The sequence below is a fragment of the Planktothrix serta PCC 8927 genome (assembly GCF_900010725.2).
In the GTDB taxonomy this organism is placed as follows: Bacteria; Cyanobacteriota; Cyanobacteriia; order Cyanobacteriales; family Microcoleaceae; genus Planktothrix; species Planktothrix serta.
The window spans coordinates 1-230686 of record NZ_LR734869.1; the positions used below are offsets into that span (position 1 = coordinate 1).

At 39.4% G+C, this 230686-nt stretch carries 186 protein-coding genes, 3 tRNA genes, 3 pseudogenes and 1 CRISPR repeat array (1 of these 193 cut by a window edge); of the genes and pseudogenes, 96 read left to right on the forward strand and 96 right to left on the reverse strand.

Annotation, left to right across the window (positions count from 1 at the left end; genetic code table 11):
• Positions 1-633 precede the first annotated feature (633 nt).
• The 5 genes from PL8927_RS10905 to PL8927_RS10925 all read right to left on the reverse strand — a co-directional run bounded on the left by PL8927_RS10905 (position 634) and on the right by PL8927_RS10925 (position 15294).
• Positions 634-2241, reverse strand: a complete 1608-nt coding sequence (locus tag PL8927_RS10905) for a penicillin-insensitive murein endopeptidase (RefSeq protein ID WP_083621122.1) — start codon at positions 2239-2241, stop codon at positions 634-636.
• Between the two features lie 173 nt (positions 2242-2414).
• The gene (locus PL8927_RS10910; protein ID WP_197047388.1) at positions 2415-8045 is read right to left on the reverse strand and encodes an nSTAND1 domain-containing NTPase; all 5631 of its coding nucleotides are present in this window, start codon (positions 8043-8045) and stop codon (positions 2415-2417) included.
• Between the two features lie 78 nt (positions 8046-8123).
• A complete protein-coding gene (locus PL8927_RS10915) occupies positions 8124-11567 on the reverse strand; it encodes a caspase family protein (RefSeq protein ID WP_083621127.1) in 3444 nt (1147 codons plus the stop codon).
• 90 nt (positions 11568-11657) lie between these two features.
• Positions 11658-14018 carry a CHASE2 domain-containing protein gene (locus PL8927_RS10920; RefSeq protein ID WP_083621129.1) on the reverse strand — a complete coding sequence of 787 codons (2361 nt, stop codon included), beginning with the start codon at positions 14016-14018 and terminating at the stop codon, positions 11658-11660.
• Positions 14011-15294 (reverse strand): DUF1822 family protein, encoded by a 1284-nt coding sequence (locus PL8927_RS10925; protein ID WP_197047389.1) that lies wholly within the window; start codon positions 15292-15294, stop codon positions 14011-14013. Before PL8927_RS10925 ends, PL8927_RS10920 begins: the two co-directional genes overlap by 8 nt.
• Positions 15295-15569: 275 nt before the next feature.
• Between PL8927_RS10925 and PL8927_RS10930 the strand changes: the two genes are divergently transcribed.
• Positions 15570-16343 (forward strand): DUF928 domain-containing protein, encoded by a 774-nt coding sequence (locus PL8927_RS10930; RefSeq protein ID WP_083621134.1) that lies wholly within the window; start codon positions 15570-15572, stop codon positions 16341-16343.
• A 36-nt stretch (positions 16344-16379) separates the two neighbouring features.
• On the opposite strand, the gene PL8927_RS10935 is transcribed toward PL8927_RS10930, so the two are convergent.
• From PL8927_RS10935 to PL8927_RS10945, 3 genes are all read right to left on the reverse strand, one after another.
• A complete protein-coding gene (locus PL8927_RS10935; protein WP_083621136.1) occupies positions 16380-19052 on the reverse strand; it encodes a CHAT domain-containing protein in 2673 nt (890 codons plus the stop codon).
• Between the two features lie 23 nt (positions 19053-19075).
• Entirely contained in the window at positions 19076-20365 is a 1290-nt protein-coding gene (locus tag PL8927_RS10940) for an S-layer family protein (protein ID WP_083621138.1), read from the reverse strand.
• A gap of 114 nt (positions 20366-20479) precedes the next feature.
• Positions 20480-21778, reverse strand: coding sequence for a filamentous hemagglutinin N-terminal domain-containing protein (locus PL8927_RS10945; RefSeq protein WP_083621140.1), 1299 nt, complete (start codon positions 21776-21778; stop codon positions 20480-20482).
• A 57-nt stretch (positions 21779-21835) separates the two neighbouring features.
• On the opposite strand from PL8927_RS10945, the gene PL8927_RS10950 reads away from it, so the two are divergent.
• Complete coding sequence (locus tag PL8927_RS10950) at positions 21836-23341, forward strand: hypothetical protein (RefSeq protein WP_083621143.1); 1506 nt, start codon at positions 21836-21838, stop codon at positions 23339-23341.
• A gap of 294 nt (positions 23342-23635) precedes the next feature.
• Here PL8927_RS10950 and PL8927_RS10955 read toward each other — a convergent pair whose 3' ends face one another.
• A complete protein-coding gene (locus tag PL8927_RS10955; protein ID WP_156093165.1) occupies positions 23636-23779 on the reverse strand; it encodes a hypothetical protein in 144 nt (47 codons plus the stop codon).
• Positions 23780-23830: 51 nt separating this feature from the next.
• Positions 23831-24514, reverse strand: a pseudogene (locus tag PL8927_RS29115) (choice-of-anchor W domain-containing protein).
• Between PL8927_RS29115 and PL8927_RS10970 the strand changes: the two are divergent.
• Positions 24507-24914 carry a tetratricopeptide repeat protein gene (locus PL8927_RS10970; protein ID WP_156093167.1) on the forward strand — a complete coding sequence of 136 codons (408 nt, stop codon included), beginning with the start codon at positions 24507-24509 and terminating at the stop codon, positions 24912-24914. The pseudogene PL8927_RS29115 and the gene PL8927_RS10970 sit on opposite strands and share 8 nt — an antisense overlap.
• A 174-nt stretch (positions 24915-25088) precedes the next feature.
• Positions 25089-25813: direct repeats of the CRISPR family, unit length 37 nt; unit sequence GTTTCCGTCCCCTTGCGGGGAAAAGATAGGAAATAAC.
• Between the two features lie 359 nt (positions 25814-26172).
• Here the strand turns inward: PL8927_RS10970 and cas2 (PL8927_RS10975) are convergent.
• Entirely contained in the window at positions 26173-26457 is a 285-nt protein-coding gene (cas2, locus tag PL8927_RS10975) for a CRISPR-associated endonuclease Cas2 (RefSeq protein WP_083621152.1), read from the reverse strand.
• On the reverse strand, positions 26454-27464 hold the full coding sequence (cas1, locus tag PL8927_RS10980; RefSeq protein ID WP_083621157.1) for a CRISPR-associated endonuclease Cas1: 1011 nt from the start codon (positions 27462-27464) through the stop codon (positions 26454-26456). Before cas1 ends, cas2 (PL8927_RS10975) begins: the two co-directional genes overlap by 4 nt.
• A 218-nt stretch (positions 27465-27682) precedes the next feature.
• Here cas1 and csx18 point away from each other — a divergent pair, with 218 nt between their 5' ends.
• The 15 genes from csx18 (at position 27683) to PL8927_RS11055 (ending at position 40665) form a co-directional block, all read left to right on the forward strand.
• Positions 27683-27997 (forward strand): CRISPR-associated protein Csx18, encoded by a 315-nt coding sequence (gene csx18, locus PL8927_RS10985; protein WP_083621159.1) that lies wholly within the window; start codon positions 27683-27685, stop codon positions 27995-27997.
• A gap of 369 nt (positions 27998-28366) precedes the next feature.
• Complete coding sequence (gene cas10 / locus PL8927_RS10990; RefSeq protein WP_083621161.1) at positions 28367-30712, forward strand: type III-B CRISPR-associated protein Cas10/Cmr2; 2346 nt, start codon at positions 28367-28369, stop codon at positions 30710-30712.
• A gap of 31 nt (positions 30713-30743) precedes the next feature.
• Entirely contained in the window at positions 30744-31478 is a 735-nt protein-coding gene (locus tag PL8927_RS10995) for an RAMP superfamily CRISPR-associated protein (RefSeq protein ID WP_083621163.1), read from the forward strand.
• Complete coding sequence (gene csx10 / locus PL8927_RS11000) at positions 31465-32700, forward strand: type III-D CRISPR-associated RAMP protein Csx10 (protein WP_083621166.1); 1236 nt, start codon at positions 31465-31467, stop codon at positions 32698-32700. The genes PL8927_RS10995 and csx10 overlap by 14 nt, the downstream gene beginning before the upstream one ends.
• Positions 32697-33110, forward strand: coding sequence for a hypothetical protein (locus tag PL8927_RS11005; protein WP_083621168.1), 414 nt, complete (start codon positions 32697-32699; stop codon positions 33108-33110). Before csx10 ends, PL8927_RS11005 begins: the two co-directional genes overlap by 4 nt.
• A gap of 33 nt (positions 33111-33143) precedes the next feature.
• Positions 33144-34268 carry a putative CRISPR-associated protein gene (locus tag PL8927_RS11010; RefSeq protein WP_083621171.1) on the forward strand — a complete coding sequence of 375 codons (1125 nt, stop codon included), beginning with the start codon at positions 33144-33146 and terminating at the stop codon, positions 34266-34268.
• Between the two features lie 41 nt (positions 34269-34309).
• The gene (gene csx7 / locus PL8927_RS11015; protein WP_083621174.1) at positions 34310-35164 is read left to right on the forward strand and encodes a type III CRISPR-associated RAMP protein Csx7; all 855 of its coding nucleotides are present in this window, start codon (positions 34310-34312) and stop codon (positions 35162-35164) included.
• 44 nt (positions 35165-35208) lie between these two features.
• Positions 35209-35829: a hypothetical protein gene (locus tag PL8927_RS11020; protein ID WP_083621178.1), complete on the forward strand. Its 621-nt coding sequence runs from the start codon at positions 35209-35211 to the stop codon at positions 35827-35829.
• A 28-nt stretch (positions 35830-35857) separates the two neighbouring features.
• The gene (locus tag PL8927_RS11025; RefSeq protein WP_083621181.1) at positions 35858-36814 is read left to right on the forward strand and encodes an RAMP superfamily CRISPR-associated protein; all 957 of its coding nucleotides are present in this window, start codon (positions 35858-35860) and stop codon (positions 36812-36814) included.
• Positions 36811-37305: a hypothetical protein gene (locus tag PL8927_RS11030; RefSeq protein WP_083621183.1), complete on the forward strand. Its 495-nt coding sequence runs from the start codon at positions 36811-36813 to the stop codon at positions 37303-37305. Before PL8927_RS11025 ends, PL8927_RS11030 begins: the two co-directional genes overlap by 4 nt.
• Positions 37302-38354 (forward strand): RAMP superfamily CRISPR-associated protein, encoded by a 1053-nt coding sequence (locus tag PL8927_RS11035; protein WP_083621185.1) that lies wholly within the window; start codon positions 37302-37304, stop codon positions 38352-38354. The genes PL8927_RS11030 and PL8927_RS11035 overlap by 4 nt, the downstream gene beginning before the upstream one ends.
• A complete protein-coding gene (locus PL8927_RS11040) occupies positions 38354-38989 on the forward strand; it encodes a hypothetical protein (protein WP_083621187.1) in 636 nt (211 codons plus the stop codon). Before PL8927_RS11035 ends, PL8927_RS11040 begins: the two co-directional genes overlap by 1 nt.
• A gap of 59 nt (positions 38990-39048) precedes the next feature.
• The gene (locus tag PL8927_RS28975; protein WP_083621190.1) at positions 39049-39429 is read left to right on the forward strand and encodes a Txe/YoeB family addiction module toxin; all 381 of its coding nucleotides are present in this window, start codon (positions 39049-39051) and stop codon (positions 39427-39429) included.
• 138 nt (positions 39430-39567) lie between these two features.
• Positions 39568-39855: a type II toxin-antitoxin system Phd/YefM family antitoxin gene (locus tag PL8927_RS11050; protein WP_083621192.1), complete on the forward strand. Its 288-nt coding sequence runs from the start codon at positions 39568-39570 to the stop codon at positions 39853-39855.
• 195 nt (positions 39856-40050) lie between these two features.
• Complete coding sequence (locus PL8927_RS11055; RefSeq protein ID WP_083621195.1) at positions 40051-40665, forward strand: Uma2 family endonuclease; 615 nt, start codon at positions 40051-40053, stop codon at positions 40663-40665.
• A 64-nt stretch (positions 40666-40729) separates the two neighbouring features.
• On the opposite strand, the gene cas6 is transcribed toward PL8927_RS11055, so the two are convergent.
• The 3 genes from cas6 to PL8927_RS28440 form a co-directional block, all read right to left on the reverse strand.
• Positions 40730-41917, reverse strand: a complete 1188-nt coding sequence (gene cas6 / locus PL8927_RS11060; protein WP_331281814.1) for a CRISPR-associated endoribonuclease Cas6 — start codon at positions 41915-41917, stop codon at positions 40730-40732.
• Positions 41918-42073: 156 nt separating this feature from the next.
• Positions 42074-42262, reverse strand: coding sequence for a hypothetical protein (locus tag PL8927_RS11065; protein ID WP_083621201.1), 189 nt, complete (start codon positions 42260-42262; stop codon positions 42074-42076).
• Between the two features lie 319 nt (positions 42263-42581).
• Positions 42582-43550 carry a CRISPR-associated protein Csx3 gene (locus tag PL8927_RS28440; RefSeq protein WP_083621203.1) on the reverse strand — a complete coding sequence of 323 codons (969 nt, stop codon included), beginning with the start codon at positions 43548-43550 and terminating at the stop codon, positions 42582-42584.
• Between the two features lie 103 nt (positions 43551-43653).
• On the opposite strand from PL8927_RS28440, the gene PL8927_RS11075 reads away from it, so the two are divergent.
• Positions 43654-45144 carry a TIGR03985 family CRISPR-associated protein gene (locus PL8927_RS11075; protein ID WP_083621206.1) on the forward strand — a complete coding sequence of 497 codons (1491 nt, stop codon included), beginning with the start codon at positions 43654-43656 and terminating at the stop codon, positions 45142-45144.
• Between the two features lie 744 nt (positions 45145-45888).
• On the opposite strand, the gene cas2 (PL8927_RS28835) is transcribed toward PL8927_RS11075, so the two are convergent.
• Entirely contained in the window at positions 45889-46134 is a 246-nt protein-coding gene (gene cas2 / locus PL8927_RS28835) for a CRISPR-associated endonuclease Cas2 (RefSeq protein WP_083621209.1), read from the reverse strand.
• A gap of 91 nt (positions 46135-46225) precedes the next feature.
• A complete protein-coding gene (locus tag PL8927_RS11085; RefSeq protein ID WP_083621212.1) occupies positions 46226-47494 on the reverse strand; it encodes a Uma2 family endonuclease in 1269 nt (422 codons plus the stop codon).
• 170 nt (positions 47495-47664) lie between these two features.
• On the opposite strand from PL8927_RS11085, the pseudogene PL8927_RS11090 reads away from it, so the two are divergent.
• A pseudogene (locus tag PL8927_RS11090) lies at positions 47665-48081 on the forward strand (transposase); the annotation flags it as partial.
• Here the strand turns inward: PL8927_RS11090 and PL8927_RS11095 are convergent.
• The 3 genes from PL8927_RS11095 to PL8927_RS11105 all read right to left on the reverse strand — a co-directional run bounded on the left by PL8927_RS11095 (position 48022) and on the right by PL8927_RS11105 (position 51386).
• Complete coding sequence (locus tag PL8927_RS11095; protein WP_197047390.1) at positions 48022-48429, reverse strand: putative toxin-antitoxin system toxin component, PIN family; 408 nt, start codon at positions 48427-48429, stop codon at positions 48022-48024. The pseudogene PL8927_RS11090 and the gene PL8927_RS11095 sit on opposite strands and share 60 nt — an antisense overlap.
• A gap of 4 nt (positions 48430-48433) precedes the next feature.
• Entirely contained in the window at positions 48434-48748 is a 315-nt protein-coding gene (locus PL8927_RS11100; RefSeq protein ID WP_083621217.1) for an AbrB/MazE/SpoVT family DNA-binding domain-containing protein, read from the reverse strand.
• A gap of 133 nt (positions 48749-48881) precedes the next feature.
• The gene (locus tag PL8927_RS11105; protein WP_083621219.1) at positions 48882-51386 is read right to left on the reverse strand and encodes a phospholipid carrier-dependent glycosyltransferase; all 2505 of its coding nucleotides are present in this window, start codon (positions 51384-51386) and stop codon (positions 48882-48884) included.
• A 112-nt stretch (positions 51387-51498) separates the two neighbouring features.
• Here PL8927_RS11105 and PL8927_RS11110 point away from each other — a divergent pair.
• Positions 51499-51571, forward strand: a tRNA-Phe gene (locus tag PL8927_RS11110).
• Positions 51572-51719: 148 nt separating this feature from the next.
• Here the strand turns inward: PL8927_RS11110 and PL8927_RS11115 are convergent.
• From PL8927_RS11115 to PL8927_RS11140, 6 genes are all read right to left on the reverse strand, one after another.
• Positions 51720-51995: a hypothetical protein gene (locus tag PL8927_RS11115; RefSeq protein WP_083621222.1), complete on the reverse strand. Its 276-nt coding sequence runs from the start codon at positions 51993-51995 to the stop codon at positions 51720-51722.
• A gap of 35 nt (positions 51996-52030) precedes the next feature.
• On the reverse strand, positions 52031-52261 hold the full coding sequence (locus tag PL8927_RS11120; RefSeq protein ID WP_083621225.1) for a hypothetical protein: 231 nt from the start codon (positions 52259-52261) through the stop codon (positions 52031-52033).
• Between the two features lie 35 nt (positions 52262-52296).
• Positions 52297-52731 carry an NUDIX domain-containing protein gene (locus tag PL8927_RS11125; RefSeq protein WP_083621228.1) on the reverse strand — a complete coding sequence of 145 codons (435 nt, stop codon included), beginning with the start codon at positions 52729-52731 and terminating at the stop codon, positions 52297-52299.
• Between the two features lie 115 nt (positions 52732-52846).
• The gene (locus PL8927_RS11130; protein ID WP_269322015.1) at positions 52847-53419 is read right to left on the reverse strand and encodes a shikimate kinase; all 573 of its coding nucleotides are present in this window, start codon (positions 53417-53419) and stop codon (positions 52847-52849) included.
• A 48-nt stretch (positions 53420-53467) separates the two neighbouring features.
• A complete protein-coding gene (locus tag PL8927_RS11135; protein ID WP_083621230.1) occupies positions 53468-54289 on the reverse strand; it encodes a LapA family protein in 822 nt (273 codons plus the stop codon).
• A 77-nt stretch (positions 54290-54366) separates the two neighbouring features.
• Positions 54367-56661 (reverse strand): ribonuclease R family protein, encoded by a 2295-nt coding sequence (locus tag PL8927_RS11140; RefSeq protein ID WP_083621956.1) that lies wholly within the window; start codon positions 56659-56661, stop codon positions 54367-54369.
• 468 nt (positions 56662-57129) lie between these two features.
• Here PL8927_RS11140 and PL8927_RS11145 point away from each other — a divergent pair, with 468 nt between their 5' ends.
• The gene (locus PL8927_RS11145; RefSeq protein ID WP_083621233.1) at positions 57130-57927 is read left to right on the forward strand and encodes a hypothetical protein; all 798 of its coding nucleotides are present in this window, start codon (positions 57130-57132) and stop codon (positions 57925-57927) included.
• A gap of 212 nt (positions 57928-58139) precedes the next feature.
• Here the strand turns inward: PL8927_RS11145 and PL8927_RS11150 are convergent, their stop codons facing one another.
• From PL8927_RS11150 to PL8927_RS11160, 3 genes are all read right to left on the reverse strand, one after another.
• The gene (locus PL8927_RS11150; protein WP_083621235.1) at positions 58140-59042 is read right to left on the reverse strand and encodes an Rpn family recombination-promoting nuclease/putative transposase; all 903 of its coding nucleotides are present in this window, start codon (positions 59040-59042) and stop codon (positions 58140-58142) included.
• Between the two features lie 39 nt (positions 59043-59081).
• Positions 59082-60005, reverse strand: coding sequence for an RNA-guided endonuclease InsQ/TnpB family protein (locus PL8927_RS11155; protein WP_083621238.1), 924 nt, complete (start codon positions 60003-60005; stop codon positions 59082-59084).
• Positions 60006-60193: 188 nt separating this feature from the next.
• On the reverse strand, positions 60194-61120 hold the full coding sequence (locus PL8927_RS11160) for an alpha/beta fold hydrolase (protein WP_083621240.1): 927 nt from the start codon (positions 61118-61120) through the stop codon (positions 60194-60196).
• Between the two features lie 153 nt (positions 61121-61273).
• On the opposite strand from PL8927_RS11160, the gene infC reads away from it, so the two are divergent.
• From infC to PL8927_RS11180, 4 genes are all read left to right on the forward strand, one after another.
• A complete protein-coding gene (infC, locus tag PL8927_RS11165) occupies positions 61274-61807 on the forward strand; it encodes a translation initiation factor IF-3 (protein ID WP_083621242.1) in 534 nt (177 codons plus the stop codon).
• Between the two features lie 519 nt (positions 61808-62326).
• On the forward strand, positions 62327-65365 hold the full coding sequence (locus tag PL8927_RS11170; RefSeq protein ID WP_083621245.1) for an MFS transporter: 3039 nt from the start codon (positions 62327-62329) through the stop codon (positions 65363-65365).
• A 119-nt stretch (positions 65366-65484) separates the two neighbouring features.
• Complete coding sequence (locus PL8927_RS11175; protein ID WP_083621249.1) at positions 65485-65970, forward strand: Crp/Fnr family transcriptional regulator; 486 nt, start codon at positions 65485-65487, stop codon at positions 65968-65970.
• 46 nt (positions 65971-66016) lie between these two features.
• Entirely contained in the window at positions 66017-66988 is a 972-nt protein-coding gene (locus PL8927_RS11180) for a bestrophin family protein (protein WP_083621252.1), read from the forward strand.
• Between the two features lie 34 nt (positions 66989-67022).
• Here the strand turns inward: PL8927_RS11180 and PL8927_RS11185 are convergent, their stop codons facing one another.
• A complete protein-coding gene (locus PL8927_RS11185; RefSeq protein ID WP_083621255.1) occupies positions 67023-67361 on the reverse strand; it encodes a DUF4870 domain-containing protein in 339 nt (112 codons plus the stop codon).
• Positions 67362-68058: 697 nt separating this feature from the next.
• Between PL8927_RS11185 and PL8927_RS11190 the strand changes: the two genes are divergently transcribed.
• The 5 genes from PL8927_RS11190 to PL8927_RS11210 all read left to right on the forward strand — a co-directional run bounded on the left by PL8927_RS11190 (position 68059) and on the right by PL8927_RS11210 (position 75676).
• Positions 68059-68499: a hypothetical protein gene (locus PL8927_RS11190; protein ID WP_083621257.1), complete on the forward strand. Its 441-nt coding sequence runs from the start codon at positions 68059-68061 to the stop codon at positions 68497-68499.
• Positions 68500-69150: 651 nt separating this feature from the next.
• Positions 69151-70221 (forward strand): glycosyltransferase family 4 protein, encoded by a 1071-nt coding sequence (locus PL8927_RS11195; RefSeq protein ID WP_083621260.1) that lies wholly within the window; start codon positions 69151-69153, stop codon positions 70219-70221.
• Between the two features lie 226 nt (positions 70222-70447).
• The gene (locus PL8927_RS11200; RefSeq protein ID WP_083621960.1) at positions 70448-71782 is read left to right on the forward strand and encodes a glycosyltransferase family 4 protein; all 1335 of its coding nucleotides are present in this window, start codon (positions 70448-70450) and stop codon (positions 71780-71782) included.
• A gap of 376 nt (positions 71783-72158) precedes the next feature.
• Complete coding sequence (locus PL8927_RS11205; RefSeq protein WP_083621263.1) at positions 72159-74426, forward strand: amylo-alpha-1,6-glucosidase; 2268 nt, start codon at positions 72159-72161, stop codon at positions 74424-74426.
• Between the two features lie 383 nt (positions 74427-74809).
• Positions 74810-75676, forward strand: a complete 867-nt coding sequence (locus PL8927_RS11210; RefSeq protein WP_083621265.1) for a DUF4351 domain-containing protein — start codon at positions 74810-74812, stop codon at positions 75674-75676.
• A gap of 260 nt (positions 75677-75936) precedes the next feature.
• Here the strand turns inward: PL8927_RS11210 and PL8927_RS11215 are convergent, their stop codons facing one another.
• The gene (locus tag PL8927_RS11215) at positions 75937-76947 is read right to left on the reverse strand and encodes a Gfo/Idh/MocA family protein (protein WP_083621268.1); all 1011 of its coding nucleotides are present in this window, start codon (positions 76945-76947) and stop codon (positions 75937-75939) included.
• Between the two features lie 232 nt (positions 76948-77179).
• Between PL8927_RS11215 and PL8927_RS11220 the strand changes: the two genes are divergently transcribed.
• Together PL8927_RS11220 and PL8927_RS11225 are read left to right on the forward strand one after the other, a co-directional pair.
• Entirely contained in the window at positions 77180-77470 is a 291-nt protein-coding gene (locus tag PL8927_RS11220; protein WP_083621271.1) for a ferredoxin, read from the forward strand.
• A 194-nt stretch (positions 77471-77664) separates the two neighbouring features.
• Positions 77665-78000, forward strand: coding sequence for a ferredoxin (locus PL8927_RS11225; protein ID WP_083621274.1), 336 nt, complete (start codon positions 77665-77667; stop codon positions 77998-78000).
• Positions 78001-78064: 64 nt separating this feature from the next.
• Here the strand turns inward: PL8927_RS11225 and PL8927_RS11230 are convergent, their stop codons facing one another.
• Positions 78065-79687 carry a SpoIID/LytB domain-containing protein gene (locus tag PL8927_RS11230; RefSeq protein ID WP_083621277.1) on the reverse strand — a complete coding sequence of 541 codons (1623 nt, stop codon included), beginning with the start codon at positions 79685-79687 and terminating at the stop codon, positions 78065-78067.
• Between the two features lie 176 nt (positions 79688-79863).
• Here PL8927_RS11230 and PL8927_RS11235 point away from each other — a divergent pair, with 176 nt between their 5' ends.
• Entirely contained in the window at positions 79864-80406 is a 543-nt protein-coding gene (locus PL8927_RS11235) for a Uma2 family endonuclease (RefSeq protein ID WP_083621280.1), read from the forward strand.
• Between the two features lie 158 nt (positions 80407-80564).
• On the opposite strand, the gene hemJ is transcribed toward PL8927_RS11235, so the two are convergent.
• The 3 genes from hemJ to PL8927_RS11250 form a co-directional block, all read right to left on the reverse strand.
• Entirely contained in the window at positions 80565-81119 is a 555-nt protein-coding gene (gene hemJ / locus PL8927_RS11240; protein WP_083621283.1) for a protoporphyrinogen oxidase HemJ, read from the reverse strand.
• Positions 81120-81188: 69 nt separating this feature from the next.
• Complete coding sequence (gene hemN / locus PL8927_RS11245) at positions 81189-82574, reverse strand: oxygen-independent coproporphyrinogen III oxidase (RefSeq protein ID WP_083621286.1); 1386 nt, start codon at positions 82572-82574, stop codon at positions 81189-81191.
• A 50-nt stretch (positions 82575-82624) separates the two neighbouring features.
• Positions 82625-83272, reverse strand: a complete 648-nt coding sequence (locus PL8927_RS11250; protein ID WP_083621964.1) for a biliverdin-producing heme oxygenase — start codon at positions 83270-83272, stop codon at positions 82625-82627.
• 228 nt (positions 83273-83500) lie between these two features.
• Between PL8927_RS11250 and acsF the strand changes: the two genes are divergently transcribed.
• Complete coding sequence (gene acsF, locus PL8927_RS11255) at positions 83501-84577, forward strand: magnesium-protoporphyrin IX monomethyl ester (oxidative) cyclase (protein ID WP_083621289.1); 1077 nt, start codon at positions 83501-83503, stop codon at positions 84575-84577.
• Positions 84578-84641: 64 nt separating this feature from the next.
• On the opposite strand, the gene hetL is transcribed toward acsF, so the two are convergent.
• The 3 genes from hetL to PL8927_RS11270 form a co-directional block, all read right to left on the reverse strand.
• Positions 84642-85385 carry a heterocyst differentiation pentapeptide repeat protein HetL gene (hetL, locus tag PL8927_RS11260; RefSeq protein ID WP_083621292.1) on the reverse strand — a complete coding sequence of 248 codons (744 nt, stop codon included), beginning with the start codon at positions 85383-85385 and terminating at the stop codon, positions 84642-84644.
• Between the two features lie 34 nt (positions 85386-85419).
• Complete coding sequence (locus PL8927_RS11265) at positions 85420-85815, reverse strand: ArsR/SmtB family transcription factor (protein ID WP_231505985.1); 396 nt, start codon at positions 85813-85815, stop codon at positions 85420-85422.
• A 135-nt stretch (positions 85816-85950) separates the two neighbouring features.
• Positions 85951-87375 (reverse strand): MFS transporter, encoded by a 1425-nt coding sequence (locus tag PL8927_RS11270; protein WP_083621295.1) that lies wholly within the window; start codon positions 87373-87375, stop codon positions 85951-85953.
• 118 nt (positions 87376-87493) lie between these two features.
• Between PL8927_RS11270 and PL8927_RS11275 the strand changes: the two genes are divergently transcribed.
• The 3 genes from PL8927_RS11275 (at position 87494) to PL8927_RS11285 (ending at position 89403) form a co-directional block, all read left to right on the forward strand.
• The gene (locus PL8927_RS11275; RefSeq protein WP_083621298.1) at positions 87494-88096 is read left to right on the forward strand and encodes a DUF1517 domain-containing protein; all 603 of its coding nucleotides are present in this window, start codon (positions 87494-87496) and stop codon (positions 88094-88096) included.
• A gap of 66 nt (positions 88097-88162) precedes the next feature.
• Positions 88163-89038 carry a hypothetical protein gene (locus PL8927_RS11280; RefSeq protein ID WP_231505986.1) on the forward strand — a complete coding sequence of 292 codons (876 nt, stop codon included), beginning with the start codon at positions 88163-88165 and terminating at the stop codon, positions 89036-89038.
• Positions 89039-89082: 44 nt separating this feature from the next.
• On the forward strand, positions 89083-89403 hold the full coding sequence (locus PL8927_RS11285; RefSeq protein ID WP_407947400.1) for a zinc ribbon domain-containing protein: 321 nt from the start codon (positions 89083-89085) through the stop codon (positions 89401-89403).
• 40 nt (positions 89404-89443) lie between these two features.
• Here the strand turns inward: PL8927_RS11285 and PL8927_RS11290 are convergent, their stop codons facing one another.
• The 4 genes from PL8927_RS11290 to PL8927_RS11305 all read right to left on the reverse strand — a co-directional run bounded on the left by PL8927_RS11290 (position 89444) and on the right by PL8927_RS11305 (position 95560).
• Positions 89444-89704: a DUF1830 domain-containing protein gene (locus PL8927_RS11290; RefSeq protein ID WP_083621306.1), complete on the reverse strand. Its 261-nt coding sequence runs from the start codon at positions 89702-89704 to the stop codon at positions 89444-89446.
• Between the two features lie 304 nt (positions 89705-90008).
• Positions 90009-93257 carry an efflux RND transporter permease subunit gene (locus tag PL8927_RS11295; RefSeq protein WP_083621309.1) on the reverse strand — a complete coding sequence of 1083 codons (3249 nt, stop codon included), beginning with the start codon at positions 93255-93257 and terminating at the stop codon, positions 90009-90011.
• A 42-nt stretch (positions 93258-93299) separates the two neighbouring features.
• Complete coding sequence (locus PL8927_RS11300) at positions 93300-94895, reverse strand: efflux RND transporter periplasmic adaptor subunit (RefSeq protein WP_083621311.1); 1596 nt, start codon at positions 94893-94895, stop codon at positions 93300-93302.
• Positions 94896-94996: 101 nt separating this feature from the next.
• On the reverse strand, positions 94997-95560 hold the full coding sequence (locus PL8927_RS11305) for a PadR family transcriptional regulator (protein WP_083621313.1): 564 nt from the start codon (positions 95558-95560) through the stop codon (positions 94997-94999).
• 178 nt (positions 95561-95738) lie between these two features.
• On the opposite strand from PL8927_RS11305, the gene PL8927_RS11310 reads away from it, so the two are divergent.
• The gene (locus PL8927_RS11310) at positions 95739-96302 is read left to right on the forward strand and encodes a Crp/Fnr family transcriptional regulator (RefSeq protein ID WP_083621968.1); all 564 of its coding nucleotides are present in this window, start codon (positions 95739-95741) and stop codon (positions 96300-96302) included.
• Between the two features lie 74 nt (positions 96303-96376).
• Here PL8927_RS11310 and PL8927_RS11315 read toward each other — a convergent pair whose 3' ends face one another.
• From PL8927_RS11315 to psbH, 6 genes are all read right to left on the reverse strand, one after another.
• On the reverse strand, positions 96377-99025 hold the full coding sequence (locus PL8927_RS11315) for a DNA methyltransferase (RefSeq protein WP_083621315.1): 2649 nt from the start codon (positions 99023-99025) through the stop codon (positions 96377-96379).
• 48 nt (positions 99026-99073) lie between these two features.
• A complete protein-coding gene (locus PL8927_RS11320) occupies positions 99074-100450 on the reverse strand; it encodes a radical SAM protein (protein WP_083621317.1) in 1377 nt (458 codons plus the stop codon).
• 152 nt (positions 100451-100602) lie between these two features.
• Positions 100603-100869, reverse strand: coding sequence for a DUF3146 family protein (locus PL8927_RS11325; RefSeq protein WP_083621320.1), 267 nt, complete (start codon positions 100867-100869; stop codon positions 100603-100605).
• Complete coding sequence (gene pth, locus PL8927_RS11330; RefSeq protein WP_083621970.1) at positions 100866-101507, reverse strand: aminoacyl-tRNA hydrolase; 642 nt, start codon at positions 101505-101507, stop codon at positions 100866-100868. The genes PL8927_RS11325 and pth overlap by 4 nt, the downstream gene beginning before the upstream one ends.
• A gap of 65 nt (positions 101508-101572) precedes the next feature.
• Entirely contained in the window at positions 101573-101833 is a 261-nt protein-coding gene (locus PL8927_RS11335; RefSeq protein ID WP_083621322.1) for a TatA/E family twin arginine-targeting protein translocase, read from the reverse strand.
• 188 nt (positions 101834-102021) lie between these two features.
• Complete coding sequence (psbH, locus tag PL8927_RS11340) at positions 102022-102225, reverse strand: photosystem II reaction center phosphoprotein PsbH (protein ID WP_083621325.1); 204 nt, start codon at positions 102223-102225, stop codon at positions 102022-102024.
• Between the two features lie 233 nt (positions 102226-102458).
• Between psbH and psbN the strand changes: the two genes are divergently transcribed.
• The 7 genes from psbN (at position 102459) to PL8927_RS11375 (ending at position 108606) form a co-directional block, all read left to right on the forward strand.
• Positions 102459-102590, forward strand: coding sequence for a photosystem II reaction center protein PsbN (psbN, locus tag PL8927_RS11345; protein ID WP_083621331.1), 132 nt, complete (start codon positions 102459-102461; stop codon positions 102588-102590).
• A 143-nt stretch (positions 102591-102733) separates the two neighbouring features.
• Positions 102734-103834 carry a chorismate synthase gene (aroC, locus tag PL8927_RS11350; protein ID WP_083621333.1) on the forward strand — a complete coding sequence of 367 codons (1101 nt, stop codon included), beginning with the start codon at positions 102734-102736 and terminating at the stop codon, positions 103832-103834.
• 2 nt (positions 103835-103836) lie between these two features.
• Positions 103837-104748, forward strand: coding sequence for an MBL fold metallo-hydrolase (locus PL8927_RS11355; protein ID WP_083621335.1), 912 nt, complete (start codon positions 103837-103839; stop codon positions 104746-104748).
• Positions 104749-104830: 82 nt separating this feature from the next.
• A complete protein-coding gene (locus PL8927_RS11360) occupies positions 104831-105379 on the forward strand; it encodes a DUF3747 domain-containing protein (RefSeq protein ID WP_083621337.1) in 549 nt (182 codons plus the stop codon).
• A gap of 40 nt (positions 105380-105419) precedes the next feature.
• Complete coding sequence (locus PL8927_RS11365) at positions 105420-106175, forward strand: Uma2 family endonuclease (protein WP_083621340.1); 756 nt, start codon at positions 105420-105422, stop codon at positions 106173-106175.
• Positions 106176-106384: 209 nt separating this feature from the next.
• Positions 106385-107743 carry an AAA family ATPase gene (locus tag PL8927_RS11370; protein ID WP_083621343.1) on the forward strand — a complete coding sequence of 453 codons (1359 nt, stop codon included), beginning with the start codon at positions 106385-106387 and terminating at the stop codon, positions 107741-107743.
• Positions 107740-108606, forward strand: coding sequence for a DUF4435 domain-containing protein (locus tag PL8927_RS11375; protein ID WP_083621346.1), 867 nt, complete (start codon positions 107740-107742; stop codon positions 108604-108606). Before PL8927_RS11370 ends, PL8927_RS11375 begins: the two co-directional genes overlap by 4 nt.
• Before the next feature lie 27 nt (positions 108607-108633).
• Here the strand turns inward: PL8927_RS11375 and PL8927_RS11380 are convergent, their stop codons facing one another.
• From PL8927_RS11380 to PL8927_RS11390, 3 genes are all read right to left on the reverse strand, one after another.
• A complete protein-coding gene (locus PL8927_RS11380; RefSeq protein WP_083621349.1) occupies positions 108634-109851 on the reverse strand; it encodes a M20 family metallopeptidase in 1218 nt (405 codons plus the stop codon).
• Positions 109852-109971: 120 nt separating this feature from the next.
• The gene (locus PL8927_RS11385; RefSeq protein ID WP_083621352.1) at positions 109972-111435 is read right to left on the reverse strand and encodes a glycoside hydrolase family 13 protein; all 1464 of its coding nucleotides are present in this window, start codon (positions 111433-111435) and stop codon (positions 109972-109974) included.
• A gap of 219 nt (positions 111436-111654) precedes the next feature.
• The gene (locus PL8927_RS11390) at positions 111655-112005 is read right to left on the reverse strand and encodes a CU044_2847 family protein (RefSeq protein WP_083621355.1); all 351 of its coding nucleotides are present in this window, start codon (positions 112003-112005) and stop codon (positions 111655-111657) included.
• 146 nt (positions 112006-112151) lie between these two features.
• Here PL8927_RS11390 and PL8927_RS11395 point away from each other — a divergent pair, with 146 nt between their 5' ends.
• From PL8927_RS11395 to PL8927_RS11420, 6 genes are all read left to right on the forward strand, one after another.
• A complete protein-coding gene (locus PL8927_RS11395) occupies positions 112152-115754 on the forward strand; it encodes an nSTAND1 domain-containing NTPase (protein ID WP_083621357.1) in 3603 nt (1200 codons plus the stop codon).
• Between the two features lie 21 nt (positions 115755-115775).
• Positions 115776-116069 (forward strand): hypothetical protein, encoded by a 294-nt coding sequence (locus tag PL8927_RS11400; protein WP_083621360.1) that lies wholly within the window; start codon positions 115776-115778, stop codon positions 116067-116069.
• Positions 116070-116465: 396 nt separating this feature from the next.
• The gene (locus PL8927_RS11405; protein WP_083621362.1) at positions 116466-117755 is read left to right on the forward strand and encodes a glucose-1-phosphate adenylyltransferase; all 1290 of its coding nucleotides are present in this window, start codon (positions 116466-116468) and stop codon (positions 117753-117755) included.
• A gap of 248 nt (positions 117756-118003) precedes the next feature.
• Positions 118004-119068, forward strand: coding sequence for a hemolysin family protein (locus tag PL8927_RS11410; RefSeq protein WP_083621972.1), 1065 nt, complete (start codon positions 118004-118006; stop codon positions 119066-119068).
• A 73-nt stretch (positions 119069-119141) separates the two neighbouring features.
• Positions 119142-119223 (forward strand) — tRNA-Tyr (locus tag PL8927_RS11415).
• 59 nt (positions 119224-119282) lie between these two features.
• Positions 119283-119354, forward strand: a tRNA-Thr gene (locus tag PL8927_RS11420).
• A gap of 19 nt (positions 119355-119373) precedes the next feature.
• Here the strand turns inward: PL8927_RS11420 and PL8927_RS11425 are convergent.
• From PL8927_RS11425 to PL8927_RS11435, 3 genes are all read right to left on the reverse strand, one after another.
• Positions 119374-121110 carry a bifunctional metallophosphatase/5'-nucleotidase gene (locus tag PL8927_RS11425; protein WP_231505987.1) on the reverse strand — a complete coding sequence of 579 codons (1737 nt, stop codon included), beginning with the start codon at positions 121108-121110 and terminating at the stop codon, positions 119374-119376.
• Positions 121111-121461 (reverse strand): DUF4926 domain-containing protein, encoded by a 351-nt coding sequence (locus tag PL8927_RS11430; RefSeq protein ID WP_083621364.1) that lies wholly within the window; start codon positions 121459-121461, stop codon positions 121111-121113.
• A 148-nt stretch (positions 121462-121609) separates the two neighbouring features.
• Entirely contained in the window at positions 121610-123049 is a 1440-nt protein-coding gene (locus PL8927_RS11435; RefSeq protein WP_083621367.1) for a glycoside hydrolase 100 family protein, read from the reverse strand.
• 632 nt (positions 123050-123681) lie between these two features.
• Between PL8927_RS11435 and PL8927_RS11440 the strand changes: the two genes are divergently transcribed.
• The gene (locus PL8927_RS11440; protein ID WP_083621369.1) at positions 123682-127155 is read left to right on the forward strand and encodes an AAA-like domain-containing protein; all 3474 of its coding nucleotides are present in this window, start codon (positions 123682-123684) and stop codon (positions 127153-127155) included.
• 27 nt (positions 127156-127182) lie between these two features.
• Entirely contained in the window at positions 127183-130686 is a 3504-nt protein-coding gene (locus PL8927_RS11445; protein WP_083621372.1) for a WD40 domain-containing protein, read from the forward strand.
• A gap of 59 nt (positions 130687-130745) precedes the next feature.
• Here the strand turns inward: PL8927_RS11445 and PL8927_RS11450 are convergent, their stop codons facing one another.
• From PL8927_RS11450 to hetZ, 3 genes are all read right to left on the reverse strand, one after another.
• A complete protein-coding gene (locus PL8927_RS11450; protein ID WP_083621375.1) occupies positions 130746-133091 on the reverse strand; it encodes a DUF3488 and transglutaminase-like domain-containing protein in 2346 nt (781 codons plus the stop codon).
• A gap of 91 nt (positions 133092-133182) precedes the next feature.
• Positions 133183-134205, reverse strand: a complete 1023-nt coding sequence (locus PL8927_RS11455) for a hypothetical protein (protein WP_083621377.1) — start codon at positions 134203-134205, stop codon at positions 133183-133185.
• Positions 134198-135358 (reverse strand): heterocyst differentiation protein HetZ, encoded by a 1161-nt coding sequence (gene hetZ, locus PL8927_RS11460; RefSeq protein WP_083621380.1) that lies wholly within the window; start codon positions 135356-135358, stop codon positions 134198-134200. The genes PL8927_RS11455 and hetZ overlap by 8 nt, the downstream gene beginning before the upstream one ends.
• Before the next feature lie 153 nt (positions 135359-135511).
• Between hetZ and PL8927_RS11465 the strand changes: the two genes are divergently transcribed.
• Entirely contained in the window at positions 135512-136000 is a 489-nt protein-coding gene (locus PL8927_RS11465; RefSeq protein WP_083621382.1) for a hypothetical protein, read from the forward strand.
• A gap of 81 nt (positions 136001-136081) precedes the next feature.
• On the opposite strand, the gene sds is transcribed toward PL8927_RS11465, so the two are convergent.
• Positions 136082-137053: a solanesyl diphosphate synthase gene (gene sds, locus PL8927_RS11470; RefSeq protein ID WP_083621385.1), complete on the reverse strand. Its 972-nt coding sequence runs from the start codon at positions 137051-137053 to the stop codon at positions 136082-136084.
• A 919-nt stretch (positions 137054-137972) separates the two neighbouring features.
• Entirely contained in the window at positions 137973-138812 is an 840-nt protein-coding gene (murI, locus tag PL8927_RS11475; RefSeq protein ID WP_083621388.1) for a glutamate racemase, read from the reverse strand.
• A 244-nt stretch (positions 138813-139056) separates the two neighbouring features.
• Here murI and PL8927_RS11480 point away from each other — a divergent pair, with 244 nt between their 5' ends.
• The 4 genes from PL8927_RS11480 (at position 139057) to PL8927_RS11495 (ending at position 141168) form a co-directional block, all read left to right on the forward strand.
• Positions 139057-139317 (forward strand): ParB N-terminal domain-containing protein, encoded by a 261-nt coding sequence (locus PL8927_RS11480; protein WP_083621390.1) that lies wholly within the window; start codon positions 139057-139059, stop codon positions 139315-139317.
• A 105-nt stretch (positions 139318-139422) separates the two neighbouring features.
• Positions 139423-139929 carry a DNA starvation/stationary phase protection protein Dps gene (gene dps, locus PL8927_RS11485; RefSeq protein WP_083621392.1) on the forward strand — a complete coding sequence of 169 codons (507 nt, stop codon included), beginning with the start codon at positions 139423-139425 and terminating at the stop codon, positions 139927-139929.
• Positions 139930-139971: 42 nt separating this feature from the next.
• Positions 139972-140625 carry a helix-turn-helix domain-containing protein gene (locus tag PL8927_RS11490; protein ID WP_083621395.1) on the forward strand — a complete coding sequence of 218 codons (654 nt, stop codon included), beginning with the start codon at positions 139972-139974 and terminating at the stop codon, positions 140623-140625.
• 213 nt (positions 140626-140838) lie between these two features.
• Positions 140839-141168, forward strand: a complete 330-nt coding sequence (locus PL8927_RS11495) for an STAS domain-containing protein (protein ID WP_083621398.1) — start codon at positions 140839-140841, stop codon at positions 141166-141168.
• A 138-nt stretch (positions 141169-141306) separates the two neighbouring features.
• On the opposite strand, the gene PL8927_RS11500 is transcribed toward PL8927_RS11495, so the two are convergent.
• Positions 141307-142443, reverse strand: coding sequence for a PP2C family protein-serine/threonine phosphatase (locus tag PL8927_RS11500; RefSeq protein WP_083621400.1), 1137 nt, complete (start codon positions 142441-142443; stop codon positions 141307-141309).
• A gap of 436 nt (positions 142444-142879) precedes the next feature.
• Between PL8927_RS11500 and PL8927_RS11505 the strand changes: the two genes are divergently transcribed.
• Positions 142880-143326, forward strand: coding sequence for an ATP-binding protein (locus PL8927_RS11505; protein ID WP_083621402.1), 447 nt, complete (start codon positions 142880-142882; stop codon positions 143324-143326).
• A gap of 64 nt (positions 143327-143390) precedes the next feature.
• On the opposite strand, the gene PL8927_RS11510 is transcribed toward PL8927_RS11505, so the two are convergent.
• Positions 143391-145049: a serine/threonine-protein kinase gene (locus tag PL8927_RS11510; protein ID WP_083621405.1), complete on the reverse strand. Its 1659-nt coding sequence runs from the start codon at positions 145047-145049 to the stop codon at positions 143391-143393.
• Between the two features lie 398 nt (positions 145050-145447).
• Between PL8927_RS11510 and pheT the strand changes: the two genes are divergently transcribed.
• Positions 145448-147901 (forward strand): phenylalanine--tRNA ligase subunit beta, encoded by a 2454-nt coding sequence (gene pheT, locus PL8927_RS11515; protein ID WP_083621408.1) that lies wholly within the window; start codon positions 145448-145450, stop codon positions 147899-147901.
• A gap of 132 nt (positions 147902-148033) precedes the next feature.
• Positions 148034-148303, forward strand: coding sequence for a YciI family protein (locus PL8927_RS11520; RefSeq protein WP_083621414.1), 270 nt, complete (start codon positions 148034-148036; stop codon positions 148301-148303).
• Between the two features lie 142 nt (positions 148304-148445).
• Here PL8927_RS11520 and PL8927_RS11525 read toward each other — a convergent pair whose 3' ends face one another.
• Positions 148446-149222: an exosortase-dependent surface protein XDP2 gene (locus PL8927_RS11525; protein ID WP_083621417.1), complete on the reverse strand. Its 777-nt coding sequence runs from the start codon at positions 149220-149222 to the stop codon at positions 148446-148448.
• Positions 149223-149829: 607 nt separating this feature from the next.
• On the opposite strand from PL8927_RS11525, the gene PL8927_RS11530 reads away from it, so the two are divergent.
• On the forward strand, positions 149830-150483 hold the full coding sequence (locus PL8927_RS11530) for an HAD hydrolase-like protein (RefSeq protein ID WP_083621420.1): 654 nt from the start codon (positions 149830-149832) through the stop codon (positions 150481-150483).
• Between the two features lie 11 nt (positions 150484-150494).
• Here the strand turns inward: PL8927_RS11530 and PL8927_RS11535 are convergent, their stop codons facing one another.
• Both PL8927_RS11535 and PL8927_RS11540 read right to left on the reverse strand, forming a co-directional pair.
• Complete coding sequence (locus PL8927_RS11535) at positions 150495-151334, reverse strand: SWIM zinc finger family protein (protein ID WP_083621422.1); 840 nt, start codon at positions 151332-151334, stop codon at positions 150495-150497.
• A 40-nt stretch (positions 151335-151374) separates the two neighbouring features.
• Positions 151375-154536, reverse strand: a complete 3162-nt coding sequence (locus PL8927_RS11540) for a DEAD/DEAH box helicase (RefSeq protein WP_083621423.1) — start codon at positions 154534-154536, stop codon at positions 151375-151377.
• A gap of 256 nt (positions 154537-154792) precedes the next feature.
• Between PL8927_RS11540 and PL8927_RS11545 the strand changes: the two genes are divergently transcribed.
• Positions 154793-155284: a glycine-rich domain-containing protein gene (locus tag PL8927_RS11545; RefSeq protein WP_083621424.1), complete on the forward strand. Its 492-nt coding sequence runs from the start codon at positions 154793-154795 to the stop codon at positions 155282-155284.
• A gap of 39 nt (positions 155285-155323) precedes the next feature.
• Here the strand turns inward: PL8927_RS11545 and PL8927_RS11550 are convergent, their stop codons facing one another.
• Positions 155324-156676, reverse strand: a complete 1353-nt coding sequence (locus PL8927_RS11550; protein ID WP_083621425.1) for a hypothetical protein — start codon at positions 156674-156676, stop codon at positions 155324-155326.
• 212 nt (positions 156677-156888) lie between these two features.
• Between PL8927_RS11550 and PL8927_RS11555 the strand changes: the two genes are divergently transcribed.
• On the forward strand, positions 156889-157554 hold the full coding sequence (locus tag PL8927_RS11555) for a sigma-70 family RNA polymerase sigma factor (protein ID WP_083621427.1): 666 nt from the start codon (positions 156889-156891) through the stop codon (positions 157552-157554).
• A gap of 560 nt (positions 157555-158114) precedes the next feature.
• Positions 158115-159101 carry a calcium-binding protein gene (locus PL8927_RS11560; RefSeq protein WP_083621429.1) on the forward strand — a complete coding sequence of 329 codons (987 nt, stop codon included), beginning with the start codon at positions 158115-158117 and terminating at the stop codon, positions 159099-159101.
• Positions 159102-159247: 146 nt separating this feature from the next.
• Here PL8927_RS11560 and PL8927_RS11565 read toward each other — a convergent pair whose 3' ends face one another.
• From PL8927_RS11565 to PL8927_RS11575, 3 genes are all read right to left on the reverse strand, one after another.
• Positions 159248-159421, reverse strand: coding sequence for a hypothetical protein (locus tag PL8927_RS11565; RefSeq protein WP_156093169.1), 174 nt, complete (start codon positions 159419-159421; stop codon positions 159248-159250).
• The gene (locus PL8927_RS11570; protein ID WP_083621431.1) at positions 159418-159888 is read right to left on the reverse strand and encodes a helix-turn-helix domain-containing protein; all 471 of its coding nucleotides are present in this window, start codon (positions 159886-159888) and stop codon (positions 159418-159420) included. Before PL8927_RS11570 ends, PL8927_RS11565 begins: the two co-directional genes overlap by 4 nt.
• Positions 159889-160147: 259 nt before the next feature.
• Positions 160148-161296 (reverse strand): substrate-binding domain-containing protein, encoded by a 1149-nt coding sequence (locus PL8927_RS11575; RefSeq protein WP_083621435.1) that lies wholly within the window; start codon positions 161294-161296, stop codon positions 160148-160150.
• A 19-nt stretch (positions 161297-161315) separates the two neighbouring features.
• Here PL8927_RS11575 and PL8927_RS11580 point away from each other — a divergent pair, with 19 nt between their 5' ends.
• Positions 161316-162323, forward strand: a complete 1008-nt coding sequence (locus PL8927_RS11580) for a formylglycine-generating enzyme family protein (RefSeq protein WP_083621437.1) — start codon at positions 161316-161318, stop codon at positions 162321-162323.
• Here PL8927_RS11580 and PL8927_RS11585 read toward each other — a convergent pair.
• Together PL8927_RS11585 and PL8927_RS11590 are read right to left on the reverse strand one after the other, a co-directional pair.
• A complete protein-coding gene (locus PL8927_RS11585; RefSeq protein WP_083621440.1) occupies positions 162298-163743 on the reverse strand; it encodes a serine/threonine protein kinase in 1446 nt (481 codons plus the stop codon). The two genes, PL8927_RS11580 and PL8927_RS11585, sit on opposite strands and share 26 nt — an antisense overlap.
• Before the next feature lie 250 nt (positions 163744-163993).
• Positions 163994-164782 (reverse strand): FHA domain-containing protein, encoded by a 789-nt coding sequence (locus tag PL8927_RS11590; RefSeq protein WP_083621443.1) that lies wholly within the window; start codon positions 164780-164782, stop codon positions 163994-163996.
• A gap of 621 nt (positions 164783-165403) precedes the next feature.
• Here PL8927_RS11590 and PL8927_RS29120 point away from each other — a divergent pair.
• The 3 genes from PL8927_RS29120 (at position 165404) to PL8927_RS11605 (ending at position 169236) form a co-directional block, all read left to right on the forward strand.
• On the forward strand, positions 165404-165667 hold the full coding sequence (locus PL8927_RS29120) for a LecA/PA-IL family lectin (RefSeq protein ID WP_197047392.1): 264 nt from the start codon (positions 165404-165406) through the stop codon (positions 165665-165667).
• A 398-nt stretch (positions 165668-166065) separates the two neighbouring features.
• A complete protein-coding gene (locus PL8927_RS11600; RefSeq protein WP_083621449.1) occupies positions 166066-166320 on the forward strand; it encodes a hypothetical protein in 255 nt (84 codons plus the stop codon).
• Between the two features lie 765 nt (positions 166321-167085).
• Positions 167086-169236 (forward strand): polyribonucleotide nucleotidyltransferase, encoded by a 2151-nt coding sequence (locus tag PL8927_RS11605; protein WP_083621451.1) that lies wholly within the window; start codon positions 167086-167088, stop codon positions 169234-169236.
• Positions 169237-169344: 108 nt separating this feature from the next.
• Here PL8927_RS11605 and PL8927_RS11610 read toward each other — a convergent pair whose 3' ends face one another.
• Positions 169345-169566 (reverse strand): helix-turn-helix domain-containing protein, encoded by a 222-nt coding sequence (locus PL8927_RS11610; protein WP_231505988.1) that lies wholly within the window; start codon positions 169564-169566, stop codon positions 169345-169347.
• A 192-nt stretch (positions 169567-169758) separates the two neighbouring features.
• The gene (locus PL8927_RS11615; protein WP_083621454.1) at positions 169759-174111 is read right to left on the reverse strand and encodes a Calx-beta domain-containing protein; all 4353 of its coding nucleotides are present in this window, start codon (positions 174109-174111) and stop codon (positions 169759-169761) included.
• 413 nt (positions 174112-174524) lie between these two features.
• Between PL8927_RS11615 and PL8927_RS11620 the strand changes: the two genes are divergently transcribed.
• Positions 174525-174716 (forward strand): hypothetical protein, encoded by a 192-nt coding sequence (locus tag PL8927_RS11620; RefSeq protein WP_156093183.1) that lies wholly within the window; start codon positions 174525-174527, stop codon positions 174714-174716.
• 71 nt (positions 174717-174787) lie between these two features.
• Here PL8927_RS11620 and PL8927_RS11625 read toward each other — a convergent pair whose 3' ends face one another.
• The 4 genes from PL8927_RS11625 to leuS form a co-directional block, all read right to left on the reverse strand.
• The gene (locus tag PL8927_RS11625) at positions 174788-175741 is read right to left on the reverse strand and encodes a GDSL-type esterase/lipase family protein (protein ID WP_083621459.1); all 954 of its coding nucleotides are present in this window, start codon (positions 175739-175741) and stop codon (positions 174788-174790) included.
• Positions 175742-175936: 195 nt separating this feature from the next.
• Positions 175937-177139, reverse strand: a complete 1203-nt coding sequence (petH, locus tag PL8927_RS11630) for a ferredoxin--NADP reductase (protein WP_083621461.1) — start codon at positions 177137-177139, stop codon at positions 175937-175939.
• 305 nt (positions 177140-177444) lie between these two features.
• Complete coding sequence (locus PL8927_RS11635; RefSeq protein ID WP_083621463.1) at positions 177445-178458, reverse strand: tetratricopeptide repeat protein; 1014 nt, start codon at positions 178456-178458, stop codon at positions 177445-177447.
• Between the two features lie 495 nt (positions 178459-178953).
• A complete protein-coding gene (leuS, locus tag PL8927_RS11640) occupies positions 178954-181521 on the reverse strand; it encodes a leucine--tRNA ligase (RefSeq protein WP_083621976.1) in 2568 nt (855 codons plus the stop codon).
• 219 nt (positions 181522-181740) lie between these two features.
• Here leuS and PL8927_RS11645 point away from each other — a divergent pair, with 219 nt between their 5' ends.
• From PL8927_RS11645 to PL8927_RS11655, 3 genes are all read left to right on the forward strand, one after another.
• On the forward strand, positions 181741-182031 hold the full coding sequence (locus PL8927_RS11645; RefSeq protein WP_083621466.1) for a hypothetical protein: 291 nt from the start codon (positions 181741-181743) through the stop codon (positions 182029-182031).
• Positions 182028-182432 (forward strand): type II toxin-antitoxin system tRNA(fMet)-specific endonuclease VapC, encoded by a 405-nt coding sequence (vapC, locus tag PL8927_RS11650; RefSeq protein WP_083621469.1) that lies wholly within the window; start codon positions 182028-182030, stop codon positions 182430-182432. The genes PL8927_RS11645 and vapC overlap by 4 nt, the downstream gene beginning before the upstream one ends.
• Positions 182433-182547: 115 nt before the next feature.
• Positions 182548-183123 (forward strand): DUF924 family protein, encoded by a 576-nt coding sequence (locus tag PL8927_RS11655; RefSeq protein WP_083621472.1) that lies wholly within the window; start codon positions 182548-182550, stop codon positions 183121-183123.
• 141 nt (positions 183124-183264) lie between these two features.
• Here PL8927_RS11655 and PL8927_RS11660 read toward each other — a convergent pair whose 3' ends face one another.
• Entirely contained in the window at positions 183265-184269 is a 1005-nt protein-coding gene (locus PL8927_RS11660) for a phosphoribulokinase (RefSeq protein ID WP_083621474.1), read from the reverse strand.
• A gap of 567 nt (positions 184270-184836) precedes the next feature.
• Positions 184837-187362, reverse strand: coding sequence for a GAF domain-containing protein (locus PL8927_RS11665; RefSeq protein ID WP_083621477.1), 2526 nt, complete (start codon positions 187360-187362; stop codon positions 184837-184839).
• A gap of 228 nt (positions 187363-187590) precedes the next feature.
• Between PL8927_RS11665 and PL8927_RS11670 the strand changes: the two genes are divergently transcribed.
• Positions 187591-189501: an AAA-like domain-containing protein gene (locus tag PL8927_RS11670; RefSeq protein ID WP_231505989.1), complete on the forward strand. Its 1911-nt coding sequence runs from the start codon at positions 187591-187593 to the stop codon at positions 189499-189501.
• 41 nt (positions 189502-189542) lie between these two features.
• Positions 189543-193016 (forward strand): GAF domain-containing protein, encoded by a 3474-nt coding sequence (locus tag PL8927_RS11675; RefSeq protein ID WP_083621483.1) that lies wholly within the window; start codon positions 189543-189545, stop codon positions 193014-193016.
• A 12-nt stretch (positions 193017-193028) separates the two neighbouring features.
• On the opposite strand, the gene hpsP is transcribed toward PL8927_RS11675, so the two are convergent.
• The 3 genes from hpsP to PL8927_RS11690 form a co-directional block, all read right to left on the reverse strand.
• On the reverse strand, positions 193029-194204 hold the full coding sequence (gene hpsP, locus PL8927_RS11680; RefSeq protein ID WP_083621485.1) for a hormogonium polysaccharide biosynthesis glycosyltransferase HpsP: 1176 nt from the start codon (positions 194202-194204) through the stop codon (positions 193029-193031).
• A gap of 23 nt (positions 194205-194227) precedes the next feature.
• On the reverse strand, positions 194228-195646 hold the full coding sequence (locus tag PL8927_RS11685) for a hypothetical protein (protein ID WP_083621488.1): 1419 nt from the start codon (positions 195644-195646) through the stop codon (positions 194228-194230).
• 71 nt (positions 195647-195717) lie between these two features.
• Entirely contained in the window at positions 195718-197019 is a 1302-nt protein-coding gene (locus PL8927_RS11690) for an MFS transporter (protein WP_083621490.1), read from the reverse strand.
• A 193-nt stretch (positions 197020-197212) separates the two neighbouring features.
• Between PL8927_RS11690 and PL8927_RS11695 the strand changes: the two genes are divergently transcribed.
• Both PL8927_RS11695 and PL8927_RS11700 read left to right on the forward strand, forming a co-directional pair.
• Complete coding sequence (locus PL8927_RS11695; protein ID WP_083621492.1) at positions 197213-197398, forward strand: hypothetical protein; 186 nt, start codon at positions 197213-197215, stop codon at positions 197396-197398.
• A 231-nt stretch (positions 197399-197629) separates the two neighbouring features.
• Positions 197630-198133 carry a DUF3122 domain-containing protein gene (locus tag PL8927_RS11700; RefSeq protein ID WP_197047394.1) on the forward strand — a complete coding sequence of 168 codons (504 nt, stop codon included), beginning with the start codon at positions 197630-197632 and terminating at the stop codon, positions 198131-198133.
• 34 nt (positions 198134-198167) lie between these two features.
• Here the strand turns inward: PL8927_RS11700 and PL8927_RS11705 are convergent, their stop codons facing one another.
• The 6 genes from PL8927_RS11705 to PL8927_RS11730 form a co-directional block, all read right to left on the reverse strand.
• Positions 198168-198500 (reverse strand): hypothetical protein, encoded by a 333-nt coding sequence (locus PL8927_RS11705; protein WP_083621497.1) that lies wholly within the window; start codon positions 198498-198500, stop codon positions 198168-198170.
• Positions 198501-198653: 153 nt separating this feature from the next.
• Entirely contained in the window at positions 198654-199730 is a 1077-nt protein-coding gene (locus PL8927_RS11710; protein WP_083621499.1) for a coiled-coil domain-containing protein, read from the reverse strand.
• Positions 199731-199809: 79 nt separating this feature from the next.
• Entirely contained in the window at positions 199810-200811 is a 1002-nt protein-coding gene (locus PL8927_RS11715; RefSeq protein WP_083621501.1) for a coiled-coil domain-containing protein, read from the reverse strand.
• Positions 200812-200903: 92 nt separating this feature from the next.
• The gene (locus PL8927_RS11720; RefSeq protein ID WP_083621504.1) at positions 200904-201293 is read right to left on the reverse strand and encodes a hypothetical protein; all 390 of its coding nucleotides are present in this window, start codon (positions 201291-201293) and stop codon (positions 200904-200906) included.
• A gap of 163 nt (positions 201294-201456) precedes the next feature.
• On the reverse strand, positions 201457-202152 hold the full coding sequence (locus tag PL8927_RS11725; RefSeq protein ID WP_083621506.1) for a hypothetical protein: 696 nt from the start codon (positions 202150-202152) through the stop codon (positions 201457-201459).
• Between the two features lie 106 nt (positions 202153-202258).
• A complete protein-coding gene (locus PL8927_RS11730; protein ID WP_083621509.1) occupies positions 202259-202519 on the reverse strand; it encodes a hypothetical protein in 261 nt (86 codons plus the stop codon).
• A gap of 320 nt (positions 202520-202839) precedes the next feature.
• On the opposite strand from PL8927_RS11730, the gene PL8927_RS11735 reads away from it, so the two are divergent.
• From PL8927_RS11735 to PL8927_RS11750, 4 genes are all read left to right on the forward strand, one after another.
• The gene (locus PL8927_RS11735) at positions 202840-203178 is read left to right on the forward strand and encodes a helix-turn-helix domain-containing protein (RefSeq protein ID WP_072717879.1); all 339 of its coding nucleotides are present in this window, start codon (positions 202840-202842) and stop codon (positions 203176-203178) included.
• Positions 203179-203814 (forward strand): ImmA/IrrE family metallo-endopeptidase, encoded by a 636-nt coding sequence (locus PL8927_RS11740; protein ID WP_083621512.1) that lies wholly within the window; start codon positions 203179-203181, stop codon positions 203812-203814.
• A gap of 112 nt (positions 203815-203926) precedes the next feature.
• Complete coding sequence (locus PL8927_RS11745) at positions 203927-204157, forward strand: type II toxin-antitoxin system HicB family antitoxin (RefSeq protein WP_083621515.1); 231 nt, start codon at positions 203927-203929, stop codon at positions 204155-204157.
• 2 nt (positions 204158-204159) lie between these two features.
• Positions 204160-204390 (forward strand): type II toxin-antitoxin system HicA family toxin, encoded by a 231-nt coding sequence (locus PL8927_RS11750; protein ID WP_083621518.1) that lies wholly within the window; start codon positions 204160-204162, stop codon positions 204388-204390.
• Between the two features lie 188 nt (positions 204391-204578).
• Here the strand turns inward: PL8927_RS11750 and PL8927_RS11755 are convergent, their stop codons facing one another.
• From PL8927_RS11755 to groES, 5 genes are all read right to left on the reverse strand, one after another.
• Complete coding sequence (locus tag PL8927_RS11755; protein ID WP_083621520.1) at positions 204579-205001, reverse strand: hypothetical protein; 423 nt, start codon at positions 204999-205001, stop codon at positions 204579-204581.
• Between the two features lie 15 nt (positions 205002-205016).
• A complete protein-coding gene (locus PL8927_RS11760; protein ID WP_083621523.1) occupies positions 205017-205637 on the reverse strand; it encodes a hypothetical protein in 621 nt (206 codons plus the stop codon).
• A complete protein-coding gene (locus PL8927_RS11765; RefSeq protein WP_083621527.1) occupies positions 205618-205920 on the reverse strand; it encodes a hypothetical protein in 303 nt (100 codons plus the stop codon). Before PL8927_RS11765 ends, PL8927_RS11760 begins: the two co-directional genes overlap by 20 nt.
• 315 nt (positions 205921-206235) lie before the next feature.
• Entirely contained in the window at positions 206236-207873 is a 1638-nt protein-coding gene (gene groL / locus PL8927_RS11770; RefSeq protein WP_083621530.1) for a chaperonin GroEL, read from the reverse strand.
• A 119-nt stretch (positions 207874-207992) separates the two neighbouring features.
• Positions 207993-208304, reverse strand: coding sequence for a co-chaperone GroES (groES, locus tag PL8927_RS11775; RefSeq protein ID WP_083621532.1), 312 nt, complete (start codon positions 208302-208304; stop codon positions 207993-207995).
• A gap of 381 nt (positions 208305-208685) precedes the next feature.
• Here groES and PL8927_RS11780 point away from each other — a divergent pair, with 381 nt between their 5' ends.
• The 3 genes from PL8927_RS11780 to PL8927_RS11790 all read left to right on the forward strand — a co-directional run bounded on the left by PL8927_RS11780 (position 208686) and on the right by PL8927_RS11790 (position 211704).
• Positions 208686-209540 (forward strand): sulfotransferase family protein, encoded by an 855-nt coding sequence (locus tag PL8927_RS11780; protein WP_083621534.1) that lies wholly within the window; start codon positions 208686-208688, stop codon positions 209538-209540.
• 180 nt (positions 209541-209720) lie between these two features.
• Positions 209721-210779 carry a DUF4347 domain-containing protein gene (locus PL8927_RS28840; RefSeq protein ID WP_083621537.1) on the forward strand — a complete coding sequence of 353 codons (1059 nt, stop codon included), beginning with the start codon at positions 209721-209723 and terminating at the stop codon, positions 210777-210779.
• Positions 210712-211704: a calcium-binding protein gene (locus PL8927_RS11790; RefSeq protein ID WP_083621540.1), complete on the forward strand. Its 993-nt coding sequence runs from the start codon at positions 210712-210714 to the stop codon at positions 211702-211704. The genes PL8927_RS28840 and PL8927_RS11790 overlap by 68 nt, the downstream gene beginning before the upstream one ends.
• A gap of 120 nt (positions 211705-211824) precedes the next feature.
• Here PL8927_RS11790 and PL8927_RS28465 read toward each other — a convergent pair whose 3' ends face one another.
• From PL8927_RS28465 to PL8927_RS11805, 3 genes are read right to left on the reverse strand one after another with little or no spacing between them, the layout of a single operon-like run.
• Positions 211825-211986 carry a DUF4915 domain-containing protein gene (locus PL8927_RS28465; protein ID WP_231505990.1) on the reverse strand — a complete coding sequence of 54 codons (162 nt, stop codon included), beginning with the start codon at positions 211984-211986 and terminating at the stop codon, positions 211825-211827.
• Positions 211976-212950, reverse strand: a complete 975-nt coding sequence (locus PL8927_RS28470; RefSeq protein ID WP_231505991.1) for an O-linked N-acetylglucosamine transferase family protein — start codon at positions 212948-212950, stop codon at positions 211976-211978. Before PL8927_RS28470 ends, PL8927_RS28465 begins: the two co-directional genes overlap by 11 nt.
• Entirely contained in the window at positions 212913-213554 is a 642-nt protein-coding gene (locus tag PL8927_RS11805) for an Rpn family recombination-promoting nuclease/putative transposase (RefSeq protein ID WP_083621543.1), read from the reverse strand. Before PL8927_RS11805 ends, PL8927_RS28470 begins: the two co-directional genes overlap by 38 nt.
• Before the next feature lie 2972 nt (positions 213555-216526).
• Between PL8927_RS11805 and PL8927_RS11815 the strand changes: the two genes are divergently transcribed.
• The 8 genes and pseudogenes from PL8927_RS11815 (at position 216527) to PL8927_RS11850 (ending at position 225322) form a co-directional block, all read left to right on the forward strand.
• Positions 216527-216964, forward strand: a complete 438-nt coding sequence (locus tag PL8927_RS11815) for a (2Fe-2S) ferredoxin domain-containing protein (protein ID WP_083621978.1) — start codon at positions 216527-216529, stop codon at positions 216962-216964.
• Between the two features lie 455 nt (positions 216965-217419).
• Positions 217420-217683: pseudogene (locus PL8927_RS11820) on the forward strand (RNA-guided endonuclease IscB); the annotation flags it as partial.
• A gap of 162 nt (positions 217684-217845) precedes the next feature.
• Positions 217846-218490 (forward strand): response regulator transcription factor, encoded by a 645-nt coding sequence (locus tag PL8927_RS11825; RefSeq protein ID WP_083621548.1) that lies wholly within the window; start codon positions 217846-217848, stop codon positions 218488-218490.
• Between the two features lie 708 nt (positions 218491-219198).
• On the forward strand, positions 219199-219720 hold the full coding sequence (locus PL8927_RS11830) for a LabA-like NYN domain-containing protein (protein ID WP_083621551.1): 522 nt from the start codon (positions 219199-219201) through the stop codon (positions 219718-219720).
• 98 nt (positions 219721-219818) lie between these two features.
• Positions 219819-221438 carry a 2-isopropylmalate synthase gene (locus PL8927_RS11835; protein WP_083621554.1) on the forward strand — a complete coding sequence of 540 codons (1620 nt, stop codon included), beginning with the start codon at positions 219819-219821 and terminating at the stop codon, positions 221436-221438.
• Positions 221439-221484: 46 nt separating this feature from the next.
• On the forward strand, positions 221485-221682 hold the full coding sequence (locus PL8927_RS11840) for a hypothetical protein (protein ID WP_156093171.1): 198 nt from the start codon (positions 221485-221487) through the stop codon (positions 221680-221682).
• Positions 221683-221798: 116 nt separating this feature from the next.
• Positions 221799-225014: a type ISP restriction/modification enzyme gene (locus PL8927_RS11845; RefSeq protein ID WP_231505992.1), complete on the forward strand. Its 3216-nt coding sequence runs from the start codon at positions 221799-221801 to the stop codon at positions 225012-225014.
• Between the two features lie 104 nt (positions 225015-225118).
• Positions 225119-225322 carry a type II toxin-antitoxin system HicB family antitoxin gene (locus tag PL8927_RS11850; RefSeq protein WP_083621559.1) on the forward strand — a complete coding sequence of 68 codons (204 nt, stop codon included), beginning with the start codon at positions 225119-225121 and terminating at the stop codon, positions 225320-225322.
• Between the two features lie 159 nt (positions 225323-225481).
• Here PL8927_RS11850 and PL8927_RS11855 read toward each other — a convergent pair whose 3' ends face one another.
• The gene (locus PL8927_RS11855; protein WP_083621561.1) at positions 225482-225673 is read right to left on the reverse strand and encodes a hypothetical protein; all 192 of its coding nucleotides are present in this window, start codon (positions 225671-225673) and stop codon (positions 225482-225484) included.
• A gap of 313 nt (positions 225674-225986) precedes the next feature.
• On the opposite strand from PL8927_RS11855, the gene ribBA reads away from it, so the two are divergent.
• From ribBA to PL8927_RS11870, 3 genes are all read left to right on the forward strand, one after another.
• Positions 225987-227708: a bifunctional 3,4-dihydroxy-2-butanone-4-phosphate synthase/GTP cyclohydrolase II gene (ribBA, locus tag PL8927_RS11860; RefSeq protein WP_083621564.1), complete on the forward strand. Its 1722-nt coding sequence runs from the start codon at positions 225987-225989 to the stop codon at positions 227706-227708.
• Between the two features lie 309 nt (positions 227709-228017).
• Complete coding sequence (locus PL8927_RS11865) at positions 228018-229787, forward strand: helicase HerA domain-containing protein (RefSeq protein ID WP_083621570.1); 1770 nt, start codon at positions 228018-228020, stop codon at positions 229785-229787.
• A gap of 753 nt (positions 229788-230540) precedes the next feature.
• Positions 230541-230686 carry the start of an RNA polymerase sigma factor, RpoD/SigA family gene (locus tag PL8927_RS11870; RefSeq protein ID WP_083621573.1) on the forward strand. Its footprint extends 853 nt past the window's final position, so the window shows 146 of its 999 coding nt (coding positions 1-146); the start codon lies at positions 230541-230543; the stop codon falls past the right edge of the window.

Below are 230686 nucleotides of genomic sequence, written 5' to 3' on the forward strand. Positions count from 1 at the left end.
GAACAGGGAACAGTAAGAAGTGAAAGGGTTTCAAGATTTAGAAATGTCCTAACTGTAATGCGTAGCGCTATAACTCAGCTGTGATGTTTAGCACAATCAGTCCCGGTGTTTCTTGCTCAACAATCCGCCGTACCTCTGCTCCATCCAGCATATTGATATAAATTTCAATAAATTATCAATGAGTGAAGCTCGTTTCCTGCTCAATTAAAATTATGATGGATTTTATTGATAAAACTTTTATAATTACGGGCGCATCTGCGGGGATTGGAAAAGCTTTAGCCCTCAAACTAGCAGAAAAGTGAAGTATTTTCCTAAATACATGAGAGAATAAATCGGCTAAATTCAAAGAAATTTGTTCATTTCCGCGTTGCTCTAAGGCTTCAATAGCAGCGCTGACTAATTAAGTAATTAGATAACAGCCCATGTTTAATTTGATAAATAGTTTTTCCTGTAGCATAAGCCAAAGTCCTCACGGGGTTGTCACCCCGTGAGAGCAAACTCTCTAATCAGCTTTAATCCCAAATTTCGCACGACAAAATGTAATACATTGTCAGCCCAGCAATCAGGGGTAGGTAATCGCTTTGCGTAGGGCTATACTTTATATTTAGGTGAGTTGAGCGATCGCCCAAAATCTTAACCTAATTGATTTTGCCAGCTTATGGCATAACTTTGAACCTGTTCTGCCTTATCATTGCCATTGATAATTTTACGGGCTTTCAAGAAATCAACATGATTGCTGGAAATACAGTCATCGAGTTTTATCCCCGTAAATACACCCCATTTCATTCCATGAATTAGGATAAAAAGTGCGATATCAGGACGCATAACCAGATCAGGATCATTTACTAAATCTAGCCCTAACACATCTGAATATTTCCGATAATTGTAATCCCAAGTGAGTTGTACATAACCCCGTCCATAGTAGGGATAATAAGGTAAAGTTTTGCGGTCATTTTCCCCTTCAATTTCACCCAAATAATAGGATTCTTTTACGGGTTGGAAACTATCATTGGTTTCATGTTGAACAGTTGCAATAATATAAGCAATTTGAGCTTGAGACGTAATCCCTTGGCGGTTCGCTTCTTTAAGAATTGCCTCAGCAGTCGCTTGTTTATCACCCCCCTGCCACTTGGGTAATAATCCAGCACCGGGTTTGGCATCCAGTAACGCTTTAGCGGTGGTTTGCCCTAACACATTTCCGCCATCGAGTTGACGACTAGCTTTAAAATTTATTAAGGCTGCTATGGTTTTTGACCCGTAAATTCCATCAACAATTTCTAATAGATGATTTGCCCGTAAAATCGTTTGAATTTCTGCACATAAGAGTTGATCTTCAACCAACACCCCAGAGGTAATATTATCAAAAGGAATCGATTGGTTTTGGTCAATGACATCTTGGAGTGTCAGACCCGATGGTTCGCCGGAAACCCCACGAGATTGTCCAGAGATTAACTGTTTGAGTTTAGTTTGGGTAACAAATCCGGCAATTCCATCCACCTGTAAACTCTGTTGGGCTTGAAATTTACGAACAGCGGCATCGGTTTCTTTTCCAAAGATACCATCTGCTGTTATTGCAATTCCAACGTTCGCTAAACTTTCTTGAAGTTGACGAACTCGTTCTCCCTGCATTGGCGGAATAACTAATCGCAAATCTCCGTCTTGGTCACTACTATAGGGCGCTGAATCAATTCCAGGGGTAACGAAACTCACATGAAGGTGATCATCATGTCCCGCCCAAGGTTCGACTCCTGTAAGATCTGGATCATTGAAGAGAATTGTCCGAATACCTAAAATCGGATTATTGTGGAATAAATCAACTAATTCTTGGGTGCGTTGGCGAGAGTATTTTTCATGATACCAAGTCAGCCCAATTTCTTCATCAGTATTAGCAACCAAAGAAATATCAACATCAAGTCCGTGTTGATGAGAGCTATGACCAGGTGTTGGCCCTTGTGCTGTACTGATATCTCCGATACCAATCCGAGGTCTGGGATATCGTTTTGCCCACTGATTACAGACATATTTGAGAGCCTGAATCACTTCTGGACGACCATAGCAATGCTCGGCTGAACCGTAACAGTCATACCCAACTCCACTGGCAGACATTGGTTCAAAAAGACCTCGTGATCCCCAACTGAATTGTTCGATTTCTTCTGCGGTGAAACCAATAGGTGCAGTGCAGGCGGTATGGTTATGGTGCAAACTTTCTGAGCGTAAATTGCGATTAATTTCTAATACCATTTTTCTCTCCTGTTTGGGGTATATTTTGTGGGTTCGAGATCGCTTTTTAGGAAGGCGATCTTCGCCAATGCCAAGGGCTAAAGAATGGAATGGTTAACATAAAATTCCTGATGGTTTGATTGGGATAAAAGAGGAATAGTTTTTGCGATCGCTTTTTAAATTTCTAACTGCGTCTACTTAGATGGCTTTGCTTGAGTTTCTGATTTTGATTTGGAGTTATTTTCAACAGGTTTAAACTCATAGTCATAGCCGGAACTAGATTTTTGCTCAGGCTTAACAATCTTGACAAGCTGAATAATATTTTCTTTGCGATCGCCCGATAAAAACTGAACTGATTCAATTGAACCTTGAGCCTTAAATTCCTCTGAACCGATAAATTGAGCAATTTCTTGGCGGGTATTTTTTTCCTTAATTGCAGCCATCAAAGCTTTAGCCGCATCATAGGACATGGCAGTTCGCCAGTTAACATCTCGATCTCCCCAAAGAGCTTTAGATTTTCTTGAAAAGTTGGACTCAGGGTGTGCTTTAATATGCCAAGGAATGGCAACAACCATATTAACTGCTTGTTGTCCAACTTTTTCTAAGATGTTAGGGTTATACATACCATCTCCTGCCAAAAGGGGAAGCCGTTGATTGTTTGCTTCTATAACTTTGATAGCCTCGTTTAGTTTTTCCGTATTCGGCATTAATACCAATACTTCAGCACCTTTCTGAATAAAATCTTCAACAACTTGATCAGCATTAAAATTGGGATCTGACAAGTTAATGGGTTTCAAAACTTGTCCTCCTTGTGAAGCAAGAGCCGATTCAAACTCAGATTTCATAGAGCGACTATAGTCGTTTTCATGGTTATAGAAGACTACGGCTTTTTTCTTTTCTAGCTGCTCGGCTATATAGTTAGCTAATTCTATGGCAGCTATTTTGTCACTAGGAACGGTACGAAAAACATATTCACCAAGCACTTTTGATAAGTTGACTGAGGTGCTAATTGGAGAAATGGCAACCAGTTTCTGAGATTGATAAATCTCACCTGCTGCCAGGGTAACATCACTGGCATAGTGTCCGACAACCCCAAGAACATCAGGATTATTAGCAAATTCTTTAGCAATTTCTTGGGCGACTTTCGGATCGTTGTGATCGTCAGCAATTAATACTCGTATCGGTAGAATACCCTGTTGTGTCTTGGCCCAATTATTAAAATCGTCTTGAGCTTGAGCAACTCCGCGCAAGATTTCTAAAGAACCGTTGATATTGCTGCTAATAGGAACTGATACCGCAATTGTATAGGATTTTTGATTGCCTATTTGAGCATTGTTTAGGTAAATTTGGGCTTCTGGGTCATTAGGGTTTTTCTTTGGGTTTAGGTAAGCTTTTAAGGAAGTGACAGCTTGTTTAAAATCACCAGCAGCGATCGCATCTATTCCAGCTTGTTTGTCAGGATGGTTAGGAGTTTGTACTGGTACTAAAATTTTGTCGCCCGCGCTAATTTTATCACTGATAGATACTTCTATTTCAGACTGCTGATTGCTGTCAAGAAATGTTTGTGTAGCGGTTGCGTTAATACTTGGATCTAAAGGTACTCGGTCACAGAGTTGGCGATCGCTTTCTGGAACGTTGGGGTTATTCTGTAGATAGTCACGGATGCGATCGCAACCTTTAGCAAACAGTTCATCAAGTCCTCCAACTTGCACAATCTCTTTCTTATCTTTATTTTCGCCGAAAATAGTTATTATGCTGCCATCAGGACTGATTGATAAGCTTGAAATTTTATCTAATTTAGATTTATATTCAGCCAACTTTGTATCTTGGAAATCCCACAAACCTACTAAATTAACATCTGATTCTTCAATTGGTGATGTAGCAATGGCGATCAAGTTAGCATCAGAGCCAAGAGCGAGTGCTTGCCATTCTTTTAGATATATTTTTCCAACGGATACAGAATCAAGCAGTTTATTTAATGAGCAATTCCATACATCAACAGTGTCAGGGTTTGGATCAGATTCATCTATATAAAAACCAAAGATTTTGCTGTCTTTACTTTGAGAAACTTTATCTAGTTTGCACTTATTATTTTCAACTTCAACTGCTAACGCTTGGTCGCCATCAGAACTTAAATTTTGACTATCTTTAATTAAGGTTAACGGTCGCTCCTCCATATTCCATAAGCGGATAGTACCGTCAGAACCTGCGGTCAATAATAACCTCCCATCCTGACTAAAAGTTATTTTCCTGAGCAAACCTTGATGACCGTTTAAATCTACTTTATTGCTGCCAGACCAGTCTCGTAATTTGATAGTACCGCTAGAACCTGATGTAACCAGTTGTTGACCATCTTGACTAAAATTAACAGTCAAATCTTGACCCAAACTTTCCCACTCATTTCGTTGTTGATTTTGTCCGAGAGTCCAGAGCAAGCTACCAGCTCCGAAGCGTGTTGCAGAGCCATAGATAATAACAACTCGTTGACTATCCGGGCTAATTAGGGCTGTGTCAACAGCATTAGGAACCGCTAATGTACCTAATTTTTTGTAGGCTGTACGATCATACGACCACAAATCCACAGTAGGGGTAGTAGTATCATCTTTTTTTTCAGGATCAGTAGTAGTAGCTAACAGTAAGTTGCCATTAGAGTCAAATTGAATACCTACAACTTTATTAAGATTACTTGGTAATATTGGTAAGGGGAAAACCTGATTACTGTCCAAATTCCATAAGTAAGGAATTTGTGCATCAACTATAGCTAATTCTTGTTTCTTTGGATGAAAACTAAACTTCGTAAAATTCCCTTGAATACTGCCTGGTGGTAATTCCTTAGTTTTATTGTTGATCCAGTCCCACAAATGTACAGTGATCTTGCCTTCACTTTCTTGACTTGTAATTACCAATCTCTGACCATCTAGGCTAAACTTGATACCCTCTGGGCTAGAGTCTGCACTTTTTACAAAAATCTGATGATTTTCATCACAGAATTCATCGTTTATACTCCAAATGCACAAAATTGTACCTGTATCTTTATCTTTTGTTATTGCTACCAACGTTTTTCCGTCTGTGCTAACAGATATATCGTGTATTTTCCAATCTAAAGGTATTGACCATCGATTGTCTTCTTTTACTGTATAAAATGCTTTTCTCAAAGTTCTTGTAACTTCATTCTTTGAAACTTCATCTGGAGAAAAAAACAAGAGCCAGTGTTTAGTCAATTTAGCTGCCTTTAAACTATTGACCAACGCATCTAATGTCAAAGAGTTAGAGCGTAAATCGCTTTCCGAAGATTGTGTCAAAGTTCTCATTTGACCGATGACTGTTTTTCTTTGTTCAATCAAAGCCCATAAAGTTAAGCCACTTAACCCAACTATAACTGTGCCTGTTAGTAACCGAGCTACATTAGTCATAAAGTTTTTGTGTCCAATACTGCATTGGACAAACTCAGTTTCTAACTCGTTAAACCAGTTTTCCTTAGATTTAAGTTCTTTTTTCAACAAATCAAGACGCGGATTGTTATGCCAAAGATAGCCTTTTGATTCCGATTGTTCAGTTTTCCATTCAACAGCCGCAGGTGTTAATTGCCGTTGTAAAATTAAGTTTTCTTCTTCCTCTTGTTTCCACTTCAACAGTCTTTCCCATCCCCGTACTAAAGCATCATGGGCAGGCTCAACATAGGGTTCATTCTGCGTATTTTTTCCTTCTACAAGCAAACGTGCTTTTACAAATGTCTTAACAACTTCCCACACCCGTGTATTTTCTGGCTCTGGATATTTGAGTTCAGACTTTAGCACCCGTCGGCGAGCTAATTCACCACCCCCAATTGCAACCATTCGCAACATTACACGGCGGATTGTTTGCTCGTAAGCTTTATCTTGGTTAACTAAATACTCATATTCCTGCTCGGCTTTTTGAGTGAGAGATCGCGCAACTCCTCCTAATTGTTGATAATACTCCTCAGTAATCGCTCGATCATCTTTGTCTCCATTGTTAACATCTTCAACAAAGATGCGGTAAAGTTCATTCAAGGTAAACGAAAGTAAGGGTAAAGTTCCTGGCATTCCTGCAACCTCATCGACCAATTTATCTACCAACGTGTTCGGCACAAAAAAGATCGATTTTTTTGATGCAGGTTCCGTAATCGCCTCTCGCAATTCAGCCGTTGTCATTTCTTTAATATGAAATCGGGCTTCCTCTGTCCAATATTTATTAAGAGTACCGTCTTGAAATTGAGATTCAAAATCAGAACGGAGAGTCAAGATAATTTGAAGCCGATCTCCATACTTAGACATCACTTCTGGTAGCCATTTTAGAACCAGTTCTTGCTGCGTTTTCTGCTTTTGCTTTTCTTCTTTTTTCTTGTTCTCTTTTGGCTTTTTCTTTTCTTCTTTTTGATCTTGGCGGGGTTGCAGAGTGATTAATTCTTCAAACTGATCGATAGTCATTACAAGTGTCCGATCAGGATTATTATTAAACCAGTTTTTTAGATTTTGAGAAAGTAACTCAACTTCTTGCTCAAGCTGTTGGTTTTGTTTGGCTCGATTAGGCTGATTACCAATGCCTAACCAATTAAAAAATTTACTAAACCATTTCAGATCATCTGTCTGGGTTGGATCGGGATTTGGGTTAGAACTTGTAAAACTCAGTTCTTGTGAAAGACTATTTTTTAATGCCGTTAGTGGAGATTCACCAAGTCGGATCGGCTTCAAAATCTCCCATTTTTGCAGGCTATAATTCGCCTCTAACTTCTGTTTTCTGAGTAAGGGAATTAACCCTGCTTTTACTAAGCTGGATTTTCCTGTTCCTGAAGCTCCCAGCACCACTGTCAATGAGCGGTTATTGGAGTTAATTACTGTTTTATACAGTTGTTCAATTTGTTCTTTTCTACCAAAATATAAGTCTTCGTGTTCTTCTTCATAAGACTCTAATCCTCGATAAGGACTCTTTTCTAAATCCAATGGAGGAGCGTCTTCTAAATTAGGTTCACTCTGCAACAAGAAAAGATATTCTCCATTGTCATGTAGTTTAAGCGGACATATACCAGGAGTCTGTGCCTTATATTCTTCTGTTTCTACTGCAACTGCTTTTCGCAAAAAGTTAAACAGATCATTGGCTGTAATAATTCCATCATTATCTAAGTCAGCACTCTTATTTAAAGCATCAAAAAGATGTTTTGCGAATGGAGAATGCACTTTTGAATTCACTGAAACTTGACCTCTAGGAGAAGAGTCTACGGCTGTTTGCTTATCAGAAGTTGAGGTAATAACTTGCCAAGCCCGATATTTAATATAGTGGTCGTAGACTTGTTTATAAAGTTTAACTTTCGGAACAACGTCTCGATTAATACTTGACCAATAAAATGCACCTGAAAAACAGCAGTCAAGAATGACCAACAGATGGCGACAGGGAAGTTTTAGTAGCGCATCATGGAACTCCTGCATTGGTAAGTAGGTATTAGGATTGTCAGTAGCATCTTGAGGAATTAAGTAACCCACTGGCCCCTCTTGGTTGTCTTTGGCATCAAACGCAATTCCATGTCCTGCAAAATAAATAAGGATGCGATCTGTATCATTAATATCGGGATCTTTTCCAAAAGGTATTTGTTGTTTATTAAAGCATTCAATTAAGTTTTTTAGCTTATCCAATGTTGCATCTTGATTAAGCAATAAATGAACTTCATACTGATATTGCTCTTTCATGATACGAGCAAATTCTTCTGCATCGGGAACTGCTGTCTCTAGTGGACGAATTTCATTGCTGTAATCATTAATTCCGATAATAATAGCTAGATTACGGTGGAATTCATATTTAGACTTAGACATTGATGTACTCCTATTAGAATAAATGATCAGGTAAGGAAGGCAACAGCAATCCATCAATTTACTGTGCCTTGTGAATTTCTACTTGTGTCGAGTAAGAGCTTCACCCAACGCTTTCAAACCTTCTGGATGATCGAAATAAGTCAAATGATCACAAGCTATTTCTTGTATCACAGGAGCAATTTTTCTTCCCCCTGGAATACTCTTAATGCTCTGTACAGTCACCGCAATATCATTCATCTGACCCAAGAACGGAAATTCAACAATTCGATTGCATAATTTTTGCATTAACCGCTTTAATTGACTCGCTTCTTCCCCTTCTTTTGGCATCGTTTTAATTGAAGTATTACCCGCAATCACTGAATAGGGAATACCAGGATCATGAGAATTTGCAGCCAAAGATTTTAGAAACTCAGAACCCGGTTTCATTTGGTCTAGGGATACATCAATTGTTTCTAAGGAACTCACTAAACACCCCAATACTTTCGCTGGCCAAGCCACACCAGAAAGGCTATTGAGTCCAATCGCTAATGCAAACGTTGCCCATTCTTGAACTGTTGACCAAGGAGAACCTGCATTAGGTGTTCCTAACATTATTAAATGTTGAACGACTTTATTTCCGCCTTCTCGTTCAATGAACCAACGAGAAACTAAACCCCCCATAGAATGAGCAACAATATGCAACGCTTTGCCATGATTTGCTTTCAATCCAATTTCTTCGAGGCGTTTTTTCAACAGACGAGCATTGTCTTCAATTGAAGTATGCAGATTCTCGTAGTCAAACGTTAGAACTAAATCGTAATCCTCTTTGAGAAGGCGTTCTTTTCCATTCAATTTAACTTTCGCTCGTTGAACGCTCTTGACCATATTATCAGTATCACCTACGATGCCATGAATATAAAGCAAAATTCGCTGACTTTTGGCTACCTTAGCTTTAATTTGAGCTTTATCGATTATGTATGTTGTCGTTTCATCGGAGGCGATATCAGCGACTCGGAGAAGCGGATATTCACACTCTAAACCCAGCTTTTCACTGACAATTTTTTGAAAGAGGATCTTAATTGAGCCTTGTATGCTTCTGTCTCGATTGAAAGGTTTTGGTAATCGTTGTAGCTGAATTTTCGTTTTGCCATCTTTCGTTTTTTTAGCTTGACCTAATGGTAGGAAAAATTCACCATCATAACCAACAGGTAACAGATGTTCATTTTCTCCTAATGTGGTGTCAACTAATAACTGTAAAGGCGCATCAGGCGTAACTACCGTGTAGTCTTCAACTTCACTTAATTCCAATACACTTAAACCGGGATCACTACCTCGACTGGTTGTAAATTGAAAGGTTTGAGTAACTTCAGGATTTTTTCGCAAAATCGTAGGTAAAATGACATTTCCTAAATCCCGACTCACTTGCGGAATTGTGGTTAAACGTGCATTGGCTTTTAAACTAGGATGAGATTGTAATTTGACTCCTGTGGCTAGTTCTTTTTCTGTTGTTGATGAAATAGAAATTGCCTCTAAAGGTCGAACCGTTGTAATTGTAATTGCATCGGTAAACCAATCATCATATTTTCCTTGACTTTTGGGTTTGATATCCCGACTTTGTACACGATTCATCAAACGATTGAGGGAGTTTTGATGGGGAGAGGCGATATCTCGTTCAATAGGTCGAGGAAAATCTAGTTTTTCTTGAGTTAGTAACCGAGCATCAAATTCAGCCGTACAAACAATCAATTTGATAATGTCTTTAAACTCGGTTATTCCCTGTTCCCATAACTCATCAGGAACTTCGAGTTCTAATTCTTGTCCATCTAAAGCCCAAGCTTCTTCTCCCGGTTTGAGCAGTACACTCCCTGTATTAAAAAATGGAACGCAAATGGCAAAGGAATCTGTTAGATTAACTAAAGCACAGTAGAGTTTTTTCTGGCTTTTATTGGTGAGTTTTAATCGAAAACTAGGGGCTTTCCACTGATTATCTTCCTGTTGATATTCTAAACGCATCTGCCCTGATTGAGAGATGTTTGGATCATGAAAAATCAGTTTCATTTCTACATCTCCAACTTGAATTAAACCATTACCGGAACTGGGGAGTTCTGCGATCGCATTCCATCGGGCAATATGTTCTAATCGTTGAATCGCTTTTTCGGCATTTTCTGGTGTATAACGATCAATTTGAGCCACTAAAGGACGATCATCGGCGGGACGAGCAATCAAATATTGGTTATTTCGACACAGTAAGCGAAATTGAGCTTTGGTGAGTTCATTTTCTTCTCGGATATAGGGTGATGGTTGGTTATTGAGTCCGGCTGATTGTATTGCTTGACGCGCTAAGTTTACTCCCGTTTCTTCCCCTTCAAAATGAACCCCTAGAGGTGGCAAAGGTAAGCTAGTAATAACGGCTTTAAAGGTTTTAGTTTTGTCAGTATCGAGGTTGTCAATTCCATTAATATTAACTTGACTTAACTGGGGTAAAACCTGAGTGACTTTTGCTTCACCGACGGATTTTGAAGGTTCGCGTAAGTCCTCAATATTGGCATCAAAGGGAAAAAGTGCGAGTAAAGTGGTTTCACCGTTAGCGGGATTTTGAACACCGTGAACAGCGCCGCCATCAATTACCCAATTATATGTTTTATGATAGCTAACGGTGAAATAGGGAGTTCGTTCTGCGATCGCACCATCCAGAAAAAATTGGTTTTCATCGTCTGGATGACTGGTTTCCAGTTGGGGAGATTGATCTAAAACTCGACCACCAATTATTGCTTTGGCTCGGTTGAATAAATCCCGATAAGTTAACTTACCATTGGCTTGCTGCAAGGTATCCATTAAAAAGTAGGAAAAAGCCCCCCGTTGCTGACCGCCTCCGTTGAATTCTTTCGCTAATTGGCTATCTTGGCAACTCCCTAAAAGTATATGACGACCTTTAGGAAGCTTTAAGCCAATAGAATTCACTCCATCATTATTGGAATGAGAGAATTTTTCTAACTCGTCAAGTTGAAAAATAAAGCTGTTAACTGGGCGCTTACGTTGGTCTGTATTTGCTAGACGAACGCCTGTTTCTTGGAAGGGGTTTTTAGTTCCAGAACCGGAATGACAGCAATCCAAAATAATAGTAATGTGGGGATTTTTAGCTGACACTTCATGAATTAATTTGGCTAATTCTTTATCTGCTAAATCCCAACCTTCTTCTAAGCGACTGTCATAACAAACTAAGGTTTCATTAAGTCCGTCAGGTTCTAAATGCCCAAATTCTTCCGGTGCTTGTTCTTGAGAACCATGGCCACTGTAATAGAAAAGAACCGTATCATTGCTTTGAGCATTACAGAGATGTTTGCAGAATCCATCGATAATGGCTTGACGAGTGGCTTCTTCATCCAGAAGAGTTTTTAAATGGAGTTGATATTGGTCTTTTGCAACTCGTTCCTTGAGATATTGTGCGATCGCTGTAATGTCATTCACACAACCTTTTAAGGTGGGAACTGAGCCTTGATATTTATCGATTCCAACTAATAGCGCGTAGATGCTGCGAGTCATAAGTCTTTAGTTTCCAAATGATGTTCGCTCCGGTCTATTGATCTAATGGGTAAGGCTCAGGTTGAGTTATGCAGTTCAACCCAAAATTGTCTAAAAATTTTGGGAATGAAGCCTGTAAGCCAGCAAACAGCCACTTGTCATCACCAAAGCCAAAGCGGACGGAACCAGGGGAACCCAACCCCCCAAGATTAATAAACCCAGACATAATCCAGATAAGAGGCTAACCCCAGTCACGATCGCAATACCCCAACGTCCCAGCGACCTGTTACACCAAGCCAGAATACCCCCGGTGAGCGACCAAAAACCGATCCACAAAAACTCCAAACTTTTCGGCCAAACCCACAGCAACGGTCTATCATCGAGAACAGCACTAAGAATTTGACTCACGAGATGGGCTTGAACCACCACCCCCGACATCTGCTGATGGGGCCAGTATCGGGCACTGTAAGGCGTATCTCGATAGTCGTGAAAGCTTTCGGCTGTTGTCCCGATCAAAACAATTCGATCTTTAACTAAATCCTGAGTTAATTTATTGTTTAAAACATCAGTTAGGGTCACTTTTCGCGCAACAGAATCAGAAGAACGCCAGTTAATTAAGATTTGATGTCCTAAATTATCAATCCCTTGATAACCGCCACTATTAGAGTCTAAATTTTTGAAGATAATATCACCAATTCGCCAATTTTTATCCGAAGTCAATTTAGGTTTAATCCCATCATCTGCTAAATAACGACTCGCTAACTGAAAATTGAAAGATTTATCGGTTTTACACGGAGAAGCTGGAGCCATTGCCAGTAAATGGCGGCGTAAAATACCATCGGGATCGGGGACAACATCACTAAAACCTAGATTTTGAATGGGTACTTCTGGGGGAGATGGTACACCCAAATTCAAGTTATTTTCACCCGCTTTGCAAATCGCAATAAAGCGATCGCTATTTTTCATCCAATTTGCTAATTTGGGATACTCTTTTTTGACCGCAATTTCTCGATAAATATCTAAACCAATGACACGGGGTTTAAATTGTTCTAGTTTCGTTATCAGTTGATCTAAAGACCGATCGGATAAAGAAGCACCTCCTCTTTCTTGGGGTGGTTGCGATCGCACATCGGCTTCTGTTATAGTAACAATTAAAAGACGTGGATCGGGTTGTTCTTGGGGTCGCGATCGCATTAATAAATCAAAGGTTTGTAATTCCCAAGACTGAAAAACCCCAAGCGATCGCATTCCAATTATTCCTACAGTTACAGTGATCGCTGTTGTAAAAATTGCAGACCAATGGCGTCGAGTGGGTAAAATTGAGTGAGAAATAGGACTAATATTGTTAGCTTTTTGAAACCAAACCAGTGACTGTTCAGCCGGATTTTGGCAAATCGCAGGTAACCAACTAGCGCAGGGAAATTCACTTTCTAAACCCTGTAATCTTTCTCCGGCTTCTCGTGCTGCTAAATAAAAAGATTCTCCCCTAGAAAAGGCGAATAAAAAATGTTTTAAAAATTCTTGAGCCACTAAATCAGGAACAGGTTCTCGCATTACAATCATTTGCGGAATGTGCAAAGAAGCCAGTTGACAGAGTAATCCTAACCCTTCACAGGAATTAAAAATCGCTAAATGAAGACCTTGTTTAATCGCGGCTCTTAACGCATTTTTTAATTGAGCAATGGTTAAACTTTCGCTTTGATTAATATAAAATTTTCCGATTTCTCCATCTTCTTGAGTTGAACTATGTCCGGCAAAAAATAGAATATCCCAACCCTCTTGCTCCCACAACCATCGATCTAACTCTCGACGTGAGGGCTCAACTAAAAAAACCGTTTCAGCACCCGGTAATTGTTCCAATATCAGCCGATCTTTTTGAGTATCAATTCCTTGACTATTTCCCAAAATAGCTAAAATTCTAATATTTTGATTAGCGCGTTTAACGAATCGTTTCACAGGTTCATAATCTGTTGCACCTAAACAGATAACTGCATGGGGATAATCTTCAAGAAAATTCCATAAATGCCAAGGAAGACGACGAATACAATCATCTTCGGTTTGCAAAATTACTCGAATTTCTTCTGTGGGTGCTAATCTTGTGCGTAATTTTTGGTCGATTTTGCGAAAGGGTTCAGATTTTAGCCAAGAATTGAGTTCAAGTTGTAATTCATGACATAAATGACTAAATTCTATAAAGGAAACATTGGTAATATCATCTGCTTCGATTTCAATTTCTTCATCAATTTCACTTCCACTTCCACGCCAACAAGGACTGGGATAGAAAGACTCATAAATTAATTTATAAAGTAATTGCCAACGCTTATTAAGTTCTATTAATTCTGGGGAAGCGGGTAAACTTCCGGTTAATTGAAAACCGATAGGATTGCTATCTTCAAATAATTGAGCATTCACAGAGGGAAATCCTCTATTTAAGTCTCCTTTTCCTAGATTTAATATTACTAATTTATTCATTATTGTCCGGTGACAAAGTTGGATAAAATACAAAACTTTCTTTAATATTAATATTCCCTAAAGAAAGCTGAATCGAAAAACTTTTTCCGACAGGAGACTTAAATCGTTTCAGTTGAATATAGTTATCATGACTTCTGGATTGAACTTCTTGAAGTATGGCTTCCGCCTCCGAGAGCAAACTTAATTTCAGATAAGGGGGTAAATAAGTTTCACCATTAGCCGGATGTAATTGAACTCGAATTGCTACTTTTTTTTCAGTTTCTAGTGTAATTGCTACTAATAGGATAACAGCAATTCCTTTGAGTTCCATTCCTAAGTCTATCAGCTTGGCGGTTTTAATTGGGAACTCGTTAAAAGTAGAATTATTTCTAAATTGATAAGCTGTTTTTTGTGGTTCTATTTCTAATAGTTTATCAAAAGATTGCCAACCCGCTTCAAAGATATTTTGCAACCATAGACTTAAATTATTGGCTTTGATTTCCTGACTCTCAATGTGATCAACTGAGTTAGATTTTTTTTGCGAGTTTAATAACCTTTGTTGATACAATTGCTGACGAGTCTCTGGATTAGAAATTAGTGTCGCCCATTCTTCAAAGTTTAGCGCAAGTCTAGGAGAAGATTGGGTGAGTTTACTTAATTTTTGTATTCCTGCTTCTATTTCTATAGTTGATAAAATAGGTAAAGATTGAACTTCTAAGGGAAGAGGAGGAAATAATTCTCTAGCGACCCACATTGTATTCAGGTCTTCTATTAAATCTTCTGGATCTAAAATGTAAGTTCGATCTATTGGGTCATATTTTCCCTGCTTCCTAATTTTTTCATAAGTTGTATACCCCCACATCCGCATCCAATGGTCATCAGAATTAATTTGAACCGCTATATAATAGTGAGCTATCCAGTTAGGAATATCAACCCACTCTTGAGGTATCCTAAACTCGGAAAAGTTGGTTTTATCGGTGGGAATTATAAGAAATTGAGTTTCACCTAATGTTAACTTTGTCCCGTTAATGATTTCCCAAATACTGGGTAAATTTTCTTCGGTTAGCCAAACTTTAAGAGAGTCTTGGATATCAGGATCTGCTTTCACCCAATTGATGAAATTAGAGAGTGTTATATAATTTAGATAGGCATTCCAACGGGAAGTAGGAGTATAATAATACTCGGTTTGCTTCCAAGCTTTTTCTAGTTCTTCTGGGAATAGTTCTATCCAAATTTGTTCAGGATACATTGCTGTTAAATCGTCAAAACTCAGGGTCATTTTTTCGTCGTTACTCATCGCGTCAATTCGCCTCCTAAAATAACATTGTCATCTTTTTTAATCTCCCTTGCAATTTTAGGCACACCTGTTCTACTTTATTTATGGGTTGGGAAACCGGGAGATTATGCAGTTTTTTTACCTATATTTTAACATCCGAGTATTTACGCACATTTCAAAGATGAGGGCACAAAAAGTATCAATCTAAAGGCAATTACAATAGTATTTATACTGAAATTATTACATAATATAATCACACTTAAACCTACTAAAGGGTATAAAAGGGGATAGGGAGAATGAACAATAAATTATTCTATCTGATTAAACTCGCCTTTATTGGTACTCTGACATTGTTGGGCTTGCTGAACTATCCCCAAGGAGGATTCGCAAAACCGACCCCATCAAATAGTGAGAGTTCAGATAACATCCAAATTCGCTTTCAACAACAGGACTCCGATGGTTCAGGTCGAGGAAGACCCGCAGATAGAGAAGGAACCGGAAGTCGGGGTGACTGTCCTCCGGTGGATGTACCACTCACCGCTTTAGTTCCTAGTCGGAATGTGGGGTCTTTTGTGGAACCTTATCCTAGTTTATGGTTTTACGTTCCTTATAAATCCAGTGAAGTTACTTCGGCCGAATTTTCCTTACAAGATGAACACAATAATGATGTTTACCGGACTAATTTTGTCTTGCCTCAAAACCCCGGTATTATTAGTTTAAATCTAGCAGGAGCTACCCCGTTAGAAATTAACAAAATGTATCAATGGTATGTCAAAATTTATTGTACTGAACAGAAATTATCAACTCCTGTTTTTATTCGGGGATGGGTACAACGGGTGGCGATAAAACCCGAATTAGAAAGACAGTTACAGACAGCGACTACACCCCGTCAACGGATTATGCTGTATGCTAAAAATGGGATTTGGTATTCAGCTTTAATAGAGTTGGCTAAACTTCGTCTAACTTACCCACAGGATGCTAATTTTAATCAAGATTGGGCTAATTTATTGCGAGATGTAGGTTTAGAAAATTTGATTCAAAAACCCATTTTTGGAGAGGTTGATAGATAATGGCTATGGGCGGGATGACCCCGCCCCTACGAATAATTATAGCCAATTTCCGACTAAAACGTAGGGACTCCAGAAATAAGGGATTTCATCCTCATCTAATAACATGAGTTGAGCGCGTCGCAATGCTTCAGCTTTGGTTACGTTAATATTAGCAAACTGTTGATAAAATAAGCTCATTAATTTAGTTGTAGACTGATCATCAACTGACCATAATGTTGCTAGGGTACTCCGTGCACCCGCACGCACAGCTATTCCTGCTAAACCTAATGTGGCTCGTTTGTCACCCGCCGCCGTTTGACAAGCACTTAATACTAATAATTCGATGGCTGTAGAATTATTAGTATCTCGCAAGCGCAGTAACTGATCAAATTCTTTGGCTTTTAAAAGGGTTTCCCAAGTTAAAATAAAAGTCTGATCTTGATTAGAGGAAAACTGACCATGAGTAGCTAAATGAACAACGGAAAAAGGATTAGATTCTATTTTATTTTTTAGATCAATTTCTGTGAAACTTTGGTTTAAAAGTTGCTGACTTCGATGAATTTCGGATTTAATTTCTTGTAATTCTAGCTTAACGTTTCCTAAAGCAGTAAACTTTTTATCTGCAATTTGACGTTCTTCGCTGACGCCACCGATTAAAGCATATAATTCTCTCCTCGGTAACGGTTGGGGTTTAACCAATTGTAAACCAGGAGCGACAGCAATAGCATATTTTTGGATTAAATACTGTTGCTTTTTTTCATCATACAGCACAGACATAGGAAGATTTCGCAGAGAACCCTCTAAAATAAATACTAATGTCTTGATTTGCTTTTTCTCTAATTCAGTTTCTAAGGGTTTAATTAACCAACGATACACTTCTTGAGAGAGCTTTTTAACATCATTTGTTCGGTCTGGTTCTCTTAAATATTGTTGTAATTGTTCGAGATGACTCTCAACTTCAGTTTCAGGTTTGTAGGTGGTAAAATGATAAAATTCGTTGTCGGTTGGTAATTTCAGGATAATTTCTAAACGGTTAGGTAAAATAATCGGATAAATGACGGCTGCGGTCGGATCGATTTTATCAACAATTTCGTCAATTTGTTGGGGTCTAGCTTCTAAACAAGCTTCTCGGAAAAAGTTCTCTAATTCGCTTAATTGAAGAGCTTCAATGACATCACGAGCTTGTTTTAAATTGTTTTGACTCACGGGGATATTATTTTCAGTTTGTAAGAGTAAATCAACGAATTGACGATAAACGGGTTCAACATTATCTCTAAAGGAAAATTGAATATCTGGATTTAATGTAACTAAATCACTGCGTAAGGATTTGAGAATATTTATAGCTTCATTATAACAGATTATTGCGCCTTTGATATCCCCTTGAATTTTCAGTAAATAGCCTAATTGCCAATACCACAAATAAGCAATATCTTCAGCTTTAATTTGTTGAGCTAATAGGAGTGCATTTTGGGTTAATTTTTGGGCTTGCTCAATATCATTATTTTTAAGATATATTCCGGCTAATGAACCCGTTGCATAAGTTTCTAATCGTTGATTTCCGATATTCTTAGCTTGTTGAATAGCTTCAGTAAGAGTTTGGGCAATTTCTAGCCAAGAGGGTATATCTGTAGCCGTAAATTGTTTGAAGCAAGCAAGATTATGAGCTAAATTAATTTGGGCATAAATAGAATCTTGAGCGGGAGATATCTTGGTTAAATTTAACTGAATTTCTAAATATAAGTTTTTTACATCTGCCCATTGTTGCAATTTTAATAAACTATTTAATTGATTGATTTTTGCTTGGGTTTGTGTTACAATATTAGGAGAGATTAGAGCAGATTTTTCGTAAAATTGAATCGCCTGATTATAGTGATTTAAAGTATCCTTATTAAGGGAATATGGAGGACAAGATAAAGGTGTAATTGTTTCTATGGTCGTAGTATATTCAGGGATTTGCGCTCTGTTACCCAATGCTTTTTGAGTATTTCCTAAACTCAGTAACGTTGCACTAACTTCGGTGGGGGATTGTAAATTTTCAGCAATTTCTTGACTTTTCTGTAAAACGATTAAAGCAGTTTCTAAATCACCGACTAATTGTAAAACATTCCCAAGACTCCGCAGAGCGATCGCTTTCATAAGAGAATCAGGTTGGGTTTGTAAGTTATCTTCAACTTGTTCTAATGTGGCTTTGGCTTGACGATACATTCCCAAGGTTTGCTGTGCTTGAGCCATATTAATCTGGATACGAATTTTAGCAATAGAATCATTAATACCCTCGTAAATATTAGCGGCTTGTTTCCAACTTCTTAACGCTTGTTCCGATGAACCCATTTCTAACTCTAATTGACCTCGAATCTCTAAACTTTGCGCTAGAATTTTGGGAGAGTGAGGAAATTCTGGATGAGTTAATAAATTGAGACTTTCAGTAATATAAGAATAAGCAGTTTGTAATTGTCCGAGTTTCTCGAATACTAAGGAAAGATTGCTTAAAGCGATCGCTTGTCCCTGTTTATTTCCTTGAATTTTAAAATCATGAATTGCTTGTTTTAAAATTGTTACGGCTTCAGAAAAATCTCCGGCTTGATAACGTTCTCGACTATGTTCAACTAATACTTGAGGATCAGATAGTTTAGAAGTAGACTGAGGGAAAGCTGGAAATAACATCAAACCCCAGGCGATAAAAAATCCCGTCAAGAAAGCAAGTATAATTTTTTGAACTCGAATTTTCATTGTTTTCGTGCTCACCTAGGGTGTTATTTTTTTAAGCAAGACTCAGGAATTGGGGAAAAATTATTCATTGTAGCGGTAGGTTTAGAAGCCACTAATACGACTTGATTCTTATCATTAATCATCCAACCTGTAGCTTCCACAAGGGGATGATGCTCAAGGGGTTGTGAAGTCAGATTTTGTCGATTTTCGGGTTGATCTAAGGGATTGTCTGTTACCCAATCAACGGATATAATATTATTAGTATGGAGGGGTTCTGTCGGTAAAGTTGGTAAACCGCCACGTCCAGTAACAGTAAAAGAATTGCCTCTAGTCGCCGGACAACCTCTCGCAATTAATTGCGTCGGATCAAGAACATCAACGGGTAATTCAACTAATCCCGAACTGGGGTCAAAATCTGGCGTGTTAACGGTTACAATTCCTTCTAATTGAGGGCCTCCTTGTTGGGAAATAGCCGTGATGTCACTTGTTGGTAATTGTCGAGGGTCGAGAGCATCGGCTTCTTCAGTTTTTAATGATGTTTGTAATTGTGCTCTGGTGCGAGGAGTTGCGCCAAAAATACCTTGTGCGTTAATCGCAATTTGACCCCCTCTACTTTGTTCAGCATTCGCAGTAATATCGCTATTTTCTAAACCCACTAAAAAGCCGTTATTTAGGTTTAAATTAATATTACCACCCGTCGCATTACTTCCTAACGCATTGGTGGTGAGGGTACTGTTATTTTCTAGAAATAATAATTGTCCTTGAAGGTTGATATCGCCGCCACTGTCACCCCCGGTTGCATTAGTCGTAATACGGCTATTATTAAGGGTGAGAATAGGCGATCGCAATTCAATACTTCCCCCACCCGCTTGAGTATCGGCGCTAATACTTCCCAAGTTCTCTAAATTAATCGAATCAGCCGTAATCTTCAGTGTTCCAGCAGGTTGCAAATTCTCACTACTAACTGTTATCGTGGCACCATCTTGAACCGTTAAACGACCTGTTTCAACCGTAATATTACCAGCACCTCCTTTTGCATCTTCTCTGACCACACCCGCTAATAAACCACTCGAAACCCGGGTATTGAATCTGGTTCCTCGTAATTCCACCGATTCCGACGCTCTAACCGTCAAACTTCCCGAATTCCCGCCACCAAAGGTATTGACCGACACGATGGCTCCATCTTGAACCATTAAGCGCCTCGTTTCAATCGTTAAATTCCCCCCATTTCCCGTAGCATCGGGTGAGATCACATTGGTCACTATCCCACTCACCGACAGACTTTCCGGTGCAAAACCACTCACTTCTACCGACTCAGACGCTTTGATTAACAAGTTTCCAGAATTCCCGTCACTAANAAAACCGCCCCTCAGATGATGAGATCGCCTTTTTACTATTAATATGAAATCATATTTTCTGTTTAAATGTTGTCTAAAACTTGCCCCAGATCAAAGGTTTAGCGATCGCAAATTTTGAGAATGAAACAGCCCTGCGGAAAAGGGANAATCACCCCCATTTCCCCGAATTCCAGGCTGGACATTGGTAAAAAGACCTGTGGGAAATCTAGGATTCGGTTGAGTTCCACTGATATCTATTAACTCACCCGCCTTAACCGTTAACGTTCCCCCTTGACCCTCCCCTCTTGTACCCGCACCAATTTGCGCTCCTTCTTGAAGAATTAACTGTCCCGTTTCGATCTTAATATTTCCGCCAATTCCTGTTCCTGTCGAACTAACAACCGTTAATAACCCACTCGGAATGAGATTGTCAATGGGCGTAATTCCAATGGCTTCTACTAGCTCAGATGTTTTTACAGTAATGCTTCCAGCCGAATCATCGCCTGTCTTCAGTGCTAAAAAAGTTGACCCATCCCTGAGTGTCAACCTTCTTCCCTGCGCCTGAATATTGCCACTCGCAGCACCACTCACATCCACAGAAGCCGCTTGTCGGAGAGTAATGTCCTGAAAATTTTGTACCATTTCATAACCTAACACCCAACCGGGGTGAGTTAAGGTGACATAACTGTTAGAACCCACACTCCCTATTTCAATTCGTCCCCCTTCAGCCGTGAGATTTCCTCCCTGTAAAATCACCTCACCGCCAACCAGTGCCAAAGTTTGACCATCTTTCACTTGCAGCCCATCAGGTCTATTTTCTCGGATAATGTCTCCAGGTGGTTGCTGCTGTTGACTGAGATTATGACCTGACCCTTGCACCATAATTCTTCCTGGGTTTGTGCCGTATTGTAAGCCAAGCGGAACATTGATACTCAGTAAAGGGGTAATTTGAGGATTTGTAGCGCTAAATTCTAAGCCATCCGCAAACCAAATACTATTAGCGGTACTCCCGAAAAATGAACCTCCAATATTTAACTGAGCATTCGGCCCAAATATCACGCCATTGGGATTAATTAAAAATAAGTTAGCGATACCGTTAGCTTGAATTAACCCATCAATATTCGAGATTGAATGACCTGTTACCCGACTAAAAATATTTTGAATCTCAGTGGCATTATTGAAAAATCCGATCCCATTTGTCGGAATAGAAAACGACTCAAAACTATGAAATAAATTTGTTCCCGCGACAGTTCCTCCCTCAATAAGATGAATATTACCCTGTTGTACCACCCTGGAATTTATGGGTAAAGTAGCATCTGGGATAATTTGGGCTGTTGTTGGGTAGGAATACAACAGGTAAAAAAGGATACTGCTCTTGAAAAACGAAAGGCGAACGAGAGGCAATTTCATGAAATAGCTTGGGTAGAATCAGCTTTTAGGGTTATATTAGCTAAAAAAGTGAATTTTATGAACAAACGAGAGGATATTGTCCAAAAATTCTCGACTTTTCTCAGCTTTGGCGACCGTAAAGCGATTTGGCAAGCCGATCTCCAATTAGAACGTCGGATAAAATACCTAGTGGCGTCAGATCCAGAGGCTAAAGCCGAATTTTGGGCGAGATATTTTCTAAAAATTCTTAAAGATATATCCCAAGAGGGATGTGAAGAATTTACTGATTTTGATAATACCAAACTCTCTACTCATGCTAATTCCATTACCGCCACCCGTTCTCAAACTTTAGAAATCCCAAGTTTAATCACAGCTAGACATTTATCAGCTTATTTACAAGAAGCTTGTCTTTGGGCGGCTCAAAAAAGTTATCTTAAATATAAGTTGATTCGCTATAAATATCCCCTGGAAGAATATTTTCAGATGGCTTCTTCTTTCACCCATCTTCCAGCCAAACTTCTCAAAAGTTTTAATCTTGACCACCCTCGCAGTAATATTGAGGGTTATGCTAAAACCGTATTATTTCGGTTGATTAGAGATCAACTTTATCAACAAGATTTAGAAGTAAAAAGAGACAAATTTAGCGATTATGGATTATTAAGGGTTTTAAATGCTAAAGAATTGAAAGAATCGTTATTATCTCATGGAATTCATCAGTCAAAACTTGATTTATATCGGATTATTTGGCAATATTTTAATGAGATTTACCCGCCTCAAAAACAGGGTTATAACTGTAATTTAGAGTTGGATAATCAAGAAATTATAAAACAAATTACTGAGTCTTACAATCAGCGAATAAATCAGCTAAATTTATCAGAGGAAGTTGCTCAGGAAGATACCATTCAAGAAATGCTTAAAATTTGTATCAAAGCAGCTAGAAATTATCGTACAAAGCAGTTTATTCCCCTTGAGGAGTATGATAATATCTCTGATCTTAATCCAACTCCTTTGGATATTGCTATTCAGCAAGAGGAAAGACAGCAGATCCAGTTGATCATTTCTAAATTGTTTGCAACTCTTCCAAAAGTTGGACAAATTATGTTGATTCTTTGGCAAGGTTTAGAGTTAACTCAAAGTGAAATTGCTACAGTTGTTAAAAGTCAGTATCCAGAATTACAAAAACAGTATCAAGTTGCTCGACAGTTAGCACGATATACTAAGACTATTTTAAAACAGTTTGTCATTGAATGGAATCAAGTTAATCCTAGCCAAGCAATTCAGGATGAACAAAGTTTAGAAGTCATCAAAGAAGCTTTAGATGACTGTTTACAGTTGTATTGTCAACAGTTAGTGACTTCAATTTTACAAAATGTTATTGATGAAATGAGTGAGGGTGATCAATTGTTAGTTTTTGCTGTTAAACCCAATAATATTAATGATCAAATTTGTAGACAGAAGCAGGCTCTAATTAATCCTTTTATTAACCAATTAGAAATTGAGTTAAGTTTGAGCAAAAATGCAATCTTACCAGTGAGAAATAAAATATCTAATTGGGTAGAGGAATGGCTAATTTATACAAAATAAGAAGATCCAGAGCGAATCTAAATCTGTTGCCTACATCTCCGCTCTCTTCAAAAAGTTAGGGGAGCTAAACTTAATTATGCCGTCTTTCTAGAAAAAGGTTAATATTGAATATCAGTAAAAAAATCTGGTTTTTCCGCCTAGTCTTGGGTTTAGATCATCAAGGTTGACGCAGAAACTGGGTTTTTAGCCAAAAAGTGCGATCAGTCTTGCTGTTCTATCCCAATCATTTAACAGTAATACAGTTATGCTACCAGAAATTAGTCCTGGAACTTTAATTAATAATCGATATCAGATTCAACAAGCACTCGGACGAGGAAGTTTCGGACGAACGACTCCATATTTTGTATTTTGCAACAGTTGTCGCAATTCTTCTTTAGCTTCTTGAGTTAAGTAACCCATTTTTAGACTGTGTTGAATGACTTCACAAATTTTGCTCATTTGTTGAATTTATCGAGCTTTCAAAACAATTCAATAGAGGTTGATTTATTGTTAAGATGGACGTTGAGAAGTGATTCCAATTAGACTTAAAATCAATAAGCTAATTGCTAAATTGGTTTCAGGAACTTCTTTTGGTGGGGTGGCTTGAGCGACTTTAATTTGGAAGGCTAATTGAGATTGAACTGGGGGAGTTCCTTGCCAAGTCATGGTAGATTCTCCTGTGAGTTTAAAGCTGTTCATAACATCAGAAATTTGCAGGATATCCAGTCCGCCTGTATCAGCAATAGCAGAGGATTGAGCATTAAGAGAAACCCCATCAAGTTGCAGGTTACTCAGGAGCATCGAACTTCCGGCTTGGGTGGCACGGGTGCGGAGGAAGAAGTCGGAAAAGGGCAGGGCTGTTTCATTCTCGGATCTAAAAAGCGATCGCCTGAGAATAGAGGGCGGGTTTAGGGAGATAATTACTGATCATTAAAGCTCGTCTCGGAACCCGCCCCTACGGTTTANGGAAAAGGGATCGGTGTAGCTTTGGGTAAGAGTGCGATCGCCCACAGTAAAATGAACTAAATGGGAGACGGCATCATAGAGGAGTTCAAAGGGTTGGGCGACTCCTGAAAGCCAGTTAAATTGGTCTGTGACTTGAGGATGACCGGGATCGGATTCGTGTAAATTCAGTTCGTGGGTGGGGTTGCTGCCATGACTTCTGATCCAGTTATTGTAACCACTGTTGATCAAGGGTTTGCGTTCTCGACGGTGTTTGTTGGTGTGGGATGAAGTCGAAAGTCTTTTACAACCTGGACAGTTAGCGGGAAATTATCGAGTTAAGGAGCCATTAATTAAGGCTTCGTTATATAAAAATTTAGGATGGGCGTATTTTGAACTTGATCAGAATGAACGGGCAAAACAGTATTTATTGTGTTCTATTGAGGAATCAAATGATCGCGCTGCGCCTTATTGTTTATTAGCTCAAATTCAAGAGGAGGAAGGGGATAATTTAGGGGCAAAAGCCGCTTGGCAGAATTGTTTAAATTATGATTCAAAGCAAAGTCGCACCTATAAGGAACCTTGGGTTTGGCCAGAGTTAGAGATCTGGCGGGTAATGGCTTATGCTTACTTAAATCGTTCTAGCAATTGAGTAGGGCAATTTAGGGAGATTTAATATTAACAAATGCTTCTCGAAAAGGTTATTGCCACGTTGAAGGAGTTGGGGGCTGTTGAGGAAAGTGAGTGAGGGTTTTAGGTTTGCGATCGCTTGTTGAATTACAAGGAATAGCGATTAGTTTAAGAGTGTGGGTTGTTAGATTTGATGCTTTTCGTCCCCTTGCGGGGAAAAGATAGGAAATAACTAGCACAGGATTATTTCGATCCCCACCTAGAGGTGGGAGATGTGTTTCCGTCCCCTTGCGGGGAAAAGATAGGAAATAACTTCAACGTAAAGGTTGAATATGTAGATTTTGAGGGGTTTCCGTCCCCTTGCGGGGAAAAGATAGGAAATAACTTAAGTAAGTATAAATCTATACCACTTCAAAGACTACCGTTTCCGTCCCCTTGCGGGGAAAAGATAGGAAATAACTACAAGAGAAAGACAAAAGGATAGTATATAAGTTTCCGTCCCCTTGCGGGGAAAAGATAGGAAATAACGTCAGGTACTTAAACCAATCGGTCACTGTCCCATGTTTGCATGGTTTCCGTCCCCTTGCGGGGAAAAGATAGGAAATAACCTGCACTGCATCAGCAACTGAGTGCTATGTTCAGTCAAGAGTTTCCGTCCCCTTGCGGGGAAAAGATAGGAAATAACGTCCAATCTGTGGACAAAGCTGAAGGTGTGTGGGGAACACCGTTTCCGTCCCCTTGCGGGGAAAAGATAGGAAATAACCAACTTTGCCACCTCGTTGGCACGTGTTACGTTCTCCAATCTGGTTTCCGTCCCCTTGCGGGGAAAAGATAGGAAATAACGACATGTGGAACGAAGCGGTTGAATCTGCTGCTAAACTGGAGTTTCCGTCCCCTTGCGGGGAAAAGATAGGAAATAACCCTATCGCTTTGGAAACTATAGCCAATCGAATTTTCAAGGTGCTGTTGCGAGAGGCTACGGATTAATAGCCTGTATCAAAACAAACTCAGTGGTTTTTCCAATAGGAAAACTCTCAAATTTGTTGATATTTGAAAGTATAGAGGAAATTCTCTAACGAGTCAACCCTAAAAACCCAAAAAAGCCTTAAAAATCTCCACCAGATTTTTTCTAGCCTCTTCTAGCTCTCTGCGACATCACCTTAAAAACCGTAATTTTACGTTACAAACTTGTTAACTCCATCTCCATCAGGATTTGAGGTTAATTCCTGCCCAAAACCGCAAAAACCAACCCCAAAAACCTGAGAAAACTCAACTTTTCTTTACAAAATCAGAAAATCCGGCGGTTCATAGGGCGGATCACTCCCAAACACCTTGGTTTGTTGCTTGGCGATCGCATCAAGGGGATACACCCGCAAACTATCCTCCGCCAAATTCAACACCTTCAACCAACGCTGTTCTAGCAATTGTTCCAAAACCGATCGCTTCAACGGACATTCAAACACCGAATATTGCACCCGTTGACAACGCTGTTCTAGCAATTTCGCTAATTTTGTCCGTCGTTTATCGTTCCGCACATCATAACAAACCAACCATAAATCGCTCATTTCAACACAAACCCCTCATAGTCTAACCTCATCTCCACCAAACATCGGGCCAGCGATCGCGCCTGTTCCAAGATAATTTGACTCAAACTTAACTTGCGGTTTTGGGGTCGATATAGCAACGGTTCCCGCAGTCGCCGTTCTAACTGTCCTAACAATAGCTTTTTCGCCGCCAACCCTAACCAAACTCCCTCCCCATCAGGAGAGGGTTGAAAATCCTCCGGTTGTAATAAATTCCCTTGAATCAAAGAAATTACCACCTGATCCACCACCACCGGGCGAAATTCCTCCATTAAATCCAAAACCAAATTCGGGCGATAGGGTTCAGTGGCGTGGAAAAACCCCAAATAAGGATCAAGTCCCGCCTGAACACAAGCCGCAAATACCCGCGCCAACAATACCCCATATCCCCAACTCAGTAACGCATTAATTGGATCACGAGGGGGGCGACGGTTGCGTCCGGTAAACTTCCACCGTTGAGGGAAATAATATCGCAACCCTTGATAATAAGTTCTGGCGCAAATTCCCTCAATTCCCATCAGTTCAGAACGGTTTAGGGGAGTAGAAACAGATTTCAACTGAAGCACATAAGCAGCGATCGCATCAATGGCTTCCCCCAACTCTCCGATCCGTCCTTTGCTAAACCGATAACGCTGTTGTAGCAATACCCGTTGGTTGCGAATTTTCGCCATCACCAAAAGTTGCGCCAACGCCATCCCAAAAGTTGTATTAATCATCCGATATTGGCCGAGGCGGATCGTGGGGTTGGTTTGGAACTGTCCCTGAAGGCGACCTCGAAACTGTCCATCCCGTTTGAGAAATAGGGTTTCAATTCCTCGATCTAGCAGTTGGGCGATCGCTTCATCGGTGAACTGAACCCCCGGTAAAATCACCACTAACGTTAATTCCACTAACCGACAATGATGGGTTTTGTCCTGTTGTTTGATTAAAAAACTTTGATTGTGATAGCGAACTACTATCCCCGGTTCAGTTAAATATAAAGTTGTCATTACCCCAACTCACAGCAGGTTTTCTCCGTAGGACTGAAGCACCTGACCCGATCAACCCGGTTTCAGGTTCAGTCCTGCTTTATTGTCGAACCTGACTGGAAGACCCCTATTCCAACCGCGCGTAAGATTAGAACTATTAGAAATTTGGTCTACTCCAGAAGCCAACTTTCAAATTTCAACCCGATTTCTGAAGTGTCAATATTAGGGAGAACTACGATATGTCTATTTCTTTAACTCGAATTTTAGTGCGTCACCGGAGCCTAAGTATTGCGATCGCTAATGCAGCAATTACCTGGACTATTTTAATTATTGCTCCATTGGGACTATTTGCGGTGATAATCTGTACCTTAGCGGTTTTTATCAGTAGTGCGATCGTTGCTTGGTTCGGAGATCAAGCGCTAGAACATCTGTTAAGACTAGAACAGGAACAACTGCGAGAAACCGAAGGAAATCCGGTGTCGATTCCCTCTCCCCCAGGGTTCCAAGGCGATCGCTTTCCCAACTCCGAACGCCGAGAATTACGCGATCGCTAATTCCCAAACACCTCTCAAACCTCAAGCTGGCCTTTTATAACCACCGAAATCTAAGGTTACGTCAAGTTCTACATATTTATTTACAAAGATACCCCTGTATCAAAATACCCTTTGTGGTTTAATATTAGAACAAGATGCTAAACTGAACATTGTTAAAACGTTTAAAGCTCAATACCCCGGAGGGTTAACAGAGCGTTTTGACCTTGCTCCCGTTCACAGCATCCGACAACAACCCCATCACACATCATCAATTTCTGTAGAGAGTAGAGGCTTTACAATCCCCTTAAAAGCCTTTAGCCCCAATTAAATTAAAGTTTAAAGAATTTCTTCGCCCTTAATTTGTTCAAATCTTGAATGGGATGCGTCAACATGACTCATTTAGATCCTGAAAATTCTATTAAAATTGCGCTGGTTTGGTGTTTAGCTTGGGGACAAGAACGCCAACCCCAACAAGAGGTTAACCCCAATCAATTACGAGAAGCACTATCACAGAATCAACCGATTTCTGAACCGTTACAGTCTCTTTTTCAGCAAGTAGAAGCTCTTTTAAAGATGCCCTTTCCTGAAAAAATTAATGACCTACAAAATTATACCCAACAATATCCTCAATTATGGGGTTCTCAAATTGGCTTAGTTTATGGGGGTGCGACTAAAATTAAACAATATGTTTTTGAAGCGGCTAAACTTCCTGATATTCGAGGAGCTTCGGCGTTATTAGATCGAATTAATTTAATTGATATTCCCGCTTTTTTTGGAGAATATGAGGAGAAAAAATCGGTTACAGTTGAACAATGGCTAGATCAAGAGTTTCCCGATCTCCGTTTCGCTTTAATTCCTGAATTATTAGTGTATTACAAAGGCGGTAATATATTAGCTTTTTGTCCGGCTGCTTTTGTCGAGGATTTATGTAATGCTATTGAAAAACGGTATACCGAAGAAACGTTAACCGCTAATTCCTGCGCTGTGGGCGCGAGATTTAAACCGTTAGAAGTTCGGTTTGGCTTACTCAAAAATGAGATTAAACAAACGTTTTGGCTAGAAAAATATAATAATAATAAAGATAAAGACCTGGTTAAAGCCTATTTTACTCAAGAAGATACCGACCCAATAACAGCCTTTAAAAACCGCAAAAGTTTTAACGAGTTAGTCACTCATTTAGCCATTAAATTTAATCAGCGTCGCAGTGGAAATGATACAGAAAAACGTCCCAGTCGTCGCTATCCTCCGATGTTTGAAACCCATCCATTTTTAGTTAGAGATGAAAGCGATCGCCGTTTAGCAATTCATCATTTTATCACTCCTCCAGAAGATTCTTCTCAAGGATTACCAGGTGATCCTTTTCTATCTGAATCTTTAATTCGTAAACGAATTGTTGGACATATAGCAAAACGAGAAGCTTTTCAAGAAAATCTGCCTAATTGGTTTAAAAATTTAAGATTAAACTGGCAGCCGACAGGCGTTTTAATTAAAAGTTGGGTTGAGGAATTTGAAGATTATCTTGAGAATAATATTCACCTGAAACAAAAATATTATGGTAAAAACAACCCTAATTTAATTAAAGAAGCTTTATCTCTAAGGGAACTGGGAAACGTTAATAAAGGGTTTGTTGCCTATATTTATGCAGATGGAAATAATATGGGAGGTTATATTCAAACCATCCAAACTCCTCAAGAGTATCAAAAATTTAGTCAAGATATATTTGAAGCAACCGAGAAATCTGTTTACAAAGCATTAGCTCAACATCTGATGCCTCATCAACTGAATAATTTAACAGATCCAGATAATATCAAGCGCAATGGAGAATGGATACATCCCTTTGAAATTGTCACCATTGGGGGAGATGACGTTTTAGTTATTGTACCTGCGAATAAAGCATTAGAAATTGCTAAAACCATTGGAGAAGAATTTGAAAAAATTTTACTCAATAAAGATCCAGATAAATATAAAGTTGATAAAAAATATGATTATGAACCTAAAATCATTCATCGCTATCAGGGACAAAATCTCCCATCCGGTTCTAATCAATGTAAACTAAGTATGTCCACTGGCGTTTTAATTACTGCGGAAAATACTCCCATCTATTATGCAGAGGATTTAGTAAGTCAGTTGCTTAAATCAGCGAAAGAGAAAGCTAAAATACTCAAAACTGCCGATAAAAAACTAGATAAAAATGCGGGCAAATATTATGGAGGAACCATTGACTTTTTTACCATGAAATCGGTTACAATGTTAGCATCCAGTATTAAAGAATTTCGAGAACAAGGATTAACAAAAGAAGTCAGAGGTCAGAAACTTCAGTTATATGCAGCACCTTATACACTCTACGAAATCGGGGGGTTATTAGAGTCACTGAAAGCATTACATGAAGCTAAATTTCCGCGATCGCAACTTTATCAAATCCGCAGTTTCCTAGAACAAGGAAAACACACCGCTATTCTGAATTATCGTTATTTCCGAGTTCGTTTAAAATCTGATGCCCAAATTCCTCTGAAAGAACATTTTGAAGAACCCTGGTGTAACGCTAAAACCAACCCTGGAAATATCGCCCCTTGGATGTATTATGAGGAGAAAGAAACTGATCCTAAAAAATCTTCAGAACCTAAGAAATTTTACGAAACAATTTGGCGAGATTTAGTGGATCTTTATCCTTTCTCTGAAGCATCCGAAACCTCTGAGGTAGAGACGTTGCATGCAACGTCTCTACCTACGGAATAATGGTCGATTTAATTGCAGATGATCTAACACTATGATTCAACTTCAAGCACTCACAAATCCCATAACCTCCTATTCCCTAACTGCTAATATTAATAGCGCATTATGTATCGGTGCTGGGGGGTCTTCGGGTTCCTTAGCAGATAAACCCATTGTTAGAAATGCGGAAAAAAACTTAATTATTCCCGCATCTCAACTCAAAGGTCGTTTACGCCATGAATGTGAGAAAATTGCCAGGGGGTTAGGTTGGGGAATTTGTGATTCTCCCAAAGCAGAAACCATGTGTCCCCAACGCGCTGGACTTTCAGAAGTAGAAAAAAACCGATTTAACCGAGAAGAATATCGAGTTGTAGAAGATGACAGACATCACTGTTTAATCTGTCAAATTTTCGGTAATCCCAGTTTACCATCCCGGGTTCTATTTGATGATTTAATCTGTCAGGAAGACCCCGATAACTTACCCGAAATCCTGCGTCCGGGTGTGACAATTAACCGTCGTCGGGGGACAGCAGAAGAACACAAACTGTACTTCCTAGAAACCTCTCCCGCTAATGCTGAATTAGCATTTATAGGTGCAATTCACTTTCTGCCCAATTGTCCTAATTATGCTCAGGCTTTAATTGTAGCAGGTTTGCATCATATTCATGCGTTAGGGGGCAGTAAATCAGCCGGGTTAGGATGGTTAACTTGGGAAATTGATCAAAATATTAAAATCAATGAAACTGCATGGCAAGAATTAGCAAAGGGGGTAAAAAATGAATCGAATTGAATTAGAAATAAAAGCATTATCTCCTTTGGCAATTGGTCGGAATAAACCGGGAGTTTCAGTCAGTGAAGCAGGAGACTATATTCCCGGTTCCGTCATTCGAGGGGCGATCGCATCCCAACTATTACAAACCAATCAACCTGAAACTGGAGATGATTTTCACAGCCTATTTTTAGATCAAAATCAAGCTATTTTTCAGAATGCTTATCCAGCATTTGTCTATGATAAAGAAACTAAAACTAAGGAAATTGCAGAAAACGTTTATGTTCTTCCTTCAACCGTTCTCAGTTCTAAAACTAACCCTGGATTTGCCCCAAAAGGAAACGGCGTTTTTGATACCTTAATTGATCGCTTCTGTGCAGAACAACATGGTTTTCCCTATGACCCCAGTTGTCCTACTGAAAAAGGCGATCGCGTTGACGGTTTTTCAGGGTTCTATACTATAATTAAGCAGAAATACCATAAAGTTTCAGCCAATAAACGGTTGTTAACGCGAGTCGGAATTAACCGCAGACGGGCTACTTCAGAAGAATCCATTCTCTATAGTATACAAGTATTAAATGAATCCCAACTAATAGGAAACAAACCTGCTATTTATCAAGGAGCAATTTTAGTTCCCGATCATCAGTTAGCAGAATTATTGGTCGCATTTATTCGTTCTCACCAAGAAGTTTTCCGTTTTGGTGGGTCAGTTTCTAGGGGACTAGGAAAAGTAAAAATTCAACCAAAATTATCACAAAAATCTCAAAATCTGGTAAAATCAAGAATAGATGATTTTAACAAAGAACTCCAAAAACGTTGGCAAAAGTGGAATATTTTTAGTCAACCGGAAAAACCCTATCCCAAAGACCGAAAATATTTCACCCTAGATTTACAATCCGATGCTATTCTAACGGAAAATTGGCAACGAACAACGGTAATTTCCGAAGCGATGTTAAGGGAATTAACAGGTCTTGATTCATCCCTAAAATTGGAAGCTGCTTATAGTAGTTATGACCATCGTTCCGGTTGGAATAGTGCTTGGGGTTTAATGAAAGATATTGAGTTAGTTACAAATAAAGGAGGGGTTTATCTATTTAGTATTAGTCAAGATCAGGAAAAAGAATGGACAGATGCTTTGATTCAATTAGAATCTCAAGGTGTGGGAGAACGAACCTCAGAAGGGTTTGGTCAAGTTCAAATTTGTAACCCATTTCATTTAGTATTACGCGAGGAGGCAAAATGAGTTTATCGCCTGAAGTTCAAATCGCACTGGAAATTCAAAAAGGAATCCGTCAAGCGGAAGATGAGTTAGTTCAAGCAATAGAGAAAGCATTAGATAGTAAAAAATACGGGAATTTAGAAGAATCTCAGTTTAGAAATTTAGTCAGAGTTGCTGAAACCACCGATAGTCCAGAAGTGATTAAAAACTTTATCCGCTATCAAGTGGGACGGGATACTAAATGGGGTCGAGGTAAAGATTCTTTAGCAGAAATTATTATTAATGATATTAATGCTAAAACCAAGGAAAAAGCAGAAGCGATCGCTAAACAAGCTAAAACCCAAGATATCAAGTCAATTCATATTGAGTTAATTCGTCGATATTTAGGATATGGCGCACGACATCTTAAATATTTGCGAGAAGGTAAAGTCTGAATTTTAATTAATTTTAATTAAGGGAGTAAAAAAATGCCACGCTTTGTGCTATCTACCATAGGAACAAGTTTACTAACTCAACAAATTGATCGAGATAATCGTGAAGAAACAGATTGGTCTAAAAGTCTTTCTAATCATGCCAATTTAAAACTCGATGAAACCCCGGAAAACATCAAACAAATTATTAAGGAACTGCAAAAAAGAGCAACAGAAAAACTGAATCAAAACGATATTCCAAAAATTCGGCGTGCCAGTGCAGAACTTAATGGAATTTATGGATTATATGAAGAACAATTAGAACAGGGAAAACAGGATATTCACTGGTTAGTTGCAACGGATACGGCACAGGGAGAAGCAACAGCAAAAATTGTCCAGTCATTTTTAGAAAAACATGGAATTGTTACACAAATCTTACAACCAAATAACCTATCTGCTACCAGTACCGAAGATTTTCAAAATGGTATTGATGAACTATTAAAATGGATTGATGATACGATCCCTGGATATCAAGATAGTGATTATCGAATTATTTTCAATTTAGTAGGTGGCTTCAAGAGCTTGCAGGCTTATCTAAACACAATTGGAATGTTTTATGCTAATGAAATAATTTATATTTTTGAAGGTGTTGGTTCAAAACTGATTACAATTCCTCGCTTACCCATTCAAATTGATACTTCAAAAATTCAACCTGTACAATTTGCTTTGATGGCTGCGGGAGCTTGGATTGAACAATCAAAACTTCAAGATGTTTATGAGACTTTGATTTTTTCGGTTGATAATGAAGCCACGCTATCAAACTGGGGTCGATTAACTTGGAATAAAGTAAAATCTAAGTTCTTAGGAGGAGATTTATTAAAGTTTCCTCGGCTCCAATATGAAGACAGTTTTATCAGGGATTATGGAAAAATTAATAATGTGAAAGAAAAAATTAAAATTCAAGAAGTATTGGCGAAAGTCTCTTATTTTTTATTAAAATATAATGGAGATACAGCACCTTTATGCCGAGATGGAGGTTTATTATATGAAGATTATGTAAATAAGGGCGGTATTGCACACTTTCGAGTGACTCAAGGTATCAGGATTAGTTGTAGAACTTCTGAAGAAACACTCGTCCTTCGTCATTATGGGACTGAACCGGAAGTCAATAATAATCCTTAGCACCACTATAATCAAACCCAAAAAATAATCGAGGTTAGTTTATGTTTGACACCTTCAAAAATCGCTTAGAAATTACGGGAACTTTAACCACTGTCACGGCTTTAAGAATTAGTGCAGGACGGTCTACAGAACCCATTGGATCAGATTTACCTGTAATTAAAGATGCGTTAGGTCGTCCTTTAATTCCAGGGTCAAGTTTTAAAGGAGCATTGCGATCGCGCTTAGAAAGTTTTTTAAGAGGAATATTAGGAAGCGATCGCCATCTCGTTGCTAACCCAGCGAATGAGAATGAATGGTCAATAAAAGCCGATGAAATGAAAAAGTTAAAGGAAAATTTCCAAGATGATTTAGCCTTAACTACCAAAATTCTTGAACAAACCGATCTCATTTCTCATTTATTTGGTTCCCCCTGGTTAGCGAGTAAATTCCAAGTGCGAGATTTAACTGTAATTCCTGATGCTTGGTTTGGACAATATCAAGAACGGGATGGAGTCGCCATTGATCGAGATACCGAAACCGCCGCCGATGGCAAACTCTATGATTTCCAAGTGGTTCCGGCTGCGACTCCCTTTGAATTTAAAGCCATTGTTGAGAATGCAAAAGCATGGGAATTAGGGTTATTAATGATTGGGTTACACCAATTTGAAAGCGAACAAATTCCATTAGGGGGAGGACGTTCACGGGGTTTGGGAGTTGTGAGTTTAAAAATTGATAAAATGAAGTGGTTTGACTATCCTGAAGATCAACCCCATTTGCTTTTAGAGTATTTGAAGAAATTGGTAATGGAAGATGAAAGTGCCTATGAAGATGCAGAGTATTTTAAAGATGATTGGATACAAAAATTAATTGAACACTTGACAGAAAAGATGAATCAAACAACTGCTGTAGAGAGGTAAAATTTATAGAAATGATTGAAAAACCAAGCTAGAGGAAAGTTCAAATGTCTTTTAGTCAGTATAAAAGTATTGGTGATGTTGTTAAAAAATTTCAGATTCACTATACTGAAAGTAACTTTGTAGCTGAAGTTCCCTTTAACATTTCCGACTATTTCCGAGAAGACTTAGAAATAGTAATGCGGGAAGGGGTTGTTGATAACTCAGAATATGCGATTTGCGAAAACTTAATTTATCCTATTCTCAAAGAAGTTTGGAAATGGTATCGAAAATCCTTTGTTCTGTGGAGTCATCAATCTTTAACCTACGATGAGGAACTATCAGGTTTTCCAGAGTATATCTTAGCAAAGCGATCGCCCTTGGGAAAAGTTGTTTTTGACAAACCCTACTTTCTGTTAGTTGAAGCTAAACAAGATAAATTTGATGAAGGATGGGGTCAATGTCTGGCAGAGATGATCGCAGCCCAACGCTTGAATGAAAATCCGAATATCACAATTTTTGGCATTGTTTCTAATGGAAAAATTTGGCAGTTTGGAAAATTAGAAGCAGATTGTTTTACTAAAAATGTGAGGTTCTACCTAATTCAAGAGTTAGATACTTTATTTGCCGCCGTGAACTTTATTTTCCAACAATCTCAAGTTCAACTTGAACAACTGATAGCAGTTTAATTCCAAAACAACTCAATCCCATCTAACCATGCACAAACGATTTGTTAACCATTGTACCATTGAATTTAGCATTATTCCCGACGGGCCCATTTTAATTAAATCGGGAAAAGAAGGTGCAGATCCCACAAAACCTGATATGGAATTTGTCGAAACCTACTATCAAGGGGGGCGTTCCATTTATCTCCCAGGAAGCAGTTTAAAAGGGGCAATTCGCGCCCATGCTGAACGGATTGTGAGAACAGTTGGTCAAGATAAACGCTCCAATAATACTAATGTATTATGGGCGAATGATCCGTTAAATGACGATTACAATTATCTGCCTAATAATAAATTAGGAGACAAAGGAGATAAAATTTATCAAATTTCTTCTTTTACTGATCAAATATTTGGCAATACTTCCTTAGCAAGTCGCTTTAGAATAGAAGATGCTTATCCTGTTGATAAAACCCAAGTAAAAACCGAAGAACGCAATGGCGTTGCGATTGATCGAGTGTTTGGTTCCGTTGCTGTTGGGCCGTTTAATTATCAAGTTTGTACATCGGGAGAATTTAGCACTAAAATTCATCTTAAAAACTTTACTTTAGCGCAATTAGGACTGATTGGTTTAGTATTACGAGACTTAAATGATGGTTGGTTTGGATTAGGTTTTGCCAAATCTCGCGGGATGGGAACAGTACAAGTTAAATTAAACAAAGCTGTTGTTCAATATCCAGGTTGTGTGTTAGAACAAGATCGAATCAAACTGTTAGGAAGTGATAAAACTTGGGGAACCACACAACTGATCGGAGTTGGTGAGTTTCTATCTTCAGAAGAAGCACAAACCTATGGTTTTCCCTCAAATGATCATCAAGAAACTCCCGTTAAAGGTCAAGAGATGGACTTAGGATTAGGAGTTGAATTAACCTGGGAAGGAGATGTACAAGTTAAAGATTTATTCACAAAATCCGTGAAGGCTTGGAAACAAAAAGTTGAGGTGAAAGCATGAGTGCATTTGTAGGAACAAAAGAACATTTAGAGGTGATACAATTGCAAGAAATGATTAAAAGTTTATTTCCTGAACCTGCTTATTTCTGTGAACGAAAGCCGGATAAAATAGAACCCTTTAAACTAGAACCCTTTAAACCAGGATTTCCTCAAGATTTTGCCCCCGAAGGACAAATTTTTAATCAGCAAAGGGAACTGAGATGGAAAAAAACTAGAAAAGGGTTCAGTGTTTTATTATTGAGTTTAGATGAACCCCAAACTCATACTCTGAACAAACTTAAAAATAACTGGAAAACCGAAGATCTTAACTGGAAAACCGAAGACCGAAACGCCCATATTTATCGCCAAAGTGAAACTCGGTTTCCGAAAGGAGTTCATGCGTTATCAGCAGAAATAGATCAAAATAACTTTCCTCTCGGTCAACGTTATTTTCAAGATGCTGATACCGCTACGATTCATTTTATTGCACTTACGTTAATAAAACCCCTATGACCTACAATAAACCAACCTCCAGACAAAGTAATTCTGCCGCCTCTTCGAGAAGCAATTTCTCGGACGGGGAACAAGTTCCTAAACCCTATTCAATGGTTTCTTTACCCAAACCTGCACCCCAACGTAAACCCCCCGTAGGTCAGGAACAGTTTAAACTCAAGCGTTTAAGCGGTAAAATTTCCTTGCGTTTAACAGTAAAAACAGCCACCTTTATTGCGTCTGGGGTGGTAGCAATGGGAACTGATGTTTCTAGCCTTAATAAAAATATTCCTCTGATTAAAGTTGCGGTGAGTCAAGGGGAAAAGATTATTATTCCTGGGAGTTCTTTAAAAGGCGTTGTCCGTTCAACCTATGAGGCAATAACCTCTAGTTGTTTGTGTAAAACAAGAGCAAGAAAAGAAAATATTCCAGAAGGATATTCTGAATGTAAAGATAAAACTAAACTCTGTCCCGCTTGTCAAGTTTTTGGGGCAATGGGATGGCAGGGTTTAATCTCGTTTCAAGATGCTGTTGCAGAAACCATTAAACCTAGTGTCGGGTTTATGCCGTCTTTATATGCACCCCGAACTAGCCGTAAAGCTTATTTTTTAAATGGAAAAGTTGCAGGGAGAAAATTTTATTATCATGCGATTAAAGCCGTTGATAAAGGACAACGCGGCATTCCAGTTCAGCAAGCTGGGGCAGAATTAACCCTAACAACGCAACTGCGATTTATGAATTTAACAGAAGCGGAATTAGGAACGCTTTTAATTGTTTTAGGACAAGATCAGAATAACTATTTTGCCCTCAAGGTGGGAGGGGGTAAACCGATTGGCATGGGAACAATGACGGTAGAAGTGACAGAAATAGAACATTCCGAAAATGTTAAAAATCGCTATCTTTCTTATACGCTTTCTGAAGATAATACTTTAACTGGGGATAAGCTGAAACAGTTTATTCAAAAAAATGTTAATGCTGCCAAAACCTTAGTTCAAGCTGACCAATTAAAGCAATTAAAAGCAATTCTGGAATATCCTACAAAACGGACTGCACCGGAGGGAATGTATTAATGTTAGAAACCGTTGAATTAAAAGAAATCCACTGGCAAGCGGCTCATGCGGTTGCGATTGAATTAGTTAAAAATGAGACTGATCCGAATGAGTTAAGTAAAGCCGTCTCCTATCTTAGTGCCTATGGAGAACGGCAAGATGCCGGAAGCAAGTTTTTGAGTTATTTAATAACTTTAGCTAAAAATGGCGATCGCATTGGACACAGTAAAACCACAATTGAATATTACAAAGCCATTGAAGCCGCCTGTCAAAAACATCTCAAAGCTTATCAAAATAACGTTCCAGTATTATTACAAATTTTAGGCTGGGTGGTGCGGCTGATGCGGTATTACAAAGATGCTGTACCAATGGGAGAACTCAACGCTGTCGAAACCGCAGCCCCCATCGAGTCAGAACGTCAAGCGGAAATTGCTGAAGTTTTGGCATCTCAGGAATTTACAGTGGGACAGCAGTTAGATGCAATGATTACCAGTATTAAGGGTAACAAAGTCACTTATGAGATCTTGGGAGCAATTAAGTTAACTCAGAAGGAACCAAAGCTGGCAGGTATGCTAAAAGAGGGACAGCAAGTTAAGGCGGAAATTGCGGAGTTGAAGGAGGATGGTGGGGTTAAGAAGGTGAAAGTTCTAAATTAGTTGTCATTTTTAGTTTCAGCAGCTATAATGGAACAGTCCTAACTAAATCAAAAACCAATATGGATAGAATATCCTGGGATGACTCTAGCGGTCAAACAAGTAACTACTCGATTAATCCAGCATCGCAAAGTTCAAGTTATTCGGGCAAACCCGCCAAAAACCAAACTTCCACTCACAGTAACAAAACACGAGATACAGTAATTACTCCACAGTTCCGAGAAGATTTAAGAAACTGGATAAAAGATGATTGCGACATTGCCTCAAAGGTATTAGAGTTAGTTGAGCTTGTGATGCGTGACCCTTTCAAAGGTCGAGGTAAACCAGAAAAACTGAAGTATGAGAAGAATGTCTGGTCGCGTCGCATCACAGAGGAGCATCGGTTAGTCTATAAAGTCACCGATGGCCGAATTGATTTTCTTCAAGCACGCTATCATAATTAACTAAATCAATGTTGGGGGTCTGGAGCCTTTTCAAGATCCCCTCCTAGCAGGTTTACTTAACCAAAGTGACCATTGAAACTAATAAAGTACCCAGTCTTTATCTGTTACAAATATTTATTTATATGGAATTAGTTGAAAATGTCTATTCAAGATACATACACCTATAACTACGCTCATACACACCTAGATCAACTTTGCGATCAAGTATTGGACAATCAAGAAGTAGTAGTTATTAATTATTCTAGCAAAGGAAAAGTTGCTCTTATTCCTGCTTCTGAATTAGAGAGTTTACGAGAGACTGTTTATCTTCTTGGGTCTGCAAATAATGCAACTCGTTTATTTGCTGCTTTAGAAAAAGCCAATAGTAATACCCTTAAACCTCAAACTATCAGTGAGTTACGCGAAGAGCTAGGTTTTTATGATTGAATATCTTTTACATCCTCGCAAGGGGACGGAAACTAAACTCCGTGAGATGCTGGATTGATCGATTATTACGTCATCCCATCTCTTTCCCCGCAAGGGGACTAAACATAAAACTCAACCAACTGTCAAAACTGCCAGCTTTCAGACTTGAGAAGTTATTCTTAAAATATCTGCTAGTGTAATTTCTCATACTTCGCCATGACTCTAACCTCAATTCCAACTCAACAACAACTCACCTTTACACAATTTTTAGAACAACTCCCTAATGAAGCAGGACGTTATGAACTGGTGAATGGAGAAATTGTGAGAACGTTACCCACTCGACAGCATGAAGATATTGCTGATTTTATTGCTGATGCGTTTAAAAATGAAGTCAAACGGTGTGATCTTAACTATCGAGTTTCTGATCGAATTGTCATTAGGACATTAACCCCGATAGGAACAGAACAAGGAAGACAACCGGATGTCAGTGTTGTTGATAAAACCCTATGGGAATTAAATCGCAATGCTTATACTGCATTTGTTGATCCGCTTCAGGTAGCGGTTGAGGTAGTTTCAACAAATTGGGAAGATGATTATGTCGATAAATTAGATGAATATCAACGCTTAGGAATTGCTGAATATTGGATAGTAGATTATTTAGCGATCGCATCTCGTTCTTATTTAGGAAACCCTAAAGTTCCGACTATTTTTGTTTATCAAGTTGATGAAACAGGAAATTATCAACGTCAATCTTATCAAGGATCTGATTTAATTTTATCTCTCACCTTCCCTGAACTACAATTAACCGTTGAACAAATCTTAAATGTTTAATTGTTATGTTTATTGCGAAGAAAGTTAAACTAGGATAGTTATGGGATGCAGCGCTGAAGCGCAACTACAAACTTTTAATTCCTTGACGGGCTAATTTTGCATAGGTTTTTACCGTTTCATAGGGCATTTCTAAATCCTCTGCAATGTCTTTTAAAGATTCTCCAAACTCATAACGAGCTAAAATTGTGGCACGGGTTTCACAAATATCAATTGCTCTGGTTCCTCCGGTTCGTTTTTGTCCTTGCATTAACTTTTCGGTAATTTGTTCAATGCGTTGCGCTAATAATAATTCTACGGTTGTTAACGTAACTAACCCTTCTTCTCGATGCCAACCTGTTTGGGTTTGACCTAAACCAAAGGTGGTTTTATGTCCGGTTCCACAATAGGGCGCCAATTCACCTAATGTAAAAAATAATTGCACAAATTCGGGTTGATTGTAGGCGTTTTCTGTTAATCCATATTCAATAGCTCCTGTAAACCCCGTCACAGACCCTTTTTTTCCCGCAACAACTTTCACAGATTCTAATTGATGACGCAGAATAATTACATTTTCATCCACCCAACTGAGAAAAGCATCCTGTTCAAATTGATGACCGGAAAAATCATTCCACCGTCGCAAATAACTGTGAAAAACATTAAACGGTAAAGGTAAAGGAAAATGATGACCTTTGCGGCGAAAACTGGTAGGACTGAGGAAACTTAAGGATAAAGTTTTAGAAGGTGAAGTTTCAAATAATTGTTGATAAGTTGTGGGAGGATAAGCGAAACTAATCGACTTAATATTAAAGGAGGTTTGGCGGAGATTAATTGCAGTAGGGGGATTTTTTAGCCAATCTCTCAACCAATCTACAACAGGTTTAGACAGTAGCGTTAACATCCATTGATAGGGTTGATTGGCATGAATTTGTAACTGTTTTCCTGCCGTTCCCATTTTCCCATTTAACCCCGATAAAGTAAAAGGTTTTTCTGACTGACTATCATGGAGATATTCAGAAAGTTCGGGATCAATTTGCCGAACTTGATCTAAAAACCAGGCATGAAGTCCGATACTATATTGGGGAAATAAGGTTGCATCTTTTGGGGAACTTAAATCAAAAGCAAGGGCAACCAATTCTGTAGACTGGGGTAAATTTAAACTCGATGAACGGGATTTTTTTGCAGTGCGAGAGGACATAGACGGATCGCAAAATTGAAAGTTCAGGAAAACATCAGAACACAACAGCCAATTCCAATCAAGTTTTAACCATACCACAAATCGATCAACTCTGGTGTCTGAGTAATATTAAAATCGCAAAGTTGATTAATTTATTCTTTGATGTTTAAGAGGTATGCTTTTAAAAGTGAAGTGCGATCGCTAAAGAGTGAAGATCTGAATTCAGATCTTCACCCCAAGTTTGAGTTAACCTGATCAGTTAGGTGGTACTATTGGAGAATCATCATCACTCTGATCTACTTGGCTCAATTGAGTGTTTAGTTCTTCATTTTGAGGAATTGTCCAGGGAAAGATTGTCTCGTTTTCATCGGCTAATTTTGCTGATGGAATGTAAACAATCGGAATCCCTACAAATAGTAAACTCAGAAATAAAAAGGTTTTCATACTTCCATTCTCCTGATAATATTCGGCTTTATGATTTTCATTTTAAACGCCTTATGGAAGAGGCTTCTTCTATTCCTAATATGAAATCTAATTATAAACGCTACAGATGATTCCCCCTAAACCCCCTGTAGAGACGTTGCATGCAACGTCTCTACAGGGGGAATGTGTAGAAAACATTTACAGATTTCATATAAAATATAAACTTATGCTTAATCTACAGAGTGTGCCAATACTATTTTTTAAATGTTTTAACCATAATAAAATCCTCCTAGTCACAAAAGATAGGAAGATTAATTTATCAGTTTTTAGGTTTTAAAAATTAAGATTTTGTGAGCTTGACTAGCAAATTTGCTAATGCTGTCACCATTGGACGGCTAGAGATATCTTCTCCTCTTGCTAAATGATGAAGGGAACCTGTGAGTAAAGGAGTCTCAAAAACGTGATCTGGAATAAAACCAACCCAATCTTTTTGGAAAGTAATATGATCCGTTATTCCTTCATAATCACTGTGAATTTCTGCTATCACTTTCAAGCCGACTTTTTTAGCAAATTCTGCCCATTCTGGAATTTGAGTAGGATTTCCGGCTACAATAACGGCGTGGGTTGCTTCTTGCATAATAATTTTATTTTCATCAGACATTTTCCCCCCAACATCAATAATATTAATCAGTTGATTTGCACTGCGTACCCATTGAGCAGCGGCTTGGGCAAATTCTGGTGTAATATCCCCTTTATTTGCGGGTTTAATATTTTCAGCTAAGGATTGATTACTAGCATAGGTTTTTTGATACCAAGCCCCTTCTCCATCCTGACAGGCGGTAATAATATAGGGATAGGGAGCACCAAGAATTCCTAAAATTGCTGTTTTTAAACCTTCTCTTAAACAGGATTTTCCTGAACGGGGAGGGCCACATAAAACGACTTTAATTTTTGATAATTCAATCTGGGACTCTTGGCTACAAATTAAATCCCCTATTTGATAGTTTGAAGAACCATGAGTCATCGTCACAATATAGGTTTTACATCCTTTGGAGCCGATTTTGGGATCTAAAACAGCGATCGCTTCATATAAATGAGCTAAACGATGGGCAATAACATAAGCAACGGGGACAGATTGAGGGCCATCAATTTTCAGAACCCCACTACCGCCAGATATTTCCCCGGATGCAATCATTTGTTCTAACTGTTCAAACGCATCGCGGACAATTTGATCTCCTTGAGCGGGTTGAATGCGGTTAAATCCAACTTTTAAAATATCCCCTTCGAGTCTGAGTTGATAGGTATACATGGTGAGTGTTGCTGATTGATCAATGATTCTACTCTGACATTAGGCTAGAAAACCCCCTTTCCAGGGTTTGATAGTTTAATATTGGTCTTTGGGGTAAGAATTGATGTTAAAGTTCATTCACGGAAATCAGGATATTACGCAATTGGATAGAATATTTGACTTTTCTCCCAGTGTGGAATTGTTGCAGGTTCTCGCACGGGGTTCTCTTAAACAAAATTTAGCAAAGGCGGTGCGGTTATGGGTGATATTGCGATCGCTTTATGGAGACGCGACCGATCCGATTTATACAGAATTAGAGGAATGCTTTATCTATAATGATTGGCGGAAACAGTTTTTTACCCAAACCCATCAATATCATAACAATGATAAAATTTCCCCCCTTCATGATGTTAATTGTCCCTGTAGTCAAACTTTATCAGATTGGTTATTTGATCCTGAAACTGGGGTAAATCAACAACAGTGGCAAGATTCTTTTCTGAATTTCTATTTGATGTCTGATCTGGAGTTAAAACATTTATTAGGTTTTGGAATTATTGATCCGCCTAAATATCAGATAAATGGATCAGAAATTCGGTTATTTGCCGGGACGCGAAGAAATCTTCAATATGATTTTAAAGCTTTAGTAGAAATGGGGTGGTTAGAAGGGCAAAACGACACAGAACCCGGAAAAAATAGAGGAAAAACATTTTATAAAAAGGTTAAAAATTTTCCTGATTTTGGGACTTTTTCTGAAAGGGTTGATTTTCCGTTGGAAATGGGAGGAGTTAGAAATGTTATTCAAAATGATTTAGTCGATTTTCTGGATGATTTTGCTGAGACTATTAATGGAGAACAGCGTTTTTTTGTGGATCTTGAATATGTTGTGCATCGCCAGTTAGCACCTCAAATTAATCATCTGCGACAACAACTCAAAGAAATTTGGCAACAGGTTCCTATTCCTCCCATTCAAGTGAGTTATGTTAGTGCGCGAAATTTTCAAAATTATCAAGATGACGGGGAAATCTATATTATCTGTCCGGTTTGTATTTACTACTCTTATCGCGCTCCTTATTTATTGGGTTTTGGTCAAACTCCTAGAGATGAAACAAAAATTGATTGGTATGATTATCGTTTAGATCGGATTAAGGATTTACAAATATTAACTTGGCAACAGGTGAATTTGCCAAATTTTAATCGAGAGATTTGCCAATCTAAAACCCCTAAAACGATAGAAGATTTAAGAAGTCAAGCCTGGGGATTTGATTTCTATAAACCCGATGATTTATTATTAGTTCGTTTTGATCGTTATTTTCATAACCGTTATATTGAAGGAACAGAACGAGATGAACTATTTAAGAAAATTCCCTATAAGTCTGCCCGGAGTTTAATTTCTCAGTCTCATCTCAATGATTCAGAAAAACAACGGTTAATTATGGTTTTAAATTCTCGTTCTCCTGATGATGTTTATTGCCGAGTTAACTATCGGGTTGATGATTATAATGTGATTATGCGGTTAAGGGCTTGGGGGCCGAAAGTTGAGGTATTGTTACCTTGGAATTTAAGAAAAACAATGGCTGAGGATATTCAAAAGTTAGGGAGTTTTTATAAAGATTAAGCGATGATTTATTTTGGGTTTTAATGAAAACCACCTACACAAACAGAGTTTTGAGTGTAGGCGGTTTTCTAGTAGCTATTGCTGGTTTCCAACTAATCCGAATTAAACCCTTCGGAAGGGAGTTTGGTTAATCCAGCTCTGCTTTAGTTTTTCAGTAAACAGTTTCCAACTAATCCGAATTAAACCCTTCGGAAGGGGTTCTTTCGTAAAATTGGGATTCAGGTAGCAATTTACCTTATGTTTCCAACTAATCCGAATTAAACCCTTCGGAAGGGGCTTAAAAAAGCGTTGTTTGTTTCAATTACTGTTTCAGTTTCCAACTAATCCGAATTAAACCCTTCGGAAGGGATTTTTTAGTTGAGGAGGGTTTCAATATTCAACGTTTCCAACTAATCCGAATTAAACCCTTCGGAAGGGAGTTCGCCGCAGAGGGTATACCCAGAGGGAGCTACAGCCTTCAAATCGACGCACCCCCTGAATATACCATAGATCATGACTCAAAAACAGCGAATTCATAGCCCTCAAACACCCTCTGTGTAAAGCTTCGACGCACCTCAACGAAAACATAGGGGTTTCAGGAGTTGGGCGAGGTGCGTCGATTAGCCCAGCGTTATCCTCCTAATCCGCTCAAACCCTGACCCGAAAGGAATTTAAGCCTATTCTACGATTCAACAATACCTGAAATCACCCTATCGACGCACCTTCCCATCCCCAAGGGCAGAACATCGGATCACCAGAACTCCCCTAAATCACATAATATTGAGGAGGAGGTTCAGGCTTTTGACTGCCAATGGTTAAAACAATCGAAAGAGCATCATTAGAAATCCAGTAGAAACGGACATTATCCTCCTGGGGTAAAACCAACTTTTTCACCTTTTGATGCAATTGTCGCATTTCCTCCAAGCTAATAAAACACTCAAACGCGGAGTTTTGAGTGCGGGGTGCGGAGTTTTGAGTGCGGAGTGCGAAGTTCGGGGTGCGGAGTGCGATTTAGATAGAGTTGAGGAATACAAAAATAGGATTTAGGTTTGATTTTATCCCAAATTTTTGGTCAAACACTTCAACAAGAAAGCGATGGGAACTAAATCTCAACCAGAAATTGAGAAATTGACTGCTGTTGAGCCAGCGTAGCATACTTGCTCTCTGCCTCAATTAAGTTAATCTCAGGTTCCTGGCTCAAATTAGACAAATCCTGGTAAATCTCGTAACCTTTTCTGTCTGGTAAATCCCAAACAACTAGCGTAATCTCTGACCAAAAATTTAAGGGCTCAGGTTTGACCAAATCTCCAATGACTCCCAAGCGAGTTACGCCATATTTAGAACGTAATAAGGTAGCTGCTTGACGAGCCAAATCCCACCAAACTGCTTTCCGTTGGGCATCTTGCTGTCTCAGAGTTTCTGTTTCTAATAACGCGCTTACCCACTCAACGGGCGACAAGACCTTTAAAGCATCTGCTAAACCAAAGGTCATCAGTAACATCCCAATCAAGTTGCGAATGCCTTCTTTACCGCCAATTTGAGGTTTCCCGTCCCAGAACTCAAACTTGGCTTCTGGACACCAAGAAATATACTGTTCAAAGGAAATGGGTACTGGCTCTAACTGCAATTGCGGATTAAAGGGTAAACATCCCCAACCCAAACCATTCTCTACCTCTCGCAGTCTTCGACCTTCTGGCTGTGTGCCTTCAATATAAACTATTGGGGGGTCGTGGGGCCAGCGATACCAGTCTTCATCTTCTCTCCACAGATTGTTGGGGAGAAAAACTAACCCCGGTACGCTCTGCGGTCGGTAGCATCCTGATGGGTCAGGAGCCATTCCCTCGTATTTTCCGTTGATTAAGCGCCAAAATTCGATTTCTTTTCGGGCTGGGTTGAGAATAACGTACTCTGGTACTCCACCTGCGGCGTAATAGTCTCGTTTGATGATGCGGTCTGCGTATTCATGTCCGGGTCGCAGCACTTCGATGACCATTTCGGCTGGCCCTTCGAGGTAGTATTCTCTAAGTGTGTTGCGTGGTGGCCCTAAAAATAAGAGGATGTCTGGGGTGAAGCCATTGTTGCCTAGGCGCATGACAAAATCGCGACTGAACGATTGCCATCCTAGTGTTTTCGCGATTTCCCAAAAGGAGTGGCTGATATAACTGCGGATGGGATTATGGTGGTTTTCTTCTCCTCTGGAACCAGGTAGTAGGTCTTCGGGTTGGTAGTGGAAACTAGCCGCCCAGGTTTGTAAGGTGGTGGCGATGGTTTCTGTACTGTCTAATCCAGGTGGAATCGGCGCGTTATAGGTAGGGCTTGCTGAAAAAAGGGGAAAAGCCAGAACAGGAGGGAGGAGAAGACAAGAAAAAATGAATCAGGTGCAAGGGAGGGGTGTAAAATAGCGCAAAAACCTTGCAGGAGTCGGGGAAAATGTACCGTAAAGACGAACAACCAAGGACACCAGCAGAGGAGTTCAAACTGCCATTTGAGGGAAAACTCTCAGAAGAGAATCGCTGGGTAATCATGGCCCAATGGATACCCTGGGAAGAATCAGTCCATGTAGATAAAATTTACCGGACTAGAGACAACCGAGCTTGGTGTAAAGACAGAGGAATTAGAATCAGTGGCCCCCCATTAGGGAGACCGCCAGCAAATCTTAGTAAAGCTACTAAGAAACAGGCGTTAGAGGATGAAAAGATTCGGAATTCAATTGAGGGCAAATTTGGGCAAGGGAAAAGAAGATTTAGCCTGAATCGGATTATGAATAAACTAGCTCATACTTCCGAAACGGCAATTGCTATTACTTTTTTAGTCATGAATCTCTCTGCCATTCTTAGGCAGATTTTGGTGTCAATTTTTTTAGTCAATTACTTTTTTCGAGTCATTGATTATCACAACTTATCGGTTAACTCCTTTCCTCCAAAAAAACTGATTTACCCTTCTAACTTCATTCGCTAGTTTATCATTCGTTTCCTTTTCTGTTACTTTTTCAGCAAGCCCTAATTTAGCACAGGCAATAATTTGGTCATCGTCTGGATCTGAAATTACAATTTTTTCAACTTCTCCAATTTCTACAACTTCTACCCAAGACATCAAACTATTAACTACTTCTTGGGGACTAAATCCCAATAAGGCTAATCTCGTTGAAAATTTGGGGCGATTTAGAACATCTAATAATTCCTCTAATATCGCTCCAGAAGTGTAAACTTTGATTCTTCCCAAGCGCATTAATTCGAGAACCTGGAAAGGTTTACCTCGCCAAAAAAGCCCAGAAATTACAGTATTAGTATCTAAAACAATTCGCATAAACTTAAGCCAAGTTTCGCTTTTCTTGCTTATAAGCTTGAATTTCCTCTTGAATTTCTTCCTCAGAAATTGGATCAATTTCATTCAGTTTAGAGAGACGATCTGCAATTTCAAAAAAACTTAAAGATTCCTCTAAATTAACAGTTTTTTGATGTTGAATAAGCTCATTTAATAAAGGCTTCTGAACCTTTTTTAAAATAATGATATCTTCTTCTTGCCACAGGACAAACTCATCTCCTGGGTGCAACTTAGAACGGATTTCCGGTGGAAGTTCTAACTGTCCATCTGCTGTCACTTGAATCACGGTTGTTAATGTCATTATTCCTATTCCTATCTTGTTAACTTAATTAAACTCTGTTGTGCCTCATGGGATGCCGTCAGGTGGCGGCTACGTCATCGTACATCCTTATAAGTTAACACTTATAGACGAAACCTTCCCTCTAACTGTTAATTTACTTCAAAGCTTGTAAATTCTGCCAAGCTGGAATAATATTACCCTGCATCAATTGAGAAACCCCTAATAAAGCTTTAAATTCCGGTTGATTTGGGTTTAATTCTAACGCAGGTTTTAAAGCTTGTTCTGCTAATTTAGGCTGTAAATTATACAGATAAACAAACGCTAAATAAGCGTGAGCATTCGGATTTTTATTATCCAGTTGAGTAACTTGTTTTAAAGCTGCGATCGCCCCTTTAGCATCCTGTTGTAAAACATTTGCTAAACCTAAATTATACGCTAAATCTAACCGAAATGGTTCTTGTTTTAACCGATATTCTAACGCTGTTTCTGCTTGAATTGTATAATCTTGAGTCGGATCATATTGATTAATCCGTCCCACCTCAGCAAAAATCGGATCTAACCCTTTAATTCCTTGGGGTAAATTCACCGATAACGTTCTTAACTGCGTGACTAAATCTAATTCAGGTGCAGCTAAAGGCGGTGCTTTAGGATCAATTTTTAAGGTAATATTAGGGGTTTCAATTTTATAACTTTCCCCCGTTTTTCGGTTTAAATAGGTTGCTTCTAAGCGATAATTTCCAGGGATAATATTAACCGGAGGAAGCATCGCCATTCGTTCTATTACTTGATAACTTTGATCAGATGAATTAGCATATAATTGTCCCATTCCCATCCCATGATCATGAATCCAAAATGATAACCCTTCTTTCTTGGGAGACGTCAACCTCCAGGTTAAAATCACAACCCCCTCCTGCAATTCGGGTAACGATCCTCGCCAGTCATAAGTAACAGGAACAGGAACCCCAGGAGGGGCTTGATTCGGGATTAAAAGATTACCTAACTCAACTTTTTTTACCCCAGGCGGGAAAGGTTCTACTTGCACAAAAGGCGTAATTCTTTGATATAAATTCAAAAAACTATTATCGGGTAATAACCATTGTTTTTTTAACTTAAATTCGGGACTGTTTTCTAACATCTGCATGGTCATCTGTTGAGCATCTTGCACCCGATCCACTGAACCCTGTTGTCCGCTTTTTGTCACAAACCAAGACAGCGATCGCACATCTTGTAAAACATTCTTTTCCTTTGTTCCAACTTGTCTCGCATAAACTTGAGAATCTTGTAACGAACCATAATAATTAAAATTATGTTGATTAATTTCTGGCGTTGAAGGTAATACTCCTAAATTTGCTTTTAAATAAGGTTGAGATTGAATAATTTCTGCAATTACTTGTTCATTCGGCCAAGGATTTCCTAAATAAACATGATGTTGATTTCCAGGGTTTAAAGTTCTCATCACCTGTCTAACAGGATAACTGCCAATTGGCCATAAATTAAAGATCATTAATATTATCCCTAAACTGACTGTTCCCCAGCGAATTTGTCGCCCCCACCGTTGCGGAAATAACGTTAAGAAATAAGCTAAAACAATCGCTAAAACCGGAAGTAAGGGTAAAGTATAGCGAAAATCCTTATTAATATTTAACGAACTAATGAAATAACCCCCAAACCAAAATACCGTTAACCATTTTAAAGAAATCCAGTTTAATTCTAGTTTGGGGAAGTTAGAAAAGGGATGATGTTGTTGATTCCCAGATAGAGAATAGTGTTTAATAATATAATATAAAAGTCCAATAATCGGAATGATTAATAACGGCCAAGAAACATGAGCCGGAAGTAACTTAAAATAATATGTCCAAGCGTCTAAACTGGTTAAAGCTGGATCACCTTCGGCGATCGCAGAATCAATCGTTGCTCGTTTTCCTGAAGTTAACATTAATAACCAATTTGTTCTCGCCCAAGGAAAAATAACGGTGATAGATAATAATAAGGCGATCGCTAATTGTAAAAAACGTTGCCATTGACGATGTTTTAGGATTGCTACTGTCACCCATAATAACGGGGTAAATAGGAAAAAAAGAGTTGTTTGTTTTGTTAAAAGAGCGAGTCCAAAGGTTAACCCAAATAGAATAGATAATCCCCAAGATTGATCAGACCTAGAAAACCACCACAACGTTAAGCAATAAAAACTTAACGTCACCATTGCAGTTAAGGGATAATCTAAAAGAAATTGTAAGCGATGATGATAAAGTCCGGGTAAAAGAGCAGATAACACCGTTGCCCAAAATCCCACAGAACGGTTAAATAATTGTGTTCCTAAACCATACACTGAAGCGAATAAAATTGCACTGAATAATAAATGAACCGCATTAGTTTGATCTAACCCAATTCCTAACACATTCTGAAAGGGAATTGTTAATAAATAGGTCAAAGGGGGCACTTTCGGCGATAGCATCCACATCTGACTCCACCAGTCCCCAGAAAACCATTGCGGCTGTTGCCACACTCGCCAATAATCTAAGGCACTATTGAGATAATCGGCGTGATCCCAAGCGGGAACAGAATCATCCATCCTAAACCATAAGCGATCGCTCACCGCCACCAAAAGCCAAATTAAGCTGACCCCAATTAGCTCTGCGGGGGGTTTTTTGTGCTTCATGCTCCTATCCCATCTGCTATTGCTTCAGTCTCATTCACTTTATCAAAAAATTTCTCTCTAGGGGGTTGCCAAACTCGTTCAGATTTGCTAGATTAGTAAAAGTGAAAAACAAGCCGGGATAGCTCAGTCGGTAGAGCAGAGGACTGAAAATCCTCGTGTCGGCGGTTCAAGTCCGCCTCCTGGCACTCCATAAAACCCCTTAAAGTGTTAACATTTTGAGGGGTTTTTCCTTTCTAGCTTCTCAATCTCTATATAGCAGGGAATAGGGAATAGGGAACAGGGAACAGGGAACAGAAATAATACTTCTGGCTGTTTCATATCACTTTTAAATTATTACAACCTATTTGGGATTGCTATAGGTGGATGTCTAACAAATGTTTCATCTTGGATACATCCATAAAAGCGATCGCTTAATTTTGTTCCGTCATCGTTAATAATAATGGGATCGTCAGCACAAATTCCATAGAGTGATGCTAATGATGGGTTTTCATTTTTTTGTAGGGGTTGATAAACAATAATTGCTTCTACCTCAGTATCTCGAATTTCTGGTAAAGGGATGTGTAAGATTCCATCTTTGCCAATGTGAGATTTTACTTTAATACTTTGCATCTTTACCTCTTATTTTAGAAATTGCTTCTTTTAAATCATAGAAATGCGTCTCTATCGGGTTGTTCTTCTTGAGTCGCTCTTTCTAATGATTCTCCTTGCCAAGCTCCAAATGTGCTGAGAAATTCAGGCGACCACTGACGTTTTGACGGCTTCTGTACTGTTTTATAAACAATAATCGCTTCTACTTCAGTATCTCGGATTTCCGGTAAAGGGATGTGCAACATTCCATCATTGCCAATGTGAGATTTTACTTTAATACTTTGCATCGTTGTTTACCTCTTATTGAATTCTTTTTATCTGCTTATTTTAGCAATTGGGGTCTAATTCGATAATTTCGATAGCGCCAATAATCTTTGAGAATGCGATCGTGATCAAAACATAAGTTTTGGGGAATTCTCCAAGGTTCAAATAGTTCTAAATGTTTAGCATCATCTGCGGCTTGGGGTTCTCCAATTGCAGTGGCTAAAAATACAACACTTAAGGTATGTTGACGGGGATCTCGATTCGGATCAGAATAAACATAGAATTGTTCAATTAATTCTACCTCTAATCCTGTTTCTTCTTTTGCTTCTCGAATGGCGGCGGTTTCTACTGTTTCTCCATAATCCACAAATCCCCCCGGAATTGCCCATCCAAACGGCGGATTTTTGCGTTCAATTAATACAATCGGTCTAGCAGGACGATCTATTAATTCAATAATAATATCAACGGTTGGAGTCGGATTTCGATAAGTCATATATTAGGGAACAGGGAACAGGGAACAGGGAACAGGTAAGAAAATGCTTCACAGTCTGGATTTCAGCATTAGTTTTTGTCCTAACCGCCTTGACGGTTAAAACTATCGTATTTTTTTAATTTAAAGCATTAGATTGGGGTTTTAAAATTGAGGGAATTTTTTCTAAGATTTGGGTGCTTATTTGTTCGGGTGTATCGCCAGAATTAATCATAATTTCGAGATCGGCTTGAGCATACAGAGATTTGCGTTTTTCTAATAAGGTTTGTAATTGTTGTTCATGATCGGGATGTTGTAATAAAGGTCGAGTTGTATCTTCTTTTAAACGATTCAAGAGTTCTTCAACGGGAACATTCAGCCAAATAATAATTCCATGTCGAAGATAACTCCAATTCATTCGTTTGAGAATAATTCCGCCACCTGTCGCAATCACAAATTTTTGATAAGCACAAAGTTGGGATAAAACTTGAGATTCTATATCTCTAAACGCTTCCTCTCCTTCGGTAGCAAAAATATCAGAAATGGATTGATGGGTAGCTTGGGTAATTAAATCATCTGTATCAATAAATCGATAACCTAATTGTTTGGCTAATAATTCCCCGACTGTGGTTTTTCCAGCCCCCATCATCCCAATCAGATAAATATTGATTCCGTTTAACTGTTTTTGCAAAATTTCTATCCTCGCTTTCAATTTAACTTTTGATAATATAGCAGAGAATTACGAATTACGAATTAGCCTTTATTTTCGGTTAGGTTCATCCTGCTCATCCTCATCTAATCCCCAATCTTCATCATCATCATTAGCCGGATAATTTGGGGGTTCAATATTATCTTGAATTTTAGTTTGAGGAGGAGGGGTAATAATCCGATAATCTGCATCATAAATCGTTTCTACTTTCCCAACTCCGGTACTACTTGAATCCCGATAGCCATAGGAATAAACTGAACCTGACCAGGATTCTGATTGAGGTGGTTTTTCGGTTTCATAAACTTTGGGTTTAGAGGTAAAGGGTTGATTTTCCTGATGATCCCATTGTTCCTGATCAGAAGAATTATCCGGTGAATTTGAAGCCGTTTGAGCCTGGGGTATTCCCGTCGGATCTTCCGGTTCCCAAGAAGGATTAAAAGGTTTAACTTCTGTTTCCCAATCATCATCAGAACTTCTGCTGCGAGTGGGTTCGGGATCAGAATTATTAACAGAATTATAGACAGTATAACCCGATGTTTGAGGAGCTTCTGGAGGTGGGGAGGGTTCACCCCAAGAGGAACTAGGATTAGGGTCTATAGAAGGTTTAGAAGACCGTCGAGATGGGTTTTGAAAGGCGGTAGGGGCGGGGTCTTCCCGCCCCAGATTTCTACTAGCAACTTGAAATAATTGGGCAATAATCCCATAAGTTAATATTCCGGCGACGATCGCTATTAAAATCCAAATAGAAAGGGGTAAGGTCGGAAGTTGATTTCCTAAAAAATATAAAGATAGAGATGGCGATAGATTTTGAATCGTAAAGATCGCCAAACCTCCCACAAAAATCAGTAAAGTAATCAGTTGTGTAATAGACATTTTTTAAAAGAAGGAGAGAGGTTGTAGAGACTAGCATGGCTAGTCTCTACAGGGGACGGTATCGACACAATTAAGCTTTAGGAAAAATAGGGTTCGTCGTTATCATCTGAAGCTTCACTGCCTCCCCCCACAGCGACTAAATCAATTTGTTGACGATAGTAGTCTACACTTTTCACCTGAACTTCGACATTATCCCCTAGACGGTATTGATTGCGATTTTTGCGACCGACTAAGGTTTGTTGACGAGAACGGTATTCATACCAGTCATCTTTGAGGGAGGAAACATGAACCAGTCCTTCTACCCGTAAAGTTGTACCGCCGGGGGACTGTACCTCAATTTCCACAAAGAATCCATAGGACTGAACTCCGGTAATTAATCCCGTGAAGTTTTGACCTGTACGCTCCTTCATGAACCCGGTTTTCTTGAGTCCTTCTAAGTCTTCCTCCGCATCCACCGCGACACTTTCCCGTTCACTCAGATGCACCACTAACTGGGTAAACTGACTTTCTAACTCATGCTGAATTTCCGGGGGGAGCACATTCCAGCTAATTTTGCCATGACAGGAAGAATGTCCTAACTCAACCCGATCTTTAGCACGAGTAGAACGGCGATCTCGTCCTTCCTCAAACACCGTTTTTAGTACCCGCAAAATCTGTAAATCGCAATAGCGAGATAGGGGAGAGGTGCAATGGGTATAACAGGGAAGTGCTAACCCAAAATGCAGTTTAGCGGTGGTACTGTAAACCGCAGGTTTGAGGGTTTCTTCTAATAAATAACTTAAAACCCGTTCAGCGCGGCTGCTCGACAATTCTTCGGTAAATTCTTGGAAGGTACTCGGTTGAACTTCCTCGTCCTCTTCCAAAAACAATTCCGTGCCCAAATGGGTTGATAATTTTGCCAATTCTGACACATCGGATGATTCTGGTGGCGGTTGAACTCGGTAAATTGCCGGAACCGCCAAGGTGTGTAAATGACTAGCGACAATTTGATTCGCTAAGACCACTAATTCAGAAATCATCGCCCGGGCCGGAGACAAAGAAGATAGAACAATCGGCCCTAGTTCCCCTTCATCATTAAAATGGCAATGGGTATCGGGTAAATTGAGTTCAAAACTTCCCCGTTCTAAGCGAATTTGGCGCACGGCTCGACTCAGTTCTAACAGATTTTCTAAAACATGGGCAAAGGGGGAAGGTTCACCATCGAGAATGGCTTCGGTCTGTTCAAAGGTGAGTTGATGATCGACCCGGACAACACTGGGTTGGAGATCGTATTCAACCACTCGTCCAGCCATATCTAAGGTAATCATAATCGACACGGCTAATCGTTCCTCATTGGGAATTAATGCCAAGCGATCGCAACACAGGCTTTCAGGATAAATCGGAATCAGTTTATCCGCCAAATAAATCGCCGTTCCCCGTTTTCGCGCTTCTCGATCAAGATCGCTATCGGGGAGAATATAGTGGGCAGCATCGGCCAAATGAATCCCTAATTGCCAATGATCCGATTTTGTTTGTTCAATACTAAAGGCATGATCGATACAGGGGCGACGGTTGGGGGTTTCTGCATCTTTTAACACCGAAAATTCCGGGTTTCCTGAATCGGGTTGAAAACTAATGGTTAAAACATTGCGAATATCAGCCCGATTTTTTAAGTCTGTTTTTTTCAAGGTGCTAGAAATCGCCTCAGCCTCTCGTAAAGCGACCGCAGGCCATTTCCGAGGTAAATCGTGTTTACAACAGACAATATCTAAATCATCGGCTTCTTCAGCATCGGAGCCCAGAATTTGGACAACATGACCCATCGGCCGATGAACTCCAATGGGATAACGCAAGACTTCAACATGAACTAAATGATCGACGGCTCCGGTGAGTTCGGAGGGATCATTAATTAAGTCCAATTCAAATAATAAACGGTCGTCTAAGGGAACGGCGCGATAGCCGGTTTTTGTTTGTTTTATTCGGGCTAAAACTGAAGGATTAGCGCGTTCTAAAATTAGATAGACTTCCCCTTCGGGTGAACGGCGACGGCTACCTTCTTTAATAATCCTAACCAGAACCCGATCGCCATTCCAAGCGGTACTCAGATGACTTTCTCGAATATAAACATCTTCTGCCCCTTCGGTATCTTGAATGGCAAAACAGAAGCCTTTACTCGAACATCGGAGTTTCGCTTCCACAATTCCTTCTTCTGGAATTCGGCGATAACGACCTTTATCTTTTTCCAGAATTCCAATTCGTTCTAAAGCATCCAAAGCAATCTGAAATCTACGGAGACTTTCCTCGTCCGGGGCGAGTTTTTTCTCCAAAGCTTTGGGCGCCACTAATTTATCATCGGAAAAATAAGCTAACAGTGTAGCGATTGAAAAGTCCATGTAGCGATTAATCCTCGTTTTCAGATCAGGTTTTGGGTTGCGGGTTTCAGGTGTCGGGTGTTGGGTGTTGGGTGTCAAGCCTGCAAGTTTCCGGCTTTTGGGTTTGAGCAAAGAAGTGATTTCTGCTTCCGGTGACACCGGACACGAAACACCGGACACCTAAGACCCCATCTTCACTCACACCAAGCGGGGAATTTCTCACAGGTTGATTGCAGAACTCCATCAAGGACAGTGTTACAATCACAGGATGAACAGAAGCCGTCTGTAAGAGGATAGATGCTCAAGGTTGAGGGATGGATTTGACCCTAACATCTAGCCATAAGCGATCGGGCTAACTCTGAGCTTGTGGAATAGTACCCAATGTTGATTCCCTGGGTGCTTGTCAGATAGGGTACAGAATTTGTGACGTTTAGCTGCGTAAATGACTAATCTTTAATTATATCGTAGTTTGTTTAGGAAATATTAATTATGTTGGCTCAATTGAGAACTCGTTATCCGACAGGGAGTTTAATTTCGGAATTGCTGACGATTTATCAAGGAAAATATGTCGTTCGGGCGATGGTACAAGTGGACGGTGTAATCTTAACAACGGGATTAGCAGCCGCCGATACCGTTGAATTAGCAGAAGATCACGCCAAGAAACGGGCTATTCAAGCTCTGGGAATGGATACAACTCTACCTAAAATTGCTATTCCCGCCGAACCGTTAAAATCGACCGAGAGGGAGGTTAAGGATAAAGTTGTCAGTCCTCCCCCCTCAGAACCCGTAAAAACCGATAGTCTTCCCCCAGTGTCTTCTTCTGTTCACTCCGAGGAAACCCCTAGTCCTAGTATGATCGGGGCGGAGTCTTCTACTTTGACCTCGGATGATTGGTTATCCGCAACCTATATTAATCCTAAAACTGAAACGCCAAAATCAACTCCAGAGAAAGACGCAAAATCATCCCCTCCTACTGGGTCTAAAGGACGCAGTGCTTCTTTACCCCCAATTCCTTCAACGACGGAGGGGGTTCCAACTTATCCTGATGAACCGGAATTTAGTAGTTCATCCGTTGCTTCTAGTCGTCCTCTGGAAACCACAGATTTTTCCTCGGATATTGCTAAAACGGATATTGAATTAAAGCGCTTAGGCTGGACTCCTGAACAAGGTTCGGCTTATTTACAAAAAACATACGGAAAGCGTTCCCGCCGTCTGTTAACGGATGCTGAATTATTGGATTTTCTGCATTATTTAGAGTCTCTTTCCACACCAACAACAGAATCATAAAGGGATTTTGACACTAGAGGAAGTGACTCAGAATCATTGCGGATTGATGAAACTATCATACTTTCAATTCCGTTATCAATGTTGATGTGACCCATAAAGTGTAAATCCTGATTTAATCGATTCAAATCAGCCCAGGAATTTCTGATATCAGAAGTTCTGGCTGGATAGAATTCCGGTTATAAGAAATAACCCTTTTTCTCCGCAATAGTTAATCATGACTCACTTCGGGAGCGTAACTCTTCAATGGCTTTCAGACTTAATCCCGTAACTTCAGCGATCGCCTGATTATTCAGTCGATCTAGTAGGTTTCGAGCAATACCACGCTTTTCTTCTTCCCGTCCTTCTTCCCGTCCTTCTTCGCGTCCTTCTTCCCGTCCTTCTTCGCGTCCTTCTTCCCGTCCTTCTTCCCGTCCTAGTGCGATCGCTCCTTGCTGATCGTAGATAAACATTTCCCTGCGTTCCAAATCTTCTAACTCCTCAGCAGTTAAGTCGGCTTGATTGGCAATTTCAAAAGCTCGGTGTAGTTCAGGAATATCGTCCATATTTTCAGGAATAGAAGTGAGCGATCGCGCAAATTTAATAAAGTAAATCCATTTATCCGCAATGGTTTCAAGCTGGTCGAGTTCTTTGGTAAACTTAGGCAACTCAACGAATACTAACTCAATATCGTTATCACGATAGTACCAGCCTTCAGACTTCTCTCGATAAACAAAACGAGAAATCATTTGCTCCTGATCAGGGAACATTTCAAAATCAGTAATCGTTAAAGCAATCACGGGTTTAAGCATTCGGTAGCCTTCTCCGGCTTGCAATTGAAAAGAGTATGTTTTCGCAGCATTAAACAAAACCCTTTTACCAAAAGACTGCACGTTTAAAACCTGCATTTCAATAATCACAAGTACCCCGTTATTCAGTCTGGCTTTAACATCGAGATAGGTATCTTTAAAACCTCGGATTTGAGGCGGTAAGTTGGGATTAATGATTTCTAAGTCTTCAATGGTAGAATTGCCTTCATAAACCAAGGCATTCAGAAAGCTAATCAGAATGTCTTTGCTTTCGGTAGCACCAAATATCTTTTTAAAAGCGTAGTCCGTTTTGGGGTTGATAAATCTCATGATTTTAGTCAAATCTGTTTGCTTTGACATACTCCCCCGTTAAACTTCGTTGTAACGGGGGATTCTTAAACTCACATTTAAGATTTCCTGTTTCACAAATTCTTGACTAGGTGTTACCACCCCCGTCAGACCATCTCCACAGGCATTTTCTAACACGCCATGCCCTAGCGCGTTATTTTCTATACCCCGATTTCTGATAACTTGTGCTGCTGCTACGTCTCGATGGGTTTTGTAACCACATTCAGGACAATCATGTTCTCTGATATCAAGAGTCTTTTTACCTATAAGTAAACCACAATTAGGACAGATTTGTGATGTGTAATTCTTGTCAACAGTCGCTAGAAATTTATCCAAACCTAAATCAATCCCTAACGGATGACCCCGAAAAGGAACATCGGGAATATTAACCTCTAACTGCATGGAAAGCATCATAAAATAACCTGATGCTTTTCTGACAATACGGGCTTGTTTGACTTCAAACCCTTGAGGAATTTCTCTGGACTTTCTAAACTTTACCCATCCCAATTGAGGGAATTTGATTTGATTCCCTTTCACACAATTTTGGAGCATTTGAGGATAGACATAAGAGCGCATCCTGTACTGATTTTTGAAGCGCGGGAAGCCTAACTTTTTAGACTGCATATCAGCAAACGCTCTATCTAAAGTCCTTAAAACTTGTTGTAAGACTTGAGCGTTTACTGATTTCAGCATTTTGTTAGTTTTCTTGGCTTCTGTTAGTGCTTTAGCTTGATTGTGATAATTAGGATAAGGTGTATCGGCAGGGATAATATATTCTTGTTTTAGGGAGCAAGCGTTAACAGGAGATTTTCGAGATGCCAACCAATCCTTACGCTCTCTTAAGGCATAATTCCAGACTGAACGACAAATATTTAAGGTATGTTCTATTACCTCAATTTGTTGCTTGTTTGGAATTAACTTGTACTCGTAAGTTACGGTTAGCATCGGTTCGACCTTAGAATTATGCTTTTGTTAGTTTAACAAGTTCTACACAGGATATCAACTTGTGTAAAAAGTCTCCTGATCGCCTCAGAAGGTAACTAACGAACTTGACAAACGCCGCCCGAAATGAGATAATGTCGATAGGGCTGATATGGGCATACACTTGATTTATTATTCAACGTCCGCAACCCTTAACTCAGATCAAAGCTTTCCTCCAGCCAAGTTAAGATTTCAGCATTCACCCGTTCTGGACATTCATCATGGGGGCAATGTCCAGCATTTTCTAACTCTATTAATTTCAAATTAGAGTGATATTGTAAATATTGACGAGGGTTAGCCAATTGAAGGGGAATTAATCGATCTTGTAAACCCCAAAGTAACAAAATAGGAACAGTTAATTGGGGAAATAGCGTTTTAACTGAAGGCCCTAAGTGAGGACTCCCCATCGTTTTAAAAATAGAACAAAACGCCCGTGCTGCACCTCGTTCCAAAGCAGGAGTGACTAAAATTTCAACTAATTCATCAGTAATAGCATTGGGATTATCATAAGCTAACTGTACCCAACGACGAACAAAACTAGGACGACGAGCCAGAGCAAAAAATAATCTTAAAACCGGAGGAGAAGCCACAATATTTTGTACCGTTTCCACCACCGGAACCATCCAGGGCGGTAACATTTCCAATTGAATTCCAGGGTCAGGAAGACTAATTAAAACTAATCCTTTCGCTAATTCGGGATATTGGGAAGCCACCATCAAACTGATTAAAGAACCAATGGAATTTCCCACTAAAATCACAGGTTGTCCGATAAAAGTCTTCCAGAAGTCATAGACTTGATCCACCCATAACTGAGCACTGTAGGGAGCGATCGCTTTTTCCGAACCCCCGAACCCCAATAAATCCAAAGCATAAACCGTGTGAACTTGACCCAATTCTGCTAAATTGGATCGCCAGTGTCCAATCGATGCCCCAAATCCATGTAAAAAGATCATCGGGTAACTGGGAAGAGAAGACGGGGACAAACGAGGGCGACTATAAGCGTAGCGAATGCGCCAACCTCGCCAAATCCAGTCCCGTTGACAGCCGATTTGGTCTTTCCAGCTTGCGAAACTAACCAAACTTCCTCCCCTCAAAACATAACTTTACAATTTCTAATGTTAACGTTTCTGGAATTTAGGTTAAATTTGGGACTAAATACCGATGGGAATGAGTACAATAAGGAATTGTAGATCCATATAACCATCCTAATTAATCGCTTGCAAACTTCTTTAATGCCTGTGACCGATAAAAAAATCAATCGCAATTTGCCTCCAATTAACGAAAATATCCGGTTTCCCAAAATCCGGGTCATCGATGCAGATGGCGCTCAACTTGGGATTCTCACACCACGTGAAGCCATGCGGATGGCGGAGGAAAAAGAACTCGACTTGGTATTAGTCAGCGACAAAGCCGACCCCCCGGTGTGTCGGATTATGGACTATGGCAAGTATAAGTACGAACAGGAAAAGAAAGTTCGAGAAGCCAAGAAAAAACAACACACCATTGATGTTAAGGAAGTCAAGATGCGCTACATCATTGACGATCACGATTATAAAGTGCGCGTCAATCAAGCCAAACGCTTCCTGCAATCTGGGGATAAAGTCAAAGCCACCATTATGTTCCGGGGTCGGGAAATTCAACACAGTCACCTTGCTAAGGCTCTCCTCGACCGCATGGCCGTTGACTTACAAGAATTGGCTGAGGTGCAACAAGAGCCCAAACAAGAAGGACGTAGCATGATGATGTTGCTCTCGCCGAAGAAGTAGAAGTTGGCTGTTCGCTGTTGACGGTTGACTGTTAACCGTCAACTGTTAACCGATACCTACTACAAATCGGCTAAACTCTATCTGGGAATGTCGCAAGAGGACTCCCGTTAACCTTCGGTTTAACGGTGAGATGAATTGCGACCAGCAAATAAACCGACCCAAGGGAGACGATTAAATTAAAACGTGTGTTAAAATGAAAGAACCAATGCACCCAAGTGTGCCTAGAGAAGCAAGATTGGTGGTTCTCGCCAGATAAAATGTCCGACCAAAAAGAAATACCTGACATCAGGGGCGGCATAGTTTATGAAAGAGAAATCGAAACATAATCCCAGTTTTGTTGTCTGCTGCCGGGCAGTCAGTTGACGTTAAACAGATGCTTGTGGAGGGGAATCTGGACGGGGTTTTAAGTCAGAGATGACTTGAGACTAGACAAACCCAATGAAGCAAGAATCTCCCGTCGAGCGCGTAGCTTGACGGTGAGAGTGTCAACTTAGACATACAAAGGGGTTTGGGCATCGCATGGACAAGCCAGTGAGTAGTTCCGCTCTGGTGGGACAAGGGGTGCTGCGGGGACTCAATCTCCGTCAGGAAGAAGTAGAAAGAACCCTACTGATGTTTTTAGTCTATACCTTGGCATCAGTGGGGTTAATTTGGTTAGAACTGAGTACCGTTGGCTTATTTCTCGATGAATACGGTGCCGATAAATTGCCTTGGATCTATATCGCTAGTGCGGGGATGGGTTCAGGGTTAGGTTTTGTTTATTCATCGCTGCAAAAAGTCTTTCCCATGCGTCGGGCAATTGTGATTATCTTTGTGATCATGGCAATTCCCCTATTTTTATTTCGTTTGGGAATTGGGTTATCCGATGTCAAAATATTAGGGTTAAGCGTTCAATTTATTACCCTATTTTTAATGTGGTTGTGGGTGGAAGCTTGTTATGTTCTCAACGACTTAAATAATTCCATCACAGCCAACCAACTGTTTAATATTCGAGAAATTAAACGCACTTATCCCATTATTAGTAGTGGATTTCTAGTCGCTGGGGTAATTAGTGGTTTTTCTCTCCCCCTACTGTTAAGAGTCGTTGGACTCAATAACGTTACTCTAATTTCCGGGGTTATGGTACTCCTAGCCGCTGGAATTTTATTTTATCTCTCTCAACGCTACGGTCAATCTTTCCCCGACTCTACACGCTGGGTACCTGAAGACGAAGAACAAGAATTTAGCACCCGCAACCTCAAAGGCCCCGTCTTGGGTTATGTGATTCCTTTAGTTTCCTTTTTTGTTCTCGCAGAAGCGTTATATGTCTTAGTTGATTTCCAATTTTTTAGTCAATTGGAATTTCAAAATGATACAACCGGAGCCAGTGGAATTGTTAGCTTCCTCGGAGTTTTTGAGGGGATTTTAAGTGTTTCTCAAGTGTTAACCCAGTGGTTTGGTTCAAGCCGTTTGGTGGAACGCACGGGGGTATTTGTCACTGCAATTGTTTTACCTGTAGGAGTCATTCTTTTAGGCACTTTTTCCTTAATAGGTGGGATCACCGGAATGTTTTCTGTGTTTGTGGGATTTGTGATCCTACGGTTTTTGGATGAATTATTCCATTACACCTTAATTGAAACTACCGGAGCCGTTCTATTTCAACCCCTACCGGATCACGTTCGCAGCGATATTCAATCAATGGTGAACGGGGTGTTTGAACCCATGTCAACGGGGGTGACGGGGGTATTAATTTTAATTACCCTCTGGCTGACCCGTGTGATTTTACCCAACTCGACATTAACAGAGTTACAGAGTCAACAGGGATTAGTGTTCGTGGGTCTGATCGTTCTCATGGCCTTGGTCTGGTTATTTGTGGTTTGGTTAATTCGAGCGCAATATGTGAGTTTACTGGTTCGTAGCGCCGAACGCGGACGGTTGAGTGTCTCGGACATCGATATGCCTCAACTCAAACGCAATGTGGTTGAAACCCTGAAGAAACCCGGAGAAGAAGCGGATAAACGTTCCTGTATTGAACTCCTGAGTCAACTGGATGCCAAAAATGTTGGGGAAACTCTGGTTCCTCTGCTGAGTAGTCTAGCCCCTGGGTTACAGCGTCAGAGCTTGGAAATTATGCTCAACCATCCAAATCCAGCCTATTTGGAGGAAATTCGGGCTTTTACTCAAAAACCCTTGCCCCCGGAAGTCCTGGCCCTGGCTTTACGATACCTATGGTTAACTGAAACCAGTCCTGATATTGAGCAGTTGCGTCCCTATCTCCAAAACAAAGTTGATCCCGTTGTTCGGGGAACTGCCGCCGCCCTAATTTTACGTCGAGGCGATCGCGAACAAAAGGCCGTCGCCACTAATACCATCCGGCGCATGATTACCTCCCATCAAGAACGGGAACGGGTGATGGGGGTTCGCGCCCTGGGAGAAGCCGATTATTTACAAGGACTCCGGCTCTATCTTAACGATTTATTACAAGATGAATCTTTGCGGGTGCGTTGTGCATTGTTAGATGTGATCGCTTCAACCCATTTGGAAGAATACTATCCCTCTTTGATGAAAGCCCTGTCCTATCGTTCTACACGCGATACAGCCTTACAGGCGTTAGTCAGATTGGGTAATGAGGCAATTCCTCTATTAGTACAACAGGCTAGTGATATCTATAAACCCGATTTAGTCCGGTTACAGGCTTGGACAGCCCTGGGCGAAATTGCCACCACCGAAGCCCTTGATACCCTGATCAGTGAGTTGATGATTTCCTGGGGAACGACCCGGCGCAATATCCTGAGAATATTACTTAAAATTCCTCAAGATGCTGGAATTGAAGGGGTGTTAGATCGGGTGGGCCGAACAGGGGTGGAAGTTTTAATTGAGCAGGAATTAACCTTCATCGGTCAAATTTATGCCGCCTTGCTGGATTTGTCCTTGGAAAAACCCATACTGTCCGACTCAGAAGATTCCGATACCTTTGACCCCTTCGATCCCGGCGTCCCCGATCTGCAAGCTCCCCAACAGTTATTAAAACGCGCCTTGGAGGGGTTAGAAGTTGATGCGGTGGATCGGTGCTTTTTGTTAATGAAGTTTTTGTATCCCCATAGCTCCATTCAAGCTGCATCTTTTAATATTCAGTCCAATTCCTCTTCTAACGTGGCACGGGGTTTAGAAATCCTGGATAATGTCGTCGATATTGCCAATAAACGAGCCTTAATTAGCATTCTGGATCAGCACTCTAAATTAGAGAAACTCGATAATTTATCGGATTTAGTCAGCTATCATCCCCTAAAACCGAGCGATCGCCTCCGCCGTTTGTTAGAATTTCGTCATTTTCTCTCAGACTGGGCCTTGGCTTGTTGTTTCCATTTAGCCAGCAGCGCCCGATGGAGTTTAACGGCTGAACAAGCCCTGATGTGTTTGCGTCACCCCACCGGGTTTGTCCGAGAAGCTGTCTTAGCATATTTAAAGATTGCCTCTCAACGGGCTTTGATAGAATTATTGCCAATGCTACAAAATGATCCCGATCGTTTAGTCGCAGCCCAAGTTGAGGAATTTATGGTACAGCTTGGAGTTAAGTAGTGATAAGAATTATAGAGTGCGGAGTACAGACTACAGAAGTTAAGATTTCCCCCCTGTTCCCTGTTCCCCGTTCCCTGTTCCCTCCTAAAATCTGAATTTTTTAATTTTTTAGTAAACTTATGTTAACTAGCGTTGAACGCCTTTTATTTGTCAGGGGTGTCCCGATTTTTAAAGAATTACGAGACGATTTTCTCGTGCGTCTAGCATCAGTAATGGATGAATTATCCTTTCCGGCTGAACATAGTATTTTTACTGAAGGCCAAGAAGGGAGAGCGCTCTATATTGTGGTTTCTGGACGGGTGCGAGTTCACATTGGCGATCGCAATTTAGCCGAGTTAGGAAAAGGGACGTGTTTTGGCGAAATGTCTTTATTTGATGCTGAACCTCGTTCAGCCACCGTTAGCACCTTAGAAACCTGCGAATGTCTAGTATTGACCCAAATGCAACTCTATGATGCTATTGATGAAACCCCCGGAATTGCGATTAATATTATTCGCTTATTATCTCGACGAATTCGAGAACTGAATCAAAAATTAAACCCTCCCACTCCCAACCCGACCGTCGAGGGAAGTAAAGTTGTTGAACTGCGACCTTCGGCGGGATAGTCCGTCAGTCAGCATTTTCAGGAGGATAACCCTTCACCCAGAGTGTATGTCTGATCTCGAAAAAAACTGGTTTCAGTTAACAGTCCGTATTAAAAGCTCCGTGATTCCAGCAATTATGCCCCGTGTGATTTTATGTACAACATTGGGCATGGTAATTTCTCTATTAGCTCATCAAGGTTTTCCCTTACCCAGTGAAGTATTTAGCTATTTTATTTTTCCTGATTTAGTTCTAGGTTTATTGTTAGTTTTTAGAACAAATACAGCCTATGATCGATTTTGGGAAGGTCGAAAATTGTGGGGAACTTTAGTCAATACGGTTAGAAATTTTTCTCGTCAAATTTGGTTAATGGTTCCCGAAAAAGAGGTTAATGATACTGAGCATAAAATCGCTATATTAAAATTATTAGTTGCTTTTGCCGTTGCCACTAAACTTCATTTAAGAAGAGAAAAAGTTAATCCAGAAATTCAGGCTTTAACCTCCCCAGAACAGTATAAAAAACTGCAAACAATGAATCATCCTCCTCTGGAAATTGCCTTTTGGATTGGCGATTATTTACAGGATCAAAATAAAAAGCATCACCTTCATATTTATCAATTAACCGCTTTATATAAACTATTAGATACAATGGTTGATGTTTTAGGAGGTTGTGAACGAATTTCCAAGACTCCTCTGCCTTTAGCTTATCAAATTCATCTCCAACAAATTTTATTAATTTATTGTTTAATTTTACCTTTAAAAATTGTCAACAATTTAGGATTGTTTACAGCATTGGTGGTGGGAATTATGACTTTTACCTTATTAGGAATTGAAGAAATTGCTCGCCAAATCGAAAATCCTTTCGGTTATGACGAAAATGATTTACAGCTTGATGTAATTTGTCAAGCCATGTTCAAAAATATTGAAGATTTAGTTTCCCTCCCTCCCAGTGTTCAAAATTATGAGCAAGAAATCAAAGCTAAACTTAATGATATCGCAGTCGCCCAGGAAGTTAGGACTCCTACTGATTCAGAAACCTAGACTTGTACCCCCCTATTCCCAATTCCCAATACCCTTATTCTTGAATAATCCGAAAAATGAAAGGATAAGAATAGGGTTTATCGGGATTAGAAACAACAGAAACAATCGCCAAAATTGGCATAATAAAACTAACGAGTCCCAAAACAACTAATAAAGGGAACCCAATTAATACAAAAGTGAGAAGCACAAAAATGAAAGCATAAATATATAAATTAATGTGAAAATTTAACGACTCTCTAGCATTGGCTTTGACAACGGGATCTTTAGATAAAAATAAAATAGCGATGGGAATTCCGATCGCAACTAACGTAGCACTAAAAAAGATCGCACCATGACTCAATGCGGACAGAATCAGACGTTTATCTCGTTCCATGAGGATAACTCCTTTAAGGGTAATTCATTTATAAGAAAAGGATGGGAGATTGAAAACTCAGTGTCTTCAGACCTGAGATGAAAAGCGACCCAGGGGAATTTATTGCCCGTGAATATTTCTCCAATCTATGTTAGTATATCCAGTAACAGGAAAGGTAAACAACCTGTATAAAAACCTAGTCGCCTAACGGCAAAACTCTGAACCTTGACAATTGAATTTATAGGGTTCTACTGCACAGTTCTAGTCCCCCCAGCAGTGGGTAAAAGATTCATGGGAAGCTCAACAACCAGTTTTTGAAACAAATTTGTTTCAAACTAAAAAAAGAACTCGCAGTCATGCGAATAGGGTAGGGCATACCCAAATTTACGCAAGGGCGTGAATCCCACCTCTGGTTAAAGCACTGCAAGGTACTTTGATTAAGTGGTTTCGCTGAACCAAGAATCGAGCGCGTCTTCAGACCTGAGAGTGTCAATATATAGCAATCCCAAATAAGTGATATTCCATCCCTAAATCTTTCCTACAAATAAATGATCGGATGGCTACCTATCCCCTATCCCCTATTTTCTTGTCCCCTATTTTCTTGTCCCCTCTGTTCCCTGTTCCCTGTTCCCTAGCACTATAGATCGATGAGTCTTGGCCAAATTTTGAGGAATAAGGTATAACTACGGGTGGGCCATCAGGAGCAGGAAAGTTAATCATGAAATTGAGTCGTATTTTAGTGGGATTGTCGCTGTTGTGGGCAGTTCCAGTTTTTGCTCAAGTTTCTAATACTCAGGTACAGGCGTTAGTTGAGGCGTTACGTTTAGCCGCACCCCAAACGGGAACGCCGAATGATGGATTGTATTCAGAGTGGCAAATTAAACCAGAGAATATTCCCCGGTGGTCAAAACTCTGTATGGGTCAGGAAATGACCCCGGCTCAATTTGAAGCAGACCAGGCTAAAGCAAGAGAAGTGTTAGGCTGTGTGATGACGGATGTGTTGAAAGAAGAATATCCCAAAAGTCAGGATAATGAAGCCATTGCTATTCGTCGCGCCGCTGCTTGGTGGATGACAGGCGACCCGAATCAATATAACCAAGGTCAAACGGCTAGTTATACCGAAAAAGTGTTGCAGTTTTATCAACAACAACGCTCTTAGAAGAGGGAATAGGGAATTACGAATTACGAATTACGAATTACGAATTACGAATGGGAAACAGGGAACAGGGATAGAAAGTTTTTGGTAGCTTTTAATACAATACCATTGCGGAAAATACGGCTATGGGGATATGTTTAACATCTGATCCCTATTTTTTGATCAACCATCTCAACAGCGATCGCCCGGTAAGAGAAAAGGCGATCGCTATTATTTGGATTTTCAAGTTTTCTATTTTTTAAAATAAAATAGCAATTTAATCTGAACCCCTTAGAAACAATTTAGTATCAAATTTAATCAACGAATCCAAAAATATATATTCACTTTTTTAAATTTTCGACTTCTGAAGAATTTATTTTCAGCCTAAAAGCCTATCTATTGATAGGAATATTCCCCACAGCATCAGATATTTATCTCTCGAAAAGAAGATGACTTATAACCAACCTGCTGAATAAGATTATCAAAGTCTACCTAAAGCTTGGTAGAGAATGCCGTACTCATTTTAGAGCGGTTTTCACTACCTTAGCAATATTTACAAAATCACTAATATCTTATTACAACTTCAGATAGGTAGGGCTGGCTCAACATTAATGTTTGAGATATCATCCAGTATCTATTTTATCTCAAGATGTCGAATAAAAACAGGAGGTTTTCATGAGAATCGCACAAATTGCCCCGTTATGGGAAAGAGTGCCCCCCCCAGCTTATGGCGGTACAGAATTAATTGTGGGATTGTTAACGGATGAACTGGTAAAACGAGGTCACGAAGTCACCTTATTTGCATCAGGAGACTCGATAACTTTTGCTGAATTAGAATCCGTTTGTCCCCGTTCTTTACGCTCAGATCCGAAGGTTAAAGAACCGGGACTTTATGATATGATTCAGTTAGCTTGGGTGTATGAACGAGCTTCAGAATTTGATATCATTCACTCCCATGTTGGCTGTGCAGCCTTACCTTTCAGCAGTTTAGTTAAAACTCCAACGGTGACAACTCTGCATGGTGTCTTCACGCCAGATAATGAAAAAATGTTTCTCCATGCACGTCATCAACCTTATGTTAGTATTTCCAATGATCAACGGGAACCGCGCCTAAAATTAAACTATGTTGCTACCGTTTATAATGGTATTGACACTGACACCTATCAATTCTATCCTCAACCTCAAAACCCGCCTTATTTAGCCTTTTTAGGCAGAATGTCTCCTGAAAAAGGCCCCCATTTAGCGATTGAAATTGCTAAAAAATTTGGATTACCGTTAAAAATGGCAGGAAAAATTGATGCGGTTGATCAAGAATACTTTAATACTCTGATTAAACCCCAGATTGATCACAACCAAATTCAATTTTTAGGAGAAGCTAACCACGCTCAAAAGAGTGTGTTAATGGGGAATGCCTTTGCCACCTTATTCCCGATTACTTGGCGAGAACCCTTTGGATTAGTTATGGTAGAATCGATGGCAACCGGAACCCCAGTTATTGCTATGAAAATGGGGTCAACTTCCGAAGTGATTGCCGATGGAATTTCAGGATATCTATGTGAAACGGTCGAAGAGTGTGTAGTGGCTTTAGGAAAAGTTGAACAGATGAATCGGGAAAAATGCCGTCAATATGTTATTGATCATTTCAGTGCAAAACGGATGGCAGATGGCTATGAAGCCGTTTATCAACAACTCATCGCTGAACGCTTCAGCCAAAATGGAAAACTTAAGAATTTAACCGCAGCTTAATCCTAAAATTACAGGATTAACTGTTTCTGGTTTTCATCACTTATTCCTCAGCAATTTCAACAAACTTAACCTTGAAACAGTCTTATAGCTGTTTACTCATCGCTGATAGAATAATCTTTCATACAATCTGGATTTATCTATGAACCCCTTAAATCAAACGGTGAAAACATCTACGTTCAATGCTTCCCAGGGAACTGCTAAAAAATCAACTCCCATTTCTCAGCGTTTGGGAAGCCGAAATCGACAACCCATTGCTTTAATTTCTATTCATGGCGACCCGGACGTTGATATTGGTCGGGAAGAAGCGGGAGGTCAAAATGTATACGTCCGTCAAGTCGGTGAAGCCTTAGCAAAACTCGGTTGGCAGGTCGATATGTTCACGCGCAAAATTCACGCCAACCAACCGACTATTGTTCAACATTCTCCCTACTGTCGAACCATTCGCCTCAGCGCCGGGCCGTTAGAATATATTCCGCGAGATGAATTGTTTGAATATTTACCTGAATTTGTCACCGCGTTTCAAAACTTTCAAGCCAAAGAAGGTACAAATTATCCCCTCGTTCATACTAACTATTGGTTATCGGCTTGGGTAGGGTTGCAACTCAAAAAACACCATAACGTTCAGTTAGTTCATACTTATCATTCTTTGGGAAAAGTCAAATATCAAGCTGTTTCCCATCGTCCATCCATTGCAGATACTCGTTTAGCGATTGAACAGCAAATTTTAGAACAATCAAATACCGTTATTGCCACCAGTCCCCAAGAAGAAGAAGTCCTGCGATATTTGGTATCGCAAAATGGTCATATTTCCGTCATTCCTTGCGGTACAAATTTAGAGAATTTCCATGTTATTTCTAAACCGGAAGCGCGGCTAAAATTAGGTTTAGACCCCCAAAAGCCGATTATTTTATATGTTGGACGTTTTGATCCCCGCAAAGGCATTGAAACCTTGGTTCGCGCCTGTCATCAATATCAAACAACGACCAACGCATCGTTTAAACTGATTATTGCGGGAGGATCTGACCCCAATAAAACCGATGGTCAGGAACGTCAACGCATTGAAGACTTGGTGAATGAATTAGGATTAACAGAACAAACCTGTTTTCCAGGGCAATTAAGCCATGATATTTTACCGTTATATTATGCGGCGGCGGATGTTTGTGTTGTTCCCAGTCATTATGAACCTTTTGGGTTAGTTGCTATTGAAGCGATGGCTTGCGGAACTCCGGTGATTGCATCTAATGTAGGAGGGTTGAAATTTACCGTTATTCCTGAAGAAACGGGGTTATTAGTTCCTCCTCAAGATATTAACGGGTTTGCTGATGCAATTAACCGAATTTTAACCGATGATGTTTGGACGCAAAAACTCAGAAAACAGGCGTCAGTTCGGGTTAGTGAAAATTTTAGTTGGGTCGGAGTAGCAATTCGTTTGAGTGATTTATATCGCCGGATTTTAGCAGAATCAATTATGGATGAACGATTGTTACCCCTGTCTCGTTCGATTACAGCTTCTGAAATTACAACTATTCCGGTGACAAATCCAACTCGCAAAGTTTCTTAAACTGTTGGGTTTTAGGTATCGAGAATTCAGCACAATTCAATTGAATCAGAGTGCAGTTTATTCACTAATTTATCAGTCCGCTTGTTGCGGACTTCGTTTGTATGAGATCAAGTTTTAACCTTTCCAAACAAAATTTTAACTAACCGGATGATGTATTTATTATTTAGAGTTTATACAATATAGCTGGGGAGAATAATTTATGTTTTCTTTATCAAAATTTCACGTTCATTTCAAAAAAACGGTTTTATACTGAAACTAAAGATATAGCAGTCGCCAGACCCATTAGGACAAAGAATGACGCAGCGTGAAGTCTTTTCCTCCGGTGTTCCCAGATCCGGTGTTCCCTGCTATACGCAACAATCACAATAATATAGTCATGATCTCAGAAAAAATCGAATTTGACGGCAGAGTATTTGTTCCTGCTGAGGAAGCACTCAGATCACAATGGCCCTGCGCTGTTAATGAGCGACCTCAACCTACCTTAACCCTCAAAGATGATGATTTATTTTTAATTACAGATACCTTGGGTAATATTACTCAATTTTCCGCCGATGACCGTCAAGCCAGTTTAGGATTATTTTGTCATGATACCCGTTTTCTGTCTCGATTAGAGTTACAAATTTCAGGACAAGCACCCATTCTGCTCAGTGGTGATGCTCAAAAAGGATTTGCCTTATCCGTATTATGTGCTAATCCTAAAATTAGCGATCAAATTCCGGCGGAAACCATTGGAATAGAACGAGAAATTATATTAAATGGGGGATTATTTGAAGCAATAAAAGTTACTAACTATAGCACTTCACCCGTTCAATTTGAAATCAGCCTCAGCTTTGGATCGGATTTTGTCGATTTATTTCAAATTCGCGGTTTTAATCGAGACCGACAAGGACGACTTTTTGAACGTCAAATTGGGGAACCGAAAGAATTAGAAGAGGAAGAAATTGAATCTCAAGTTCTCAAACCCGAAAATGAACAAAAAGAAATTAATCTAGCTTATCAAGGACTCGATGGCAGTTTCATGGAATCTCGGATTCAATTTGTTCATAATCAACCCGATTTTATTAAAGAAAATACTGCCCTTTGGCAATTCAATTTAAAATCCCATGAAACTCAAATTATTGGTTATAGCTTACAAATGCTGACCAATAATCGTCCCACCTCTGCCGTTCATGCCCCATTAACCTTAGTTCAAGCTAAAGCCGCAGAATTAATGGAAGAAAAACAATGGCAGAATTCTGTAACTCGAATTCGGTCAAATAATCGGGGCTTTAATCGAGTTATCGAACAAGCTGAACAAGATATTTATTTATTACGCCAAACCTTCGGTAAAGAAAAAGGATTATCCGCCGGAGTGCCTTGGTTTTCCTGTTTATTTGGTCGAGATTCGATTATTGCAGCCTCTCAAACCTTAATTCTTGACCCCGAAATTGCCCGTTCTACCTTAAATATTTTAGCCCAATATCAAGGTCAAACCTATGATGATTGGCGCGATGAAGAACCGGGGAAAATTCTCCATGAATTGAGAATGGGAGAGATGGCAAGATGTCAAGAAATTCCCCATACTCCCTATTATGGAACCGTTGATGCCACACCCCTTTGGCTAATGTTATATTCAGAATATTTTGCTTGGACGCAAGACACTGAAACCCTAGAAAAATTATGGCAAAATGCACGGGCTGCGATGGATTGGATTGATGCTAAATCTCAAGAAAATGGCTATCTTTGTTATTTCCGTAAATCTTCCAGAGGCTTAGTAAATCAAGGGTGGAAAGATTCAGGAGATTGTATTGTTAAACGAGATGGAACCCTGGCTAATGCCCCAATTGCTTTATGTGAAGTTCAAGCCTATGTTTATGCAGCAAAAGTGCGAATGGCTGAAATTGCTAAAATGCGAAAACGGATTGATTTAGCAGACCGTTGGCAAGAGGAAGCTCGACAACTTAAAATGCGTTTTAATCGAGATTTTTGGCTCAAAGATCAAGATTTTTGTGCCTTAGCATTAGATGGAGAAGGGCAACCTGTTGATAGTATTAGTTCTAACCCCGGTCACTGTTTACAGTTGGGAATTTTAACCCCTGAAAATGCTAAAAATGTGGCAGAACGATTATTAGCACCCGATATGTTTAGCGGTTGGGGAATTCGCACCCTGAGCAGTCTTTCTCCGGCTTATAATCCGATGGGATATCATACAGGTTCAGTCTGGCCCCATGATAATAGTTTAATTGCATTAGGATTGCGATCAATTGGATTTATTGATCCGGCTTTTGAAGTCGCTCAAGGATTATTTGATATGACAATGCAGCAACCCTTACAACGACCCCCGGAATTATTCTGTGGTTTTCCTCGAATTGAAGGAACTGGCCCTGTGAAATATCCTGTTGCTTGTTCACCCCAAGCTTGGGCGAGTGGGAGTATGTTTCAACTGTTACAAATGATGATGAATTTAGTCCCTGATGCTTCGAGTAATTACCTGAGAATTATTGACCCGTCCCTACCCGAATCGATTAGTCATATCTCTGTTCATAACTTAAAAATTGGTTCCACTGTCATCGATTTAGAGTTTGAACGAGACAAAAATGAAAATGCAACCGCCTGTCGAGTTTTGAAAAAACGGGGTAATTTGCGTGTCATGATTGAAGCCTAATTATAAATAACCCAAGAAACCGGGTTTCTACCCTTTATTTAGGGTATAAAATCTATAGGGTTTAAGAAATCCGGTTTCTGCATCAGTTTGTAGGTTTCACACCTAGCCTTTTTAGTCTTACCTGCTGTCAAATTTATATTAATCAGTAATCGCTCTAATTAACACCTCCTTAAGCAGCGTTTCCCTTCGTCTTAATGATTCAACTTGAGTTGTCTCATCATCCCTAGTTTACTAACTCAACTTCAAATTGACAGTGATAAAAAGTGATAAAAAGTAGTAACTTTTGCCAGATTTTGCTAAAATATCCTGTTAGACAGATGCGTCCAAAAGTTACACGGCTCTCACAAACTATTCACACCGATTTCTTAACCTAACTAACTTCCTTGGCCTACGACAACACTTGTAAATATCTAGCTGAAAAATTCCCTGATGCTTTTGTCCAATGGCTGCTCCCCCTTGAGCAACCTACTAGCATTCAGGTACTCAAAACTGAACTCATTCAAGAACCAATTCGTGCTGATTCTCTCACCTTTTTACAAACCGATAACCAAATTCTACATCTGGAATTTCAAACTCTATCCTATTCCAACCCTCCGATCCCATTCAGAATGCTTGACTACTATGTCAGGCTCAAACGACAATATTCCTGTTCTATCACTCAAGTTGTACTCTTTTTACAACAAACCGCCTCAGAACAGGCTTTTGTATCTGAGTATACAGACACGAACACCCAACACCGCTACCGGGTGATTCGCCTTTGGGAACAAAACCCCGATTTATTGCTATCCGTCCCCGCTTTACTTCCCTTTGCGACATTATCTCAAACCAACTCACCCCAAACTTTACTAGAGCAAATAGCGAATCAAATTGCTACAATTGAAGAACCATCACAACAAGCCGATCTCCTCGCTTGTACTCAAGTTCTCGCGGGTTTAAGGTTTGAAAAAAACTTAATCAGACAACTATTTAGGAGCGAAACAATGCGCGAGTCTGTCATTTACCAAGAAATTCGGGAAGATGGTCTCCTTGAAGGACTCCAACAAGGTCTCCAACAAGGACGACAACGGGAGGCGATGTCATTTGTTACTCGCTTAGTGACGCGACGAGTCGGTGCGATCGCTCCTATAATCCAAGAACAAATTCAGACTTTATCTGTCGAAGAATTAGAGAATTTAGGGGAAGCACTTCTGGATTTTTCAGAAGCAACGGATTTAGAAAATTGGCTGAATCAACGCCAGCTTGAATCCTGATAATAAGTTTAGAAAAACATCAAGATGCTAGAATAGATTTTTAATAGTTTTGTTAAACAGTTAGAAGGTTCAGCAAACGAGGTAATTAAAATTTTTTAAAACTTCTTTGTGCCTTTGTGTCTTTGTGGTTAAATTAGGCTTAATCCTTGTAAACATACCAGGACGAAGTTCTATAAAACCGTAATTCAGGGTTGGCAATTCTTATCAAAAAAAGGTTGGGTTTTGTTGTGACTCCACCCAAACAACTATTAGGAAATAATCTAAGAAGGAATCTTGACCGTTTCCCCCGATAAACTCGACTGTCGCGCCACATCAGCAACTTTTAACGTATATAAACTCGCTTCTGGGGTAACATAAAGAGGAGTTCCTTGATAGAGACAATCTAAAACCATTTCGGTATCTTTAACAAATAATCCCCGACGAGAACCTACCTCAATATTTTGAATCCTATCGTTTTGAATCAGTTGACCCTTTTCGGGAGTAAATATTAACGTTCCTTGTTCACCATAGAGGGTAAACGTATTATCCGACTGCCAAAAAACTTCCCCTTTTCCATAAACAGATTCTCCCAGGATGCCATTATTAAAAGTTAACCTAGCATTACATAAACAGGCTTTATAGAGATCCGGTTCAATATCCCAATATTGAGTTTGACAATTGACACTGGCCACAGTTCCAAATAAATCTGTAAATCGATGCAGACGGGACAAGGCTCCACTTAGGGGAAAACCAAATAAAGAGGGTTGATATGTCCATTTAGCAGGGGCTGGATGTTCGGGGTTAACGGTGACATAGCGAACATAGAAGACTTGACCAATGGCCGCAAGAGACGCTTTAATCGCATTGTGGAGTCCTCCCAACAGTTCAATATGTTCGACGTGGAGCAGTTTATTTTTCTCTTGAGCCAGGGTAATTAAAAATTCTGCTTCCTGGGGATCTAAACTCAGAGGATATTCGACAACGACGTGTTTACCTTGTTCTAAGGCGCGACGCGCGATCGCCCCATGATCTCGATTAATTGTACAAATCATGACAAGATCAAGATCCGGTCGATCGACTAAATCAACCCAGGAAGCCGACACTGTAACATCAAATTCTTGACTCAAGGCAATGGTTGAAGCGGGGGTATGGCCTGCAATGGCCACAAGTTGCGATCGCTCATCCCCCTTTAAGGCTGTTGCTCGCATTTTGGCCGCATACCCAGTGCCGACAATACCCACTCGCAGAGGCAGGGAAACCGTACTCACAGAAGAAAATAAAGATTGAGTCATGATAACAGAGTGAGGGACAGGGAAACTAGGTATAAGTAATCAAGATGTAATTAGAAAAATTTATAATAAATCCCATTCTAAATCTAGGTTGACAAGGTTTTACAACTTCCACTTTTTCTCTTAATATCGAGAGGTGAAAAAAATCTGTAATGCAAACGAAGGCTAATTAACGCTTTGGGTTTGTATAAGGGATTTTTATAGTTTTTATCGAAATTAACGAGAGGATCACTACATGGCTACTTATAAAGTTACACTGAAAACTCCAGACGGCGACCACGTTATTGATTGCCCTGATGATGAAATCATTTTAGATATCGCAGAAGATCAAAAAATCGATCTGCCCTATTCTTGTCGTGCAGGTGCTTGCTCCTCCTGTGCAGGTAAGCTTGTCTCTGGTACCGTTGATCAATCTGATCAGTCTTTCTTAGATGATGAACAAATCGAAGCAGGATGGGTTTTAACCTGTGTTGCTAAACCAACTTCTGATTGCGTCATCGTAACTCACCAAGAAGGTGAAATGTAATCCTTGAGTTAGAGTTCAAAGTAGAACGTTGATAGATATTATCAATGTTCTATTTTGAATTCCTATTAGCAAATAGCTTCAATTAATATCAAAAAAGGGGAAAAAATCTCTGATCTCAACAAAGGCGAGTGAACGCTTTGGTGAAGCCTAAGAGATTTTTCAAATTTTATCGAAATTTATGAGAGGATCACTACATGGCTAAAACTGATAAAACGCATAAGGCTGATCACACAGGTAAGACTTCTTATCAAGTCACACTCAAAACTCCAGACGGCGACCAGGTGATTGATTGCCCTGATAATGAGTATATTTTAGATATGGCAGAAGAAGCCGGACTGGAACTGCCATCTTCTTGTCGTGCAGGTGCTTGTTCGACCTGTGCCGGGAAAATCGAATCGGGTACTGTTGACCAATCTGATCAGTCTTTCTTAGATGACGACCAAATCGAAGCAGGATATGTTCTAACCTGCATTGCTTACCCCACTTCTGATTGCGTAATCGTAACTCACCAAGAAGACGAGTTATACTAATTAGCTTTTGATTCAAAGTTCAACGTTAAGGGATACCGACAAAACGTTGGACTTTGAATTGCGGTTAATTCCCTAACGGCATTGAGAAATTAAGCGGTTTAAGTTGGGTTCCAGGGAAGTAAAAGCTTAAAATTTGCTCGCTTGACCATCCCAACTTAGCCAGGTGATACGATCCCGTTTGACTCATGCCTACCCCATGTCCAAACCCACCCCCAACAAAAACGTAACCTTTAAGGGTTTTATTAGGGTTAAAAACAGGATCAATATAAAATAAAGTGCTGATCGGGGGTAAAAAAGCACTTTGGATTTCATCTTTGGAGATTTCCAACACTCCTTGATCCGTTGTTACTTTCATTTTTAAAATCCGTCCCGTTGGCGATCGCTCGACAATTTCAAGTTTTTGAATCGTTTTAAAATTAGTCTGGGGAAGATTGCGCCGCTTCAAGTAATACTTTAAATGTTCTGCAATAGCTTCTAAGGTTGTTTCTTCTCTCCAGCGAAAATCTAGTTCTCCCGTTTCATTAAATCCGGTTTTCAGATTGATAAACCGTCTAAAATTTGGCTCTAAAGCTAAGTTTTGTTGAGATAAATCCCAAATTTTATTGGGGGCATCAATTACCCCTTGCAAATAAGGCCGGGGTTCCCCATTCCAAATATCATTATAATTTGCCGTGACTCCGCCACTGGTGGAAAAATACACCGCATCTGTCAACTGATTGTTGTGGGTTAAAACTAAGCCGCTCGTAACATTAATCGCTTGATCGGTACTGGAATAAACTTCTGTTAACCCTTTATAAACTTGACAGTCCGTATTTGCACACAGATGATACTGATCGGCTTCAAAGCGTTTCAGGTTTCGCAACGCATAGGTTCGCGCTAAAACCGCTTGGGCTTGGATGGAGGCATCCGGGGGCCAAGCCCCAATTTCATGAGGCACAACACCCCGCAAATAGGTCTCTAACGGCACGTTATTAACGAGGGTATAAGTTCCGTAGGCATCGGGTTGCAACCGCAAACTTCCCCCATAAACCAAAGGTTGGGGATCATTAGGTTTTTGACTAACTTGAATCACATTCTGGAGAGTGGTGATCTCCAGATGATTGCGGTTGTAGCGATATCCTGCCGATGTCCAATAGGGCGTCCGTTGTTGGGTCAGAACTTGGGTTTCCAAGCGAGGCAGTTTATGACCTTGGGCTTGTAAACTATCAATTAACCAGCGTCGCAACAGGGGGGTATTGTAGACCCTACGTTTGGCCCAAACTTGCCAGCGATCGGGTTGAGCGAGTTCCACTTCTAAACCCAGCGATCGCCATTTTTGAGCGTCTTCTTCAGCATTTTCATAGCTGCGGTGGGTACTGAGAACCACTCTTTCTTCAACTTCGGGTTCGGGGAGGGGTTCAACTCCGATTTTCAGGATCACCGTCTCCGTATGCAGTTGTTTTTCCCCTTGGGGGGTTTGAAACTTGAGGGTTAAGTGATCTCCCGGTTGCGCTTTGAGAATCAATTGATCGGTAGGTTTTTCCCCAAAGTATTGCACTACACCAATTTTTAACATCGGGTTGAGGTCTTGAGCTTGGGGTTCTCGTTCTTGGGCACTCGTTGGCGTGGGGGAAAGAAGGAGTAAATAAAAAAGACTCAGTAAGGTTTTGGGAAACCCCATAAAACTGAACCGAGTTAGAATTTTCATCGAGTTAAGCAACATTTGGGTGGGGATAAACTGGATTAATTTAAGCTCAATAGAAAATTTAATTATTATTTTAAATTGACTTTAATTGTAGTCCAGTGATCAAGGTTGTGGCAACTCCCTCAAAACTGTTAATATATAAACAACTCAACTCTATCACAAAAACAGGTAATTCTGCCATGAAGACGTTAGCAAAATGGTCTGTAGAGGATTATCACCAGATGATTAATGCTGGGATTTTGGGCGATCGCAATGTCGAACTATTAGCAGGTGAAATTATTGAAATGAGTCCAGAAAGTCCCATTCATTATAATAAAACCAAGCGGGGAGTAGAATACCTAGCAATCTTACTAACAGGTAAAGCCGATATTCGTTTTAATGGCCCTATTACCTTATCTGACTCTGAACCCGAACCCGATATTGCCATTGTTCAACCTCCAGAGTCACGTTATGATCATCATCATCCCTATGCTGAGGATATTTTTTGGCTCATAGAAGTGGCTAAAAGTAGTTTAAAAAAAGATTTAGAATTAAAATTATCAATTTATGCTCAAGCTCAAATTCAAGAATATTGGGTTTTAGATTTATCCCAAAAACAATTAATCGTATTTAGAAATCCCGAAAATAATACTTATTTGAGTCAACAAATTATTAATCAAGGAAATATTACCCCCTTAGCTTTTCCTGAGATTAATATATCCGTTGAAAGATTACTGAGTTAAATAGCGGTTTTCAAGATTCTGAAGTTGTAGGGTGCGTAAGCCATAGCGCACGCACCTTTTGTATAGATAGATACCAAGGAAGCTAAAAAATCATTATCAACCCTTAAAGAAATTGATTTTTTGCTAATAGATTTAACCCGTTTGGGTTTTTTTCTCTATTAACTGAGCACTTGCTGGGTGTTTTTTTGTCGATGTAAGGCATAGAGTTGAAAGAACACAATCATCCCGACCACAAAACTACCAATCACAGCAATAGCAGTATTCAGGGGTAAACTATTTTTGAATACTGCTAGTAAAACAATCACTAATAAAAGTACCGTGGGCACTTCATTGAAACTTCGGAATTGTTGACTGGTAAACCGAATTTTATTAGCTGCTAATTGTCGCATGATCCGACCACAATAAAAATGATAAGCGATTAAAACCGCAACTAATCCTAATTTCAGATGCAGCCAGATATCTTTTAAAAGACTGGGTTCTATGATTAAAAGTGCGATCGCCATTACCACTGTCACCACCATTCCAGGGGTTGTGATAATCCCATAAAGGCGTTTTTCCATCAATTCATATTGTTCTTTTAAAATGCTGCGGGCGGGTTCAGGTTTGTCTTCGGCTTCGGCGTGATAAACAAATAGTCTGACTAGATAAAATAAACCCGCAAACCAGACAACCATTCCGATGATATGAAAGGATTTAAACCAAAAATAAGTCATAGATCCAATGAAAACCTAAAAATAAAGGTGGCCATAGACCACCTTACCGGATTCTGAGCAATCTGGCAATTAAATTGCCTTTGATAATCTTTGTTCCTGTAGTGCTGGAGTGTGGGTATCAAATAAAAAGGCAACATTTCTCACCAAGAGTCTGCCTAAATTCGTAATCACAATCGAATCATAATTAGATTGAACTAACCCATCAGCAATTAACGGACGCATCTCGATTAATTCTTCAGCAAAGTAGGTATCAAAATCGAGGTGATATTTGGATTCAATCACAGATTTATCTAAGTAAAAATTAGACATAATTTGCATAATGATATCTCGTCTGAGAATATCATCTCGGCTCAATTTAAACCCTTTGCTGACAGGTAAAATCCCTTGATCAATCGCCTGATAATAATCTTTTAATCGTTTATGGTTTTGAGCATAAGTATCTTCTAACATACTAATGGATGTTAACCCAAATCCATAAAGTTCTGCTTCGGGTTGTGTGGTATAACCTTGAAAATTCCGTTTTAACGTTGAATTTCGTTGGGCGATCGCTAATTCATCTCCGGGTTTAGCAAAATGATCCATACCAATAAACACATACCCATTATCCGTTAATTCTTGGATTGACATTTGCCAAATTTCCAATTTTTCATGGGGTTGGGGTAAAGCAGATTGAGAAATATTTTTTTGTACAGGCTTCATCCAGGGAACATACGCAAAGTTAAAAATTGCAATCCGATCTGGATCGATAGCAATAGTTTTTTGAATTGTTTCTTTGAAGGTGTACAGAGTTTGAAAGGGTAATCCATAAATTAAGTCTACATTGACACTCTCAAACCCGGCTTCTCTAATCCAGCCCATCGCATTAAATAGCAGTTCTTCTGGCTGAACTCGATTCACTGCTTCTTGAACTAGGGGATTAAAATCTTGAATCCCAAAACTAATCCGATTAAACCCCATCTCTTTGAGGAAAAAGATATAGTTTTTATCAACATACCGAGGATTAATTTCAATAGAAATTTCGGCTTTTTCGTCAAAGGTGAAGTGTTTATTAATATTTTTCCATAAGGAATCAACCAGTTCTAAAGATAAATAGTTAGGTGTTCCTCCGCCCCAATGGAGTTGGGTAACTTTGCGCCGAGTATCGATAAACTCAGAAGTGAGTTCAATCTCTTTTGACAAATGATCGATATAACTATTAGCTGCATCTTTGTTATTAGAAACAATCACATTACAGCCACAGAAATAACAGGCACTTTGGCAAAAGGGAATATGAAAATAGAGAGATAAGGGCGATTGACGTTGATTCGATTCCGTGATAGCAAATTCCCAATCTAAGGAAGTAAATTCATCTTTTAACTCCGTCGCGGGGGGATAGCTAGTGTACCGAGGAACCGCATTCCCATATTTTTCAATTAGATCAAAATCAAAGGCAACGTTGGCAACGGAAAAAACCATTGATATATTCTCCCAAATAACTTTTAATTGCAGATAACAAAGGTATTGAATTAAACAGTTGCTGGAGTTGAAATTTCTCCTAAATCTCGCAACATGGCAATATTGAGCGTAAAAGCGTTATTAGCTTCTGCTACAACTTGAGCTTGGAGTTCTTCACTGAGGATTAATTCATTTAATTTTTGACGATAGAGGTTTTTGAACTCATTCAAATCAGGAATTTCATCGAATTCATAAAAACAAATCCCTTGATGTTCCTCTAAATTAAAGACAGATTGGACGATTTTTTTCAAGCTTTGTCCGCCCGATAAATCACCCATGTAGCGAGTATAGGAGTGAGAAATTAATAGCGTGGGTTCGGTCGTTGAAAGTTCACGCAGTCTGGAAACATAGGTTTGTGCGGCCGGAGAGGGCGTGATATTATCAGGCCAATGTTCTCCATAATAAAAGCTTAAGTCTTTTTCTAAATTGGCTTTGCGATTCAGTTCGGGAAAGTACATTGTGCTAATCATTGGATCGGTTTGATGAGATTGCAAATCCGATTCTAATTCGCTATAAACAAAATATAAATTACTCAAGAGTTGACAAAAAGACTCTTTACTGATGCCACCGGATAGAAAGTTTTTCATAAATCCGGTATGCTCGGCATTGGTGTGAGATTGTTGGGTTCCGAGTTTGAGTTTTTCAGCTAAATTAGTCATGGTTGTATTGATGAATAAAATTAAACTTTTCTGGAGAATTGACGGATTCTGATTGGATGACAATTCAGATTTCGTGTTCATCACTTGGATGATTGTATCACTATATCACTGAACGGTTATATATGCTTAACAATTCTTTACGCCCGAAAAAAAATTAGGCAAAACACTAGACAAAATGGGAGTCATATAGTTTAATAACTAGACAGTAATATTTAAGGACTCGCAGCGATGGTGAATACTGTCCAAAGCCCCGGAACTCAGGAACTTCGCCCAGGGATTAAAAATCCTGTTCAAGAGACATTGCTGACCCCGCGCTTCTACACCACAGACTTTGAAGCGATGGCTAACCTAGACTTATCTGCCCATGAAGAGGAATTTGCGTCGGTTTTAGAGGAGTTACGCTCTGACTATAACCGCCACCATTTTGTTCGGGATGAAGAATTTGAACAAAGTTGGGAACAAATTGATCAGAAAACGCGCATGGCGTTTGTTGACTTTTTAGAACGGTCTTGTACCTCGGAATTTTCTGGATTTTTACTGTTTAAAGAGTTATCTCGTCAACTCAAAAACCGAAATCCCCTATTATCTGAAGCGTTTACTTTATTGGCTAGAGATGAAGCGCGTCATGCGGGATTTATTAATAAAGCCATGTCGGATTTTAATTTATCGTTGGATTTAGGATATTTAACTAAAAACCGTACCTACACTTTCTTTAAACCGGAGTGGATTATTTACGCTGTTTATTTATCAGAAAAAATTGGTTATTGGCGTTATATTACTGTTTTCCGCCATTTAGAAGCCCATCCTGAACATCAATATTATCCGTTATTCCGCTATTTTGAAAGCTGGTGTCAAGATGAAAACCGACATGGAGATTTCTTTAAGGTTTTATTGAGATCTCAGCCTAAAATGTGGCAAGGTTGGCAAGGAAGATTATGGGCAAGATTTTTCCTGTTAACGGTATTTGCAACCCATACCTTAACGGTTGATGAACGGGCGGATTTCTATGATACCTTGGGGTTAGATGCACGGGAATATAATCGTCATGTTGTGCGGAAAACCAATGAAACCTCGTTAAGAGCATTTCCAGAGGTTTTAGATACCGAACACCCCGACTTTTTCCGGCGCTTAGAACAATGTTCTGAGAATAATGTTAAAAACCAAAAAATTGATGCTGGCCAAAATCCAAAATGGGTTAAATTCTTATTGAAATTACCCACCAATTGTTCCACGTTATGGAATTTATTCAGAATTTATATCACCAAACCCATTGATGCAGAAGCATTACGGGCAGAAGTTCATTAACTTTCGGGTGGGCTCTGCCCACCTTTTATCTATCAATTTGATAGATAAAAACTGAAGTGAAAGATTAATCATGAATGCTACCATCGGGCATAATCACTCCGTCGAGATTAGCATCGGTTAAAATTGTGCGGGTTAAGTCGGCACCTCGCAAATCAGCATGACATAAATTAGCCCCACTTAAATCCGCATAACTTAAATCCGCGCCTTTCAAATTTGCTTCACTGAGGTCGGTATGATAGCTTTGTTCGGAACTTAAAACCCCCAAACCCGAAACGCCAAAAATAGCGTGACAGAGTTTTGCCTTTTCTAAATTGGTGTGATGTAAAATAGCTCCGCTAAAATTGGCATAACTTAAATCCGCTTCGGCTAAAATTGCATAACTTAAATCCGTTTGTTGATTATGGTTGGGGCGAAAATTGGCTTCAAAAAGTATCGCTTGGGAAAGATTCGCGTTTCTTAAATTGCATCCTGATAAACAGGCTTTAATGAATTGAGTTTCTTCTAAGAATGTCTTTAAAAGTTTTGCTCCGGTTAAATCTGCTTCTCGTAACTGAGCTTGTTGTAAATTGGCTTCCGTTAAATTGGCACCCCAAAGAATAGTTTCACTTAAGTTAGCATGGCTCATATTGGCTTTAGAAAGATTAGCTTTTCCTAACCTCGCTTCGCGTAAATCAGCATAACTTAAGTTAGCTCCAGTCAGGTTTAAATTGACTAAATTTGCCTCTTGCAAATCAACAGAAGACAAGTCAATATCAGGAAAATTCCGTTCGGCGGCGGCATATCTTCGGAGAAATTCATCGACATTCATAATAATATTAAGTACAATTAGGGATAAGAAACACCTAAACAGCGACTTTAATAGCTCGCAGTTGTTCTAAATGTTGATTTTGCTGCTGCATTTGAGACACTAAAGATTCACAGACTAAATCGCACACTTCAAATAGAAAAGGATTGGCAATGTCATAATAAACGCTCACGCCTTGCTGAGTTCGCGTGACAATTCCAGCTTGAGCTAAAACTTTTAAATGCTTAGAAACATTGGCTTGTCCTAACCCGGTGCTTTCAATAATCTGGGTAACGTTTTTAGCCCCGGATTTTAAACAGCAAATAATTTGTAACCGACTGACTTCCGATAATACTTTAAAAAAGTCTGCCATCAACGCTAAGGCGGCGGGAGATAACTGTAAATACTCGCAGGTTGAAATCGGTTGCATGGGTTTTAAAGTGGTGTTTGTCATTGTGAGGACTCAATGGCAGTGTGTATATTATTTGTTTACTATATTACCATAAGATCTGAATAATTGAAAACTGCGATCGCCTTTCAATCTCATTCATGAGATAGAGATTTTTAAGTACATATTCCTACCCCATTTTTAATCCAGAGTTTCGTTGCGTTTTCTTTCGCTGAGTTGAAGTAAAATATTCGCGTGAACTTCTTGAGTAATCGGATAGAAACAGGCAAAAATTATGCCCATGATCAAAATAATTGTGGGTAAAGGGCCAATGGCAAACCGAATCGCTAATAGAGCCGAGTCCGGTTGTATCGGTGCAGGTTGACCGGGAATACTAGAAATAAATCCAGCAAAATCTAAGGCTTGTCCGACTAAAAATAACCCAATGGCTAATCCAATTTTTTGTAATAACACCATGAAAGAATAGAAAACTCCTTCTCGTCTTTGTCCGGTATTTAATTCATCTAAATCAATCACATCAGGAATCATTGACCAAGGTACTAAATAGGCCGTTGCGACCCCGCATCCGGCTAAAATTGCCAGAATATACATCAAAGTAATTTGTCCCGGTTGCAAGAAAAATAAACCCGCTTGGGTAACAATCCATAACCCCATTCCCATAAAATAAACGGCTTTTTTCCCATAGCGTTGACTGACTAAATTCCAAACAAATAACATCACTAAAGCTGTTCCTTGAACTGCAATGGCAACCTGGGGAAAAGTGCTTTCAGGAAGTTGCATCCAATTAACTACAAAATAGGGCAAAATAGAAGCCGTGAGTTGAACCCCTAACCAAGAACAGAGATAAACTCCAATCACCAATAAAAAGGGTTTATTACTCAGAGCAATTTTAATTTGTTCAGCGATAGGAATATTCTCGGAATTATCCTCAAGAGTTTCCCCAGACTGTCGAGATAAAACCTGTTTACGAGTTCCTAAAAAACACCAAAAAAGCGGAATAACAGCCAGAAAACCACAAACTACACCTAAAATTAAATAGCGTTGATAGGGAGAATCGGGGAACAGACTAAAAATAATTTTAGCTAAAATCAAGGAGAAAATACTGCCACCAATGGAAAAGGCGAAGCGAAAACTATTTAAACTTGTGCGTTCATTATAGTCCGTTGTTAGCTCAGGAGTTAAAGCCGTATAAGGTAAATTAACAACCGTGTAAGCGGTATTAAAACAAATCGCAATAATTACATAATACCAAAACAAAACTGAGTTATTATTACTGGGAACAATCCACTGTAAAAAGAATAAAATGCCAAAGGGAATCGCACCAAAAACCATCCAAGGATAACGTCTTCCCCAAGGATGAACCGTGCGATCGCTTAAAACTCCTACAATCGGATCATTAATCGCATCCCAAATTTTTCCAACCATTAATACACTTCCTGCTAATCCCGCAGGTAAACCCGCAACATTAGTCAGAAAAACCAAAACAAAAAATACAGAAATATTCGCCGTAATTGCAGGGCCCAAATCCCCCGCACCAAAGGCTAATTTAGTTGATAAACTGAGCTTTTCTGGAGGGGGAACCGTTGAAGAAGGGGTTGAGTTCATAAGTATTTAATATCACAGAACATTGCCATCCTTAAATTCAGAACGGATGGCTGACAACAGGATAACTTAAAACGATATGCTAATTAAATAGTAATAATCATTGAGGAGTAATGTAATTATGGCTGCTGTAGGCGATCGCTTTAATCGCATGATCGGAAAAACCCGGTTTGTGGTCAGTCGTTTGTTTCTGCATTTAGGCGGTTATCAGGTAGCCCCCCTATTGGGGGTACTCAACCAAGTCGTCAGAAACGTCGTTGATGCCGAGGGAGACTTGGAGGCGACAGGAGAAGGATTAGTAAAAGTTTGCCAAAGTCTGCTTCAATATGATAACTATTGGCAGTCCGGCTCCAATGAAGGAGATGTAGTTTGGAGCGAAGGAGAAGCCTCAGATTACTTTAACGAACTGTTCACGGACTCTGGCCAACGGTATTTGAGCGAACCCGACTTATCTCAACCGCTTGATATAACTCAACTGCTTTCTTTACCCATGACCCACAATTTAGTGGTAATGATTACAATAGTCAGTGAAGGGGAAGTTCCTGATTTAGAAACGGATTTAGCGAGTTTTGAGGCCATGAGTAGTGGGTTAAAAGCAATTATTAATCTTCACTATCAAAGCAGACTCAGAGGAATTCAAATTCATTTCTCCCCAGCCCGTTTAGGAGAGGAATTAACCGACGATCAATTATTACAGAACTTTCCTGAACTGATTCCGCTTTAAGGAATAGTATCGGTTTTCCTTGAAGTTAAACAATGTTCGTCAAGCCCAAAATTTTTGGGCTTAATAATGTTCACAAACGTTAATGGATTTATGTGGAAAAAGCTTTTAATTGTATTCATCTCACTCACCTTTTGTTGGACAACAGTTGCCTGTGGATCTTCAACAACTTCATCTAGGCCCCAACAATCTACTCCGATCACATCGGCTCCAACCAATCAAGTCACAGAGGGTAAATATCCCGTTCAACAAGCTCAATATAACGATGTCGATGGTGAATATACCCTGATGTTATTAAATACTCCTGCGGGTAAATCTGCCACCTATCGCACCACGAATTTACAGATGGCGCAGTTAACAGAGGAACAAATTAAAGCCGGAGAAAAAAGCAACTTAAATATTAATAATGGTCAACCCATTTTTTATTTAACGCCGGATTTCCGTATTGAATATGTTCATAACGTTACCGAAACTCAAACTGACCCCGCCACAGGTCAACCCCAAACCGTTGTCGTCCGTCAAGAATCGAGTTTCTGGACACCCTTTGCGGCTTCTTTGGCTGGAAGTGCCATCGCCAATAGCTTATTTGCCCCTCGTTATTATGTGCCTCCGGTGTATGTATCGGGAAGCCCTTTAATGGGATATGGGGGTTATGGTTCCAACTATAACCAAGCTGTAAACCAATATCGGACTCGTTACAATAGTCCCCCGGCGGCGGTAAAAAATAGTACCACGTTACGCACCACCGGAAATATTCGCAACTCAAATCCGAATTCCTCCGTAAATCGTCGGAATTCGCCCAATTCCACCCGTTCAACGGGTTCCGGCGTTGGAGCAACGGATTTACGTCAGTCCCCGAATAAAGGCTCAACCCAACAACGCAAACCCACTTTCGGGAGTGGTTCCCGCAGTCGTTCTTCCTCTGGAAGTAGAAGACGCCGTTAAAATTGTAGTGAGCCCTTCAGGGCTCCTTCTTTCTTCATTCAATTGTGCTAGAAAAAGATGCCAGTTGGTATTTGTTCCGACAATGGATAGAATATTTTGCAGCTAAATTTAATAAATTAGCAATTCCGGTTGCACCCCATTACACTTCGCAAAAATGTTCTAATTGTGGGGTAATCGTGAAAAAATCTCTATCAACCCGCACCCATGTTTGTAATTGTGGATGTGAGTTACATAGAGATACAAATGCTGCAATTAATATTCTAAATCTTGGTAAACAAGCTAGGGGAGGGCATCCCCGAAGTAACGCTAATGGACTAGAAACCTCTACTCTTCTTGGGGAAACCCTGGTCGCAGCAAGTATCTAGGTTGAAGTTAGAATCGAGCGCGTCTTCAGACCTGAGAGTGTCAATCGGCTTCTTCAACTTTTAAGGAATCACAAGGGATTTTTTCGAGTTCAATTCGGGTCGGATCTCCACTCGAATAAATCTCCAAATCTATATTAGATTCTCCAACAAATAAGCAATATTCCCCCGGAAAAACAACCCGTTCAAAATAACCTCGAACTGTAGTTTCCATCCGTAGAATTTGCAGTTGTTTCGTGAGATTTTTATAACTACATAAAATTTCAGTTTTAATCGACTCGACAGGCAAGTTTACGGTTTGCATGGTGTTTTATTAAAGTTGGGTTTTAAACGACTATTTTGAAATTTCTTAACTTTTCAGCTAAGGGTGAGGGACAGGGGACGAATCACAGACCGGGTTAAAAACCGGGAACGTGATCTATCTTTCAGACGTTAGATAGACTCGTCCTCATGCTTCTATGCAACCCTGATGGCAATGGTTAATCTTGTAATGTTATCAAATCATCATAACTTAACACTTTATGAATTAAGTTATGTTAACTATATTATACACTTATTAACCCGATCGCAACAAGGGAAAAGTTGTCAGAATCATCAACACAATCCCTTTACAAATTTCGAGTTTTATCAGAACTTTGTGAAGATTTTGTGTGGTGATCCCGATGGGAAGTAACAACCTCAACCTTACTGTGACCGTTCTGACTCCCATTTCTATTAGAATTCAATCTATTTTCTGTATTCATCGCCACATTTTCTGAATCTTGGCGTTGAGAATGATCCCCCATCAAACGGGATTGCAAACTGGTCGCAATCACATAAAAAACCGGAATAATATAGAGACTCAGGAAGGTCGAGACAATCATTCCCCCCATCACCGCCATCCCAATCGCCACTCGACTCCCCGCCCCGGCACCTGTGGCAAAAGCCAAAGGCATAACCCCTAAAATGGTCGATAAAGCCGTCATCATAATCGGTCGAAATCGTAATCGACAGGCTTCTAAAGCCGCTTGTTGAATCGATAACCCTTGTTCTCGTAATTGGTTGGCAAATTCCACAATTAAAATTGAGTTTTTAGTCGCTAATCCAATCAACATAATTAACCCAATTCGACTATAGGCATTTAAGTCTAATTGTGCAATCCATAACGCCCCAAATGCTCCTAATAACGACAAAGGAACTGCTAATAAAATAATAATTGGGTCAATATAACTTTCAAATTGGGCGGCTAAGGTGAGGAAAATAAAGATTAAAGCTAGAGCAAAAATAAAATTAGTCGCCTGACCCCCTTCTTTAAATTCTAAAGATTCTCCAGAGTAAGCAGTTCGCATTTCAGGAGGTAAAATTTCTTGGGCTAAATTTTCCAACGCCTTTAACGCTTCTCCTAAACTTACGCCCGATGCTGGACTGCCATCTAAAGTCGCAGACCGAAAGCGATTGAAGTGGCTAATTTGGGGCGGTGTTGTTGCCGTTGAAAGGGTGACTAAATTACTTAAAGCAATCATTTCTCCTTGTTGGGAACGCACATATAATTCTTTTAAATCTTCGGGATTTGCTCGATACTTCTCCTCAGCCCGAACCACAACTTCATAACGTTGATTTCCCTGATTAAAATTGGTAATTTCTTGACCTCCGACTAAAATTTGTAAGGTTCGGGCAATATCCTGTACAGAAACCCCTAAATTTCCCGCTTGGGAACGATCTACAGTAATCGTTAATTCAGGTTTATTCAGTTTTAAATTAGTATCAATATTAACTAACTCAGGTAAATCTCTAGCACGAATTACAAAATCTTGAGAAACTTGCGCGAGTTGTTCTAAATCATTACCTTGTAAAACAAATTGTATCGGTTGACCTTGACTGCCTCCGGGTAATCCTCCTGGATTTGTGGGGAAAACTAAAGCATCGGTAATTGTTGAAAATTTACCTAATAATTGCTTAACAATAGATTGTTGAGATTGTTCTGGTTTGGTTCGTTCAGACCAAGGAATTAAACGGGCAAAAGAGAATCCTGTATTGGCTTGAGATGCTCCTCGGCTAGAACCTGCTATGGCAAAATAACTTTCAACTTCTGGCACTTGACTTAAGATTTTTTCAACCTGCTGAACCACACGATTTGTATAGTTTAAACTCACACCTTCGGGAGCCGTAATTGGGGTAAAGATTCGACCTCGATCTTCAGTGGGTAAAAAGCTTTGGGGTAATTGTAAGAATAACCAAGCTGTTAAGCCTAAAGAAGCAATAAATCCTAAAATTAAGAGGGGTTTAATTCCCATTAATAGTTTTAATGTAAAAGCATAAATAGCAATAATTTTATTCAAGACCCACTCAAATAAATCCAGGGGGAAAGATAGCAGTTTCATTAATCCCTTCGGCTGGGTTTCGTGACGGAGTAAACGGGCAGAAAGCGGAGGTGCTAAGGTTAATGCAACAATACTAGAAAAGACCACCGAACCTGCTAATGTTAAAGCAAATTCATTAAATAATCGTCCCGTTGCTCCCGCAGCAAAGGCAACAGGAACAAATACGGCAATTAAAACAACCGTTGTTGCAATCACGGCAAAAACAACCTCTCCAACGGCGGCATAAGTCGCTGGAAATGGATCTAGCCGTTTTTCTTCCATATAACGGATGATATTTTCTAAGACTACAATCGTATCATCTACGACTAAACCCGTTGCTAATGTTAAGGCAAATAGGGTTAATGTATTAATGGAAAATCCCATAAAAAACATCACACTAAATGCCCCAATTAAAGAAATAGGAATCGTAATCGCGGGAATTAAGGTTGCTCTCCAATTTCGCAGGAATAAAAAGATAATTAAAACCACTAATCCAATTGAAATTAACAAACTAATCCAAACTTCTTCAATGGCAAGTTCTACAAATTCAGAATAATCCACTGCAATTTGATAGCTAACTCCTTCGGGAAAACTTTTTTCTAATTCCGCTAATTTGGCTTTAATCCCATGGGCAACTTCAATTAAATTAGCGTCAGAAAGTTTACTAATCCCTAATGAAACCGCAGGAGTTCCTTTAAAACGGGCAATGACTCGATCATCTTTTGCCCCAATTTCTGCCCGCCCAATCTCTCTAATTTTAATTTGTGAACCATTATCAGTCCGCTTAATAATTAAGTCTTCATAATCTTGGGGAGTTTGCAATCTTCCCAAAGTTCTCACTGGATATTCTGTTTCTTTTCCTTCAACTCGACCACTGGGAATTTCAACGTTTTGTCTTCTTAAGGCTGCTTCTATATCTAAAGCGGTAATTTGACGGGCAGCCATTTTTACGGGATCTAACCATAATCGCATGGCATAACGACGTTCTCCACCGATAAAAATACTATTAACACCATCAACAGTTTCTAAAACATTTTTAATATAAATATCTGCGTAATTACTTAACTCTAAAGGAGATAAAGTTTTAGCAAACAAAGCGATCCATAAAATTCGTTCATCATCTCCCGATCGCTTTTCTACTACAGGTTCATCGACTTCATCAGGTAAGCTTCTCGCCCCTCTAGCCACCCGACTTCTAACTTCTTGGGCGGCGACTTCTAAATCTCGATTTAATTCAAATTGTACAGAAATAGAACTACTTCCTTCTCGACTACTAGAAGTTAATGTTTTAATTCCAGCAATCCCGTTAATTTGTGCTTCTAAAATTTCCGTAACTTCTGTTTCCACAACCTGCGGACTCGCCCCTGGATAACTGGTGCTTACAGTAACAATTGGCGGATCAATTTTAGGGTATTCCTGCACGGGAAGGCGAGTATAACCGACTATTCCTAAAATAATAATCAGCAATGAACAAACCGACGCAAAAACAGGTCTTTTAATAAAAAAATTAGTAAACATAAAATCAGTTATCAGTTATCAGTTATCAGTTATCAAGACTCCTTAACGTTTACCCTTCGGAGTCTGATCTGAATTAGGAGATAAAATATTAATAGCCGCGCCATCGGATAATTTTTGTGTCCCGGAAACAATTAGTTTTTGTCCGGGTTGAAGTCCTTGTAAAATTTCAGCGCGATCGCCTTGAATTAAACCTAATTTAACAGGTTGTCGTTTGGCTGTTAATTTTTCCTGTCCTTCGGCTAGAAATACAAATCGTTGATCCCCTTGAAATTTAACCGCCGTCATTGGAATGACAACAACATTATTTTTTTGTTTCCAAACGACTTCAGCCCGGACAAATTGACCATCTTTAAATAATCTTTGACTATTATCAAAAGTGGCTTTTGCTAAAATCGTTTGAGAGTCTTGATTTACCGATGGAGAAATAAAACTAATCCGTCCTGTCCCTAATATTTTTCCCTGATTATCAACCATTTGCAAAGGTAATCCTAATTTCAAATCCTCCTGACGTTCTAAGGCGATTGGTAAACTCAATTCTAACTGATCATTCGCCGTTAAACGGGTAATGATATCCCCTTTATCTACATAATCTCCGACTTTAATATTCACATCTCCCACCACTCCGGTAAACGGTGCTAAAACGGCTGTTTCTTGTAACTCGACTTCAATACTGCGAACTTGAGCCGCCGCTTCAGCAACCTGTGCTTCCGCCTGTTGAATTTCTTGAATCCGAGTCCCATTTTCTAATTGTCTTAAAGCTTGTTGTTCCTGTTCAACAACCGCCCGACGTAAATTAATTTCTGATAGTCGATTTTTTTGTAATTGTTCTAAACGACGTTGAGCCGCTTGTAAATTTGCCTCAGCACTGGTTTTTCGAGATAATAACGCATCAAATTCATCCTGAGAAATTGCCCCAGATTGGCTTAATTCTTCAAAACGATTCACCCGATTTTCGGCTAATTGAGCTTCGGCTCGAATTGAATCAATTTGAGATGCGGCTTCATTAATTTCTGCTAAAAAACTACCGGATTCAGCATCGGCTAATCCTGCTTTTGCTTGGGCTAATTTCGCCCGCCCTTGAGCAATTTCTTCAGGACGACTTCCGGCTTGTAATTCTGCTAACCGAGCTTGAGCGCGAAGTAAATTAGCTTTGGTTTGGGTTAAACTTGCTTCTACATTATCACTTTTTAGCCGTGCGATCGCATCTCCAGCTTGAAGTATTTGCCCGGATTCTACTAAAATTTGGGTAATTCGACCTTCAATTTCCGGCTTAATATTCACCACCTGTTTTGCTTCTAATGTTCCCACAAATTCAGAGGTTTCTTCAATATTAAAAGTTTCTACCGCCGCAATTCTAACTGCATTTCCTTTCGGTCGATCCGATCTTTCTGCTGCTGGGCTTTCCCCATTCTTAGCAGTAGATTGCCACCATTGTCCCCCGAAAAAACCAATGCCTAATGTTATTAAAATAATGAGGAGCATTTTTAACCATCCTGTTTGAGAAATTGCAGGTTCTAGGGTGGTTTTTGGGGGTAAAAATTGAGGGTGGAGATCAGTTTTATTCGGATAAAACTCTGGCTCAACCCACTCTTGATCCTGCTCTTTCACGGTAGATTTTTGGGATTGCAAATCAGACATTGTTCAGCAAAAGTTTAAGATTATTTTTCACGGAGCAGAATAATGAGAAGATCAAGGTCAACTCAGAATTTTGCTCTAAGGTTACAAGATATTCAACTCACCTAACCTCTTTCGGAGGAGAGAAGTGGAGAGGAAGAAGCGGGATGGTACAAGTTTTCTTTTTCTAAACATTCATATAGCCAATCCATTTCTGATCTCAACATAATTTTTGCCCGTTCCCAAGTTGCAGATTGGAAAGAATCAGTCACTAGAGTTCCCATTTCTTGACTATCTAAGTAGGCTTGGCGTTGATGACAAACCCTTAAACGATTTTCAATTAATTGCACTCGTTCTGAAGATTCTAAATCGGCAAAAAAGAAATATTTGACTAAAAATCGAGCGCGACTTTTAACCCAGCTTTCTTGCGGATGTTCTAACATTTTTTCTCGCCAACGAGCGCGTCCGCTAGGAGTAATCGCATAAATTCTGCGACTAGCGCCTGCATCCCCAGACTCTTCTAGCAATACCTGGATGTGATCCCGTTCTTCTAAACGTTTAAGTAAGGGGTAAATTGCTCCATAGTTCACACTCATACAACTACTGAGAAACAACTCTAGTCGCTGTTTTAGTCGGTAGCCATGTAAGGGTTCTCGCTGTAATAGTCCCAGGGCAGATAACTCTAACATTATATCAAGTTGATAGTTTATTAAATTACTTTTATTGTAGTCGATTGATTTTTAGTCAATGAGGTTGTCGTTTCTTCCCCTCGTCTTTTCTAGCAATATTAGAGAAGTTTAACCCAGACTGAAACGGAATTTAACCTCAAACCTTTAAAGTGGGCGTAAACATTCAATTATGCTTCCTGTGAGTATTTCAACCCTTGTTAGTGTTCCATTAGCTGCCAAATTACGCACCTTTAACCCCCGTGAACAAATTCCCCTTTGGTCTAATGCCTTGTGGATAATTGAACGGGGTGTTGTTCGCACCCTCACCTGGACAGAAGACGGAACCTTAATTAGTTTAGGATATTGGGGACACAACGATGTGATCGGTAAACCCTTAACCCAACTGGAAGCTTATCAAATTGAATCTGTCACCTCCGTTGAAGTCAGTCTCATCCCTTCAGCAGATTGGTCAAATTATACGGATGCAATTTTAACCCATCTTCGCCAAACGGAAGAACTGCAAAGCATTCTCCATACCCAACGCACAGAACAACGTTTATTTAATTGTTTAAAATGGCTGGCGAAAAAATTTGGTCGGTTGACACCGGAAGGATTATTGATAGATTTACGTCTAACCCATGCTGATATTTCTGATGTCATTGGTACAACAAGAGTGAGTGTCACTCGCATGATGATTAAACTTGAACAAGATGGATTAATTCAACGTCCGGGTCGTCATTGTATTATTTTAAATCAGCTATGATAGCGATTAAATTAATAATATGCCCTTGATGGTTGATATCTACTTAGGTGCTTCCCTTCTTCCCAGAGGTTTTTCTATTCCTCTATCAATATTCCATCAAAATCTGTCAGTGAATCCTCTTCAAGTTCAATTTCATCAACTGCATTATCAGTTAACCCTAGTTCCTTTTTAGCAAATACACGCCTGGCGCGGCGATCAAGAATCTTGATAATATTAGTTCGATTTTCTTTGATCGCCTCAATATCCTCTTTTTGAATCAACACCATATAGTAACGGGATACTTCCATCATCCGATAAGCGTACTGGAAAGCATCTCTAGTAAACTCTCCAGTTGTTACAATCATCACCACATCAGCACCCGTTACAAACGTCATCCCGACTTCTTTCGCTAATACCTCAACATCGACTCGTTTAGTGTTTTTACACTGAATTTGCCAACGGTGATAAACAAAGCGATCTGATGCAGCTAAAACATCTACTTCCCCTTGTCCCGTTTCATAGTCCCGTTTCCGCCATTTTGTAAATCGAAGACTTGTTAAACGAATCATCCAAATGGCTAACAATTCTAGGGCTTTGCCTTTAATATGTTTATCTGAATGCTCTAAATCATTAACAACATCTTCAAAACTTCGATTGAGTTCGGTTTGGGAAATTTCCGTCATATCTGCAATCGATTCTAACAGTTTAGACAGTAATTCTCGTTGTGCTTTTTCCGTCAGTTTAACCAGATTAGGTTTAGCACCACGTCCGCCCGTCGTTTTTTCAGTTTCAATCAAACCTACTTCTACTAACGGCTGAATAATATCTTTAACAAATGACTTTGAAGGAAACCGTACTTTATAAACACTTACCGCATAATTAGCAATATCATTCCATTTGGTTAGTTCTATAATACTCATTTGGAGCATTGCTAATAGAAAATATTTTTGCTCTGAGGTAAGGGTGTAAATTTCATCAATATAGTCTTTATCAAGTTCTAGGATGTCATAAACTCGATCCCAATTAATTTCGTAAGTTTTTTCAAATACTCCTGCCTTTTCCAACCATTGCCGCATCGTGCTAACATAGATAGCATTGGGAGAAAGAGAATACCCCATTTCTTGCAATTCATAACCAATTAGATCTAATTTAGGTTTATCGCCTCTACTATTAATTGCTTCCACCGCTTTTAACAAAGACATTCCCGTTAAGTTAGTCAGAATATGACGGGCAAAAATTATAGCGACTTCATCACTATCGCTCTGAGAATCTAATATTTCATTAGCAATATCTGTTACTGTGTATTGCCAATCCTGATCATTAATTGATTCAACCAATTTGTAAGCACGAAGGGAAAGGAATGTATTCATTGCAAGTTTGCTACGATTTTCCCCTTTTTGTAAATCATTTTGTGTTGAGTGACTAGAATAATAACGCTTGGCAATTTCATCCTGTAAAACACGGCGATCAGGTTGACAATCTACACAGAGTTGTATCAGTTCCGGTAAATTCATCGTTTTAGGTTCAAACTGATGTCCATAAGTAAATTTCAGTTTTTGTTCTGGCATATTATTACTATGGGGTTGAAATAAGTCTAATTGGATATAAGTATTTTGAGGCTCAATTGTAGATGATTTCTCAAGATAATCAGGGGCTAAAGTTAGTGCTTTTGCTTTCAGTGCTTTTCTGTCTTTTAATGGAGTAACCACCAAGGGCGCATCTTCTTCAAATCGAAACTGTGATGCTTTAATATAATTTTCATCTAATTCAAAGGCTAACCAACGACGTTCAAGGGTTTCAGCCACTCGTCCGGTCATGTTTGAACCCGCAAAGGGATCGAGAACTAAATCACCAGGTTCAGTACAAAGTCCGATAACAAATTCAGGTAATGCTTGAGGAAATCGGGCTGGATGAGCTTTAACTCCTTCTTCTTTACAGCGTCTCTGATAGTAATCATTAGATGCAGTATTAGAAGCAGAAATAATATTGACAGGCTGCGCTAAATCATTCTCTAAAATCCAATTAAATTCTCCTAATATGGGTTTTCCAATCAATGTACCTGATTCACACGCAGGATCAGCAATAATATTAGGAGGAATAGCACCACCGCGATCATTCTGAAACTTAGTAGAAATATCATGTCCAGACGGGCGTAATTTTGCATCATAGCCATTTTTTAATAGATTTTTCATCGCCTCACTGTAAGGCCGTAAAACTCTTTTATTATTGGCTTTAGGGTGAGGATCTTTTGATAACCACCAAATTGTATTGACAGCATCTTTAACTCTTTCTCTCCGCACCGTCACCCACTCCGCAGGTGTAGGAAGTTTCGCTGGGTTATACCAAAAAAGCTCTTGAGCGAGAAAAAAACCTAAACCCCCTTCTGATTTGGGTTTGCAAAGCTCTATTACTAACTCAAAATGATACAGCGATCGCACAGGAAAACCTTTAAGCCAAGTTCCTCCAATATCGATCACTAGCGACCCTTGAGGCTTGAGAATCCGATAAAATTCACGAGCAAATTTCTTGAACCATTCGACGTATTGATGAGCATCTACATTACCATATTCTTTCTTTCTAACTAAGGCAAAAGGTGGGGAAGTACAAATCAGATCGATACTTTCATCAGGCAATTCAGTCATCAGTTCTAAGCTATTACCTAAATAGGCAGAACCTAGCTGAGTTTTGTAGTAAGGATTAGAGCTAATTTTGCTGTCAATATCAAACTTATAAATACTTTGCACAATTTCACTTTCCTATAATTATCCAGAGATAAAAAGTAACGCCTTTTATCAGCGCGTTATAAATTTTTGCAAATATCTTAAACAATAAACAACATCAGGATGGTTGCGGATGCTTCTCATCGGTGACGTGATTTTCCATGATAGGCTATTTTCTCTCCTCTCAATGAGTTGAGCTTGTTGTTGAATCTCCTGAACTTGCTGCTGGATCACGGCATTTTGGGCTTGTAATTTTGATCGCATGGCTTGATTAAAAAGAAAATTGATCGTATGCAATTTTGATATTTTATGTTCTCCACAATGTTTGCTGAAGCGTTCATGAACATCAACTAATTCATAAATAGCTTCTTGATAAGCTTCAGGAATAAGAGTCTCTTTTGTATTATAACGAAAGCGGCGAAAGAGCATCATGACACTATATTGTAAACAATCCTCTGCTTTTTCATATTCTTGCTGATCACACCAATTTCTCGCCTCATCTATGCTTTGCCGAATACTCTGAAGATCTACCAAATAGTTCCATACAGAGACAGTTACTCCATTATCAATCATGGGAATTTGTTCTGCATCAAATATTCGTGATGATTTCGGGCCTAATTGGGTAATTACAAATACTAAATCCGTTACTCCAGCCTCTTTTGCTAATTCTTGAGCACGTCGCAATTGCTCAGGAGTATCATTATGAGAAAATAAAATATACTTCCAAATTGTTTTAATCGGTTTCTGTTGCTGACGAGCATCACTCGCAAAATCTTTCATAAATTTAAAGGCTTTTTGGAAGTCTCCATTCTGACGATAAGGGACATAGGAGGGCTGATCAATTCCATCAATAGCAAAGATGATCTCATCCAGTCCAGAAGATACATATTCTGGCTGATAAAAACCATGAGCGTTAGTACACATTGTGATTTTTGTCGTTGGAAACAACTGTTTAGCCAGTTGAATCATTTGGCAAAGATTCTTATTTAATAAAGGTTCACCGTGTCCTTGAAAATCAATTGTCTGAATGTGGATATGCTGGCGTTGTAGGTCGCACAGAATTTTTTCCAATACGGTAATATCCAGGTCATAGGGAGGCGATATTCGGGTTTTTCGTTCCCCTGGAGTCATGCAACCGGGACATACCAGGGTACACCGAATGGTCGGCTCGACCTGGAAGACAAGGATTTCTTTATTCTCAGAAAAGGAGGAGTTGTATTGCAGATGTTTGGCGAGACAATAACATTGGGTACAAAACTCAGGAAACGGCATTTCATTCTGAGAGAGTTTATTTCTGATCTGTTGAAAAGTCTTCCCCAGATAAACATCTTGCCCATAATCAAGAACGGTTTCAAAGGGTTGTAGAGTTAATAAACTGCCATAATCGTCCCAACAGGCTAATGAGCCATTCGCTCGCAAAAAGATACTATGGTTTGAATTACAATCCATTATTTTTTCCCTAATTTACTATCTCTCTAAGGATTAAATATAGCAAAAGTTTGGGTATATTCAACCTCTAGGGAACAATAAAGAGAAACTTTTGGTATATATATGTTCTTAATTATTCAATTTTTGGGGTACAGAAAACAGTTTTACCTAACCTAAAATTGAGCGCGAATTGTAAAGGAATAATCGCCACCAGGTTCTAATTGATAATCATACTTTTCTAAAAACCGTCCCAAGGGTTCTTGAATTAATGCTCGTCCTTGGGACGGTTGAATTGTGAGTTTTTTGGTGTGTCGAAATCGCCATTGAAATCGCCACTCATAATCACCAGCACTGACTTCTCCTTCGAGAAGACCCTGTTGCCAAGATTGTCGCGTAATTCTAACATACGCTGTTGTTTCAGGTAAACTTTGAGAACTCACTCTGTAGGATCAACAAAACTACGATTATTGTACAGACTCATTGCTTTTTCGACACCTTGATGCAAACTCAAATCAATTGCTTCTCCCACCCATTTTAGAACTTGTTCCATAACTTGCATTTCCGTTAAGGAAAATTTTCCCAGAACGTAAGAAACCGTTTCCCGCTCACTGGTGACAGAAGTTGACTTGGGTTTACCAATTCCAATTCGCAACCGAGGAAAATTTTGAGTTCCTAAATGGGAAATAGTAGATTTCATTCCATTATGACCTCCGGCGGAACCGGACAGCCGCAGCCGCAACCGTCCTAATGGTAAATCCATATCATCATAAATGATTAATACCGAAGTTGGAGGTAGTTTATACCAATCAACGACAGCACGAATGGCTTGTCCTGATAAGTTCATATAGGTCAGTGGCTTTAACAAGCGAATTTTCTCTCCAGAGGATGTTACTCCTTCGCCGAATTTTCCTTTAAATTTGCGATTTTCTGAAATTGGAATTCGCCAAGCTGTTGCTAAAGCATCAATAGCCTCAAAACCAATATTGTGTCGGGTTTGATTATATTTAGCTTCGGGATTTCCTAAACCTACAATTAATTGCGGAACAATTAATGTCTTAGCAGGCGTAACCTCCATCATGATCATCGTTGATATCACTTAATAACATTCATTCTGAAGTATAGCCCTTTGATTCTCGTTAAGCATTAATCAATCGAGTTAATTTGTTCCTCTTTTGGGCGGGATGCTACCGTTGAGTTATTTTCAGGCTTGATTTTGGTCGTTTCTTCTAACTGTTGGGCTTCCCGTTTAAATTCATTCTCAAACTCTCTGGAAGCTTGTTGAAAGCCTTTGAGAGCTTTTCCCAAACTACTGCCAATTTCCGGTAATTTTTTAGGGCCGAAAATCAACAGAGCCAAAACCAAAATCACAGCCATTTCGGGTAAACCAATTCCAAATATATTCACTAAAATACTCTCCTAAGTTCTAAAAAAATAACCCTTATACATTATAAATAGAAAATCGTGAACTGTGCTTTTCAACTCTCAACAAGTAGAAATACAGAATTTAGGTTGATGATTTTTAATAAAAATACTTCAAACCTATCTCCTAAATCCCTGGTCACAGTTCACGATCAACCGGATTTTAAACTTGATTAGCGGGTTAAATTAGCCCAGTTCACATCCACATTTTCAAGTAGCAGTGAGGAGTTATAAATCTGTAAAATAATTAACAGAAACACGAAAAACAGCCCCATAAACACTGCCATTACAGGAGTTGTTCCCCAACCTGGAGAAACTTTACCATACTCAGAATTTAAAGGTCTTAGTACATCTCCTAACCAAGTCCGTTGTGCCATAGTTCACCTAAATTTTTTACATCAACAAAATTTTATCTGGATTTTGGACACTCTCACAGCTTCAAGCGAGGGAAGACATGAGAGGCTTAGGCTAATGTTACCCGATTTAGGTGTCCCAATTTCGGATTAAACACGATATCTCGGCTCCAGCACCAAAACAATTGGCTTAAATTGTCTTAAGTTTTGTGAGTATTTTATTATAGAAGCACACGAATAACAAGGAATTAATCATAATGGAACCCGCATTAGCTCTTAGCATTTCCATTGCTGCGGTTGTGATCGCCCTGACAGGATATGCGATCTACACAGCTTTCGGCCCTACTTCTACTGACCTGCGCGACCCCTTTGAAGAACACGAAGACTAATATTAGGATGTGTGGAACAGGCATCTTGCCTGTTCAGTGGAGTGTCGGGGAAGAAGATAAAAGGAAGAGCAGGGTTAAGTTTTAAGATTTTAATCGGGTTTCTAAGTTAAAATAAACAGTTTGGCAGCATAAATACGACCATTATGGGCAACACATTTGGGCATTTGTTTCGGATCACGACCTTTGGAGAATCTCACGGTGGGGCGGTGGGAGTTGTCATCGATGGTTGCCCTCCCCGATTAAAAATTAATATTACAGATATTCAGACTGAATTAGATCGGCGTCGCCCTGGACAAAGCAAAATTACCACTCCTCGCAAAGAAACCGATACCTGTGACATTCTTAGTGGAGTCTTTGAGGGGCAAACCTTGGGAACCCCGATTATGATTATGGTGCGAAACCAAGATACTCGCCCCCAAGATTATAGTGATATGGCACTCAAATATCGCCCATCCCATGCCGATGCCACTTATGATGCTAAATATGGGATTAGAAATTGGCAAGGAGGAGGACGTTCCTCGGCGCGAGAAACCATTGGACGAGTCGCAGCCGGGGCGATCGCTAAAAAAATCCTTAAACAATTCGCTGGGGTGGAAATTATTGGGTATGTTAAACGGATTCAAGATTTAGAAGGTATCGTTGATCCCAATAGTGTCACATTAGAACAAGTTGAAAGTAATATTGTGCGCTGTCCCGATGACGATTGTGCCGAAAAAATGATAGAACGGATTGAACAAGTTCGGGATCAAGGAGACTCTATTGGTGGCGTGGTGGAATGTGTCGCTCGAAATGTTCCTCAAGGGCTCGGATCTCCGGTCTTTGATAAACTAGAGGCAGATCTTGCCAAAGGGGTCATGTCCTTACCCGCCAGTAAAGGGTTTGAAATTGGCTCCGGCTTTGCGGGAACGCTCCTCAAGGGGAGTGAGCATAACGATGAATTTTATAGTGATCCGACGGGTAAAATCCGAACGGTCACAAATCGATCGGGTGGAATTCAGGGTGGCATTTCCAACGGAGAAAACATTATTATCCGAGTAGCATTTAAGCCAACTGCTACAATTCGGAAAGAACAACGTACTGTTACCCATGAGGGAGAAGAAACGTTGTTAGCGGCGAAAGGACGGCATGACCCCTGTGTTTTACCCAGGGCGGTGCCAATGGTAGAAGCGATGGTTGCCCTTGTCCTGTGCGATCATTTGCTGCGTCATCATGGTCAGTGTGGAACTTTGAAGCCTGAAGAATAAAAATGGAAAGCAGCCTATCGTCTGTTGGGGTCATTCCTCAGAAGCACTCTAACTTATCCGATCCCAACTCCAACCCAGAAGATTTTGTTGTACAGTTCTGGGGGGTTCGCGGGAGTATTCCCACCCCCGGAAAAGAAACTATTCGTTATGGGGGAAATACCTCTTGTTTGGAAATGCGAGTAGCGGGTAAACGCCTAATTTTTGACGGCGGCACTGGCTTACGAGTCTTAGGAGATCAGTTACTCCAAGAAATACCTGTGGAAGCGTATATGTTTTTTACGCACTACCATTGGGATCATATTCAAGGATTTCCCCTATTTACCCCAGCATTTATGCAGGGAAATTGTTTTCATATTTATGGAGCAATTCCACCGGATGGGGACTCGATGAAACAGCATTTTATCGAACGAATTTTACACCCGAATTCTCCAGTTCCCCTCAAAGGAATTCAAGCCGATTTGAGATTTTATACTCTGAAGCCTGGAGATTCGATGATGTTGGATGATATTCTGATTGAAACTGGACAACTCAACCATCCGAATACGGCAATGGGTTATCGGATTACCTGGAAGGGACGCACGGCGGTTTATTGTTCTGATACCGAACATTTGCCCGATGGCTTGGATGAAAATGTCTTAAATCTGTCTCAGAATGCCGATGTCTTGATTTACGATGCCATGTACAGCGATGAGGAGTATCATAATCCTAAATCTCCTAAAATTGGTTGGGGACATTCTACTTGGCAAGAAGCCGTGAAAATGGCCGAAGCTGCTGGAGTCAAGCGAGTGGTGATTTTCCATCATGATCCTTCCCACAGCGATGATTTTCTCGATCAGGTAGAACAGGATGTTCAAGCGGTATTTCCCAAGGCAATTATGGCACGGGAAGGGTTAGTCGTTCCTGTTGGATTTTAGGGAATCGTAATACTCTTAGCGACAACAACCAGAGTATTATGAGTAGGTAAAGTTTAGAAGACATTAGACGGTGCAGATCCAGATGAAACTAGCACTGAAGCAAACGATCGCAGTATTGATTATCGGGATATCAGTCCTGAGTCTTCCCTTGAATGCGATCGCCGTTGATTTTGACCAAAAGGAAGTGGATCAAGATCGATTTGTCGCTATTGCTGTGCCTCGCGCCTTTGGACATACTTTAGTTGTTGTCGAACAAGTCTCTGATAGTCGCCCTTGTTGGAGTGAAAGTGGCAGTCAGCCGATTATTGTTGATCCGTTACTGCTTAATTTTGATTTTACAGGGATTTGTGGACGGGCAACGGATAGTAACGGTTATTCCGTGAGAATGGCGGGAAAAGATTTAGCCCTCTCCCATGGGCTGAGTGTTCAAAGTACACCCAATGATATTTTGCTCGTCGCTCAGTCCCGCGCAGATGTGTACGCTCCACCGATTATTATTGGTAGAAGTTATGGATTTACGAATGGTTTTGCCAAAATTATGTTAGAACCGGGTTGGCGGTTGACGAAACGGGTTTATCAAGGCAAAACATTAGGTCATATTTATTTTACAAGCGATTCTCCAGCCTTTTAGATAGGTTAAAATAGAATTACTTTAACACTGGGTTAATATTATGGTGACAACTCAGGAAACAACGATTAATCAACTGATTACTCCTGTTATTACTTGGGAAAAATTACCCGATGATTTTCTATTAGAAGATGAACCCGTGGAAAATACAACTCAACCGTTAATTGCCGGGGCACTACGGGAAAGTTTAGAATTAGCGAGTTTAATTCAGCCAGAAATGTTAATTGCGTCTAATTTTGGCTTATGTGCTACGGTTAATGGGGAATTAGTGATTAAAGCACCGGATTGGGTTTATATTAAGCAAGTTCAACCCATTGAAGCGGAAAAAGCAAGAAAAAGTTATACTCCGAATTTACAAGGGGATATTCCTAGTATTGTTATAGAATTTTTATCGGAAACTGAAGGAGGAGAATATTCGGTTAAACGCAGTTATCCCCCTGGAAAATGGTATTTTTATGAACAAATTTTGCAAGTTCCGATCTATGCTATTTTTGAACCTGTAACTGGACAATTAGAAGTTCATTATTTACAAAATGGACGTTATGAACTCGATAAAATTAATCAGAATAGTCGTTATTGGGTTGAGGATTTAAAATTATTTTTAGGGGTATGGAAAGGAGAAAAAGAACAACGGAATGGGTATTGGTTACGGTGGTGGGATGAAGGAGGAAATTTACTTCCTTGGGCGGTAGAAAAGGTTCAACAGGAACGTCAACGAACAGCACAGGAACATCAACGGGCGGAAAAATTAGCTGATTTTTTGCGATCGCAGGGTATTAATCCTGATGATATTTGTTAAATGATTGCTGTTAGAATAGAAATATTGTCATAATTTTCTAAAGTTAATAAATATAGATCTCCTGTAGTTATAACATTTGTCTGAGCCGCGATCGCTACTTTTATTAGTTGAAACAATTTACAAAAACAAAAGTTCCGGGCTATTGAAATAAGTACAACTAGAAGTTATAATTGCAGTTAAGCAGCATAAGGCTAGGTCACTCAAACACTATGCAAATTAAGCAAATATCTGTTAAGGGTTTATTTGGAATTTTTGATCATGTAATTCCATTGAATATGAATGAGAGAATTACAATCATTCATGGGCCTAATGGTTTTGGAAAAACTGCAATACTGAGAATGCTAAATGGGTTGTTCAATTTTCGATATTCAGTGTTCCGTAGTATTCCATTTAAAAGTTTTCAAGTAGATTTTAATGATGGCAGAAGCCTTGAGGTAAACACTGATAATGGTTATGCAACAACAAAGAGAGAGTATTTCATCGAATTTCATAAGCCTAATTCAAAAAGTCCTACTTGTTGGGTTTTATCAAAAATGGAAGACTCCTCAGATATCGATTTGCCAGTCAGTATTTTGGACGATATAATTCCTGGGTTGCAACGAGTAACAGTTAAAAAATGGGTCTATGAGCCCACAGGTGAAGCTCTTTCTTTAAACGAAGTTATAGAGAGATTTGAAGATGTTATCCCGTTCAACATAAAATCACGATATAAAATACCAGATTTGTTAAAAGCATTAACAGATAATATTCATGTCCGCCTTATAGAATCACAACGTTTATTAAACTTTGAGCCTATTCGTTCTTCAAGAGTGAATTCGGGAACATCTTCCATGATACCAACGGTTTCATCTTATTCTAACGAGCTTGCAAAACGAATTGAATCTAAACTGGCAGAATATGGCACAACATCTCAATCTCTTGATAGAACATTTCCTGCAAGAGTCGTCCAACAACAATCATCTCCTGACGTTGACTTAACAGATGAACAACTTCGTACTCACCTCAATGAACTTGAAGAAATTCGCTCTCGTCTAATCGAGGTCGGTTTATTAGATAAAGATGAAAATTCAGACTTTCAAATTCAGCCTCAATCTATAGATGAAAGCACTAGGAATATTTTGTCAGTGTATGTTAAAGATGTAGAAAAGAAACTAAGCGTTTTTGATGAAATTGCGAGTAAAATTGAACTTTTAAGAAAAATTATTAACAATAAATTTTCTTATTCTTATAAAGAAATGAATTTTAGTAAAGAGAAAGGGTTTGTTTTCAAGACACATCATCCCTCCTCCTCTGATACAGATATTCTTTCCCCAAGCGATTTGTCATCGGGTGAGCAGCATGAATTAGTTCTTCTTTACGAATTACTATTTAAGGTTAAACCTAATTCTCTAGTGCTAATTGACGAACCCGAACTATCGCTTCATGTAGGATGGCAAGCCCAATTTTTAAAAGACTTACAAGAAATTACAAAGCTTGCAAATTTAGATATTTTAATGGCTACTCACTCACCCGACATCATTCAAGATCGTTGGGATTTGACTGTGGAACTGAAAGGAGCCAGGAAATGAGGGAGTATCTTTCTCCTGACCGTCATGCCAATGCCATTCGGCTAAGACGTAGCACTTTTTCAGGGACTTTTTTATTAGTTGAAGGTAGGACAGATCAGACATTTTATGAACGTTTTATTGACAAAAAAAACTGTGAATTAATGAGTATTTCTGGCAAACCCTCTAGTAAACTTCTAATTATTGATGTTCTGGGTATTTTGGAGAAAGACAATTTTGATGGAATTTTAGCTATTGTTGATGCAGATTTTGATCATCTTGAGACTTCACCGCATACTAACCCTAATCTAATTCGTACAGATACCCATGACCTTGAAACGATGCTGATCAATTCAAAAGCCTTTGATAAGGTGATTCGTGAGTTTGGTTCTGAGGATAAAATTACTAAATTTGGTCGAGATATAAGAACAGCATTGCTTGAAGCGGGTATGCCAGTTGGATATCTTCTCTGGGTTTCTAATCGTGATGGATTAAACTTGACTTTTGAGAAGATCGAATTTAGTAATTTTATTGATAAGAAAACCCTAAAAATTAATAAAATTAAACTGATTCAAGAAGTTAAGAATAAATCCCAAGCCTTTACACTGAAAGATGAAGAATTACAACAACGGATAATAAACCGAAAAAGTAGCAACCATGATCCCTGGCAAGTCTGCTGTGGTCATCACTTAGTGGAAATTCTATCCCTCAGCTTACGCAAAGCAATTGGTTCCGCTAATGCTAGTGATGTTGAACGGGAGAATTTAGAGCGTAGTTTAAGGCTTGCCTACGAAGAAGCTTACTTTTACAAGACGCAAATTTACTTATCTATTTGCACTTGGGAAACTAATAATCCACTATTTAGGGTCTTACGGAATGACATATAGCTTTTAAAAATCGGGTTTCTCTGTTAATTAATTCTTCTCAGGTGCTAAGTGTTTCTGACAAAATTTATAAGCTGAATAGGTTAGAGTTACTACTCCAGTAATAATCGCAGATTCATCGATTTCAAATTTGGGATGATGTAAGGGATAATTATGTTTATTTTTGTGTCCGACACCTAAACGAAACATCATTCCGGGGGCATAATCTAAATAGACGGAAAAATCTTCTGCACCTAAAGAAGGTTCGGGTAAAGTTAAAATTGCCTGAGTTCCAAATGCTTCCCGCACAGTTTCTTCCACAATTTGAGTTAATACTAGATCATTTTGCACCGAGGGAACCCCCCGACGATAATTTAACTCATAATTTGCGCCATACATTTGACAGATATTAGCAACAAATTGTTCAATCCAACCGGGTAAAGCTTCGTAGGTTTCGGGATGAAGCGATCGCACCGTTCCTAATAATTTAACCTGATCCGCAATAATATTAGGAGCCCGTCCGCCCATAATTTGACCAATGGATAAAACCACAGGTCTTAAAGGGTTTTGAGTGCGACTAATCGCTTGTTGTAACATTGTAATTACCTGGGCGGCGATCCAAATCGCATCCTTGGCTTCATGAGGTCGCGCCCCATGACCGGACTCTCCGATAATAGTTAATTCTAAATCATCCGCAGCCGCCGTTAACGCACCCGACCGCAGCCCCACACACCCGGCGGGAATACTGGGGAAGACATGAACCCCTAAAATCGCCGCAACATCCTCCATAACGTTATCCTGCACCATCCAGGTCGCGCCTTTGGCGATTTCCTCCGCCGGCTGAAACAGAAATCGCACCTTTCCAGGGAACTCCTCACCTAACTGAGATAACACCATCGCTGTTCCTAAGCCTAACGTGGTATGCAAGTCATGTCCGCAAGCGTGCATAACTCCCATCTGTCGAGAAGCATACTCTAACCCGGTTAATTCGGTCATGGGTAAAGCATCCATATCCGTGCGAATCGCAAACCAACGGGAGGCGGTGGTGTTTCCCTTAAATTCTCCCACGACTCCCGTTTTTCCCACACCTTCTTGAACTTTAATTCCACAGGAAGATAAGACCCCGGCGACATAAGCGGAGGTTTGATATTCTTGACCACTGAGTTCAGGGTGTGCATGAATGTGGCGACGAATCTCAATTAACCGAGGTGCTAAAGTTGTGGTAATGTCTTTAATTTTTTCAAGGATAGATGGGGAATTCTGGGTCATGGGATGCAATCCAATTAGCAAGAATAAGATTAAAGCAGATGTTTTATTATAGGGTAATTTTCTAATCTTAGGGCATGGCATTACCATACCCTAACATCAAAATTCTCTCCTAGGAGATGACTAAGAATTCACCACAATCATTCCTTGACGAGGAGGAAGATTAACTTCTAATTCTGTTCTGTCCTCTTCTTGTTTCCAAGTCAATTTACCTTCTCCATAAATTAACCGATTCGGACAGGTTTTTAAATCGGAAACTGTAAAATCAATCTGGGCGGATTCAGTTCCCGAATTCACAAAAACGATTATTTCTTCGTTCCCTAAACATCGAGCAAATCCATAAACAATGCCCTCAGCATATAATATTTTGTACGAACCGATGCGTAATGCCTCATATTTATGACGAAGGGAAATCAGTTTTTTGTGATAGTCTAAAACATCTTGATGCCAAGAATCTTTCATGGGGAAACTTCGGCGCGAGTCGGGATCAAGTTGCCCTTCTAATCCGACTTCATCCCCATAATAAATACTGGGGGCACCGGGAAAGGTAAATAATAATAAAGTTGCTAATTGAACTGTTGTTTTATCTCCTCCAGCAATAGTAATTAATCGGGCTGTATCATGACTATCAAGTAAATTCAATTGAGTCAGTTGAATTTCCCAAGGATATAACTCTAATAAAGCTTGAATTTTTTGCCCATATTCTTTAGCAAATAAGGGCGGGTAGGGGAAGTAAGAAGGGGTTTCGACTAATTCCATTTGAACGCGATCGCCAGCGATAAAGGCAACAGTTGGGCCTGTAAATAAATAATTCATCACCCCGTCAAATTGCGTTCCATCTAACCATTCTCTAGCATCAACCCACACTTCTCCGACAATATAAGCTTCTGGATTAACGGCCTTAACTCGCTCTCGAAATTCCTTCCAAAACCCCGGCGTTTTGACTTCAAAGGGCACATCTAAGCGCCAACCATCAATGCCAAAATTCACCCAATATTCGGCAATTTCCATGATATATTCCCTGACTTCAGGATTATCATGATTAAATTGAGGTAAAGCTCGATTGTCGATCCAACCCACATAATTTGCAGGTTTACTACCATCATAAGCCGATAACGGCCAGCCTTCAATTTTAAACCAATCTAACCAAGGAGAATGGGGGCCATTTTCTAAAATATCATGAAACTGAAAAAAGCCCCGACTGGCATGATTAAATACCCCATCTAATACAACTTTAATATTGCGTTGATGGGCGGCATCTAACAACTCTTGAAAGGCTGTATTTCCTCCAAGTATGGGGTCAATTTGATAATAATCGTGGGTATGGTAGCGATGATTAGAAGCGGATTGAAAAATCGGGGTAAAATAAATCGCATTAATCCCCAAATCCTCTAAATAATCTAATTGTTCAATCACACCCCATAAATTCCCTCCTTTATATCCCTGTAAACTTGGAGGCAAATCCCATTGTTCCCAGCGATCGGATTTTAATAAGGTTTTGCGCGGAATTGTGGCTTGAGCAAAGCGATCGGGAAAAATTTGATAAAATACCGCGTGTTTGACCCAATCAGGAGTTTGTATTTGCATAAGAGTTGTTCATCACTTGTTCAAATTCAAAAATTATAATCTAATTTGAACTTAAAAAAATCTGCCCATAGCAAGACTCAATTGTTTGTGAACAGAGAAATGGAGGCTTTTGCATCTGCTAAAGGGATAGATCCTCACACATTCTGACAAATTAAGAGAATTGCTATAGTTAGATTTTAGGTGAATTGATATATAGTTTCTAATTTTTATTCAAGAGATTTAGATTGGCTTTAGGTTGGGAAACTTGCATTTGACTTGAACTTCTAAATTACTCTCAGCCGAGCCTTCAGAAATATAAGGAATACCTGCTTTTCCACCCATTTTAATTGCAAATTTAAGAGTTACTTCTTCAATTTCTGCTGCTCCAAAATCTTTAAATGCACTCACAGCCATTGTAGAATAAACCCGTATTAAATGACGGGCGTGTTGTAACTGATTGATCACCTCAGTTTGAACGCCTCTTTCTTCATCATAAAGCTCATCATCGGTTTCGGAAGTGACTTTTGGGTTGAGTTGTACTTGATAAACTTGGCCATCAACTTCATAAGCAAATGTTTCTATTTCAGCCATCACTCACCTCTGTTAAAATTTGTATCTATTTTACGTCAAGTTCTTGCCACTTTTCCGGGTGATCCAGTTAGAATAAGGAAAAATACTGACTAAAGCTTTAAGGTACTCCTTATATAGCTTTGTATTTTATACCCCAGACTAACCGTATGACTCGCTACGCACTGATTATAGGAATTGCGGAATATCAAAACTTAACGCCTCTTCCCAAAGCTGCTGAAGATGCAGAAGCTGTGGCGCAACTCTTAGAAGATTTTGGTAATTTTGAAGTAACGCGACTACCACACCGTCGTAATTCTATTACACAGCGTTTGGAAATTGCACCGAAACAGTTAGTGGATTCAATCAAGTTAGGTCAAGCGTTACAAAACTTATTATTAGAACGAGGAAAAGGCAAAGAAGTTTTAATTTATTTTGCAGGTCATGGCTTAACCTTTACGGATAACTTAGGAGAGATAAAAGGAGCATTAGCTGCTTCAGATTGCCAACTGGAAAGACAGGGAGAACAGATTATTGATTATAAATATGGTATGGCTTTCTCCAGCCTAAATAATTTAATTAAAAAATCCGATTTAAGTAGTTTAATCCTTATCTTAGATTGTTGTCATAGTGGCTATTTTTTAGAAAGCGAATTATTGCAAGATACTTTAACAACGTTTAAAACCCAACGGGATTATTATCTGATTACAGGATGTCGCAGCTTTGAAACAGCAAAAGTCTTTAAAGGAGAATCTCATTCTATTTTTACAACTGCATTATTGAAAGGATTATCCCCAGAGAATGCTGGAAGAAAAGGCCGGATTAGTGGCGATCGCTTATTTGATTATATTAGCAACGAATTGAGAGGCTCTGTTCAAGAACCCATTCGTATGGGTTGGGGAAAAGCGATTAATTTAGTCACTTATTCAGATATTCACTCAACAATAGAGTTAGTGCTTTTTAATCGGAAAAATCCCTATCAAGGATTAGCGTCATTTCAATTAGAACAAAAACAGTATTTCTTTGGACGAGACAAAGTAATCAGAATTTTAGTAACCCATTTATCAAATAGTCGTTTTTTACCTATTATTGGTTATTCGGGAAGTGGCAAAACCTCTTTAGTAAAAGCAGGTTTATTGGCTGAATTAGAAAAAGATCGCATTCCCGCTAGTAGTCAATGGAAACGAGAAATCTTTACCCCAGGTCAATATCCCTTTGGAAAACTGGTTAATGCCATTAGTAAATATTCTAATCAGGAAACTTATTTAATCTTTATTGACCAGTTTGAAGAAGTGTTTACCTTGTGTGAAAGTGAAGATGAACGGTTAAAATTTTTCCAACTGATCGCCGAAGAAATCAAAGCACCTGAGAAAAAAAGTAAATTGGTTTTAGCTATTCGAGGAGACTTTTTAGAACGCTGTAGTAGCTATCCAGATATTGTTAATTTAATTAACCAAGTTCCTCCGGTGATGTATGTTGTAGAACCCATGTCTCTGGAAGAATTAGAAAAAGTAATTGAACAACCTGCTCAGTTACATGGGGTAAAATTTGAACAGGGGTTAGTCTCACAAATGGCTTTAGATGTTATCGGACAGCGCGGTGCACTCCCCTTACTTCAATATGCGTTACAAGAATTATGGCGAGTTTGTATTGAGGAACCCGAATCTCCTGAACCTATATTAACGAAACAAGGATATGAACAAATTGGAGGCGTTAAAGGGGCATTAAATAATCGAGCTAACTTAATCTATGAAAGTTTTTCGCCGGATGATCAAATACTGGTTCGGGAACTGTTTATGAAGTTAGTTAAACTGGGAGAAGGAGAAGAAGTTACACGACAAAGAATCCCTTGGGAACGATTAAGAGCAATTTCTAGTTCCCCTGAACAATTACAACGAGTGATTGAAATTTTAGCCGGGTCTCAACAACGCCTAATTATTACCGATGAAAAAACAGTTGAAGTGGCTCATGAAGCGTTAATTTCTGAGTGGAAACTCTTAAAAAACTGGATTGAACAAGATCGAGAAAGTCTGAGAATTAATCAGCGATTTGAAACTGCGTTTCAAGAATGGCAAGAATCGTTTAAGAAATCCGATGAAGCTTTGTTAATGGGAGCGAGATTGTTAGAGATTCAAGAATGGATCGAAAAAACACAACCCAAATTAACATCCGATGAACAAGCTTTTTTTCACAGCAGTTTAGAACAGTATTTGCGAGAACAACAAGCAGAAGTTGAACAAGAACGTCAACTCCGAGAAGCCGCAGAAGCAAAAGCAAAAGCGGAATCTGAAAAAGCGATCGCAGAAATGGAAAAAGCGATGATTGCAGAAGAAAAAGCCGAAGCTGAAGCCGCACGAACAAAACAAGCTGAAGCTACAGTAAAAGTCGAAAAACAAAGAACTAAACTGATTATGTTGTCTAGTGTTCTGATTGCATTTACCTTGGGTTTAGGGTTAATTGCAACAACAATAGATGGACAGAAGCGAGAAAGTGAAGCCAGCCGCATTAGTGCTTATATTACTAGAGCAGAGCAACTGTTAGAAAATCACAATCAATTAGAAGCAGCGATCGCTAGTATAGAAGCTTTAGGGGAAATGAAAAAACTGCATCGAGAAAATCAAGAAGAATTAAGAAAAATTGAATCGGTGATTAATAATGTTCAGGAGAGGAACCGATTAGAAGGTCATGAAAGAAGTGTCTATAGTGTTGCGTATAGTCCTGATGGTGAAATGATTGCTTCAGCCGGAGATGAGGGTAAAATTATTTTGTGGAATTCAGAAAAAGGAAAGATTAAACAAACTATTCTAGCACATCAGGAGCCGATCTGGGCTGTACGATTTAGTCCAGATGGAAAGTTTTTTGCATCTGGAGGTAATGATAAAACTGTGAAGTTATGGAGTTCCTCTGGTAAGCTACTTTATACCTTTAACGAACCTCAAGATATTATATCTGATGTAAGTTTTAGCGCGAATAGCAAACAAATAGCTGCTGCTACTAAAGATGGAGATATTATAATTTGGGATGTTAATACTCATAAACTCATAACAACTCTTAACATAAGTCAACCCTTGATCAATAATAAAAAAAAGCGAATTTATAGCTTGGATTTTAGCACAAAAGAACCATCTTTGCTTGTTTATGCAAATTCTGATAGTTATTTCATTTGGGATTTAAAAAATAACTCTCTTAAACAACTTGCTCATAATCAACGATATCCTATGTCAGTTAGATTTAGCAAAGATGCTACAAGGATTGTATCTTGTGGTTATGAAGGAACTATAACAGTATGGAAAAACAATGGGGAACTAATAGGAGAATTTATTAAAAAAGATTCGGGTTTTAGTTTTATTTATGCTGATTTTAGCTCTGACAACCAATACATTGCTGCAATAACAACAGATGGAAGAATCGTATTAGTAAAAATGGAGAGTTTTTTGAAGCAAAATAGTCGAGTTCCAAAAAACAACAATAAAAAAACAGTCTCCGAAATTCAAGAATTTCATGAAATTCAAGAAAATCAGGGAGTGATTTATAAAATAAGTTTTAATCCCAGCCGTGAAAAAAATAATTTTTGGGTTTCTGGTGGTGATAGTAAAAGTTTGACCATATGGGAAATTAACAATAATAATGATAATAATATAGAAAAAATTGATATTAATAAATTAAATAATTTACTTGACAAAAATTGTAATTTTATGAGAGAATACATTAAAAACACTACAAAAATTGAAGAAACTAAAATCTTTTCAACTTTTTGTAAAACTCATTTATGATTTATTTGCAGGAGCAAATTTATGACTGATAGATCTGGAAACCCTGTAATATGCAGACAACAAGCATTCATAGGATTATTATTGTTGATCGTGATTAAGTCAAGCCACCTGAATGACGGTAATAGTCACTCACCAGAATCAACCGATTCTGATAGTTTATTATCTTTTCTCTCAAGAAGCAGAGAGGTAATAGAAAATTTTAATAAGGGAATAGAAACTAATATAGAAGAATTAATAAATCAATTGAGCTCTGTTACTACACAAATATTGATCACGGATTTAGCTAACCAGAAAAGTGCTGAAAGGGTCGATTAAATTGTATTAAACTCTCGTATTATTGTACAAAATCTTGAATTATTAGAGAGATGTTTCAATCAAGGAGAAATGGATACACCAAGAGTAAAAGAAGTTGAAAACCAACTTAAAATACAAATCAGTATATTGTTGAAAATATTGCTTTACTTACCTGATCAACTAAAACAATAAAGTTTTACGTTAATAACAGACATGGAAAAACAAGAGACTATTTATTGTCTGAAAAAGACAAATATTAACTTGCTCCTTTATTGGCCATCTTAACAACATTCTGTTAATCTAACCTAACCCTAACCCAAACTTAAGGTAGGTTTTGCCTCTCCCCCCTTGTCAAGAGTACCGTACAGTCGGACACTGGACTTGGGAAGACTATTGGCAGTTGAGAGGTAATTTTTTGTGAAACGAGTTTTAGCAATCATTCTCGGTGGCGGTGCGGGTAGCCGCCTGTATCCTTTAACCAAAGTGCGGGCCAAACCTGCGGTGCCCATTGCGGGGAAATATCGGTTAATCGATATCCCCATTAGTAACTGTATTAACTCCGAAATACTCAAAATCTACGTTTTAACCCAGTTTAACTCAGCATCCTTAAACCGTCATATTGCTCGCGCTTACAACTTCTCTGGCTTTGATGATAGCTTTACAGAAGTATTAGCCGCCCAACAAACCACCCAAAACCCGAATTGGTTCCAGGGTACAGCAGATGCGGTGCGTCAGTATTTGTGGCTGTTTAAAGAATGGGACGTTGACCAATATCTGATTTTATCCGGTGATCATCTCTACCGCATGGACTATCGAGAATTTGTCCAACGTCATTTAGACACGAATGCGGATATTACCCTTTCCGTATTACCCATTGATGAAAAACGAGCCTCTGATTTTGGGTTAATGAAACTGGATAACTCTGGGCGAGTGGTCAGTTTCAGCGAAAAACCCAAAGGGGACGCCCTGAAACAAATGCAGGTCGATACCTCCATGTTGGGTTTATCTCCTGAAAAAGCGAAAGAAAATCCTTATATTGCTTCTATGGGGATTTATGTCTTTAACAAAGATGTCTTGATTAAGCTATTAGATGAAAAGCCTCAAGAAACGGATTTTGGGAAAGAAGTAATTCCCAACGCATCCGAGGATTTCAACGTTCAAGCCTATTTGTTTAAAGACTATTGGGAAGATATTGGAACCATTGAGGCTTTTTATCATGCCAATATTGGTTTAACCCAACAACCTGAACCTTCCTTTAGTTTTTACGACGAAAAATCCCCGATTTATACCCGTTCTCGTTACTTACCCCCCACGAAAATCTTAGATTGTCACATTACTGAATCCATTGTTGCTGAGGGTTGTATTCTCAAAGAATGTCGGATTGATCATTCAGTTTTGGGATTACGTTCGCGTGTGGAAGCTGGATGTGTGATTGAAGAAACCCTGCTCATGGGTTCAGACTTTTATCAACCGTTCTCAGAACGTCAATCAGGTTTACAGGAAGGTGAAATCGCATTAGGGATTGGCTCTAATACCGTAATTCGGAAGGCGATTGTTGATAAAAATGCTCGCATTGGTCGCAATGTCAAAATTATCAATAAAGAGGATGTCCAAGAAGCGGAACGGGAAGATTTAGGATTTTATATCCGCAGTGGGATTATTGTGATCCTGAAAAATGCGGTAATTTGTGACAATACCGTTATTTAATGTTGGCATAAACAGAAAACTCAACAGATTGTAAGCAAAGGACTTCCCCTTCCCAGGAAGTCCTTTGTTGCCAAATTAAGTCTATAAAATTTCCTGATAGCAAAGGCGATGCTCTACAATCAAAACAGTTTTTTAGATGGCTTTATCCTGTTGTGTTAGCAACTTCTCCTTCTCAGTCCCTATTTGCTCTTGCTGAAACCTCGCCTTTACTGGGAAATATTGGGCTCGATATCCTGGTTTTGATCATCATGTTGATTCTATCCGCCCTGTTTTCTGGTTCTGAAACGGCGATTACCGCCCTCGATAATTTAAAACTGCGAGCTTTAATTAAAGAACAGGGCGACCCGAATGGAATGTATACCCTGGTTTTGGAAAAGCGTGCCCGATTTATCACAACGTTGTTAGTGGGAAACAACCTAGTTAATAATTTCTCAGCCATTCTCACCAGTAATTTATTTGCGATTTGGCTGGGTAATGCTGGAATTGGAATTGCTACGGCTGTTGTCACGTTTCTGGTACTAATTTTCGGAGAAATTACCCCCAAATCCTTTGCAATTAACAACATTTTACCGATTTTTAAAGCTATTGTTCGGCCGATTTATCTGTTGTCGATTGTTCTGTCTCCGGTAATTGTCCTATTAGAAACCATTACTCAAAGTATTATTCGTCTGTTTAGCCCCGGAGGTGTTCAGCAGGGATTATCGGTACAGGACTTACGGCTAATGATTGAAATTTTAGGCGGTCGGGGTCAGTTAGATTTGCAAAAACATCAACTTTTAAATAAAGCGTTGATGATGGATTATTTAATGGCGCGAGAAGTTGTTAAACCCCGGATTGAAATGCGAACAATTTCCCATCAGGCGACCTTACCCGAAGTGATTGAATTGTGTTTAGAAACAGGATATTCTCGAATTCCGGTTCAGGGAGAATCGAAAGATGAAATTGTTGGAATTGTTCATTTAAAACGGGCGTTACAATTAGCCCATACCCACGAGGAGGAACGCAACAGCATTTTGGTTACTGAAGCCATGAGTCCTCCGGTTTATGTTCCCGAAACCAAACGGGTGGGGGATTTGCTTAAGGAAATGCTACAACAGCGCCTACACCTGGCTATCGTGGTGGATGAATATGGGGGAACTGTTGGCTTAGTCACCTTAGAAGATATTTTGGAGGAGTTAGTCGGGGAAATTTACGATGAGAGCGATTTTCCTAGTCGCACCCAACGCCCCCGCAATACCTCCCGTCCAAACCGAACCCCCGAACAATCCCGCAGACCCCCTAGCCGTCAGCGTTCTGACCCACCTTCTACCTGATGGAAAAACTTTTTTTTCAAAACCCCTAGACATTTTCTGAGATTGTGCTACTATATAAAATTGTTGATTAAATGGGTCGATGCCCGAGCGGTTAATGGGGGCGGACTGTAAATCCGCTGGCTACGCCTACGCTGGTTCAAATCCAGCTCGGCCCACCTCTAAAATTAAGAATTAGGAACTATAAAGTCTTAATTTTTTGTTCTTAGTTTTTTTTGCCCGTGTAACTCAGTGGTAGAGTACCTCCTTGGTAAGGAGGAAGTCACGAGTTCAATCCTCGTCACGGGCTTTAGCTTAATCTTATTTCTCTATAATGATTGTTTGACAATAATGCGATCGCCTGATTTCACCTTAATATTAAATTGTGCTTTAATATAATCCATGACTACATCCATTAACAGAAATCCAGTATCAACTTGATTTTTTCCGGCTTTCATCACCTCATAACCATCCCCACCATTGACCATAAAACTATTGGTAACAACCCGATAACTTGCGGTTAAATTCAGAGGTTTTTCTAGTCCAGTTTGATCAATAATAGAAATAGAAAGCACACGAGAACCTACAGGTGCTTTTGGGTCATAAATAAACCGAAGTCCTGAGACTTGGGGAAATCTCCCTTCTCCTAATTCCACTTGACTCACGCCATGTTCTAAGGCTTGTTTAACTTGTTCTCCCGTTAAGTCTAATCGAGCAATCGTATTCCCAAAGGGAAGCACTTCTATAACTTGACTTACGCTAATATTTCCTACTGGAATACTAGAACGAATGGCTCCAGAATTTAGAATCGCAATTTGAGCCCCATCGGATCTTAATTTATTTAAGATGGCATCAGTAATTAAGTTTCCTAAATTAGTTTCTTGGGTGCGAACTTGCTCTCGACTTCCCTCTAATAAAACGGATGTTTTGCCAATAATCGTTTGACGTAAGATATCTAAAGGGGTTGAAAAAGCTTGTAATTGTTTAGAAAAACTGCCATCCGGTTGAATTTTATGGTCTATTGCATGGGGTAAACCTTCCCAAGATATTACCTCTCCTTTGGGGTTAAATTTAACTTTTAAATCCCCTAAATATTTCCCCCATTCCCAGTCTGTCACCACTAAAACAGTCTTTCCATTGGGTGTGTTGGTAACAACGGGATAGGGTTGTTTTGCATTCGGCATCGAACCCAACGGCGTATGGCTATGTCCGCCGATAATAATATCAACATCATCAACATTTTTTGCTAAATTGAAATCGGATTCAAACCCAATATGAGTTAAACCAATAATTTTATTAATCCCTTGTTGTTTTAATTCTCCGACCGCTTTCTTTGCGGATGCGATTGAATTGGTAAAGGTCACGCCTTCACCGGGACTTGAGAGGTTAGCGGTTTCTTCTGCGGTTAAACCAAAAATTCCGATTTTTTCCCCTTTAACTGATAAAATCACCCAAGGTTTAACTAAACCCTTTAAAGGCGAATTATCGGCTACTTCTATATTAGCAGAAACTAGAGGAAATTTCGCTTTTTTAATAAAATCAGCTAAAATAGCTTGTCCGCGATCAAATTCATGATTTCCCAGGGTTCCAGCTTGATAATTCATCTGATTATAAAAGGATAAATCTGCTTGACCTAAATATTGATTAAAATATAAGGTTCCTTGAAAAATATCACCCGCATCTAAAAGCAGTGTTTCGGTAGGATTTTCAGCTTTTAAACGATCAACTAAGGTTTTTCGTTGAGCAATTCCCCCCAGTTGCGTATCATTAGTTGTGATCGCGTCTAAATGAGCATGATGATCATTGGTGTGGAGAATTCTGAGGTTAAAGTCGCTCTCAAATAATCCTAAACTTTGGGAAGCGATCGCTAAAATTAACCCCGTCAGAAATAAACTTAAACCGAATTTTAATGTGCGTTTCATATCAGGAATTAGTAAGCAGTAATCAGTTTGTAGGGGCGGGTTCATCAAGATTTTAGTTAATTGATCAACATCTAGTAAAACCCGCCCGCACCCGGAATTAGTAATCAGTAATTTGTCTAAAAACCAGATTTCTTGAATTCCCATTTAAGCTAACTCTTGATCGGCTAGATTTTTGGGGAGTTCGGAGGGAGTAGATTGTTCCTGAACAACTTGAGGAACTTCATAATTAATATCACCAAATACAGAAATAAAATTTCCCCTTTCTGGGGTATCACTCACAACTGAAAATTGCTCAGGGTAAAGAATCACATTTTCATACTCAAATCCCGGTTCTCCAGTTTCACTTAAAATTGTTAGGTCAACAGCATACCCTTCTTTAGGACGTTCATAACATTCTATCACCGTTCCAATTGTGCCTTTAGGAATTAGGGATTTTCCAAAATCTGCGGGAATATCCACTAAGGTTTTAATGCGATCATAGGTTTGTGCTTTCATGATTCAGTCCTAAGCGGAAGTGAAACGAACAGTTGGGGGTTTCGAGTCTGTAATAGCTGTGACCTTTCCAATCTGTAAGGTTGAGTCTATCATAGCGGATCAGTTTGCATTCGTCTAATTGATTCAGAAATTGAGAAGAGAATTTCTATTAATTATCGGGTGAAGATGAAAATTCAATTAAGTCTAAATGTTGAGGATTTTGGAGTAAATATTGGGCGACTAAATAGCCAGAAATTGTCCAAGTTTGATAGAGTCTGGCTTGACGACCAATAATTTTTCCATCCTCATGATCATAATATTCCGGCCATTCATCATGGGCTAAATATTTTTCAGCAATAGCGATCGCATGATTAGCAATTGCCTCCTGACCCATTTTTACAGATGCGGCGGTTAATGACCACATTAAAACAGGCCAATTTCCGCCATTATGATACGACCAAGGCACATTTTTCGGGTCACATCCGGTAATAATTTCCCAATCTCGTCCGCTCACGGCTGGATAACAAATTTTCATCGGCATTTCTCCAATTAAACTTGACCATTGTTGCTCAATTAAGGTTAAAATTGCTTGAGATTGTTTCTGTGTGGTTAAACAACTAATAATTGATAATAAATTTCCCTGAGTAAAGAAGCGAAAATCGAGCCAACCGACTCCCAGATTTCCGACTAAATAGCCACCTTTGCGATCTAACCATCGTAATACCCAACCGGGAACCGTATTAGCATAAATATTAAATTTATTTAAGGCAGTTTCTCCAAATTCTTCAGTTTGATAGCGAAAAACTCGACGCAACAAACCCGGATCTAACCAATAGTGATGGCGAATATATTTAATTAATCGATGTAATCGATTTTCTAAATCTAAAATTTCAATATCTTCGGGATTTAATAATTCTAATCCAACTTTTAAAGCAATAACAAACAACGCTTGAATCTCAAGCGGATGACCGTAAACCCCCATGCGTCGATCAATCATAAATGCGCCTTCAGGAACTAACAGGGTTGGAGTCATATCAAAGCGTTTGGCTAAACATAACTCTAATAATAATTTAATTCCTCGTTGAAATTCAGGACGCTGGGCTATTTTTTCTTGGGGAACATTGGCTTGATCACAGGCTTTTTCATAAGCCTTTAATAAGAAAATCCACCATAATCCCGAATCAACGGGAGTCACCCGACCGATGGCGCGTTGACCAAAATCCGCTTTGATTTCCTGTTGATTAACGACTAAAAAACTAGCAGGCATTAACCCTTGTCCCGGTCTAACCCATTCTCCATTTTGGGGGTCTTGAGTCAGGAGAGATTGGCGCACCTCTGCAAATAATCCTTCCCCAGGAATAGGATTTTCCCAATCTAATTGTAAACCTAAAGTTACTTCTAAAAAGTTTTTAACAATGTCTCGTTTTCCCTGCATTAAAAAAGCCAACCCACAGGGAAAGAAATCTCGGATAAAACATTCATTATAATTGAGTTGTTCTTCCAATAATACCTTTTCCGTGGCGGCAACGGTTCCGACGGGTTTACCGTTATAAAATCGAATAGATGCTTGAAGACAAGCTTCAGCTTCTGCAATTAAACTATGATTCATGGGGGACAATAGATTAAAATTAAGACTGATCCTATTTTATCAAAAAATGATAATCTTTTACCGCAATTAATCATAAAGAAATTCCAAAATTTGCAATAAAGAGGAAAGTGTACTTAGCAAAAATGGAGATTAGCAGAAATTAACAATAATTTTAAAGATATCATGATAAAATCAAAAGCTAAGAGGTTGTTTTGATAAAATAGGACATCTGTTCTATAGCGAGTCTAAATGGATTGTAGACTCATAATAATCAAGATTATTAATCCTAAAAAATAACCCAATATCTTTGTAGGGGCGAGGCGCGCTCATTGGTGTTAACTTAAGCCGAAAACCCGTGATTACAACTAAGATTAGATCCCCCTAAATCCCCCTTAAAAAGGGGGACTTGGATCTCCTGTCCCCTCGCTTGTTAAGGGGGTTAGGGGGGATCATTGACTTGGGAGCAGATAGCGCGTGAATTCTGGTTTGATCGTCTACTTTTAGCGTTAAGTTGACACAAATGGGCGCGCTTCGCCCCTACGATGAATTGGATTTTGAGTCTGATGTACAACTGATTTAGACTTGCTATACTGCTAGGATGACAGTTTGAAGTCAATCAATTAGAGAATAATATTTTTGATTAAAGATTAAAAATGCTCACTCAATATCAAGTCGGTGGTAGTTTACATAATAATGACCCAACCTATGTGGTACGTTCCAGTGACCACGAACTTTATAATGCTCTAAAAGCGGGAGAATTTTGCTATGTGTTTAATTCCCGACAAATGGGCAAATCCTCCTTATTAGTTAGAACTAAACATCAACTTGAAACGGAAGGATATTGTTGTACAGTTGTCGATATGACCCGCATTGGAAGTCAAGATACCACTCTGTTACAATGGTATAAAGGGATTGTGGTCGATTTATTAAGGGGTTTTGGATGTTTTGGTAAACTCAATTTTAAAGCCTGGTGGAATGAACAAGAGGGAATTTCTTTATTACAAAAATTAAGTGAACTTTTAGAAATTTTATTAGTTGAGCAATTTCCCGAACAGAATCTCTGTATTTTTATTGATGAAATTGATAGTATTCTCAGTCTTAATTTTTCCATTGATGACTTTTTTGCTTTAATTCGGTATTGCTATAATCAACGAGCCGTTAATCCCATATATCAACGTTTAACCTTTGCCTTATTTGGTGTAGCGACTCCCTCAGATTTAATTCAAGATAAAACCCGCACTCCTTTTAATATTGGCACTGCCATTAATTTAACCGGGTTTACCTTAGCAGAAGCTACCCCATTGGCTCAAGGATTAATTGAAGTTTTTGAACAGCCTGAAGTCATTCTTCAAGAAGTTTTGAATTGGACAAATGGGCAACCTTTTTTAACCCAGAAATTATTAAAATTAGTGGTATTAAATCAGCCCCCCAAAACGGATGTAATTGTTCACAATAGTCCTAGCCTCTGGATTAAAAAAATTGTGCGATCGCAAATTATTGAAAAATGGGAATCTCAGGACGAACCCGAACATTTACGAACGATCCGAGATCGGTTGCTTCATAACTCAAAGCAGACCGGAAGATTATTAGGAATTTACCAAACAATTCTACAAGAAATGGAAATAAAAACGAATGATAGCCCCGAACAAATTGAACTCCTCTTATCCGGTTTAGTCATCAAAAATCAGGGATTTTTAAAAGTCAGAAACTTAATTTATCAAGAAGTCTTTAATTTAGAGTGGGTACAAGAACAATTAGCCAAACTGCGCCCCTATTCCCAGACCTTTGATGCTTGGATTGCATCGGGTCAACAGGATGAATCTCGTTTATTAAGAGGACAAGCGTTAAAAGATGCTCAACGTTGGGTACAGGGAAAAAATTTAAGCGATTTAGATTATAATTTTCTCAGTGTATCTCAGGAGATTGACCGCCAAGAAATTCAACAAAAATTAGAATTAGAAAGAGCAAAAGCCATCGAATTGCAATTAATTGAAGAACACAAACGCTTGCAGCAGGAAAAACAAATAGCCCGATTACAACGATTATTTTTAGGGGCTATTAGTATCGCCTTCCTGATTTCTTCTGGTTTAGGATTATTGGCATTTAAACAATACAGAGAAGCCCGGATTAGCGAAATTAAAGCCTTAACTTATGCTTCGGAAGGCTTGCTAACCTCAAATCGTCAATTAGACGCCATGATCGCCGCGATTAAAGCTAAACGCCAATTAGAAAGTTTAGGAAATGTTAATAGCGAAATAACCCAAAATGTCGAAATGGTATTAAATAAAGCGGTCTATGGTAGCTATGAATTTAACCGTTTAAGCGGACACAAAGGCAGTGTACCAGCTGTTGATATCAGTCCAGATCATCAGTTGATTGCTACAGGAGGTGAAGATAAAACCGTTAGAATTTGGAAACCCGATGGAACACTTCTCCATATCTTAAAACATACAGGAACTATCTGGCGAGTTGTATTTAGTCCTGACAGTCGCTTGCTGGTTTCTAGTAGTGTAGATGGAACTGTCAAACTTTGGCGAGTTGACGGTACATTAATCAAAAGTTTTCAGGCACATCAAGGGCCCGCTTGGGGAGTTGCTTTTAGTCCCAATGGTAAACTCATTGCTTCATCAGGTGGAGATGCAAAGGTGAAATTGTGGACGATTGATGGCAGACTTTTAAAAACATTTATCGGTCATAAAAATATTGTTCAAAATATTGCTTTTAGTCCAGATGGCAAAATTATTGCTTCCGCAGGAGGGGATAGTACAATTAAACTCTGGAACCTTGACGGAAAATTGCTGAAAACCCTACAAGGACACCAAAATGCTATCTGGAATCTAACATTTTGTCCGTCTACAAATTTACTGGCATCTGTGAGTGAGGATAACAGTGCCAAAATTTGGAAACTAGATGGTACTTTAGTCACAACAATTCAAAACGATTTGATTTTTCGAGGCATTCATTGTCAGGGTAAATACATTGCCACAGTTCAAGAGGATAATACTATCAAAAAATGGAAATTTGACGGCACATTAATTGAAGAATTAAAAGGACTTAATAGTGTTGTTAGATACATGAAAATTAGGTCAGATGGTTTGATGGAAGTGGCGGCTAACGATCAGGGTATGATTAAACTCTGGAAACTCAATAACTCTTTATTAAAATCACTTGTCGGTCATCACAAGTCGATTTGGGAAGTGGCAACGAGCAGGGATGGTAAACTGATTGCGTCGATGAGTGACGATCAAACTCTCAAATTATGGCAGTCTGATGGCACACTTTGGCAAACTATTGAAGGCAAAGGAATTATTTTTCGGACAGCAGTTTTTAGTCCAGATAGTAAGATATTGGTGACAGGCGGCTTGAATAAAATTGTACAACTTTGGGATTTGACTAATCCTCAAACATCACAGATAAAACTATTAAAAACTTTGGTTGGACATGAATCACCTATTAATGCTGTGGCGATTAGTCCTGATGGTAAAATCATCGCCTCTGGAGATAATAAAACTATTAAAATCTGGAATATTGACGGGAAATTGCTGCACAGCTTTAAAGCTCATAATGAAATTATCTGGAAGTTAGCCTTTAGTTCTGACGGTAAATTACTCGCTTCGGCTAGTGCCGATCGCACGGCTAAAATTTGGAAACCCGATGGTAAATTAGTGGCAACACTTCCTCACAATAGTTCAGTTTGGGGAATAGCTTTTAATCCTCAAGGGAATTTCATTGTTACATCGAGTCGAGAGGATAGCCTGAAATTTTGGCAGTTAGATGGCAAATTATTAAGAAGTATCCCCGGTCAAGGTAAAGGTTTTGACCGACTGGCAATCAGTCCTGATGGTCAAACAATTGCCACTGCGGGAGTTGATACTAATGTAAAGTTATGGAGTGCCACCGGAGAATTATTGGCGACTTTACCTGAACATAAAGGGATGGTTATGAGTGTTGCTTTTACTGCTGATGGTAACTTCTTGGTTTCTGGGGGAGATCCTGGCTCATTAATTATCTGGAATTTAAAGAATATTCGCGCTCTTAATAATCTTAATTATGCTTGTAATTGGGTCAAAGATTATTTACGAACTAATATTGAAGTTGAGGAAAGCGATCGCTCTTTATGTCGTTAAATTAAATTAAGAATATAAAATCCCATAATGCTAAGTCAATATCAAGTCGGCGGTAGTTTACATAATAATGATCCTACTTATGTGGTTCGTTCCTGTGACCACCAACTGTATAACGCCTTAAAAGCGGGAGAATTTTGCTATGTGTTTAATTCCCGACAAATGGGCAAATCCTCCTTATTAGTTAGAACCAAACATCAACTCGAAGCCGAAGGATATTGTTGTGCTGTTATTGATCTAACTCAAATTGGCAGCCAAGATACCACGCCGCTACAATGGTATAAAGGAATTGTCGTAGATTTATTACGAGGATTTGGATGTTTTGCTAAATTCAATTTTAAAATTTGGTGGCAAGAACAAGAGGGAATTTCTTTATTACAAAAATTAAGTGAACTTTTAGAAATTTTATTAATTGAGCAATTTCCTGAACAAAATCTCTGTATTTTTATTGATGAAATTGATAGTATTCTCAGTTTAAACTTTCCCATAGATGACTTTTTTGCTTTAATTCGGTATTGCTATAATCAACGGGCCGTTAATCCCGAATATCAACGTTTAACCTTTGCCTTATTTGGTGTAGTGACTCCCTCGGATTTAATCGCTGATAAAACCCGCACCCCGTTTAATATTGGCACAGCCATTGATTTAACCGGGTTTACCCTAGCAGAAGTTGCCCCTTTAGCGCAAGGATTAATCGAATTTTTTGAATACCCTGAAGTCATTCTGCCAGAAGTTTTAAATTGGACAAACGGGCAACCTTTTTTAACCCAGAAATTATTAAAATTAGTCGTATTAAATCAGCCTCCAAAAATAGATATAATTGCTCACAATAGTCCTAGCCTCTGGATTGAAAAAATCGTGCGATCGCAAATTATTGAAAAATGGGAATCTCAAGATGAGCCCGAACATTTAAGAACCATCCGCGATCGCCTACTTTACAACCCCCAATTCACCGGAAGATTGTTAGGAATTTACCAAAAGATTCTACAAGGAATTAAAATAGATATAGAGGATAATGTCGAACAAATTGAACTGCTTTTGTCCGGTTTAATTATCAAAAATCAGGGATTTTTAAAAGTCAGAAACTTAATTTATCAAGAAGTATTTAATTTGGTTTGGGTACAAGAGCAATTAGCTAAACTGCGTCCCTATTCCCAAACCTTTGAGGCTTGGATTACTTCTGATCAACAGGATGAATCTCGTTTATTAAGAGGACGGGCGTTAAAAGATGCTCAACAGTGGGCGCAGGGAAAAAGTTTAAGTGATTTAGATTATCAGTTTCTCAGTTCCTCTCAGGAGATTGACCGCAAAGAAAGCCAACAAAATTTAGAAGCAGAACGATCTAAAGCGATTGAAGCAAAATTTATTGAACAAGAAAAACGCTTACAACAGGAACAAAAAACTGCTCGATTACAACGATTATTCTTAGGGGCTATTAGTATTGCTTTTCTGATCTCTTCTAGCCTAGGATTCTTTGCTTTTAGACAATATAAAGAAGCCCGAATGAGTGAAATTAAAGCCTTAACTTCCTCCTCAGAAGGGTTATTTTCTTCAAATCGTCAATTAGATGCGATGATTGAAGCAATTAAAGCCAAACGCAGATTAGAAAGTTTAGGAGGTGTAGATCAACAAACCAGGGAAAAGGTAGAAAAAGCCTTGAAACAAACGGTTTATAATAACAATGAATTTAACCGTTTGATCGGTCATCATAGTCCCGTGCTGAGTGTTATGATTAGTCCTGATGATCAATTAATTGCCACCGGAAGTGCAGATAAAACCGTTAAAATTTGGCAACGAGATGGCAAGTTACTGCAAACCTTAAAACATCCCTCCACAGTGTCTGACATTGCTTTCAGTCCTGACAGTCGCCTGATTGTTTCAGGAAGTTTCGATGGGAGTATGAAACTTTGGCGGGCTGATGGCACTTTGGTCAGAACAATTCAGGCACATCAAAGCATGATTCGGGGAGTTGCTTTTAGTCCTGATGGTCAGTTAATGGCTTCAGCCAGTGCGGATAAAACGGTAAAATTATGGCGAATTGATGGTACATTGTGGAAAACATTAATCGGGCATCAACTATCAGTTTTGATGGTCGCTTTTAGCCCTGATGGTCAGATGATTGCTTCCGGCGGATTAGATCGGACAATTAAACTTTGGAGTGGGGATGGCAGGTTGCTGAAAACCCTAAAAGGACATCAGAATGGTGTTTTTGATCTGACATTTTGTTCTCAATCAAATTTACTGGTTTCAGTGAGTAGCGATCGCACGGCTAAAATCTGGAAAATAGACGGGACTTTAATCAGAACAATTCCTACTAATGAAGCTATTTTAGGGGTTGATTGTCGGGGTGAATATATTGCTACGAGTGGCAAAGATGATCGAGCTAAAATTTGGAAAATAGATGGAACTTTTGTTAGAGATTTAAAGCAGCATCTAACTACTGTTCGAGATGTGGCACTGAGTTCTGATGGTTTGATGGCAGCTTCTGCTAGTGATGATGGCACAGTGAAACTCTGGCAACATAATAAAGATTTGGTGAAACCCCTTTACGGTCATCAGGATGCAATTTGGCAAATCGCAACCAGTCCAGATGGGAAATGGATCGCCAGTGTCAGTGAGGATGACACCCTGAAATTATGGTATTCTGATGGCAGACTGCGGCAAACTCTCAAACAACCAGAGTCTAGTTTTCGCAGTGTTAGGTTCAGTCCAAATAGTCGAATGATCCTGACTGTAAATACTAAGGGTCTGGTTCAGTTTTGGGATTTAGAAGATCAGAATCAATCGCCGATCAAACTATTACAAACCTTGACCGGACATCAGGCTGCTATTTATGCTGTGGCGATCGCTCCTGATGGTAAAAAGATTGCTTCGGGGGGTGAGGATAAAACCATCAAAATCTGGAATTTAGAAGGCAAATTATTACACAATATTAGGGCTCACCAGGAGCGAATTTGGCAATTAACTTTTAGTCAGGATGGTCAACTTTTAGCCTCAGCCAGCCAAGATGGTACAGTCAAACTTTGGAAACCCGATGGTAAACCCGTAAAAACGCTTACAGTTCAGAAAAGTGGGGTTTTGGGACTTGCTTTTAGTCCTAATGGGAATTCGATTATTACTGCTAGTTTGGATGATACCCTTAAAATTTGGAAAATAGATGGAACCTTACTCAAAACAATTCAGGTACAGAGTCAGGGTTTAATGCAGGTTGCTATTAGTCCTGATAGTCAAATAATTGCCACGGGTGCAATTGATAATCAGGTGAGATTATGGAATTTAAACGGAGAGTTGCTGAATACTTTACCGGGACATCGAGGAACAGTGGGTAATGTTTCGTTTACTGGGGATGGTAAATTCTTAGTTTCTGGAGGAGATGATGGTAATCTGATGTTATGGAATTTAAACAAAATTAAAACCTTAAATGAATTAGATTATGCTTGTAATTGGGTAAAGGATTATTTACAAACTAATATTGAAGTTGAGGACAGCGATCGGCCTAACAGCACGCTGTGCCATCGCTCTTTATGTGATTAAATCAAAACCCGATAGGATTTTCATCTCAATTTTTGTTCAAAAAATTATGTTTTTATCTATCAAGACCAGTTTCGCTGTTTTAACCGTTTCCAATGTGCTTTTTTTAAATTAAGTAATAACTGTCGCATTTGTTCAAGATTAACAGGCTTTCCGCCATATCGCCAACGCATATAGGTTTGAAAAATTTCATCAATCACTTCCGCTTCCGCAATGGGATGATATTGCTGTAACCAAGCCGCATATTCTAACGGAGTTTGGGCGGGGTGTTTCGGATAACCTTTACTGGCTAAAACGGCTAAGAGTTGTTGATAGATACTTTCTTCAGGAGGCAATTTTGCCAACCAACGACGATAGCGCCAACCCCGCCAAATATCCCAACTTAACCATCCTAAAAAGGCAATAATAGTTATGATAATTAATCCACTAAAAATTCCTAACCATCCCTGACTAAATAAACTAAAAAACCCAGTAATAGCTTGAAATAACCATAAAATTAAAACGCCTAAAATTGCTTGTAAGCCATTTGCTACTGGAGAAGGTAACCAACCCGCAACCCAATTCCAAAACGCTTTTAATATACTAAAAGTTTGATCTTCTTCAATAGAAGGAGGTATTAAATCCATCCCCGGAATCGGATTAAACGCAAACCAACCATATTCGGGGAAATATACCTCCGTCATCGCAAAAGCATCGGTATTTTTAACAACATATAACCCTGTAAACGGATTAAATTCTCCTGAGTTAAACCCCGCCACCAGTCGCGCCGGAATTCCAATAGAACGTAACATCATTGTTAAAACAGTTGAAAAATGATCGGGGTAGCCTCCGGTTATTTTTTCTCCTGGGGGACTATCTTGATAACCGAAAAGAAAGGCTTCAACTAAATCTTCATTTTTGCGTAAAAAGGGCGGTTCTTTTTGCAGTTTATAATTGGGGTTTTGCTTTAAATATTGCGCTAAATATAAAACTTTTTCATAAGTTGAATTTAAAGGTTTCTTATTTGTAGAAACTTGATTCACACTGGCTAAAATTTCTTCCGTCTTTTTCCTGACTTTCTCCTGAATTGGATCAGGAACTTGTAAATAATATTTTTTAATATTTTCTGGATACTTTGTTGACGCTTGTTGTAATTGGTTACGATTACGATAGGGAACTTGAGAAATCACGGTGTAGGTCATTCCTTCTCGAAGTTCTAAAGGCGATCGCAAATTACCATCGGGATCAATGGCAATTTCCTCCGTCGGAAAATAGATTTCCTTCGCCTTATCCATCGCCGGAATTAAACTTGGAAGTTGTTGAAGTACGGTATAACTCTGAACCACTTCTTGGGTTTTCGCCTGACTAATTAACGGAAATAAATTAAACTGATACGACCAAATTGAACGTCTTAAGGTCAGAGTTCTATTATTTCGAGAAATTTCCCAACCTTGACCCGTATACTGATCAAAAGCCACCACTCGCCAAAATCCCCTGGCTTGCGATCGCACCCTTAACACATCTTGAGGCTTTAATTCTCCGCGTAAATTCTGATTAATTTTTGTATTAAACCCATAATAAAAGGTATCATTCAGCGTTCCCGCTCCCGTCTCCTGATTTAATCCACTTTCACCGCTACCCGAATTATTATTATTTTTACCCGAAGACACATAACCCGGATTTAAAACTTGTCGGCCATCAAATTGTCCGGGTGGCATTTTAATCGGAGAACTCACCGGAAACGTTCTTAACTGATAGCCGGGAAACCGAGGAAGAGCCACAAAAATCATTAATCCCAAGGAAACAACCACTAAAAAAATAATCCCGACTAACTTAAAATTTACCCCGCTTCCCGGTTGCCCTGTGTTCGTTTTTTTAAACTGAAATTGAATATCTCCCAACCCTAAACGAGAGCGATAATCTAAAATTAACGTCGGTAAAGCTAAAGCCAAAAATACTAACACCACAGGCCCAAACGCCAAGGTTTGACTGAGAGTTCCCGCTACTCCCATTAAAATTAATCCAATCACCATCGAATACCCCAAATCCTGACGACGGGGTAAATCAAAACTATGTAAAACCTGTAATTCAATTAATAATCTTGCCAACGCTAACCGCGTATCATTCATTTCTCCAAATAGTCGCCCAAAAAACGCAGCGAGGGCAACTAACATTCCAATGGCAATACAAAATTTAATAGGCACATTCCGATGGCGACGACGAAACCAACTCCAGGTTGCTCCCAAGATGCTGACAGGAATTGCCCATAAATTTAGGGGTTCCTCAATGGCAACATCCGTTGCCACAATCCCTGCAATCACTAATAATTGCACCAACACCCGCAGCCACAGTGAATCTTCCGGTACTGGCTTTGGTGCTGCTTCAATTCGTCGCCATAATTGACTTAGATAAGGGATCTCGGTTGTCATCGTTTAGGCTGAAATTGGCTTAGAGTTGAAAGCTAATACTTTAACTTAATCTTACCTGAATTTCCAGCCAAAATTGAATATCTAGGGGATTTTATTCTGCAATCAGTTGGGGACAAATTGCAAAACAGAGAGGATTTTGGTCGTTACTATGTAATAAAACATGAAGTCGATAAATTTGGTTGGGTTCCGGGTCTATCAATTCCAGTTTTAAATATCCGGGGGACTCCCGTTGTGCTGAGGCTGATCTCTGGTCGCCCAACAGTTGTAACCGTCCGCCATCAGGAAGTTGACCCAAAATTTTCAAAGTGGCTCCATATTCAGTTTGAACATATTCCACATCAACCGTAAATAACCCCAAGGTTGTTAACCATTCTTGATGAACGGTTGATTGATTCAAACCACAATTTAGAGTTAAAGTATTCAGAATTTCCTGAGCCGCTAACAATAACAACACCATTTGTTGTTCAGGAGTAGCCGTTTCATAACCGGGCTGGGACTCTGTTAAATCCAAAGATCCGCGTAACGAACCTCGAATCACTAAACTTGCTAATTCATTCAACGGTTGTGATTCATTGGGAAACAAAGTTTCCACAGACTGAACTAATTTAGCCCCCTCTCGTAAACCCGATTGCAGCATCTTTTGACAGGGTGCAAGTAACTGAGCAAAAACCCCTTCGGGTAGAGGAATTGACCATCTCAATTGTTGTCGATGAGCCATCCAAAGATGAGGAATAGGAACTTGTTCTTCCTCAAATGCGTCTGGATATTCATTACGCAAGTCAGTTCCGACGGGTTCCCACGGAAACAAGGGTGGGTTCAGTTGGATCTTGGCTTTGAGTCTTTCTCTTAACACGGTCTCAAATCGGTTTTTCACAATCGGTATATCTCCCAGTGTGAATCGTTGACTGTTGGGGTGGAAAACCTCCGCGTCAGAATCGAGGGGATCGAATTCATCCGCCTCTAAGTTTTCCACCTCAGAAGTCTCATCAGGCTGTATTGGGGTGTTTAATCCCTCCTCAGCCTCATGAGATGAAGATATTGTTGGCTGTTGCAACAACCAGTCAAAGAATCGGCGTTCACAACCTTGATTATCTTGGTTTGTTTCGTTATTCATCAGTGGATGCCCCGACTCCGGATACTGAACGATTCCTGATTTCCCAAGCCAATTCTAACAACTTAAACCAACGTTTTTGAATTTGAGCCGCTTTGCAATTTAAAATTTTTGCAACTTCCGCATCAGATAATCCCTGTTGTTTTAACTTTAACAAACTCTGTTCTTCTGAGCCGATTTGATCTAAGAATTCTTGCCATTGATGCGGCAATAACCCTAAATCTCGTTCTAAATCTGCTTCTAACCATTGGTGAACTAATTCCCAACGATGTCCTAAAGCAAATCGAAGCAGATGATACTTAAATCGTTGCTGTAAATAATCACGCTGACGAGGAGTTAACCCTAGAATTTCCTCAATTTCACGAGTCGGTAAATCCTGCAACCGCAAGGCAAAATAGTCTGCACAATCTTGTTGTTTGTGTTCTTCCAAATAAGCCATCAGTTCCTCAACTACCGTTTGACGGAGAGAGTCGGACTCTGATTCGTTGGACTCTGTTACCATTGCGCTTCGGACTTGGCCGAGTGAGGAATCATTCCAAGTGGTATCTGATTCACCCCCCCCACCCTCAGCGGCTTGTTCTAAATCAACAAAACTTTCCTTGGGCTGTTGTTGAGAGAAGGTTTGCGCTCGTAATATAATCAATTGTTGACTCCGACCTCGGGCTAAAGGAATTCGCCGTTTACCGTAGCGTTCCGTAAATGCCATATATTCCGCAAGTTCCAATAATGTCCGAGGACGGTAGGTGGCAGCTAACTGCGCTTCTTTGCGAAAGGCATTCAGGGTTTCTAAATAAAAGGCTTGTAAAAAATCCTTAATTAATTCCAATCGAGCTTGGTAACTCGACTGCACTTGAGGAGGAGTAATATATCGATAAACAATCGCGCTCAAGGTACTATGTAATTCCAAAGATCCGGCGTTTTGACCTAGCTGATAATATTGAATACATTGCTGTAAACGATGTTGAGCTAAAGTCATCGCCCAAGTTTCTACATCCCCGGAATCTTGAATCCGTTTGCTTTCTGTACAGATACGAGTGGCTTCTTCGGTAATTCGTTCTGCAACATCCCGACAATTCTGTTCAGAAGCACGAGTGGATTGATTCAGTTCTCTCAATAGCCTTTGGAAAATTGTTTCGTTCTGGCAGATTTCCCCCATGATGTCTAGTTACCACAATGACCCTAACACACTGATTCCAGAATCCGCCTTGGATTTCCGGATGGTTTAATATAGTGGAACAGGCATCTTGCCTGTTAATGTTAAGTGGGAGATGTAGGAAACAATACAGCCAACAGCCAACAGTCAACACTTATGAATTTAGATCAACAAATTCAAACCTTAATTGATAATGCCCCTCAAGATGGAACAACTCCCCAGGTTGTTGAAGCGATCGCACCTGCGTTAAAAATATTAGCAGAACAATTGCAACATCCAGAATATTATATTTTACAAACCTTAGATCAAAGTTGGGTAGTTCAGCCGTTTATTAATGTCGATCAACCGCAAATCAAGAAAAGAGTAATTTATGCGTTTTCTAATTTAGAAGATGCTTTGAGTTATGCAAATCCTGATTCAAGTTCTCAAGTTTTAGCGATTCCTTTACCCGTTACTCATATTTTATTTCAAATGGTTGTCCTAGAAATGCCCGATAGTTTATGTTTCTTTGAAACCCCCAATAATTTTCAATCCGCCACCGAAATTAAACGCAGTGAAATTCAAGAATTAATCCAGGTTTATTTAAAAGACTATCAACAACGTCGTCAGTCTAAATCCCGTAAAATTCCCCCGAATATTGCTTAAGACAGTTATCAGTTATCAGTTATCAGTGGAAAATGGGCAACAGCCAACCGTCAACCGTCAACAGTCAACTGTCAACCCACCTTAATAAAGCCGACTCAAAACATAATCTGCTAAACCGATTAAGGCTTGTCGAGATTCACAGGCTTGAAAAGGTTCGAGGTATTTTACAGCAACTTGTGCATGATAGGACGCTAATTCCCTAGAACGTTGAATACCTGAACTATCTTTAATTAAGGTTAAAGCTTGTTCTAAATCTCCTTCTTGAGCAAATTCTCGCTCGATTAAAGTTTCCAAATAGGGTTTTTCTTCTAAAGCATAGAGTGTGGGTGCTGTTAAATTTCCACTTTTGAGATCAGATGCTGCTGGTTTTCCTAATTCCTCCGTTAACCCGGTAAAATCCAAAATATCATCGACAATTTGAAAAGCTAAACCAATATGGCGACCATAGTTGTATAAATCTTCTGCGTGTTCTGTAGAAACCTCACTCAAAACACCCGCAGCTTTGGAACTATTGGCAATCAAAGAAGCGGTTTTATAATAACTTTTTTCTAAGTACGCTTCAATTGATAATCCTGTATCAAATCGATTAAGACCCTGTTGAATTTCTCCCTCCGCTAAATCCATAATCACTTGGGAAAGTAATTTCACCACTTCCAAGTTATCCAAATTGGCTAAATACCAAGAAGATTGAGCAAATAGAAAATCTCCAGCTAATACGGCAATTCGGTTATTAAATAAGTTATGAACCGTTGGCACTCCTCGACGCATTTCAGCATCGTCCACCACATCATCATGGACGAGACTGGCTGTATGGATCATTTCGGTGATTTCGGCCAACCTCCGATGCTTGAGGGTAATATTTTGATCCGGCATTGTCGTCCGGGAAATCAACAGGACAATCGCAGGACGTACCCGTTTCCCTTTGACACTAAACAGGTGTTCTGCGGCTGCATACAAAATAGGATGTCGTGCACCGACAAGCTGTTTTAAGTTATCGGTCAACTGCCGCAGGTCTGCTTCAACTGGCGAAAATAGAAGAGTTTGCGATGTCATGGATTAGCCAACTCAGGCGTTGAGTTAACAAAATTTTACATATTATAGTCTGATTTTAATCTGTTTCGGTTCAGGGGATCGGATTTAAGTTGAAATCGGAGTCAGAAGATGCCGGAGAATACCGATTGTAGTCTAGCAATTGTGGGTTTAACCAATCATCCCCGAACCCCTGAGAGGGTTCACTTCTGGTTGTTGGCTAACCCCTGGCTCTGGCCCTGTTCCCCCTAGCCGATGAGCGGATAAAATTCTGAAAAAATTTTCTGCAAAATGCTCCAGTTTTCTAATTTTTATGTTATCTTTAGAATAAGAGTTTAAATAATTCTATACATTAAGGGCAACGGGTCTAGCGATGGGATTAAGGATAATCTATCGTCACCTGATTGATCCATTGGCTTCAGAATAGCCGTTAGAACTGTTTAAATAGTTCGTAAGCATATTCCGGTCGGTGGACTTATCCATAACATCGGTTAGAGGAGTCTCTATTTAGGGTTTTCTGGGAAATCCCTAGGTTATTGTATAGGGAATCCTCTGCCCAGGTTGAGTGTGAGCAATATTTCCTGGGGATGAAAAGTTCCCGTAGAAATTTTTAGTTAGGGGTCACAAAAGCTAGACCTTGGCTTCGCGTGTTGACCTAATGTAATGGGTTTTAAACTCCTGTTTGCTGCTCCTCCTAATTCTTGTGGCTGGCTCCTATGTTTTATAACGATATGCCTTTAATCATCCCGCTTTTGGCAACGGGCTATGTTTTAACGATTTATCTGCTCTTAGCCCTCGCTAAGTATACAACAAATATCTCTCGATGGCGCTCTTAAATCAGTCATTAGTGAAAGAGTTAAGAGTTAATAGTTAAGAGTCAATCGTTAATCTGACGACTAACGACTGACGATTGATTACTGGTAAGGGCGGGGTTACTCCGCCCCTACGACTGATTAGTGATTACTGGATTAGCAGGTTCTAGGATGGGTAAGGTAGTGGCTTCTACTGTGGGAGTGAACCCTAACCACTGAACTGAAATAGAAGCAAACTGTTGAGGGCAACCACTAACACAAAACCGAGTGGGTTTGGGGGAGTGGGTATTCCGCAGTCCTAACAGTTCTAATTCTTGAGCAGCAGCTTTGACTAAAGAGACGGCCGGGTCAACCAGTTGAACGTGAGCCGGAAGAATAGAACGCAATACAGGGGCTAAATGGGGATAATGAGTACAGCCATAAATTAGGGTATCAATTTGCTGTTGAATTAAAGGGGTTAAATAGTCCCGTGCCACTTGATAGGTATAAGGATCATGAATCCGGTTTTGTTCAATTAAGGGAACAAATTCTGGACACCCCACTTGCCAGACTTGAACGGAAGGATCGGTTTCTTGAATGGCGTGACGGTAGGCATTACTGGCGGCCGTTGCGGGGGTGGCAATCACCCCAATGCGTTTCCCTTGTCGCACGGCGGCTTGAGCACCGGGAAGAATTAATCCCAGGATGGGGATATCAAATTCATCTTGAACGGTTTCTAAGGCTAGGGCGGAACTGGTGTTACAGGCCATGAGAATCATTTTGGCATCCTGTTGCATCGCCCAAAGAATAATCGGACGGACAAACTGCAAGATTTCCTCTCGTGAGCGGGTTCCATAAGGCAACCGCGCCGTATCTCCAAAATAAAGAACGGATTCATTGGGGAGTTGACGGTAGAGTTCCCTTAAAACCGTTAATCCTCCGACACCACTATCAAATATTGCGATTCTTTTTTGTCGATTGTCCGTTGTCATGGGTTAAAAATCAGTCTTTGATTGTCTGTTATCGGTGGTGAATAGGTCTGTTGTCAAGTCTGTTGGTTGTTGAACCAATGCAACAAGCAATAGCGAAGGAATAATTTCTTCCCGTTATTCCCCTTTTCTTCCTTGTCTGTGTGAACGCCGGAAATCGGATTTCTAAGTTTTTCACAGAAAGAGTTGCAAGTTGAAGTCATTATGAGTATGATATAGAAAGACAAGGAAAAGGAGGAGCAACTTAATGCAGGTTCAAGATATTCCTCTCAAGCAGATTCGCCGTCCTCTCCCTCGTGGAACAGACCCCATTAAGGTAGAAACCTTAATGAAATCCATTCAAGAGATTGGCTTGCAAGAGCCGATTGAGGTTTTAGAAGTGGATGGACAATATTATGGGTTTTCGGGATGTCATCGCTATGAAGCTTGTACAAAATTAGGCTTAGAAACCATTCGCTGTAATGTGCGAAAAGCACCTCGTTCTGTTTTGCAAAAGCATCTAGCTTAAGATAGATTTAGAAGAGTTTGAAATTCGATACACTATTATCAATCTCTTCTATATTTGTAAGGTTTCGATTCATTCTATAAAATTGCTCAAGGAGTATTCTCAATCATGGTAGCAACTAACTCAAAACAACGTCTTTATCCGACTCGAATTGATTTACCGGAAACAACTCGCACTGGAGTGATTGAGATTCTCAACCACAGTTTGGCGACAACATTAGATTTAAAAACTCAGGTCAAACAAGCTCATTGGAATGTCAAAGGGATTAATTTTTATCAATTGCATGAACTGTTTGATCAAATGGCAACCGAATTAGAGGAATATATTGATCTGATTGCTGAACGAGCAACCGCCCTAGGGGGGACAGCAATGGGAACGGCTCGGATGGCGATCGCAGATACCATTATCCCGGAATTTCCCTTGGATTTGGCTAATGATAAAGATTATGTGGTGGCTTTAGCCGATCGCTATGCTCCGTATGCGAAAATGGTTCGAGAAGCCATTGATCAAACAGGTGCATTAGGCGATGCGGATACAGCAGATTTGTACACTGAAATTTCCCGCGCCATTGATAAGCGGTTGTGGTTCTTAGAAGCCCATTTGCAAGGCAACTAAAGGGTCATCAATGGCAGTGTAACTCGTGAACTAAAAATCAAAATGAGTGAATCTGCGTTACCGGATTATACCCCCCAGTTGCAGGAGTTAATGCAACGAGCGGGGGTTTCAAGCCTGGAAGAACTAAGTCAAAATGCTGGGGTTTCCCCGTTGCAGATTATTCGACTGCGGCGGGGACTGGCGTTACAAACCCCGGTTAGTATTTTGTTGAAAATTAGTCAGGGTTTAAAGATTTCCTTGAGCGAATTATTAGCCGTATTTGCGCCCGGTTCTGTCCCGTCTGAGGATCAAACTTCTGGGGGAAATTTCAAACAAGAATATCAACGTTTACAAACCCAGATGGAACAGCAACATTCTGTGTTGCTAGAAGAATTTCAACGGGAAAGTCTGCACCTGTTGGAGTCTTGGTTGTTACAATGGCCAACAGTGGTGTATCGGGTTCAGGAAAATCCGCAATTACCGGGGAGTAAATTATTGCCGTTTGTTCGTCCAGTGCAACAGCTTATGGGAAAATGGGGAGTAGAAGCGATCGCATCTGTAGGTGAACAAGTTCCCTATGATCCGCATCTACATCAACTCCTGGAGGGAACGGCTCAACCCGGAGAGCCAGTAATTGTGCGATATACGGGATATCGACAGAGGAATAAACTCCTCTATCGTGCTAAAGTCAGTCTGGCACAGGGATCATCAACCTAAGTTATCGCTATCGTGAAAACCCTTCAGAGGAAAATTTGTCCCATCGCAAGGGTGTGCGATCAACCAGGTCAGGAAAGGGACGGGTTAATCTTGTATCTCCTGTTCCCCAGGTTAAATCGACGTATTTGAGGATGTATTTGGCGATGAGTCCATCTCAAAGCTATACTAACTGAGTCGGGCGAGTCATTTGGAGGGTTCAATCCCTAAAAAACTATGAGTTCTGATGTTAAAATTCTTAAACCTCACGGGATTTTAGATGGCACTAAAGCAAGCCAATTTCGTCAAGATATTGGTGCTTTAGTCGAAGATAAGGAAGCCAAAACGATAACGATATTAATTGACTTCCAAGATGTCACGTTTATGGATAGTTCCGGTTTGGGTGCATTAGTCTTAGCTCTAAAAACCGTTAGAGCGGCTGGGAGTAAATTATTTGTTTGTTCTATTAATGAACAAATTAGGATTTTGTTTGAACTCACCAGCATGGATCGAGTATTTGAGATTTTTAAGAATGAAGAAGAATTTTTGGAAGCTTTTAAAAGCTAATCTCTTGCTATTGGGTCGCTAAGGCGGGGTGAGAGTGGGGGATTGATCTGAATTTGAGCAGATGTTTATTTCCCAATTTCACCCTAACAAAAATTGAGATAACTAACAGCAAAGATGGGGATAATCCTCTGTGAACGATTAAGTAAAGCTAACTTTCAGTAAAGAAAAGTCATCATCAAAGGGATTATTAGAGTTAAATTTTTTAACGGTATTTAGGACTTCTTCTAAAGTATTCGATTCTAAATAATTGTATTCTGTTAAAATTGAAATTAACCCATCTAAGCCTAACATCGTGTTATCAGGCTGATTGATTTCATAAACTCCATCACTAAAAATATAAAGATTACTAAATTCTTCAATATCGTGGGTTGCATCAATATATTCAGCTTCTAAAAACATTCCCACAGGCATTCCTCGTGTTTTTAATTGTTCAATTTTAAGATCTTTGGGATCTTTACCAGTTAATAAAATAGCGGGAGGATGGCCTGCACTAGAATACAATAATTGTCGAGTAGAATGATTATAAACTCCATACCAAATTGTAAAATATTTATCATTTTGGTAGGTCATTTGAAAGGTAGAATTGAGGGCTTTTAAAACGTTGCTGGGTTGATAATAATCAATATTAGGGATCGCTCTAGATCGGAGCAGATTAAGCACAGAAACCGAAGGGAGAGCAGCCCTTAAGCCATGTCCTGATGTATCTAATAAATAAATTGATAAATGATCGGAATCTAGCCAGTAATAGTCAAAGGAGTCTCCTCCTAATTGACGAGAGGGAATAAATTTAGTATCGATTTTTACAGGTTCAGTTAAAGGTTCAGGAAGTAGCGATCGCACATATTCGGCGGCTTCGGCTAATTCGGCTTCAATGCGTTCTTTTTGGGTTTGTAAATCTTGACTGAGTTGATGTAATCTTAATCCCGCGCGAACTCTAGCATAGAGTTCATTCATTTCAATCGGTTTAGAAATAAAATCATCAGCCCCCGCATCCAACCCCGTCACCCGATCGGAAACTGAACCCAGAGAAGTTAATAAGAAAAATTGTGTTGTTGATAATTCTGAAGTCGCTTTAACTTGACGACAGACCTCAATCCCCGTTAACTTGGGCATGATCCAATCACAAATAATCAATGCCGGACGTAGTTGTTTAGCCTGTTCTATGCCTTCTTCACCATTATTTGCCACTGTGACATCATAACCCTGTTTTTTCAGCGTTCTTTTGAGTAGTTCTAAAATGGCAACATCATCATCGATAACCAGAATTTTAAACATGAGCGTTGAGGTACGTTGGTACACCAGATGAGGGAAATCAAGGCCAAGTTAAGACTTTGCTGTCTTTGAGTATAGTCTAATTGGAGGATTGCCTGAACTGTAGATTGATGGAGTTCAGAGTTGTGTTCAGTTGATATTTAAGATTCATAAACTTCAGCCGATTAAAGTTACAGATTAACCCCCTCTTATGTTAAAACAGTGATTTTTGTAATGTTAGCGTTTATCCACTCTCCGTCAGTTCAATCTCCAATCAGCGTGTTTGGGTTCCTTGATCTGTTTATTTAATTGTCTCAAACTTCACGGCTTGTGTTGTCCCCGACACGAATCATTTTACTTGATCTGACACAATTACGGTTTAGGAAAACTAGAAAACCACCCAAAAATGCAGTAAACTATGGGAGGACTCAATGTGATTGAATAAGAGGATTCAAAACCATTGTCACTACCCCAAACGACTCAATTTCAAGTTCCTTCTAGTCTAGATACCCTAGCTAATGTCTTGTCGTGGTTTGATCAACTGTATCAGTCCTTTATTCCTAAATCTGCTTGGATACGCTGTCAGTTAGCTTTGGCAGAGGGATTTACCAATGCCGTTCGTCACGCTCATAAAGGACGTTCTTCCGATTTATATATTGATTTAGAAGTCACTATTTTAGAGCGACAACTTGAAATTCGGATTTGGGATTTTGGCGAACCTTTTGATTTAGTGAAGAAAATCAAGGATATACTGGCAAAAACGAAGGATAAGCCAACAGATATTAATTCTCTTTCCTGTGGGGGAGGGGGTAGAGGCTTATTGTTAATGTACGATATTGCCGATTATTTAAGTTATGAACAGGGGGAAGATGGACGCAATTGTCTATTAATTATTAAGCAATTTTGATTCGGAAAAAATTTTCTATTCTCTCAACAGTTTATCACACTCCGAGTTAATTTTTTTAAGCAATTCAAAACCACCATTTTCGTTTTCCATTAGGTCTAATCGTGCGCCAATTCAGTTTAGCCATGGCTAATTGTTCATCGGTAACAATGGCATTAGTTAGATTGGCACCACAGAGATTAACACCCCGCAAATTAGACCGATTTAAACAAGCATTTCTCAGATTTGCTCCCCGAAGATCTGATCCTTCTAAATTAGCGTTACTTAAATACGCTTTGACTAATGTTGAATTCCGTAGATTGACATTCGTTAATCTAGCCCGACCAAAATTTGCCTCGGTTAAATCTGCCCCTTGAAAATTGGTATTACTTAAACGGGATTCATAAAAATTTGCTCCCGAACCCTCAAAGTTTTGTAAATTCAAACCCGTTAATTCACAGTCGGCAAAATCCCGTCTTCCTTTTACATAAGCAGTCTTTAATGTATTTTCATTCCATTTAGGTGCTGAAGGTGGAGGAGAAGAAACTTTACTGTTGGGAATTGAATCATACATCATAGTAACGGGTGCGCCTTGAGTTGCACTTAATCCACTCGTAACAGATGTTTGATCATAAAGCTCCGTATCCCCGACAAAATTGGGTCTTTTTTTCTTCGCTAACCGTTGATTTCTAGCGCGAATTTGTGCAGCCTGATGCTGTAAAGGTAAACTCAAAGCCGTATTCGGTTCATTCAAGAAAGTGGCTTCTTGAGTCGGGTTTGTTGATTTGGGGTTAGGAGTTGAGTTAGACTTTTGTTGCATCACCATTCCATCTGCGAGCATTCCATAACTGGATTCTGAATCTAATGCTCGCAGAACATCTTGCGCCGATTGATATCGATATTGCACAGAAAACTCCAACATCCGTTGCAATATACTGGTAAAGGAATCACTTATATCCAAATGGGGTAGCCATAAAATTTCCCCCGTCACTGGATTACTTTCAAAGGCATTGGGAGACTTCCCAGTCATTAAATAAACACAGGTCATCCCCACCGCATAAATATCACTGGCATAAACCGGACGTAACGCCATTTGTTCAGGAGGAGCAAACCCTGATGTGCCAATAGCAAAATTAGTAAAAGCCGTTTGTCCCGTTCCCATCATAGTTGCTTGATTGACTTGATCCTTCACCGCTCCAAAGTCAATTAAAACCAGATTTTGATCAATTTGTCGTCGTAAAATATTAGCAGGTTTAATATCTCGATGAATAACTTCTTGACTATGAATATAATTTAATAGGGGTAAAATTTCCTGAAGAAATTTTTTAGCTTGTGCCTCGTTAAAAATTCCTTTTTCTTTGACTTCTTGTTTTAAAGTATAACCATCAATATATTCTTGCACCAGATAAAATTGTTTTCCCCCAACAAAATAATCAATTAGGCGAGGAATTTGGGGATGATCACCAATTTTACCGAGGGTTTTTGCTTCCCGTTGAAATAACTCTCGCGCCATTTCTAAAATTCGGGCTGAGGTGGCAGAAGGACGCAGTTGTTTGACCACACAATTAGGACGTCCGGGTAAGGAGATATCCTGAGCCAGAAATGTTGCTCCAAACCCCCCTTTGCCCAAAGGTTGATTGACTTGGTATCGATTTCTCAACAGCAATTTTGAACCACAAGCCTTGCACTTGAGGGCATCATCTACATTTTCGGGTTGAGGGCAGGCTGGATTGACACAGTAGCTCATGGTGTTTGAGATTGCTTTGTACCAGTGGACGGAGGACTTGCAAAACCCATACTAATAGAATTAAGCCACGTCAGGCAGCGACACAGGTTACTGCTGGTAACTCTTAGATGAATGTGGGCTTTTGCGTTACGACGTGAATATATTCAACTCCCATATCACAAATGTTTCTTTCTACTTCTATTATCACCTGAGAATCGTTAACTTCCGTATTCGCTTTTCCAACTTATGTAAAGATTGAACAAAGCTTGACTATTTTTACCAGAATACACACTCTTTCCCAGGATAGCAGTTAGATCTAATAAATGGGTAGATGTTGGCTGTTGGCTGTTGGCTGTTGACTGACTCGGTAATTCCTATCTTCTGTAACAATGGATTAGGAACATTGAAAGCAAACAACGATGCGTATCTCTTTAAATTGGTTGCGAGAACTGGTGGATATCCAGATGACCCCCCAAGAGTTGGCAGAAACCCTCACTGTGGCGGGGTTTGAAGTAGAAGATATTGAAGATTGGCGTTCCTGGGCCGATGGGGTTGTCCTGGGAAAAATTCTCCAAGCTGAACAACACCCGAATGCCGATAAATTAAGAGTTTGTCAAGTGGATATTGGGGGTTCTGAACCTGTCAATATTGTTTGTGGCGCACCCAATGCAGCAGCCGGAATGGTGGTGGCTGTGGCCACTTTGGGAACTCATCTGCCGAAAATTAATTTAACGCTGAAAAAAACAAAATTGCGGGGCGTTCCTTCAGAAGGGATGATTTGTTCCTTAGCGGAATTAGGCTTAGAAAAAGACTCATCGGGAATTCATAGTTTTGACCTGGAAAATCCGGCATTAGGCAGTGATATTAGACCGTTATTAGGGTTAGATGATGTAATTTTAGATGTGACGGCAACCGCTAACCGGGCAGATGGTTTAAGTATGGTGGGAATTGCGCGTGAAATTGCGGCTTTAACCGGGGCAAATTTAAGAATTCCTGAAGCTACAGGGGTGTTAATTGAACAGCCAGATCAGTCTCAATTGTTATCCATTGAAATTGCTGATAAACAAGCTTGTCCAATCTATATTGGCACAATTATTGAAGGAGTAAAGATTGCCCCTTCTCCTGATTGGTTACAACGACGATTACAAGCGGCAGGTGTTCGTCCGATTAATAATGTTGTTGATGTCACGAATTATATTTTACTCGAATGGGGACAACCGCTTCATGCCTTTGATTTAGATCGTCTTAAACAAGTTACATCTTCTCCAGATTTAACCCTCGGTGTGCGCTTTGCTCAACCGGATGAATCGATTAAAACCTTAGATGGTCAAACCCGGAAATTACAAGAGCAAAATCTGTTAATTACAGCTAATAATTATCCCGTTGCTTTAGCCGGAGTCATGGGAGGGGAAGAAACAGAAGTTTTTGCACAAACCCAAAATTTACTGTTAGAAGCGGCTATTTTTGCCCCCATCGCTATTCGTCGTTCTGCAAGAGCGCAAGGGTTACGAAGTGAGTCGTCTACTCGTTATGAACGAGGGGTAAATCAGGCAGAATTAGCGTTAGCTTGTCGGCGGGCTATTGTATTATTAAAAGAGTTAGCCTCTGGCACTCCAACTCGTCAACAAACCGATAGTAGTGGCATAGAATTACAGATTCCTGAAATCACTTTAAGATTAGATCGAATTAATGCTATTTTAGGACAACTCAAACGCGGACAAGGAACCGCAGCCGAATCCTATTTATTACCGGAAGAAGTGGAAGGAATTCTTACCGCTTTGGGTTGTGGATTAGCTGGAGATAAAAATAGTGATTCTGTTGTTTGGCAAGTAACTATTCCCCCCTATCGTTACCGAGATTTAGAACGGGAAATTGATTTAATCGAAGAAGTTGCCCGTCTTTACGGATACGATAATTTCTGTGAAACTTTACCCAGTCAAGGAGTATCCGGTTATCTCCCCTTAGAACAGTTAGCAACTCGACAAATTCGAGCCGCGTTTCGAGGGGAAGGATTAACCGAATTAATGCACTATTCTTTAGTCAAAACAGAGGGGGATAATCAAGTTGTTTTAGATAATCCGTTGTTTGTGGAATATTCGGCATTACGCACTGAAATGTTAACGGGTTTAATTGATGCCTTTGTTTATAATTTAGAAAATGGAAATGGGCCGTTAAATGGCTTTGAAATCGGTCGAATTTTCTGGAAAGAAGGGGATGAATACAAAGAACAAGATGCCTTAGCGGGTATTATGGGAGGCGATCGCAGTTTTGGGCGTTGGGTTCGCAGTGGTCAAGATCAACCGATGACTTGGTTTGAAGCTAAAGGGATTTTAGAAGCGGTATTTCAACGTTTAAATTTAACCGTTGAATATAAACCAGAATCGACAATAAAACTATTACACCCCGGACGCACGGCTTCCTTATGGTTACAAGGAAAACGCTTAGGAATTTTCGGACAACTGCATCCTCAACTGTGTCAAAAACAGGACTTACCGAATCAAGTTTATGGGTTTGAATTTCAATTATCGGTATTATTAGAAGCGATGAACCGTGCTTCTAATTTAGTCCGTAAATTTAAACCTTTTTCGACTTTCCCGGCTTCCGATCGAGATATTGCCTTTTTTGTCCCTGTTGAAGTTCCTGTCGCCGACCTACAACGCTGTATTACTAAAGCCGCAGGAAATTTATTAGAATCGGTAGAAGTCTTTGATGAATATCGGGGTAAAAATGTACCGGAAGGTCAGCGCAGTCTGGCGTTTCGTTTAGTTTATCGGGTGAGCGATCGCACGTTAACGGATACAGATATTGACCCTTTTCAACAAAAAGTCCGAGATGCTTTAGTTCAACAATTTAACGTTAATCTCAGAAGTTAGGAAGGAGTGCGTGCGCTGATCGCTTACGCACCCTACGCACCCTATGTGCTGGTGCGTGCGCTGATCGCTTACGCACCCTACGCACGCACAAAAAATCAACAATCAACAATCAACAATCAATAATCAACAGCTATGCCAAAATATATAATGTTTGGAACCTATTGTGAGGATGTTCTGAAAAAACGGGAACCCTATCGCGCAGCGCATTTGGAAGGATTAAAACAACAAAAAGAATCGGGCGTTTTATTAACAATTGGCCCGACTCAGGATGTCACACAGGTATTTGGAATTTATGAAGCGGAAGATGAAGCCACGGTACGTCAGTTAATCGAGTCTGATCCCTATTGGCAAAATGGGATTTGGACAGAATATGATGTCAAAGCCTGGATACAAGTTTATTAGGGAAATATGAAAGATTGCGATCGCAACTGGATTAATTTCTGAACTACTCGATCAAGTCAAACCGCCCCATCATATTTTCAAATTGCATGGGGCGGAAGTAAATTAAGAGTTTTCTATTGTCCATCTATCCGAGGAACATGGCTTATTGAGCTTTTTTGCGACGAGACATTGCTAAAGCAGCACCGACTAAACCTAAACCTAAAACTGTTGTGGGTTCAGGAACAGACACACCCACCACTTTAAAGTCTGGGCCAAAATAACCCGCACCTTTACTAGAAACCCGTAGTCCAGCAATAGACTTACCACCAATTCCTAAGTCAGCTAAACTCACACCCACAGACCCAACTTTTTGAGTGTTATTGATTTCTGTAGTATCTAAGCTGTATCCAGCTTCTGCCCACCCAAAGGCTCCTTTACCTAAAGTTAGCAAGTTACCAATGGTTTTCCCATCTGCATCTAGGGCAATAATATCCATCAAGCTAGTGTCAGAATTCATCCGTTCCCAAGCCAGGATATTATTAACCGGTTGGTCAAAGAAGATATCCATGCTGAATTTGCCATATTCCTCAGTATCAATAATACTGCTGAGGTAACGGTTTCCTAGGGCTTGGACTGCACCCGCATTGGTTAAGTTTCCTTCGACTAGACCGACAGTTGCGAAGTCGGCTTTATCGGCACTCGCGGCTCCGGTATCTCCACCTTTCCAGAGATCGTTTTGGAGAATATTCGCTTGATTCACTAGGGCCAAATCTGTGTGAACCTTGTCACCAAATTCTACGGAATCTAGGTAAATGTCACCTTTCCACTTGTTGGCATCGGTGGTGTAGTTGGTTTTGAAGGTAAATGCTTGAGCAGATGTAGCGCAAATACCGGTTAAAGCTAAGGTTGAGATTAAGGTTGTGAATAATCTAGTTTTCATAAAGGCTCCTGTGTGTGAATATTCTACTGGTTGCTGTTACCCTGAACTTATGACTCGGCTGTCGTAGGTGTCTCCTTAGAGGGTGACATCTCAGCAACCAGAGTGATTCATACAAGCTGTTAATAACTACAATAGCAAATTCTCTGGCTTTGTCACCAGATACCCGAAAAATTCTTGTAAGTTTTACAAAACTTTTATAGATCGAAGCTGTTGTTTAAAGAATTGATCAAATTCCCCTATAGAGGGAGTAGAGATTCTGCCTATTGATCTAAAAGGGGGTTGAGTTCGCGGATTATTCTATTGTTAATATTAGAGAGTTTAAGCATCCGTAAGATCACGGATTTTTGATTTTTATTCAATAATATGACACCAAGAAACAGTGAATATGATCTAAAATCAGGAATATCAGCAATAATTGCCCACAGATCACGGCTGTATCTCCTCAAAAATACGGACGTTCAATCTCAAACTGAACCCAAGCTTGAGTTACTATTAGACAAAAATTATTGTTTCTTTAAATATATTTATTAATCTTATTTATATCCGCGAATATCGATTCTACTTTGAGTATCAATCTCAAACCCAGACAGAACCCCTGAATAAATGTATGAATCAAATTATCATTTTTGACTTTGACGGAACTTTAGCCGATACCTTAGATGCAGTGGTTAGAATTACTAATCGCTTATCGGGGGAATTTGGCTATTTACCAACTAACCCTGAAACCCTTGGCCAAATTCAAAATTTAAGCTCTTGGCAGATTATTCAACAATCAGGGATTTCCGTATTTAAACTACCTTTCTTCCTGAAGCGAGTGCTTTCTGAATTACATCAGGATGTAGAACTAATTCATTTATTCCCGACAATTCCTGAGATTCTGCGACAATTACAGGAACAAAATTATACCCTTTATATTATCACCTCTAACTCCAAGATCAATGTGAGTACGATCTTATCCCGTTATGATTTAGTCAATACCTTCAAAAATATCTATTCTGGAATCAGCCTGTTTGGAAAATATAAAATTATTAATCAATTATTGGCTCAGGAAAAAATAGAACCCCAACAAGCTATTTATATTGGGGATGAAACCAGAGATATTAATGCAGCTAAACAATCTAAAATTAAAAGTATTGCCGTCAGTTGGGGATATAATTCCGCCGAAATTTTAGCACAACATCACCCCGATGCTTTAATTGCTCATCCTTCAGAACTTATTGCTGCTATTAAGAATGTATCAATGTTGACTGTTAACTGTTGACTGTTGACTGTTTATTCCCGGTTTAAACCCACTAAAACGGCTTGTTGACTTACATTTTTGTACACTGTTTCTAAATATTGCATCACAATATCGGTGGCGGATGAAGCCGAACGGTTTGTAGAAGTTATGGTAATTGGTGCTAATGGAATAGGGCCTAAAACATCCAGCACTGTTTCACTACTGGGCGGTGGCGTAATCACAACTAAAGCAGAATCTAGCTGTTCAGAGTAATTCCAAAATTGATCGAGTTTAGGAGAATTAGAGTCAGATTTTACTGTAATTTCTTCTGCGGTTGCAGTCTTAATTTCATCTTCACTTTGACCTCGCAATTGACGTAAAGTGTTGATAATTTGTTTCTGTGTTTTTCCCCGAAGTTGAAATAAAACAAACGGATCTTCACTAAAGCGATCGCCTAACATATAATAAACCGCACCAATATGTTTACAGGGGTTCGCTTTGTCTGGACAACTACATTCAGAATGAACATTATCCAAGGAAAAGGGAAACAATCTTAACCCATTGGCGGCAAATACATCTTCAATATCCTGGGGCATTTCTCCTGCTAATAATTTAGCACTAAAAATCGCCCGTTGCGATAGAGTTGCGATAATATAATTCCATTCTTCATCACTAAAGATATCTAACCATAAAGCAACAGTGTAGGGTTCCGGTTGCGTTCCCTGAACCTGAGCTAAAACTTTTTGATCTTTAAATTCAATGTTTAAAACATTCCCTTGTCTGGCATAATTTCTAGCGCGTTCCAATCGTTTTTTAAACCGATATTTATCTAATAAATCTAACCATTGTTGTGACCACCATTCTTTGTTCGCTTCCATTGTATAATCTACCATAAAATTACTCCTTTTATTCACAATTTGTTGAGTTTTAAAACTATTCTTCTTCCTCCTCAATAATTGAGTTTCGATCTAATATTAATAGAGTTCTGAGTTGATCGGTATCTAAAGCCGTTAACCAATCTTCCCCCGCACTCACAACTTGTTCTGCTAAGGCTTTTTTACTTTCAATTAAATCATGAATTTTTTCTTCTAATGTTCCAGTACAGACAAATTTATGCACTTGTACATTCCGGGTTTGACCAATTCTAAAGACTCGATCTGTGGCTTGATTTTCCACGGCTGGGTTCCACCATCGGTCAAAATGAAAAACATGATTTGCACGGGTTAAATTTAAACCCACTCCTCCGGCTTTTAATGATAATATCATAATCGGTGGAGCTTGGGGATCATTTTGAAAGCGATCAATCATTTCTTCCCGTTTATTTTTTGAGGTACTCCCATATAAAAATAAGATTTCTCGGTTAAAATGATGTTCTAAATAGGGTTGTAATACTTTTCCCCATTCTGCAAATTGAGTAAAAATTAAAGCGCGATCGCCTTCTGCTAAAACCTCATCTAGCATTTCAGTCAACCGTTGTAATTTTCCTGAATATTGGGTTTTAATTAAATCTGGTTTTTGTGATTTCTTACTATTTTTAACTTTAGCTTCAATTAAAACGGGATGATTACAAATCTGTTTCAGCCTAACTAATAAAGCTAAAATCATTCCTCGGCGTTGAATTCCTTCCGCATCATCAATTTTTGCTAAGGAGTCATCCACAATTTTTTGATAGAGGGTTGCTTGTTCAGTTGTCAATAGACAAAATACTGTATTTTCCTGTTTTTCAGGTAAATCTTGTATAATATCCTTATCGGTTTTTAAGCGACGTAAAATAAAGGGTTGAACTAGCGATCGCAATATTTTTAAAGAGTCTGTATCCCCATATTTTTCGATAGGAATTGCAAACCGTCGTTGAAAAAATGCTCGTTGTCCTAAATACCCTGGATTTAAAAAATCCATAATAGACCATAATTCCGAGAGACGATTTTCTACAGGAGTTCCTGTTAACGCAATTTTAAAGGATGCGTTGATATTTCTAACAGTTTTGGATTGTTTTGCATCAGGATTTTTAATATTTTGGGCTTCATCCAATACCAATCCTTGCCAAGTTACTCCTTGCAATTCCTTGTCGTCTCGGAAGGTTAAGGGATAACTGGTAATCACTAAATTTTTATCTTGAATTACTTTAGCAAAATTCTTACCTTTAGCGCGTTTATCGCCATGATGCACCATCACTTTTAAAGTTGGACTAAACTTTTTAACCTCCCGTTCCCAATTTCCTAAAACCGATGTGGGACAGACTAATAACACCGGATTTTCTAAACTATTGTTTTCTTTAAGATGAAGTAAAAAAGCAATAAATTCTATCGTTTTTCCTAATCCCATATCATCGGCTAAACACGCACCTAAACCCCATTGTTCTAAGAAGGATAACCAGCCTGCACCTCTGGCTTGATAGGGTCGTAATTCTCCTTTAAAATCTTTAGGATTCGGAATCGGTTCTAAACTGCGATTATTGGTTAAAGCATTCAATAATTCCTGTAATTTTCCTCCCGCTTCAAAGTTAACAACAGGTAATTTCTCAATCATTTGAGTATCTCCCGTTGATAGCCGTAACGCATCTTCTAAAGAGAGAGTCATTTCATCTTTACGTTGACTAAAGAACGTTTTTGCAGCTTTAATATCCGAGGGTCGTAACTCAACCCATTCTCCATTAATTTCTACTAACGGACTTTCTTTAGAAACTAAGCGATCAAATTCTGCCTTAGTCATGGTTTGACCACCAATGGATAATTGCCATTTAAAGTTTAATAAACTTTTTAATCCTAATCTTTCATTAGTTTTTAATTTAGGAGTTTCTGCTTTAATACTTAATCCTAATCGACTCGCCCACCCCTCTCGATTTGCTAAACTCGGAGGTAATATTACCCCTAAACCACTATCAGTAAAACGCCAAGCATAACTTTTCAGAAATTCATAAGCTTGTAACGGATTTAAACTACAGCTTTGGGGGCGAGCTTGTTGTAAACTGGATTCAATCACTGGATATAATTTTGAAGCCAGTCCTAAGCCTTTTAACAGGGTTTCCTGGGGATGTTTAATCGTTCTCCCTCGATAGGGAAAGGACTCAACCGGATGACTCCAAATAATATGAGTATTGATAATAAATTCAGGATCATCAATGGCTTGTAGACAATATTCTAACTCCCAATTAGGGTTATCTTCTGTGGGAGGATGTAAACGAAAAGCCGTAGAAAATAGATTTTGTTCAGATAAAGAATATTGTAGGGGAGAAGTCCAATTTTTTAAGGCTGTTTCTAAAGATTCTATTTCTGTTAATTCTCCCTGAATTATATTGTCTTCTTTCCCTAATCCTTGTAACCAAGCTTGCAGAGTTGGAGGAAGTAAAACCGCATTAGCACTGGCTTTTGTTTCGACTTCTTCAGCAACAGTTCTCACCTGTGAATCGATCATTGTTCCTAAAAAATTAATGATAATATCTTGAGGAGATAAGGGTAAATTAATCGCTAAAATATCACCTTCTATTTGCTCCTGAACCATTCGACAAACCGTTGGCATTTGTTTAGCAAACCGTAATAATCGAGCTTGGTCAATGGCACTATCGAGAAGCGGTTGCCATTGTGCAATAATAGTTTGATCAGGTTGTTGAATTAATTGGGGTAAAAATTTAGATCTAGCCAATAAATCCAAACTCCAACGAGCAATATGTGACCAAAATCGTAAATCTTCCCCCAGGTTAGATTCTGATGTTATAACGGTACTTAAAGGCAGAGATTGTAAAAATTGAAAGGCTTGTTTAGGATTAAGAGAAATTCCAGTAATTTGCCAAGGATAGAGATAGGATTGAGGACTATTAGTTGCACTAGAATAAATTGGAGTGAGTTCTCCAACTGTTTCAGAAATACCCGTTGGTAGTGCTATAATTTTCTGCGAGAGGAGATTGGTAAAAATGTCCGATAACTCAATATTTTTTAACAGGGGTTGAGTCAAGAGTTCTGTATCGTTTAAAGCAAAGGGATAAGGAAGAATGGGTTCTGAAGCCAGGGACTCCGACGCGACTCGTCGCCAGGTTTCTCCCCACAGGAAAAAAGACTTATTCGGTGTAATGCACCAACTTCCATGTAAAATTGCCATCTCGTCAACCTGCAACTGTTCTGTATTAATTATATTGTGTCTTGATTCATTAAAACGGAATTTAAAAATTAGAGATTTAATTAATAGTTGATTGAATTAAAATTAAATTGTCACTCAATCACCTTTAAATCAGATATATTTTACGGTCTTTTTGTCCTGTTGATTCTGAGATTAATTCTGGTAGATTAATCATCAAGGCAATTAACAATATTCGATTTTGCCCGATCTATTAACGAACAGATTGGAGGAATTAAAGATGAACTGTGTGCAAAAAAATATCACTCAAACAGAAGTCGATTTTTGGGGAAAATTAAGAGAAATTGACCTAAATCCTATTCGGGACTGGGTGATTTATAAATATCAATGGAATCGAGAAAAAACCCTGGGGGCGATCGCTTTTTATCAGATGTTTTTATTCCTGTTATATTTATACCCGAATAAAATAATAGTTCCTCCCCTTCCAGAAATTGACTTAATTTGGCATGAACATATCTTGAATACCCCTAAATATATTCAGGATAGTCAGATGTTATTTGGTCGGTATATTCATCATGTACCGACCTATAGTTTAACACCTGAAACCCAAAAGCAAACAGAAACCGCCTGGTCAGAAACCTTAGATTTATGGCGACAACATTTTGGAGCAGAAATTTTAGCAAATGCGAATTCAGAAAACCAATCTGATAAAGAATCACAAAAAACACCAAAAGTCGATTGTATTCATCCTGATGATTCTCATATAATCTAACTGAAACTGTCAGGATAATTTCTCAATTTATCTGAGTCCTTAAACAGTTTCTAGGGATTTTAAGAAGCTTTGAGCTTGAATAACTTTATCAACCATTCCCAAGTTTTCAAATTTGCTCAAAGCTTCTGTACCCCAATATCGAGATTTAGAAAAATTTCCTTCAACTTTTTCTAGGCGAGCTAGAGACAAATTATAACAGGCATTTAATTGACAATCATCGTATAGTAATGATGTCTGTAAACCCTGTTCTAATCGATATCGAGCTTGATAGAAGTCTCCTTTAACTAAAGCGATCCGAGCCATCCAATTTTGCAAGGCAAAAGTGATTCTTTGCCATCCGAATTGTTTGGCATTATCCCAAACTTTTTGATAAAGGGACTGAGCTAAAGAATATTGTTCTAGGTGAAAATAGATTTGCGGTTCATAGTAGTCAAGAATAATTTGCCATCGTTGCGATCGCTCTGGGTCAAGATGACAATATTTTAAAATGATTCTAGCTTGCCGTAAATAGTCTAAAGCTTGGGAATAATGTTGTTGTTGAAGATGCCAAACCGCTTGATTTTTTGTAAGTTTTAACTGTAAAATTGGGTCAGAATCAGAGGAAATTAGTTGAGATAACTTATCAGCTTCTTTCCAACTATTCATTAAGGTTAAAAGCCATGATTTTTCTAAGATTGCTTCTGTAATTGTGGCTGTATCTTTAAGGTCAGCAACTTGTAATAATCCTTCTACTTGCTCTAAACGTTTTTGGTAAGAACCATAAATATAACTATATTGTTGAGTATTTTGCAGAAGAATTTTTAACGATTGATAACGTTCAGGAGCCTGACACCATTTGATAAAAAGTTCTAAGTCTGACCAGTTTTGAGCTAATTTATTGCCATGGTTTGGCCAGTCTAAAATTTGATATTGTTCAGAGATGAATAGATATTGTTTGAGTCCAACTTCAGCTATTTGTAATGTTAAGCCCAAATCAGGGGAAAACAAATCACTCTGATTAGATTTTGACAGAATTTTATAACCCGCTTTTTCTAATAAATCAGGAATGTTTTGTGATTGTACTTTTTTAAAAGATATACTCCGTTGTTGCAGAAGTTTTGCGATCACTGGATACAATTCTTGAGAAAGCCGATGTCTGACTGTATCAGCTTGAGCTTGATTTAGATTTTGGCAAAAATGACTGGCGATTTCTTTCGGACTTTTACCCGCTAAAAGCAGTAATAAATAATCTCGGAGAGTAGGACTTAATTCCTTAATTTTGTTAATTCTGTTCTGTCTTTCTGCTCGGATAGAGTCATAAGCATGAAGCAGATCCGCTAATAGTCGATCAACTTGCCAAGTCTGATAAACCTCATGCAATTCTGGTGGTGGGTTGTTAGGTTGTTGAATCATAAAAAAAGAAAGGTTCACATCTATTCCTTAGTTTAGCTGAGATTCCCAGAAAGTTATCAACAGTGTGGAGTAGATTTGAAGAAAAATCTATGATTTGCTGGTAATAGTTAGTCTTTAACCCTTGCACACAATCCCCTGTAAAAAATATCCATACTGTGGAGATCTTTTGTAGAGGGGAGAAGTTTACACTATTTTCTACCCAACCAGACGTTATGATGCTATTACCAGAACTTCCAGAAGAATTGATCAAACGTTATCTTCAAGGAGATAGAGATGCTTGTCGAGAACTTTTGAAACGCCCTCAGTATTATCAACTTTGTCAAAAAATTGCCAAGAAAATATTTTTAGGAAAGTCCCAGGACTGGGAGGATGCGGCTCAATCGGCATTTGAAAAAGTTTTAAAAGAAGCTTTATCTGGTAAATTCAAGAAAGGAAATTCAGAACAATTCTATCATTGGTGTGCTAAAGTTGCGTTAAACTATATTCTGGATTTACTTCGTAAAATTAAAAAGGAAACTGAATTTATTCGGGATCAAATTCAACAAAAAACGTTTAATGAATATATCGATATTCGAGAAAATTTAGAACTATCGGATACAAACTCTCAAATTCAAAAAGCAATTATTTATATAGATCAACAATATCCCAAAAAAAAGTATCTTTACATTTGGAAAGGATTAGTAGATAATAAAAAACAAACAGAAATTGCTAAAGATTTAGGTTTTAAACAATCTGAAGTTTCCAAGCGACATCAGGAATTAGCAGTTTTCGTTGGGAAAGAATTAGGCTGTTTAAATGTTAAACAAGCAGAGGAGATGTTAAAACAAATTCGTCAGGGTAGAAGACCGAAACGCTCTCAAGAAGATTGGGACAACTAAAATAGTCTATCCCACTTCATTCTGTAAAAATTATTTCCCTAATTACAATAAACATTATAACTGTAGGGGCGGGTTTACTGTAGGGGCGGGTTCTGAATAAATCCTGAATTCTCAGCAACAACCTTGCTAAACCCGCCCCAGAAAGACAGACAGGGCGGGTTTACTTAAGTTATTAGTGGGAATTGAAGATTTTTTCAGAACCCGCCCCTACCCTTAACTTTTGGCAATTTCTGAAGTCTCTGCTGCTATCAAAAACACATATTTTGTCTGGATTTATTGAAACCAGATTTAAAAATAATAGATGCAATTAATATTTAACGATATCTTCTCTGATAACAGATTAAAAATTAACTAATATTCTTGATAATTTCAGGTCTTTTAAGCTCGTTTAAATCTATTGATCTATTCATAAATATGTGCAAAATTAATAATCAAAGCTCTTGAAAAAGCTTGGAATCTAAAAATCTATTCAAGGTCTTCTGATGGATAATAATCTATTTATTTAGACGTATTTTTTACCCTCATTAGGTCTTGATAGGCTAACAACATAGGAGAATATTATGGCTATTTCCTTCGGCTCTAATTGGTTTTCATCTGGGTCTTCAATTAATCAAACGATGGTGATGAACCCTCCTAATAGTGGAACTTCATCTACTATTAGTTCTTCTTCATCAGGAACGATGACCCAAACAAATAGTTTATCTATGAATGGATCTTCAATTGATCAAACGATGATAATGAACGCTCCTAATTCTCCAACGACAGTGATCAATACTGGGACTAGCAATGGCGTTTCTACTATTAATTTAGGAACAGGTAAAATTCTGAATGGCACCAGTGCTAATAATCTTCTTAACGGGAGTGAAAGTGGAGATATTCTTAATGGTAACTCCGGTAATGATACCCTGAATGCCTTCGGTGGTGGTGACATTCTCAATGGTGGTTCTGGTAATGACATTTTATCCGCAGGGAGTGGTAGCGATATTCTCAACGGTGAATCTGGAAATGATACTCTCCAAGGAGGTTCTGATGTTGATCAACTGAGCGGGGGTTCTGGTAATGATAAATTAGACGGTGGAGATGGTAACGATATGCTTACCGGAGGTTCTGGTAATGATAGTTTAATTGGCGGTACAGGAAACGATCTGTTAATTGGTGTTAACGCTAATGCTATGATTGTCGGAGCAACTTCAATTATTACTAGCAGTGGTACTCCTGGGCGCGCAGAAATTGATCAATTAACCGGAGGAACAGGAGTCGATCAGTTTATTTTGGGTGACAGTAATAATGTCTACTATAACGATGGTAGTTTACTTACTCCTGGTAAAGCAGATTATGCTTCTATCATCGATTTTAATGCCACTCAGGATAAAATTCAACTCAAAGGATCGGCGAGTAATTATGTTTTAAATGTCTCTGGTTCCAATACCCGAATTTTACTCGATAATGATGGCATTGCTGGTTTTAGCGCTAAAGATGAATTGATTGGTACTGTTCAAGGTAACACAAATTTGAACTTGAGCAGTAGTGCTTTCAAATATGTCTAAGCACCCCAGAAACCGGGTTTCTGAATCAATCTTTCTTCCTGAATATTAACTTCCCTGAAAAACCCGGTTTCTAGCACCCCAGAAACCGGGTTTCTACATTCATCTTTATTGGTGAATATTAACCTCTCTCAGAAACCCGGTTTCTTCTAAAGCGAACGAAGCAATATCGTTAAAAATAATCCCAGAAAAAATAACATCACAAAGGTTTCTGGTGTTGCTGAGTGATTAACATGACGTTCTTCATTACATTTTAAACAAACATAATGATCTGGATCATGGGAATCTCTTACCCAATAACACATCAGTTGATCACATTTCATAATGTTGATTCTCCTTGCAAATTAGCATTAAATTCAGCTAAAGTTAATCCTCGTTGTTTCAGTAAACGATTAATATGGCGATCGCTAATTTCAACACCAAACTCCCGCTTCAGTTGTTTTGCTAAACTCTTAGCTTTCCAATATTCTGATTTAGAACCAAACTCTTTAGGACGATGTTTCAGTAATTCTTCCAAACGCAGTAAATAATCCTGATTCACTTTTTGCGGACGACCAATAGGCTGATTATTCCACTGTTCTGCTTTACCTTGTTTAGTCATTAACATCCATCGCCTCGCCGTCATCGCAGAACATCCCAACAATTGACAAATTTCGCTCTGAGTTTTTCCCTCATCCGTCAGCAAAATAATCTGAATCCGTTGTTTATAGGTTTTGGGTAAATAGGGATCTTGTAAATCCCTGTTTAAGCATCGCCATTCTAAAGGTTTCAAGTACAACGATTGACACATATTTGCTACCCCCTGAAAGTGAAAAATATTTTTAAATCTATTATCTGAAATTTATCTAAAAAATCAATTGACAATAGATTTAATTTTTCCCAGTTTCAGACCGTCATACAGATTCCTGATATTGCTTGTGTTGTCGGAATTTCGAGACTTTAGATCCTGACTGCTGATGGTCAAAAAATCTCAATTGGGTTTAAATCATTGATTTGACTCTGAATACCGATTATTATTGACTAGGGTTTTGCGGTGAATTGATGCTATTTTATTTCTTTCCTTTACAAGTATTTTCTAATTGAATTTTGTCGTTCTCAAGAGACACCCTATCTTTAAAATTATCTATTGTGACAGGATACACTGCTCGTGATACATAAGATCGACTATCAGTATAATCAGGGTTATCCGGTAATAATTTACTAATTTTATTCTGATCGTCTTCAAACAATGCTTCAACTAATAGAGCCGTTTTTTCTGCTATATCTTTACTATCTTTACAAACAGTCATAGACTGCCATCCTTCTCGAATCTTGGTTAAACTTCCGATTGTACCATCTTGACCTGTAATCAGAATTTGACCGGGTTTATATCTTAAATTAACTAACTTCTCAATAATATTATTTGCCATACCATCATTAGCTACCCAAACAATTTTTAGATCAAAATATTTTGTTAATATTTCCTCGATTTTATCAGCAGCTATTTCACCTTTCCAACCCGGAATATTAATTTCTGGATCAGTATCATTTTCTCCTACTAATATAAGCTGTTGACTGCTCATCAAACCTTTTAAGGATTTTTTTAAACCTTTCTCTAATAAGATTGAATTATTATCGTCGGAGTCTCCATTGATTATCACAAATTTATTATTAACTTTTTCTAGCTTATAGGGGTTTTTCTTACTCAAATCTTCAAATTGACTTGCAATGTATTCTCCTTGGAGTTCACCGACATACTCACTATCAAAAGAAATGTAATAATCAGCATGAACCTTTCCATTATCAATACTCCGATCATAGGCAATCACGGGGATATGTTTTTTCTTGGCTTTTTCGACAATTTTTGTGGCATCACCACTTGGCCCTAAAATTAATATACAAGCTCCTTGCTCGATAGCACGATTGGCTTGCTTAAATTGTTGGTTTGCATGACCATCGGCGTTAAAATAAAGAAGGGTGAGGTCTTGACCTCTTAATTGTATTGCTAATTTTTCTGTAATTTTCTCCTCTAATTGTCGCCGATCTGACCCTTCCCAGCGTTGTGCAGGTTCAGTCTCCGGTAACAAAATAGCAATTTTATTACAACCTTTTGCGCTTGATTGATTGAACTGGCTACAACCACCTGTTAAAATCAACAAGACTAAGAATAATGCTACAATAGGTTTAACTACAAGGGAAAATCCGGTTAGTCTAAACATAGGTTTCACGAGTTAGGTTATGTCCAAAAAAACGTTGAATCGCAGAAAAGCTTTGTTGACTATTTTATCCTTTTGTTTTATTGTACCTGGTGTAGCTACATTTTTAAATAAAAAATTAGCTAAATCAAGTCGTCAAAGTACCCTAAAGTCAAACAGCAATAATTCTATTAATCTCAACCCTTTGAGTAGTCCAGAATCAATAACTTTACAAATTCTAGATGAAAAAAGTCTTCTGAGTGAAGAAACAATTGAGATTTATCCTCAAGAATTAAACACCGATACGAGATTAGAAATGGTGAAGATTAAGGCAGGTTCCTGTAAAATTGGTTCAAATCCTCAAGATAGTGATCATCTCACTAATGAAGCACAGGGCTTTAAAATTACCATGCAAGAATTTTATATGAGTCGTTATCCCATTACACAGGAACAATGGCAAGCTGTTATGGGAATGGGAAATAACCCGTCAACCTTTCTCGGCGAAACTGATCTACCCGTAGAAACTGTATCTTGGTATGAGGCTAAAGAGTTTTGTGACAAATTAACCAATAGCACCAAACAAACCTATCGCTTACCCAGTGAAACGGAGTGGGAATATGCTTGCCGTGCTTATAGCGAAACTCCATTCTATTTTGGGGATAAAATTACTCCGACACGGGCTAACTATGATACTTATTACTCTAGTGTAAAAAGTTCTGGAGACTATCACGGAAAAACGATCAAAGTTGGGCAGTTCCCAGCTAATAAGTTTGGTTTAAAGGATATGCACGGAAATGTTTGGGAATGGTGTCAAGACTCTTGGCATAAAGACCATCAAAATACTCCTAAGAACGGTGAAGCTTACGAGAATAAGGATGAGGAAAAAGCAGTGATCCGAGGTGGAGCTTGGCATAGTTTTCCCTTAAAATGTCGCAGTGCTGCTAGAGAAGGGATGTGGAAAAATATGAGAAGTAATCGCATTGGGTTTAGGGTTGTTATGGAAATTAAAAATGTTACTTCATTGTCTAAGAACTTTCTGAATCTCCGTTGATGAGCAATTGAAAAATAAACAGGATCAGTAAAGCCAGAAAACTAGCTGATGCGGTTGAAATAATCAGGGGTAAAATATCAATGGATTCTTCTCGGTTTAACCAATATCCAATATAAATTCCTACGCTGGAAACAACAGAGATAATCAGTTGATAGATTTTTTGTTCTAAGGGAACACGATTTTTAATGAGTGCGATCGCCAACAAAATAACACCAACGATTAACACAACTCCCGGCGGAGGAAAAGTTAAATTTTTGTCAAAAATAGCGATCGCAATTAACCAAACACCCGCCCCCATCAATGCTGTTCTGACGTATAAACCCCAATCCGTTACAGGGGAAGATGGCAGTTTTTCCGGTTGAGTGACAGGGATATTTGGTATCGGAGGAGGTGCTGGTGCACGTCGGGAACGTTGAGGAAGATTGTGTGGAGGTGGAGAAGATTTAACAGTCTTTTTGCTTTTTGGTTGAGGGAGTAAATCTAACCATTCTTGCACAGATTGAGGTCGAAATGTGGCAAAAAGTTCCATCCCCGAAAGAATAGCTCTATTGACTTCATCGCTGATATTAGGATTAATTGTTTTGGGAGGAAGTAAATCATCTTCTTGTTTTTCTGCTTTGTTTAAAACTCTTTTGAATGCGCTACTAGGAACTGTTTTTGTTAACATGAAGTATAGTGTAGCAGCCAAAGCATATACATCTGTATAAGATCCTTGAGGTTTATCCCGATAATGTTGCTCTATAGGCGCAAAACCACAGGTTGTAAATTCGGTGAATTCAGGCTCAGTATCAATAACATCACGGGCAATCCCAAAATCAATCAAAATTGCTTCCGTTTCATTCTCGCTTTTGACGCGACGAATAATGTTCTTGGGATTAACATCACGATGTAATAGGATCGGTTTAAAACTATGGATATACTTTAGGGCATCTCCGATTTGTTGAATATACAATATAGCTTCTGCTTCTGATAAAAAATTCCGATTGTCTTCGAGCCAATCTTGTAAATTTTGACCTTCAATATATTCCATAACTAAACAAGGAAAATCATTAATGAAAAAAGGGCTTTTACTTCGTACAATGTAAGGATGATTACATTTTGCTAGGCGTATAGCTTCATTGAAAAAATCATCTCTATTTTTTTCATCTTGTTGGTTCCCTCTTTCATATTTTTTTAGAGTTTTAACCACAACTTTTTGATGATTTTTAGTATGAGCAAGAAAAGTTATTCCAAAACCACCACTGCCAATTTTTTTTTCAATTATATAATCTTTTAACTTCATCCCGGATCGCCAGTACAACGGATTATCCTCTTGATTTTTCCTATCCATTCCAAAGTTTTGATGTATTTTTTCTGTATCTTCCTTATTGGTCTCACCCAACCCAGAACCATTACTATCATCATCCTGTTGATTCTTCATAACAGATCTCCCCTGGTTATTCAATTATGATCACAGAGAAACAAGCGATCGCTTTTCCCCTTCAGACAAAAAGACTGTTTGATTCTCAAGCCGAAAATTGATCCAGAGGGCGGGTTAATAACAGTTATTGGTGGTCAGCCCAAATTCTGACAAAATCCACCCCGACAATTTTCTCTTGTGGATCAATTTTATCCCCTTAATTTCTAGGAAACAATCTATTTTTAATAAAAATTAATAAACTTTAGATGCCCTAGTAAACCAGTTTAACATTGAAAACATAACCCTCATTTCTGAGCGTCTCAAAAACGTTATTAATCTTGTTGTGATTATCAGTAATTTCTTTTTGTAATCGACAAATCAAATTAGCAACATCACCATTGAGTTTAGTCGGATCATCTCCCCAAATAGCTTGAATTAAATCGGGATGTTTACACAAAGTAGGTTCCCCCAGATTCTGATGATTTTGTTCAGCCATATAATCAACCATTTTCCGTTGTAAAGGAGTTAATTTGATGGGGTAGCGGTTATCTCCCGTAACGACAAACAACTTGCTTTGACTCAGATTATACTCCAAAAAAGATTCAGGTTGAGGCTTTTTAGTAGAATCTTTTTCATCCCAAAATGTTAATTTAAAAGGTAAAGTTTCTGATGAGCTATAGATCAAAATTAGAGCTTCATGGTGAAGACGAACTCCTTTATCTCCTTGTAGTCGTACATCCTGATCCGATCCCCCAGGATGTCTGATCCAAGTTCCATTAGCACTACCTTCATCAACAACCCACCAAAAGCCTTGGTTTCCTTTTTGAAGGATATAACAATGGGTTCTGGAAACCCGTTCTTCAGGATCAGGTTGAAGAACAATATCATTATGATCTAAACGACCAATTCTAATAATAGTTTCTTCTGTTTTAGAGACTAGGGGATAATTCTGCTCCCGACCATCAGGGTATTGAATTTTCAGAAATGGCACTTCTGGGTTAATCATATTTTCCACCGTCCAGATAGAATATAGATAAATTATTGATCTATTATGAATCATCTATCATACCTGAAAATCCCAAAGATATCGAAAATTTAAACTTATTTTAACAAAAATCAGAACTTCAATAAAATCAAGAAATGCTAAGTAGGGTACCAGGGTAAAAAAATATCCACAGTGTGGAGTAGATTTGGAGAAAAATCTATAATTTGCTGGAAAAAACACTTCTAATTTTCCTATCTATTGCACGATTTGGAATTGATTAATAGTAGTTAAAGTACAGTCTATTTCCCTGTAAATAGGCATTCCAACCTCTGGATTCACTTTTTGTCACTTTTTGTCACTTTTTTCACCTCTGAATTCACTTTTTGGCAACTTTTTTTCAGTGAGAGGGTGGTAGGCTATTAACAGAATCAATTTTGTTCGATAGGTTTCAACCTGTCGCTACAAAGTTAAAGTCCGCCTACGCGCACTCAGAACAGATCCAAGAAACCGGGTTTTTCCCAAAAAATTCAGACTCAAGACTTCAGGAGATCAACCAATGAACAGTTAAATGTATTAGATATAGCAGCTACTGCGGGATGGATTAACACAAATGTCTATGTCAAACGCGGTTGGCGTGTCAAAATATCTGCTAGGGGAAGGTGGAGTAATGGAAATTATGCAAGGTCTGACAGAACAGTGTTTCGACCCTTCTACGGGCCTGATGGTTTCAGCGATACATCATATCCAACAACTGAGCTGCTAGTACCAACAACATTAACTGGTTCTTTAATTGGACGAATAGGCAATAGTCAGCCATTTGCTATCGGCTCTAATTTAACCTTTGTAGCTGCTAATGATGGCTGGTTATATTTATCAATGAATGATAAGCCTGGAACATTTAATGACAATCAAGGTTCCCTCAATGTAACTGTTCAATTACATCAATATAGGAGCAGATAATAATACAGCTTATATTCTTAAGCAAGGTTTATCTGGGTATCCACCAAAACTTAATGTAATAACACAAATTGATTATGCTGTGGGAGATAGGTATGTAAAATCCGGCAACCCATTTAACAATTTGGTTATACCTTAGTTAGTGGAGGTGGTGATAATTTAATCAAAATTTGGCGAGTACAGGAATAAATATTAGGGTTTGTAGGACAGGCTTCTAGCCTGTAATTTTCCATTAAGTGCAGAAAAATTTCATTTTGAGGAGTCAATTGACAAAATAATGATTAATTCGTTATAATCAATATATATCAACTCTTTGTTGATATGTATTGATTTAAGAGTATGGACAGTAAAGATTAATTTCAGTTAAAATCAATTAATAACAATAATCAATAGTTAATTTTATGAATCTAGTAACTTTAGAAATTCCTGACCAATTAATGAGTCAATTACAACAACAAAAAGATTCTGTGCAAACTGTTTTGCTTAAAGCCTTAGAAGAATATTTAGCCAAACAGCAATCAAATATTACCAAAACCCAAACGTGGGAACTTTGTGGTAGTTTAGAAATACCATTACCTGAATCTCAATTTATCAATAATCAAAGTTCAGAATTATCTACTAACTATGCTGAACACATTGATGAGATTTTATATTAAAGGTGGCTTAAGTGGAAAAGTTGTGCTGTACTTAAGCCACCCTACGAAAAAGACTATTACATCTCCTAGAAAATAATTTGTGATGGCTAGAAAATTGATGGAAAATTAAGGAATGCGATCGCTGAGTTAAAAAAGGGGGGCGGGTTTAGTTAGGTGATCGGTTGGAATTAAAGATTTATTGAGAACCCGCCCCTACAGGATGGTTGATCATTAATTAGAAACTCATTTGAGGAACATAATCAATGAGGGTGGCGACATCTGCCTGAATTTTTGTCAGTATTGAATTGATGAAAAGTTAAAGAATGCGATCGCTGACTTCAAAACAGGAGTGCGGGTTTAGTGAGGTTATTAGTGGGAATTAAAGATTTTTTCAGAACCCCCCTCAAAAAAAGTTAAAATTAGCCCGAAACCCAGTATTTAAGGACATCCGGTTAATCTCAGTTTCGTTAACATCACATTTGTTGACCCCAATCGAGAGGATTGAGAGGGTCAGGAAGTATAATGAAAAACTGAACTCAGGTTTCTCAAACACTCATAGTCAGTCAAAATCAACTTCTAGTTGAGGTGGGATGAGATTGAAGATCAGAAACCTCAGTCCAACTTTAAAACTCCCTCTGTTGCTTGTAAAATCGTGACTAGAAGACTATTAACTGTTCATGACTAAGGGTTGACGGCGAGCGTTTCCACACTCCTTACCCATGCTCATCACCGTGTTACGATGACGACAGAGAGAGAATCGACAGAAGAAGAAGGAAGATAAAATACATGGAAGAGATCATTAAGTCAATATCCTTTGATGGACGGGATATTAGACTCAAAATAGGTTTACTTGCGCCACAGGCAGGTGGAGCCGTTTTAATCGAGTCTGGAGATACATCAGTTCTAGTGACTGCGACTCGCGCCGAAGGCAGACCCGGATTAGATTTTCTACCCTTGTTGGTGGACTATGAAGAGCGACTGTACGCCGGGGGAAGAATTCCAGGGGGATTCTTACGTCGGGAAGGTCGTCCACCCGATCGCGTGACTCTAACTAGCCGTTTAATTGACCGTCCCTTACGTCCTCTAATTCCCCATTGGTTACGCGATGATATTCAGGTTGTAGCTACAACTTTGTCCATGGATGAACAAGTACCCCCGGATGTATTAGCGGTGACGGGTGCTTCTGTAGCCGTGATTTTGGCAAGAATTCCCTTTTTTGGGCCGATGGCTGCGGTACGGGTGGGATTAGTTGGAGATGATTTTATTATTAATCCAACTTACCGAGAAGTGAAGAATGGGGATTTGGATTTAGTCGTGGCGGGTTCCCCGGATGGCGTGGTGATGGTGGAAGCGGGGGCGAACCAACTCCCAGAACAGGATATCATCGAGGCGATCGATTTTGGTTATGAAGCGGTTTGTGATTTAATCAAGGCCCAAGAGGAATTAATGCGGGACTTGGGGATTGAATTAAAACCCGGAGAACCCCCGGAAGGAAATACGGGTTTAATCCAATTTATCCGCGATCGCGTGACTCTCCCCGTTAAACAAGTTCTCCAACAACACGACTTGGATAAAACGGCACGGGATGCCCACTTGGATGAAATCAAGGAACAAGAAATTATTACCCCCATTGAGACGTTAGCGGAAGATGATCCGATCCGGGTGGCAACAACGGAGGATTCTAAATTGGTGAGTCAGATTTTCAAAGATCTCACCAAGGAATTAATGCGTCAGCAAATTGTCCAAGATAGCGTCCGGGTAGATGGTCGTAACCTAGATCAAGTGCGTCCGGTATCTTGTAAAGTCAGTTGTTTACCGAAACGGGTACATGGGAGTGCCTTGTTTAATCGGGGTTTAACTCAGGTGTTATCTATTGCTACCTTGGGAACGCCGGGAGATGCTCAGGATTTGGATGATTTGCATCCCCAAGAAGAAAAACGCTATATGCACCATTACAACTTTCCTCCTTATTCCGTTGGGGAAACAAAACCCATGCGGGCGCCGGGACGGCGAGAAATTGGTCATGGAGCGTTAGCTGAACGGGCCTTAGTTCCCGTCTTACCGTCTAAGGATCAATTTCCCTATGTGATTCGGGTGGTGTCGGAAGTCTTATCGTCTAACGGCTCAACCTCAATGGGTTCAGTGTGTGGATCAACTTTGGCATTGATGGATGCCGGAGTTCCGATTTCTAAACCCGTGAGTGGGGCGGCGATGGGATTAATTAAAGAAGGGGAAGAAGTTCGGATTCTCACCGATATCCAAGGAATTGAAGACTTTTTGGGAGATATGGACTTCAAGGTAGCGGGAACCGATAGTGGAGTCACCGCCCTACAAATGGATATGAAGATCACCGGGCTACCGATGAAAACGGTGGCGGATGCTATTTATCAAGCCAAACCTGCCCGACTGCATATCCTAGAAAAAATGTTAGAGGTGATTGGCAAACCTCGTTCTGATTTGTCTCCCTACGCGCCTCGGTTGTTAACCTTGAAAATTGATCCTGATTTAATTGGTTTGGTGATTGGCCCTGGTGGGAAAACCATTAAGGGGATTACCGAAGAAACCGGAGTCAAGATTGATATTGATGATGATGGCACAGTGACCATTGCTTCAACCGATAGCGAGAATGCCGCCCGTGCCTATCAAATTATTCAAGGCATGACCCGCAAGTTGAATGCGGGGGATGTGTATGTGGGCCGGATTACTCGGATTATCCCCATTGGTGCCTTTGTAGAATTACTTCCGGGTAAAGAAGGAATGATTCATATTTCCCAGTTAGCAGACTACCGAGTTCCTCGTGTTGAGGATGAGGTATCTGTTGGGGATGAGGTCATTGTCAAAGTTCGGGAGATTGACAGCAAAGGTCGGATTAATCTGACTCGTCTGAATATTCATCCTGATGAAGCTGCGGCTGCCCGTGCTGCTGCGGTGAAATAGTCATTGACATCCGCCCCCTCGTTCTACGAGGGGGATTCCATCTATTGCAACAAATCGAAAATCGATAATTGTTGAAATTCTGGCGGGTTGACGCTTCTTTGGGTGCTGCTATCCTTGGATAGTCTGATGCTTCCTCCACGCCCGTTCCTCTAATTTCTTGGCTTGAGTGATAAATTGTTTTTGAAGTTTGGCGTTTTTGGGTTTCTTTTTACCTCCTTTGTATTCAGAAATGCAGAAGTTGAACACTACCCGCACACACCCAAATAGCTTGGCTAATCCCAATTTCTGGGAGGGTGTTGGATAACATCGATATCGATATCGGGCTTTCATTTTTCTTCTAAATCTCTTTTTTAATCATACACTAACTTAGAATAAAAAGCCTAACTAGAAGTTAGGGGCTTTAAACCCAAATTTTTGGTAACCAGTTATCAGTTTTTAATTACGAATTACGAATTACGAATTAAGAGTTAAGAGTTAAGAGTTAAGAACAATTCGTAATTCGTAATTTCCAATTCGTAATTATTAAATCACTTGAGATTCAAAGGCTCCAATATCAATGATGTTGTTAACAATCCGGGTAAAGTTTGCCCCCCGTTGGTCAAATAGTCCGGGATCAGTATAGGGGATAGCAAAGCTATTATTTCCGGCATTAATCGCAAGGCTAGTGCTGGCTAAGGCGAGAGTCGGTGTGGTTCCACCATTATTTTGTAAAGGACTGAGTAACGGATCAATCGGGGTCGTGCTACTGCCAACAATATCATTTTTAACCCCATTGACTAAGCCTTCCCCTCCAGTTCCGTCTCCAATTAAGTTGTTACCCCCACTGTTGAAAGCAAACTCAATAGATGCCCCCACATCGGGATCAAGAGGAGCCGTATTACTGGCAATGATAGTGTTTTTGAGGTTACTGACCCCGCCAATATTTCGGACACCGCCACTATTGTTGGTGGCTTGGTTGAAACCTACCGTGCTATTAGTTATCGTCAACTCCGCTACAGAGTTAAACACCCCGCCCCCGATATTAGCTGTATTGTTAGCAATGGTACTATTAACAACTTGGACTTGACCATCAATCACAATTATTCCACCGCCATTGCTGCCTGTGTTATTGCTGATTGTGCTGTTTTCAATGATCAGTTTACCGGAGTTGGCGATCGCACCCCCATTATTCGCTTGGTTTCCGTCTAGCCAACTATCGATCACCTGAACATTACTGGTTGATGAACTAATATTAATCGCACCGCCTCGGCTGCCTGTAGTCGTGCTAGAACTACTGGGTATAGTTCCCGCCGGGAAGCCGTTGGTTAGTTTCAATCCCTCAAAGGTGACGTTGCCTCCATTGACGTTAAAAATGTTATAGTCCCCTCCGGTATCCCGACGAATCGTAAGTTGATCGGCTCCTGGGCCATCGAAGATGATATCGCTGTTGATGCCGGGTAAGGCACTGGTGAGGTTAATCACCCCAGAGGAAGCTTGATCAGCAAAGGTAATCGTATCTTCTCCAAGTAAGGAATGAGCATTGAGAATCGCTTGACGTAAAGATCCTTCCACTAAAGCATAATCTTCTGGGGCTTGACTCTGGGTATCACCGAGTTGAGTAACGGCGGTATCATTAGCTTCAATCGTAACCGTTGCCGTATTTTCTTCAGGACTAATTTTGTAATCCCCTTCTGCCAAAACCAAAGTCAAGGATTCATCGGCTTCTGCGGGAATATCATCAATCGGAGTCAGGATAATATCAATGCTGGCTTGATCATTGGGAAGGGTAAAGACGGCGGTAGAATCATTATTAATCGTCAGGGCTTGCCCCGTTGATGTCGTGAGGGTGTAGTCATTGGCAGTAATTTTATCGGATTCTAGGGTAAGGTTGATGGGTAAATCCCCATAAGTATCCGGTGCGCGACTAATCCGATAAACTCCGTTCTTGGGCTGTTCGTTTTCGACTTTAGTAGTTGTGGGTTCGGTGGCTGTAGCTTCTACAGTCGTTAAGCTTAGGGTGGCTTTGTCATCGTCTTCAATCGTGACAACGGTTGTGGGGTTGTCGCTTCCGACCTGTCCATTCTTGTCAAAATTAGCAAAGGAGAGTTGCAGGGTGCGGTCAGGTTGAACCCGAACATTACCAGTAATTTCAATAGGAACGTTTGCCTTGCTTTGGTTGGGGGCAAAAGTCAGTGATACTGGCCCAGCTTTGAAGTCCGTACCCGATACCGCAGTCCCACTGGTCAACACCACATCAACGCGGGACTGTTGACTAATATCCCCTGAACGAGACACTTCAACCTGATTAAACTGACTAGAGGTATCCCCCTCCTCAACCTCATAGTTGGTCTGCACAAAATTATAGGTGGGTGGGGAATCATCATCGGCGATGGTGAGAATCGCTTCCGGTGCGGTTGTTCCGGTTTGTCCCTCGTTGTCAAAGTTAGAAAATGAGAGAGAGATGGCTTCGCTGGATTCGGATACTTCGTCTCCTTTAATTGTAACTTGTAGAGTTTTGCTGGTTTCTCCCGGTTGAAATTGTAGGGGGATTTGAGCGGGGGTATAGTCTTCTTGAGGGGTAGCTCCGTTTGGGGAGCCTGCATTTAAGCCAACCGTAACGGATGAGGCAATATCAACTTTTCCAGAACGAATCACCGTGATTTCACTGAAGGTAATGTCGGCATTATTTTCCCGCACCTCATAAACATTAGTCGTGAAATCATAAGTGGGGACATTATCATCATCAATCACCAGTAAATCCGCAGTGGGATGGAGATTGCCCACTAAACTACCAAGAGGAGCACTCAGGGATAAATTAATCGTTTTGTTTTGGTCAGAAGCCAAATCCCCTGTAATCGTAATTGGAACAGTTTGGGTGATTTCTCCAGCCTTAAAATTAACCGTGATCGGCCCTGGGGCAAAGTCTACATTGGGGACGGCGTTAACTCCAGTCAAGTTGACATTGACGGAGGAGTCTACATTAATATCCCCAGAACGATTAACTTCAACAACTTGAGTCACATTGGTTGAGTTACCTTCGAGGGTTTGGAAGAATTTGCCAGTGAAGTCATAGGTAGTGGGGCCATCATCGTCGTTAATATTGAGGAGGGCTTGGGGGTTGAGGGTTCCGGCTTGTCCACTGGGTTGAAAGTTGTCTGGATCAAATGACAACACAATCACCTCTGAGGGTTCAATGGTATCATCCCCAATCATCGGAATTTCAAAGCTCTTTTGAGTCTCGCCTTCAGCAAAATCCAGGGTGATTTCCGTCGGTTCCACGTCAACGCCTGGTGTTCCGCCGTTTTCTAAAGCTGGAGTCAGGAGAATTTTGATACTGGATGCCAGGTCTGTGTCAAAACTGCGGTCAATGGTAATAGTGGCTTTCTGAGGAATTCCTGGATCGCCTTCAAAAACAGAATATTCAGCCTGACTAAAATTATAAACAGGAGGCGAGGGTGGGAGATCTTCGCTGGTGATGACTCCAAGGGCGGTCAATTGTTGGGGGTTGGCCGTGTACAGAAAACCGGATTCAGCCAAAGTCAGATCAATAGTTTTTCCGGCTTCTTCAAATTTATCATCATCAATGGGAACAACTGTCACTGTTGCGGTTGTAGCGTTTGCGGCAAAGGAAACACTGCCTTGGGTATCAGTAAAGGTGTTATCCCCCGTGACCGTATAGTTTTCTCCAAGTTTAGCCGTACCCCCAACGCTGAAGTTGACGGTTATCGGCAAGTCTAGGGAACCTCCCTGACGAGTGAAGGTATAAACTAAGCCTTCTCCGGTGTTTTCGGGAACTTCACCCGGAGACAGGGACAGACTAATCTGGGAGGGAGAAGGAGGAAGGGGGATGATGATCGCGGTTTCCTCTTTTGGGGGGAAATTTCCCGATGAACTAATGTCGTTATCTTGTAGGGTGAGGGAAACTTCTTGGGATTCTCCGAGGGTTGCTCCTCCTGTGGGGTTAGATAGAATTAGCCCAAAGCTTTCATTGGGTTCAGTTTGTTGATCATCAATAACGGTCAGAGGAATAGGGACTATTTTGAAGGTTTCGTAGGGTTGAAATACGACTTCAACGGCTTCTAAATTGACATCACTGGCGGTGGCAGTATCGGGTTGTAATTCCAGTTCTGCACTAACGGTATTGAAGGGGGAACCCGCCCGTTGAACATTGACGAATAGGGCTGGTGTTTCGCCTTCTTGAACTTGTAGGGGACTGGTATTCGTAAACTCAATAATAGGCGTAAGGCTTTCAATCGATTGGGTAAAGTTAGCTTGATTATTCAGGCTTGTAGCTTGGGTTTCTTGAACAATAATAAGTTGTTGATTGCTTAATGTATCTTCGATAACGGTGTCGTTTCCGACTTGAACGAACCGCAAATCAGCAAATTTTAATTCATTAGTTAATCCAATTAAATCGACTCCAATCCGAAAGTCAGTAATACTATCAACTAAGCCATCGAGCAGTTCTCGACCGATCACAAATACATCCGAACCCCCGCCTCCAGTCAGTTCATTGTCTCCACTTCCGGTGTAGAGAAGATCGTTTCCTTTATCCCCAAATAGTTGATCGTCTCCACTACTGTCAAATAGGGTATCGTTGCCCTGTCCGCCATAGAGGAGATCTTCACCTTCGCCACCATTGAGTTGATCGTCCCCAGCATTGCCATAAACAACGTCATCTCCTGATTCTCCTTCGAGGGTATCGTTCCCTATATCCCCAAACAGCAGATCATTGCCTGTACCTCCAGAAAGCAAATCTGGATCTTGACCCCCGTTCAGGGTATCGTTTTCCCCTAATCCTTGTAAGGTGTCGTTTCCAGCAAATCCTAGGATTTCATCGGGTTCGGGTGTCCCGGTTAGGAAATCATTACTTGCAGTACCCATAAGTTGTGTCATATCCAAAAACCTAAATTTTATGTTGGTGATTGATTGAAAACAGGAACAGGGTTAAATCTCACTTTTTCTGTATTAATTAATACAAAGCAACAGATTGACCCTAATCCGGTGCATTCTCTCCCTAAGTTAGTCAGTCGTATACAGAATTTTTAGCGGACATAGAAATATCGTTAACACTAGGTAGCTTACCCAACAGTTCTGTTTTTGTTAACAAATCTCAACGCTGAAATTACTGATCTTTAATCGTTGAGGCGAATTTTATCTGCCTAGATTTGTAACAGACTGTAAAGATTACCCCCCAACGATTAAACTTCGTTACAAGATCGTTCATTCGGACAAAGGGTATGATACCTTCTACCCATAACGATCAAACACTGTTCTGAATGAAGGGAGAAAAACCAGTGAAGTTAGAGATGGGATACTCAACGGCTTCTAATAATCAAGATCAAGGCGTCGGTGCTTATGTGGCAGACTTACAACTGCACATGACGTTACAAGCTCGTAACTTAGTTCCCAACCTGACTCAAGCTCGTGATTCTCGTGAGCAACTGCTACAGCAAACCCAGGCCGACTTAGAAAAATTCATTTCTCGGCAAACGCTATAGTTCAGTTTGGCCATCAACCCTGAGCACCCATGAAGGGAAACAGGAGCTATCTTTTTCTTCAATCCCTAATTTCAAATCAATTGAGGGATTTCGATAACATCATTGATCAAGAGCATCTCTGATGTCAGGTTGTTTCGGATTGCTATTAAATCGCAATAATCGAAATCGTCTCGTCCTAATGTTTTTAGGGCAATTTTTTCTAGGGTATCTCCGGGTTGAACTTTATAGGACACCCAATTATAGGATTGTCCATCTAAGGGAAATCCCGATGATTTTTGTAACCATTTTTGATAATTATCATCTCGATTGTTAGTTAAACGAGATTCGGTTTGTTTGAGGGCAAATTGCCAAACTTTGTAACCCTCTAAGCTAAGGTGTAAGCCATCTGTTGTCAATTCCGAACGGATATTTCCCGGAGTATTGGTAAACCGTTGATGAAAATCTAAATATAGGCTTCCTTGGTTTTGGACTTGTTGCGCCAAATTTTGATTCAGTTCTCGAATTAAAGAATTTTGAATTGAAAAAGTTAGGGTTTTTGTGGGTAACTGAGTCGGAAAAACAGATTGAACTAAAATTTGAGTATCAGGATAATGTTGTTGGATATAATTCAAAATTTTTTGATAATTTTTTAATATCTCTACAATGGGAACTTTATTTTTTAAATCATTAATTCCCGCTAAAATATAAATATTATTAGGATTATTTTTAGCAAAAATATCCAGACGTTTTAAAATTCCGCTTGTCGTATCCCCTGAAATCCCTTGATTTAACCATAATGTTCCCGATGGTAATAAACTATTAGGAAACCACATACTTAGGGAATCTCCTAATAAAATATTCAGAGGAGATGAATCAGATTTTTTAGCAATTTTATATTGAATTAAATCAGATTCTTGCTTTAATATATCCAGCCAATCTTGATAATTTGGTTGATCAATTTCAGATTCTAAATGAGTATAAATTTGATTTTTATACAGAGCAAAAAGTCGCTTTTGGTACATTTCAATGCCAGTTTTTGGAATCATAAAAATTAAGCCTAATTTAACTACAAAGACACAAATAAGTTGTAAACACTAACCTGATCATTGCTATTGTAAATAATAAAAGCGAGGAATGAAATAATCCCTCGCACTGAAATAGATTAAAAGGAGTTTTCTTGACTCAGGTTACTCATTAATCATGGATTCATCAAGACATTTTATAAAAATATCTTGACGGGTTTAGTAAGTTTCAACGTGCCAACGATGTCCTTTCTTGAGTTGTTTTTGATAGTTACTCCAGTTGACATCAAATTTACCCGCAGCCGCTGACATTCCTTCATCAATACCGCCTTCCATACCTTTCAAACCACAAATATAAGTATGGGTATTCTCTTTCTGAACTAACTCCCACAGTTGATCGGCATTTTCTTTAATCCGATCTTGAATATACATTCTGCCACCTTCGGGATTTTGCTGTTCACGACTAATGGCATAAGTTAAGCGGAAGTTATCAGGAAATTCCCGTTGTAACTGTTCCAAATCTTCCTTATACAGAATATTGGCAGTGTAGGGAATTCCAAAGAATAACCAAGCTAACCCTCGGAATTTATAGTCTTCATGTTGTTCTTTAAACATCCGCCACAGGAAAGCCCGGAAAGGTGCAATTCCTGTACCCGTTGCCATCATCACCACAGTGGCTTCTTCGTCATCAGGGAGTAACATTTCCTTACCCACAGGCCCAGTGATGGCAACATCGGCCCCCACTTCTAAATTGCACAGATGGGTAGAACAAACACCATAGACAGTTTCCCCGGTTTCAGGATGTTTGTATTCCAGTTGGCGAACACATAAGGAAACAGTCTGATCATCGAGTTTGTCACCATGACGAGTTGAGGCAATAGAATATAGCCTTAACTTATGGGGTTTACCTTTGTTATCGTTTCCCGGAGGAACAATCCCAATACTTTGACCTTCGAGATAGCGTAAATCTCCACCAGAAATGTCAAAGGTGACGTGACGGACTGTACCTAGACCCCCTTCAGCCACCAATTCATAGTTCTCGATACATTTCCCCATATAGGGATTGTTGGGACGGTAGATATTAACGGGAATCTCCGTTTTAGCCTTGGCGTGAGTCATGGGCTTAGTTTTTTCTTCAGATGGTTGACTCTGCTGTCCATTGCTGGAAGCCACGGTCGTTGCATCTTGAGGTTCACCTGCGGGGCGAATATTAACAATTTTTCCTCCCAATCGAGCAATCCGACGCATTTCTTGATTCATGCGGTCATAAGGCACGGTGATGTACACAATGCCACTGCGACGAATTGGAAAGTTAAGTTTGTCTGTATTTTCCCCTTGTCGCAGTCCCTCTACTTCAAAGATAAAGACACGGCTGTTTGCTCCTGTCTTTGTTGCAACACCAGTTCCACTCTTGAGATACATTCGTTTCTTCTCCCTTAGAATACCGAAGCTCTTAACTAACAAAATGTGACAAATACATCACTTTAGGTTTTTTTAACCTGCGATGGACAAAAACAGTCAAACATCCCCATCCCCTTTCACGCTGGCCTAGGGGGTGTTACTGTTGTCAATTTGCACTTTGCACTATTTTACAACCTAGTGTTCATCGGCTAATCCCAATTGAGAAGAGGTTAGGAGAGCAGGAAGTGGGAACCGAGGCAGAAAAAATTATCGAATTGGTACGAACGGAAAGAACGAGTAGGCTATTCTGAAACATCTTCCCTGTTTTACTCATTGAGAAATTCAGCTTCACAAATTGTGGATTCTCGTTGTTCTAAATCTTCTGTATCCCATAATCCATTAAAAAATGTAGTATAAAAATATTCTCCACCCTGTTGAACGTCAATTTTAGGAGAATTTTTAGGATATTGAGTAGGATCTGAAATTCCCCGTTGTGCTTGATAATAAATATAGGTATCTGAGTTAACGCACATAACATGATAAAAGTCTTTATTCGCGCCAGGTTCATCTCCTAATTTATAACGGGCTAAACCTCGGTTTAAATAGGCTTTAATAAAGTTAGGATCAATATTCAAAACTTGATCAAAATCATCAATTGCAGCTTGATATTCTTTTAAACTATGGTAAACACAGCCCCGATTATAATAGGCATAAACATTGTAGGGATCAATTTGTAAAGCTCGATTATAATCTCGAATTGCTCGATCATTATTTCCTAATTGATGATGACATAATCCTCGATTAATATAAGCTTTAACATAATTAAATTCTAATTCCGTAGCTTTATTAAAATCATCTAAAGCTTTTTCTTTGATTCCTAACAAATAGAAAGCTCGACCTCGATTATAATAGGTTTTATGATTATCGGGATTCAGGGATAAAGCTTGATTATAATGGGTAATGGCGTCTTGATAATTTCCTGATTGAGCGATCGCCAATCCCAAATTATTATAAACCGCATCACTTTTAGGATTAAAAGATAGAGCTATTTTAAAATCCTGAATAGCTTTATCATATTTTCCCAAATGTCTCCAAGCATTGCCGCGATTCAGATAAGCATCGGGTAATTTCGGTTCTATTTGTAAAGCTTTTGTTAAATCATTAACCGCTTGTTGATACTCTTTCAAATAATAGTAAACTAGACCCCGATTATTGTAAGCAGTAGCATAATTAGGGTTTAATTGAATCACTTGATCAAAATCCTTCAAAGCACCCCGATAATTTCCTTGGCGTGCTTTTGTTAACCCTTGTTCATAAAATCGCTTACTATTGTTAAACATGGAACTTCCTCTGGGTTGATTAAATGCAGTTAGTTTTTGGAGAAATATTAAACTCTATTAAAGATAGGCAAGCTCTACTAACATTTACTTTGAGTTTTTTAGCTTGATAATCTCATCAGTTGATCAAGAAGCCTACACAAAATTTAAGACCTCCAGACACTTCCTTGTTATAGCATTGCTGTCCATTCCACACTTTCTATGATATAGCAGGGAACAGGGAACAGGGAACAGACAAGAAAAAAGTTCTCTATTTAGGTTTTGCATCAGTCTATGTCCTAACTGCCTTGGCGACTGCTATATCAAATTCAGAATTTAAAAGGAATAAGTTTGGACAAAAGATCTAAACACAGGATCAATTCATAAATTAACCCGATCTAAACTTTGGAAATGTATAACCTCTGAAACTCCAAACCTAATCCTTAATTTATTCTCAATAAAAAACCCCCAAACCGGAAGAGTTTGAGGGAATATTAAAGCGTTTTTTTGATTTTTGAGTTAAGCTACAACGAAATTCACTAATTTTCCAGGGACAACAATTACTTTTTTAATCGTTTTATCCCCAATATGACGTTGACTAACTTCAGAATTTCGGGCATATTCTTCTAAAGTTTGGTGATCTGTCGTCGCCGGGACTTGCAGCGTACCGCGTGTTTTACCATTAATTTGAATCACTAAGGTAATTTCATCAACGACTAACGCTTCTGAGTCATACTTAGGCCAAGTTTGGGTATGAATTGAACCCGTTTTACCAATAATTTGCCATAATTCTTCAGCAATATGAGGAGCAAACGGTGCTAATAATTTCAACAGCGTTTCAATTCCTTCAGAATAAATCGGAGACTCTTTACAATTCGCTTCTGATAAAGCATTACTGAGTTTCATTAACTCTGAAACTGCGGTATTAAATTGATAGTCTCCATCTAAATCCTCACTGACTTCTTTAATCGCAGTATGAATCGCCCGTTTTAAGTCTTTTTCGCCTTTGCTTAATTCCCGATTCTTGGGTTTTGAAGTAGAAATTTCAGCAAATTCTGTGACAATTCTCCAAACGCGATTTAAGAAGCGAAATTGTCCTTCAACATCCGCATCTTCCCATTCTAAATCCTTCTCAGGAGGGGCTTTAAATAGAATAAACATCCGAGCGGTATCTGCCCCATATTTCCCCATGACTTCTAATGGATCAACCCCATTATATTTAGATTTAGACATCTTCTCATAAAAGACTTCTAACTTTTCTCCAGTTGTAGGATCTTGGGGATTACTAGGGCTAACTTGTGAAGGGAAAAAATACTTTCCAGTGGTGCGGTTTTTATAGGTAATTCCCTGCACCATCCCTTGAGTTAATAACTTTTCAAAGGGTTCTTTACAGTGTAATAATCCGCGATCGCGTAACACTTTTGTAAAGAATCGAGAGTACAATAAATGCAAAATGGCGTGTTCAATTCCTCCCACATATTGATCGACTCCCATCCAATCATTTGTAATTACTGGATTGAATACTTGTTGATCATTTTTGGCATCAGGATAACGCAGGTAATACCAAGAGGAATCAATAAAAGTATCCATCGTATCCGTTTCCCGTTTGGCGGGAGTTCCACAACTAGGACAAGGCACGTTAATCCAATCTTCTAATTGGGCTAAAGGAGATAAACCTCGACCGCTAAATTTAACATTTTCAGGCAATTTTACAGGCAAATCTTGATCAGGAACAGCCACCGCCCCACAATTCGGACAATGAATAATCGGAATCGGTGTTCCCCAATATCGTTGACGGGAAATCAACCAATCTCTGAGGCGATATTGAATAATTCCTTTGCCATAACCTTCATCTTCAGCGTAGTCAATAATTGCTTGTTTTGCGTGTTCGGAATGTTCCCCACTAAAATTACAGGATTCAACTAAAATACCTGTCCCCGTATAAGCCGTTTTAATCTGATCATTTTCCTCATTATCGTTATCTGCATCATTGGTAACAATGACTTGCTTGATGGGTAAATCGTATTGAGTTGCGAATTGAAAATCACGGACATCATGGGCAGGAACCCCCATGACCGCGCCTGTTCCATATTCATATAAAACATAATCCGCAATCCAAATCGGAATTTCTTCCTCATTAAAGGGATTAATAACTTTTCCACCTGTAGGAACGCCGCGTTTGGGTTTATCTTCAGAAGTGCGATCCGTGTTACTTTCGGTTTTAACCTCTTGAATAAACGCTTCAACAATCGCTTTTTGTTCGGGCGTTGTTACCTGGGAAACTAAGGGATGTTCCGGGGCTAATACGACATAGGAAACCCCGTAAACCGTATCGGGACGAGTGGTAAAAACAGCAATGTTTTCATCTAACCCAATAATCGGAAATTCTAACTGTGCCCCAATGGATTGTCCGATCCAATTGGCTTGCATTAATTTAACTCGTTCCGGCCATCCGTTTAAATGTTCTAAATCGTTGAGCAATTCGTTAGCATAGTCGGTAATTTTTAAGAACCATTGACGCAATAATTTCTGTTCAACAATGGCTCCAGACCGCCAAGATCGTCCTTCATTATCAACTTGTTCATTAGCAAGAACCGTTTGATCAATTGGGTCCCAATTAACGGCCGCTTCTTTTTGATAAGCCAGTCCACACTGATAGAATTGTAAGAAAATCCACTGTGTCCAACGGTAATATTCCGGGGAACAAGTGGTGACTTCTTTTTCCCAATCAATGGAGAACCCTAATTTTTGCAGTTGTTCCCGCATTTGGGCAATATTTTGATATGTCCATTCAGCCGGAGGAATTCCTCGGTCTATGGCGGCGTTTTCGGCGGGTAGTCCAAAGGCGTCCCATCCCATCGGGTGCAGGACACGATAGCCTTGCATCCGTTTGAGTCGGGCGATCACGTCAGTAATGGTATAATTGCGAACGTGACCCATGTGTAGACTCCCCGACGGATAGGGGAACATGGATAGCGCATAAAATTTGGGCTTGTCTTGATCGGTTGGGGTTTTGTACAAACCCTGTTGGGCCCAGGTTTGTTGCCACTTTTGTTCGAGGGATGCAGGATTATATCGGGACTCCACAGCCATACTTTGTGCCGGATACGTTTTCTTGTTTTCTTTATCATTTTTACATATTGTCGGGTATTGGGTATTGGGTGTTGACCATTGACCGTTGACCGTTGACTTAAAAATCCGTGAAATCCATCTAAATCCGTGATCAAAAATGGTGTGTGCGCTCCGCTTACACACCCTACGGTTTTTTTGGTTTATGATTAATTAAAATAGGGAAGAATTTTAGTTATGTTAATTCAAGAGGAAATGCAAATGCAAACGATACAGTTAAAAACAGTGGTTGGGGAGGATGGAATTTTACAGATTCAGATCCCTCCTGAATTTAAACATAAAAGTTTAGAGGTATTAGTTGTTTTTCAGTTTTCATCAGAACCAGAAACGAATAGAATAGAAAATCATCAAACCTATGATCCCACAGATTGGCATAGGTTTATTCAGAAAACCTATGGTTGTTTAGCAGATGATCCAATTGTAAGGTATCCCCAAGGAGAGTATGAAGTTCGGGAGGAGATTGAATGATTTATTTACTTGATAGCAATTCTTGTATTATTTATCTAAATGGTAGAAATGAAGCTCTTAGGAAAAGGTTAGAGTCAAAACAGCCGTCAGATATTGTCGTTTGTTCTGTTGTGAAGGCAGAGTTATTTTATGGTTCCAGGAAAAGCCGAAACCCTAACCAAAATTTAAACAAGCAACGGGAGTTTTTTCAGCGTTTTATTTCTTTACCGTTTGATGATTATTCGGCTGAAGTATATGGACAAATTCGCGCTCAATTAGAGATTTTAGGAACACCTATTGGCCCTAATGATTTACAGATAGCTGCAATTACTTTAGCTCATGATTTAACATTAGTCACCCATAATATTAATGAATTTCAACGCATAGATGGGTTAAAAATTGAAGATTGGCAGGATAGTTAAAGTTGAGTTGGGTTAAAAACCGTATTAGAGTATATTGGCTAAGGTTGTTTTTTCCGATACCAGGTTATAGAAAGCTAATATTGTTACACTAAATTAGTGATTTTTGAAAATAATTATGGATAAATTTGAAGAAATTTTAAGCTTCTGGTTTGGTCATCCCCATGACCCCGACTATGGAAAACCTAAACCCGCTTGGTTTATCAAAAACTCGACTTTTGATCAAGAAATCAGGACTCGTTTTCTCTCAACCTATGAACTTGCTGCAACAAACCAGCTTGATTTTTGGCAAAATTCACCCTTGAGTTGTTTAGCATTAATTATTACTTTAGATCAATTTCCTCGAAATCTATTTCGAGGAAAAGCCGAAGCCTTTGCGACAGATTCAAAAGCATTAACCCTAGCGAAATATGCTGTTGATCAAAGATATGATCAGCAAATGATCAGGGTACAACGGGCTTTTATTTATCTTCCCTTTGAACATAGTGAAAATTTAGCCGATCAACATCGTTCTGTAGAATTATTTGCCTCATTAAAAGATGATCCTAATACTGCATCAATGTTTGATTATGCGATCGCTCATTTTAATATTATTCAAAAGTTCGGACGCTTCCCTCATCGTAACGCGATTCTCGGTCGTCCCAGCACAGCCGCAGAACTAGAATTCCTGACTCAACCCAACTCGTCGTTTTAATAAAAAGCGAGTTAGTGATGCGCCATTCCTGTACCAGTTGCGTCAGTTTTGATAGTGCTAAATCTAAAATCAAATAAAAAAACGCGAGATCGATTGATCCCACGTTATAGTTGTTTGAGTCAATAGCTAACAGTCCAAAACTTAGACGGTTGCTGCTACTTTTTCGGTAACTCCGACTAAGCGTTCATAAGTTGCCCGCATTTTCAAACCAACTAACACCTGGAATAATCCGCTACCATTATTGGAACCGGGATACTCTTGGTGTTCGCGGAGTAGATGGGTCATTTCCCCATAGTATTTTGTTGACAGGTTGCTTAAGTGTCCTTCGACGTAGATCATTTCATCGAGGTTATCGAATTGACCATCGACTTCGAGGATAGACACTTCATTTCCGTAGTAGTTATCGGGGCCATAATACATTTTTAGACCCGGATAAGAACAGGTGAGTTTGCGTCCGCAAGGTGTCCAGTAAATTGTAGATCCTTGATCAAATAAATAGGCAGGTTCGAGTCCTTCCACACCTTCTTTTTGTACCAGACGCACCCGCAGGATTTTGTGTTCTTTATCTTCAGCCAGCAAGTTTGTAGACAGAATTTGAACCACCACATCCGCATATTGCTTTTGGGGGTCAATATAAGCTTCAAAATCAGGACGACGAGCATTAATTGCCGCCAGAACATCTTCATAACGATGGCCGCGTTCTGCCATGTCGCGCTGAATTTTCCACGAAATTTTAACTTCGTCGCTGATATCAAGATAAACACTAAAATCAAGCAGTGATCTCACCCGTTCGTCATATAACGGATGTAACCCTTCAATCACGATAATATGATTAGGCTCGACCCGTTCAGGAGGATCGAGTTCGCCAGTTTCGTGGTTATAAATGGGTTTATCAATAGATACACCGTTTTTAAGAGCGTTGATTTGCTCATACATTAAATCAAAATTATTAGCTCTAGGATCTAGAGCCGTAATTCCGGTTTCTTTACGTTGCTTTCGATCTAAACAATGATAGTCATCTAAACAGATAACCGTCACAAAATCTTTTCCAAAGATGTCTGTTATCCGACGTAAAAATGTTGATTTTCCGCACCCGGAATCTCCAGCAACGCCAATTAAAACCACGCGATCCGGCTTATTTCCCATCTTCCTCTAACCTAAAAGAAACTGTTGACAATTTAATCATTGAATTTTAAGTATTAAAACTATCACCAACGCCAGCACCGTTGAGTCCTCACCTGATCTGAAGGTAGAGTAAACCTCAACTTATGGTAGTGAACAGACTCCCGACTGACAGAAGGCCTTGCACCCAGGCAAGCTAAGTATTTAATACTAACTTTTGTTTCTGATTTTACCAGAAGGGGATCATCCCCACAAGGCTTAATTTGAATTTGACCCTCCCCCGTCACAGCGTGAGCTTGACGGGGGATTCTTGTTTCACAGAAGAATGCTTTTTGCAGCAAGCTGCAACGAGTCTTACATCCTCTCCACAAGCTTCGATTCCTGTGTGTCCCACAGTATTTGTTGACAATTCTACTAAGGTGAATGCCTTAGCTATAGCCATCCTATTTGAGTTGTGTTCAAAATTTGGGAGCGTGAAGCGAGTTAAGGGAATCCAAAATCGAAGAAATTGTGAGGTTATTCATAATTTGTGCGTTTTTAGAAGCCTTAAGACAAGTGGGACGCTTTAGTAAAAAAGCCGTTTAATTTTGATTATTTTTCTGTTAATGTTTCTACCCCATCCCAATTAGGAGGTAACGGTGTTTTTAACCAATGTTGACAGCGTTGAATATGCAATGTTGCCGCCGAATCTTCAGGAGTTAGAGATAATACGGCTGCAAATTTGCTTAAAGCGGTGGTAAAATCTCGATTCAGATAAGCTTTGCGTCCGGCTGCATAAAGAGCGATCGCTTCAAGTTTATTATCAGGAATAATATCGGATTTTTCCCCCACTAATTCATAGAGCGCAACGGGGTGAATTTTGCCTTTAACTCGCACAATATCCAACTCTCGAACCCTTAATCGATCCCCACAAAGATCATAGGTATTCCCACTAATAATAATATCACAATTATAGCGTTTGGTTGTTCCTTCCAAACGGGAACCAACATTAACATCATCCCCAATGACTGTAAATTCCATCCGTCGAGAATGACCAATATTTCCACTAATCGCATTCCCTGAATGAATCCCAATTCCGATCCGAATCGGGGATTGTTTTTGAGTCATTCTTTGATGATTAAATTCTACCAAAGCTGAACGCATATCTAACGCCGTTTGTACAGCTTTCCAAGCATGATCTTCTAAGGGAATGGGTGAACCAAAAACCCCCATAATCGCATCCCCCATATATTTATCTAGGGTTCCTTTATGTTGAAAAATCGGCTCAACCATGACATTAAAATATTCATTGAGCATCCCCACAACAGCTTCCGCATCCATACTTTCTACTAAGTTAGTATAACCCCGAATATCCGAAAAAAGTACAGAAACTTCTTTGCGATCGCCTCCTAATTTGGCATCCCCACTAGCTAACAATTGTTCCGCTAATTCCTGGGTCATATAGCGATACATTGTACTTTTCAGCCGTTTTTCATCGCTAATATCATCCATCACCACTAACGCCCCATAAATGTTTTTTTGATCCCCAGCATCAGCAATAGAATTAATTGATAAATGGACACTAGACTCTGATTTTTTCCCAGAAACTAAGGTTTGATCAGGGTAAAATTGTTGACGAGATTTTTCATCCTTTCCGGTTAACGCCGTATTAAACCAATAGGGAAAATCAGCCCCTTTCAAGCGCACTAATTCAAAAATAGATTTCCCTTCTAAAGAGTCGGTTTCACTCAACCCTAACAACCGATTTGCGCTGGGATTTGCCGCAATAATTTCCCCTTGGGAATTGGTCGAAATTACACCGTTTGTTAAACTGCGAAGGATATCCCGTTGCATTTGTTCTTGTTGTTGAATTTTGGCATATTGTTGTTTAACAGTTTCAAACAATTTCGCATTTTGAATCGCTACCCCAGCTTGAATATTAAACGCCTCCATAAAATCTTGATCACTGCGATTAAAACTAGCTTTAAAACATTCGGGAGCATTCGGCCAATCTTCGGGATTATAATCAGGAAAATCCCCTTGTTTGCGTTTATTAACTAACTGTGTCACCCCGATTAATTTTCCATCGGCATTAAATACAGGCATACACAATAAACTACAAGTGCGATAACCCGTTGTTTGATCCACATTTTTAGAGGTATTCGCATCAGGATGATTGTATAAATCAAAAGCAATATTAACAGGTTTACCCGTTTGGGCAACTTTTCCCGCAAATCCCTGTCCGACTTGAACTGTAATCGTTTTTAATGTGCCATCCTGTTGTGGAATTTTAGCCCATAAAGCCGTTTCTTCATCGTTTAATAACCAGATGGTACTGCGATCCGCATTCATTAATTTTTTAGCTTCATTCATCACCCGCTTTAGGGTTTCTTCCAGATTTAAACGACTAGAAGCGAGACAACGAGTGGCTTCTAATAAAGCTTCAGCAGCCCGTTGTTTTTGAGTCGCATCATAAAAAGATTGAGAACTTTCAATAATTAACTGAATTAACGGTGAAAACTCAGCAAATAAAACTTCATCATTCACACTAAAGCCAGAAAAATCAATTCTATCTTCCAGTGATAAACCCGAATGACTATCAGGTTTAAGTTTATTTAAAAGTTGTACAACCGCAACTAATTCCCCCTGATCATTTAATAAAGGTAACGTTAACATTGTGTAGGTTCGATACCCAGTTTTTTGATCTAAAGCTTTCGCAGAAGCCGCTTCTGGGTATTCATAAAAATCAAAGGGAATATTAATCTTTTGTTTGGAACGAGCAACTTGACCTGCAATCCCTTGACTAATGGGAAATCTAATCTCTAAAGACCCTTTTCCTTCATCTTTAGCGACTAATGACCAGAGTTCCTTTTGTTCTTCATCAATTAAAAAAACTGTTGTTCGATCTGCTCCTAAAAGTTCCCCTATTTTTAAAGTAATCGCATTCAGCATTTCATTGAGAAAGACTTCAAAACTATGATTACTCACCCGCAACATTGCTAAAGTTTGATATACCGTTTTCAGTTGTTGCTCAACGGATTTCATTTCTACGCGAAAATTTGTGGGTGTCAGAGGTGCAATAAACTCTGAAATGCTCAAGGTTTGTGGAGATAAAGCAACTTGAGTGGAAAGGTTCATAGTTTTGCCCTGATAATAAAAAATAAAGAGGTAAATAGGAACTATAGCTCATCTCTCTAAATCTAGTATATTGACATTTTTAGAAAATAAAAGCCTAATCCTTCATCAAAAAAAATCATAAAATTCAATATTTTTATCACCAGAACACCCTGATTCTTCATAAAATTCATAAAATTCATAAAATTCATGGTATTTTAAAAGAAAAAGGGGAAGCAAGAGGGCCTGATCATGGATGTAGAGGTCTTAGAGCTAATTAAATTTGCTAAACATCTGGTTATCAATCGGACTCAAAATCCTTTGGATCAAGTTCAAGAAGCGATCCTTAGACAAGCACTGCTGGGTTCTAAACTCAAGGAAATTCGGATTACAGGGTATAGTGAAAATACGGTTCAAACGATTTTAGCCCCTAATTTATGGAAACTGCTTTCAGATGCAACGGGGGAAAAAGTAGGGATTAAAACAGTTCGGTTAATTTTACAAGAATTATTTAAAAAACGGGATCAGTTTTATTCCTCTAATTGGGGGTTAGAAAAATCCAATCAAACCGTTAATTTTGAACTAGAATTACCCGGTGGTCAAGTTAATTTATCCTCCCCTTTTTATATTGAACGTCCTCCGATTGAATCTCAAGCCTATGAAGAAATTGTTAAACCCGGAAGTTTAATTCGGATTAAAGCACCGAAACAAATGGGAAAAACCTCTTTAATGGCGAGACTTTTAAACTATGCTCAACGACAAGGTTGTCGTACTGTTGTGGTGAATTTTGAGTTAACCGATAATGAAGTTTTTGCTGATTTGAATCGATTTTTACGGCGTTTTTGTGCAATGGTGGCTGATGATTTACAACTTCCCATGCAACTGAATCAATATTGGGATGAAGAATTAGGCAGTAAAAATAATTGTACAAACTATTTTGCTCGATATTTATTACCCAAATTGGGGCAACCTTTAGTATTAGGATTAGATGCGGTTGACCGAATTTTTCAACATGAAAAAATTGCCGATGATTTCTTTGGTTTACTCCGAGCTTGGCATGAAAAATCTAAACAAATTGAGATTTGGAAAAACCTGCGTTTAGTAATTTCTCACGGAACAGAAGTTTATATTCCTTTAGATATTCATCAATCTCCCTTTAATGTGGGATTAGATGCTAAACTCCCAGAATTGAATGAAGAACAAGTGCAAGAACTCGCTCGTAGACATGGGTTTAAATTAACTGCTTTTGAAATTGAAAAACTAATGGGAATGGTAGGAGGACATCCCCATTTATTACGGGTTGCTTTTTATAAAATGGTGCGGGAAAAAATTAGTTTAAAACAAATCTTAGAAGATGCTCCCAAGGACACCGGAATTTATGCGGATTATTTACGATTACATCTTTGGAATTTAGAAAAATATACTGAATTAGCGCAAGCATTTAGAACCGTTGTGGAATCGGAACAGGCTATTGAGTTAAAATCAAAGTTAGCGTTTGATCTCAATAGTATGGGGTTAGTTTATTTACAAGGAAATCAAGTAGAAATTCGCAAAACCTTATATCGAGAGTATTTTCGAGATCGTTTAAAATCCTCCCTGTTGACGTTTCCTCCCGGAGAAAAACGATTAGAAACCCTAGAACTTATTCCTGAACAAACGAAAAATGTTTTAGCGGCAATTGTGTTTACTGATGTCAAAGATTCAGCGCAAAAACATCATCAAAACCAAGAACCAACCTTAGCCGCTGTTTTTAGAGATTTGAATTTAATTACCCGATTGTGTCAACAATTTGAAGGACAAGTATTAAAATCAGTAGGAGACGGGTTACTAATGTATTTTGTTTCGGTGGTAAAAGCGGTTCAATGCGCTCAAGAAATCCAAAAAACCCTGACAACAGCCGCCACTGAATTACCCTCTGATGCGATTTTAGAGCATCGAATTGGCATTCATCTAGCGGAGGTTTATTTTAATGGTAATGATGTCTATGGAGATGGGGTTAATATTGCAGCACGACTGCAAGTTGAAGCAAATCCTAGGGGAATTTGTATTTCTTCAATCGTTTATGAAGCGGTTAAACGTCATCTGGCTTTAAATATTACCAAGAGTGAATTTAGAGACTTAAAAGGCATCGGTTCCATGAAGGTTTATCAGATTTCAGTTTAATTTAATCGTTGATTTTAAATTGAACATTAGGGAGGTATTTTATGAGCTATGAATATAAAGTTGGCGGCAGTTTACCCCCGGATTCACTGACTTATGTTTGGAGAAAAGCCGATGATGAATTATATCATCAACTCATGGGCGGAATGTTTTGTTATGTGTTAACTTGTCGTCAAATGGGAAAATCGAGTTTGCGGGTTAAAACCATGCGTAAACTCCAAGATCAGGGGTTAGCTTGTGCTTCTATTGATTTAACCGCAATTATTAGTTCTGATTTAACGCGCAAACAATTTTATGCGGATATTATTGATAGTTTGGCGGAAAGTTTTAACCTTTTAGAATCAATTAATAGCTTTAAATTGGGATGTCGAGAGTCAGATTTATCCCCCATGAATCGATTTAATAAATTTATTCATGATATTTTATTAAAACATTCCCTATTAGTTGACAAAAATATTGTGATTTTTATTGATGAAATTGATAGTTTACTGCGCTTACCCGACTTAGCGAATGAGTTTTTAGGATTACTGCGAGCTTGTTATAATAAACGCGCCGAACAGCCGGAATATAATCGCCTAACCTTTGCAATTTTAGGGGTTGCTTCTCCCTATGATTTGATGAAGGATGCTAACTATAATAGTTTACCTTTTGACTGTGGTTATGGGATTGAATTACATGGATTTCAATCCCACGAAGCTCAACCGATTGTGGAAGGATTGAAACTTAAATCAGAACGTCCCCAAGCGTTATTAGATGCGGTTCTCGATTGGACATCAGGACAACCGTTTTTAACCCAAAAGCTGTGTAAATTAATTGTTAAATCCTCCGATCAAATTCCCCTTGGTTTAGAATCGGAATGGGTGGAGAAGTTTGTGCGATCGCACATCATTAATAATTGGGAGCATCAAGACGAACCTGAACATTTAAGAACGATTCGAGATCGGCTACTTCGCCAGAAAAATCGCAGTATTGATCTGTTAAAATTATATCAGAAAATTCGAGAAAAAGGGGAAGTTTTAGCGGATAATAGTGTTGAACAAATGGAACTGCGGTTATCGGGTTTAGTCAGTCAACGAGAAGGAACGTTACAAGTTAGAAATCGGATTTATCAAGAAGTATTTACCTCTAGTTGGTGTCAAAAAGCATTAGGAGAGTTACGCGATGAATTCGCAGTGGTTGAACCCGAATTTATTCAAACCTTAGCCAAACTCAAAGATCAACTGTTAGAAACCCAAATTCGACGAGTTGCTGAAGGAACGAGTTCCGATGAAGTCATTTATGAAGTCTTACGACAAATTACTTTAAAATTAGGAGATTTATTAAAAGCAGATCGCGCTACAATTTACCTGTTAAATGCTGAAAAAACGGAATTGTGGTCTTTAGTCGCTGAAAATCAAAGTAATGAATTTTTAAATATTCAAGTTCCCTTTGGGGAAGGTCTGGCTGGACAAGCCGCAAAAATTAAACAAATTATTAATATTCCTACTAATGTTTATGATGATCCGCGTTCTAGTTTAGTTAAATTAGCAGATCAAAAATATGGCTATCAAACCTATAATGTTTTAGTTTATCCTATTTGTAATCAATCCCAAGAAGTTGTGGCTGTGATTCAATTATTGAATAAATTAAAAGCGGATAATTTTGAATCAGAACCCTTAGCAAAACGGATTAAAAAAGAGGGTTTTAACCGAGATGATGAAGAACAATTAACTCGATTTGCTCCCCATATTCGGCGATTTTTAGAAAGTTGTCAATCCTGTCGTCAAGCCAGTCGCAAATTACAAGCGACTGCTGCTTTAGCAGAAGCCACTCGTTCCTTAGATGGGAGTCAATTAGATACTAAAGAAATCTTACAACGGGTGATGAATGCGGCAAAAAACTTAATGAATGCTGACCGCAGTACCCTCTGGTTAGTTGATGAAGAACAACAGGAATTATGGACAAAAATTAGTCAAATTGATGGTACATTAATTGAAAAACGAATTCATATTAATGAAGGGTTTGCGGGTCAAGTTGCACGAACTAGAGAACCGATTATTATTCCCTTTGATGTCTATCAACATCCTGATTCCCAAACGGCTAAAGAAACCGACCTAGAAACAGGATATCGCACCTGTAGTTTATTGTGTATGCCTGTTTTAAATCCCGATGGGGAATTATTAGGAGTAACTCAATTAGTTAATAAATTAAATCTGGGTAATTATCCCGATTATAATCCCGCCTCTTGGCCGCAAGCACCGCAAAAATTCAAAGCCAGTTTTGATAAAAATGATCGCCAATCTATGCAGGTTTTTAATGAACGAGTCGGGGTAACTTTACAGTATGCAAAAGTTCATGAACGCTTAAAAAAATTAGCCGAATTTCAATCCCAAAAAGTGGTTTATCATACCCTGGCTATGTTAAGTCAAGCGGTAGGAAGTCAGAAAGATGAAGAACTCTATAGCACTTTATATAATATTTTAGAGTTTATGATGCAATCGATTAGTAAATTGCTAACGGTTGCTCAAACGGATATTTTTATTCTTAATAGCGATAAACAGGAATTTTGGTCAATTATTCCAGATGTTAATAATGCTAATAACCTCATCGAAGTTATTATTGAATCTAATGTTAATTTAGCCCAAAAATTGCTTAATACTGGTTCAAGTTTAGTCCTGAACTCGATTTCTAATTTAGATGATCCTTGGTTTAAAATTGGGGTGCGATCTGATTTACGAGAAAATTTACACAATGCTTTATTTTTTCCATTTATTAATTCTGAAGGACACATCATTGCAGTGATTCGTCTCTTAAATAAATTAATTGATGCTCCTAGTTTAAATTCTGATCAAATTAATAACGATGGATTTACCGCCGAAGATGTCGAACAACTCGATAAACGTTCAGAATTTATTATTAAAGTATTAGAGGGATGTCAATCGTTTCATCAAGAAATTAGTACCCTGCAAAAACAACGGGCTACTGATACCTTAAGAGCCGCCATTAATTCTGTTCGTCAAATTGGTTTTGATCCTGAAAGAATTCTGTATACAGTGATAGAATCAGCTAAAAAATTAACCAACGCTGACCGCAGTACCCTCTGGTTAGTGGATGATCATGATTCAGGTAAACTCTGGACAAAAATCCCTAGAATTGATGGCACATTAGAAACCTTTTATATTTATAAAAATGAAGGATTTGCGGGAAAAGTTGCCCAAATGAAAAAACCAATTATGATTCCGTTTGATGTTTATGATCATCCTGAGTCCCAAACCGCCAAAGAAACGGATCAAGAAACGGGTTATCGCACCTGTAGTTTATTGTGTATGCCTATTTTAAGTTTTGATGGGGAATTATTAGGGGTAACTCAACTTGTAAATAAGCGAAAATTAGGAGATTATCCCCCCTATCATCCCAAAGATATTAATGATATTCCTGATTATTTAAAAGTCAGTTTTGATGAACGAGATTTAAGATATATGGAGATTTTCAATAATCAAGTGGGGATTGATTTACCCAATGCGTTGAATAAAAGTTAAGTTCTATTAGCACTAGGGTCTAATTAATCCTTGATAAGCTTGGATCATTTGTTGCGCGATCGCATCCCAACTATAATAAGTTAAGGCATAACTTTGAGCATTTAACCCTCGTTTTTGACGTTCTCGTGGATTCGTTAATGCGGTTTCTATTAAGCTTGATATTTGATCAATATTTCCATTTCCTACCCAACCTGCTTGGGCTTGTTCCACATCTTCCCAAATATAAATTCCTTTAGAAATAACCACCGGAGTTCCGACAGCCATGGCTTCTGCTACTGCAATGCCAAAATTTTCATAATAGGAAGGTAAGACAAATAAATCGGCTATTGTTAATAATGCGGTTTTAATCTCTCCCGTCACAAACCCTGGAATAATTGTTTTTTTGCCTAAAGGAGATTGTTGAATTTGTTGTTTGATTTTAATTTCATATTCGGGATCTTGAGGATTAGAACCTGCTAAAATAAACTGAAAGTCTAATCCTGTTTTTAAGACTTTTTCTAACGCGGGGATTAAAATATCCAGTCCTTTCTTCGGTTCTATTCGAGATAAAAATAAAATAATCGGAGCATTGGGCTTGATTTCTAAGTGAGATAAAATTGCTTGAGGAGTTTGGGTTAATTGGGGTAATGTTACCCCTAACGGAATCACTAAATCGTTAGTTTTGACTCCAAATCGTTCCGAGATTTTTGCTTCTTCCTGACTGGTAAAATGAATCGCCGCCGACCCCGCAATATTGGGACGTTCTAATAAGGCTGCATAGAGTTTTTTTAACTGTTTTTTCTTGTTTAAATCGGCTGGATCTAGGGTTCCTAATGGTCGTAAAATATAGGGTAATTTTTGAGAACGCGCCACCGTCGCCGAGGCTGAACTTACGGGAGAAAATAACGCATGAATATGAGCTAAATCATACTCAGAAGCGTGTTTTTTTAACCATTTTAATAAGTCTAAAGAAAATTTATAACGACGAAAGGGAGAACAGGGAAAATAGCGAACTTGATAACCATTTTCTTCTACAGGTCGATTTAAAGGAACATCTAAGGGTGCTTGACCGCTATCTCCATTAGAATTAGTTGTCAAAATCGTGACATTAACTCCCAGTTTAGCTAAGGCCGTAGAAAGACCCCGTACCATTTGACTAGGGCCACCATAAACTAAAGAAATTGAAGGAATAATTTGCAGAATTCGCATAAGTTGGTTTTTGGTGCGTGCGCTTACATACCCTGTGTTATCTTAGATTTCAATAGTAACAAAAGCGTGGTTGGTACAACAGTCATGATGCTCGCGAACAAAAGGGGAATGAATTCAGAACCTCCAGCAAAGAGGTAGTAAACAACTGTGCTACAAACGGAGTAAGTCAGAGCAACAAAACAGAAAAATGGGCTCCTGAAATTCAGGAGCGCAACAAAGCAAATTAAAACGGTCGCGTACCAAGGTTGATACCAGGGAGTCGCAAATAGAAACAGGGTCAGGGTTACCCAACCCAGATCAAGGATTAGCTCAAAAGCAGTATAGTGCCGTCGAAAGAAGGTTCTGAGGCAGATCCAGGCGTAATAAAGGCAGTAGAGTATGTAGGTACAGATCTTGAATAACCAAACAAGTCCAGCTTGCTTTTGAACAATGAGAGCAGGTAGGAAAGGTTTAGCAAGCGTTAATAGTCTATTCAGAATATCGTGAAAAGAACCCGCATTATGCCAGGCGACTCCCGGATTCAATAAGCTAATCCAAGCATGAGCCTCTGTTAGTAACGTTTGGGAGAGAATGAATAGCAGCATGATCGATAAAAATAAAGAAAATGCAATACTTTTCCAACGCCTCAGTTTTAGAAGAAATACACCCAGCAAAGGTGCCCAAATAATCGGTAATGTCTTGGATAAAATCCCCAACCAGATCGCAGCAACACTGCGAACATAACGGCCTTCTATGAGGAACTTGACGAGTAAAATGAGTGCTGTACAAAGCAAGACATCAACCCGTGCATTGCCTACCTGCTCAAATAGAATAATGGGGTTGATAAGATAAGCGATCGTAATGAAGTTTCCCCGCTCAAAGGTTTTCACTTGGTTCCAAATCAGATAAGAATTGAGCAAGTGGATGAGCAGAAATAAAGTTTTAAGACTGTAAATCCCAACTCCAATACTAATCGAGGAAGTAGCGGCGGCAATCATGAAGAATGCTAAGGAGATGGGCCCATAGGTTGCAGTCTGAGACCATGGTGAAAGCGATGAGAATTGGGAGGTAAAATCTCCTGCAGGAACAAGGTAAGGATTGTAGCTGCTCAGGGCTACCATACCATAGTGAAGATAAAGATAGGGATCAGTGGTGGCAGGGTAACTCATCCAGGCAGCAATTAAAAAAATAGCACCAGGTTTAATCAGCGTTGAAAAATCTTGCAGGGAATATCGATCCGCTTCAGCAGTTTGATCGCTAGAGGGATGGGATCGTATCCCTTTCACGAGCCAAAGGATGTAAATGCCATTGAGTAACGTATATTCCACACCTCTGCGAATATAACCATCCAAAAAAGCTGGCGAGTCAGAATCGTATCCAACCCGTATTAATTCAAAAGCCAGAATCAGGGCGAGGAAAGCTGCAGGATAGATCAGCCACTTTTGTTGGGATGAGATTTTCATACAGTAATAAGTAGGTGGGCATAAATAAACACAAGATGTGATCTAGGTCGAGCAAGCTTTTGAGTTGTTTGTTAATAACTGATCATACCAATCGCATCGGGAATTTCTTTTTCTACTCGTCGTAACCGAGGCATTCGATAGGCAACTAGCACGGCTACGAGATTAAGAATACCTATTAACATAAACAATAACCCAGTTCCTCGTCCGGCGCCCACCCCAATAATTTTGCCCACACTATCGGCTAAGAGTCCATCGGGTTTCATCATGGGTTCTAAAACGCGATCGGCTAAAGGCCCAACGGTTAAATGAGATAAAATTAATAGCGATCGCTCGACAATACTTTGTAAGGAAAAGATGCGTCCTTGTAACTCAAAGGGGACTTTAGATTGCCAGATTGTATGATTACTACTGACAATAAAGGGACGAGCAAATAAATAACCAAAACCGCCAATTCCTGCCAAAATAACTGAAGGTTTAAAACCGCCTAAACAGAGACATAAACCCTGTAAACCGACTAACCATAATATTGCTTTCATGCGGTTTTTGGGGCCACCCCAAACACTGACAGCAACGCTTCCTAGGAGCATTCCGCAACCGCTAATGGATAGAATTAATCCTAACTCTTTACTGGTCGCAAAACTTAATACTAACGGCCAGAATAGAATAGCAAGCATTCCTTCTGTAAAGTAAGTTACTGCAAAAAAGCTTAATAATTTTCTTAACCCAGGACGAATTAAAATATAATTCCAAGCGGAACGGGTTTCTTTCCAAAGTTGTTTAAAGTTTAACGGTTGTCGTTGAGAAGTTGAATGTTCTAGTTGGGGAAACCGCACGAATAAGAGTGTCATTAACCCCAAAATAAACGTTCCTGAATCAATAATTAAAATTGAACCAATGCCAATACTGCCAACTAAAATCCCGGCAATTGTTGGCCCAGAAATTTTAGCGATCGCCCTAGAAACTTGAACCATGCCATTAGCACGACTCAACTCATTCATGGGCACCAGTTGGGGAATTGAGGCCATATAAGCAGGCCATTGGAAGGCGCTGGAAATCGAACTAACGGACACAGCAATGTAAATATGCCAAACTTCTAAGCGCTGAGAAAAGACCAGCCCCATCAAAATTAGCGTTCCCGTGATCGAAATGATATCGTTGAGAATCATCGCGCCTCGACGACTCCAACGGTCTACCACCGCACCTGCTAGGGGGGAAATTAACAGATTGGGCAGATGAATAAAAACGGAAATCAGGGCAAACTGGGTAATGGAACCTGTGGTTTGATAGACCCAAACCCCTAGGGCAAATTCGGTTAAGCTGGAACCAAATAGGGAAATAATTTGTCCCAACCAAACCAGTAAAAAAGTTGGCATACGCTCTTTGTCCCGCAGTTTCATCTGTAATCGCTTGCCTATATTAAGTATTGTAAAGATGATTTGTCAATCTATACCTTAGCTCCCACTGGTTAATTCTGTTATATTAAAATCAAATCAGCCTATTTGCCATTCAGATCATCTATGCAGATGAATAAGTTAATTAAAGGGACTAATTTGAGGTATTAAAGCTATGAAAATAATCGGTTTTAGTTTAATAATTGGAGTCGGAATTGTTGCGATCGCCTCCTTTAGTGCTCAAGCAGAACAGCGTATTACTTACAAATGTACTAAAAATATGATTAGGAAGAAAATTGCAATTAATTCTATAGCGTTCCAGAATATTGCCAAAAAAGACAGTTTAAATTATGCTTTCTGAGCAGAAATCGATCATTTTAAACAACTCCTTCAACTAAATAGCGATCGCGTAATGTCTCTAAAACCTAGAGAACATTTTACCCATTCTCTAGCTTCAGCAGGAAATTGATGTCAACTCAACTTGACAAACATAACTTAAAAGGCATATAATCAACTATCAATACCAACTCCTTGCCGGATTTTTTAACTAAAATCCCTTAATTCTCCTATAGTTTTAACTCTAAAAATTAAAATGATGTTCAGATTATTAACCCGAACTTTCATCCTGCCGATGACTTTATTTTTCCTAATCTTAGGAAGCCATTTATTCATCCAAGAACCTGCATGGGCTGTCATCCGACAACAACAAGAAGCCCCCGGACAAATGTTATATCAATCTCGCCATACTTTACCCGATGAAACCGGAAAATCTTGGCAAGTTGTTCTATTTAAACGAGTGAAGAATGAACAAATTAAAACCCTAGATTTACGCCTAGTAGGATTTCCTGATCAGGCTGTATTTATTCATCCTCAAAATTTAGAAATTAGCACTCCTCAAGGAAAACTTTTGGAAGCCGAGGATCAATTTGCTAAAAAGTCACCTGCTCCTAATGTTGGTGAATATAACCTCAAGGAAGTTTTACCCCAACTGTCCTCAACAGAACAGGTCAAATTAAATTTACCTTTAGAAGATAAACGACACACTCTAACTCTCCCGGCTCCTGTCATTTTAGAATGGCAAGAATTGCTCAAATAAGGAGAACATTTAAAAGAAAAATAAAACTCTACATTTAGATGTGAGGATGGTTTAATAAATGTAAATCTAAAACTTTTTTAACGCACTCACTTAACAGTTGAACTTGACTTTCTCCTGATGTTTGAGGATGATTAAGTCCGGGTTCTAATGCCATTTCTGTCAATTGAGAATGAATTTCAGGATTAACATCACAAAACTCGATAATCGCTTCTGTAACAGATTCAATACGCTCCGGTTCCGATTCTATTTCTGACTCGTCCAGAACCCTTTCTAATCGAGTTAAATCCTTTAAAATGTTTCCTTGAAATAGTTCGGGTTTATGAGTAACAATTTCCGAAAAAAAGGTAATAACCTGTTCAGATTTCATAGAGGGGAGCATCCTTACTAAGATTGACAAACATCTTTAGATCCTAGGTTAGCAAAATTTGGCAGAAAATGGCAATAAAAAATGATTTTGTTTCCAAAATCAATATCCTCGGTAGAGACGTGCCATCACACGTCTCTACAGGTGAATTAAGTTTTATTTCCCTTTATTGGGGTTTTTAGCTTGTTCTAAGGCAATTTCTTTGACCGCTTGGAACGAACTGACATTAGAAGCGCCTTCAATGGCTTTGACCGCTAAATCTTGAACCTGTTTTAACGCAGAATCTAATTGTTTCGATAAAGTTTGTAGACGAGTATCTTGACTTTGAATGGTTTCCATTAAGGACTTAACGCGCAATTCATAATATTGTTTCTGACCTTCCACTTCTTTCGCAAATAAATCAGCTTTAATTTTTGCCTGATAATTGCCAATATTCCGTCCTAGATCTTTTCCGCGTTTGATATTTTCTTCTAATTTTTGAGGAAATTCTTCTACTTTAGCTTTGACTTCTGCATAGAGTTTTTCCCGTTCAGCAATCGTTTTTTCCCGTTCAGTCCATTGTTTTTCCTGTTCTTCTTGCAAATCTTCTAGTTCTTTATACAGAGTTTTCTTATTCTGTGAATAGGTATCCCCATCAATATCTCGTTGCAGTTTTAAATTATAATCATAGGTTTCTTGATCTCGAAACCGCGATTTTTTATACGTTTCATTGCGTTCTTTAACCGTGCGTTGATATTCTTCCTGTTCTTTTTGCCATGCTTTTTGCTGTTCTTGGATTTCCTGTTCTAAGGTTTCTCGTCGTAAACTTAATTCTTCATCAAAGGTTTTAGCACTTTCTTCATACCGTTGAACTAAATGATCTAATGTATCATCGTCAACGGTTTCTAAATCATGTAATTCTTCTAATTGTTGCAATTCATGGGTAACAGTTTGTCGCAATTCTCCCAGTTTTATCGCTTCTGAAGTTAACTGTTCTGATAATTCACTAACCGCACTTCCAAACCCAGCTTGTAATAGGAATAAATTCTCAATAGTTTGCTGCATTTTCGGCTTTTTAACCGCAGGTGTAGTGGTCATCGGTTTAATTTCCTCCTTCCGGGTCTGTTGAACTTGATTTTGAGTAGAATTAAGTTGTTTAATTTGTGCTTCTAAGGCATTTTTTTCTTCATTTAATTCTTGATAAGCTTCCAAAATTTCCGCTTTCGTATTACGATCATTCATGCGTTTAGTCATAGTTTATGTCTCCTGTTTTTGTTTTTATTAGTAGATAAATTGCGCTGTTGCAAAACACCCGAATATTAAGGATTTATCTCTATTTATTCCCACTATTAGAACCTGTTGAACTTGAAAAAGCTCGCATTGCAAGATCTTGAGCTTGTTTTAAGGTTTCTTGTAACTGAGTAGAAATTTGAGTTATTTGTTCATTTTGTCGTTGAATTGTTTGCTCTAAAGAGAGAACCTGTAACTCATAACCCTGTTTCATAGATTCCCATTCTTTAGTCAATAAATCGGTTTTAACTTTCGCTTCCCGTGTCGCTTCTTGAATTGCTTCTTCTTTAGCATTATTATAAGCTTGTTTCAGTTCCTCTTCATATCCCGCAACTTGTTGTTGATTCGCTTCAAATTCCCCTAGATTTGCGGTTAGAATTCGCTCCCGTTCTGTCCAATTTTTATCTTTTTCTTGATTTAATTCTTGTAACTCCCGTTCTAACTTCCGTTTCATGTCTTCATATTCATCGGTTTCAATTCGTCGAGTTCGTTCTAATTCATAGTTATAATCTGCTTCTGCTTGTTCACGACTGCGCGTTAAACGTTCTGTTTCTTCTTCCACCGATATTTCAAACTCCTGTTGTTCTTTTTCCCAGATTTTGTGCTTTGTGGTTGTATCTTTCTGCAAACTTTCTTGCTGAATTGTGGCGTTATGTTCTAATAAACTTAACTTTTCCTGATGTTCTTGGGTTAAAATATGGAGAGAATCGGCAACAATGCGAATTTTATGAACTTCCTTTAACTGTTGGGTTTCAATTTCAATTCCTCGTTTTAACTCCTCTAATTTTGTAGACTCCGTGCGTAATTTTTCGGTTAATTCTGTTATAATGGAACCAAAATCAAGTTGTAAATCTGCTAACCCTTTAACAATAGTATCAACGGTATAGGTTGCAGCCGTTTCTAAAATTTGTTTGCCTTTTTCTTGTTCCGCTTCCTGTTCCTTGGTTGCAACTTTTGATTCAATTCGTTTTTGTTCGGCTAAAATTTGTTGAAAAGCTGCTAAAAGTTGGGTTTTACTACTGGGGACAAAAGGGGAATGGGTCATGACAATTTTCTCCATGTAAAAAATAAGTTAGATTAGTAACCCTTCTGGATATTTCCTCAAAAATTTAAGCCGTTTGGATATCCAGTTAAAAGTTAATTCCGTTTTCGCAGTTGAGTGACAATATCTTGATATTTTTCAGTAGATTCCGCATCAGGGTTAGTCGAGTTTTTAGCGATCGCCTTCGGCTGGGCGGAGCCCATCGCTTGCAAAATCTTTTGACAATTTTGACAACGATTTCCTTCCCAACAATAGCAATCTTTAACCAAGTTTAGCAATAAACTTTGCAATTGTTGATTTTGGTCTAACAACGCCTGATAATTCCGTTGAACTGATTGAATGACTAAGAATAAATGCTTAAAGTCTTCACCAATATTTTCCAAATCCTGCATCGTATCTTGACGGACTTGATTAGTTAACTCACAGGTGGTCATTAATTGATGTTCAATGGAATTAGGAGGGTTTAATTTGATCGTTTTTTTCATGTTTTCCTAGAACGAAAAAATAGGAGTCGTAAAAACCAAATCTTTAAACATCGGTAATCTTCTATAACACCTGTTATAAAAACCGATAGTGTCAGGACGGGAAAATTACCTAAATTGATAAAACCCGTCCTTATCTGATGTTAGGGTGAATTCCCTAAAATACTTACGCCGAAACTTGAGCTAAAGCCGGAGGTAATGCAACATCTTGTCCTGAATTTAAGATCAATTCAGAATGTTCTTCTCCTTTCGCATAAGCCGCCATTAAACAAGCAATTTCATGGGGAGGTAAGTTATCTAAACATACCATTTTTCGGGTTCCTTCCAAGTCAATCATCCGCGATAAATTACTCGGATCGGATAAAACCGCCGCCGCTTGTTCGACAATAGACCAATCGGTGCGTTCTTGCCAAGACCATTTTAAACTATAATAATTAATCGGTTTTACAACTCCATTTTCATCGGGTTTTTGACCAGAATGCTTGGTAAATTCCGGCACAAAAATCCCCGTTGCGGGTTCAACGCCTCGCGCTTGAACAGAAGCGACTAAACGGTTAAAATCACTCAATCCCCGTGATTTTAAATAGGTCACCATCACCACCCCTTTCGGCAATTCTCCTGATTCCGCGACAAACCAAATTTGACCCCATAAGGTGTGTTCTGTTTGTCCTAAACTGCCAAAAAATTTGCTAAATTTTAGGATAGTCATGGAACACTTAGAACCATAATCTGTATCCCCAATTGTCCACTGTCCCGCCTGACAATTATTGCGAACCGCAATCGGAATTTCGGGAACTAATAAAGCTTCTTTAGGTTTTGCTCCAAAGACAGTAAAACTCGCTCTTTCTAATGTTTTAGTCATTTTATTTTCCTTTATTTTTTCAAATTTCAACAAAAATTTCTCTATAAGGGCGAGTTAATCGGGTTTTAATCCTCTCGCCCCTATTCTGTTTTAATTCGGTAATAATCTATCGAATTAAATGGGATTGTTTTTCGGGTTCAGGATAGGGATACAATGCTTCTTGTTGAGCTTTAAGAATGCGTAAAGCTGCTAACAAATGCTCTAACAAAGGGGTATGGGCTGTGGTAAAATGAATACTAAATCCTTCCCCATCCCGTGCATAACCTGGACATACTAACGATGCTGAACCTTGTTCTTCATGGGTGGCAATATAAAGCCAATCATGGTCTTCTAATTTGTAGTGAGTATCTGTCCAAGTTCTGAGCATGGCAGTTTTCCTCCTGTAGGGTTTTTGGGTTTTTTACCAAAACCTCAATCCCAGATTAATTGGGTCAAGACACCACCCGATCAAGGTTGAATGATCCCGATGGCTGCAACAAACGCTATGGGGGACGTTTGGGTATTGAACTTTTGTTCAACTAACCCTATCTTAGTCAATGTTGACTCAATCGTCAAGTATGAGGATAAAATTTTTTTCTCCTGGTTTCTCGATCTCTACCCCCTTCCTGCGCGTAGGCATTAGACTGGTTGTAGCAGGTTGAAATTTTATTCAAACCAGCGTATTATGGGAGTCAGGAGGAATGTACTGTGGAACAAACCTTTGGAAAGCTAATTCGTCAAGCTCGTAAAGACAAAGCCTACTCACAGCGCCAGTTAGCAGCGTTGTTGCAAGTGGATTTTACCTATTTATCGAAGCTGGAGAACGATCGCGCGGACTACCCGCCTAAAGAGGATGTGATTCGGGGGTTGGCGCGAAATCTCGGTTTAGACGAGGAGGAGTTAATCTTCTTGGCGGGCCGAATCCCGCAGCATTATGAGACATTTCTGAAAGAAAACAACAAAAGTATGACGGCGCTATTCCGCCGGATGCAGGAAAATCCCAACTTTGCCCAACAAATTTTTGAGGCTGTCCGGGAGGTTGAATAAGTGAGTATCCTGAAGCCGTACCGCTTTTATCGTCGAGAGTCGATTGAGCGTCGGGCCAATGAGATTTTGCGACGGATGCAAACCACGCCCAATTTTGCTCCAGAGTGGCCGTTTGAAGCTTCTCTGGTGGCAGATTTCCTTGATTTAGGGGTGGTTTGGGATTGCATTCCGCCCGATGAACAGGGGGCGATCGCGGCTCGAATTTTGCCGACGGAACGACTCATCGAAATTAATGAGGAAATTCAAGAAAAATCCAAGGGATTTATTGAGTCTACAATCGCTCATGAAATCGGTCATTGGATATTACATATTAATCATGATCAATTAGAGTTAAGAGACTCAGAAAGTTGCGAAAATCAATGGGATGAACCCTTTGTTTGTCGAGGCGCAACGGTTGAATCTCATCTGGCTTCGATTGAATGGCAAGCTCAATATTTTGCCAGTTGTTTATTAATGCCTCGCCCGATTTTAGAAGAAAAACGTCAGGGACGAGATTTAACCCAATGGCGACACCTTTATAACATGAAAGATGAGTTGGGGGTGAGTATTTCTAATTTAACCAATCGTTTACAAGAATTGGGTTGGATTTCAATTCCTAAAGGGGAACGTACAATTTACCCCGGAAAAGCTGCTTAACCCCTCAATCAAAGGCTTTGCATCCTTTTTAAGGCCAGCAGAGCCTCCCTGATTTAATTTCTAGGTTTTACTGGAAAACAAGATTATTAATAAATTGAGTTAATCAATAATTATGTCTGAAAATAAATTTATTTTACCCGTTGTAATTGAAAAGGATAGTGATGGTTATTTTGCCTTCTGTCCTTCGTTACAAGGATGTTATACTCAAGGAAATTCTTATGAGGAAGTGATTGATCATCTTCAGGATGTGATTCGTTTACATATTGAAGATCGATTAGCAAATGACGAGTCTGTTCCTGTGAATCAACTGGTGAGTTTAACAACCTTAGAGGTTCAGGTGTAATCATGCGTCTGCCGCGGGTTACGGCTAGTGAAGTAATTCGGGTTTTAGAGCATATTGCTTTTACCTTAAATCGTCAAACTGGAAGTCATAAAATTTATAAAAATTATGCAAATCAGCGCGTTACTGTTCCTTATCATGCGGGAGAAATATTACATCCTAAGTTATTAAAAAGTATTTTAAATGATGCGGCGTTAACAGTAGAAGAATTTGTTAGAATCAAGGATGAAATCTGAAGCATTTTCTCGTTTCCAGCCCAAAACTTTCCAATACTTTATTCATTCAACTCCTTAATATATTATGTTGCCTAAACACCCTTGGCTCAAAAAATGTATTGAACATCTGCAAAAATTACCTAATATCAAAACAAATCCTCACTTCCTTAGTTTTAAAGGCGGGAATTTCCAGATTTTTCAGGAAGTGATCAGGGTGAAGTTATTGAATCGGTGAGATTTTTAAGGGGATAATTATTCTGAACACACTCAGCAAGTAACTTGGCAATTAAAAGATCATCAGCATCATGGAAAATACCACAATGAGGTAACTTCTTTTCTCTATAGAAAATTTCTGATGATATTTCTTCCAAAATATATTCTTTGGATTGCTGTATATTAAGAACAGCAAAAGAACCATTGGATTTACAAGTAAAAGATTTTTCCATATATGCTTTAACTTCTCTAATCTTTTCTACTTCAGTCTCCTGGTCAAAAAAATCAAGCAAATAGACAGATAAATATTTTTCGTCACGTTCTATTCGTCTTTGAAAAGCAGAACTCTTTGGGATTCCCTTCTCCAAATCGCGAGGTTTACAATAGCGCGTAACGTTACCAGTTTCTATCTCTGTCATTTTTATGCTTCTTGTTTATATTTTTTTGTGTATCTTTATGTTTAAATCGTTAAGGTAATCAATTAGATCTAGAGCATACATCGAACCATTAAAAGTAATTCGTTTATTTATATGTAAACTTGGCTTAAAAATAACATAGTCTAAAAAGTAATCTTTTTTGAATCGTAGGGTTATTGAATTATTTCTATCTCTTTCCCATTCTAAATAAAAAAGACCAGTTTCACTTACTGTTAAGCTACTCGGTTTAAAAATACTCCCGATTGCTTCAAGAAATAAAAACATTGTCTTAAGGGACTCCAACGAAATCTCATAGTCTTCATCTTCTTCTGAATCGCATAATTCTTTTAATTCACGAATACGGTTAAAAAGATAATCATCTTTCAATTTTATAGCATCAATCCCATATTTCAATATTTCTTCAAAGGTCGATAATTTGTCTATTGTATCTCTTTTAATGAATTTATTTTTGGATGTTTCAAGATTGCCCAATTTGGATTCTGTATAATAGAATCGAGCTTTTTTGATTGGAACAGAAGACAAACTTTTATCTACTGTATTCTCTTTGAAAGAAAAAAGGTTCTTCTGGACGGAAAAATCAGAAATTTCATTCCTGTTATCAGTGAGCATTGTCGTCATCTTGATCCTCCATTAATTTTCCAATTTCATCTGAGTCCGGTATGGTTTGATTGGTTTTAGCTTCAAATCTTTTCAGAGCTTCACCTAGAGAGCTTACAAGTGATTTGGCTGTAATATGAGAAGCATTGAGTATCGCTTCTTCTTTTCCATTGCGACTTAATAATATGAAAATATCATGTTTAGAAACTCCAATACCAAACTCGTTGAAATAGATACTGTTTAATTCATCCGATTTGATAATCTCTACTATAGTTTGTTTTTGATTGTCTTTTTCTGAGTCCATTATTTTATTTTTTAGTGTGGTCGAGCTTTTGAATTGGTTTGAGAGAAGGCAAGCAATTACCCATTCCCTTGACTAACCATAGCATATAATATCAATACTCGGTCTACGGCGCAATAGTCCTCTAACAATGGTGTTATCAAAGTTTTTGTCAGCCAGGAATTTCAGCATATTTCTTGTTTTTCTTTACGCGCTAATAATCTATCAGCTACTTTAAGCGAGGGATAGGGGCATTATCCATTTAGTTAGTGATCTAGCCAAATTAAATAAGGAGGTGACATTAGCCACCTCCTCTAAGATTACAAATTAGTGATCGAATTAGTAATCGAAATCGCCGCCCATACCAGCGCCAGCACCCGCCGGAGCATTATCTTTGGGTTCCGGTTTGTCAACAACAATACACTCGGTTGTTAACACCATTCCTGCAATTGAAGCCGCGTTTTGCAGCGCAGAACGGGTCACTTTTGCCGGGTCAACAATACCCGCTTCAAACATATCCACGAATTCGTTAGAAGACGCATTGTAACCGACGTTAAAGTCTTTTTCTTTAACTCGTTCGGCCACAACAGCACCGTTAACGCCCGCGTTTTCAGCGATCCGTTTCAGAGGCGCGGACAATGCACGAGACACGATCAACGCTCCGGTTAAGGCTTCGTGGGTCAGGTTAGCATTCGCCCATTCTTCCAGTTGAGGAGCTAAGTGAGCCAATGTTGTACCACCACCGGGAACGATCCCTTCTTCAACGGCTGCTTTGGTGGCGTTGATGGCATCTTCCAGACGCAGTTTGCGGTCTTTCATTTCGGTTTCGGTGGCTGCACCCACTTTGATTACAGCCACGCCACCCGCTAATTTAGCCAAGCGTTCTTGGAGTTTTTCCCGGTCGTAGGAAGACTCAGTTTCTTCCATTTGACGGCGAATTTGCTCACAACGGGCTTTAACAGGTGCCTCATTGCCCTCAGCAACGATGGTGGTGTTATCTTTGGTCAGGGTGATGCGACGGGCTTTACCGAGCATATCCAGCTTGGTATTTTCCAGTTTCAGACCTGCATCTTCAGTGATCAGTTGACCACCCGTTAACACAGCGATGTCTTCTAACATGGCTTTACGGCGATCGCCAAACCCAGGCGCTTTAACCGCAGCGACATTCAGAACACCGCGCAAACGGTTGACCACCAGGGTTGCTAAGGCTTCTTTTTCAATATCTTCAGCAACAATCACCAGAGGACGGCCAGAACGGGCGACTTGCTCCAGAACAGGCACTAAGTCTTGAACTAAGGTAATTTTTTTATCGGTAATTAACAGATAAGGTTCTTCCAAAATCGCTTCCATCCGTTCGGTATCGGTAGCGAAATAAGGAGAGATATAACCTTTGTCAAAGCGCATCCCTTCGGTAATTTCTAATTCGGTGGTCATGGATTTTCCTTCTTCTAAGGAAATCACGCCTTCTTTACCGACTTTATCCATCGCCGAAGCAATCATTTTACCGACTTCTTCGTCGTTTCCGGCAGAAATTGAACCGACTTGAGCGATCGCTTTGGAATCTTCCACTTGGCGAGCGTGTTCGGCAATTTTTTCAACTAAAAAGTTAGTAGCTTTATCAATACCGCGTTTGAGTTCAATGGGGTTGGCTCCCGCAGCCACGTTCCGCAGACCTTCTTTAACCATCGCGTGAGCTAGAACCGTTGCAGTGGTGGTTCCGTCTCCGGCGGCATCATTGGTTTTGGAGGCGGCTTGACGAATCAGGGCAACGCCAGTATTCTCAACGTTATCTTCTAGTTCAATTTCTTTAGCAATGGTGACGCCATCATTCACAATTTGAGGCGCACCAAATTTTTTTTCTAATACAACGTTGCGACCTTTGGGGCCAAGAGTGACAGCAACGGACTCCGCCAGGATGTCCATACCACGCTCTAATGCACGACGAGCATTTTCGTTGTAGATAATACGTTTAGCCATAGGTGTTGTGTTCTGATTTTAGGTTGATAGTACAAACGAATTATGAAAGATAGGAGTTTTAACCATTCAGATCGGATAACAACAGTGTGGTGTACGATCCAAAGGGTTGAAAACACGAATTAGCTGACGATGGCTAAGATATCTTTTTCTGCTAACAGAACATATTCATCGCTGCCGAGTTTGACGTCAGTGCCAGCGTATTTAGAATAAAGAACTTTGTCACCGATTTTGACTTCTAATTCGGAGCGAGAACCATCATCATTGCGTTTGCCAGGGCCAACTGCCACAACTTCGCCCACTTGGGGTTTTTCTTTGGCGTTATCAGGTAGAAAAATTCCACCTGCGGTTTTTTCTTCAGACGCACTTACTTTGACGAAAACGCGCTCACCTAAAGGTTTAACGGTTGATACGCTTAGAGATACAGCAGCCATTCATGAGCCTCCACTTTACAGCAATATTGGGAACGAGAGTTTGGTCATTTCCTTTGAGGAATTCACATTAGCACTCTCGACTCCTGAGTGCTAATGTAACGAAAATACGCCACCCATTGCAACAGCCTAAGTTGTACGGGTTCCCGAACAGAGGGCAGGGGGAATAGGGGAATAGGGGCAGGGGTGTTTCATGTTTGAAAATTATCGTTAATCTGAATCATTGACAACAGAAATAAACACGGCTATTCTATAAACATTAGGACTTGTGTTTGTCATATGTCTAAAGGTATAAATACCGCCTTTTAACTTAAGTCGGGTAATCGAGTCAGACTGACTTAACAATAAACCCTTGTACCTGTAAGCATTGCAACACCGAAGCGAGTGAAAGCTCATTTTATCTCAGGACTACCCCGATCAGGCTCTACTTTACTGGCGGCGCTGTTACGCCAAAATCCTCGGTTTCATGCAGCTATGACTAGCCCTGTGGGGGGGTTAGTTGAGCGGATGTTGGAAGCCATGAGCGAAAATAATGAGTTTTCGGTATTCATTTCCCCGGAACAAAAACGGGCGCTGATTATGAGCATATTTTCTGCTTATTATCATCCGCAAGCTGACAAAGAAATCATCTTCGATACCAATCGGCTTTGGTGCAGCAAATTACCATTAATTTTAGAACTCTTTCCCGAAGCAAAAGTTATCTGCTGTGTCAGAAATATTGCTTGGATTATGGATAGCATAGAGCTACTGATTCGGCGCAACGCCTTTGATGTTTCCCGGTTATTTAATAATCCAGCAGAACGAGCTACAGTCTACAGTCGCACCGAGGCATTAAGTCAAGGTTCGCGTTTAGTTGGTTATGCTTATACCGCCCTGAAAGAAGCATTCTACAGCGAACAGAGTGCTTCTCTCCTTTTAGTAGATTATGATTTATTAACCAAAAATCCGACTAAAACCATATCGTTGATTTATCAATTTATAGGTGAAGAACCTTTTGAACATGATTTCAAGAATGTGGAATATCAAGAGCCAGAATTTGATAATAAATTGAAAACAAAAGGGTTACATCAAGTGCGTTCTCAAGTCGAGTTTAAACCAAGAAAAACGATTTTACCGCCAGACTTGTTTGAGCGATTTGATAGCTTATCTTTTTGGACAGAGGCAACAAATAGTCGCGCTAGTGCGATTGTAGCGAAAGCGAAAGAAACTGTAAAAAATGAGCCTCTTGATCACCCCTAGCCCCCCTTAAAAAGGGGGGAACAGGAAATCAAAGTCCCCCTTATTAAGGGGGATTTAGGGGGATCTAACCTCGGCTGTAATCACAGGTTTTCGGCTTAAGAGGACTTAATCTTTGAGGCTGGGGTTGAAAGTCCAACCGGACTTAAATATAAACCATAGATATCAGGGATTTTAGCAATTATGAACCTGCCAACTATCAACAAATCCATCATTTTTGTAGACTCCTCAGTAGAAAACTATCAAAGCCTAATTGATAACACCGATACCGCTCAAATTGTCATTTTAGATAACACATCTAGCGGGATTGAACAAATTACTAACGCCTTAGCTAATCAAAAAGATATTGCAGCCGTACAGATCCTTTCTCATGGTAGCGAAGGCAGTTTAAAACTCGGTACTGATGTACTGAATGGGAATGATATAGAAAATTTTAATACTCAGCTACAACAGTGGGGAAATGCTCTAACAGAAAATGGCGATATCCTATTATATGGATGCAACGTAGCCGACGGGGAAACGGGCAAGAATTTTGTTAAACGATTCAGTGAAATCACCGGGGCAGATGTCGCCGCCTCTAACGACTTAACCGGAAATCAAACATTAGGGGGGGACTGGGATTTAGAAATAGTAACGGGCAAAATAGAAGCCACTGTACCCTTTAATCAGGAGGCGATGGCAGATTATGATTATACACTGGCTAACTTTGATGTTACAGAGGCAACCGATGATGGCACCGGCACTGTAGCAGGTACATTAAGCAAAGCCATTTTAGATGCGAATACCACAGCCGACGATGACACGATTACCCTGCAAACAAACGTTACTGTTACAGGAGTGATGCTGACTCTAGTTAACAGCAACATTGATTTTATTGGCAATAACAATAGTGTTGAGGGCGGTAGCAGTTTCCGTCCCTTCTTTGTCAAGTCGGGAATCGTTGATTTCTCCAACATGACTATCACCAATGGTAAGGCACAAGGCGGAAATGGTGGCCCACGAGGTGGGGGTGCTGGCGGTATGGGGGGCGGACTATTTATTTATAACGGTACGGTGAGTCTGAATAGTGTCACCTTTTCCAACAATCAGGCGATCGGCGGTGACGGCTATATCGACAGCTTCGGAGGAGGAGGAGGAGGCTTCGGAGGAGGAGGAGGCGGCGGCTACGGTGGCGGTGGAGGCGGCTTCGGCGGCGCGGGCAGCGACNCCAACTCCCGCACCGGAACCAACGGCTGTATTTGATCCCTCGAAGTTTATTGTTGGACTATCGTTAAACACAACCGAACCCAGTGGAGAACCCCAACAGGGGACGAGTAATGATGACCAAATATTCGGCACAGATGAGAATAACTGGATTAACTCAGGTGCTGGAAATGATCAGGTGTACGGGTATAAAGGCAATGATTACCTCGACATCGGTAGCGGAGATGACATCGCTCATGGAGGCAAAGAAGATGATTATATTATCGGTAGTGAGGATAATGACCTCATTTTTGGGGATGAAGGCAAAGATGTCCTAATCGGAAATGACGGTAATGACATCCTCTTAGGCGGTCAAGATGATGACTTTTTGCAAGGAGGCGACGGTGATGATCAACTGTTTGGCGGTCAAAACGATGACTCCCTCCAAGGCGGTGACGGTAAAGACACCCTATTCGGAGATATTGGCAGCGACATCTTAGAAGGCAATGCAGGTGATGACCTGCTCTTGGGTGGAGAAGACCAAGACACTATGTCTGGTGGTGCAGATAATGACACCCTCTATGGCGGTCAAGCCAATGACCTTGTAGATGGAAATCAGGGCAATGATATCCTATTCGGAGATTTAGGAGATGATACCCTCGATGGCGGTGAGGGTAACGATGTCTTAACCGGAGGTCAAGGTAATGACTGGTTAATTGGAGCCGGGGGCGATGACACCCTAACAGGTGGTGCGGGTAATGACCGCTTCTATCTGGCCAGTAGTTTTGGCAATGAGCTAATTACCGACTTTACTAACGCAGAGGATATTATCGCTTTAACCGGAGGTCTAACTTTTGAACAGTTAGAAATTACCTCTTTTAACGGCTCCACCCTGATTAAAATCGCCAGTAGTCAACAACAGTTGGCTGAACTGTTTGGAGTCGATAGCAGCTTAATTGGTGAGAGCAATTTTGTTCTCGGATAATAGTCATTAGTGTAGAGACGTGCCACGGCACGTCTCTAACAGGATCAGCAAAGAAGAAGATTATCCGACTGCATTGCAGTTGATAAAGTTTCTCTGCGGATAAATTAACCCCATCATCGGTTACAATTCCAAAGTAATTAATTTAGCAATTTCTTCAGTCTGAAAACCTAAAGCCATTGGTTTTTGTGCTTCAGGAATTATCTGCACATCATAGAGTTCTGTGACTATTCCTTCTAAACGCAACCAGTGAACGATCGCACCTGTATTCAGATCAATTACCATGATATAAATTTCCCTTTTCTAAGACATTTTCTAATTGCCAAAGTTGATATTTAGAACTTAGGTAAATGCGATTGTGGGTGCAATATAAACCCATTGCGCGATCGAATATGCGCCAATATCCAGAAATAGTATTAGTTTCGGGATTGCTACCAATTAACATTAACCTGCTAGTTTGATAGGTAGTGCAAGCGAGGCTAATTTGTTGAGAGGTTAACCAAGATGGAAACTCGCGATCGCCCATTAAATCCTGTGGCGAATCCGCACTAGCAACCCCTTTCCCATTCTGCTTTTCCTCCATACTTTTATCCCTTAAATCCCTTACTTTTTCCAAATTTTCGTCTCCTAAATTCCTGACTAAATTGCTTTTCAAATCAGTTTTCAACCTTCCCTCTGCTTCTTTTCCGATTCCTTCTGCCTTGTCGATCTGTATCGCTTCCGGCGACGCACCCGATTGATATCTTTCCCAAACTTTAAGATATCCCAACTCCAAATATCGCACAGTTTGAGGTGTATTAAACAGAGGCAATTGGCGGCGATTTTCATTGAGATCATCTTTCAACTTTCGCAACTCTTGAGGATGAGTAGCTAAATGTACCGCCAACTTTTCATAATCTTCTAAACTATTAACGATTAACTGTGGTAAATTAACCGCATTTAATAAACTTGCTCCCACCCGCGCCGCAAAAGTTTCTCCGGGGCAGGTAATAAAGGGGATTCCCATCCACAAAGCATCACTACCTGTCGTGTGAGCATTGTAATATAAAGTATCCAGAAATAAGTCGATCCAAATGTGGCGTGATAGGTGTTCCTCCTGTAATAATCTCGGCGCAAAAATTAGGCGATCGCCCTTAATTCCCCGCAATTTAGCCTCATATTTCAGGTTCCGATTTGCTTCGGGATTGCTGTCTAATAACCATAGTACACTATTAGGGACTTTCTGTAAAATTCCGATCCGCGATCGCAAAAGCCTTCTCAATTTCGGGTACAATTAACATTGATTCTGGCACTACTTCTAAATCCGGCGCTCGGCGTAAAAAATAAAGCCATTTATCCGTAATATTCGTCAATTCTTCCAGAGTTTTAGTGAATTTGGGTAACTCCACAAATACTAATTTTAACGGACTATGTTGATAATTTAGTAGTAACTCATCTTCCTTGAGCGTAAATTGGGAAATGACTTTACTCTGTTGATTAAACATAATAAAATCCGTCACAGCTACACCAATTGCTGCTCTCAATTCTGGATAAACTTCTCCTAATTTCAGTTGATTTACATACATTTTTGCTGTGTTATAAAGAATTCTTTTGCCAAAAGCAGGTACATTCACAGCCTGCATTTCAATTAACACATTTTCGCCGTTATTCAGTTGAGCTTTAACATCAAAATAAGTAGTTTTTAAACCAGAAATTCTGCCGGGTGCGTAGGGATCAATAATCTCTAAAGAAGTGATGAAAGTCTCACCCTGATAGACGATCGCATTCAAAAAACTAATTAAAATATCCTGACTTTGATCGGAGCCAAATATTTTTTTAAAGGCGTAGTCTGTTTTGGGGTTAATAAATTTCATGGTGTTCGTGGGAAATAATATAGGTAGGGATTTAGGCAATACCTGTATTCAAAACTGCGCGATCGTTATTGATAGAATCTGAAGACATATCTTTAATATATCCCAAATGTAGAGACTGATTTTACAAATAATTGCCTCATATTAATAATATCATAAACCCGGCACCACGCCATGTTAAATCGCTCCATAGAAATCTAACAATTTGTAAAGGATAGCTCTGAATCATTGACAACAGATGACAAACACAGCTATTCTCTAAATAGTGAAACTTGTGTTTGTCATCTGTCTAAAGGTATAAATACTCCTCTTTAACTTAAGTCAAGCTTCGCGTTTAGTTGGTTATGCCTACAACGCCCTAAAAGAAGCATTCTACAGCGAACAGAGTGCTACCAAGTCAATAATCGGACAGTTATTACTTTTTTCTATTGAAGGATATATTCATGAAAGTTTCCACTGTTACTCATATTACTTGGTTCGCTATCTGATCGGGGTTAAAAGTTATCAGTGTAATAACGGACACAAAGCACTAAAACAAAAATATTCTTGCTCTAAATTATCGCAAGATGCAGACTAGGAATAAAAAAATTCTCTTGTGTTTACTGCTCTTGCACTATCAAACTTTTGGGGTTAAAAGTGCTAACTACCTACTCCAAGTATTAGCCTTTAGCCATTTGTTAAAATCCTAATCTTCTTTTCACCTGAGGTAATTCTAATGAATGACACACAGATTGGGAGCCTACTTCGCAGCTCCTTAAATGCAGACAGTCGAACCAGCCATACTTTTGCAGACCAGATCAATCTGAGTGGATCTGTGGGTGGAAAGCGTCCAATTGATTCAATTATTGATTTGGGTCCCACATATCTTTTCATCACAAAAGGTGCAATATCATTTCAGGGAGAAGCAACAAATCTAAACAGCTATTCGGACATGGTTGACAATCTGAATGCAATATATTCGATCAACGGCGTAAACGTTCGAAGAGAAATAGTTGAAAACAAAGTATTCTTTCTAGTTGAAATTGACACTTATTCAGCATACAGCAAGGGTTTCCAGTTTGAAATACATAAAATAAATGAAAATAACTTTAAATTAATAACAACACAACCATCTACCCAAAAGTCTTTGGTTATTAGTATTTATGATAGTAGTCTTGGATCGGTTTCTGATGATAATAATATATATAATAAACTTGATGATATAGTTGGAATATCCTTTCATTATTATCGGAATATTTATCGGAAGGGTTATGTCCAAAATGGAACAGTTTTCTTAGATACAAACCTGAATGGAATTCCCGATCCTGGGGAGCCGACAACCACTACAGATCGGAATGGTCAAGGTGATCTGTTTCTTACTGATGATGAATTTGCTCAGATTGACGTTAACAAAAATGACAAAATTGACCTGAATGAGGGGCGGATAGCCATGATTCAGGGAGTCAATTCTGCTGCGGAAGTACCCAATAAAGGAATTCTGACGGCTGTTGCAGACCCCAACATTACAACCGTCACTCCTGTTACCAGCTTAGTTGAGCGTATGGCTCGGCGACTTTTGGCCGATCCAACCATTCCCGATCCCGTCAAAACGGCTAATGACTTAATTCAAGAGCGGTGGTATCGCTACCTTGAACCCGTTTGCAATGTCCAACTGGTGGGTTATCATCCCGATCCGAATGATCCCCAAAAACCGTTAGAATATCCAGATCCTACCACGATTCGCATATTTGACCCCAACGTAGAGTTTAAGTTTGATAGCAATGATTCATTTGATATCGAAGATCGAACCTACGCCGAAATTGAAGCATTCATACAGGACGACACCTTGGATGAAGGCATTGTTAATCTTAAGACTTTTCTAAGTCCAGAAACTTATGACTACTTAATCGGCGCACAAATCGAAATCATCACCGAACTTTTTGGATTAGCTACAAAGCAACCTATTAACCAAGTGCTTGACCTGCTAGCCGATTCACTCCTCGATCCTAAACTGAACGATGCAAACAACTTAGGGATTAATAACCAATTCTACCAGTTGGTTATGAACTGGTTTGACGCAATCAACTCAAGCCTGGATTTCGACAAGCGCGATTTGATGGCAACGTTGATATCAGAAGCATCGCGCAATCTTGCCATTGAATCTTACCAAGCCGTTAAGGACGGTCAAGAACCAGATAGCTTTCGCGATGTTTATCGAGTGAATGCGAAAGAACAGCGGCTCATGGAAGTTGTTGCAGATAAGCTCAATCAAATTTATGAAGACAAGTTTCATAACATAACCGTCCAAGAATACAACGACCTCTTCTCTTCAAAAGCTCTACAAGAAGACTTCAATAACTCAACCTACACTGCTGACAATATCTTCCCAGTTGACACCACAGACTTTACCCTCTCAATTCCTGAAGATGGTGAGTATGTGTTTCAAGTGTCTGACTTCCCCTTTACCAAGGGCGACACCGATGATACGCTCAAATCTGTTATCGTCAACCCCATTCAGGCCTTTATTGGGGAAAGCAAAGGCAGCCTCAAACTCAATGGTCAAGAAATTACCGAAGAGACCGAGATTGCTGTAGAAGACATTCAGGCAAACTTACTCACCTACACCCCCACCAAAGGTAGTCTTTCAACAAATTTCTTTGATTTTCGCGTCACAGATGGCAAGTTCTACTCGGATCACTCGCACCGCGCTGTCCTTGATATCGAGATGAAGGTGACTCCAACTCCCACACCGGAACCAACCGTTACTCCCACACCTCAACCAACGCCAANCGGTGAGAGCAATTTTGTTCTCGGATAATAGTCATTAGTGTAGAGACGTGCCACGGTGCGTCTCTAATACTGATTTTTCCTACAATCAACCCGCTCTTCAACACATCAACAGCTAACACCTGTACACTTTAAAACTGTTAGGATATAGTTTTAAGGCTTTTTAGATCAAACGGCGTAATTGTATGTCATCTTCGTCTGAATCTGCGATGATTGTGGCTTCTGAGTTGGGTTCAGGTGCTGAACCTCTGGTTAAGGCAGTGCAAACTTTAGGATTAGATAAAATTCAGCGCCATATTTTTATTTGTGCGGATCAAACTAAACCCCTATGTTGCTCTAAGGAAAAGAGTTTAGAAGCGTGGAACTATTTGAAAAAACGATTAGCTGAGTTAAAACTGGATCAGCCTACACCGACTCAACCCGGTTGTACGTTTAGAACTAAGGCAAATTGTTTGCGCGTTTGTACTCAGGGGCCGATTTTAGTGGTTTATCCCGATGGGGTTTGGTATCATTCTGCAACACCGACCGTGATTGAACGGATTCTCCAAGAGCATATTTTAGGTTCCCAAGTCGTAAAAGAGTATGTGTTTCTCACCCATCCTCTACCCGATTGTTTTTCTGGTGTCCCAACAGAGGTCAAGGATTAAGCAAGGAATCTGTTTAAACCTTATTAAGCATTTGTAACTTATACAGATCGGATTTCAGGTATCATAGATATTGGGTCACTGCTTAGTAAAATGTCGTAAACTTGCCTATATATCTATTTTTCAGAACGCTGTTTTATTGACAGCTAAATCAGGAGACTACTGACTTCAGAGAAACGTCTCCCGATCTCAGGGTTAGTCAAATGTACGACAGTCAAGGTTTTTGAGTCCCAAGGTCAGCACCCCGCTCTAAAGAGACGGGGCTTCATGCCTCTAACTTTGGATAGTTGACCCGCCTAAGTCTTAATTGACTACGTTATCGGCAAGTGTTAAAGACCCACCAATGGATGCGAAGCTAGTCCGTTGCTCTGGAACTTAAAAGTTAAACAGTTTTACGAGGGGTAAGACAGTGATGACCGAGATAGTTACCGACCGATAACATTGGCGAAGCTAACATTACCCGACAAATGTGCAGAACCGATAAATTTGGGTTTCCCTCTCGTTATGTTCCCCGTTTTAAATTTGTTAAAGGGTTTCAAACAGGCGATATTGTTAAAGCTATTGTTACCCAAGGAAAGAAAGTTGGAACTTATATTGGACGGATTGCTGTTCGTTCAAGTGGAAGTTTCAATATCACTACAAAACCGGAAATTATTCAAGGAATTAGTCACAAATATTGCACAACAATTCACAGAAAGGATGGTTACTTGTATGCAACATAAACCCTACCCCCTTTTTCCTCTCACCACTAATCGGAGTACCGATTTAGTGGGCGTCTCCAAAGGGGGAAGATAGATGAATAAAAAGCCGTTCATCCGGCTCGATGAATCAATCTAAAAAATTGACCTTGATATTGCGGGATTATCCATTGGAACAGATTAAAAATGAAGGATAGTAACGGAGAACAAAAACGGCTCATGCTGGTGGATGATGATCCCAACCTGGTCTTATTGGTCAGGGATTATTTAGAATTTCGGGGATATGATGTCATCACCGCAGAGAACGGTAGGATAGCGCTAGAAATTCTGGAGCAGGAACTTCCTGATCTGATGATCTGCGATATTATGATGCCAGAAATGGACGGCTATAGTCTAGTTAAGCAAATTAGAGAAGACCCTCGTACTGGATGGATTCCTGTTCTATTTTTATCGGCTAAGGGCCAAAGCCAAGATAAAGTTAAAGGCTTGAATACGGGGGCAGATGTCTATATTGTTAAACCCTTTGAGCCTGAAGAATTAGTGGCGCAAGTGGAGTCTTCCCTGCGGCAAGCGTCCCGTTTGACTCAGCGCCAAAATCCCAATATTGATAATGGCCCTAAACTGCGGGTGCGTCGAAATGTAGAACTAACTCCAACGGAGTTAAGGGTTGTACAGTTAGTGGCCCAAGGTTTGGCTAACCGGGATATTGCTCGAATTATGAAAGTTAGTCAACGCACGATTGAAAGCCATGTTAGCAATATGTTGGGAAAAACAGGCCTTCATAATCGGACAGAACTAGCGCGATGGGCGTTAGAAAGCAAAAAAACCTAGGACATCAGGGTGCAGGCGCAGGAGAGAACAGAAAACAGAAGACAAAAAAATAGAGGATAGAGAGAGAATAACAGGGGAGTGATTGCCAGCCCGCACACTTGATGAATTCAATCAGGAGTGAGTAATATTAGGGGGCTGTTCCTTTACCAGGTATACTAAAAAGGTTATAGAGTATTTCTATATTGTAGATCAGTAACAACCAAATCCTTAACTGTTGCCATCGTCCTAGACCCGGAGTTGAGAGAAAGACACAGGGCTAAACCTTAAGTTTTATTCAGCGTTAACCGTTCGGTGTAACCCAGAATATCCTTAAAGAGTAGCCAATGAACTTTCCTATTGTTCTTGGGTTTCCCGCTTATTGACAACAAGTAAAATTAATCTCAGCCCGATGATTAACATCAGGAATTAGGGGAAGTTCCCTTTAAATCCATGACTTTGAGTCTTTAAAAAGGGCTCAAATACTTAAAAAATCGTGGGTTAATCTAATCAATATCCTAGGAATTGATAGAGATTTCTCTTTCCTCTGTTAAGGGTCAGTTTGTACTGCGTCAACGAGGTAGGATAAAATTATATCCTTACATCTATCGGATGAAAGATTCATGGAGAGACAACAGGAGTTGTTGAAGCATAAACTTTCTTCGATTGTGGATGGTAAGATAGAATATTTAGATTAAATTCTTTGCTAAAAATATTAGGTCTTAAGTTTCTATGCCTAACGTAAAAAACCGTCTTTCTATTTTTGTAGACGGTAACAATATGTTCTATGCTCAACAAAAAAATGGCTGGTTTTTTGATCCCCGAAGGGTTTTGACCTATTTCAAAACAGAACAAGTGGATATTACCCTAGTCAATGCCTTTTGGTATACAGGACTCAAAGACCCGCAAGATCAAAGAGGATTCCGAGATGCTCTGATCAGTCTAGGTTATACAGTCCGCACTAAAATTCTCAAAGAATATTACGATGATAGTTCCGGGCGATACTCCCAAAAAGCCAATTTAGATATTGAAATTGTTGTAGATATGTTTAATACGGTAGACCAATATGATCGAGTTGTGTTATTTAGTGGGGATGGAGACTTTGAACGCGCGATTGAACTGTTACGATCTAAAAATACTCATATTACCGTTGTTTCTACAGAAGGAATGATCGCGCGAGAACTGCGGAATGCAACGGATCGTTATATTGATCTCAACGATATTCGAGAACAGATTGAAAAAACTGATTATTAAAGGGAACAGGGAACAGGGAACAGGGAACAGCAAATCAGTAATCAGTAATCAGTAATCAGTTAACAGTCAACGGTTAATAGTCAACAGGATTTTTAATCATGAAATTTCAATCCAACCCCGACCGAATTATTATTTTTGATACCACCTTGCGCGATGGCGAACAATGTCCCGGCGCGACCTTAAATGTGGATGAAAAACTCGTGATTGCTCGACAATTGGCCCGTTTAGGGGTTGATGTGATCGAGGCGGGATTTGCCATCGCCAGTCCGGGGGATTTTGAAGCGGTTTCTCGCATCGCCGAGGCGGTAGGAACAGAAGATGGCCCGGTAATTTGTAGTTTAGCGCGATCGGTCAAAGGAGATATTGAAGCAGCGGCTAAAGCCGTTTCTCCCGCCTTCCATCGGCGAATTCATACCTTTATTGCCACTTCTGATATCCATTTGCAATATAAACTCAAAAAAACCCGGTCTGAGGTGTTAGATATAACCTCAGAAATGGTGGCCTATGCTAAATCCTTTGTGGATGATATTGAGTTTTCTCCTGAAGATGCGGGACGCTCTGACCCGGAATTTCTCTATCAAGTTTTAGAACGGGCGATCGCAGCCGGAGCAACAACAGTTAATATTCCTGATACCGTCGGTTATACGACTCCGGCAGAATTTGGGGCGATCATTAAAGGGATTAAAGATAATGTCCCTAATATCGACCAAGCGATTATTTCCGTTCATGGTCATAACGATTTGGGTTTGGCCGTTGCCAATTTCTTAGAAGCGGTAAAAAATGGGGCGCGTCAGTTGGAATGCACCATTAATGGCATTGGAGAACGGGCCGGAAATGCCGCGTTAGAAGAATTGGTCATGGCCTTGCACGTCCGACGCCAATATTTTAATCCCTTCTTGGGTCGTCCTGCGGAGTCGGAAACTCCCTTAACCCATATTGACACTCGCCAAATCTATAAAACCTCTCGTTTGGTTTCTAATTTGACGGGGATGTTAGTTCAACCGAATAAAGCTATTGTTGGGGCGAATGCTTTTGCTCATGAGTCGGGAATTCATCAAGACGGCATTTTGAAGCATAAACGCACTTATGAAATTATGGATGCTCAATCCATTGGCTTGAATGATAACCTGATTGTTTTGGGTAAACATTCCGGGCGTCATGCGTTCCAAACTCGGATGCGAGAGTTAGGATTTGAGTTAACGGACGATGAGGTGAATAAGGCGTTTGTTCGGTTTAAAGAATTGGCGGATAAGAAAAAAGAAATCACTGATTGGGATTTAGAAGCCATTGTTAATGATGAAATTCAACAAACCCCTGAATTTTTCCATTTGGAATTTGTACAGGTGTCCTGTGGAAATCAAGCCCGTCCCACTGCTACGGTCACAGTCCGCACCCCTGACGGCCAAGAATTAACCGATGCAGCGATTGGAACTGGCCCGGTGGATGCGGTGTATCGGGCGATTAACCGGGTGGCGAATGTTTCTAATGAGTTAATTGAGTTCTCGGTACAGTCGGTAACGGCCGGAATTGACGCCATTGGAGAAGTGACAATTCGCTTACGTCATGAAGGCCGGGTCTTTTCCGGTCATGCCGCCAATACCGATATTATTGTAGCCTCGGCGCAAGCTTATTTGAATGCCCTCAACCGCTTGTCTGCTGACTTAAAACCGCGAATTAATCCCCAATCTTCAGAAGTTGTGGAAACCTCTGTCAGTTAATTAATCAGCTATACGGTTGGCTGTCAACAGTCAACCGTTAACCGATATGAATCCAGAACCTTTTGACCCAAAGAAAAAAATTAAACAGGAAATGCTGTTGCAATATGAAGCCGAAACGATGAAAATGAAAAAAGTTTTTATCGTGACTATGGCGATTTTGAGTTTAGTATTGGCGGGGTTAGGATTATGGATTTTTAATAATTCTCAAACGGTCAGAACCCCTGTTCAAGAAACTCAAAATTAGTTCTTACTGAAGTTGTTGGGTTTGAGGTTTTTCTATTATTTCTAAGAAACTAGGGAAACCTCCTATTTCCAATCGATAATCATCAATTAAATAGAAAAGCTGGGATTAATTGGGAGATGATCAGCATTAATTTTGAAATTTATTTGCGATCGCTTCAGAAAAATTTACAACAAGGGAGTGAACCCACCCACTATCCCGCTTTAAAAAGTTTATTAGATTATCCCTCACAACAGATTGAAGCCAGTATTGAGGAAAAAGGAAATAAAGCCGGAATTCCTGATTTTACCGTCAGAAAACGCGAGTTATTAATTGGATATGTAGAAGCGAAGGACATCGGAATAGATTTATCAACCGTTGAAAAAACAGAACAGTTAGAACGTTATCGAGAATCCCATATTGGGGCTAATTTAATTTTAACGAATTATTTAGAATTTCGTTGGTATGTTAACGGAAAATTACGATTAAAAACAGTTTTAGGCGAACAAGTTAATCATCAGATTCAATTAATTGATTCTGAACAAACTAATCAATTAATTCAAGCATTTCTGAACTATCAGGGCGAAATTATTAATAACCCTGAAGATTTAGCAAAACAGATGGCACAGTTGACAAAAACCATTCGTTATGCAGTCATAGAAGCTTTAAAACTAGAAACAGAAACGGGAGAATTACATCAACTACAAAAGGGATTTCAAGAGGTTTTATTACCGAATTTAGAACAATCTACTTTTGCGGATATGTATGCTCAAACTGTCGCCTATGGTTTATTTACAGCTAGGGTTAGTCATGCTCAAAACCCTCAAAACTATGCCTTTGAACGACGTACAGCCGGGTTATATATTCCCGATACCAACCCATTTTTAAAGCGGTTATTTAATACCGTTGTTGATACGGATGCGCTTTCTCAAATTAATTGGGCTGTTGATGATTTAGTTCAACTTTTAGCCCAAGTTAATATGACGAATATTTTAGAAAATTTTGGTAAAAATACCCGACAGGAAGATCCGGTTGTACATTTTTATGAAGCCTTTCTTGCCGCCTATGATACCGCATTGCGGAAAAGTCGAGGGGTTTATTATACACCTGAACCTGTGGTATCTTTTATAGTGCGTTCAGTGGATTTAATTCTAAAAAATCGGTTTAATTTAGCGTTAGGTTTGGCTGATTATAGTCAAGATAAAACCACAAAACAGCCGAGGGTACAAATTCTTGATCCCGCAACGGGAACTGGAACATTTCTTTATACTGTGGTGAATCAAATTTACCAAAATTTAGAGGAAATGGGGTTAGGAAGGAGTTGGAATGATTATGTTAAGGAGCATTTATTTAATCGTTTATATGGATTTGAATTGTTAATGGCTCCCTATGCGATCGCACACTTAAAATTAGGATTACAATTACAAAATTATGGTTATCAATTCCAAAGCAGACAACGGTTAGGGATTTATTTAACCAATACTTTAGATGAAGCCTTAAAAGAATCCGAGATTTTATTGGGTCAATATGTCGCCCAAGAAGCCAATGAAGCCGCAGCTATTAAGCGAGATTTTCCGATTATGGTAGTTTTAGGAAATCCACCCTATTCTGTTAGTTCTCAAAATTCCAGTAAACGTCAGAGAATTGCTCAGGGAAATGAACAATATTTAGCTGATATTAAATATACAGGTGCAGTTTGGGAGAAAAACTTTAAAAAAGCTAAACCCGGTCAAAAGATTACTGAGTTAACGGCTATTGGTGAGTTATTAGAACGTTATAAAGGTAGAGTTAGATTAGAAGGTGAAAAAAATATTCAACCCCTTGATGATGATTATATTAAATTTATTCGTTTTGCTCATCACCGCATTGAACAAACTGGATATGGGATAGTAGCTTTTATTACTAATAATTCTTATTTAGGGGGTTTAATTCATCGGGGAATGAGAGAGGAATTAATAAAAACTTTTGATGAAATTTATGTTTTAGATTTACATGGGAGTTCATTATTAAAGGAAAAATGTCCTGATGGGACTAACGATCAGAATGTGTTTGATATTCAGCAAGGCGTTGCTATTATAATTGCTATTAAAAATCATCCTGAACAGTTGGTTAATAATAATTTAGCAACGGTTTTTCATTATGATCTGTGGGGGAGTCGTCAAGATAAATATGATTTACTTAATCAAACGGATATTGATTCTCTGCAATGGAGCCAATTAGTATTATCTATACCCAATTATTTTTTTGTCCCTAAAAAATTTAGTTGGAATGAAGAACATGAAAAATTGTTTAAATTATCTGATATTTTTTTAGTGTATTCTAGTGGAATAGAAACAGGTAGAGATGAAGTTTTAATTACGGATTTAGCTGATGAAATCCAACAAGTTATACAAGATTTAAGTAATCCTAGTTTTAGTGATCATGAAGCTTATGAAAAATATAGAATTCAAGATACAAGTGGATGGCGTTTTTGTTCCAACCGTTCTTTATTGATTCAAGAAGGATATGATCAAAATTTAGTTACATTAATTAATTACAGACCTTTTGATTATAAATTTACTTATTATCATAGTATTTTAAGAAGAATGCAAAAAGAAGTTCAAAGTAATCTACTAAAGAACAATTTAGCTTTATTGTCTTGTCGCCAACAATTTGAATCGGGTTTTGATCATATTTTTTGTACTAACACTATTACAGAACGTTGTGCAGTTTCTCTAAAATCGAGAGAACTAACTTATGTTTTCCCTCTCTATATTTACCCTAACACCGAAAACGATCAATATAACTTATTTACAGAATGCACTCCTAACTTTTCCCCAAAATTCCTAAGTGAAATTAAAGTAAAATTAGGATATATCCCCACGCCAGAAGCAATATTTTATTATGCTTATGCTATTTTCCATAGTCCCACCTATCGTCAACGATATGCAGAATATCTTAAAATAGATTTTCCTCGCTTACCCCTAACCAGCAATGAGCAATTATTTAAAAATTTAGCCCAAAAAGGCGAAGAATTAGTTAAATTACATTTAATGGAATCTCAACAACTTAATCGTTTAATTACCCAATATCAAGGAGAAGGAGATAACAACGTTACAGAAGTCACCTATAAACCCCAACAGCAACGAATCTATATTAATAAAACCCGTTATTTTGAAGGAATACCGCCGGAAATCTGGGAATTTAAGATCGGTGGGTATCAAGTGTTAGATAAATGGTTAAAAGATCGTAAAAAAGCTAATCGTAGTTTATCCTTTGACGATATTCTGCATTATCAAAAAATTGTTGTCGCGTTAACAGCAACCTTAACTATTATGAAAGAGATTGATCAAATCATTCCTGAATGGCCGATTTAATAAAACTAATTTAATAGAAAATGCGATCTATAATAACTAATAAGTTAAACAATTGCCTCGAACTCAACGTCTTTGATGGTTAAATATCCCCAGGAGAAAACCTTATGAAATGGCGTGTTATTTTAGAACCTGACCCTGAAACTGGAGAATGGGCTGTTTGGTGTCCAGAGTTACCCGGTTGTGTTTCCGCAGGTGAAACAGAAGCAGAAGCGTTAGAAAATATCACCGAAGCGATCGCACTTTATCTTGAACCTGATCCGATTATATTAAAAGCAGGATCTCTCATGCGAGAGGTTTCTATGACATGACTCGTATCCGTAGAATGAATGCAGATGAAGTTGAAAATATCTTAAAAAATTATGGGTTTGAGTTAGTTTCACAGAAAGGTAGTCTTTGAAGTGGCTGATCCTTCAGAAATACACAATCGCTTACGTTCAGAAGATAAATAAGGAGTTGATCAATCCTGATTATTTAATAGTTTTCTGTGACTTTCCTAAACGATAAGCGGTTAAAGAACTGTTGCGAATATCCGTTTCTAACTGTAAGATTAGTTCATCTAAATCTAAAATATTTGTATCAATACGTTTGCATAAATCTCGCATTTTAGTAGCAGAATGCAATCTAACTTCAGCATTAGGAATTTTAGGTTGATTCATCATATAATTCGGGTAATGTTTCTACTGTTTCTCCAAATTTCTCAAAGATAGCAAGCTCTGTCACCCCGGCATCATTAATTAACAGTAACATCTGTTTTTGCAAATTGAAAACTCTGTTTACTATGTCCTCTGGTAACTTTGCCATCTTATGCGTCCTGATCGATGAAATTTCCGGCACTTGAGCAGACTATCATATTTTTCTGCAACTACCCCTGTCAAAAATCCAATCCCTTTCAGTTGGAATGCGATCTCGATTGATCAACAGCGTTACAATCAATAAATAGGCGTTAATGACTAAACGATTTTGAACGACTCTGTGCTACCCCCAAACACTCCCAGTTTCCAATTTGACACCATTGAAACAGCCTTAGCAGATCTCAAGGCGGGGCGCTGTATCGTGGTGGTTGACGATGAACACCGCGAAAACGAAGGCGACTTAATTTGTGCGGCCCAATTTGCGACACCGGATATGATTAACTTCATGGCGGTATATGCGCGGGGACTAATTTGTTTAGCCTTAACGGGTGAACGTCTGGATCAGTTAGACTTGCCGTTAATGGTGACGAAAAACACCGATGCTAATCAAACCGCCTTCACCGTTAGTATTGATGCGTCCCCTCAAATGGGGGTTTCAACGGGAATTTCCGCCGATGACCGGGCGAGAACCATTCAAATTGCGATTAACCCGGCGACTCGTCCCGATGATTTACGACGTCCGGGGCATATTTTTCCCCTGCGGGCCAAGGAAGGCGGGGTATTAAAACGGGCCGGACATACCGAAGCGGCGGTGGATTTATCTCGGTTGGCGGGGTTATATCCGGGGGGTGTGATTTGTGAAATTCAAAATGCTAATGGCTCAATGGCGCGACTTCCTGAATTAATTGAATATGCGAAAGTTCATCATTTAAAATTAATTACGATTGCGGATTTAATTAGTTATCGCCTCAAACATGATCGTTTTGTTTATCGAGAAAGTGTTGCTAAATTACCCACACAATTTGGCGATTTTAAAATTTATGCCTATCGCAATACCTTAGATAATACCGAACATATTGCCTTAGTTAAAGGTGATCCAGAACAGTTTAAAGAAATGCCTGTGATGGTGCGGGTTCACTCCGAATGTTTAACGGGTGATTCCTTTGGATCAATGCGCTGTGACTGTCGAATGCAGTTACAAACCGCGATGAAAATGATTGATTATGCCGGGTCGGGAGTAATTGTTTATTTACGACAAGAGGGGCGAGGAATTGGATTAATTAATAAGATTAAAGCTTATTCTTTACAAGATATTGGACTCGATACCGTTGAAGCTAATGAACGCTTAGGTTTTGCCCCAGATTTACGCGATTATGGCATGGGGGCACAAATGCTAAATGATTTAGGCGTGAGGCAAATTCGCTTAATTACGAATAATCCGCGTAAAATTGCTGGGTTAAAAGGTTATGGAATTGAGATTGTAGATCGAGTGCCGTTAATTATTGAAGCAACGGATTATAATACGGCTTATTTAGCAACAAAAGCTAAAAAAATGGGTCATTTATTATTACAAACTTATTTAATTACTCTGGCTCTTAATTGGGATGAACCTCAACCTTTCGTCAGAAATTCAGAAGCAGAATCCCTGGAGTTAAAACGCCATCCTAATTCAGTAGACAGTAGTTATGAACGGTTAGAAAAGTTACGGTTTTTAGCAAAAACCAATGATTTATTATTACAAGAAGAAGCTCGACCTGTGGCGATCGCTTTATTTGATCAAGTTCAATTAATTATTAATTTAGGGTTTGATCAAGCGGGAGTAGCCGATCCTCAATGGTATCAACAACTAGATCATCCCTATCTCAAAGCCATTACCACAATTTTAGATCAAATTACCCAATGGCCTCATCTGCAAAAATTACAATTTTTGATTTCTTCTGGGGTTGATCCCCTGACGAATTTACAAGCACAACTCAAGCATGAACAATTTCCCATGACTCAACTCCCTTCTTCCATTTGTCAACAGTTAAAACCCCAAACCATTTATAGCTTTTCCTCCTAAATAAACCGTAGTGAGGGCTTTAGCCCTCTCAACCAGAGAATTTTGAGAATCAACAAACTTCTGATAATTGGGAAAAATTCTAAGATGCTTTAGCCCTCTCAACCCTACAACTTTGAGAATCAACTCCAAGTTGACAACAATTAATCCCTTGACGGAAAACAACAAACAGTAGATATTATTGACAGGGAAATTGTCAGTTGCGATTGATTTTAGATCAAAATGTTGAATCATGAACAATACAACAACTTCCGATCAACCCCCAATGCGTAACGAAAGTTCCCCGTTGCTAACCCCCCCAAAAACTGAACTATGACGACTGAGAAACCCCTGGGTTCTGTAATTCAAGGTTCCTTGACAAAAGGTTTGGAAGTTCGCTTACATCCTGATGTGTCTGTCGAGGAAATGCGGGTCGGAAAATTTTTAGTTGTGCGGGGGAAGCGATCGCATTTTTTCTGTTTGCTGATCGATGTCTCATTAGGAACCTCCAGCGCCCGAATTATCGCTAATCCTCCTCACCCTGATGATGATTTTTTACAGGCAATTTTAGCAGGAAATAGCACCTACGGAACGATTGAATTGAGCCCGATGTTAATGTTGAGCCGGGAATTTTCCGAAGAAGAAGAACTCATTCGTGTCGCCACGCAACAAAATGTAGGGGCGAGGTCTTCTCGCCCTCCCAATAGCCCTCAAAATAATGGAAAATCCGCGATCGCTTCTTTTCAACCCCAAACAAATAGCCCAGAAATTGAACTGTTACCTGTAAAAACCATTCCAGTTCATTTTTCCCAAGTTTATGAAGCCAGCGAACGGGATTTTAGAATTATTTTTGGTTGGGAAGATGACCCCACCCGGCGGAATTTTGCCATCGGTAAACCCCTGGATATGGATGTACCCATTTGTTTAGATTTAGATCGGTTTGTGGAACGTAGTAATGGAGTTTTCGGGAAATCAGGAACGGGAAAATCCTTTTTAACGCGGTTATTATTATCGGGAATTATTAAGAAAAAAGCCGCCGTTAATTTAATCTTTGATATGCACTCAGAATATGGCTGGGAAGCGGTATCGGAGGGGAAACAATTTAATACGGTTAAAGGGTTAAGACAACTATTTCCGGGTCAAGTCGAAGTTTATACTCTTGATCCTGAATCAACCCGACGGCGAGGAATTAAAGATGCTCAAGAATTATATCTGAGTTACAGTCAAATTGAAGTGGAAGATATTATGTTAGTGCAACGGGAATTAAATCTTTCCGAAGCTAGTATTGATAATGCTAATATTCTCCGCAGTGAATTTGGGAAAGATTGGATTACTCAATTGTTATCGATGACGAATGAAGAAATTCAACTGTTTTGTGATGAACGTCGAGGACATAAGGGATCGATTATGTCGTTACAACGGAAATTACTACGGATGGATAATTTAAAATATATGCGTCCTAATTGTCCGTTTAATTATGTAGATAAAATATTACAATCTTTGGATGCGGGAAAAAATGTCGTGGTGGAGTTTGGATCTCAATCCGATATGCTATCTTATATGTTAGTGACTAATATGATTACTCGCCGTATTCACCACGCTTATGTTAGAAAATCGGAGAATTTTTTAGCCTCTAAAAATCCTGTAGATCGTCCTACCCAGTTAGTGATTACTATTGAAGAAGCCCACCGTTTTTTAGATCCGGCTATTGTGCGTTCTACAATTTTTGGAACCATTGCACGAGAAATGCGAAAATATTTTGTTACCTTATTAATTGTTGATCAACGTCCCTCTGGAATTGATGCTGAGGTAATGTCTCAAGTGGGAACCCGAATAACTGCTTTACTCAATGATGATAAAGATATTGATGCTATTTTTACCGGGGTTTCTGGGGGTCAAAGTTTACGATCTGTATTATCCAAATTAGATTCTAAACAACAAGCGTTAGTGTTAGGTCATGCTGTCCCTATGCCTGTTGTAGTTAGAACTCGCCCTTATGATCAAACCTTCTATCAAGAAATAGGAGAAACTGACTGGACAGAAATGTCAGATGAAAAGGTATTAAAAGCAGCAGCGTTAGCAAAAGATGATTTAGGATTTTGAAAAATACCCAGACTAGCGGATTAGTATCAACTTAAATCTTATTAGCCTAAAACCTGATACTTTTGTCACCACTGTTACCCGCACTCAACCGGATTTTATTCCCGATGGCGAGATTTTATTAATCACGAATACCGAAACCTGGTCAGTCAGTAGAGACGCGCCATGGCACGTCTGGACAGAGTAAACAGTTAACCGTCAATCAAAAGTTCGGTTATTACTCAATTACTACAGTTGTATTATCAATAAAATTAGGGGATGATCAAAATATGCGAGCAAAACTTGCTACAATGATAAATTCTGGAATAAAGCCCTTGACTTTTACCCCCAGTTGTATGTCATAATCTTGAGAGATGTAAATCTATGTAAACAACGTTAAGCTTCCTGGAGCAGGAAGCAGGAGAGGAAAGTCAACACAGATTTTCTGTCTAAGCCGATCCTCGGTTGGCGACCTAACAGCCGGATGAAGTTATAAAGCTTTGGGGAATACTAGGAGAGAAAACAATCAACGGTGCTGATGTAGCACAATTCGCCAAGGAAATCATAGCCCTAGACCCTAAAGAGAAACCATTCAATCGCAGCGAAAAAACGGATAGGACAGAATTGAGCTTTACAGAGCAAGACAAGATTTGGAGCCAGCCCCAAGACTGAAACCCCATCGAACCTGTGTTGTCCAGTCATGTAAAACCTCCTGTAGATAGAGGAGGAAAATTTGCTACCCCTGTAAATTCTGTTTTAGGAGTGTAATTCATACCCATGCCAACTGTCAACACCAAACACAAAGATCAAGCGGCTTCCAAAAACGCTCGACCTGCCACCACTGACACAGTTCGTACCTATTTGCATGAAATTGGGCGTGTTCCTTTGCTAACACGAGAGCAAGAAATCACCTATGGCAAGCA

Bases quoted from the DNA above. Each gene is read 5' to 3' on its own strand.
- PL8927_RS11195 (WP_083621260.1), top strand. From the start codon at position 69,151: ATGAGAATCGCACAAATTGCCCCGTTATGGGAAAGAGTGCCCCCCCCA.
- PL8927_RS11665 (WP_083621477.1), bottom strand. From the start codon at position 187,362: ATGAACCTTTCCACTCAAGTTGCTTTATCTCCACAAACCTTGAGCATT.
- murI (WP_083621388.1), bottom strand. From the start codon at position 138,812: ATGACAACGGACAATCGACAAAAAAGAATCGCAATATTTGATAGTGGT.
- acsF (WP_083621289.1), top strand. From the start codon at position 83,501: ATGGTGAATACTGTCCAAAGCCCCGGAACTCAGGAACTTCGCCCAGGG.
- PL8927_RS11055 (WP_083621195.1), top strand. From the start codon at position 40,051: ATGACTCTAACCTCAATTCCAACTCAACAACAACTCACCTTTACACAA.
- PL8927_RS11320 (WP_083621317.1), bottom strand. From the start codon at position 100,450: ATGGATTGTAATTCAAACCATAGTATCTTTTTGCGAGCGAATGGCTCA.
- PL8927_RS11700 (WP_197047394.1), top strand. From the start codon at position 197,630: ATGATGTTCAGATTATTAACCCGAACTTTCATCCTGCCGATGACTTTA.
- PL8927_RS11390 (WP_083621355.1), bottom strand. From the start codon at position 112,005: ATGGCTGAAATAGAAACATTTGCTTATGAAGTTGATGGCCAAGTTTAT.
- PL8927_RS11520 (WP_083621414.1), top strand. From the start codon at position 148,034: ATGCCAAAATATATAATGTTTGGAACCTATTGTGAGGATGTTCTGAAA.
- PL8927_RS11365 (WP_083621340.1), top strand. From the start codon at position 105,420: ATGGTGACAACTCAGGAAACAACGATTAATCAACTGATTACTCCTGTT.
- PL8927_RS11745 (WP_083621515.1), top strand. From the start codon at position 203,927: ATGTCTGAAAATAAATTTATTTTACCCGTTGTAATTGAAAAGGATAGT.
- PL8927_RS28440 (WP_083621203.1), bottom strand. From the start codon at position 43,550: ATGTATACCTATCAACTCAGACTCGAAGGGGATATTTTAAAAGTTGGA.
- PL8927_RS11455 (WP_083621377.1), bottom strand. From the start codon at position 134,205: ATGAATAACGAAACAAACCAAGATAATCAAGGTTGTGAACGCCGATTC.
- pth (WP_083621970.1), bottom strand. From the start codon at position 101,507: ATGATGGAGGTTACGCCTGCTAAGACATTAATTGTTCCGCAATTAATT.
- PL8927_RS11010 (WP_083621171.1), top strand. From the start codon at position 33,144: ATGCCACGCTTTGTGCTATCTACCATAGGAACAAGTTTACTAACTCAA.
- PL8927_RS11190 (WP_083621257.1), top strand. From the start codon at position 68,059: ATGAAATTGAGTCGTATTTTAGTGGGATTGTCGCTGTTGTGGGCAGTT.
- PL8927_RS10915 (WP_083621127.1), bottom strand. From the start codon at position 11,567: ATGACTCGCAGCATCTACGCGCTATTAGTTGGAATCGATAAATATCAA.
- PL8927_RS11270 (WP_083621295.1), bottom strand. From the start codon at position 87,375: ATGAACTCAACCCCTTCTTCAACGGTTCCCCCTCCAGAAAAGCTCAGT.
- PL8927_RS11295 (WP_083621309.1), bottom strand. From the start codon at position 93,257: ATGTTTACTAATTTTTTTATTAAAAGACCTGTTTTTGCGTCGGTTTGT.
- PL8927_RS11620 (WP_156093183.1), top strand. From the start codon at position 174,525: ATGGGATACTCAACGGCTTCTAATAATCAAGATCAAGGCGTCGGTGCT.
- PL8927_RS11565 (WP_156093169.1), bottom strand. From the start codon at position 159,421: ATGAAATGTGATCAACTGATGTGTTATTGGGTAAGAGATTCCCATGAT.
- sds (WP_083621385.1), bottom strand. From the start codon at position 137,053: ATGACATCGCAAACTCTTCTATTTTCGCCAGTTGAAGCAGACCTGCGG.
- PL8927_RS11585 (WP_083621440.1), bottom strand. From the start codon at position 163,743: ATGAAGAATCAACAGGATGATGATAGTAATGGTTCTGGGTTGGGTGAG.
- PL8927_RS11590 (WP_083621443.1), bottom strand. From the start codon at position 164,782: ATGATTCATAATAGATCAATAATTTATCTATATTCTATCTGGACGGTG.
- PL8927_RS11495 (WP_083621398.1), top strand. From the start codon at position 140,839: ATGAGTTCTGATGTTAAAATTCTTAAACCTCACGGGATTTTAGATGGC.
- PL8927_RS11550 (WP_083621425.1), bottom strand. From the start codon at position 156,676: ATGATTCAACAACCTAACAACCCACCACCAGAATTGCATGAGGTTTAT.
- hpsP (WP_083621485.1), bottom strand. From the start codon at position 194,204: ATGCGAATTCTGCAAATTATTCCTTCAATTTCTTTAGTTTATGGTGGC.
- PL8927_RS11465 (WP_083621382.1), top strand. From the start codon at position 135,512: ATGAATTTAGATCAACAAATTCAAACCTTAATTGATAATGCCCCTCAA.
- PL8927_RS11005 (WP_083621168.1), top strand. From the start codon at position 32,697: ATGAGTTTATCGCCTGAAGTTCAAATCGCACTGGAAATTCAAAAAGGA.
- PL8927_RS11020 (WP_083621178.1), top strand. From the start codon at position 35,209: ATGTCTTTTAGTCAGTATAAAAGTATTGGTGATGTTGTTAAAAAATTT.
- PL8927_RS11050 (WP_083621192.1), top strand. From the start codon at position 39,568: ATGTCTATTCAAGATACATACACCTATAACTACGCTCATACACACCTA.
- PL8927_RS10955 (WP_156093165.1), bottom strand. From the start codon at position 23,779: ATGAGCAAAATTTGTGAAGTCATTCAACACAGTCTAAAAATGGGTTAC.
- PL8927_RS11305 (WP_083621313.1), bottom strand. From the start codon at position 95,560: ATGTTAGAGTTATCTGCCCTGGGACTATTACAGCGAGAACCCTTACAT.
- PL8927_RS28975 (WP_083621190.1), top strand. From the start codon at position 39,049: ATGGATAGAATATCCTGGGATGACTCTAGCGGTCAAACAAGTAACTAC.
- PL8927_RS11170 (WP_083621245.1), top strand. From the start codon at position 62,327: ATGGACAAGCCAGTGAGTAGTTCCGCTCTGGTGGGACAAGGGGTGCTG.
- PL8927_RS11175 (WP_083621249.1), top strand. From the start codon at position 65,485: ATGTTAACTAGCGTTGAACGCCTTTTATTTGTCAGGGGTGTCCCGATT.
- PL8927_RS11845 (WP_231505992.1), top strand. From the start codon at position 221,799: ATGATCAGCATTAATTTTGAAATTTATTTGCGATCGCTTCAGAAAAAT.
- psbN (WP_083621331.1), top strand. From the start codon at position 102,459: ATGGAACCCGCATTAGCTCTTAGCATTTCCATTGCTGCGGTTGTGATC.
- PL8927_RS11580 (WP_083621437.1), top strand. From the start codon at position 161,316: ATGTCCAAAAAAACGTTGAATCGCAGAAAAGCTTTGTTGACTATTTTA.
- PL8927_RS11750 (WP_083621518.1), top strand. From the start codon at position 204,160: ATGCGTCTGCCGCGGGTTACGGCTAGTGAAGTAATTCGGGTTTTAGAG.
- pheT (WP_083621408.1), top strand. From the start codon at position 145,448: ATGCGTATCTCTTTAAATTGGTTGCGAGAACTGGTGGATATCCAGATG.
- PL8927_RS11720 (WP_083621504.1), bottom strand. From the start codon at position 201,293: ATGAAAAAAACGATCAAATTAAACCCTCCTAATTCCATTGAACATCAA.
- PL8927_RS11150 (WP_083621235.1), bottom strand. From the start codon at position 59,042: ATGAGATTTATCAACCCCAAAACGGACTACGCTTTTAAAAAGATATTT.
- PL8927_RS11225 (WP_083621274.1), top strand. From the start codon at position 77,665: ATGGCTAAAACTGATAAAACGCATAAGGCTGATCACACAGGTAAGACT.
- PL8927_RS11530 (WP_083621420.1), top strand. From the start codon at position 149,830: ATGAATCAAATTATCATTTTTGACTTTGACGGAACTTTAGCCGATACC.
- PL8927_RS11075 (WP_083621206.1), top strand. From the start codon at position 43,654: ATGTTAAAGTTCATTCACGGAAATCAGGATATTACGCAATTGGATAGA.
- PL8927_RS11205 (WP_083621263.1), top strand. From the start codon at position 72,159: ATGATCTCAGAAAAAATCGAATTTGACGGCAGAGTATTTGTTCCTGCT.
- PL8927_RS11625 (WP_083621459.1), bottom strand. From the start codon at position 175,741: ATGATTCCAAAAACTGGCATTGAAATGTACCAAAAGCGACTTTTTGCT.
- PL8927_RS10905 (WP_083621122.1), bottom strand. From the start codon at position 2,241: ATGGTATTAGAAATTAATCGCAATTTACGCTCAGAAAGTTTGCACCAT.
- psbH (WP_083621325.1), bottom strand. From the start codon at position 102,225: ATGGCACAACGGACTTGGTTAGGAGATGTACTAAGACCTTTAAATTCT.
- PL8927_RS11125 (WP_083621228.1), bottom strand. From the start codon at position 52,731: ATGACTTATCGAAATCCGACTCCAACCGTTGATATTATTATTGAATTA.
- hemN (WP_083621286.1), bottom strand. From the start codon at position 82,574: ATGGTTTTTTCCGTTGCCAACGTTGCCTTTGATTTTGATCTAATTGAA.
- petH (WP_083621461.1), bottom strand. From the start codon at position 177,139: ATGTATCTCAAGAGTGGAACTGGTGTTGCAACAAAGACAGGAGCAAAC.
- PL8927_RS11135 (WP_083621230.1), bottom strand. From the start codon at position 54,289: ATGTCTATTACACAACTGATTACTTTACTGATTTTTGTGGGAGGTTTG.
- PL8927_RS11825 (WP_083621548.1), top strand. From the start codon at position 217,846: ATGAAGGATAGTAACGGAGAACAAAAACGGCTCATGCTGGTGGATGAT.
- PL8927_RS11145 (WP_083621233.1), top strand. From the start codon at position 57,130: ATGTTGGCTCAATTGAGAACTCGTTATCCGACAGGGAGTTTAATTTCG.
- PL8927_RS11570 (WP_083621431.1), bottom strand. From the start codon at position 159,888: ATGTGTCAATCGTTGTACTTGAAACCTTTAGAATGGCGATGCTTAAAC.
- PL8927_RS10925 (WP_197047389.1), bottom strand. From the start codon at position 15,294: ATGAGTAACGACGAAAAAATGACCCTGAGTTTTGACGATTTAACAGCA.
- aroC (WP_083621333.1), top strand. From the start codon at position 102,734: ATGGGCAACACATTTGGGCATTTGTTTCGGATCACGACCTTTGGAGAA.
- PL8927_RS11830 (WP_083621551.1), top strand. From the start codon at position 219,199: ATGCCTAACGTAAAAAACCGTCTTTCTATTTTTGTAGACGGTAACAAT.
- groL (WP_083621530.1), bottom strand. From the start codon at position 207,873: ATGGCTAAACGTATTATCTACAACGAAAATGCTCGTCGTGCATTAGAG.
- PL8927_RS11840 (WP_156093171.1), top strand. From the start codon at position 221,485: ATGAATCCAGAACCTTTTGACCCAAAGAAAAAAATTAAACAGGAAATG.
- PL8927_RS11675 (WP_083621483.1), top strand. From the start codon at position 189,543: ATGAGCTATGAATATAAAGTTGGCGGCAGTTTACCCCCGGATTCACTG.
- PL8927_RS11855 (WP_083621561.1), bottom strand. From the start codon at position 225,673: ATGATGAATCAACCTAAAATTCCTAATGCTGAAGTTAGATTGCATTCT.
- hetZ (WP_083621380.1), bottom strand. From the start codon at position 135,358: ATGGGGGAAATCTGCCAGAACGAAACAATTTTCCAAAGGCTATTGAGA.
- PL8927_RS11380 (WP_083621349.1), bottom strand. From the start codon at position 109,851: ATGACCCAGAATTCCCCATCTATCCTTGAAAAAATTAAAGACATTACC.
- hemJ (WP_083621283.1), bottom strand. From the start codon at position 81,119: ATGACTTATTTTTGGTTTAAATCCTTTCATATCATCGGAATGGTTGTC.
- PL8927_RS11025 (WP_083621181.1), top strand. From the start codon at position 35,858: ATGCACAAACGATTTGTTAACCATTGTACCATTGAATTTAGCATTATT.
- PL8927_RS11030 (WP_083621183.1), top strand. From the start codon at position 36,811: ATGAGTGCATTTGTAGGAACAAAAGAACATTTAGAGGTGATACAATTG.
- cas2 (WP_083621152.1), bottom strand. From the start codon at position 26,457: ATGAGCGATTTATGGTTGGTTTGTTATGATGTGCGGAACGATAAACGA.
- cas1 (WP_083621157.1), bottom strand. From the start codon at position 27,464: ATGACAACTTTATATTTAACTGAACCGGGGATAGTAGTTCGCTATCAC.
- PL8927_RS11730 (WP_083621509.1), bottom strand. From the start codon at position 202,519: ATGCTCAGAACTTGGACAGATACTCACTACAAATTAGAAGACCATGAT.
- PL8927_RS11605 (WP_083621451.1), top strand. From the start codon at position 167,086: ATGGAAGAGATCATTAAGTCAATATCCTTTGATGGACGGGATATTAGA.
- csx7 (WP_083621174.1), top strand. From the start codon at position 34,310: ATGTTTGACACCTTCAAAAATCGCTTAGAAATTACGGGAACTTTAACC.
- PL8927_RS11865 (WP_083621570.1), top strand. From the start codon at position 228,018: ATGACGACTGAGAAACCCCTGGGTTCTGTAATTCAAGGTTCCTTGACA.
- PL8927_RS10995 (WP_083621163.1), top strand. From the start codon at position 30,744: ATGATTCAACTTCAAGCACTCACAAATCCCATAACCTCCTATTCCCTA.
- PL8927_RS11480 (WP_083621390.1), top strand. From the start codon at position 139,057: ATGCAGGTTCAAGATATTCCTCTCAAGCAGATTCGCCGTCCTCTCCCT.
- PL8927_RS11095 (WP_197047390.1), bottom strand. From the start codon at position 48,429: ATGCGAATTGTTTTAGATACTAATACTGTAATTTCTGGGCTTTTTTGG.
- PL8927_RS11560 (WP_083621429.1), top strand. From the start codon at position 158,115: ATGGCTATTTCCTTCGGCTCTAATTGGTTTTCATCTGGGTCTTCAATT.
- PL8927_RS11715 (WP_083621501.1), bottom strand. From the start codon at position 200,811: ATGACCCATTCCCCTTTTGTCCCCAGTAGTAAAACCCAACTTTTAGCA.
- PL8927_RS11670 (WP_231505989.1), top strand. From the start codon at position 187,591: ATGGATGTAGAGGTCTTAGAGCTAATTAAATTTGCTAAACATCTGGTT.
- PL8927_RS11400 (WP_083621360.1), top strand. From the start codon at position 115,776: ATGACTGATAGATCTGGAAACCCTGTAATATGCAGACAACAAGCATTC.
- PL8927_RS10930 (WP_083621134.1), top strand. From the start codon at position 15,570: ATGAACAATAAATTATTCTATCTGATTAAACTCGCCTTTATTGGTACT.
- PL8927_RS11430 (WP_083621364.1), bottom strand. From the start codon at position 121,461: ATGAAAGCACAAACCTATGATCGCATTAAAACCTTAGTGGATATTCCC.
- PL8927_RS11765 (WP_083621527.1), bottom strand. From the start codon at position 205,920: ATGGACTCAGAAAAAGACAATCAAAAACAAACTATAGTAGAGATTATC.
- PL8927_RS11725 (WP_083621506.1), bottom strand. From the start codon at position 202,152: ATGACTAAAACATTAGAAAGAGCGAGTTTTACTGTCTTTGGAGCAAAA.
- PL8927_RS11690 (WP_083621490.1), bottom strand. From the start codon at position 197,019: ATGCCAACTTTTTTACTGGTTTGGTTGGGACAAATTATTTCCCTATTT.
- PL8927_RS11695 (WP_083621492.1), top strand. From the start codon at position 197,213: ATGAAAATAATCGGTTTTAGTTTAATAATTGGAGTCGGAATTGTTGCG.
- PL8927_RS11850 (WP_083621559.1), top strand. From the start codon at position 225,119: ATGAAATGGCGTGTTATTTTAGAACCTGACCCTGAAACTGGAGAATGG.
- PL8927_RS11525 (WP_083621417.1), bottom strand. From the start codon at position 149,222: ATGAAAACTAGATTATTCACAACCTTAATCTCAACCTTAGCTTTAACC.
- PL8927_RS11040 (WP_083621187.1), top strand. From the start codon at position 38,354: ATGTTAGAAACCGTTGAATTAAAAGAAATCCACTGGCAAGCGGCTCAT.
- PL8927_RS11215 (WP_083621268.1), bottom strand. From the start codon at position 76,947: ATGACTCAATCTTTATTTTCTTCTGTGAGTACGGTTTCCCTGCCTCTG.
- PL8927_RS11035 (WP_083621185.1), top strand. From the start codon at position 37,302: ATGACCTACAATAAACCAACCTCCAGACAAAGTAATTCTGCCGCCTCT.
- PL8927_RS10935 (WP_083621136.1), bottom strand. From the start codon at position 19,052: ATGAAAATTCGAGTTCAAAAAATTATACTTGCTTTCTTGACGGGATTT.
- PL8927_RS11815 (WP_083621978.1), top strand. From the start codon at position 216,527: ATGATTGTGGCTTCTGAGTTGGGTTCAGGTGCTGAACCTCTGGTTAAG.
- PL8927_RS11805 (WP_083621543.1), bottom strand. From the start codon at position 213,554: ATGAAATTTATTAACCCCAAAACAGACTACGCCTTTAAAAAAATATTT.
- PL8927_RS11180 (WP_083621252.1), top strand. From the start codon at position 66,017: ATGTCTGATCTCGAAAAAAACTGGTTTCAGTTAACAGTCCGTATTAAA.
- PL8927_RS11760 (WP_083621523.1), bottom strand. From the start codon at position 205,637: ATGACGACAATGCTCACTGATAACAGGAATGAAATTTCTGATTTTTCC.
- PL8927_RS11540 (WP_083621423.1), bottom strand. From the start codon at position 154,536: ATGGCAATTTTACATGGAAGTTGGTGCATTACACCGAATAAGTCTTTT.
- PL8927_RS11300 (WP_083621311.1), bottom strand. From the start codon at position 94,895: ATGTCTGATTTGCAATCCCAAAAATCTACCGTGAAAGAGCAGGATCAA.
- PL8927_RS11445 (WP_083621372.1), top strand. From the start codon at position 127,183: ATGCTAAGTCAATATCAAGTCGGCGGTAGTTTACATAATAATGATCCT.
- PL8927_RS11655 (WP_083621472.1), top strand. From the start codon at position 182,548: ATGGATAAATTTGAAGAAATTTTAAGCTTCTGGTTTGGTCATCCCCAT.
- PL8927_RS10950 (WP_083621143.1), top strand. From the start codon at position 21,836: ATGAACAAACGAGAGGATATTGTCCAAAAATTCTCGACTTTTCTCAGC.
- PL8927_RS11450 (WP_083621375.1), bottom strand. From the start codon at position 133,091: ATGACAACCGAGATCCCTTATCTAAGTCAATTATGGCGACGAATTGAA.
- PL8927_RS11280 (WP_231505986.1), top strand. From the start codon at position 88,163: ATGTTCACAAACGTTAATGGATTTATGTGGAAAAAGCTTTTAATTGTA.
- PL8927_RS11600 (WP_083621449.1), top strand. From the start codon at position 166,066: ATGAATCTAGTAACTTTAGAAATTCCTGACCAATTAATGAGTCAATTA.
- PL8927_RS11755 (WP_083621520.1), bottom strand. From the start codon at position 205,001: ATGACAGAGATAGAAACTGGTAACGTTACGCGCTATTGTAAACCTCGC.
- PL8927_RS11265 (WP_231505985.1), bottom strand. From the start codon at position 85,815: ATGACAAACACCACTTTAAAACCCATGCAACCGATTTCAACCTGCGAG.
- PL8927_RS11105 (WP_083621219.1), bottom strand. From the start codon at position 51,386: ATGAAGCACAAAAAACCCCCCGCAGAGCTAATTGGGGTCAGCTTAATT.
- PL8927_RS11500 (WP_083621400.1), bottom strand. From the start codon at position 142,443: ATGTTTAAAATTCTGGTTATCGATGATGATGTTGCCATTTTAGAACTA.
- PL8927_RS11635 (WP_083621463.1), bottom strand. From the start codon at position 178,458: ATGTTTAACAATAGTAAGCGATTTTATGAACAAGGGTTAACAAAAGCA.
- PL8927_RS11140 (WP_083621956.1), bottom strand. From the start codon at position 56,661: ATGGACTTTTCAATCGCTACACTGTTAGCTTATTTTTCCGATGATAAA.
- PL8927_RS11230 (WP_083621277.1), bottom strand. From the start codon at position 79,687: ATGAAAATTCTAACTCGGTTCAGTTTTATGGGGTTTCCCAAAACCTTA.
- PL8927_RS11510 (WP_083621405.1), bottom strand. From the start codon at position 145,049: ATGAGCTACTGTGTCAATCCAGCCTGCCCTCAACCCGAAAATGTAGAT.
- PL8927_RS11440 (WP_083621369.1), top strand. From the start codon at position 123,682: ATGCTCACTCAATATCAAGTCGGTGGTAGTTTACATAATAATGACCCA.
- vapC (WP_083621469.1), top strand. From the start codon at position 182,028: ATGATTTATTTACTTGATAGCAATTCTTGTATTATTTATCTAAATGGT.
- PL8927_RS11435 (WP_083621367.1), bottom strand. From the start codon at position 123,049: ATGAATCATAGTTTAATTGCAGAAGCTGAAGCTTGTCTTCAAGCATCT.
- PL8927_RS11355 (WP_083621335.1), top strand. From the start codon at position 103,837: ATGGAAAGCAGCCTATCGTCTGTTGGGGTCATTCCTCAGAAGCACTCT.
- PL8927_RS11290 (WP_083621306.1), bottom strand. From the start codon at position 89,704: ATGCAAACCGTAAACTTGCCTGTCGAGTCGATTAAAACTGAAATTTTA.
- hetL (WP_083621292.1), bottom strand. From the start codon at position 85,385: ATGAATGTCGATGAATTTCTCCGAAGATATGCCGCCGCCGAACGGAAT.
- PL8927_RS11155 (WP_083621238.1), bottom strand. From the start codon at position 60,005: ATGCTAACCGTAACTTACGAGTACAAGTTAATTCCAAACAAGCAACAA.
- PL8927_RS11685 (WP_083621488.1), bottom strand. From the start codon at position 195,646: ATGAAAATCTCATCCCAACAAAAGTGGCTGATCTATCCTGCAGCTTTC.
- PL8927_RS11185 (WP_083621255.1), bottom strand. From the start codon at position 67,361: ATGGAACGAGATAAACGTCTGATTCTGTCCGCATTGAGTCATGGTGCG.
- groES (WP_083621532.1), bottom strand. From the start codon at position 208,304: ATGGCTGCTGTATCTCTAAGCGTATCAACCGTTAAACCTTTAGGTGAG.
- PL8927_RS10910 (WP_197047388.1), bottom strand. From the start codon at position 8,045: ATGTCTAAGTCTAAATATGAATTCCACCGTAATCTAGCTATTATTATC.
- PL8927_RS11115 (WP_083621222.1), bottom strand. From the start codon at position 51,995: ATGCAAAGTATTAAAGTAAAATCTCACATTGGCAAAGATGGAATCTTA.
- PL8927_RS11645 (WP_083621466.1), top strand. From the start codon at position 181,741: ATGTTAATTCAAGAGGAAATGCAAATGCAAACGATACAGTTAAAAACA.
- PL8927_RS11710 (WP_083621499.1), bottom strand. From the start codon at position 199,730: ATGACTAAACGCATGAATGATCGTAATACGAAAGCGGAAATTTTGGAA.
- PL8927_RS11375 (WP_083621346.1), top strand. From the start codon at position 107,740: ATGAGGGAGTATCTTTCTCCTGACCGTCATGCCAATGCCATTCGGCTA.
- PL8927_RS11835 (WP_083621554.1), top strand. From the start codon at position 219,819: ATGAAATTTCAATCCAACCCCGACCGAATTATTATTTTTGATACCACC.
- PL8927_RS11610 (WP_231505988.1), bottom strand. From the start codon at position 169,566: ATGAAAGCCCGATATCGATATCGATGTTATCCAACACCCTCCCAGAAA.
- PL8927_RS28465 (WP_231505990.1), bottom strand. From the start codon at position 211,986: ATGGTAATTGATCTGAATACAGGTGCGATCGTTCACTGGTTGCGTTTA.
- infC (WP_083621242.1), top strand. From the start codon at position 61,274: ATGCCTGTGACCGATAAAAAAATCAATCGCAATTTGCCTCCAATTAAC.
- PL8927_RS11385 (WP_083621352.1), bottom strand. From the start codon at position 111,435: ATGCAAATACAAACTCCTGATTGGGTCAAACACGCGGTATTTTATCAA.
- PL8927_RS11235 (WP_083621280.1), top strand. From the start codon at position 79,864: ATGAAGACGTTAGCAAAATGGTCTGTAGAGGATTATCACCAGATGATT.
- PL8927_RS11410 (WP_083621972.1), top strand. From the start codon at position 118,004: ATGTTGATTCTATCCGCCCTGTTTTCTGGTTCTGAAACGGCGATTACC.
- cas10 (WP_083621161.1), top strand. From the start codon at position 28,367: ATGACTCATTTAGATCCTGAAAATTCTATTAAAATTGCGCTGGTTTGG.
- PL8927_RS11275 (WP_083621298.1), top strand. From the start codon at position 87,494: ATGGCTGCTGTAGGCGATCGCTTTAATCGCATGATCGGAAAAACCCGG.
- csx18 (WP_083621159.1), top strand. From the start codon at position 27,683: ATGTCTATTTCTTTAACTCGAATTTTAGTGCGTCACCGGAGCCTAAGT.
- PL8927_RS11705 (WP_083621497.1), bottom strand. From the start codon at position 198,500: ATGAAATCTGAACAGGTTATTACCTTTTTTTCGGAAATTGTTACTCAT.
- PL8927_RS11220 (WP_083621271.1), top strand. From the start codon at position 77,180: ATGGCTACTTATAAAGTTACACTGAAAACTCCAGACGGCGACCACGTT.
- PL8927_RS11535 (WP_083621422.1), bottom strand. From the start codon at position 151,334: ATGGTAGATTATACAATGGAAGCGAACAAAGAATGGTGGTCACAACAA.
- csx10 (WP_083621166.1), top strand. From the start codon at position 31,465: ATGAATCGAATTGAATTAGAAATAAAAGCATTATCTCCTTTGGCAATT.
- PL8927_RS10920 (WP_083621129.1), bottom strand. From the start codon at position 14,018: ATGAATAAATTAGTAATATTAAATCTAGGAAAAGGAGACTTAAATAGA.
- PL8927_RS11615 (WP_083621454.1), bottom strand. From the start codon at position 174,111: ATGACACAACTTATGGGTACTGCAAGTAATGATTTCCTAACCGGGACA.
- dps (WP_083621392.1), top strand. From the start codon at position 139,423: ATGGTAGCAACTAACTCAAAACAACGTCTTTATCCGACTCGAATTGAT.
- PL8927_RS11250 (WP_083621964.1), bottom strand. From the start codon at position 83,272: ATGACTAATTTAGCTGAAAAACTCAAACTCGGAACCCAACAATCTCAC.
- PL8927_RS11395 (WP_083621357.1), top strand. From the start codon at position 112,152: ATGACTCGCTACGCACTGATTATAGGAATTGCGGAATATCAAAACTTA.
- PL8927_RS11100 (WP_083621217.1), bottom strand. From the start codon at position 48,748: ATGACATTAACAACCGTGATTCAAGTGACAGCAGATGGACAGTTAGAA.
- PL8927_RS11490 (WP_083621395.1), top strand. From the start codon at position 139,972: ATGAGTGAATCTGCGTTACCGGATTATACCCCCCAGTTGCAGGAGTTA.
- PL8927_RS11120 (WP_083621225.1), bottom strand. From the start codon at position 52,261: ATGCAAAGTATTAAAGTAAAATCTCACATTGGCAATGATGGAATGTTG.
- PL8927_RS11065 (WP_083621201.1), bottom strand. From the start codon at position 42,262: ATGAAAACCTTTTTATTTCTGAGTTTACTATTTGTAGGGATTCCGATT.
- PL8927_RS11545 (WP_083621424.1), top strand. From the start codon at position 154,793: ATGAACTGTGTGCAAAAAAATATCACTCAAACAGAAGTCGATTTTTGG.
- PL8927_RS11660 (WP_083621474.1), bottom strand. From the start codon at position 184,269: ATGGGAAATAAGCCGGATCGCGTGGTTTTAATTGGCGTTGCTGGAGAT.
- PL8927_RS11575 (WP_083621435.1), bottom strand. From the start codon at position 161,296: ATGTTTAGACTAACCGGATTTTCCCTTGTAGTTAAACCTATTGTAGCA.
- PL8927_RS11360 (WP_083621337.1), top strand. From the start codon at position 104,831: ATGAAACTAGCACTGAAGCAAACGATCGCAGTATTGATTATCGGGATA.
- PL8927_RS11555 (WP_083621427.1), top strand. From the start codon at position 156,889: ATGATGCTATTACCAGAACTTCCAGAAGAATTGATCAAACGTTATCTT.
- PL8927_RS11425 (WP_231505987.1), bottom strand. From the start codon at position 121,110: ATGGGAATTCAAGAAATCTGGTTTTTAGACAAATTACTGATTACTAAT.
- PL8927_RS11370 (WP_083621343.1), top strand. From the start codon at position 106,385: ATGCAAATTAAGCAAATATCTGTTAAGGGTTTATTTGGAATTTTTGAT.